This is a genomic window from Flavobacterium johnsoniae, from assembly GCF_001879205.1.
GTDB classification, from domain to species: domain Bacteria; phylum Bacteroidota; class Bacteroidia; order Flavobacteriales; family Flavobacteriaceae; genus Flavobacterium; species Flavobacterium johnsoniae_A.
In genome coordinates, this window is sequence record NZ_MLFK01000013.1 from 1 (window position 1) to 230,686 (window position 230,686).

Annotated in this window: 191 protein-coding genes, 6 tRNA genes, 3 rRNA genes, 1 other RNA gene and 1 pseudogene (1 of these 202 cut by a window edge); 125 read left to right on the plus strand and 77 right to left on the minus strand. The window is 34.9% G+C overall.

The annotated features are described in order from the left end of the window. From chiA to BKM63_RS22060, 8 genes and pseudogenes are all read right to left on the minus strand, one after another. A pseudogene (gene chiA, locus BKM63_RS22025) lies at positions 1-1,875 on the minus strand (T9SS-translocated chitinase ChiA); the annotation flags it as partial. Positions 1,876-2,351: 476 nt separating this feature from the next. After that, the gene (locus BKM63_RS22030) at positions 2,352-4,418 is read right to left on the minus strand and encodes a beta-N-acetylhexosaminidase (protein WP_071638743.1); all 2,067 of its coding nucleotides are present in this window, start codon (positions 4,416-4,418) and stop codon (positions 2,352-2,354) included. Between the two features lie 156 nt (positions 4,419-4,574). Beyond that, a complete protein-coding gene (gene nagB / locus BKM63_RS22035; RefSeq protein ID WP_071638744.1) occupies positions 4,575-6,515 on the minus strand; it encodes a glucosamine-6-phosphate deaminase in 1,941 nt (646 codons plus the stop codon). Between the two features lie 116 nt (positions 6,516-6,631). Next, positions 6,632-8,209 carry a SusD/RagB family nutrient-binding outer membrane lipoprotein gene (locus tag BKM63_RS22040; protein ID WP_071638739.1) on the minus strand — a complete coding sequence of 526 codons (1,578 nt, stop codon included), beginning with the start codon at positions 8,207-8,209 and terminating at the stop codon, positions 6,632-6,634. A gap of 10 nt (positions 8,210-8,219) precedes the next feature. Then, positions 8,220-11,267, minus strand: coding sequence for a SusC/RagA family TonB-linked outer membrane protein (locus BKM63_RS22045; RefSeq protein ID WP_071638745.1), 3,048 nt, complete (start codon positions 11,265-11,267; stop codon positions 8,220-8,222). A 325-nt stretch (positions 11,268-11,592) separates the two neighbouring features. Then, the gene (locus tag BKM63_RS22050) at positions 11,593-12,615 is read right to left on the minus strand and encodes a glycosyl hydrolase family 18 protein (protein WP_071638982.1); all 1,023 of its coding nucleotides are present in this window, start codon (positions 12,613-12,615) and stop codon (positions 11,593-11,595) included. An 89-nt stretch (positions 12,616-12,704) separates the two neighbouring features. Then, on the minus strand, positions 12,705-14,228 hold the full coding sequence (locus BKM63_RS22055) for a SusD/RagB family nutrient-binding outer membrane lipoprotein (RefSeq protein WP_071638746.1): 1,524 nt from the start codon (positions 14,226-14,228) through the stop codon (positions 12,705-12,707). Between the two features lie 11 nt (positions 14,229-14,239). Beyond that, complete coding sequence (locus tag BKM63_RS22060; RefSeq protein ID WP_071638983.1) at positions 14,240-17,425, minus strand: SusC/RagA family TonB-linked outer membrane protein; 3,186 nt, start codon at positions 17,423-17,425, stop codon at positions 14,240-14,242. A gap of 271 nt (positions 17,426-17,696) precedes the next feature. Here BKM63_RS22060 and BKM63_RS22065 point away from each other — a divergent pair, with 271 nt between their 5' ends. From BKM63_RS22065 to BKM63_RS22075, 3 genes are all read left to right on the plus strand, one after another. Next, entirely contained in the window at positions 17,697-18,749 is a 1,053-nt protein-coding gene (locus BKM63_RS22065) for a sensor histidine kinase (RefSeq protein ID WP_071638747.1), read from the plus strand. Further along, the gene (locus tag BKM63_RS22070) at positions 18,739-19,440 is read left to right on the plus strand and encodes a LytR/AlgR family response regulator transcription factor (RefSeq protein WP_071638748.1); all 702 of its coding nucleotides are present in this window, start codon (positions 18,739-18,741) and stop codon (positions 19,438-19,440) included. The genes BKM63_RS22065 and BKM63_RS22070 overlap by 11 nt, the downstream gene beginning before the upstream one ends. A gap of 169 nt (positions 19,441-19,609) precedes the next feature. Then, positions 19,610-21,076, plus strand: coding sequence for an MFS transporter (locus BKM63_RS22075; RefSeq protein WP_071638749.1), 1,467 nt, complete (start codon positions 19,610-19,612; stop codon positions 21,074-21,076). 138 nt (positions 21,077-21,214) lie between these two features. Here BKM63_RS22075 and BKM63_RS22080 read toward each other — a convergent pair whose 3' ends face one another. Then, a complete protein-coding gene (locus BKM63_RS22080; protein ID WP_071638750.1) occupies positions 21,215-21,712 on the minus strand; it encodes a hypothetical protein in 498 nt (165 codons plus the stop codon). Between the two features lie 90 nt (positions 21,713-21,802). After that, positions 21,803-22,459, minus strand: a complete 657-nt coding sequence (fsa, locus tag BKM63_RS22085) for a fructose-6-phosphate aldolase (RefSeq protein WP_071638751.1) — start codon at positions 22,457-22,459, stop codon at positions 21,803-21,805. A gap of 279 nt (positions 22,460-22,738) precedes the next feature. On the opposite strand from fsa, the gene BKM63_RS22090 reads away from it, so the two are divergent. Further along, positions 22,739-24,055, plus strand: coding sequence for a GAF domain-containing sensor histidine kinase (locus BKM63_RS22090; protein ID WP_071638752.1), 1,317 nt, complete (start codon positions 22,739-22,741; stop codon positions 24,053-24,055). Positions 24,056-24,080: 25 nt separating this feature from the next. On the opposite strand, the gene BKM63_RS22095 is transcribed toward BKM63_RS22090, so the two are convergent. Both BKM63_RS22095 and ffs read right to left on the minus strand, forming a co-directional pair. Continuing rightward, positions 24,081-24,884, minus strand: a complete 804-nt coding sequence (locus BKM63_RS22095; RefSeq protein WP_071638753.1) for an SDR family oxidoreductase — start codon at positions 24,882-24,884, stop codon at positions 24,081-24,083. A gap of 202 nt (positions 24,885-25,086) precedes the next feature. Further along, positions 25,087-25,184, minus strand: an RNA gene (gene ffs / locus BKM63_RS22100) — signal recognition particle sRNA small type. An 88-nt stretch (positions 25,185-25,272) separates the two neighbouring features. Here ffs and BKM63_RS22105 point away from each other — a divergent pair. Then, a complete protein-coding gene (locus BKM63_RS22105; protein ID WP_071638754.1) occupies positions 25,273-26,322 on the plus strand; it encodes a glutaminyl-peptide cyclotransferase in 1,050 nt (349 codons plus the stop codon). A 92-nt stretch (positions 26,323-26,414) separates the two neighbouring features. After that, positions 26,415-27,650, plus strand: a complete 1,236-nt coding sequence (gene hutI / locus BKM63_RS22110) for an imidazolonepropionase (RefSeq protein ID WP_071638755.1) — start codon at positions 26,415-26,417, stop codon at positions 27,648-27,650. 118 nt (positions 27,651-27,768) lie between these two features. Here the strand turns inward: hutI and BKM63_RS22115 are convergent, their stop codons facing one another. Further along, positions 27,769-28,650 (minus strand): hypothetical protein, encoded by an 882-nt coding sequence (locus BKM63_RS22115; RefSeq protein ID WP_071638756.1) that lies wholly within the window; start codon positions 28,648-28,650, stop codon positions 27,769-27,771. A gap of 97 nt (positions 28,651-28,747) precedes the next feature. On the opposite strand from BKM63_RS22115, the gene BKM63_RS22120 reads away from it, so the two are divergent. Together BKM63_RS22120 and BKM63_RS22125 are read left to right on the plus strand one after the other, a co-directional pair. After that, positions 28,748-29,794 (plus strand): formimidoylglutamase, encoded by a 1,047-nt coding sequence (locus BKM63_RS22120; protein WP_071638757.1) that lies wholly within the window; start codon positions 28,748-28,750, stop codon positions 29,792-29,794. Positions 29,795-29,918: 124 nt separating this feature from the next. After that, positions 29,919-31,166, plus strand: coding sequence for a DEAD/DEAH box helicase (locus tag BKM63_RS22125; RefSeq protein ID WP_071638758.1), 1,248 nt, complete (start codon positions 29,919-29,921; stop codon positions 31,164-31,166). On the opposite strand, the gene BKM63_RS22130 is transcribed toward BKM63_RS22125, so the two are convergent. From BKM63_RS22130 to aroC, 3 genes are all read right to left on the minus strand, one after another. Next, positions 31,163-33,292 (minus strand): response regulator, encoded by a 2,130-nt coding sequence (locus BKM63_RS22130; RefSeq protein ID WP_242661215.1) that lies wholly within the window; start codon positions 33,290-33,292, stop codon positions 31,163-31,165. The genes BKM63_RS22125 and BKM63_RS22130 overlap by 4 nt on opposite strands. A gap of 171 nt (positions 33,293-33,463) precedes the next feature. Next, a complete protein-coding gene (locus tag BKM63_RS22135; protein ID WP_071638760.1) occupies positions 33,464-34,744 on the minus strand; it encodes a dicarboxylate/amino acid:cation symporter in 1,281 nt (426 codons plus the stop codon). Positions 34,745-34,795: 51 nt separating this feature from the next. After that, on the minus strand, positions 34,796-35,854 hold the full coding sequence (gene aroC, locus BKM63_RS22140) for a chorismate synthase (RefSeq protein ID WP_071638761.1): 1,059 nt from the start codon (positions 35,852-35,854) through the stop codon (positions 34,796-34,798). A 188-nt stretch (positions 35,855-36,042) separates the two neighbouring features. On the opposite strand from aroC, the gene BKM63_RS22145 reads away from it, so the two are divergent. Together BKM63_RS22145 and BKM63_RS22150 are read left to right on the plus strand one after the other, a co-directional pair. After that, complete coding sequence (locus tag BKM63_RS22145) at positions 36,043-36,867, plus strand: UDP-2,3-diacylglucosamine diphosphatase (protein ID WP_071638762.1); 825 nt, start codon at positions 36,043-36,045, stop codon at positions 36,865-36,867. 158 nt (positions 36,868-37,025) lie between these two features. Continuing rightward, positions 37,026-37,523: a hypothetical protein gene (locus BKM63_RS22150; RefSeq protein ID WP_071638763.1), complete on the plus strand. Its 498-nt coding sequence runs from the start codon at positions 37,026-37,028 to the stop codon at positions 37,521-37,523. A 105-nt stretch (positions 37,524-37,628) separates the two neighbouring features. Here the strand turns inward: BKM63_RS22150 and BKM63_RS22155 are convergent, their stop codons facing one another. The 7 genes from BKM63_RS22155 to BKM63_RS22185 form a co-directional block, all read right to left on the minus strand. Beyond that, a complete protein-coding gene (locus BKM63_RS22155) occupies positions 37,629-38,054 on the minus strand; it encodes a protease complex subunit PrcB family protein (protein WP_071638764.1) in 426 nt (141 codons plus the stop codon). A gap of 27 nt (positions 38,055-38,081) precedes the next feature. After that, a complete protein-coding gene (bshA, locus tag BKM63_RS22160) occupies positions 38,082-39,218 on the minus strand; it encodes an N-acetyl-alpha-D-glucosaminyl L-malate synthase BshA (RefSeq protein ID WP_071638765.1) in 1,137 nt (378 codons plus the stop codon). A gap of 441 nt (positions 39,219-39,659) precedes the next feature. Next, entirely contained in the window at positions 39,660-40,142 is a 483-nt protein-coding gene (locus tag BKM63_RS22165; protein ID WP_071638766.1) for an ABC transporter ATPase, read from the minus strand. 118 nt (positions 40,143-40,260) lie between these two features. Then, complete coding sequence (locus BKM63_RS22170; RefSeq protein WP_071638767.1) at positions 40,261-41,052, minus strand: (Fe-S)-binding protein; 792 nt, start codon at positions 41,050-41,052, stop codon at positions 40,261-40,263. Between the two features lie 131 nt (positions 41,053-41,183). Then, positions 41,184-42,521 carry a (Fe-S)-binding protein gene (locus BKM63_RS22175; protein ID WP_071638768.1) on the minus strand — a complete coding sequence of 446 codons (1,338 nt, stop codon included), beginning with the start codon at positions 42,519-42,521 and terminating at the stop codon, positions 41,184-41,186. A gap of 5 nt (positions 42,522-42,526) precedes the next feature. Next, positions 42,527-43,492 carry an MlaD family protein gene (locus BKM63_RS22180; RefSeq protein WP_071638769.1) on the minus strand — a complete coding sequence of 322 codons (966 nt, stop codon included), beginning with the start codon at positions 43,490-43,492 and terminating at the stop codon, positions 42,527-42,529. 50 nt (positions 43,493-43,542) lie between these two features. Continuing rightward, entirely contained in the window at positions 43,543-44,658 is a 1,116-nt protein-coding gene (locus BKM63_RS22185; RefSeq protein ID WP_071638984.1) for an N-acetylmuramoyl-L-alanine amidase family protein, read from the minus strand. A gap of 49 nt (positions 44,659-44,707) precedes the next feature. On the opposite strand from BKM63_RS22185, the gene BKM63_RS22190 reads away from it, so the two are divergent. Together BKM63_RS22190 and BKM63_RS22195 are read left to right on the plus strand one after the other, a co-directional pair. After that, positions 44,708-47,485, plus strand: a complete 2,778-nt coding sequence (locus BKM63_RS22190; RefSeq protein WP_083572316.1) for a putative LPS assembly protein LptD — start codon at positions 44,708-44,710, stop codon at positions 47,483-47,485. A gap of 25 nt (positions 47,486-47,510) precedes the next feature. Continuing rightward, a complete protein-coding gene (locus BKM63_RS22195) occupies positions 47,511-47,891 on the plus strand; it encodes a Rid family detoxifying hydrolase (RefSeq protein WP_071638770.1) in 381 nt (126 codons plus the stop codon). On the opposite strand, the gene BKM63_RS22200 is transcribed toward BKM63_RS22195, so the two are convergent. From BKM63_RS22200 to BKM63_RS22225, 6 genes are all read right to left on the minus strand, one after another. Next, positions 47,872-48,246: a methylglyoxal synthase gene (locus BKM63_RS22200; protein WP_071638986.1), complete on the minus strand. Its 375-nt coding sequence runs from the start codon at positions 48,244-48,246 to the stop codon at positions 47,872-47,874. The two genes, BKM63_RS22195 and BKM63_RS22200, sit on opposite strands and share 20 nt — an antisense overlap. 199 nt (positions 48,247-48,445) lie before the next feature. Continuing rightward, positions 48,446-48,820 (minus strand): methylglyoxal synthase, encoded by a 375-nt coding sequence (locus BKM63_RS22205; RefSeq protein ID WP_071638771.1) that lies wholly within the window; start codon positions 48,818-48,820, stop codon positions 48,446-48,448. 8 nt (positions 48,821-48,828) lie between these two features. Beyond that, complete coding sequence (locus BKM63_RS22210) at positions 48,829-49,680, minus strand: N-acetylglucosamine kinase (protein WP_071638772.1); 852 nt, start codon at positions 49,678-49,680, stop codon at positions 48,829-48,831. Positions 49,681-49,803: 123 nt separating this feature from the next. Next, positions 49,804-50,808, minus strand: coding sequence for a type I glyceraldehyde-3-phosphate dehydrogenase (gene gap, locus BKM63_RS22215; protein WP_071638773.1), 1,005 nt, complete (start codon positions 50,806-50,808; stop codon positions 49,804-49,806). A 96-nt stretch (positions 50,809-50,904) separates the two neighbouring features. Then, positions 50,905-51,891, minus strand: coding sequence for a 6-phosphofructokinase (gene pfkA, locus BKM63_RS22220; RefSeq protein WP_071638774.1), 987 nt, complete (start codon positions 51,889-51,891; stop codon positions 50,905-50,907). A gap of 308 nt (positions 51,892-52,199) precedes the next feature. Further along, the gene (locus BKM63_RS22225) at positions 52,200-56,681 is read right to left on the minus strand and encodes a translocation/assembly module TamB domain-containing protein (RefSeq protein ID WP_242661216.1); all 4,482 of its coding nucleotides are present in this window, start codon (positions 56,679-56,681) and stop codon (positions 52,200-52,202) included. 203 nt (positions 56,682-56,884) lie between these two features. Here BKM63_RS22225 and tsaD point away from each other — a divergent pair, with 203 nt between their 5' ends. The 8 genes from tsaD to BKM63_RS22265 all read left to right on the plus strand — a co-directional run bounded on the left by tsaD (position 56,885) and on the right by BKM63_RS22265 (position 64,020). Further along, positions 56,885-57,907: a tRNA (adenosine(37)-N6)-threonylcarbamoyltransferase complex transferase subunit TsaD gene (gene tsaD, locus BKM63_RS22230; protein ID WP_071638776.1), complete on the plus strand. Its 1,023-nt coding sequence runs from the start codon at positions 56,885-56,887 to the stop codon at positions 57,905-57,907. 2 nt (positions 57,908-57,909) lie between these two features. Next, positions 57,910-58,623 (plus strand): 16S rRNA (uracil(1498)-N(3))-methyltransferase, encoded by a 714-nt coding sequence (locus tag BKM63_RS22235; RefSeq protein ID WP_071638777.1) that lies wholly within the window; start codon positions 57,910-57,912, stop codon positions 58,621-58,623. Between the two features lie 18 nt (positions 58,624-58,641). Beyond that, complete coding sequence (locus BKM63_RS22240) at positions 58,642-59,280, plus strand: DUF4159 domain-containing protein (RefSeq protein ID WP_071638778.1); 639 nt, start codon at positions 58,642-58,644, stop codon at positions 59,278-59,280. A gap of 11 nt (positions 59,281-59,291) precedes the next feature. After that, complete coding sequence (locus BKM63_RS22245; RefSeq protein ID WP_071638779.1) at positions 59,292-59,789, plus strand: TrmH family RNA methyltransferase; 498 nt, start codon at positions 59,292-59,294, stop codon at positions 59,787-59,789. Positions 59,790-60,098: 309 nt separating this feature from the next. Next, positions 60,099-61,052: a zinc metalloprotease gene (locus tag BKM63_RS22250; protein WP_071638780.1), complete on the plus strand. Its 954-nt coding sequence runs from the start codon at positions 60,099-60,101 to the stop codon at positions 61,050-61,052. Between the two features lie 123 nt (positions 61,053-61,175). Then, positions 61,176-62,267 (plus strand): AI-2E family transporter, encoded by a 1,092-nt coding sequence (locus BKM63_RS22255; protein ID WP_071638781.1) that lies wholly within the window; start codon positions 61,176-61,178, stop codon positions 62,265-62,267. Between the two features lie 2 nt (positions 62,268-62,269). Further along, positions 62,270-63,451, plus strand: a complete 1,182-nt coding sequence (locus BKM63_RS22260; RefSeq protein ID WP_071638782.1) for a THUMP-like domain-containing protein — start codon at positions 62,270-62,272, stop codon at positions 63,449-63,451. A gap of 2 nt (positions 63,452-63,453) precedes the next feature. Next, complete coding sequence (locus BKM63_RS22265; protein WP_071638783.1) at positions 63,454-64,020, plus strand: hypothetical protein; 567 nt, start codon at positions 63,454-63,456, stop codon at positions 64,018-64,020. Here BKM63_RS22265 and BKM63_RS22270 read toward each other — a convergent pair whose 3' ends face one another. Both BKM63_RS22270 and BKM63_RS22275 read right to left on the minus strand, forming a co-directional pair. Then, positions 64,021-64,686: a M15 family metallopeptidase gene (locus BKM63_RS22270; protein ID WP_071638784.1), complete on the minus strand. Its 666-nt coding sequence runs from the start codon at positions 64,684-64,686 to the stop codon at positions 64,021-64,023. A gap of 103 nt (positions 64,687-64,789) precedes the next feature. Further along, on the minus strand, positions 64,790-65,893 hold the full coding sequence (locus BKM63_RS22275; protein ID WP_071638785.1) for a fatty acid desaturase family protein: 1,104 nt from the start codon (positions 65,891-65,893) through the stop codon (positions 64,790-64,792). 618 nt (positions 65,894-66,511) lie between these two features. On the opposite strand from BKM63_RS22275, the gene BKM63_RS22280 reads away from it, so the two are divergent. Beyond that, entirely contained in the window at positions 66,512-67,291 is a 780-nt protein-coding gene (locus BKM63_RS22280; RefSeq protein ID WP_071638987.1) for a ThuA domain-containing protein, read from the plus strand. A 19-nt stretch (positions 67,292-67,310) separates the two neighbouring features. On the opposite strand, the gene BKM63_RS22285 is transcribed toward BKM63_RS22280, so the two are convergent. The 9 genes from BKM63_RS22285 to BKM63_RS22330 all read right to left on the minus strand — a co-directional run bounded on the left by BKM63_RS22285 (position 67,311) and on the right by BKM63_RS22330 (position 75,746). Further along, entirely contained in the window at positions 67,311-68,132 is an 822-nt protein-coding gene (locus BKM63_RS22285; protein WP_071638786.1) for a phospholipase A, read from the minus strand. A gap of 396 nt (positions 68,133-68,528) precedes the next feature. Next, positions 68,529-68,638: ribosomal RNA gene (gene rrf, locus BKM63_RS22290) — 5S ribosomal RNA — on the minus strand. A 160-nt stretch (positions 68,639-68,798) separates the two neighbouring features. Further along, positions 68,799-71,682: ribosomal RNA gene (locus BKM63_RS22295) — 23S ribosomal RNA — on the minus strand. A gap of 157 nt (positions 71,683-71,839) precedes the next feature. Continuing rightward, positions 71,840-71,913: transfer RNA gene (locus BKM63_RS22300), tRNA-Ala, on the minus strand. Positions 71,914-72,020: 107 nt separating this feature from the next. Next, positions 72,021-72,094, minus strand: a tRNA-Ile gene (locus BKM63_RS22305). Between the two features lie 121 nt (positions 72,095-72,215). Further along, a 16S ribosomal RNA gene (locus BKM63_RS22310) occupies positions 72,216-73,729 on the minus strand. The 16S, 23S and 5S rRNA genes sit together here with 2 tRNA genes alongside, the layout of an rRNA operon. Positions 73,730-75,467: 1,738 nt before the next feature. After that, positions 75,468-75,541: transfer RNA gene (locus BKM63_RS22320), tRNA-Arg, on the minus strand. Between the two features lie 32 nt (positions 75,542-75,573). After that, positions 75,574-75,648: transfer RNA gene (locus BKM63_RS22325), tRNA-Pro, on the minus strand. A gap of 14 nt (positions 75,649-75,662) precedes the next feature. Next, positions 75,663-75,746 (minus strand) — tRNA-Ser (locus tag BKM63_RS22330). A 238-nt stretch (positions 75,747-75,984) separates the two neighbouring features. Here BKM63_RS22330 and BKM63_RS22335 point away from each other — a divergent pair. Then, a complete protein-coding gene (locus BKM63_RS22335) occupies positions 75,985-77,163 on the plus strand; it encodes an acetyl-CoA C-acyltransferase (protein ID WP_071638788.1) in 1,179 nt (392 codons plus the stop codon). A gap of 66 nt (positions 77,164-77,229) precedes the next feature. After that, entirely contained in the window at positions 77,230-77,991 is a 762-nt protein-coding gene (locus BKM63_RS22340) for a C40 family peptidase (RefSeq protein ID WP_071638789.1), read from the plus strand. A gap of 86 nt (positions 77,992-78,077) precedes the next feature. Here the strand turns inward: BKM63_RS22340 and BKM63_RS22345 are convergent, their stop codons facing one another. Beyond that, on the minus strand, positions 78,078-78,923 hold the full coding sequence (locus BKM63_RS22345; RefSeq protein ID WP_071638790.1) for an AraC family transcriptional regulator: 846 nt from the start codon (positions 78,921-78,923) through the stop codon (positions 78,078-78,080). 119 nt (positions 78,924-79,042) lie between these two features. On the opposite strand from BKM63_RS22345, the gene BKM63_RS22350 reads away from it, so the two are divergent. The 4 genes from BKM63_RS22350 (at position 79,043) to BKM63_RS22365 (ending at position 82,038) form a co-directional block, all read left to right on the plus strand. Next, a complete protein-coding gene (locus tag BKM63_RS22350; RefSeq protein WP_071638791.1) occupies positions 79,043-80,029 on the plus strand; it encodes an aldo/keto reductase in 987 nt (328 codons plus the stop codon). Positions 80,030-80,170: 141 nt separating this feature from the next. Continuing rightward, a complete protein-coding gene (locus BKM63_RS22355) occupies positions 80,171-80,773 on the plus strand; it encodes an NAD(P)H-dependent oxidoreductase (protein ID WP_071638792.1) in 603 nt (200 codons plus the stop codon). 2 nt (positions 80,774-80,775) lie between these two features. After that, positions 80,776-81,054 carry a putative quinol monooxygenase gene (locus tag BKM63_RS22360; protein WP_083572317.1) on the plus strand — a complete coding sequence of 93 codons (279 nt, stop codon included), beginning with the start codon at positions 80,776-80,778 and terminating at the stop codon, positions 81,052-81,054. A 3-nt stretch (positions 81,055-81,057) separates the two neighbouring features. Then, positions 81,058-82,038, plus strand: coding sequence for a zinc-dependent alcohol dehydrogenase family protein (locus tag BKM63_RS22365; RefSeq protein ID WP_071638794.1), 981 nt, complete (start codon positions 81,058-81,060; stop codon positions 82,036-82,038). Between the two features lie 93 nt (positions 82,039-82,131). Here the strand turns inward: BKM63_RS22365 and BKM63_RS22370 are convergent, their stop codons facing one another. Continuing rightward, positions 82,132-82,839 (minus strand): class I SAM-dependent methyltransferase, encoded by a 708-nt coding sequence (locus BKM63_RS22370; RefSeq protein WP_071638795.1) that lies wholly within the window; start codon positions 82,837-82,839, stop codon positions 82,132-82,134. A 214-nt stretch (positions 82,840-83,053) separates the two neighbouring features. Here BKM63_RS22370 and BKM63_RS22375 point away from each other — a divergent pair, with 214 nt between their 5' ends. After that, complete coding sequence (locus BKM63_RS22375) at positions 83,054-83,941, plus strand: LysR family transcriptional regulator (RefSeq protein WP_071638796.1); 888 nt, start codon at positions 83,054-83,056, stop codon at positions 83,939-83,941. 332 nt (positions 83,942-84,273) lie between these two features. Next, a complete protein-coding gene (locus BKM63_RS22380; RefSeq protein ID WP_071638797.1) occupies positions 84,274-85,554 on the plus strand; it encodes a DUF2130 domain-containing protein in 1,281 nt (426 codons plus the stop codon). Between the two features lie 158 nt (positions 85,555-85,712). On the opposite strand, the gene BKM63_RS22385 is transcribed toward BKM63_RS22380, so the two are convergent. Beyond that, positions 85,713-86,492, minus strand: coding sequence for an META domain-containing protein (locus BKM63_RS22385; RefSeq protein WP_071638988.1), 780 nt, complete (start codon positions 86,490-86,492; stop codon positions 85,713-85,715). 268 nt (positions 86,493-86,760) lie between these two features. On the opposite strand from BKM63_RS22385, the gene nirB reads away from it, so the two are divergent. From nirB to BKM63_RS22430, 9 genes are all read left to right on the plus strand, one after another. After that, positions 86,761-89,274, plus strand: a complete 2,514-nt coding sequence (gene nirB / locus BKM63_RS22390; RefSeq protein ID WP_071638798.1) for a nitrite reductase large subunit NirB — start codon at positions 86,761-86,763, stop codon at positions 89,272-89,274. Positions 89,275-89,536: 262 nt separating this feature from the next. After that, positions 89,537-89,914, plus strand: a complete 378-nt coding sequence (nirD, locus tag BKM63_RS22395; protein WP_071638799.1) for a nitrite reductase small subunit NirD — start codon at positions 89,537-89,539, stop codon at positions 89,912-89,914. Positions 89,915-90,062: 148 nt separating this feature from the next. Further along, entirely contained in the window at positions 90,063-90,647 is a 585-nt protein-coding gene (locus BKM63_RS22400; protein WP_071638800.1) for a DUF4202 domain-containing protein, read from the plus strand. Between the two features lie 9 nt (positions 90,648-90,656). Next, the gene (locus BKM63_RS22405) at positions 90,657-92,465 is read left to right on the plus strand and encodes an ATP-binding protein (RefSeq protein ID WP_071638801.1); all 1,809 of its coding nucleotides are present in this window, start codon (positions 90,657-90,659) and stop codon (positions 92,463-92,465) included. 504 nt (positions 92,466-92,969) lie between these two features. Beyond that, on the plus strand, positions 92,970-93,629 hold the full coding sequence (locus tag BKM63_RS22410) for a response regulator transcription factor (protein ID WP_071638802.1): 660 nt from the start codon (positions 92,970-92,972) through the stop codon (positions 93,627-93,629). Positions 93,630-93,727: 98 nt separating this feature from the next. Continuing rightward, on the plus strand, positions 93,728-95,206 hold the full coding sequence (locus tag BKM63_RS22415) for an MFS transporter (RefSeq protein WP_071638803.1): 1,479 nt from the start codon (positions 93,728-93,730) through the stop codon (positions 95,204-95,206). 100 nt (positions 95,207-95,306) lie between these two features. Continuing rightward, positions 95,307-96,563, plus strand: coding sequence for an alginate export family protein (locus tag BKM63_RS22420; protein WP_071638804.1), 1,257 nt, complete (start codon positions 95,307-95,309; stop codon positions 96,561-96,563). Between the two features lie 136 nt (positions 96,564-96,699). Beyond that, positions 96,700-97,413 carry an endonuclease/exonuclease/phosphatase family protein gene (locus BKM63_RS22425; RefSeq protein ID WP_071638805.1) on the plus strand — a complete coding sequence of 238 codons (714 nt, stop codon included), beginning with the start codon at positions 96,700-96,702 and terminating at the stop codon, positions 97,411-97,413. A 2-nt stretch (positions 97,414-97,415) separates the two neighbouring features. Further along, a complete protein-coding gene (locus BKM63_RS22430; RefSeq protein ID WP_071638806.1) occupies positions 97,416-98,036 on the plus strand; it encodes a class I SAM-dependent methyltransferase in 621 nt (206 codons plus the stop codon). Between the two features lie 69 nt (positions 98,037-98,105). Here BKM63_RS22430 and BKM63_RS22435 read toward each other — a convergent pair whose 3' ends face one another. After that, positions 98,106-98,816, minus strand: a complete 711-nt coding sequence (locus BKM63_RS22435; protein ID WP_071638807.1) for a Crp/Fnr family transcriptional regulator — start codon at positions 98,814-98,816, stop codon at positions 98,106-98,108. 176 nt (positions 98,817-98,992) lie between these two features. Here BKM63_RS22435 and BKM63_RS22440 point away from each other — a divergent pair, with 176 nt between their 5' ends. From BKM63_RS22440 to BKM63_RS22450, 3 genes are all read left to right on the plus strand, one after another. After that, positions 98,993-102,511 (plus strand): nitrate reductase, encoded by a 3,519-nt coding sequence (locus BKM63_RS22440; RefSeq protein ID WP_071638808.1) that lies wholly within the window; start codon positions 98,993-98,995, stop codon positions 102,509-102,511. Between the two features lie 196 nt (positions 102,512-102,707). Beyond that, positions 102,708-104,138 carry a rubredoxin gene (locus tag BKM63_RS22445; RefSeq protein ID WP_071638809.1) on the plus strand — a complete coding sequence of 477 codons (1,431 nt, stop codon included), beginning with the start codon at positions 102,708-102,710 and terminating at the stop codon, positions 104,136-104,138. Positions 104,139-104,571: 433 nt separating this feature from the next. Then, on the plus strand, positions 104,572-105,258 hold the full coding sequence (locus BKM63_RS22450; protein ID WP_071638810.1) for a hypothetical protein: 687 nt from the start codon (positions 104,572-104,574) through the stop codon (positions 105,256-105,258). 162 nt (positions 105,259-105,420) lie between these two features. Here the strand turns inward: BKM63_RS22450 and moaA are convergent, their stop codons facing one another. The 17 genes from moaA to BKM63_RS22535 form a co-directional block, all read right to left on the minus strand. Beyond that, positions 105,421-106,428, minus strand: a complete 1,008-nt coding sequence (moaA, locus tag BKM63_RS22455) for a GTP 3',8-cyclase MoaA (protein WP_071638811.1) — start codon at positions 106,426-106,428, stop codon at positions 105,421-105,423. Then, positions 106,415-107,329, minus strand: a complete 915-nt coding sequence (gene moaCB, locus BKM63_RS22460; RefSeq protein WP_071638812.1) for a bifunctional molybdenum cofactor biosynthesis protein MoaC/MoaB — start codon at positions 107,327-107,329, stop codon at positions 106,415-106,417. Before moaCB ends, moaA begins: the two co-directional genes overlap by 14 nt. Before the next feature lie 9 nt (positions 107,330-107,338). Next, positions 107,339-107,770, minus strand: a complete 432-nt coding sequence (locus BKM63_RS22465) for a molybdenum cofactor biosynthesis protein MoaE (RefSeq protein WP_071638813.1) — start codon at positions 107,768-107,770, stop codon at positions 107,339-107,341. A gap of 84 nt (positions 107,771-107,854) precedes the next feature. Beyond that, a complete protein-coding gene (locus BKM63_RS22470) occupies positions 107,855-108,208 on the minus strand; it encodes a lysozyme inhibitor LprI family protein (RefSeq protein ID WP_071638814.1) in 354 nt (117 codons plus the stop codon). Positions 108,209-108,218: 10 nt separating this feature from the next. After that, complete coding sequence (gene moeB / locus BKM63_RS22475) at positions 108,219-109,289, minus strand: HesA/MoeB/ThiF family protein (RefSeq protein WP_071638815.1); 1,071 nt, start codon at positions 109,287-109,289, stop codon at positions 108,219-108,221. 10 nt (positions 109,290-109,299) lie between these two features. Next, positions 109,300-109,536 (minus strand): MoaD/ThiS family protein, encoded by a 237-nt coding sequence (locus BKM63_RS22480; protein WP_071638816.1) that lies wholly within the window; start codon positions 109,534-109,536, stop codon positions 109,300-109,302. A gap of 2 nt (positions 109,537-109,538) precedes the next feature. Beyond that, positions 109,539-110,327 (minus strand): uroporphyrinogen-III C-methyltransferase, encoded by a 789-nt coding sequence (gene cobA, locus BKM63_RS22485; protein ID WP_071638817.1) that lies wholly within the window; start codon positions 110,325-110,327, stop codon positions 109,539-109,541. Positions 110,328-110,332: 5 nt separating this feature from the next. After that, complete coding sequence (locus tag BKM63_RS22490; RefSeq protein ID WP_071638818.1) at positions 110,333-110,905, minus strand: molybdenum cofactor guanylyltransferase; 573 nt, start codon at positions 110,903-110,905, stop codon at positions 110,333-110,335. A gap of 109 nt (positions 110,906-111,014) precedes the next feature. Beyond that, positions 111,015-111,761, minus strand: a complete 747-nt coding sequence (locus BKM63_RS22495; RefSeq protein WP_071638819.1) for a sulfite exporter TauE/SafE family protein — start codon at positions 111,759-111,761, stop codon at positions 111,015-111,017. A gap of 123 nt (positions 111,762-111,884) precedes the next feature. Next, positions 111,885-113,057, minus strand: coding sequence for a molybdopterin molybdotransferase MoeA (locus tag BKM63_RS22500; RefSeq protein WP_071638820.1), 1,173 nt, complete (start codon positions 113,055-113,057; stop codon positions 111,885-111,887). Between the two features lie 160 nt (positions 113,058-113,217). Next, complete coding sequence (locus tag BKM63_RS22505) at positions 113,218-113,472, minus strand: DUF6755 family protein (protein WP_071638821.1); 255 nt, start codon at positions 113,470-113,472, stop codon at positions 113,218-113,220. Positions 113,473-113,495: 23 nt separating this feature from the next. Then, positions 113,496-114,008 carry a Rieske (2Fe-2S) protein gene (locus BKM63_RS22510; protein ID WP_071638822.1) on the minus strand — a complete coding sequence of 171 codons (513 nt, stop codon included), beginning with the start codon at positions 114,006-114,008 and terminating at the stop codon, positions 113,496-113,498. Positions 114,009-114,017: 9 nt separating this feature from the next. Then, on the minus strand, positions 114,018-114,587 hold the full coding sequence (locus tag BKM63_RS22515; protein WP_071638823.1) for a 4Fe-4S dicluster domain-containing protein: 570 nt from the start codon (positions 114,585-114,587) through the stop codon (positions 114,018-114,020). A 17-nt stretch (positions 114,588-114,604) separates the two neighbouring features. After that, positions 114,605-116,821, minus strand: coding sequence for a molybdopterin oxidoreductase family protein (locus BKM63_RS22520; RefSeq protein WP_071638989.1), 2,217 nt, complete (start codon positions 116,819-116,821; stop codon positions 114,605-114,607). Positions 116,822-116,922: 101 nt separating this feature from the next. Then, complete coding sequence (locus BKM63_RS22525; protein WP_071638824.1) at positions 116,923-117,972, minus strand: MFS transporter; 1,050 nt, start codon at positions 117,970-117,972, stop codon at positions 116,923-116,925. 28 nt (positions 117,973-118,000) lie between these two features. Next, positions 118,001-119,593, minus strand: coding sequence for a magnesium transporter MgtE N-terminal domain-containing protein (locus tag BKM63_RS22530; protein ID WP_071638825.1), 1,593 nt, complete (start codon positions 119,591-119,593; stop codon positions 118,001-118,003). A 17-nt stretch (positions 119,594-119,610) separates the two neighbouring features. Further along, positions 119,611-121,083, minus strand: a complete 1,473-nt coding sequence (locus BKM63_RS22535; RefSeq protein WP_071638826.1) for an MFS transporter — start codon at positions 121,081-121,083, stop codon at positions 119,611-119,613. Between the two features lie 1,216 nt (positions 121,084-122,299). Between BKM63_RS22535 and BKM63_RS22540 the strand changes: the two genes are divergently transcribed. The 16 genes from BKM63_RS22540 to BKM63_RS22610 all read left to right on the plus strand — a co-directional run bounded on the left by BKM63_RS22540 (position 122,300) and on the right by BKM63_RS22610 (position 144,319). Further along, entirely contained in the window at positions 122,300-125,431 is a 3,132-nt protein-coding gene (locus BKM63_RS22540) for a SusC/RagA family TonB-linked outer membrane protein (RefSeq protein ID WP_071638827.1), read from the plus strand. A 16-nt stretch (positions 125,432-125,447) separates the two neighbouring features. Beyond that, positions 125,448-126,917, plus strand: coding sequence for a RagB/SusD family nutrient uptake outer membrane protein (locus BKM63_RS22545; RefSeq protein ID WP_071638828.1), 1,470 nt, complete (start codon positions 125,448-125,450; stop codon positions 126,915-126,917). A gap of 24 nt (positions 126,918-126,941) precedes the next feature. After that, positions 126,942-128,867, plus strand: coding sequence for an arylsulfatase (locus BKM63_RS22550; RefSeq protein ID WP_071638829.1), 1,926 nt, complete (start codon positions 126,942-126,944; stop codon positions 128,865-128,867). Positions 128,868-128,927: 60 nt separating this feature from the next. Next, the gene (locus tag BKM63_RS22555; RefSeq protein WP_071638830.1) at positions 128,928-129,479 is read left to right on the plus strand and encodes a DUF1254 domain-containing protein; all 552 of its coding nucleotides are present in this window, start codon (positions 128,928-128,930) and stop codon (positions 129,477-129,479) included. An 87-nt stretch (positions 129,480-129,566) separates the two neighbouring features. Beyond that, positions 129,567-130,160: a DUF1214 domain-containing protein gene (locus tag BKM63_RS22560; protein WP_071638831.1), complete on the plus strand. Its 594-nt coding sequence runs from the start codon at positions 129,567-129,569 to the stop codon at positions 130,158-130,160. Between the two features lie 238 nt (positions 130,161-130,398). After that, positions 130,399-131,466, plus strand: a complete 1,068-nt coding sequence (locus tag BKM63_RS22565) for a sterol desaturase family protein (RefSeq protein ID WP_071638832.1) — start codon at positions 130,399-130,401, stop codon at positions 131,464-131,466. 13 nt (positions 131,467-131,479) lie between these two features. Then, entirely contained in the window at positions 131,480-131,953 is a 474-nt protein-coding gene (locus tag BKM63_RS23485) for a hypothetical protein (RefSeq protein WP_083572318.1), read from the plus strand. Beyond that, positions 131,922-133,433: an alkyl/aryl-sulfatase gene (locus BKM63_RS22570; RefSeq protein ID WP_083572319.1), complete on the plus strand. Its 1,512-nt coding sequence runs from the start codon at positions 131,922-131,924 to the stop codon at positions 133,431-133,433. The genes BKM63_RS23485 and BKM63_RS22570 overlap by 32 nt, the downstream gene beginning before the upstream one ends. 10 nt (positions 133,434-133,443) lie before the next feature. After that, the gene (locus BKM63_RS22575) at positions 133,444-134,160 is read left to right on the plus strand and encodes a thioredoxin domain-containing protein (protein WP_071638833.1); all 717 of its coding nucleotides are present in this window, start codon (positions 133,444-133,446) and stop codon (positions 134,158-134,160) included. Positions 134,161-134,232: 72 nt separating this feature from the next. Further along, the gene (locus BKM63_RS22580) at positions 134,233-135,852 is read left to right on the plus strand and encodes a sulfatase-like hydrolase/transferase (protein ID WP_071638834.1); all 1,620 of its coding nucleotides are present in this window, start codon (positions 134,233-134,235) and stop codon (positions 135,850-135,852) included. A gap of 120 nt (positions 135,853-135,972) precedes the next feature. Next, complete coding sequence (locus BKM63_RS22585; protein ID WP_071638835.1) at positions 135,973-137,232, plus strand: YeiH family protein; 1,260 nt, start codon at positions 135,973-135,975, stop codon at positions 137,230-137,232. A 571-nt stretch (positions 137,233-137,803) separates the two neighbouring features. Further along, positions 137,804-139,459 (plus strand): arylsulfatase, encoded by a 1,656-nt coding sequence (locus BKM63_RS22590; RefSeq protein WP_071638836.1) that lies wholly within the window; start codon positions 137,804-137,806, stop codon positions 139,457-139,459. A gap of 30 nt (positions 139,460-139,489) precedes the next feature. Beyond that, positions 139,490-140,314, plus strand: coding sequence for a serine O-acetyltransferase EpsC (epsC, locus tag BKM63_RS22595; RefSeq protein WP_071638837.1), 825 nt, complete (start codon positions 139,490-139,492; stop codon positions 140,312-140,314). Positions 140,315-140,457: 143 nt separating this feature from the next. Next, entirely contained in the window at positions 140,458-141,378 is a 921-nt protein-coding gene (cysK, locus tag BKM63_RS22600) for a cysteine synthase A (RefSeq protein ID WP_071638838.1), read from the plus strand. 102 nt (positions 141,379-141,480) lie between these two features. Next, on the plus strand, positions 141,481-142,404 hold the full coding sequence (locus tag BKM63_RS22605; RefSeq protein WP_071638839.1) for a family 2A encapsulin nanocompartment shell protein: 924 nt from the start codon (positions 141,481-141,483) through the stop codon (positions 142,402-142,404). Next, the gene (locus tag BKM63_RS22610) at positions 142,385-144,319 is read left to right on the plus strand and encodes a family 2A encapsulin nanocompartment cargo protein cysteine desulfurase (RefSeq protein WP_071638840.1); all 1,935 of its coding nucleotides are present in this window, start codon (positions 142,385-142,387) and stop codon (positions 144,317-144,319) included. The genes BKM63_RS22605 and BKM63_RS22610 overlap by 20 nt, the downstream gene beginning before the upstream one ends. Before the next feature lie 127 nt (positions 144,320-144,446). On the opposite strand, the gene BKM63_RS22615 is transcribed toward BKM63_RS22610, so the two are convergent. Both BKM63_RS22615 and rocD read right to left on the minus strand, forming a co-directional pair. Continuing rightward, on the minus strand, positions 144,447-144,896 hold the full coding sequence (locus BKM63_RS22615; RefSeq protein ID WP_071638841.1) for a DUF1810 domain-containing protein: 450 nt from the start codon (positions 144,894-144,896) through the stop codon (positions 144,447-144,449). A gap of 195 nt (positions 144,897-145,091) precedes the next feature. Beyond that, complete coding sequence (gene rocD / locus BKM63_RS22620; protein WP_071638842.1) at positions 145,092-146,345, minus strand: ornithine--oxo-acid transaminase; 1,254 nt, start codon at positions 146,343-146,345, stop codon at positions 145,092-145,094. A 195-nt stretch (positions 146,346-146,540) separates the two neighbouring features. Here rocD and BKM63_RS22625 point away from each other — a divergent pair, with 195 nt between their 5' ends. The 4 genes from BKM63_RS22625 (at position 146,541) to BKM63_RS22640 (ending at position 149,974) form a co-directional block, all read left to right on the plus strand. Then, positions 146,541-146,993 (plus strand): Lrp/AsnC family transcriptional regulator, encoded by a 453-nt coding sequence (locus BKM63_RS22625; RefSeq protein ID WP_071638843.1) that lies wholly within the window; start codon positions 146,541-146,543, stop codon positions 146,991-146,993. 109 nt (positions 146,994-147,102) lie between these two features. Continuing rightward, on the plus strand, positions 147,103-147,876 hold the full coding sequence (locus tag BKM63_RS22630) for a dienelactone hydrolase family protein (protein ID WP_071638844.1): 774 nt from the start codon (positions 147,103-147,105) through the stop codon (positions 147,874-147,876). Between the two features lie 85 nt (positions 147,877-147,961). Further along, entirely contained in the window at positions 147,962-148,951 is a 990-nt protein-coding gene (locus BKM63_RS22635; protein WP_071638845.1) for a DUF3667 domain-containing protein, read from the plus strand. 6 nt (positions 148,952-148,957) lie between these two features. After that, a complete protein-coding gene (locus BKM63_RS22640) occupies positions 148,958-149,974 on the plus strand; it encodes a M28 family peptidase (protein ID WP_071638846.1) in 1,017 nt (338 codons plus the stop codon). Between the two features lie 156 nt (positions 149,975-150,130). On the opposite strand, the gene rho is transcribed toward BKM63_RS22640, so the two are convergent. Further along, complete coding sequence (gene rho / locus BKM63_RS22645; RefSeq protein ID WP_071638847.1) at positions 150,131-151,939, minus strand: transcription termination factor Rho; 1,809 nt, start codon at positions 151,937-151,939, stop codon at positions 150,131-150,133. A 184-nt stretch (positions 151,940-152,123) separates the two neighbouring features. On the opposite strand from rho, the gene BKM63_RS22650 reads away from it, so the two are divergent. The 3 genes from BKM63_RS22650 (at position 152,124) to BKM63_RS22660 (ending at position 154,320) form a co-directional block, all read left to right on the plus strand. Continuing rightward, positions 152,124-152,540, plus strand: coding sequence for a DUF4293 domain-containing protein (locus BKM63_RS22650; RefSeq protein WP_071638848.1), 417 nt, complete (start codon positions 152,124-152,126; stop codon positions 152,538-152,540). Positions 152,541-152,698: 158 nt separating this feature from the next. Beyond that, on the plus strand, positions 152,699-153,361 hold the full coding sequence (locus tag BKM63_RS22655) for a response regulator (RefSeq protein ID WP_071638990.1): 663 nt from the start codon (positions 152,699-152,701) through the stop codon (positions 153,359-153,361). A gap of 95 nt (positions 153,362-153,456) precedes the next feature. Further along, on the plus strand, positions 153,457-154,320 hold the full coding sequence (locus tag BKM63_RS22660) for a sensor histidine kinase (RefSeq protein ID WP_242661217.1): 864 nt from the start codon (positions 153,457-153,459) through the stop codon (positions 154,318-154,320). 2 nt (positions 154,321-154,322) lie between these two features. On the opposite strand, the gene BKM63_RS22665 is transcribed toward BKM63_RS22660, so the two are convergent. Continuing rightward, on the minus strand, positions 154,323-154,817 hold the full coding sequence (locus tag BKM63_RS22665) for a metallophosphoesterase family protein (RefSeq protein WP_071638850.1): 495 nt from the start codon (positions 154,815-154,817) through the stop codon (positions 154,323-154,325). Between the two features lie 304 nt (positions 154,818-155,121). On the opposite strand from BKM63_RS22665, the gene truA reads away from it, so the two are divergent. The 34 genes from truA (at position 155,122) to BKM63_RS22835 (ending at position 187,515) form a co-directional block, all read left to right on the plus strand. Then, positions 155,122-155,856: a tRNA pseudouridine(38-40) synthase TruA gene (gene truA, locus BKM63_RS22670; protein WP_071638851.1), complete on the plus strand. Its 735-nt coding sequence runs from the start codon at positions 155,122-155,124 to the stop codon at positions 155,854-155,856. Between the two features lie 91 nt (positions 155,857-155,947). Then, entirely contained in the window at positions 155,948-157,702 is a 1,755-nt protein-coding gene (locus BKM63_RS22675) for an ABC transporter ATP-binding protein (protein WP_071638852.1), read from the plus strand. Positions 157,703-157,818: 116 nt separating this feature from the next. Further along, the gene (locus tag BKM63_RS22680; protein ID WP_242661218.1) at positions 157,819-159,294 is read left to right on the plus strand and encodes a histidine kinase; all 1,476 of its coding nucleotides are present in this window, start codon (positions 157,819-157,821) and stop codon (positions 159,292-159,294) included. A gap of 85 nt (positions 159,295-159,379) precedes the next feature. Then, positions 159,380-161,977, plus strand: a complete 2,598-nt coding sequence (locus tag BKM63_RS22685) for a zinc-dependent metalloprotease (protein ID WP_071638854.1) — start codon at positions 159,380-159,382, stop codon at positions 161,975-161,977. A 15-nt stretch (positions 161,978-161,992) separates the two neighbouring features. Beyond that, the gene (locus BKM63_RS22690; RefSeq protein WP_071638855.1) at positions 161,993-165,331 is read left to right on the plus strand and encodes a SusC/RagA family TonB-linked outer membrane protein; all 3,339 of its coding nucleotides are present in this window, start codon (positions 161,993-161,995) and stop codon (positions 165,329-165,331) included. 11 nt (positions 165,332-165,342) lie between these two features. Beyond that, positions 165,343-166,662 carry a RagB/SusD family nutrient uptake outer membrane protein gene (locus tag BKM63_RS22695; RefSeq protein WP_071638856.1) on the plus strand — a complete coding sequence of 440 codons (1,320 nt, stop codon included), beginning with the start codon at positions 165,343-165,345 and terminating at the stop codon, positions 166,660-166,662. Positions 166,663-166,815: 153 nt separating this feature from the next. Next, positions 166,816-167,580, plus strand: a complete 765-nt coding sequence (locus BKM63_RS22700; protein ID WP_071638857.1) for a LytR/AlgR family response regulator transcription factor — start codon at positions 166,816-166,818, stop codon at positions 167,578-167,580. A gap of 222 nt (positions 167,581-167,802) precedes the next feature. Continuing rightward, positions 167,803-168,387: an NUMOD4 domain-containing protein gene (locus tag BKM63_RS22705; protein ID WP_071638991.1), complete on the plus strand. Its 585-nt coding sequence runs from the start codon at positions 167,803-167,805 to the stop codon at positions 168,385-168,387. Between the two features lie 383 nt (positions 168,388-168,770). After that, complete coding sequence (lpdA, locus tag BKM63_RS22710; RefSeq protein ID WP_071638858.1) at positions 168,771-170,159, plus strand: dihydrolipoyl dehydrogenase; 1,389 nt, start codon at positions 168,771-168,773, stop codon at positions 170,157-170,159. Positions 170,160-170,337: 178 nt separating this feature from the next. Continuing rightward, positions 170,338-171,084 carry a DUF2314 domain-containing protein gene (locus BKM63_RS22715; protein ID WP_071638859.1) on the plus strand — a complete coding sequence of 249 codons (747 nt, stop codon included), beginning with the start codon at positions 170,338-170,340 and terminating at the stop codon, positions 171,082-171,084. Positions 171,085-171,223: 139 nt separating this feature from the next. Continuing rightward, positions 171,224-171,715, plus strand: a complete 492-nt coding sequence (locus tag BKM63_RS22720) for a TPM domain-containing protein (RefSeq protein ID WP_071638860.1) — start codon at positions 171,224-171,226, stop codon at positions 171,713-171,715. Between the two features lie 136 nt (positions 171,716-171,851). Further along, positions 171,852-172,493 (plus strand): suppressor of fused domain protein, encoded by a 642-nt coding sequence (locus BKM63_RS22725; RefSeq protein ID WP_071638861.1) that lies wholly within the window; start codon positions 171,852-171,854, stop codon positions 172,491-172,493. A 286-nt stretch (positions 172,494-172,779) separates the two neighbouring features. Next, entirely contained in the window at positions 172,780-173,682 is a 903-nt protein-coding gene (locus BKM63_RS22730; protein ID WP_071638992.1) for an arginase family protein, read from the plus strand. 103 nt (positions 173,683-173,785) lie between these two features. Continuing rightward, a complete protein-coding gene (locus BKM63_RS22735; RefSeq protein ID WP_071638862.1) occupies positions 173,786-174,160 on the plus strand; it encodes a YdeI/OmpD-associated family protein in 375 nt (124 codons plus the stop codon). 201 nt (positions 174,161-174,361) lie between these two features. Then, on the plus strand, positions 174,362-175,051 hold the full coding sequence (locus tag BKM63_RS22740) for a DUF4919 domain-containing protein (protein ID WP_071638993.1): 690 nt from the start codon (positions 174,362-174,364) through the stop codon (positions 175,049-175,051). 8 nt (positions 175,052-175,059) lie between these two features. Continuing rightward, on the plus strand, positions 175,060-175,491 hold the full coding sequence (locus tag BKM63_RS22745; protein ID WP_071638863.1) for a GNAT family N-acetyltransferase: 432 nt from the start codon (positions 175,060-175,062) through the stop codon (positions 175,489-175,491). Positions 175,492-175,509: 18 nt separating this feature from the next. Then, on the plus strand, positions 175,510-175,899 hold the full coding sequence (locus tag BKM63_RS22750) for a DUF1801 domain-containing protein (RefSeq protein ID WP_071638864.1): 390 nt from the start codon (positions 175,510-175,512) through the stop codon (positions 175,897-175,899). 162 nt (positions 175,900-176,061) lie between these two features. After that, positions 176,062-176,601 (plus strand): hypothetical protein, encoded by a 540-nt coding sequence (locus BKM63_RS22755; RefSeq protein WP_071638865.1) that lies wholly within the window; start codon positions 176,062-176,064, stop codon positions 176,599-176,601. Between the two features lie 3 nt (positions 176,602-176,604). After that, positions 176,605-176,811 carry a helix-turn-helix domain-containing protein gene (locus BKM63_RS22760; protein WP_071638866.1) on the plus strand — a complete coding sequence of 69 codons (207 nt, stop codon included), beginning with the start codon at positions 176,605-176,607 and terminating at the stop codon, positions 176,809-176,811. Between the two features lie 93 nt (positions 176,812-176,904). Beyond that, positions 176,905-177,507, plus strand: coding sequence for an NAD(P)H-dependent oxidoreductase (locus tag BKM63_RS22765; protein ID WP_071638867.1), 603 nt, complete (start codon positions 176,905-176,907; stop codon positions 177,505-177,507). A gap of 51 nt (positions 177,508-177,558) precedes the next feature. Beyond that, positions 177,559-177,870: a DUF4180 domain-containing protein gene (locus BKM63_RS22770; RefSeq protein WP_347512188.1), complete on the plus strand. Its 312-nt coding sequence runs from the start codon at positions 177,559-177,561 to the stop codon at positions 177,868-177,870. A 61-nt stretch (positions 177,871-177,931) separates the two neighbouring features. Then, positions 177,932-178,345, plus strand: coding sequence for a 3-hydroxyacyl-ACP dehydratase FabZ family protein (locus BKM63_RS22775; RefSeq protein WP_071638868.1), 414 nt, complete (start codon positions 177,932-177,934; stop codon positions 178,343-178,345). A 179-nt stretch (positions 178,346-178,524) separates the two neighbouring features. Further along, positions 178,525-179,010, plus strand: a complete 486-nt coding sequence (locus tag BKM63_RS22780) for an SRPBCC family protein (RefSeq protein WP_071638869.1) — start codon at positions 178,525-178,527, stop codon at positions 179,008-179,010. Positions 179,011-179,164: 154 nt separating this feature from the next. After that, positions 179,165-180,061 (plus strand): SDR family oxidoreductase, encoded by an 897-nt coding sequence (locus tag BKM63_RS22785; RefSeq protein ID WP_071638870.1) that lies wholly within the window; start codon positions 179,165-179,167, stop codon positions 180,059-180,061. A gap of 13 nt (positions 180,062-180,074) precedes the next feature. Next, positions 180,075-180,989 (plus strand): helix-turn-helix domain-containing protein, encoded by a 915-nt coding sequence (locus BKM63_RS22790; RefSeq protein ID WP_071638871.1) that lies wholly within the window; start codon positions 180,075-180,077, stop codon positions 180,987-180,989. 61 nt (positions 180,990-181,050) lie between these two features. Continuing rightward, positions 181,051-181,464: a hypothetical protein gene (locus BKM63_RS22795; RefSeq protein WP_071638872.1), complete on the plus strand. Its 414-nt coding sequence runs from the start codon at positions 181,051-181,053 to the stop codon at positions 181,462-181,464. Positions 181,465-181,474: 10 nt separating this feature from the next. Continuing rightward, positions 181,475-181,690 (plus strand): ArsR family transcriptional regulator, encoded by a 216-nt coding sequence (locus BKM63_RS22800; protein ID WP_071638873.1) that lies wholly within the window; start codon positions 181,475-181,477, stop codon positions 181,688-181,690. A 75-nt stretch (positions 181,691-181,765) separates the two neighbouring features. Further along, positions 181,766-182,134, plus strand: coding sequence for a nuclear transport factor 2 family protein (locus tag BKM63_RS22805; RefSeq protein ID WP_071638874.1), 369 nt, complete (start codon positions 181,766-181,768; stop codon positions 182,132-182,134). Positions 182,135-182,279: 145 nt separating this feature from the next. Next, a complete protein-coding gene (locus BKM63_RS22810; protein ID WP_071638875.1) occupies positions 182,280-183,323 on the plus strand; it encodes a serine hydrolase domain-containing protein in 1,044 nt (347 codons plus the stop codon). Between the two features lie 5 nt (positions 183,324-183,328). Then, positions 183,329-183,751, plus strand: a complete 423-nt coding sequence (locus BKM63_RS22815) for a DUF1801 domain-containing protein (RefSeq protein WP_071638876.1) — start codon at positions 183,329-183,331, stop codon at positions 183,749-183,751. 2 nt (positions 183,752-183,753) lie between these two features. Next, positions 183,754-184,857: an MBL fold metallo-hydrolase gene (locus BKM63_RS22820; protein ID WP_071638877.1), complete on the plus strand. Its 1,104-nt coding sequence runs from the start codon at positions 183,754-183,756 to the stop codon at positions 184,855-184,857. A 216-nt stretch (positions 184,858-185,073) separates the two neighbouring features. Then, the gene (locus BKM63_RS22825; protein WP_071638878.1) at positions 185,074-186,198 is read left to right on the plus strand and encodes a lactonase family protein; all 1,125 of its coding nucleotides are present in this window, start codon (positions 185,074-185,076) and stop codon (positions 186,196-186,198) included. 30 nt (positions 186,199-186,228) lie between these two features. Beyond that, positions 186,229-186,774: a GNAT family N-acetyltransferase gene (locus BKM63_RS22830; protein ID WP_071638879.1), complete on the plus strand. Its 546-nt coding sequence runs from the start codon at positions 186,229-186,231 to the stop codon at positions 186,772-186,774. 159 nt (positions 186,775-186,933) lie between these two features. Beyond that, complete coding sequence (locus BKM63_RS22835) at positions 186,934-187,515, plus strand: TIGR00730 family Rossman fold protein (RefSeq protein WP_071638880.1); 582 nt, start codon at positions 186,934-186,936, stop codon at positions 187,513-187,515. 11 nt (positions 187,516-187,526) lie between these two features. Here BKM63_RS22835 and BKM63_RS22840 read toward each other — a convergent pair whose 3' ends face one another. Then, complete coding sequence (locus BKM63_RS22840; protein WP_071638881.1) at positions 187,527-188,363, minus strand: AraC family transcriptional regulator; 837 nt, start codon at positions 188,361-188,363, stop codon at positions 187,527-187,529. Between the two features lie 85 nt (positions 188,364-188,448). On the opposite strand from BKM63_RS22840, the gene BKM63_RS22845 reads away from it, so the two are divergent. The 6 genes from BKM63_RS22845 to BKM63_RS22870 all read left to right on the plus strand — a co-directional run bounded on the left by BKM63_RS22845 (position 188,449) and on the right by BKM63_RS22870 (position 192,751). Next, positions 188,449-188,841: a DoxX family membrane protein gene (locus BKM63_RS22845; RefSeq protein WP_071638882.1), complete on the plus strand. Its 393-nt coding sequence runs from the start codon at positions 188,449-188,451 to the stop codon at positions 188,839-188,841. A 5-nt stretch (positions 188,842-188,846) separates the two neighbouring features. Beyond that, complete coding sequence (locus tag BKM63_RS22850) at positions 188,847-189,797, plus strand: polysaccharide deacetylase family protein (RefSeq protein ID WP_083572321.1); 951 nt, start codon at positions 188,847-188,849, stop codon at positions 189,795-189,797. A gap of 240 nt (positions 189,798-190,037) precedes the next feature. Beyond that, positions 190,038-190,505, plus strand: a complete 468-nt coding sequence (locus BKM63_RS22855) for an SRPBCC family protein (protein WP_071638883.1) — start codon at positions 190,038-190,040, stop codon at positions 190,503-190,505. A gap of 247 nt (positions 190,506-190,752) precedes the next feature. Continuing rightward, positions 190,753-191,121, plus strand: coding sequence for an iron chaperone (locus BKM63_RS22860; RefSeq protein WP_071638884.1), 369 nt, complete (start codon positions 190,753-190,755; stop codon positions 191,119-191,121). 40 nt (positions 191,122-191,161) lie between these two features. After that, positions 191,162-192,061 (plus strand): TlpA family protein disulfide reductase, encoded by a 900-nt coding sequence (locus BKM63_RS22865; RefSeq protein WP_071638885.1) that lies wholly within the window; start codon positions 191,162-191,164, stop codon positions 192,059-192,061. 9 nt (positions 192,062-192,070) lie between these two features. Next, positions 192,071-192,751: a mutarotase gene (locus tag BKM63_RS22870; protein WP_071638886.1), complete on the plus strand. Its 681-nt coding sequence runs from the start codon at positions 192,071-192,073 to the stop codon at positions 192,749-192,751. A 44-nt stretch (positions 192,752-192,795) separates the two neighbouring features. On the opposite strand, the gene BKM63_RS22875 is transcribed toward BKM63_RS22870, so the two are convergent. The 3 genes from BKM63_RS22875 to BKM63_RS22885 are packed head-to-tail and all read right to left on the minus strand — an operon-like array spanning position 192,796 to position 196,094. Then, positions 192,796-193,158 (minus strand): VOC family protein, encoded by a 363-nt coding sequence (locus BKM63_RS22875; RefSeq protein WP_071638887.1) that lies wholly within the window; start codon positions 193,156-193,158, stop codon positions 192,796-192,798. 19 nt (positions 193,159-193,177) lie between these two features. Beyond that, positions 193,178-193,921 (minus strand): DUF2625 domain-containing protein, encoded by a 744-nt coding sequence (locus BKM63_RS22880; protein WP_207539306.1) that lies wholly within the window; start codon positions 193,919-193,921, stop codon positions 193,178-193,180. 25 nt (positions 193,922-193,946) lie between these two features. After that, the gene (locus BKM63_RS22885) at positions 193,947-196,094 is read right to left on the minus strand and encodes a cation:proton antiporter (protein WP_071638888.1); all 2,148 of its coding nucleotides are present in this window, start codon (positions 196,092-196,094) and stop codon (positions 193,947-193,949) included. Positions 196,095-196,412: 318 nt separating this feature from the next. Here BKM63_RS22885 and BKM63_RS22890 point away from each other — a divergent pair, with 318 nt between their 5' ends. The 9 genes from BKM63_RS22890 (at position 196,413) to ypfJ (ending at position 208,625) form a co-directional block, all read left to right on the plus strand. Beyond that, positions 196,413-197,840 carry an L-serine ammonia-lyase gene (locus BKM63_RS22890; protein ID WP_071638889.1) on the plus strand — a complete coding sequence of 476 codons (1,428 nt, stop codon included), beginning with the start codon at positions 196,413-196,415 and terminating at the stop codon, positions 197,838-197,840. A 91-nt stretch (positions 197,841-197,931) separates the two neighbouring features. Further along, complete coding sequence (locus tag BKM63_RS22895; protein ID WP_071638890.1) at positions 197,932-199,128, plus strand: SH3 domain-containing protein; 1,197 nt, start codon at positions 197,932-197,934, stop codon at positions 199,126-199,128. Between the two features lie 50 nt (positions 199,129-199,178). After that, entirely contained in the window at positions 199,179-199,997 is an 819-nt protein-coding gene (gene panB, locus BKM63_RS22900; protein WP_071638891.1) for a 3-methyl-2-oxobutanoate hydroxymethyltransferase, read from the plus strand. Between the two features lie 125 nt (positions 199,998-200,122). Further along, a complete protein-coding gene (locus BKM63_RS22905; protein WP_071638892.1) occupies positions 200,123-200,473 on the plus strand; it encodes a four helix bundle protein in 351 nt (116 codons plus the stop codon). Between the two features lie 56 nt (positions 200,474-200,529). Then, positions 200,530-201,219 (plus strand): RluA family pseudouridine synthase, encoded by a 690-nt coding sequence (locus BKM63_RS22910; protein ID WP_071638893.1) that lies wholly within the window; start codon positions 200,530-200,532, stop codon positions 201,217-201,219. Between the two features lie 75 nt (positions 201,220-201,294). Then, positions 201,295-202,623 carry an aldehyde dehydrogenase gene (locus BKM63_RS22915; RefSeq protein WP_071638894.1) on the plus strand — a complete coding sequence of 443 codons (1,329 nt, stop codon included), beginning with the start codon at positions 201,295-201,297 and terminating at the stop codon, positions 202,621-202,623. A 121-nt stretch (positions 202,624-202,744) separates the two neighbouring features. Beyond that, complete coding sequence (locus BKM63_RS22920) at positions 202,745-203,539, plus strand: hypothetical protein (RefSeq protein ID WP_071638895.1); 795 nt, start codon at positions 202,745-202,747, stop codon at positions 203,537-203,539. Between the two features lie 95 nt (positions 203,540-203,634). Continuing rightward, a complete protein-coding gene (locus BKM63_RS22925) occupies positions 203,635-207,687 on the plus strand; it encodes a PAS domain S-box protein (RefSeq protein ID WP_071638896.1) in 4,053 nt (1,350 codons plus the stop codon). Positions 207,688-207,779: 92 nt separating this feature from the next. Beyond that, complete coding sequence (gene ypfJ / locus BKM63_RS22930) at positions 207,780-208,625, plus strand: KPN_02809 family neutral zinc metallopeptidase (protein WP_071638897.1); 846 nt, start codon at positions 207,780-207,782, stop codon at positions 208,623-208,625. A 319-nt stretch (positions 208,626-208,944) separates the two neighbouring features. Here the strand turns inward: ypfJ and BKM63_RS22935 are convergent. From BKM63_RS22935 to BKM63_RS22950, 4 genes are all read right to left on the minus strand, one after another. After that, positions 208,945-209,018 (minus strand) — tRNA-His (locus BKM63_RS22935). Between the two features lie 77 nt (positions 209,019-209,095). After that, a complete protein-coding gene (gene bshB1 / locus BKM63_RS22940) occupies positions 209,096-209,812 on the minus strand; it encodes a bacillithiol biosynthesis deacetylase BshB1 (RefSeq protein ID WP_071638898.1) in 717 nt (238 codons plus the stop codon). Positions 209,813-209,900: 88 nt separating this feature from the next. Then, the gene (locus BKM63_RS22945; protein ID WP_071638899.1) at positions 209,901-210,965 is read right to left on the minus strand and encodes a chorismate-binding protein; all 1,065 of its coding nucleotides are present in this window, start codon (positions 210,963-210,965) and stop codon (positions 209,901-209,903) included. Between the two features lie 5 nt (positions 210,966-210,970). Continuing rightward, positions 210,971-211,402, minus strand: coding sequence for a PaaI family thioesterase (locus tag BKM63_RS22950; RefSeq protein WP_071638900.1), 432 nt, complete (start codon positions 211,400-211,402; stop codon positions 210,971-210,973). Between the two features lie 255 nt (positions 211,403-211,657). Here BKM63_RS22950 and BKM63_RS22955 point away from each other — a divergent pair, with 255 nt between their 5' ends. From BKM63_RS22955 to purL, 3 genes are all read left to right on the plus strand, one after another. Further along, positions 211,658-213,166 (plus strand): hypothetical protein, encoded by a 1,509-nt coding sequence (locus BKM63_RS22955; RefSeq protein ID WP_071638901.1) that lies wholly within the window; start codon positions 211,658-211,660, stop codon positions 213,164-213,166. Between the two features lie 279 nt (positions 213,167-213,445). Then, on the plus strand, positions 213,446-215,290 hold the full coding sequence (locus BKM63_RS22960; RefSeq protein WP_071638902.1) for an endonuclease: 1,845 nt from the start codon (positions 213,446-213,448) through the stop codon (positions 215,288-215,290). Positions 215,291-215,589: 299 nt separating this feature from the next. Then, on the plus strand, positions 215,590-219,255 hold the full coding sequence (purL, locus tag BKM63_RS22965; RefSeq protein ID WP_071638903.1) for a phosphoribosylformylglycinamidine synthase: 3,666 nt from the start codon (positions 215,590-215,592) through the stop codon (positions 219,253-219,255). Between the two features lie 208 nt (positions 219,256-219,463). On the opposite strand, the gene hypE is transcribed toward purL, so the two are convergent. Genes hypE through BKM63_RS22985 form a run of 4 tightly spaced genes read right to left on the minus strand, consistent with a single transcriptional unit; the run spans position 219,464 to position 221,942 of the window. Next, positions 219,464-220,474, minus strand: a complete 1,011-nt coding sequence (gene hypE, locus BKM63_RS22970; RefSeq protein ID WP_071638904.1) for a hydrogenase expression/formation protein HypE — start codon at positions 220,472-220,474, stop codon at positions 219,464-219,466. A 9-nt stretch (positions 220,475-220,483) separates the two neighbouring features. Continuing rightward, positions 220,484-220,720, minus strand: a complete 237-nt coding sequence (locus tag BKM63_RS22975) for a HypC/HybG/HupF family hydrogenase formation chaperone (RefSeq protein WP_071638905.1) — start codon at positions 220,718-220,720, stop codon at positions 220,484-220,486. A gap of 3 nt (positions 220,721-220,723) precedes the next feature. Next, on the minus strand, positions 220,724-221,593 hold the full coding sequence (gene hypB / locus BKM63_RS22980) for a hydrogenase nickel incorporation protein HypB (protein WP_071638906.1): 870 nt from the start codon (positions 221,591-221,593) through the stop codon (positions 220,724-220,726). A gap of 7 nt (positions 221,594-221,600) precedes the next feature. Further along, complete coding sequence (locus BKM63_RS22985; RefSeq protein WP_071638907.1) at positions 221,601-221,942, minus strand: hydrogenase maturation nickel metallochaperone HypA; 342 nt, start codon at positions 221,940-221,942, stop codon at positions 221,601-221,603. Positions 221,943-222,125: 183 nt separating this feature from the next. On the opposite strand from BKM63_RS22985, the gene BKM63_RS22990 reads away from it, so the two are divergent. The 9 genes in view from BKM63_RS22990 to BKM63_RS23030 are tightly spaced (at most 21 nt apart) and all read left to right on the plus strand, a layout consistent with a single transcriptional unit that may run on beyond the window. Continuing rightward, the gene (locus tag BKM63_RS22990) at positions 222,126-223,253 is read left to right on the plus strand and encodes a hydrogenase small subunit (RefSeq protein WP_071638908.1); all 1,128 of its coding nucleotides are present in this window, start codon (positions 222,126-222,128) and stop codon (positions 223,251-223,253) included. Between the two features lie 18 nt (positions 223,254-223,271). Next, complete coding sequence (locus BKM63_RS22995) at positions 223,272-225,008, plus strand: nickel-dependent hydrogenase large subunit (protein WP_071638909.1); 1,737 nt, start codon at positions 223,272-223,274, stop codon at positions 225,006-225,008. Between the two features lie 10 nt (positions 225,009-225,018). Beyond that, entirely contained in the window at positions 225,019-225,780 is a 762-nt protein-coding gene (gene cybH / locus BKM63_RS23000; protein WP_071638910.1) for a Ni/Fe-hydrogenase, b-type cytochrome subunit, read from the plus strand. 21 nt (positions 225,781-225,801) lie between these two features. Beyond that, a complete protein-coding gene (locus BKM63_RS23005) occupies positions 225,802-226,308 on the plus strand; it encodes a HyaD/HybD family hydrogenase maturation endopeptidase (protein WP_083572322.1) in 507 nt (168 codons plus the stop codon). A gap of 11 nt (positions 226,309-226,319) precedes the next feature. Continuing rightward, positions 226,320-226,898 carry an acylphosphatase gene (locus tag BKM63_RS23010; protein WP_071638911.1) on the plus strand — a complete coding sequence of 193 codons (579 nt, stop codon included), beginning with the start codon at positions 226,320-226,322 and terminating at the stop codon, positions 226,896-226,898. After that, positions 226,795-228,594 carry a Sua5/YciO/YrdC/YwlC family protein gene (locus BKM63_RS23015; RefSeq protein ID WP_071638912.1) on the plus strand — a complete coding sequence of 600 codons (1,800 nt, stop codon included), beginning with the start codon at positions 226,795-226,797 and terminating at the stop codon, positions 228,592-228,594. Before BKM63_RS23010 ends, BKM63_RS23015 begins: the two co-directional genes overlap by 104 nt. A 3-nt stretch (positions 228,595-228,597) precedes the next feature. Continuing rightward, positions 228,598-229,224 carry an FKBP-type peptidyl-prolyl cis-trans isomerase gene (locus BKM63_RS23020; RefSeq protein ID WP_071638913.1) on the plus strand — a complete coding sequence of 209 codons (627 nt, stop codon included), beginning with the start codon at positions 228,598-228,600 and terminating at the stop codon, positions 229,222-229,224. A 2-nt stretch (positions 229,225-229,226) separates the two neighbouring features. Continuing rightward, positions 229,227-230,303 carry a hydrogenase formation protein HypD gene (hypD, locus tag BKM63_RS23025; protein WP_071638914.1) on the plus strand — a complete coding sequence of 359 codons (1,077 nt, stop codon included), beginning with the start codon at positions 229,227-229,229 and terminating at the stop codon, positions 230,301-230,303. A gap of 8 nt (positions 230,304-230,311) precedes the next feature. Beyond that, positions 230,312-230,686, plus strand: partial view of a sulfite exporter TauE/SafE family protein gene (locus BKM63_RS23030; RefSeq protein ID WP_071638915.1) — the 5' portion only. Its footprint extends 342 nt past the window's final position; the window shows 375 of its 717 coding nt (coding positions 1-375); the start codon lies at positions 230,312-230,314; its stop codon lies beyond the right edge, outside the window.

The window sequence follows — 230,686 nt, forward strand, 5'->3', positions numbered from 1 at the left end:
ATAAACTGTTGAAGCCGGTGTATAAGAGAATCCTGTTTTCGCCGCCGTAACAGTGAAATTAAGGCCTGCAGTTAAACCTGTAATACTGTAAACGCCGCTCGCATTAGAAACAGCCGTTAAGGTAGTACTTCCTGATACTGCAGAAACTGTCACACCAGAAACCGGCGTTGTTCCATTAAGAACTGTTCCGCTTACAGTGTATGTTGGCTGTGTTCCATTAATAACAACTCCCGTCTGATTTGCCGTAACATTGGTTAACGTTACAGGTGTAAAATTATACGTAGCTTTTGAAGCTGTAAGTATATAATTTTGCCCTGAAGTAAGGTTGCTGAAAGTAAAATTTCCTCCTGTAGAAACTACGGTTTGTAATATTACATTGCTTGCATTACGCAAATCAACTGTAACATCCGAAACTAAAGCTGCTCCGTTTTTTACAGAACCTGAGATACTCACAGTTCCCGGAACAATACTGCCAAAAGAAGTATCAACCTGAGTTAATAATGAATTAGGCACAGAACCTCTGGTATCCTGAGATAATTCCCAAACCATACCTCCTGCTAAATTTCTTGATTTTATATATTGAACTTTTAAATCCATTGACTGCTTATCTTCATAAGAGATAAACTGTTTTAAAGTCGAATTGTACAAATAAGGGACTTTAGTAGTGTTATCAAAATATCGTACCCATCCTGCTGAAGCGGCAGCCGGAGTAACTAACATCGTATTTGGATCTAGATAAGCATGTGAATTCGTAACTGGATTTCCTACTAAGTCGCAAATTTCGATACTTCCGGAACGCTCGCATGCTGCAGGTCCATCCCAGGTTCCGATAGGGTTTTGCGGATTTGTACATCCAGGAACAATATCTCTAGGCGCCGCAACGAATAATCCAGGTAAATTTGGATTGGTTCCGTTATTGGCCACATGATCAAATTTTTTCCCGTAAAAAGGTAATCCCATGATTAATTTATTGGCAGGAAAACCCACTACGTTCAAATACTGATTTGTCAACTCATCTAATGATTCTGACTGTGCCGCACCGTAAAGCGGATCATTTGTATTTCCACTTGCATATAAAGGAGCATTGTAACAGGTCTTATCATACCAGTTTCCTCCAAAATCATATCCGAAGTAAGTGATATAATCACAATAAGTCGAAATGTCTTCTGTCATTCCATATTGTGTTATGTTGTTTGGTCCTAAATATTGCTGTGCTACTTTGCGCACATTATTTCCGGCGGCAATTGTAACTAATTTATTTGGCATTGCCTGACGCATTGCTTTTAATAAATACACTAAGTTTTTATTGTCATCCGGGCTGTATTTCTGTGGAGGAATTGGGGCTCCGTTTATCACTTCGGTACCATCTGTTCCGCCAGAAAGAGGATATTCCCAATCGATGTCGAAACCATCAATAAAAGGATAAGTAGTAATGAAGTTTGCCATGTCTGCTGCCAAAGCGGCTCTTGCAACTGGACTTGCTGCAATTGGAGAAAGATCCTGACCTTTTGTCCATCCTCCTACAGAGATTAAAACTTTTAAATGCGGATACTTTTCTTTGAGCTTCTTCAAGTCATAAAAGTTTCCTTTTACCGGAGCATCCCAAGGAATTCCTCCTTCCATATGCTCAAAATCAGCATAGGTATCCAAACATTGTAATTTTGTATTCTCAGGATGGGCAGGATCATAACTGGTACCATAAAAAGAATAATTTAAATGCGTCAATTTACTTCCATCAATCTTAGGGATGTTAAAATCCCGGGCATAGATAGACCATTGTGCATAATATCCCACTACTTTTTTTCCGTGCGCGGGCTGGGCCAGCGCAAGTAAGGGAAACAGTAACAAAAAGAGTAATCTGTAATAATGTTTCATAATTAATAAATATTGGTTAATAGAAAATAAATAATTGGGCCCGCCGGCTCACAAGCTTTTGGGTTTCGCTCAACTGCAGGTTGGAAGGCTGCTGTCGACTGGAAATAAACTCAAATTACATTCTATAGATAAATATTACTATTACCGATTCGTTGATAATCAATAGCAAATAGTAGTGATTGATATTTATTTATAATTTCAAAAATTAATATTAAATACAACTGATAAATTTGGGACGACTCATCAATTTAAACTCTGTTTTGTCATGTTTTTAATTCTATTCTTTTTTATTTGGTTTTAGGTGTTAATACTCTTCTTAATGGCTATTTGGTTATTAATTCTTTTTTAATGAGTTCAAAAAAATATTCTGAAGTTTAACTATAATTACCTCTGCCAGATGCTTCTGGCAGAGATAACCAGCACTCTTAAAACAACACTGTCAACTTAAACTTACTAATACTAATTCAAACCAAATCTTAAATTAATTTCTTTAAACTTTCATAAACTGACAATTCTACGTCAGCATGCTCTTTTGTATTGCATTGTTCTATTAAACTTTTTAAATCTGCTGATTTTAAAGTTGATTTATTATCTAATACAAGAAGTAATTCTTGTGAGGCATCGCTTAATTTTTTAGATAAAGGCAAAATAGATTGTACCAAGGGTGCATTGGCACTCAACTCTATTAATCCTTTGTTTACCGAAATCCACTTATTAAAAAATGCGGCCACTTTTGCTTTATTATCCGGTGTTTTATTTGCCAGGTATTGACTGACTGCTTCATCAAATGCCAGCGAGTCTTTTGCATCTGGAGTACAAGCATCAGCAAAAAGTGTAAACGGAGAATACATTTGGTATTCTGTTCCTCCTTTATTTCTTGTGTATCCTTTTAATGGTTCACAAACATTCGAAAACTCATTAATTGATTTTATGTTTTGGTTGTTTGCAATATTTCTCAGAATAACGGCTTTATTTCTAATGTGAGTTAATCCTAATTCTTCTAATCTAAAAGAAACACTTTCAAGACGTTTGCGCATATTGGCAACATCTGTAATATTTTCTGCTGACCAAAGTCTTTCGGCGATGGCTGCTGTTCTTGGCCAAACTCTTGAATCGAACGTTGTTGGTGTTGCAAGTTCTGTCCACATTGTTGCTTCTCCCCCTAAGATTCTTGCTTTTTCCTCTGCCGTTAAATCTGCTCCTTTTGGCATAGGATCATTTAAATAATGACTTGCTATTGGGTACATCAAATCGATATAAAATCCATTTGACAATACTGTTTTATATCCTTTTTTTACCGCATCAACCAGTGATTGTCCGGCAACGACACCTTCATTTGGACCTCTCCACGAGTGAACGATGGCTTCTTTTGAAAGATTTTTGGTTAAAATTTCTTCCCAGCCCATTAATTGTTTTCCGTGTTTTTTAAGCATCGGAGCCAATTGCATCGTGAAATAAGTTTGTAATTCGTGGTTTGTTTTTAGATTATTTTTCTTTTTAAACTCTTGAATTTTTGGATTTGCATCCCAGTCTTTCCCTTCATTTTCATCTCCCCCGATGTGAAAATAAGCTCCGGGAAATAATGGGCATACCTCATCAAAAAGTTCATTTAATATTTTATACGTTTTAGGATTTGTAGGGTCTAATGTTGGTGAAAAAATACCAGCATTTCTCTCAATTCCATAGGTAGCGATTGCTGTACCTTGAATATTTTTTTCAGAAGTTCCTCCAGTCAATGTAATCACTTTGCTTCCAATTTCCGGATAAGCAGTAAGTATTGCAGATGCGTGACCCGGAACATCTATTTCGGGAACAATTAAAATACCACGCTCATCAGCATATTTTACGATATTTTTAATTTCCTCTTGTGTGTAATACAATCCATCCGAAGCTAATTCGATTAACTTTGGATGCTTTTTAGTTTCAATTCTCCAGCCTTGATCGTCAACTAAATGCCAATGAAAAACGTTCATTTTCATTGCTGCCAATGCATCTAAATTTCTTTTAACCACATCAACCGGCTGAAAATGTCTTGATGCGTCAAGCATTAAACCTCTCCAGGTAAATCTCGGAAAATCTGAAATTTGCGAAGCCGGAAAATAAAATGATTTACTGTCATTTTGAAGCAATTGCAGCAAGGTCTCTAAACCGTGTAAGGCTCCTAAATCGCTTGTAGCATTGATTGTAATTTTGTTTGCCTTGACGTCTAAGCTGTAGCTTTCGTCTTCATATAAGCCTATTTTTCCGCCTTTATCACAGTTAATCTGCAATTCGGCATTTGGAACTTCATTTAGTTTACTTATATAACCTTGTTCGAAAAAAATACCTGTTCTACCATCTAATCGGCGCAAAAAACGGGTTACTCCTCCAAAAATTCTTGGATTGGGATTACCAGAGATATTTACTTTAAAGTTTTTACTTAAAGTAAAATTTCCATTGTTTACAACAACATTTTGAGGCCAAGGCATAAGATTTAGCTGCTCTTTTTGAACCTGAGCGCTTGCTGTTACGCCTGCTAATAATAGTACAAATAAATATTTCATTTTTATTTTTTTTGGTTCGATACTTTTCTGGAGCATCTTATAATTAGATAAAAAACAAAACTCAGAAAGACTTCTGCTTTACCTCACTAATCGCTTTGAGGTCAATCTGAATTTTGAAATTTGATTCGCTCTCACCCGAATCGTTTTAAAACAACTTTAATAATCAAAACGTTTAAAAGCTTCAATAGCTTCGTATTCTGCCAATCCTAGTTCGTCGTAAAGAACTGCGGTATTTTTGTTACGGTCTTCGGCTCTAACCCAGAATTCTCTGGAGTCATTACCCTGAAACATAACTCTGTCTTTTTGAGATTGATGGTATAAGATAGCGTGGCGTTTCAGCAATACTTCTGATGGAGAAAGCGGCACAGCCATATCGATTTCATGGATATCCCATTCGTGCCATGCGCCTCTGTAAAGCCACAGCCAGCAGTCGTCCATGTATTTTTCCGGTTTTAATTCTTTCATGGCTGCAAAAATCGCATTCAGACAAACTTCATGAGTTCCGTGCGGATCTGCTAAATCTCCGGCTGCAAATACCTGATGCGGTTTTATTCTGGCAATGATTTCTTTTACAATGGCAATATCTTCAGCCCCTAACGGATTCTTTTTTACCTGTCCTGTTTCGTAAAAAGGAAGATCCAAAAAGTGTGTATTTTCATCTTTTAAGCCGATGTATCTTGTTGCTGCATAAGATTCTCTTCTTCTGATTAATCCTTTTAGTTTTCTAACCTCAAGAGAATCAATCTGATTTTCAGATTTGTTGTTTAAAAACTCAATAACCGATTTGAAGTTGATGTCTTTTGGAAGATTTCCGCCCGTGAAATCGTTGCATACTTCAGCAAATTTCAAGGCTTCATCATCTGTAACGGCAATATTTCCAGAGGTTTGATATACTACGTGTACATCATGTCCTTGTTTTATCAATTTTGAAAAAGTTCCCCCCATCGAAATCACGTCATCATCCGGATGCGGACTGAAAAGGATCACTCGTTTTTTGGCAGGATTGGCTCTTTCCGGACGATGAGAATCGTCGGTGTTTGGTTTTCCGCCAGGCCAGCCTGTAATGGTGTGCTGCAATACATTAAACATATTGATGTTCAAGTCATAAGCAGAACCTTCTTGTGCCAATAAATCAGACATTCCGTTGTTGTTGTAATCACGGTCTGTTAATTTTAAAATAGACTGGTTTGTTTTCTGGCACAGCCAAACAATAGCTTTGCTTTTTAATTCTTGTGTCCAGATGCATTCTCCAACCAGCCAAGGCGTTTTAAAACGCGTCAATTCTGATGCAGCAGACTGATCCAGAACGAAAGTAGCGTTTGGATGATTTTGTAAAAAAGTTGCCGGAACTTCTGAACTGATATCTCCCTGAACGGTTCTTTTGATAATATCGGCTTTGTTTTGTCCCCAAGCCATCAAAACGATTCTTTTAGATCGCATAATGGTAGAAACCCCCATGGTAATCGCCCTTTTTGGAACATTGTCAATTCCGTTAAAATCAGACGAGGCATCTACTCTTGTAATATGATCCAGTGTAATAATTCGTGTTCCTGAATTGATGTGTGATCCCGGTTCGTTGAAACCAACGTGACCTGTACGACCAATTCCCAGCAGTTGAAAATCAAGTCCGCCAGCTTGTTTAATATTCATTTCATAGTCGATACAATATTGATTTAATTCATCAATAGATACTGTACCATCAGGAATATTTATATTTTCGGGTTTAATATCAATATGATTAAAAAGATGCTGATGCATGAAATAATGATAGCTCTGATTGTTCTCTTTGTTCATTGGATAATATTCATCCAGGTTAAAAGTGATTACATTACTAAAGCTAAGTCCTTCTTCTCTGTGCATTCTCACTAATTCTTCATATACTTTTATAGGAGAAGATCCTGTCGCCAGCCCCAGTACACAAGATTTACCTTTTTCCTGCTTAGATTTAATTAATTGAGCGATTTCCTGCGCCACAATTACCGAAGCTTCAGCAGAACTTTTGAAGATCTCGTTATGAATTTTTTCGAATCTCGTCTCTTCAAATTTACCGGCGCTCTTATAGCTGATGTCAGGTTTTATTTCTAAAGCACTTTTCATTTCTTTTCTTTTTTTGGTATATACAATTTTGGTTTTTGAAATGGTACAAGCAATTTGCATTGCTTATACCATTTACTAACCAAACTTAAAATCTTATAATTTTTTTGATATTTATTTTAGAAATTTGGAGCGTTAACATCCCACCAGGTTCTTGTTCCTCCATTATCAGGACCTCCAAGTTTTGCAATACCTGTTTTAAGACCTTCAGGGTTTCCGTCTTTTTCAGTAGAAACAAAGTTTATTCTTCTTACACCATACTCAGTAGTAATTGCACCGGCACTTTGGTTATTAAGAATTGGCAATAATTTAGGATAACCTGTTCTACGGTGTTCAGCCCATGCTTCCATACCATCAGGAAAGTTTGCAATCCATTTTTGAGTAATGATTTTTTGCAATTTCACTTCGTTGCTTGCTGCATTATCCCAGGCAACAGTTATATTATTTACTGCTAAACCACTGTTAAATGGGGCAACAGGATCTACATAGTCTTTTGCTGTTTTTACATTATCTGCAATATAATCAGCAGCACCACCTGTAGAAAGCTGCGTAAACGACGCGGTAATACCTGCTTTATAGAATGTTTCAGCATCGCCTCCCATATTCCATCCTCTTAGAGCTCCTTCTGCTCTTAAGAAATAAACTTCGGCAGTATTTAACCAAACAACTTGTTTGTCTTCGTCTATTATCTTACCAAAATTTGAGAATTTTATGTGTAATGATTTATCTCCAAGATTTCCTCCTGTACGGATTCCTTTATATTCTCCAGGAAATTGCTCAGATGTCTTGAAATAAACATTCATTCTAGGATCGTTGTAACCACCCATAATAGATTCCATATCTGCAGACATACGGCTGTCATTATATTCGTAAGCCGCAACTTTAAGAGGATGTTGTGCCACATCTTTGTTAACAATAAAGCTATCTGAAGCAACAGTCATTACCCCAAATTTTTGGCTGATCGCTTTTTCTGCTTCTGCTTTAGCTAATGCCGGATTAGCTTTTACAATACGCATTGCTAATCTTAAACGCAATGAGTTTGCATATCTAACCCATTTTGTATAATCTCCTTTGTATGTTGAACGGTCTGTATTAGTAAAAGCACTTGGCTCTCCTGCATCAATTCTTTTTGTTAGTTCAGTAACAGCAAAATCTAAATCTTTAAACATTAAACCATACGCTTCTTCTTGAGAATCATATCCAATTGCTGCATCTGTTGTACCCAATTTTGAGTAAACAATTGGCCCCCATGAATCTGCTGCTTTATGTAAAGTCTGCACTTTGATAATTGTAGCAAGAGCATAAAAATCATCATATTTACCTTTAGATTCTCTTTCAACTTTTAAGAAGTTTGACATAACCTGAGCATAAATAGCCTCCCATCCCCAAAGGTTCCAGTTATCAGAAAGTGCATAAGAAAGGTTATTAGAACCATCAAAACCAGGAGCTGTAGTATAACCTCCCCATGTATTTCCAGATAAATCAATGGCTACCTGATACTTCCAACCTGGAGTGTTTACCATTACGTTCTCAAACATGTTTTTGAAAGGTCCTTTAATATGATTAAAGTCCTGGGTTGTCTCTTCATAAGTAAAACCATCAGGATTACTATTAACCTCATCAAAGTTATCTGTACAACCAACTAAGGCTAAAAGACTAAAACAGATTAATGATTTTTTTATATTATTTGTTTTCATGATAATTTAATTAGAAAGTTACATTTAAATTAAGACCAATACTTCTTGTTGATGGTAAACCATAAATATCAACTCCTTGTAAACCTTGACCTGTACTTAAAGCAATGTTTGGATCAAAAGGTGCATCTTTATAAATGAAGAATAAGTTTCTTGCGATTAATGATAAAGTTGCTGTATTAACAAATGGCAACGTTTTTTTATTGAAAGTATAACCAAGTGAAACCTCTCTTAAACTTACGTTTGTAGCGTCATATACATACTCAGCTGTAGCTCCATTAAGTCCTCCAACTGTTTCATAATATTTTTGAGCATCCATTGAAGTTACTTTTGTACCATTAGGCATCACTGCATTTACTGCAACACCACCGGCATTTCTTGCATCTCCAGATCTTTTTGAAACTCCATACCAATCGTTCATAGATTCAGTAATACTCATTACATCTCCCCCAAAACGTCCGTCGATTAAGAAGTTAGCTGTAAAAGCTCCAAACTTAAATGTGTTTGACCAGCCCAACATAAAATCAGGATTTGCATTACCAACTTCACGAAAATCAGCTTCTACTGCTAAATTTCCTTTATCATCTAAAACAATTTCTCCGTTAGCATTTTTAACAATGCCTTTTCCTTCGATTACACCAAATGGTCTTCCTTCAGTTAAAGCATATCTGTAATTAATGTTGTTTACAGGAGTTAATGGAATTGTACCTCCTAATTCTTCTGGAATTGATTTAACATTATTTCTATTGTGAGAATAGTTTACCATAGTCTCCCAAGAGAATTTATCTCCAGTAATAACTTTTCCACTAACAACAAGTTCGATACCTTGATTTTCGATACTACCTGCATTAATTCCGTAATTTGTATAACCAAAAGGATTTGTTGCGGGAGCAGGAACCTGAACGTATTGGTTTTTAGTTTCTGAATTGTAGTAAGAAAACTCAAAACCTAATCTATTATTAAACATTCTCCACTCAGTACCAAATTCATATTCTGATTTTAATTCTGGCTTTAATGATTCACCTGGTCTTGGTCCTACTGTTGGAGGAATAATTAAACCACCTTGAACAGTTGATTTTGGAGAAGTTACGAAAGCTGAAATATCATTACCAACTTGTGCATAAGTTCCTCTAACTTTTCCAAAGTTAATCCACTCTGGTAAAGTTGTCATTTCGCTTATAAGAGCAGTAACCCCTACAGATGGATAAAAATATGATCCAGTATCTGTATTTACTAATGTAGAAGACCAGTCGTTACGTCCGGTAACATCTAAATATAACATGTTTTTGTAACCAAAAGTTGCAGAAGCAAATAAAGACTGAACTTCTCTAGAAGAACCTGTAGCTTGTAAACTTAAATTGTCAATTCCACTTGAGTTTCCAAAATTTCCTAAAGTAAATAAGTTCGCATTAACAAGTCCGCCAACAATACCAGAATCTAAAGTAGTAGCATGATTTGCTAAAGTGTTATTAATACTTGCTCCAACTATAGCATTAAAACTAAAGTTTTCGTTGAAGCTAGTATTGATTTTAGCAATTAAATCTCCGTAACGTTGTGTGCTTAATGTAGCAACGTTTATATATCTACCGTTTATATTAGATAAAGAAATATTTGTAGTAGCATAGATTCTTTTATCAAAATCATTTTCAATTCTGTTATAGCTGTATCTCGCTCCAATGCTTAACCAATTGTTTGCTTTATAATCTAAAGCGATATTTCCGTTAAAGAAATTGTCTTTATCAACAGATTTGTTTCTATTGATTAACCAATAAGGATTTTGAACATAAATATCAGCATTTGGTGCGCTGTAAAAATTTTGACCGTATAGGTTTCTAGAAGGAATAAATGTTTCGAAATTATCTTTGTAATAATTGAAATCATTTCCTCTTTGGAACAAATATACTCCAGTTAATGGATTTGAATAAAGTCCGTTTACAGGTCTGTTGTCGATAGTTTGGCTTGTATATTTCGCATCAGCAGAAACAGTTAATTTATTATCAAAAAATTTCGCTGTCTGACGAATTCCAAAGTTGTTTTTCTTTAAACCGTTACCTTCAATAATCCCCGCAGCAGAAGTATTAGCATAAGATAAACTTGTTGTAGAAACATCTGTTCCTGTTGTAAAAGTTGCAGAAGTAATTTGAGTCACCCCTGTGTTAAAGAAGTCTTTTTCAAAATCATTTGACTGCACTTTCCCTCCCCAAGATTTTTGAGCATTTGCAGTTCCATATTCATGCTGGAATTTTGGCAAAGAATGTACAGATTCAAAGGTAGTAACAGAAGAAACTGCTAAGTTTCCAGTGTTTTGTTTCACTTTTTTAGAAGAAAGTAAAATAACACCATTTGCTCCCTGAGAACCATACAATACAGATGCAGCTGCACCTTTAAGTACTGTCATTCCTTCATAATCATCTGGATTAATCAAAGAAACAGTGTCTCCACCATCACGGTTACCTCCTGCAGTACTACCAAAAGAGTCGTTTGGCTGATTTGAACTTCCGTTATACAAAGGAATACCATCAATAACATAAAGCGGCTGGCTGTTCATAATAGAAGAGTTACCACGGATCACTACCTTTGTAGATCCACCAGTACCACCAGAACTTTTTGTTACAGCAACACCGGCAATTTTTCCAGCAATTGTATTAATAACGTTGGCATCTTTTACACGAGTTAATTCTTCTCCTTTAAGTTCTTGTGCAGCATACGTTAATGATTTTCTCGTTTTTTGAACTCCTAATGAAGTTACCACAACCTCATTTAGCGCATTAGATGCAGCCACTTTCATTTTTACATTAATTGTAGCAGCATCACCTACAACTATGTTTTGTGTTTCAAGACCAACATAGCTAAAAACTAATGTCTGACCTTTTTGAACCTCAATTGAGTACAATCCGTCAAAATCGGTAGTAGCGCCTTTTTGACCTCCTTGTACAGCAACAGATGCCCCAGGTAACGGCATCCCATCAGAATCTGTAATCACACCTTTAACATTTTTTACTTGTGCAAGCGAAACCTGCGCCGTAAAAACAATCATAAAGATTAAGAAAATTTTTTTCATGTTTATTTATTTTGTTAGTTATGAGGTAAAATTATTCTTAAGGGATTGTTAAAAAAAATATTTTATACAAACAACTCTAAATTTTAAACGAACGACATAAAATGATCAATAATCCGCTGCGCGAAAACGTTTTCAATTCTATTAAAAGCAGTATTTGTCCCATTTACGACGATTTTATTCATCAAAACCTAAAATTTGATAAAAAAAATTCAAACCTAATAACTATCTCAAATTCTGACATTTATATAAAAATTATCGCTTCCCTTTAATTTTGACGTTAAAAAGAAGCGATAAACTTATTAATTCATTAACATGTAAGGGTTATTTAATTACTGCATAAACCTGTAGTTTTAATTTTTAATGCAGTGTATTTTTTATGAATTACATCTAACAAAGAATATTCATCAAAGGAATCCTGCGACAGTTCCCAAATCATTATGCCGCCAGTATTTTCTGCAGCAAATTCTACTTTTTTAGAAATTGTTGGCCTTCCGTTATAATATATTTTTCCTATTTCGTCCTGATCTGCAAATTGTTTTCCTGCTTGTACTATTTCTCCAAAAGTGGAACTTGTAACGGCAGCGTAAGTAAAATTATATCCATAAAAAGGTACACCGAGTGTGAGTTTTTCGCTGGGAACATTTTGTTTATGCCAAAAATCAATTCCGTCTTTTGCAAATTCAAACGAGCTGTGCTGTTCTATTTTGTTTGGACTCCAAGGACCAGTACTATCATACGCCATTATATTGATAAAATCGAAAGCATTTAAAGCAGCTTCATTTATATTTACAAATCGGGTATTGTTTGGAAGTGCCGCTGTTAAAAGTTTTTTATTATCCGTCAGACTTTTTCTCAATTCAAGAACAAAACCACTATAGCCTGTTGTAACGGCATCCCATTCGAGATCAACATCAACACCGTCTAAATTATGATCTGTTACAAATTTTAAAATGTTTTGAATAAATGCTGGCCGGTTTTCGGCTTTATCAATTAAAGCAGACCAATTTGATGCCTGCTCTTCTGAAATGACACCTCCGGCAAGAGAAATACTTACTATAATTTTAGGATTAACAGATTTTGCATATTTAATAACTGCATCAATATCTCCGTTAAAAACTAAATTTCCATTTTTATCCGGATTAGCAAATGCAATATTCAGATGTGTTAGTTTACAAAACTGAATAGAGTTTATTTTACTAAAACTATCAGAAGATAAGTACCCGACAACTCTGGCTGTTTTCATTTTGGAATATTCTGTATGCGGTTCTTTGTCAGAAGAACAGCTATACGCCGTAAAAAGTGAACTTATAAAAAAAAGGATGCCTAATAAGGCTTTATTTTTTATCATAATTTTTAATTTAAACATTAGTGTTTTTAATTTAATTAGAATGAAAATAATACCTTATCAGGCATAACTTTATATATGTGGATTTTTATTTAGTTGGCATCCCACCAAACTTTATTCAACCAATCATTCTTTCCTCCCATTCTAGCCAAAGCTTCTAAATAGTGAGCTTCATTTTTCTGCATTTCATCATTAGGATAATACAAACGTTTTGGCGTAACTCCTCCTGTTTCAGAATCAGCATTTGTAATTGGCACTAATACAGGATATCCAGTTCTTCTCCAGTTTGAATACGCTTCAATACTATTAAAAATGTACGTTATCCAAAGCTGTGTTGCAATTTGTACTTTTTCCTGTCCTGCAACCAAAGGTTTTGCATTTAAATAAGCATCAATAGCTGCCTGAGTTGCCGGCGTTGCACCATAAATTTCTAATTGCTTTATGCCTGCTTCTACTCCTTTTTTATAGTAATCTGCTGCAGAACCCGGAACCCAGCCTCTAAATGCGGCTTCAGCAAGTAATAGTTGAGTTTCTGAATAACTTACGTGCAGGAAAGGTGTTGTCTTTTTCTTAAAATAAGCTTGAATTCCAGAAGTAGAACTTGCTCCAGTTGGAACATCCCATTGAAAAAGCCCTGGTTTCACACCTACATACAATGATTCACCTGGCTGTATTGGCCCTCCTGATACTATACCGCTGGTTGTTTTAGGAGTTGCATACATAGTTAATCTTGGATCGCCATTATCTTTTAAAAAGTCAATAACCAATGTACTGAAATGATCTCCGTTTTCATTTCCATTTAGTGCATACGCTAATCCATTACCTCTAAAATCAATTGATGCAGGATCATCGTTAAAAGTTGCATCTAGATGGTTCATGATACAATTATCATCATTGCTAGTAAAAACTCCTCCTTGTAAAGCTGCTTTTACCTGCTTTTCTGCTTCGGCAGGTTTTACTTCAGAAATTCTCATTCCTAAGCGAAGTCTTAAGGTATTGGCTAATTTTTTCCATTTAACAATATCTCCTTTATAGAATAAATCACCTTTTATAGTTCCTCCGCTGGAATTTAATTGATTACTAGCATCTTCTAAATCTTTAAAAAATGAAGCATAAATATCTTCCTGTTTATCATATTTAGGCGTTACAATTCCTTTTGAGAAACCCAGTCCGGCTTCAGAATAAGGCATATCTCCATAAAGGTCTGTTATACGATGTGCTACCATAACTCTCATGATTTTAGAAACCGCATTCATGTTTGAAGCTCCTGGATCTCCTCCTGTTTTTTCAATCATATCTACCACGTTCTTTAATTCGTTTTGATATCCGTTTCTCCAAAGAGCCGTTGCATATCCATCGTCTTTTTTGAATTTACTTCCAAATTCTGTTACGTTCCATGCTCCTGCATAATGCTGGACAAAACCTCCTGAATAAATTAAATTGGCTCTCCATTGGTAAAACCCGTCACCCGACATAGACAATTGTGTAAACGTAAGTTGTCCGGCTGGATTTGCTGACATTGCCACTGGATCTTTTTCCAGTTCGTCAAAATTTTCGGTACAGCCTACTGCAGTAAACAACGTGAGTATGGCTATTAGTATTTGTTTAAATTTCATAATTTCTTTTTTTAGAATGCAACTTTAATATTAAAACCATACGATTGTCTAAATGGTAATGAACCATATTCGAAACCTTGTCCGTTTCCGGAAGTGTACATTGATTCCGGGTCAACGTTTGGAAGATCTTTATTAAAAGTCAATAAATTTCTGGCAAATGCCGAAATATAGATTGAATTGATTTTTGCTCCTTCAAAAACACTTTTTGGTATTGTATAACCTAAACTGATTTCTCTCAATTTCACATAAGAAGCATCATAAATGAATGGTGCCGGAGTGTTGTTGAAAACTGTGTTCCAATAATTTTGAGGATTAACAGGAGTAGTATTTTTTACATATACCGGATTTTGGGCTGTTCCTGTATTTACAACACCTTCTGCAATATAACCAGCCGTTGGAACCCAAGTTGACGGATCAAAGCCAGGAGCGGCCGCAGCTTCTGCTCTTGCATGATTATAAGCATCCCTTCCTTCTGTAGTTACATCCAAAAGTCCTTTTGATGCCGCAACTGAATTCGTCATAGAATATACATCCATTCCAAATTTCATATCAATTAAGAATTGAAGAGTAATACCTTTATAAGAAAATCTATTGGTTAAACCTGCAGCCCAGTCCGGAAGTCCTTTACCTAATTTCACTTTTTCATCTGTAAATAATGGCAGTCCATTTGCTCCTACAATTTTTTCTCCAGCTTCATTTCTTAAGAAATCTCTACCCATAATAGTTCCGTATTGTCCACCAACCTGAGCAACAATTGCGGCTCCGGCCCAGCGAGCCTCTGAAATAGTATAAGTATTAATATCCGGATGCAGCGAAATAATTGAGTTTTTGTTTTTAGAGAAGTTCAAATCAATTCCCCATTCAAAATTATCTGTTTTTATTGGCGAACCAGATAAAAAGATCTCGATACCTTCATTACGAAGTTTTCCGGCATTTACAGAAACAAACTCATATCCGGATGTTGCCGAAGAAGGTAAATCCAGTGTTTGATCTGATGTATCTTCACGATAAAGTGTAATATCAGCTCTTAATCTATTTTTGAAGAAAGCCGTTTCAAATCCAAATTCAACTCCAGTTTTAGATTGGTAAGTTAAATCAGGATTAGGTGCTGATGTATTTTTAATATTTACAACACTCTGTCCGTTATAAGAAGCAAAAGTAGTATAGTTCAAAGCATTTTTGTAAGCTCCAGGCGCATTAGAAACCTGTGCCCATGAAGCTCTGAATTTACCATAAGAAAATGCATCACCTTTAAGACCAAATGCATCAGAGAATACAAAACCTAATGAGGCCGCTGGATAAAACGCATCTTTATTGATTACACTAAACCAGTCATTTCTGCCTGTAAATTCAGCATATAAATATTCTTTGAAATCAAATTTAGCCGATCCGTAAACAGAGTTTGTTCTTGTTTTTGTTTCTACCGGAGCATTTTCTGTCTGATTTACAAAATTGCTGATATATTCTGTTCCAGGTTCTATGATTTTTGTTCCGAATCTCGAATTTTGTTCTCTTTTAAAATCTCTTCTGCTTGCTCCTAAAATTCCGGAGAAAGTAAAATCTGTTGCTAATTTAATACTGCTTAGAGTTGCAATAATATCCGTATTCATTTCCGATACGTTGATATTATTTAAGCCAAGATATCCTTCATCTCTTCCTGGCCAGGTGCTTCCGGCTGCCATAAAATCTTTAGCACTAAAAGCATAAGTATCAAGACCTGTTCTAAATGTTAATGCAATCCATTTTTTTAATTGATAAGTTCCTGTAACATTACCAATAAAACGATTTTTCACAGAGGAGTTATGGTTTTCCTGTGTAGTAAAATAAGGATTCAATAAGTAAATATTATTATTCCATGGATAAATTTCTCCTGTTTCCTGATTTTTGTAATTTTTCAACCAGGCCTGATCAATATTTGGAGCTAATCCGCTTAATGAATACCCTACGTTATTAGGAGAATCTCCTAAACCAGGTCTGTTATCTGTATTTTCCGCAATATAATTTACATTAGCATCTAAAGTAAATTTGTCTGATCTTAAGGTAGCGTTCAAACTTGCGTCATTTCTTTCCAATCCTGATTCCGGAATTACGTCATCATTTTTTAAGTTATTAAAACCAAAACGTACAAAAGCATTTTCACTTCCTCCAGAAATTGCGATTCCGTTTGTAGTGGTAAAACCAGTTCTAAAGAAATCCTGAATATTGTTATCCACTTTAGCATAGGGTCTCATCGATCCGTCAAATATTTTTACCTGCTGTCCTACCGTTTCAGAGAATTTTGGTCCCCATGCATTTGTAGTAGAGGTATAAATTTCGGTTGGAGCTCTTGAAGGATCCGGCAGTACACCATTTGCTCCTGTACCATATTCTGTTTGAAAATCTGAATACTTCGCATCCACACGGTCAAAACTCACGCCGCTGGTTAATTCGACTTGAATTTTTCCTTTACTTCCTTTTTTGGTAGTAATTAAGATAACACCATTTAACGCTCTTGAGCCATATAATGCGGCAGCAGCAGCACCTTTTAGAACCGTTAAACTTTCGATGTTATTAGGGTTGATACCTGAAATACCGTCTCCGTTATCACGACCATCAAACCATTTGCTTGTAGCCGCCTGGTCATTATTTAAACCAGAATTATCAATAGGAACTCCATCTACAATATAGAGCGGCTGGTTACTCTCGCCTATACTGGATATACCTCTAATAATAACTCTCGTACTTCCTGCAACACCTGTAGCCGGAATAGAAACATCAACACCCGCTACTCTACCTGATAATGCCGTGGTAACATTGGTAGTAATTGCTTTGTTTAATTGATCTCCCTTGACATCCTGAACGGCATAACCCAATTCTTTCTTCTGTCTTTTAATACCTAACGCTGTAACAACTACTTCATTCAAATTTTGTGTGTCTTGAGACAGCACAACATTAATGGTTGGCGAAGAACCAACTGTTACAGTTTTAGTTTTAATACCGATATACGAAAAAACCAGAACATCCCCTGCAGATGCCTGAATCGTATACACCCCGTCATAATCCGTTTGGCCGGCGGTTTTTGTACCTTGAACTAAAATACTTACTCCCGGCAGCGGCAATCCATTTTGATCGCTTACCAAACCTTTAATTGTTTTTACCTGAGCAAGCGAGACCTGCGTTGTAAAGACAATCATAAAGATTAACATAATTTGTTTCATTTTTATCATGTTTTTGATTAGTTAAGTGATAAATTTATTGTTAAGGTACTGTTAAAAAAAATATTTTATACAAACGGCTAAATTTTTTAAACAAACGACATAAAACATTCAACATTATGTTTTACGAAAACGATATACCCTTAAAATAAAATATTAATTGCCTTTTTTTATAAAATTTTATTCAAAAGAATTGCGTTTTACCAAGTAATTGTTTAAAGTTGCACAAGAATTACAAGTCCCAAACAAATAATAACAAAACGTTAAAAAAAAGTTGAGCGATATTCAAAAATTAAAATTTGACATAAAGCTTCAAAATCACATTTGGTTTTGGGGAAGTTATTTCACCCTCAACTTTTTACGCTGGGGTGCGTACTTTAATGATTATCCTTATTCGTTCAAATCGAACCTGATTGAATTCTCGTTGCACATCCCTCTGGTATATTTTAATCTTTTTGTTTTAGTACCCAAATATGTACTTAAACAAAAATATATTACCTACACTCTTGCATTAATAACAAGCCTTTTTGGAATTTATCTGCTAAAAACAGCTTTGACCTATTATATTATATCCGAAAATATTTGGCCGGAGGCAAATAGAGAATACCATCCTTTTGATATTAACCATATTCTCGCAGTCTGCATAGGAGAATTATATGTTCTGGCAATGGCTTCGTCTGTTTACCTGACCCTCACATGGCTTCGTGAAAGAGAACGAAACAGGTCTTTGAGAGAAAACCAATTCAAAATCAAACTGAAATACCTCGAAAATCAAATCCAGCCGCATTTTTTTTTCAATACCTTAAATAATCTTTATGCCTTATCGCTGGAATCTTCAGATAAGGTGCCAGACGTTATCATCAAACTTTCAAATTTAATGGAGTATGTTTTGTATGATGTAAAAGGTACCAAGTTTGTCCCTCTTATTAAGGAGATCGATTATATCCAGAATTATATTGAAATTGAAAAACTGCGATTTGAAAACGTAGAAGTCACCATCAATTTAGAATCGAATATTGAAGATATTGTAGTTCCTCCGCTAATATTCATTTCTTTGGTCGAAAATGCCTTTAAACACGGGGGAATAAACAATAATAACCTGAAAATAAAAATCAATTGTAAAGTTACCGACAATAAAATGTTAGACTTTGAAATCTTAAATAATTTTGTAATTTCACAAAATCTTAAGTCCAAAGGCGGTATTGGTTTAGTTAACACAAAGAAGAGACTAAAATTAATTTACAAAAATCATTTCAGTTTAAAAGACACAACAAAACTAAATTACTATATAATCCGTTTGCAAATACCTATTCAGAATGAAGATTAAATGTGTATTGATCGATGATGAGCCTTTAGCTATAAAAGTGCTGCAAAATTACTTTAACAATTTTACAGATTTTGAAGTTATTGGCACATTCAATAATTCGCTGGAAGCATTGGATTTTATAAACAGTACTTCTGTTGATGCTGTTTTTCTAGATATCAATATGCCCATGATGACCGGTTTCGAGTTAATCAGTTTAATCGAAAACAAAACAAAAGTTATTATCACAACAGCCTTTAGAGAATTTGCAGCAGAAAGCTATGACCTTGATGTTTTAGATTATTTAGTAAAACCTATTCCGCTGCCAAGATTCATCAAATGCATCAATAAAATTACAACCGAATACAATTTAAAAAACAATATTAAGATTGACACCACAAAAGGTGATTCGCATATTTTTATTAAGGTTGATAAAAAAATGATGAAAATTAATATTGAAGAAATTCTTTTTATCGAAGGAATGAAAGAATATATAAAAGTTGTAACCGCAGATAAAACCTATATCACTCATAAATCTTTAACTTCTTTATCTGAGGAATTGCCGGGAGACCGCTTTTTACGCATACACAAATCGTACGTAATTGCCTTAAATAAAGTGAAATCTATTGAAGGAAACCGCATTCAGATACAGTCTTACACTATTCCTATAGGAAGAAATTACAGCAAAGACGTAAAAAACAGAATTCTCGAATAAAACTTTAACATTTCTAACTCTCAATAAATTAACACATTGTTGAATAAATGATGCTGTTCGTTTAAATTTAACATTATTTTCAATCAATAATTTTTTTTTGATTCATGTAACAAATATATTTACGGTCTTCAAAAAACAATTTTTATTAAAAATTAACCTTATTACAATTATGAGTTCAGAAAATGTTCAAACCAAATGGGGACAGTTTATCTCATTGATAATCGTCTTCTTCTTTTGGGGTTTCGTTGGTTCGGCCAATGATATCCTGATTCCAGTATTCAAAAAAGTCTTTACTTTATCTCAAGTTCAATCACAACTAGTAGCTTGGGCATTTTATGCTGCGTATTTTGTAGGTTCTATAATCTTCTTTTTAGTTTCATTAAAATTAGATGTACTGCAAAAATTCGGTTATAAGAAAACACTTTCGGCTGGTTTACTTCTTTCTGCTGTTGGATCATTTTTATTCGTTCCGGCTGCGACTATGGAAAGTTTCCCTTTCTTCTTAACCGCTTTGTTTACTGTTGGTTTAGGCTTTTCAATTCAGCAAATTGTAGCAAATCCTCTAGCAATTAAAATGGGTAGTCCTGCCACAGGGGCGCACCGTTTAACTTTAGCAGGAGGTATCAACTCATTTGGAACAACGATTGGTGCTATCCTTTTGGGTATTGCTTTATTCGGAATGGGAGATAACAAAAACACATCTCTTTCTTTAGAAGACATAAAATTACCTTTCATCATTCTTGGTCTTGCTTTTATTGCAGTAGCCATTTTTATGAATTTCTCTAAAATAGAAGACCCTGAAAAAGAAGAAGTTGTTGTTAAAACAGCACACGAAAAATTTAATATTCTTGATTACCCGCAATTGTATTTAGGAATGTTGGGGATCTTTATTTATGTAGGTACTGAGGTAACTATTATTAGTAATTTACCGGCTTTATTACATACCGCAGAATTTGGAAATGTATTAGAAGATGCCATCGCTCCATTTATCGCCCTTTATTGGGGAAGTTTAATGATTGGTCGTTGGAATGGTGGTGTAAACGTTTTCAATACTTCAAATTTAGTTAATACCGCTTTAAAATTCATTGTTCCTGCTATTGCATTTGGAGTTATTATTGGAGCAAACATTTTTGCAGCACACGACGTTTCTGCGTTCTATATTTATCCAATCTGGATTTTATTGTTCATCGCAGTAAGTTTTGTGGGAGGAAAAAATGCTGGAAAAACATTAATGCTTTTCGGAATTTCAGGTTTATTAATGATGGTTGCCGGATTAGCTTGGCCAAACCCGGAAATTGCTAAATTTTTCTTTATTTCTGGCGGATTGTTCTTGTCTATCATGTGGCCTTCTATCTTCGATTTAGCGATCGCAGGTTTAGGAAAAAACACAGGAAAAGCATCTTCATTCTTAATCATGATGATTCTTGGAGGAGGAGTTATTCCTTTGGTTCAAGGAAGTATTTGTGATTTAGACCTGACAAAACCTGACGGAATCTTCGGAATCACCTGGACACATTTCTCTTATATAGTACCACTTCTTGGTTTTGCATATTTAGGTTTTTACGGTTTTTACTGCCCTAAAATCTTAAAAAGACAAGGAATCAACCACGTTGAAAGCGAAGGCGGAGGTCACTAAAAATTTATAAAAAGAATTAAATTTAAAATTCCAAATTCCAGTTTCATAATGACTGGGATTTGGAATTTTTATTTAAAAGAACAGCTATTTTCACAAATAACCTTAGTCACTTAGAACCTCAGTGCCTTTAATCTCTTTCTATTTAGCATTAATAATATTAGCCAGATTCTTTTTAAAAACCGCTTTATTTTGTTCTGATAACGGATAAACAACATCTTTATCAGCATGTACAATAACTTTATCAATATCAGCCTTTAAAAGCGCTTGCGGATCCTTAATTTTCAAAGTGCAGGCGCCATCAAAAAAGCCGTCATCTTCAATAATCTTTTTGGCTTGAATAGTAGTTCCGTCATTTAAAACTGCCGAGATCGTCATTTCCTTATTTAACGTTTTAGAATAAAATCCGTCCATAACCAAAAGTAGTCTATACGTATTTTTTAATTCCGGACCTTTAAATTCATGCCTCGTAATATTATAACGAAGCCCTTTGGCCAAACTCTGAAATTGAGCTGAACAATCCAACTCAAATGTTGCCACATCTCCGGCATCGTTCACACTTTTTAAAACCTTAGCTTCTTGTGCATATATTGATACATTTACAGCAAAAAAAGACAGCAGAATCAGTATAACTTTCATATTCAATCATTTAAGTTTCATATAAAAGTAAAAAAAATCGCCTTTTCTCGTTAGAAAAAAGACGATTTTAATTTTATAAGTATCTAAGTATTATTTATTTCCTTTCTCGAAGTCAGCAACAAACTGAGCTAAACCGATATCTGTCAGTGGGTGTTTCAACAATCCGTAAATTGCAGAAAGAGGTCCAGTCATAACATCAGCACCAATTTTAGCGCAGTTTACAATATGCATAGTGTGACGCACAGAAGCAGCTAAAATTTGAGTTTCGTAACCGTAGTTATCATAAACTTCTCTAATTTCCTGAATTAAGTTTAAACCATCTGTTGAAATATCATCTAAACGACCAACAAACGGAGAAACATAAGTAGCTCCGGCTTTAGCAGCCAAAAGCGCCTGTCCTACAGAAAAAACAAGAGTTACGTTAGTTTTAATTCCTTTATCAGAAAAATATTTTGCAGCCATAACACCTTCTTTGGTCATAGGCAGTTTTACAACGATTTGGTCATGCAATTCAGCCAGCTCTTCACCTTCCTTAATCATTCCATCATAATCAAGAGCATTAACTTCAGCACTAACATCACCTTCTACAAGATTGCAAATGTCAACATAATGCTTTAAAATGTTGTTTTTTCCTGTAATTCCCTCTTTCGCCATTAATGACGGATTAGTTGTTACACCATCCAAAACACCTAAAGCCTGTGCTTCTTTAATTTGAGCTAAATTAGCTGTGTCAATAAAAAATTTCATAATCTATTATATTTAAATTGTGTTGATTTACTGGGCGTGACCACATTTATAAAAGGCGCACTCATCAAACTGCTTATGTGCGCCTTTTATAAATATGGTCGGGCTATCCGCACTACTTCGGTAGTTAGCTTCTATCCCTCACGCAAATTCAGCTGCAAAATTACAATTTATAATTTTTTAAAGATTAAAAACTAAGAAATAATTATAACTATACGCCTCAATAATTTGACACAAACCACAATAATATTGTATTTTTAAAAAATTAAAACAACTACCTCAGTGTCCGAAGAAAATTTCAAACAAGATATAATTAATATTAAAAATATTTCAATTGTCCCTAATTTACTTAATGTAATATGCCAAACCACAGGTATGGGGTTTGCTGCTATTGCCAGAGTAACGGAGGACCGATGGATAACATGCAGCGCTTTAGACAATTTAGAATTCGGGCTGAAACCTGGAGACGAATTACAAGTAAAAACTACAATCTGCGACGAAATCAGACAAAATCCTAAAGCTGTAATTATAGACAACGTAAGCGAAGATCCTGATTATCACAATCATCATACCCCAATAATGTACAATCTGCAGAGTTATATCTCTGTTCCCATTATACGTCAGGACGGAAGTTTTTTTGGCACTTTATGCGCTATCGATCCTAAACCAAATAAATTAAAAGATTTCAAAGTAAGCGAAATGTTCAATTTATTTGCTGAGTTAATCTCCTTTCACTTAAGCGCTGTAGAGCAAGCCCAGGCAGACAAAACACTTTTAAGCGAAAAAAACAATCTTTTAAAGAAAAATGAAGTCGAAAAGAAAGAAGCAGACAAACTAATATCTGATGCAGAAAAAAAACTTATTGAGAAAAACAATTCACTAAAAAAAATGAATACCGAGCTCGAAGCTTTTAACTACATTTCGAGTCATGATCTTCAGGAACCTTTAAGAAAAATTCAGCTTTATACAGATCTTATCGAGCGTGAAGAAGAAAACAAATTATCTGAAAAAGCCAAAGCCGCTTTTCAAAAAATTAAAAGTTCGGCTTTTAGAATGCAGAATTTAATCAATGATCTCCTTACCTACTCTAAAACGAAATTCGACGAAAGGAAATTCGAATTAAAAGACCTCAATACAATCTTAAACCATGTTATTGAAGACTTTAGCGAAGAAACAGAAAACAAAAATGTGATATTCGAAATAGAAAATCTTGGAAGTTTAAATGTAATCGAATTTCAGTTCAGGCAGTTAATGTATAACCTTATCAGTAATTCATTAAAATTCTCAAATCCTCATAAAAAACTCGTTATAAGCATAACTTCTAAAACAGGAAACAAACAGGAATTAAATAATGATCAGCTTCTGCCAGATCAGAAATATAAACTCATCACCATTTCAGACAACGGAATAGGATTCGATCAGGCTTATAGTGACAAAATTTTTGGATTATTTCAGGTATTACAAACCAGATCATTAAACAGCACCGGAATTGGACTTACGATTGTAAAAAGAATTGTAGAAAACCACAATGGATTTATTAAAGCAGAAGGAGTTGTAAATCAAGGAGCAAAATTTGAAATTTTCATACCTGCAGCATAATCTCAAAAATTGCCCCAATAGTATATTATAGTTTGTAATGATTCATTAACATTTTTTCATACACTTTATCCGGAAGTGCACGTTTTAGTACAATCGAAAATTTCTGCATGAACACGCCAACCTTATAATGTACTTTTGGCTTTTCTGTTTGTATGATTTTATAAATTGCTTCGGCCATTTCACTCGGATTGCTCCCTGCATCAACATGTTCGTTCATTGTCGCCAGCGTATCGCCATAAACTTTTTCATAAGCAGATCCTTTTACAACCGGTGCATGATAACGCCCAGAAGCAATATTGGTAGCAAAATCGCCCGGCGCAACATTTGTAATTTCAACTCCAAATTGTTTTACTTCCATTCGTAAAGCCTCTGTAATCAATTCCAAAGCCCCTTTTGACGCCGAGTAAACGCTTCTGTAAGGCAGCCCCATATAAGCCGCAATAGAAGTAATATTGATAATCAAACCTGATTTCTGTTCGCGCATTTGTGGTAAAACAGCTTTCATCACTTCAATTGGCCCAAAGAAATTGGTTTCAAAATTGTTTTTAATTTCTTCCATCGGAATTTCTTCCAAAGGCCCCGTAATTCCAACTCCCGCATTATTAATCACAATATCTAATCTTCCAGAAGTGTTAATAATCTTGGCAACAGCCTTTCGTATAGAATCAGCACTTCGAACATCTAAAGCAACTAAGGGAAAAATCGAATTCAAAACTTTCTCAGGATTTCGACTAGTACCATATACTACGAAACCTTTTTTATGCAAAAATTCTCCAATTGATTTTCCAATCCCTGAGGATCCTCCGGTAATTAAAACGACTTTATTCATTTGTCGGTTATAGATTAAATGTTATAAGTTAAATGTGATTGTCTATACGTAGAATTGAATGCAACAGCTAAAACTTTTAACCTCTTACAAATAGCTTCTAACTTCCGACAGGTCCAAAAATAAAAAAATCCTCCATAAGGAAGACTACATTTAAATTAATTCTAAAAAAAAATCCTGAAAAATTTCAGGACACTAAAAAAAAAAATGGCAAGCGACCTACATCGCACCGCTCAACCACGTACCCTTGCTATGTTCCCATCCTGGGGGAGTCTGCAGGAGCTGGTCGTGTAGGACTTGCCGGTGCAAATATACAATCTTTTTATATTTTTGCAAGAGCTTTGCTGCTATAAAAATAACGTCGTATATTGGCTTATTCAAATTTTTAACTATGAAAAAATATAACTTCCTAACTGTCATTTTATTAGGAATCACATTAATTGGATGTAAAGGCACAAAAAAAGGTGAAAATTCTTTGTTTACTATCGACGATTCTGCTTTTCCTGCCCATTTTTTACCACAAGAAGCTGTTTCAATCGGAATTTTAAATCCAAATTCGAAAGAAATTGACAGCGTTGTTTACTTCGTTAACGACAAAAAAGTGGGAAGCCAAAAAGGATCAGAAAAATTTAAATTTGAATTAAAAGATCAAAAACTGGGTTATCAATATTTAAAAGCTACTGCTTATTTTGGAGGAGATTCATCTGATGCTACAAAACGCATTGAAATAGTTTCGAATGTTGAACCAAAATTATTAAAGTATAAAATGGTTAATACCTTCCCTCACGATACTACTGCTTTTACAGAAGGATTAGAATTTCATGATGGCCTTTTATTTGAAAGTACAGGCCAAAAAGAAGATTCATACTTTAGATCTGTAGATTATAAAACTGGAAAAGTAATCAAACAGGTTGATCTTCCAAAAGAGTATTTTGGAGAAGGAATTACTTTTATCAATGGAAAAATCTACCAATTAAGCTGGCAGGAAAAAACAGGTTTCATTTACGATGCTAAAACTTTCAAATTAGATAAAACATTCAAATACGATAAAGATATCGAGGGCTGGGGAATGACAAATGACGGCAAATACATTTATCACTCAGACGGAACGGAAAAAATTTGGAAAATGGATCCAAATACGCAAAAATTAGTTGATTACATTAACGTATATTCTGGGTCTTCAAAAATTAAAGCTATCAACGAATTAGAATTAATCAACGGAAAATTCTATGTAAATGTTTGGCAAAAAGATGCTATTGCGATTGTAAATCCAACTTCTGGTGCAGTTGAAGGAATATTGGATCTTTCTGGTTTACGTAAATCAGTGAAATCTAAAAATGCAGAAGTTTTAAACGGAATTGCCTACAATCCTCAAACTAAAACCATCTTTGTTACTGGTAAATACTGGGACAAACTGTTCGAAATAACTGTTTCGGAATAGAAAAATAAAAAAAATAAAAACACGAATTTCACAGATTTCACAGATTAGTTCGTGATAATTTGTGAAATTTGTCTTTTATAACAATCCCAAAAATGACAACATTAATAAAAAACATACAAGAGCTGCTTCAGGTTCGTGAAACTTCAATCGCTAAAGTTTCAGGAGCTGAAATGGCGGAACTTCCTACCATCAAAAATGCTTTCTTACTTATAAAAGATAATCTTATTGCTGATTTTGGCCCAATGGAAAATCTTCCTGAAATTAACGCCGATAAGATTATAGATGCCACAGGAAAAGTTGTCCTTCCTTCTTGGTGCGACAGTCATACGCATATTGTATATGCAGGAAATCGCGAACAGGAATTTGTAGACCGCATTAACGGATTTACATACGAACAAATCGCTAATAGAGGCGGCGGTATTCTAAATTCGGCTAAAAAATTAAACGAAACCTCAGAAGAAGAAATTTATGAGCAGTCAAAAATTCGTTTAGAAGAAGTAATGCATTTAGGAACCGGAGCTGTCGAAATAAAATCTGGTTACGGATTAACGATCGAAGGTGAATTGAAAATGCTTAGTGTAATTAAAAAACTGGCTGAAAATTATCCAATTTCAATAAAAGCTACCTTCTTGGGGGCTCATGCTTTTCCAACGCATTACAAAGAAAACAAAGAAGGATATATTGACGAAATCATTAACCAAATGCTTCCGGAAATTGCCCAAAATAAACTGGCAGATTATGTTGATGTTTTCTGCGAAAGCGGTTATTTTTCTGTTGAAGAAACCGAAAAAATCATGCAGGCCGGAATTGATTTTGGCTTAAAGCCAAAAATTCATGTCAATCAATTTAATTCTATTGGCGGTATTCAGGCCGGAATTAAATATAAGGCACTTTCTGTCGATCATCTAGAAGTTATGAACCCGGAAGATATTGAAGCTTTAAAAGGCACCGAAACGATGCCGGTCGCATTACCTTCGTGTTCGTATTTTTTAAGCATACCTTACACACCGGCGCGCGAAATGATTAAAGCGGGTTTACCTTTGGCCCTGGCAACAGATTTTAATCCCGGTTCTACTCCATCAGGAAACATGAACTTTGTTGTTGCAACAGCATGTATCAAAATGAAAATGACTCCCGAAGAAGCCATAAATGCGGCAACAATAAACGGCGCTTATGCAATGGGACTTTCAGAAACCCACGGAAGCATCACAAAAGGCAAAAAAGCCAATTTAATCCTGACAAAACCTATTTCATCTTATTACCAGATTCCTTATGCCTTTGGGAGCAATTTAATTGAAAATGTTTTTGTTGAAGGCCAAATTATATAAGAGGACATAATTGAATACAAGGCTGGAATTTTAAACAGCAAAAGAGATATAAAAAGAAAAAAGGTCTGCAAATAAATCTGCAGACCTTTTTTATGTGGTATTTATTTTGCGAGATAGATTATCTCAAGCTGAAACTTGTTTTAGAAACTAATTCATCATTATCAAAAACATTGATAAAATAAGTTCCTTTAGCAAAATCTTTTCCAGGAAGATCTTCTGTAACATTTACTGTTTTGTTTTCATACTTCACAGTTGTTTTAAAACTGTATGTTAAAGTATTATCTCCAAAACTCTCTGTTTTTTTCTCGCCTAAAACGTTATTTTTTGCATCAATAACTTGTACATAATACGTTTTATCTCCAGATTTTGCAATTTGGTTTTCAGCAATAGTAAAACTTACTTTTAAGACATCGGCACGACTTGCTTTGTCTGTTTCAATTTGTTTTCCAGAGCTTTTCAATTTATAAGCTGAAGTTTTAGTGTTCAAAACAGATAATTTAGCACCTTTTTCAACTGTTTTTGCAAGCTCTTCATTTTGTCCTACAAGTACTTCATTGTATTTTTTAGATTCTCCTAATACAGTAATTGTACTATCTCTTTGAACTGTTAAAACACCATTTTGTTTTTTCAATTCGTCATTCTCAGCAACCAAAGTTTTCATTTTACCCTGCATTGCCTGAACTTGAGATCTGTATTTAGAAACATCACCTTTAGATTTATTTAAATCATCCATTAAAGCGACAACTTTATCTCTTTCCTGAATTAATTCATCAGACATTGAAGTATTTTCAGCAATTGCAGCATCATAAGTTGCTTTTAATTCCTGAAGATCTTTCATAACAGATTCTTTTTCTGTCATTGTAGTTGTAAGTTCTGTCTTAACTACATCAGTATCAGAAGATAATTTAAAAATATACACTAAGCTACCAATCAGTAGGACTGCTAAAACCGCTATAACCGCTTTTAGACTTGAATTGTTGTTGTTCTTTGGGTTTTCCATATTTAATAATTTTCTTTAAAAACAAATTTAAGAATTAATATATCTTAATAACGTAAGTTGTTACAATTATATTATTTTTGGAAAATAAATTTTTTTCATGGAGAAATTGATTCCTTTTACTGTCAATGATTTGGCAAAAGTCACAAATCATCGTAGTGGTGAAATAAAATTCGGAGAAAAAATGATTGTCCTTCCAAAAGGAGTTGACAAAATCAAGTTTTTGCAAGAATCAGAGGCAAAATACGTCCTTTTAGGAATACCAGAAGATATTGGTGTACGCGCCAATTACGGAAGACCTGGTGCGGCATCGGCCTGGGAAAATGCTATTAAAAGTATTGCCAACATTCAGCACAATCGTTTTTCTAAAGGAAGCCAGATTATTGTTTTAGGACAATTAGATGTGGCTCAGGAAATGCGTGATGTCGAAAATTTAGATTTTAACGATATCGACGATCGTTCAAAATTAAGTCAGTTAGTCGAAAAAATAGACAAAGAAGTTTCTCATATTATTTTCAAGATAATAAAAGCCGGAAAAACACCAATTATTATTGGCGGCGGTCATAATAATGCTTACGGTAACATTAAAGGTTCTGCTTTAGCCAAAGGAAAACCAATCAATGCTATTAATTTTGATGCCCATTCTGATTTTAGAATTCTGGAAGGACGACACAGCGGTAATGGCTTTTCGTATGCTTATGAAGAAGGATTTTTAAAGAAATATTTCATTTTTGGTCTTCACGAAAACTATACTTCCAAAAGTGTATTAGATATTATTAAAAAACTTGAAGACCGCGTTCGTTACAATACGTACGACAGTGTTAATATTCGAAAAGAAAAAGATTTTAGCAGAGAAATGGCACTTGCACTCGAATTTATAAAAACAGATTCATTTGGAATTGAAATTGATTTGGATGCTATTCCTAATATTGCCAGCAGTGCTATGACAATAAGCGGCTTTTCGGTAGAAGAATTAAGACAGTTTATTTCGTTTTTTGGACAGCACAAAAACGCGGCCTATTTACATATCTGCGAAGGCGCACCAGATTTAGCCGATTCTCCAAACAATAATTTAATTGGAAAATTAATTGGCTACCTGGTAACCGATTTTATAAAAGCCAACAACGAAAAAGAGAAATTACACTGAAGTTCAACTGGCTTAAAACCACACATTTTCCAAATAATACAAGATTCAAATAAACGATTGACCGAATAAACCTATCTTTGCACAGAATTTAGTACTTAAAACTAAAATTCTTAATTAGTAAGATATGTTATTCGAAGATTTATCACTTTCAAAAAGTATACAAAAGGCCGTATTTGAAGAAGGCTACCTAAACCCCACTCCCATTCAGGAAAAATCTATTCCGATTGTATTAGCCGGACGAGATTTGATTGGCTGTGCGCAAACCGGTACCGGAAAAACTGCGGCATTTGCAATTCCAATTATACACCAGCTGCACCGAATTGTAGGCTCATCAAAAAAAGCAAAACAAATTCGTGCTCTTATTGTAACTCCTACACGTGAATTGGCGGTTCAAATAGGTCAAAGTTTTGACACCTATTCTAAATACACCAATTTAACACAATTAACGATTTTTGGAGGAGTTTCTCAAAATCCGCAGGTTGATGCACTAAAAAATGGTGTCGATGTTTTGGTTGCAACACCAGGCCGATTGTTAGATTTACAAAAACAAGGTTTTCTGGATTTAAATCATTTACACACTTTAGTTTTAGATGAAGCCGATCAGATGCTGGATATGGGTTTTATAAACGATGTAAAAAAGATTGTAAAGCTTACTCCTAAAAACAGACAAACTTTATTGTTCTCTGCCACCATGCCGTTAGCGATTCGCGAATTGGCTGAAATGTTTCTGCAGGATCCGGAAAAAGTAGAAGTTTCTCCGGTTTCATCAACTGCAGAAAATGTAGAACAGCGTATTTATTTTGTTGACAAAACAGAAAAAAGAAATTTACTGTATCATTTAATTAAAAATGAGAATTTATCAAATGTGCTTGTTTTTTCGAGAACCAAACACGGCGCTGATAATGTAGTAAAAGCACTTCGAAAAAAAGATATTCCGGCTGAAGCAATTCACGGAGATAAATCTCAAAATGCAAGACAACGTGTTTTGGATGCGTTTAAAAATAAGGAAGTCGGCGTACTGGTAGCTACAGATATTGCAGCAAGAGGAATTGACATTGATCAATTACCGTATGTAATCAATTTTGATTTACCAAATATACCGGAAACCTACGTACACCGTATAGGCCGTACTGGACGTGCAGGAAATGGAGGAATTGCAATTTCTTTTTGCGGTAAAGATGAAGAACCTTACTGGAAAGACATTAAGAAATTGATAAAAGTTGATGTAAAAATTATTACAGATCATCCTTATCCATGGCACGCAGGAAGTCCGGAAGCTGGCGAAAAACCTAAAAATTCAAACAGAAGCGGCGGTGCTCACAAATCGAGAAAATCGAGTGCTTCAAAACAAAATAAAAAACGCTGGTATTAACCGGCGTTTTTTGCTTCTGTAATTAAGTAATTTAAAATTTTAAATAATTTTACCGGTTCAAACGGTTTTACAATAATATCATTCATTCCGGATGAAATTGCTTCATCAGTAATTTCATCTTTATCAAAAGCGGTCAGAGCCACGATTGGGGTTTTTATACCCAATAAACGAATCCTTTTTGTTGTTTCAAATCCATTCATTAATGGCATGTTAATATCCATTAAAATGAGATCAAAACCTTCTTTTTCTAATATTGCCAAAGCTCCAAAACCGTCATCGACAACTTTACAGATAAAATTGTTTTTTTCAATGATTTTTTTGGTCACTAACTGATTAATCAAATTATCTTCGACAATAAGAATTTTATAAATTTCGCTGGATGTTAAATCTACTTCGATATCTTCAATAATTTTTTGTGTTTTTAATGGATCATGCTCAAACGGAATAACAAATGAAAATGAAGTTCCGGCGCCAAGATCACTTTCCAGGGTAATTGTACTCCCAAAAAGCCCCAATAATCTTTTTACAATACTAAGTCCCAAACCAGTTCCCTGATAATCTTCATCTTTTCTTCCTACCTGAACAAATTTTTCAAATATTTTATTCTGATCTACTGCTGCAATTCCTACCCCGTTATCTTTAATTAAAAAATCGAGATAATAAAACTTCCCTTCTATCCTGTCTAATTTTACGATAATTTCAACTTCTCCGTCTTTGGTAAATTTTAATGCATTACTAACCAGGTTCATTAAAATCTGTGCCAGACGCAGTTTATCACCAATTAAATATTCCGGAATATATTCATCTATTTCAACGCTTATTTTATTGTTATTCTTTTGAGATAAAAAAGAAAGTGAGTTTTTAATCATTGAAATTTCATCAGAAATATTAAATGTTAGATTTTCAAGCACCACTTTATTCTCTTCAATCTTATTAATCTGCAATATATCATTAACCAGTGAAAGCAAATATCTGGCCGAAAATTTCAAAGCACTTAAATGCTGGCTCTGTGATAATTCTTTATGTTCTTCGAGAAGCATGTTTGTTATTCCTACCACACCATAGAGCGGCGTACGCAATTCGTGGCTTATAGTCGAAATAAATTGTGTTTTGAGCACTGAGGCTTCCTCTGCGATTTCTTTTGCCTGTAAAAGCTCTAAATTGTGTTTCTTCTTAAATCCTATATTCTTAATCAGTGTTACAATCAAGAAAAGCAGAATAAAAGAGATGAGAATAAACAATATAACGATAATTCGGGATTTTTTAAGACTTTGAGACTGAGAGGTTTTCTCGTTTTCAATTTTATCAATTTGCCTTTTGTATTCGTCTAGTTCTAAATTAAAACCAGCAATTGAAGCTTTTTTTAGTTTTTCCTGATTATAAAGTTCTTCGGTAATTTCATTAAACAAGACAAGATGTTTATATGCCTCCTTATAATTCTTTATTTTGGTCAAGAATTTTGAATACTCCAAATGTGCATAGGACAAATCTGATTGTTCATCACTGTTCTTTCCGGCTGCAATTGCTTTTAAAAAATAAGAATTTGCAGCATCATCAGCATCAATAAAGTTAGCATACATGCCATTTAGCATATAAACAATAATTTCTGTAGATTCATCGCCGTACTTTTCGATATTATTACCCACAAATTTTAGGTATGGATATCCTTCTCTAAACCTTCCAATATCAAAATATGCCCAGGCAATATTTACATTGGTAAAATAAACCTGACTGATATCGTTTGTTTTTAAGCTGTATGCAATTGATTTTTTGTAATAATTAATTCCTTTATCGAATTGTTTTTTCTCAAAACAATAAATGTTGCCAATATTATTATTAAGGCTGTATTTTAGAGAATCATTATTGGTTTTGTTGGCGTAGTACAACCCTTTGTTGTAAAAGAAAATTGCTTTATCAAACTCAGAAAGTTCATTATAATTGCCGGCAATAACTTTGTAGGATTTTGCTATTAAAACATTATTCTTGGCCGCTGTAGCGTAATTTAATGCAACACGTGAAGTAATGAGCGATTTCTCGAAATTAGAATCTTTAAAATCGTTCCAGGCTTGTTTAACAAGTTTATTAATCCGTGACTCCGAAACTGGTTCAGATTGACCGACAGCCAAATTGCTGAAACAATTCAGAAAGAGTAATACAAATAAAAAAATCCGTATGTGGGGCATCAATCGGCTAGTTTTATCAAATATACACTTAAAAATAAAAAAAAGCTGTATTTCCTATAAAAATACAGCTTTTCTTTTCCAGCTATTCTGTTCTTGCTTTTCTTACAAAAGCAATTAATTTTCCAGTACGGTATCAGAATCGTCATTTCCTTCCCATTTTCCAACAACCGAAGTTGCCAGTGCGTTTCCAAGTACATTTGTTGCACTTCTAAACATATCACAGAAATGATCAATTGGCAAAATCAAGGCAATACCTTCAACCGGAATTTTAAACATTCCGCAGGTAGCAGCCACAATAACCAAACTCGCTCTGGGCACACCCGCAATACCTTTACTGGTTAACATTAAAACCAAAAGCATAGCCATTTGTGTCCCTAAATCCAGATGTACTCCATAAAACTGAGCAATAAAAATACTGGCAAAAGTCATGTACATCATACTTCCGTCCAGATTAAACGAATATCCAAGAGGCAGCATAAATGCTACAATTTTATCTTTTACTCCAAAATCCTCTAATTCTTCTGTCAATTTAGGAAAAACAGCCTCACTGCTTGTCGTTCCAAAAGCAATTGCTAACGGCCCTACAATGCGTCTTAATAATTCTGTCATTCTTCCTTTTAAGAAAATATAACCTACCACTATCAAAACAACCCATAACGTACTAATTCCGACTAAAAATGACCCGAAAAATTTAAAATAGGTAATAATTAATTCTTCTGCATCTCTAATAGCAAATACTCCTGCAATAGCACCAAAAACTCCAATTGGAGCAAAGTTCATTACATAGTTTACCATTTTTAAAACAATATGCGAAGCTTTATCAAATGCATTTATAATTGGTTTTACCGTACTTCCTAATGAAGCAGCTGCTAGTCCAAAAAAGATAGAGAATATTACAATTTGTAAAATTTCATTAGTTGCCAGTGACTCAAAAATACTTTTAGGAACAATATGTTCCACAAAATTTTCAACAGATAATATTTTTGTTTTAGCCGTAACTTCAGTAGCCGCAGCCATATCTACGTGATCTAATTTTAAACCAACTCCTGGTTTTAAAACATTCACAAAGAATAATCCAATTAATAAGGATATAAAAGAAGCGGTAAAAAACCAGCCAAGCGCTTTTCCGCCAACTCTTCCAACGGTTTTTATATCGCCTAATTTGGCAATTCCCACTACTAAAGTGGTAAAAACCAAAGGAGCAATAATCATTTGCACTAATCTGATAAAGATTGTGGCAAGCATTTTTATTTTATTACTAAATGATACTGCCGCTTCTTGGGAAATTGAATTGTGAATAATAATTCCCAAAGCTGCTCCAAGCACCATCGCAATAATAATCTGCCCGGTTAATCCTGAAAAAAACGATTTCTTTTTGTTTTCTGTAACTTGCATTAATTTACTTTTTGATTATTAAAATATAAGACCCTCACTGTCTTACTTTTTTTAATATGTTTTGTTGATCAAATAAAAATCAGCCAAAACAATTGCCGCCATCGCCTCAACGATTGGCACTGCACGAGGCACAACACACGGATCATGACGCCCTTTTCCGGTCATTGGTGTTATGTTTCCTTTATTATCAAGAGAGTCCTGAGTCTGCATGATAGTCGCAACAGGTTTAAAAGCTACTCTAAAATAAATATCCATTCCGTTGCTTATTCCTCCCTGGATTCCTCCTGAAAGATTTGTTTTTGTAGTTCCGTCCGGATTATATAAATCGTTATGCTCACTTCCTTTCATTTCAGAACCAGAGAAACCGCTTCCGTACTCAAAACCTTTTACAGCATTAATAGAAAGCATTGCTTTTCCTAATTCGGCATGCAATTTATCAAAAACAGGTTCGCCTAAACCAACCGGAACATTTTGAATAACACATGAAACCACGCCGCCAACAGTATCTCCCTGTTTGCGAATATCACGAATATATTCTTCCATAATCGCTGCCGACTTCTCATCTGGACAACGCACGGGATTGCTTTCTATTTTAGAAAAATCTAAATCCTGATAAGGCGTATCTAAATGAATTGGCCCAACAGAAGACACATAAGCATTAATTTTAATTTCAGGAAGCATTTGTTTTGCAATCGCCCCTGCTACTACTCTGCTTGCTGTTTCGCGTGCAGAACTTCTTCCGCCGCCACGATAATCACGAAAACCATATTTTTGATCATACACATAATCGGCATGACTTGGTCTGTAATTATCTTTTATATGAGAGTAATCGTCTGATTTTTGATTGGTATTCGGAATAATAAAACCAATAGGGGTCCCTGTAGTTTTACCTTCAAATATTCCAGATAAGAACTGAACGCTGTCTGGTTCTTTTCTTTGTGTTACTATTGCCGACTGTCCCGGTTTTCTGCGAGACATTTCAACTTCAATTGCTTCTAAATCAAGTTCTATCCCTGATGGACAACCGTCTATAATACCGCCTAAAGCTTCACCATGAGATTCTCCAAATGTGGTAACTTTATATAGGGTGCCGTAGCTATTTCCTGCCATTGTAATTAGTTTTGAGCAAATGTAAGTTTTATGAATTAAATTAAAAAATTAAAAATTGGTAATATTAATTAAAGATTAAACAGTTTAAAAATCACAATTTATTAAAATTGACCTCAAATTAGTAACCTTTTGATAAAACAAATCCAGTTAGATATTCATTCATTTGTAGAACTTCAAAATAAGAAAAATTGAAAAAACGAAATGTCGAATTGGTCATTATCTCTGATGTCCATTTGGGAACTTACGGAAGTCACGCAAAAGAGCTAAACAACTATCTATCAACCATTAAACCCAAAACCTTAGTCTTAAATGGCGATATAATTGATGCCTGGCAGTTTAGAAAATCTTACTTTCCAAAAGCACATTTAAGGGTTATCCAGCGTATAATCGGGATGGCTTCAAAAGGGACAAAAGTGTATTACATCACTGGAAATCACGATGAAATTCTTCGAAAATTCAGCGATATGAATATGGGGAATTTTTCACTGGTTGATAAATTAGTTTTAGAATTAGATGACAAAAAAGCCTGGATTTTTCACGGAGATGTTTTTGATGCCTCTGTACAACATTCTAAATGGATTGCAAAACTGGGCGGTTTAGGTTATGATTATTTAATTCTCACAAATCGTTTTGCAAATTGGTGTTTAGCAAAATTAGGACGTGAACCGTATTCTTTTTCTAAAAAAATAAAAGCCAGTGTAAAAAAAGCGGTGAAATTTATCTCCGATTTCGAAACTACCGCCACTGACCTGGCAATCGAAAAAAACTACGATTATGTAATATGCGGTCATATACACGAACCTAAAATACTGACTAAAGAAAACAAATACGGATCTACATTATATTTAAATTCAGGAGATTGGGTCGAAAACTTAACAGCACTCGAATACCATAAAAAACGCTGGAAATTATATTCGTACACGCATACCCATTTTACTGAAGAAGAAAATCTGTTTGAAATGGAAGACATTTTAACATCTCAGATGCTGTCTAATATTATTCTTAAGAAATAACTAAAAAATCAGCGTTTAAAGTACCTGCAGCCGTTTTTGTTAACTTTTGGATGCTTCGAAAATTCAAAAAATGTGAATTATATAACAATTTCTAAAAATATTATACGTTCTTCATAAACAAGGAAATCTAAATTTGACAAAAATTAATTAACCATTTTATGAAGAAGATCATATTATCTGCCATTATGCTTTTTGGATTAGCATTTACGGCTCAATCTCAAGAAATTTCAAAAAACGCTTTAGGGATACGTTTAGGAGACAATAACGGATTTGGAGGAGAGGTATCCTACCAGTTAGGATTAAACCAAAAAAACAGACTTGAATTTGATTTAGGCTGGAGAAATAGCAGCGATGTAGATGCTATAAAAGGAGTTGCTCTTTACCAATGGGTTTGGAACATCGACGGCGGATTTAACTGGTATGCAGGTGTTGGGGGTGGTTTAGCCGCTTGGGATCACGATTATTACAACAATAATTATCGATATAACGACAGCGGAACTTACGTTTTTGCAGCCGGAGATATTGGTATCGAATACAGATTTTCAGAAGTGCCAATCACACTGTCATTAGATGCAAGACCTGAAATTGGTTCTGGATACTATGATGATGACAATTTTGGATTTGACGTTGGTTTAGGCGTTAAATTCCGATTCTAAATAAAAATAAAAAATAATTGTAAGAAGAAACCTGTCGTTTTAATATCGACAGGTTTTTTTTTATCTTAACTGAAAAAAATGTGTCAAGTTTGAACTACACTGTAATTATTTAATAATAATCTCTTTTTTAGAATGTACTTTCACTACAGTATAGGGATATGAAATCACCTGAAGCAGCATAGCGTCAGGAGCTGGAGCTTTTTCCTTAATAGTGATAATGATATTTTTATCTGTTTCTTCAACATTTTCAATACCTATAGAATAACCGCTGGTGTTTTTCTCACCCATATTCAAAATCACATAATTCGAATTATTAATATCAGCCTGTTTCATTTTATCAGCCAAAAGCGGATCATTTTCAAGCATTTTAATTTCGTTAGGCTCTGTCAGGATTTCAAAAAATTTAATATTACCGCCGCCAGTAGACTGTTCTGTAAGAACTTCATACAAGGCAGGATTTGAACTTGTTGCTTTTTTTGTTGCACAAGAAGTCAAAACAAAAATTACCAAAACCGAAATTACTTTTTTCATTACGTTTAATTTTTAAAATTAATGTTTCTATTCTTTATAATCGTCAATTGCTTTTTGATACAAAGCTTCATATTTAGGCAGAATATTTTTAATATCAAATTTCCTGGCAACTTCTAATGCATTTGCTTTGAATTCATTCAAGGTCGCATCGTCTTTTAAGATTTTAATAGCATTTGCCGCCATTTCATCTACATTTCCAACATTACTCAAATATCCTGAGATACCATCAAAGTTAACCTCCGGCAAACCGCCCGAGTTACTTGATATTACCGGAACACCGCAGGCCATGGCTTCTAATGCGGCCAAACCAAAACTTTCTGTTTCTGATGGAAGTAAAAACAAATCCGTCATGCATAAAATCTTATCAATTTCGTTGCTGTTCCCAAAGAAAATTACTTTATCGTAAATTCCCAGTTCCATACATAAAACCTCCGCTTTTTCTTTTTCAGGACCATCACCCACCATCATTAATTTTGCAGGCATTTCTTTCTGAATATTATAGAAAATTTTAATAATATCCGGAATACGTTTTACCTTTCTAAAGTTACTGATGTGCGTAATAATACGTTCATTTTCCTTTGCCATAACATAACGGTGGCAAGGTGCACCAGGGTCTTTAATGACTTTATCCAATTCAATAAAATTCGGGATTACCTTGATTTTATTCTTGATTTTAAACAACTTCAAAGTATCATCTTTCAAACTCTGTGACACAGAAGTCACATAATCTGATTTATTGATACTAAACGTTACCGCAGGTTTATAAAACGGATGATTCCCAACCAGAGTAATATCAGTTCCGTGAAGCGTTGTAATCATCGGAAGATTAATTCCTTCATTCTTCAGCATTTGCTTTGCCATATAGCCCGCATAAGCATGCGGAATAGCATAATGCACATGAAGCACTTCAATTTTATACAATTTCACCATATCAACCAATTTGCTTGACAAAGCCAATTCGTACGGCTGATAATGGAATAAAGGATATTCAGGAACGTTTACTTCGTGATAATGAACATTAGGATTCAAAAGTGCCAGTCTAACCGGCTGACTGTAAGTTATAAAATGTATTTCGTGTCCGCGTCTGGCTAATTCAAGGCCTAGTTCTGTAGCAACTACACCACTACCGCCAAAAGTTGGATAACAAACTATTGCTATTTTCATGTATTAAATTTAATAACTACGAAAGTACTCAAAAATCAGGTTTAATTAAGTATTTCAATTGTTAGATTTTTGTGAATCTTAGATTTGCCAGATTATTAGATTGTTAGAATTTTCAATTATTATGCTCTGTACCCTCCTGAGCGAAATCAAAGAAAAAATCATCGTAACTTACAATCTTATAATTTTTCAATTCTATTTTTAAGAAGCAGAAAATTAATTTTCATAAGAAACACCCGTCCCGCTGTCCGCTAAATCTTTTGCTCCGCCCCCGAAGTTTCGGGACCTGCACAAAAGGATATCGCTTCCATCGGGGCTAGATTAGAAGTTACTATTTTCATAAGAACTTCATCATCAGTCATTCCGAGGAACAAGAAGTATCTAAACAAAAAAAAAGGCACAAAATCTAAATTTCGTGCCTTATATATAGTAATAAATTTTCTCTTAGAAAAATCTGCTGTGCCAGCTGTCGGCAGCAGGAACTTCCCAGGATTCATTGAATTCTTCGATATTGTTTACCAAATTATTAAAAACAATAGTATTCTCAGAAACTGATTTATCCTTTACCATTTTCTTGAAATCAATTAATGGTTTATGTGCGATATGTTCGCCATTTTTAAAAGTAACGTTCATTTTATCCAATAGATCAACGTTATACTTCTTTTCTAAACTTTGAATAAATTCTACTGAACTATCAATTGAACAGCCTGTTGCAGCCTGTACTTCCTGATTTACAGCTAATATTATAAAACGATTGTATTTTAGCAAAAATGACGCCTCAAGACTTGTTCCGTGTGCGGCCCATTCTTCTACAAAAGCTTTTAAATCGGTTTCGATTTCAGAAAATTCTTCCTCAGAAAATTTTCTGTTCGACTGGTAAATCCAAACTCTTGATTCACCCGGTAAATTTTCAAAAGGTATATACATTTTTAATTTTAGATTTTAGATTGTTGATTTAGATTTGCTGAAAGTGTCAGGTTTCAGGTTTCAGGTTTCAGCTAAAAACTCAGCACCATAGTATCTTAGAACCTTAGCACCTTTTTTTTTACAAATCCTGTGCGTTTGCAATTAACTCAGCAACGTCCATTACTTTTACCTCACCCTCTTTATGCGCATGTTTAATTCCGTCTGTTAACATCGTATTACAGAACGGACAACCCGCAGCGATAATATCCGGTTTTACTTCTAAAGCATCTTCTGTACGAAGAACGTTTACTTCTTTGTTTCCAGGTTCAGCATCTTTAAACATTTGTGCTCCACCTGCTCCACAACATAATCCGTTTGCTTTAGAGCGTTTCATTTCGACTAATTCAACGTCTAACTTCTGAATTAAATCTCTTGGTGCTTCATAAACTTTATTGGCTCTTCCTAAATAGCAAGGATCATGAAAAGTAATTTTTTTTCCTTTAAACTGTCCGCCTTCAACCGTAAGTCTTCCGTCATCAATTAATGATTTCAGGAATTCCGTATGATGAATAACTTCATAATTACCTCCCAATTCAGGGTATTCATTCTTTAGCGTATTAAAACAATGCGGGCAAGCTGTAACAATTTTTTTTGCCTCATATGCATTCAAAACCTCAATATTCATCATGGCCTGCATTTGAAACAAAAACTCATTTCCAGCTCTTTTTGCAGGATCACCAGTACAGCTTTCTTCTGTACCCAATACTGCAAAAGAAACATTAGTACGATTTAAAATACGCACAAATGCCTTAGTAATTTTTTTTGCTCTATCATCAAAACTTCCTGCGCAACCTACCCAAAACAAAACTTCTGGTTGTTTTCCTTCGGCCAGCATTTCTGCCATTGTTGGTACTACTAAACTTTCTGACATCTTATTCTGTTGTTAAATCGGTTAATCGTTCATTTGTTTAATCACTTTATAAGTGAAGAACAAAAAACAAAAACCGAAATTATTTTAAAATCGATTAACGGTTAAACAACTAACCGATTAAACAATAAATCTTAATTTTCGTTTTTCCAATTCAATCGGTCCTGCTGGCTGTACTGCCATGGAGCACCATTATTCTCGATATTTGTCATCATAGCATTTAATGACATTGGCGCAGCACTCTGCTCCATCACTAAATAACGACGCATATCCATAATAATAGACAAAGGACTAATATTTACCGGACATTCCTCAACACAGGCATTACATGAAGTACAAGCCCACAATTCTTCCGGCGTAATGTAATCATTTAATAATGTTTTATTATCAGGAACAAAAACACCTTTGTTAGCATCAATATTTTTTCCAACTTCCTGGAGACGGTCTCTTGTATCCATCATGATCTTACGTGGAGACAATTTTTTACCGGTTTGGTTCGCTGGACAAGAAGATGTACAACGACCACATTCTGTACAAGTATAAGCGTTTAAAAGCTGTACCCAGTTTAAATCCTGAACATCACTTGCACCAAATTTGCTTGGAGCAGCATTTTCATCAACCGGAGCAGCAGCAAACGGATCAGCATTTGGATCCATCATTAACTTAACTTCTTTTGTTACCGAAGCCAGATTATCAAACTGACCTTCCGGATTTAAATTAGCAAAATAGGTATTTGGGAAAGCTAACAGAATATGTAAATGCTTTGAGAAATACAGATAGTTCATAAAAACCAAAATACCTGCAATATGAAGCCACCAAAAAGCTTCAAATAAAATCATAACCAATTCGTTGGACATTCCATTAAACATTGGTGCAATAAACTGGCTTACTGGAAAACTTCCAGCTTTATGAAAATGAGAGAAACCTCCGGGTACATTTTGCAAATGCAAGTCAGAAGCATTCATTAACAAGAACAAAATCATTAAAACGGTTTCAAAATACAAAATGTAATTGGCATCACTTTTAGGAAATCCGTTTAGATCCGGGTTTATAAAACGCTTTAACTTAATCACATTTCTTCTGATCCAGAAAACGGTAACAGCAAAAATGACAAGTATTGCCAAAATTTCAAATGAAGCAATTAAAACATCATAAACCCCACCTAAGTAAGGCGCAAATATTCTATGAGTTCCAAATAACCCATCTATAATAATTTCGAGTAATTCGATATTAATAATGATAAAACCCACATAAACAAAAATATGAAGTATTCCGGCAACAGGGCGTCTCACCATTTTTGACTGCCCAAGCGCAATCAATGCCATGTTTTTCCAGCGTGCTTTAGAATTATCCTTTCGATTTACATCTACTCCCAAGTTTATGTTTCGGATGATTTTTTTTACGCTCGCTGCAAAAAAACCGAAACCAACTATAAGAAGTATGGCGAACAAAATATTATCTAAATAACTCATTACAATTATTTTTTATCAGTTGAATTAGCATCTTCTGCCGGAGCTACGTAAGGTTTGTTTTTCTTTCCAAAAAGAGAAACATTTACGTAACGTGTTGGGTACAAACGAACATCCTGCAGCAACAATTCAAGTTCTTTTGAAGTTTTAGACAGGTTATTATAAAGAGCATCATCATTTAATAATTTACCTGCTGTTCCTTTTCCGGAATTTAAATTAGCCATAATAGCATCTACTTTTGCTAAAGTCTGGTTTAGGTTACGTACTGTTTTTCCTAAATCTGCTTTGTTTAAAGAATCTGATATTTTGTTGAAATTGCTTGACATTTTATTAAAGTTTGTCACCACTCCGTTTATCTGGCCTTTGTTTGTATCCAGAATATTATTAAGACTTCCTGAAGCTCTATGAAACTGCTCCATTGTCTGGCTCAGTTCGGCTAAAGTTTTCTTTAAATCCTGTTGTGTTTTTTGATCTAAAACATTGTTTAATCCAGTAACCAGATTATCAATATTTAAGAGCATTTTATCCAATTTTTGTGTAATTGGTTCGATTTTGCCTCCCAAAGACTCTGTTAATCCTAACTTAACATCTGACTGAAGTGTCTGTCCGTCTTCGGCAAGATCTTTATCTGCTAAATTTGGAATAATAGCAATCTGCTTTCCTCCAATTAAACTGGCAGAATACAAAGATGCTTTACTTGTTTTAGAAATAGGAAAATCCGTTTTTAGCTGCAGTTCAACTAATAATTTTCCTGTATTTTCATTAATAGTAATTTTATTTACTTTACCAACAACAAGACCGTTAATGGTAACTGGTGCTGACTGTGCCAGTTCTTCAACATTATCATATTCAACATAAAATGTTTTATAATTTGTAAAAAGATCTTTGCCTTTTAAAAAACTGTAGCCCCAAATAAATAGTAAAATTGACGCGATGACTAAAATAGCCGTTTTAATTTCTCTTGTTAGTTTCAAAATTCTAGTGTTTGTTACAAAATTAATATAAATATTCGAACTTGTGACTATTATTTAATTGCGTCCTGAATACTGATTTTTTCTCCATCTCTATTTGCGATCAAAAAGGCGGCGCCATATCCTTTATCCTTAGCTTCTTCCAGATATTTTTTGGCAGTTTCATAATTAGAAGTTTCCTGATAGAAATATTTATAAATATTGTTTTCGTATATCATTGTCACATTTTTTAAACCTTTAAAGTTTTTAGGTTCCAAAGGTGTTTTCTTAATACTTGCTATTAATTGTACTTTAAAAAAAGTTCCTTTTTGAACGGGTTTAGCAGGAGCTGCTGTCACTTTGGGCTGTGTTGAAGTATCTTTTACAGGCTTTGCCTCCATTGCTTCTGAAGTTCCAGAACCAAAATACTCTCTTTTATAACTCAAAATTGCTTCCGCAATAGCTTTTGCCACATCATCCTGTCCTTCTTCTGAATTTAAAATATTCCCTTCGGTTGGATTAGAAATAAAACCTGTTTCAACCAAAACCCTAGGCATATAAGCTTTATGAAGCACCATAAACGGGGCTTGCTTTACACCTCCCTGTCTGATTTTTTTTCCTAGTTTTTCAAAGTTGTCTTCAATTTTACTGGCAAGTGAAATACTATTATCTAAATATTCTTCCTGCATCAAAGTCATTCCAATCATAGATTCCGGCGAATTTGGATCAAAACCTTCGTACTTGCGCTTATAATCTTTTTCTAAAGTAATTACCGAGTTCTCTTTTTTTGCAGCTTCAAGATTCGATGCTACTTTACTTAAACCCATTACATAAGTTTCGGTTCCGTCTGCGGCGGTGTTTTTGTTGGCATTACAGTGAATAGAAACAAAAATATTTGAATTGGCTCTGTTAGCAATATTAGCTCTTTCGACCAAGTCGATAAAGACATCGGTTTTACGCGTATAAATTACATTAACGTTTGGACTACTTTCTAAAATTTTACCAACTTTTAACACAATAGCCAAAGCAATATTTTTTTCAATCCGGCCGCTATATACCGCGCCAAAGTCATGATCTCCATGTCCGGCATCAAGTGTTACTTTAAAAACATTTGATTGACTATAAGCACAAAAAGACAGTATTGTTAGAAAAAAAGTAAATATTACTTTAATTTTATGTAATCTATTCATAAATTCAAAAGTTAATTTTAATAAAATGCAGCTGTTATAATTTTTACAATTGATTATTTTTGCCAAAAAATTATATGTAAGTTTGACATGTCAAAAAACAAGCCATAATTTTACAAAAATAGTATTTAAACCTTTGCATACAAACTTATTTAATATCGTTTTAATATCATTTTTCCTGACTATAGGATGTGGTAAATCATATTCGCAAGAGATAAAACCCAAAAAAAAATCTTTACCTGCTGTAAAACAAACAGATAAACCATCAGTTAAGCCAAATGCTTCTACTGTTGCAGCCCCTGTTGCTCCAGCAGTTACTGTTGATACTGTAAAAATTGACAGCATTAAACCTAAAAAGGCTTTTCTCGATGCCCCTACAAAATACAAAGCTAAAGATTACGCAAAATACGATAAGAAAAATAAAACTCTTACTTTATATAATGAAGCCGAATTATATTATAAAGATGTAGAGCTGAAATCTGGTATCATTATTTTGAACCTTGATAAAGATGAAGTTTACGCAGGAAGAATTAAAGATTCTGCGGGCGTTTTGGTACAATATCCAAACTTCAAACAAGGCTCAAATGAAGTACAGCCAGATTCTATTCGTTTTAATTTTAAAACAAAAAAGGCATTAATTTATAATTCAAGAACCAAACAAGGAGAATTAAACATTAAAGCAGCGATTACAAAAAAAGAAAACGATTCTGTTTACTTTTTAAAAGGAGCACGTATTACAACTGCAGAAGATATTGATAATCCGGAATACTACTTTCAAACCAGCAGAATTAAATTTGTTCCGGGAAAAAAGATTGTTGCCGGTTTAACGCAAATGGTAATTGCTGATGTTCCAACTCCGCTGGCACTTCCTTATGGATTTTTCCCGCTGAGTAAAGAAAAAAGTGTTTCGGGAATTATTATTCCAAGTTACAATGATTCAAATACAAGAGGTTTCTCTTTGCAAAATGGAGGATATTACTTTGCTTTAAGTGATAATTATGACCTGACTGTTTTGGGAGATTATTATACCAATGGAAGTTATGCCATGAGGTTTGAATCTGCTTATGCAAAAAGATACAAATACCGAGGCAATGTCAACATACGTTTTGAAAACCTGATAAACAGCGAAAGAGGTTATCCGGATTACTCAAAACAAAACATTTATAACATTCAGTGGTCGCATTCAAAAGACACTAAATCGAACCCAAATTCAACTTTTTCTGCCTCAGTAAACATGGGGAGCAGTAAATACTTTCAGAGATCGATTAATCAGGCCAATATTGGTTCGAATTTAAATAATACATTAAGTTCTTCCATTTCCTATAACAAAACTTTCAATACGATTCCGGGATCACGTATATCGCTTTCGGCAACGCATCAACAAAATACGCAAACGGAAGAAATTTTGATGACGCTTCCAAATTTCCAAGGAAGTATTGATCGTATATATCCGTTTGTTGGAGAAAATGGAATTAAAAAAGGTTTCTTTAAAAATATCAACTTACAATATAATGTAACTGGTAAAAATAATTTTAAAACAACCGATTCATTATTTTTCAAACCTCAAATGTTTAGAGATGCTCAGATTGGTATGCAGCACAGCATCCCTATTAGTACCAATTTTAAAATATTTAAATATTTTAGTGCAGGTGCATCGACTAATTATCAGGAAACCTGGGTTACCAAAACTATTGATAAAAATTATGACCCAAGCAAAGGTGAAGTTTCAAATACAACTGTAAATGGTTTCGATTCTTATAGAACTTACAATTTCAGCACCAATTTAGGAACTACAATTTACGGTACATTTAATTTTGGAGCCGATAAAAAAATTCAGGCTATTCGTCACGTTATGAGACCAAGCATAACGTATGCATACACACCAAGTTTCGACAGATATTATGATCATTATACTGTTGATGCTGCAGGAAGAATTTCGACAGACGAATATACAAGGTTCGAAAATGGTATTTATGGCGCTCCTGGAAGAGAAAACTCTAATATTGTAGGCTTCTCATTAAGCAACACTTTTGAAGCAAAAGTAAGAGACAGCGACAGTACAAAAACAGAACCTAAAAAAGTAATGCTGCTGAACAATTTAAACTTCAGTACAAGTTACAACTTCAACGCAAACGGAAAAGAAACTTTAGCATGGCAGCCTGTGGTAGTAAGTGGTGGAACGCAGTTTTTTGACAATAAAATGAATGTTAACTTTGGAGCCGTTTTAAATCCTTATGCAATAGATAATGCGGGAAATGTAATGAATGTTTACAACATAGACAACGGCGGTAGTTTGTTTAGAATGACGAGTGCCAACCTTACTATGAATTACTCATTCTCCAATAAAGGAACCGGGAAAGAAAAAAATACCCAAAGCCAGCGGAACGGAGGTCGAAGTGATGACTTATTTGGAACCAATACCGACTTAAATGATACTCGAAACAGCCAGTTTGCAAATGAAAAAGACGACGGAGAAAATGTAATTACTGAATTTTTCAGCTCAAAATTACCTTGGGATATGACGATGGCATACTCTTTAACATATACAAACGTAAACAGAGAAAACAAAATTAGCGGAAACTCTATTATGATTTCTGCCAATATGGATATTACGCCAAAATGGAAAGGCGGAATTTCTACTGGTTACGATTTTGTACAAAAGGGCGTTACCTTTACGCAATTTCGTTTTGAGAGAGATTTATTAAGCTGGAGAATGGCATTTAACTGGCAGCCTATGGGAACCAATTCAAACTGGAACTTCTTCATTGGTATTAAATCTGGTATGCTGAGTGATATTAAATGGAATAAACGAAGCACTTCAAATCGATAACTTATCGACTTAAAATAATTTTATTATGAAAAAAATAATCTTTACAGAAAAGGCTCCAGCTCCTATTGGTCCTTACAATCAGGCAGTATTATCAGGCAATACACTTTACGCTTCCGGGCAGATCGCTATAAATCCGGCATCGGGCGAACTTATTATTGATAATATAAATAACGAAACAACTCAAGTAATGGAAAATATCGCTGCCATTCTTGAAGCAGCAGATATGACTTTTGAAAATGTAGTAAAAGCTACTATTTTCATTATGGATATGAACAACTTTGGCGCAATAAACACCATTTACGGCTCTTATTTTGACGAAAAAACCGCTCCAGCTCGTGAAACGGTACAAGTGGCGTGCCTGCCAAAAAATGTAAATGTTGAAATATCTATAATTGCTGTGAAATAGCATCTACTAATAGTTGTGCCGTTGCTTCATTTGTTGCCAGCGGCACATTATGAACATCGCAAATTCTAACAAGCATACTAATATCAACGCCGTGTGCATGACTTGCAAGCGGATCTTTAAAAAAGATTACTACCTTAATTTTACTTTCTGCTACTCTCGCTGCTATCTGAGCATCACCTCCCATAGAACAAGGCAATAATTTAACTACTTTAAAACCTGAATGTTCTGCATTTCGCCCTAATAGCCCTGTCGCAACAAGTTTCACTCTCTCATTTTCTAAAATGATTCGGTTTTTAATTAAAAACTGAACCATATCGGCTTTTTTATTATCATGAGCAATAATCGCTATTTCAATGATTTTTTTCATGAATTTATAATAAAATTATTACCAAATTTAAATAAAAAAAGATAATTCTCACATTAAAATCATCAAAATCAAGCAATTGTAATCAAAACAATAAATTCAAATCTGTAAAAAAAATTTAAATTTACTGCATAAAAAAACCGCGGCATTTAATACAGCGGTTTTACTTTTATATCAAAAGAAAATATTTCTATAATTGCAATGCGATAGCATTTAGCAGTAATTGTGCAGAAGCTTCATTTGTCGCCAAAGGAACATTATGAACATCACAAACACGAATTAACATATTTATATCGACTTCATGGGCATGACTTGCCAGCGGATCTTTAAAAAAGAAAACCATTTTAGTTTTTCCTTCTGCTACCCTTGCCGCAATTTGTGCATCACCTCCCATTGGTCCGGAAAGCATTCTTCGTACTTTAAAACCAGCATTAACCGCTTTACTTCCGGTAGTTCCTGTTGCGATAAGTTTAATTTTTTCTAAAATAAGCAAAGTCTTGTTTTTATTTAAAAACTGAACCATATCTGCTTTCTTCCCGTCGTGTGCTATTATAGCTATTTCCATAAAATTAATTATTGATTAGCAACATGGTACGCAATCAACCCATCAATAGGTCTTCTTAATACATTTCCTAATTTAAGCTCGTATTTATCAAAAGTTTCCTGTAATTCATCTTTCAAATAAAATGCAATAGAACCCACAAAATGTACCGGAACTTCCTTACAGTTATCAAACTGTTTGATATAGTTTTTAACGAAAGACTTCATTCCTTTGAAAATGATTTTTCTACAGAATTCCGTGTCTTTATGTTTAATTAAAAACTTTGCAAAAGTGGCCAGATAAGCATTTGGGTTTGGCTCTTTATATAATTTGTTTTTAATAAAATCAGGATCAACGTCGTACTCTTTTTCAAGTTCAACTGCCAATTCTTTAGGCATTTTATTAAAATAATATTTTCTGATTAATTCTTTTCCAAAAACATTTCCGCTGCAATCATCCATTACAATGTAACCTAATGATTGAACTTTTTGGTGCAGTACTTTTCCATCAAAATAACTGCAGTTTGACCCAGTTCCTAAGATAGATACAATTGCTTCTTCACCTTTTGGAGTTGTAGCATAAACAGCCGCATAAGTATCTTCCTGAACATCCACGATAGCGTTCGTAAAATACTCCTGAAAGATTTGTTTAAGAGACTCTTTCATTCTGTCTGTTCCACAGCCTGCTCCATAAAAGAACAAATGTGTTGCATTTTTTTTATTTTGTAAAATATCAAAACGGTCATTCAATCTTGTTACAATTTCCGGGCCGTCCAGAATTTCAGGATTTAATCCTAATGTTTGTGTGGTGAATAATACTTTTCCATTATCATCAATTGCAATCCAATCGGCTTTAGTAGATCCACTATCAACTATTAATTTCATTTTATTTTAGTTTTTGGATTAGTTTTTCCTCAATAAGTGTATTTTTTACATTAATTAAAGACATAACAAAATAAGAAAATCCCGTTATTTGGTGATAACGGGATTTTGCAAAAATATATAATATTATTTTAAACCTGCGATATGAACAGATAAATCAATCAATTTGCTTGAATATCCGTACTCATTATCATACCAAGATACTAATTTGAAGAAAGTTGAATTTAAACCAATTCCTGCACCAGCATCAATGATTGAAGTTCTTTTATCAGAAATAAAATCTTGAGAAACAACTGCATCTTCAGTATATCCTAAGATACCTTTCATTTCATTTTCAGAAGCTTTTTTCAATACAGCTAAGATTTCTTCGTAAGTAGTTTCTTTAGCCACTTTCACAGTTAAATCTACTACAGAAACGTCAGCAGTAGGAACACGGAAAGACATTCCAGTTAATTTTCCATTCAAAGAAGGGATTACTTTTCCAACTGCTTTTGCAGCACCTGTTGAAGAAGGAATGATGTTTATTGCAGCTGCACGACCACCTCTCCAGTCTTTTCTAGAAGGTCCGTCAGCAGTCATTTGAGTTGAAGTAGTTGCGTGAACAGTTGTCATTAAACCTTCAACAATTTCGAAATTATCGTGAATTACTTTAGCTAATGGAGCTAAACAGTTTGTAGTACAAGATGCGTTAGAAACTACTAAATCAGAAGCTTTTGCAGTTTCGTGGTTAACTCCCATTACAAACATTGGAGCATCTGCAGATGGAGCAGAAATAATAACTTTCTTAGCGCCTCCTTTTAAGTGCTCGCTTGCAGTTTCGATAGTTGTGAAGATACCAGTACATTCTGCTACAACATCAACATCAACTTCATTCCATTTTAAGTCAGCTGGATTTCTTTCTGCAGTAATACGGATGTTTCTTCCATTTACATAAAGTTTTCCTTCTTTAACTTCTACAGTTCCGTTGAAACGACCGTGAACTGAATCATATTTTAATAAGTAAGCTAAGTGATCTACATCTAATAAATCGTTGATTGCTACCACTTCTACATTATCTCTGTTGAAAGACTCTCTAAAAACGATTCTTCCGATACGTCCAAATCCGTTTATTCCTAATTTTACTTTTGACATTTTACTAAATTTTTGCTTTTGTTTTTATTATACTAATTCAAAGTCTAATTTCCTCACAATAAACTTCTCCCTTTTTAAACTTTTTATCTTATATAATTATGTAGACATGATGTCTGACACTCTCAATAATTCTCTATCAATTTCAGATTTTCCTTTAATTGCCTGCTCAAGCGGCGTTAAAGCTACTTTATCTTCTTTTAGTCCAACCATATAATTTGATTTTCCTTCGATTAAAGACTCTACTGCTTTTACACCAAGACGGCTTGCTAAAACACGGTCAAAACAAGATGGAGATCCACCACGCTGCATGTGTCCTAAAACAGATACTCTTACGTCGTATTCAGGTAAATTAGCTTCAACGTAATCTTTTAATTCGAATACGTTTTTACCAATTTTATCACCTTCGGCAATAACCACTATACTTGATGATTTTCCTGAAGCTTTACTTTTTTGAAGAGAATCTAATAATCTGTCTAAACCTAAATCTTCTTCAGGAATAAGAATTTCTTCTGCACCGGCTCCAATTCCGGCATTAAGTGCAATATGTCCTGCATCTCTACCCATAACCTCTACAAAAAACAGACGATTATGAGAACTTGCAGTATCTCTAATTTTATCAATACAGTCAACAACAGTATTCAAAGCAGTATCATAACCTAAAGTGTGGCTTGTACCAAAAATATCATTATCAATAGTACCCGGAATTCCCATTACCGGGAAATCATATTCAGAATTAAAAATTAAACCTCCGGTAAAACTTCCATCTCCGCCAATTACTACCAAAGCATCTACTCCGGCTTTTAAAAGGTTTTCGTGTGCTTTTTTTCTACCTTCGGGGGTTCTAAACTCAACAGAACGAGCCGATTTTAAGATCGTTCCTCCTTTGTTTACAATATTATTAACGCTTCGAGGGCCCATTTCTTTAAAATCTCCTTCGATCATTCCTTGATACCCTCTATAAATTCCTATGCATTCTATATTATGATAAGCACATGTTCGAACAACTGATCGTATTGCAGCATTCATTCCTGGTGAGTCTCCTCCTGAGGTTAGAACACCTACTTTTTTTATTGTTTTTGACATTATTTAAGTATTAAAGTTGTAAATTTAGCAAACATTCACCACTTTTCCGGTTATGTTTATTATAAATTAATAAAATCTGTTAAATTCAAAAGTTTTCGTTAATAAGTTTTTTGATACCAAAAATTTCATTTAAAATAATAAATACCCCATTTTTTAATTAATTCTTTAAAATTAACAATAGCTAAATGAAGTGTTATAAAAATCTTAAACATAGCACTTTAACAAAAACACATCAAAAGCCTTAAATTTAAGCATAAAAAAACCATTCGTTGCTGCGAATGGTTTTTTTATACTCTTTTTAACAATTATCAAACATCGTTATCCGGAATCAGTCCTTCATTATTGTTTTGAGGCTTCGGTTTTTTCTCTTCTTCCTTTTCAGTTTTCTTTTTATCTTTCTCGCTGTCTTTTTTAGATTTAAAATTAAGATAATCCGGGTTTAAATTAGAATCCTGATAATCATCAGAACTCTTTATTGCCTTTTCGAGCTTATGACTTTTAAATAATTTATTGACCAGCTCACTGAAAGTATCAAAATCTACTTCATAAGAAATACCTACCCCTTGCGTATAACCAATTCCTTGTCCTATATAATTAATGTCATTTTCTTTATTAAACAAACGAAGGTTCATCGATCCATCTTCATTTACACGATACAGTATTTCGATATCTCCTACAATTGCAGATTCGTTTACTCCACCTACCGGTACCCCTACTTTTCCGTTTATCGAAATCCTCTCGTTAATCTGTGATGATATATTAGCTACAAATTGTCCGTCAGCTTCCTGCCCTATTCTTCGGTCTGCCGAAATAAAATTCAGGTCTATATTAATAAGATCATTGTCTGATTTAATAATGCCTCCAAGCAAACTTGCCGCCGTTTCTGCAAATGTTCCTGATAAATCACTTTGATTAAAACCGTCAGGACTCATAAAAGATCCTGTTGATAATAAATACAAAGCCTGTGTCTGCCTCACATCTTTATCGTCTAACTTATATTGTATTTCTGATTTTAAAACATTACTAACTGATGGGAACTGAATATCGAAATTAGGCTCCGGACTGGTTAAATCTCCTCTCAGACCAATTACTACTTCTACAGGCACCTTTTTATTAAAAGAAGAGTTTTCTAATAATACGGCAGGATTAGCAGAAGTTCTGTACACTGCTTCTAAATTTAACTGCGCTTTCATTGGGTTTCCTTCCCAAATAATAGACCCCCCTTTTTTAACCGCGAATTTTTTATCAATTAAACCTCCATATTTAAAATTATAGGTTCCTTCGTATGCCTGGAAATCTCCCCACATATTAAATTTACCAAGCGTATTAATTTTAAACAAGAGCGATCCGTATCCTTTTCCTTTCATACCATGACCGGAATTTCGATCAAGGATTACTTCTACTTCGGCATCTGGCGTAATATCAAAGTCAAATTCTAACTCAAGTCCATTATAATTTCTGGTTCTTTCTACAATACCATTAGCAAGATTATATTTTTCTTTCGGCGTTACAAAATGAATCCAGCTGCTTTCGCCCACACTTTGTACATTATTGATTGGGATTTTAACTTCGGTGCCTTTTTCAGATTTGGCATCAACTTTTATAAATAAATTTTCTGTCGGGCCTTTTATGCTGGCTGTTCCGTTTATAAATGCGGTTCCAAAATAAGCCGCATCATCGCTGTCTTTTGTATCGAGCGCCAATAATCGTTTAGAAGTAATAGTTAAATCCAATTTCCAGTCACCAAAATTATGATGCTCGATTGTTCCGTTGAGCAATCCTTTGGTTCCAAATTTTGTATCGGTTAACTGATTATTTCTAAACAGGAATTTTTCATCAGTTAAATCAATTACCGTTCTGTCGCTCAATTCGTAATCTGTATTTAGATATGGAACTGTCATTCCGGCTTTCTCAACATACAATCGGCCGTTAATTTCCGGTTTTTTCAAATTACCAACTACAGCAGCATTTCCTGAAACAGATCCTCTTACATTTGATAAAACATCACCTCCAACAGTCCCTAAGGTTGCGAGATTAAATCCTTCCAGTTTTAAATTTAAATCAAGGAATGTCTCTTTATTTTCGATTGCAAAAGTACCATTCGCCCTAAAAGACTCAGCAAAACCATTTACAATAGAAGAATTTATAGTAAACTTTTTAAAACTTTCATCTCCGGAAATATCAAAATTCAAAGTTCCCAGATCGACTTTATTTAAGTTTAAATGATCTATAACAATAGTTGCCGTGGGCTGGTATACATCCTTATTCTGCTTATAATTTATGTTTCCGTTTAAATTTCCATTAAAAACAAACTTCGAAGTCAACGGGGTAATTTTATTTATATCAACATCTTCAAAATTGAGGACAATATCCTTATAATCTTTTCCTTTAATAACTCCGTTTAAATCAATTTTCTGGTTTTCGTGTGATAAAACAATATTATCAATCGTAAAGTTTTTAAAGAACTGATCGAATACAATCTGATTGTCTTTTGAAGAATCTTCATTCAAATACCACAAATAATCCTTAAACTTCATTTCAGATTTCTTAATCCCAACGATGTTATTTTTGTTTTTATCAATAGTATGAAATAAATCCAGATTGAAATAATCCTGCCCTTTGTCGCCTCCTTTAAACTCAGAACGTACAAACAAAGTGTCTTTTGAAGTTACATTGATTAAGTTGAAATCACGGATTTTATAATAAGGTGTTTTGATACTGTCTAACTCCACAAAAGCATTATAAAGCGGGTTTTTGTTATCAACACTAATTCTAATATTATCAAAAGTATTTTTAGCAGCAGTAATCTGTTTTGATCTAAAACCAAATTTAAATTCCTGCAAATCAGAGTCTATTTTTCCTCGTACAACTGTACTGGAATCAATTTTCATTTCCGGATAAAGCATTTCGACTACCTTATTATATACATGAAAATTGAATCGCAAAAACTGTCCTTTTTTAACCTTATAAGGTTTATAATTGGTATACAAACTTCCAACAGAATTCATTACCAATTTGTCCAATTGTGCAAACTGGAATTTACCAACAATTTTCCCTTCAACAATATCCGATGAATTAATCGTTATGGTTCTAAGTCTATCGGCATCAAAATTGGAACTGATAGTTACATCATCAAACACGTAGGTTTCTTGCGGATTTTGATAAGCAGCATCTTTTATAAAAATAGTTCCCTGAAGATTTTCAATAGAATTTCCGGTTACCTGAACAACGGCATCACCTTTAAAATGAGAAATAGAATCGCTAATAAACTTAAGTTTTCGCAAATCTGAATTCTCAACATTGATATGAAAATCATAACGGCTTTCTCTTTTACTCAAATCGACCAAACCATCAAAAGTCAAATTTAAATTTGGATCGTTTACAGAAATCTGTCCTTTATAATAAGGAAGTTTGAAATTACCATTTACCACAATATTACTATAACTGTACTTATTGTAATCTAATTTAGCGATATCCCCCTTTATAATCGTATTTAAATATTTTTCGGTAAAGCCAACACCGTCTACATCTAAATTTAAAGTAGTTTTACCCAGATCTTTTCGCGCTAATAAAGCTCCAATATTAAAATTATCCAGCACAATGTTTCCTGCATAGGAAGCTTTATCGATAAAATCCATATTATTCATATGAAGATCGACTTTACCGTTTCCTAAATCGGTTGCCATTTTAAAATTGGCCTCTAACTCTGTGGTCGAGACTTTTGCTTTACCTATAATATTAAACTTCCCAATTCTTTTAAGTTCTTTCGGAAGTTTTTTACCTAAAATTCCCGGAAGTATAAAAACCAAATTGTCATAACTGGAAAGCAGTTTATCAAACTTCCCGTCCATGGCAAACTTTTGTTCTTTAGTTCCTACAAGATTTTTAAAATTGATTGTACCAAAAATTTTAGAACCATTTGCATCACTAAGTCTCAGATGATTTAAATTCAAATTGTTCAGCGTTCCTTTTATTTTCGTTTTTACTTTAAAATGCTGGTTTTTACCCAATCCGTCATAAAAATAACGAATATCATTTGAGGCAATATTAGAAGAATCCAATGCCACATTAAACTGAACTTTATCTGTAAAGGCCAAAAAATCTTCGACTTTATAATTTAAAATCGCTTTTCCGTAAATCCAGGATCTCTTAGTCTTAATCGCCAGATTTTCGACTTTAATTTGTTTTTTAGTATAGCTGAATTTACCGGCAAAATTAGAAACATACAAACCACGATGATCTAAAAAAGAAAACCTGTGGATTATCGTATTAATATCTGGACCGTATAATTTAAAATCACTGATGTAAGCATTCAGTTTTTTAAAATCCAAAAAATTAGGCGTTTTTTTATTTTCATCCACAACAGAGAAGTTCCCGTTTGAGATGTAAGCATTTCTAGCAGTTAAAAGAAAATGTTTATTAGATTTTGGCGTTTTCTTTCCGGTTTCAAACAATTTAATAAACTTATTTATATTGTTTTCATCTTCATTTTTATAGGTTTTTAGATTAAAAATCAAACCTGTTAAACGAATATCTCCAAAAATTAAATCCCCATCTACTAATCTTTTTATACTTAAAATGTCAGTATTTATAAGATCAGAGTAGATTAAAGTTTTTTTATGATGGTCTAAAATCAAGACCTTTTTAAGTTTTACGCCGCCAAAAATATTAATGGCAGCTTTGTCAATACTTATATTGGTTTTAAAATCCTTATTAAGGGTTTCTGTAATATACTTTGCGATTTTTGTTTGTACGACAGGAAGAGACAATGTGATAGCAAGTACCAGCAAAAGTAAAATTAAGCCAATCAGGGTTCTGGATACTATTTTCTTTACTCTTTTGATAACTGCTATTATTATTGTTTTGTATAATTTTAATTTGACCAGACAAAGGACGACTGTTTTGATAAAAATTCTTTAATTTTGGCATCTGCTTCAATCAAAGAAATTCAAAATTTGATTTGTCAAATATAATCCAAAATTCGTGCCTTTATATGCAAAATTCAGAGGTTTTTATTCTTGCCATCGAAAGTTCATGCGATGATACTGCCGCCGCGGTTTTACATAACGATAAAGTACTCTCAAATGTTGTGGCCAATCAGTTAATTCACAATCAATATGGCGGTGTGGTTCCTGAGTTAGCCTCGAGAGCACACCAGCAAAACATTGTTCCTGTAATCGATGCTGCACTTCGCAAAGCAAATGTACAAAAAGAACAATTAACTGCCATCGCCTTTACACAAGGTCCTGGTTTGATGGGGTCTTTATTAGTTGGGAGTTCTTTCAGTAAATCGTTATCATTGGCATTAAACATTCCGTTAATTGCTGTAAACCACATGCATGCGCATATTTTAGCTCATTTTATTGAGGAAGAAGGTTATGATAAACCCGAATTTCCTTTTTTAGCCTTAACAATTAGCGGCGGACACACACAAATTGTAAAAGTAAACGGCTTTTTTGACATGGAAATTATTGGCGAAACCACTGATGACGCCGTTGGAGAAGCTTTTGACAAGAGTGCAAAAATCCTTGGACTTCCGTACCCTGGAGGCCCTTTAATCGATAAATATGCTAAAGAAGGAAATCCTAAAGCTTTTACCTTTACAAAACCAAAAGTTCCGGGATTAGATTTTAGTTTCTCCGGATTAAAAACGGCAATTCTCTATTTTATTCAAAAGAATAAACAAGAAAACCCAAATTTTATCGAAGAAAACCTAAACGATATTTGTGCCTCTATTCAGTATACCATTATTGAAATTTTGATGGATAAATTAAAACTGGCCGTAAAAGAAACCGGAATTAAACAAATTGCTATTGGCGGAGGCGTTTCGGCAAATTCAGGAATCAGAACCCGATTAAAAGAAAGCGAAGGCAAATATGGCTGGAAAACTTTTATTCCAAAATTCGAATATACAACAGATAATGCTGCGATGATTGGAATTGTGGGCTATCAAAAATATTTATCAAAACGTTTCGAAACTTCGGCAGTTGTTTCAAAAGCACGAATTCAATTTTAATTATGCAATTATTTTACAATCCGGACATAGACGAAACGACCGAAAGTTTTTCTTTTGATAAAGAAGAAAGCAAACATATTATAAAAGTTTTACGCAAGAAAGATTCAGATATTCTGCATGTAACAAATGGACTGGGTTTACTGTTTGAAACCCAGATTACATTGGCTTCTGATAATAAATGCATCGTAAGCGTTCTATCTATAAAAAAATCACCTGAACCAAAATTTCGTCTGCATTTAGCCGTTGCGCCCACAAAAATGAACGATCGTTTTGAATGGTTTTTAGAAAAAGCAACAGAAATTGGAATTCAGGAAATTACGCCTATTATCTGCGATCGTTCTGAAAGAAAAGTGATTAATTTAGAACGTTTTGAAAAAATTATACTTTCGGCAATGAAACAATCTAATGAAACTTATTTTCCAAAACTGAATGATGCTGTTTCGTTTAAAGAATTCATCAAACAAAAAAAAGAAGGCTTGCTTTTTATAGCACATTGCGAAGAAACCGATAAAAAATCTCTGAAAAAAACTTTAAAACCAAACCAGGACGTAACTTTATTAATTGGTCCTGAAGGTGACTTCTCAGAAAAAGAAATAACATTGGCCATCGAAAATAATTATCAGCCGGTTACGTTAGGAAATACACGTTTGCGTACAGAAACTGCTGCGGTTGTAGCTTGTCACAGTGTTGTTTTTTTTAATGAAACATCAAACTAATTGGTTTTACACACAGTTATGAAAAAACTTCTTCTTTTATTTTTATTGATTTCTGTTTCTTCATTTTCACAAGAAATTGCTTTGCTAAAATATAGCGGCGGAGGCGATTGGTACGCAAATCCAACATCGCTGCCTAATTTAATTCGTTTTTGTAATTCGACTATCAATACCCGCATAAAAGCCAAACCCTCTACAGTTGAACCAGGCAATCCCGATTTACTTTCTTATCCGTTTGTACACATGACCGGACACGGAAATGTAGTTTTTAGTGATGCTGATGTTGCAAATCTTAGGAATTATTTAAACGGAGGCGGTTTTCTTCACATCGATGATAATTACGGAATGGATCAATACATCCGAAAAGAAATTAAAAAAATATTCCCAAACAATAATTTAGTTGAAATTCCGGCGAATCATGCCATTTTTCAAAAACCGTTTCCCTTCCCAAACGGATTGCCAAAAATTCACGAACATGACGGCACGCGCCCGCAGGCGTTTGGAATTTTTGTGGAAAACAAATTAGTTTTGCTATATACATACGAATGCGATTTGGGCGATGGCTGGGAAGATGCCGAAGTGCATAATGATCCAGCAAATGTTCGAGACAAAGCATTAAAAATGGGTGCCAATATCATCAATTACATCTTCACCAATTAAAATTGTAAAAAGTGCAGCTTACTCACGAAGAAAATCAATTTGAGAGAAAAACATTTCCGATAACTTTAGTCTGCGATCATATTTATTTTCAGCAGAATATCGGTTCTCTTTTTAGAATTTCTGAGGCTTTTGGCGTTGAAAATATTATTTTTTTAGGAAAAGATATTCCGCTTACACCAAGAAAAATAAACAAAACTTCCCGCAGTACACATCTTCATGTACCGCATCAAATCATGGAAGAAACGACTGAATTAATGGCATATCTTCAAAACAACAACTTCGAAATCATTGCATTAGAAATCGCAACTAACAGCAAATCTCTAAAAGAAGTTGTAATCCCTCAAAATAAAAAAATCGCACTTTTGATTGGAAGTGAAATTAACGGAATCTCAGATGAACTTCTAAAAATTTCCAATCAAATTGTCCACATCAACATGTTTGGAAAAAACTCAAGCATGAATGTTGTTCAAGCGGCCAGTATTGCTTTGTATGAGATTACGACTTTGTAATTTTTTGTGTTAAATAGTATATAGTAATTGCTCAAATTTGAAGCGATTTCTAAATCGTCTTTAACGAGAAATATCTAAAACCTCGATTAAAAGCAAATAATAACGTTAAAACACATTTCAAAAATCAATAAGTAAGAAAAAACATCTTAAAAATAATTTTAACTTTTTTGTAGGAACTAGATTATATAAGGGGTTGTAAAATTCTCACAAATAAATTGATATAAAAATTTGGCTACAAATTGATTTTGTTATAAAATTGCGACCTGGTTAACCAAAACTAATTTTTTATAACAAAAACCCCAAGATTTTATGAAAAAAGTTATTATTACCGCAATTACAGCCTTAGTGCTGTTTTCATGTCAAAATGAGTCATCTGAATCTGCAAATGCAGATGCTGCAATTGCAAGCCGTCGTGCTTGTGCAACACAGGATGTTTTAGAAGCCCAATTAAAAGCTGATCCAACATTGGCTGTTAGAATGAACGAAATTGAGGCTATTACAAATGAAAAAATCCTGAGCGGCCGTTTAGTAAACGGCAAAATCGAGATTCCAGTTGTAGTAAACGTTCTGTACAGAACAACAGCAGAAAATATCTCGGCTGCACAGATTCAATCTCAAATTGATGTATTAAACAAAGATTTTAATGCCTTAAACACAGACTACAATAGTGTTCCTGCATTATTTTCTGGTGTAAAAGCGAATATTGGAATTACATTCGTTTTGGACCAAATTATTAGAAAATCAACAACAAAAACCTCATGGGGTACAAACGACGCCATGAAAAAAACAGCTCAGGGAGGTATTGCACCAACTTCGCCAACAACAAAACTTAATATGTGGTCTTGCACCATTGGAGGCGGAATTTTAGGATATGCACAATTTCCTGGAGGAGCATCATCTACAGATGGTGTTGTAATTGACCCAAAATACTTCGGTTTATCTGGAGCTGCAAATGCACCATTTAACTTAGGAAGAACTGCAACTCACGAAGTGGGCCACTGGATGAACTTACGCCACATTTGGGGAGATGCAACTTGCGGAAGCGATTTAGTTGCTGATACTCCAACTCACAACACAGCAAACTATGGTGTTCCTGCTTATCCTCACTACAGTACTTGTTCTGGTACTCCTGTAGAGATGACAATGAACTACATGGATTATGTTGATGATAATGCAATGTACATGTTCTCAACAGGTCAGAAAAACAGAATTTCGGCAATTTTTGCAAGTGGTGGAGCAAGAAATTCTTTTGCACAACCTTAATAAAAAAATTCCAATTAAAGGCGAGATGAAATCATCTCGCCTTTTTTTTCCTAATTATTTAGAACGACCCAAACATTAGAATTATAAATGCTTTTTCCTATATTTATATTCTAAAATCTAAATATGGTAACGTCAAAAACTATTTCTAACGGAATCTTACGAGCATTAGCAACAATCTTAGTAATTGGTATCGTTTTATACTTTTTATACGAAATACAAACTGTAATTGTTTACTTATGTATTTCCCTAATATTGTGCTTAATAGCAAATCCGCTGGTTATATTTTTAAAACAAAAATTAAAATTCAGCAATTCGTTTGCAGCAACAACCACCATTATAGTTTTTATTTTATTGCTTACCGGTTTTATATTTCTTTTTGTTCCTTTAATCATTTCTCAGGCGAATAATTTATCACTTTTAGATACTAACCAGCTGCAGACGCAGTTTATGGAGACAGAACGAAGCATAGAAGCTTATTTTAATGTACAGCATGTTGACTTAAATAAAATGCTGAAAGATTCAAAAATAACTTCAATGCTTAATTTTAGTTATTTTACCGGATTTATAAATTCGATTTTGAACTTTATGGCCAGTATGGGAATGGGATTGGTTTCTGTATTTTTCATTACATTTTTCTTTATAAAAGACCAGGAAAGTTTTAAAGCAACAGCCAGAAAAATACTTCCAGATTCAAACGAAGACAAAATCATTAATTCTATTACAAAAATAAACCATCTGTTAACCCGATATTTTATTGGGCTTTTACTTCAATTAACGGTTGTATTTATTCTTTATCTTATCGTTTTGGTTATTTTTGGAAATAAAAATGCCTTTGTAATTGCGTTTTTATGTGCTGTATTAAACATCATTCCATACATAGGACCTATTATTGGAACTATTCTTGCTGCTATTCTAACAATGATTAGTTTAATTGGTCAAGATTTTAGATCTGAAATTCTTCCAACAACCATTTATGTTGTTATCGGATTTTTATTGGTTCAGGCAATTGATAATAATATCAGTCAGCCAATAATTTCATCAAAAAGCGTAAATTCGCATCCGCTGGAAATATTTCTTATCACTTTAATAAGCGGTATTACTTTTGGGATTGTCGGGATGATTATCGCCGTTCCGCTTTTTACCATGATAAAAGTAATCTTAAAAGAATTTTTCCCAGACAATAAAATTATATCTGTTTTAACTGAAAGAATTTAGCATTGAACACTTCTATTTTAAGTAAAAATATTCAAGATTTTATTACGCTGAATAGCAGTGAATCGATTACAAAATTAGCACTTCAAAAAAATCCTTTTCCTGAAGTGGAATGGATTTTAATTTTAAATCAAATTGAAGCCAAAGCTAAGGCAAAGGATAAATTACCCACTTGGTTTTCGACCCAAAACATCATATATCCAAGTAAAATTTCTGTTGAGCAGACTTCTTCTGAAAAAACAGCTGCTTATAAAGCGTCTTTAATAGATGGCAAAAGCTTAATTGACCTTACCGGAGGTTTTGGCGTTGATGATTATTATTTTGCTAAAAAATTTAAATCTGTCACACATTGTGAAATAAATGAAGAATTATCAACCATTGTAAAACATAATTTTCAGCAGTTACAAATCGAGAATTGTACTTTTTATGCAGGTGATTCTGCTGCTGCTTTAAATGATGCAGATCAAAAATGGGACTGGATTTATATAGATCCTTCCAGACGAAACGATGCCAAAGGCAAAGTTTTTATGCTGAAGGACTGCCTTCCGAATGTTCCGCAATCTCTGGATTTATACTTTGAAAAAACCGACGCAATTTTAATTAAAACGGCCCCGCTGCTGGATATTTCAGCAGGTTTGTCTGAATTGAAATTTGTAAAAAACATTCACATTATAGCGCTTGAAAATGAAGTTAAAGAATTACTTTTTGAAATTCATAAAAACTTTGTAGGCGATATAACTTTAAAAACAGCTAATATTCTAAAAGATAAAACAGAAACATTTGAATTCGCTTTAGACGGCGAAACTCAATTTTTATCATATCAACTTCCACAAAAATATCTTTACGAACCCAACTCAGCCATCATGAAATCGGGCGGATTTGATGAAGTAAGCTCTTTTTTTAAAATAAATAAGCTCCACAAACATTCTCATTTGTACACCTCAGAAGATTTAATTGATTTTCCCGGCAGAAGTTTTGAAATCGAAAAAACAATTTCATACAATAAAAATGAAATGAAAACGGTGCTTTTAAATCAACAAGCAAATGTTACCACACGTAACTTTCCTGAAACAGTAGAAAACATTCGAAAAAAATGGAAAATAAAAAATGGAGGAAATAAATATTGTTTTTTTACAACTGATAAAAATGATAATAAAATAGTCTTAATTTGCAGAAAAATAAACTAAAAATGAAACAATTAATTACACTAACTCTTTTTTTATTAACCTTTACCGCATTTGCCCAAAAACCTTGTGAATACAGCGCCAATGTGACAGACTCTATTGGAACTTATAAAGTAACCAATGAGTATTTAATCAACGAGAAAAATTTTGGAGGGACCTTTAGTTATATTTTCTTTTCGCTTGCACAAACAGATGGTCTGCCAACTTTAAACCTGCAGCTAATTCAAAAAAGTAAAGATTTTATAAAGGCAAACTGCTTCGACAAAAATTCAAAAATCTTCCTTCAACTCGAAAACGGTAAAATTGTTACTTTAATTCATATTGATAGTGAAAGATGTGGCACTTTAATTAGAGATGATAAAGGATTTGATAACCGTGTAAATACAGGGATTTTTATGTTTATGAAAGACAATTATGAAGAACTGAAAAAATCTCCTGTATCAATTATGCGAATTAAATACCTGACCAATATTGAAGATTATATCGTTAAAAACGAATTGGTATCTGAAATGAATGGAAAAACTTTTCAGCCCAGCACTTATTTAATGCAGAATATTAGATGTGTTGAATAATTAATTACAATTCCATTTCTGATTAGAAACATTATCTTTTAAGCCTGCTTTTAAGTTATAATGCCACCATTCAGAATCAAATGAATTGAAACCATTTTGTGTCATGATCTTTTTTAAGAATTTTCGGTTTGCCAAAATTTCTTTAGAAAATTTAATGTAATTATGACCGGCTTCCGGACCAAAAAAGTCAAAAGCGGTTCCCATTTCAACTTCTTTACCGTTAAGATCAACTAACGAAATATCTACGGCTCCTCCTCTATTGTGGATGGAGCCTTTTTTTGGATCGGCAACATATTTTGGATTGGATACAATCTCCCACATTTTCTTCTGGATAGACAAAGGTCTATAGCAATCATAAAGCTTGATTCTAAACCCTTTTTTAATAAAATCATTATTGGCAGCAATTAAGGCTTTAACAGTTTTGTATCGCAGGAAACATTCAGCACAATCATACACTTTAGCTTTTAAGAAATTATCTTCTGTAGCATACTTCATATCGTACACAAAATCTTTACTGTAATCTTTTAGGTTTACAAATATGGTTTCCTCAATTTTATTTTCTACAGGTTCGGAATAAGATTCGTTTTGAGCAAAAGCGGAAAAAATGCCCGTAAAGAATCCAAGAAATAAGAAGGGCTTAAAATATAGATTGTTATTTTTTTTCATCGGAAGAATTTATTGTAAAAAGTAAATATAGATAAAAACAGCCGAAGTAAAAAAACAGGAATTTTAAAGACAATACTCAAAATCACTTTTAAGAGGAAATACTTTAAATCTCACCCGTTACAAATATATTTTCTTTAACACCTTTATTTTTCAACATCCTGAAATGCGATCGTACCGCATGATAAAAGGGATATGAAGTATAAGGAAGGTCATATTCGGCTGCATAACGCATTATAATTGGCGTAATGTAAGGATAATAGGTATGACCAACGCCGGGAAAGAGATGATGCGCAACATGATGCGTAAAACCACCATATAAAAAATTAGCCAGCCTGCTGTTTGTGCTAAAATCTTTTGTTACAATCATTTGGTGCATCGCCCAGGTAGCGGAGAGATTTCCATTTTCGTCAGTTATCGGAAAATGAGCATCTTCATCAACATGTGTAGAAACGAGGGCTACAACACCCAAAACACTTCCCAATAAATGCATTGAAAACCATCCTGTTAAAACCAAATACCAAGGCTGTTTCAAAAACAGCATTGGAATAAAAAGTAAATAAAACAGATTGATAATTTTAGCCGCAAACAATATAAAAACCTGCTTAGGCGGAATTTTTTCCACGACTTTTTTTACGTAATTATTTCTTTTCCCAAAAAAATCTTTAAAATCACGAATGTAAATCCAATTCAAGCTGTAAAGCGGATAAATAAACCACATGTAAATATGCTGGTATTTATGATACGCAAACAATGGACTATTTGGAAAAATACGAATAATATCACTTTGTTTAATATCAATATCCCAATCCGGAACATTAGGGTAAGCATGATGAAGATTAATGTGGCGGCGCATCCAGAGCCAATGATTACTTCCAAAAAGTTCCAAAACATATAAAAACCATTCGTTATGTTTTGCTTTTTTAAATAAAGCTCCATGTGCTGCGTCATGAAATGCATTTATAAAAAGCACAATCATGGTAAAGCCACATAAAATATAAAACAGAAATAAGAAAGGGGTACTGTTTCCAAACAATAAAATACAGCCATAAAATAAAAAAAACAGAACCAAAAGACCTAAAGATTTTACAACATTTAAAAGGTACAATGATGAGTTTTGCAAAACAGTTTCGTTCACTTCTGTGCGTAACTTTTTAAAAAAATCATCAGTACCCGCTTTAAGATAAACCGGGCGTTTTAATTTTTCCATAATAGGTATTGCTAGAAATTCTTACACCAAATTTAATAAAAATTATTAAATCCCTTATAAACAAAATGTTACAACACAAAATCTAATCAAGCTATCATTATTACTAAATATACGCTGATCTGCACCATTACCTGACAATTATAAAAAAATCACATCAAATACACATCAGTAACTTTTCATCATCGAGATAAAAACCTAATTCCTGCTGACAAAATAGACCAAATGCAAATCATTTCTATATTTTTAAAGAGAAACAAAGACAGAATAAATTTTTACTTTTTCGTAATTTTCCAATTGGAAAAACTAAGCTATGCTATCTGACGTAGCTATCGAAGGTGAAAGAATTATATATCAAAAAATGATACTAAAAAAAATCTCTTAATTTGTATGCCCAACAACAGCTTTCCTGGATATTAGGATGTAATGTTTTATGTACCAATTTGGACAAAATAACGTGCCTTGCATGCATTCTAATTATGGACAAGGATCTGGTATACATTTCAAAATGGATATCGATGGAAATGATGAATGTCGATGGACAGAACAATGGATTCCACATTCAGCAAGGTTTTTACAGTCTATTATAGCAATGGTGGAAAAATAAAAACAATGGTATTAATGAAAAAATTACAAATATTAATCTGTTTACTAATAGCAGGCAGTTACTTTCAAGCAAATTGTATCGCACAGACATCAAAAAAGCCAAAGTTCAAAGCATTAGTTCTATATGAAAATGGCGGCCACCATGTACCCTTTACAACTGCAGCTAAACCTTGGCTGAATAAATTAGCTATTGACAGCAGTTTTACAATTGATTATATTGAAAACACAAAAACAATTAATGAAACCTTATTAAAACAATATCAGCTCTTCATTCAGCTCGATTATCCACCTTATAGCTGGAGCGAAGAATCTATGAAAGCATTTCAAAAATATATAAATGAAGGAAGAGGAGGATGGGTAGGACTACATCATGCAACTTTATTAGGTGAATTTGACGGTTACCCAATGTGGCAATGGTTTTCAGATTTTATGGGAAGAATAAGGTTTGTCGATTATATTCCAACCTTTGCAAAAGCTAAAGTAAAAGTTGAGGATACAACTCATCCTATAATGAAAGGAATTCCTTCCTCCTTTTTTGTAGAAAAAGAAGAATGGTATATATATGATAAAAGTCCTCGCTCAAACGTTCGTGTACTGGCTTCTGTAGATGAATCTAGTTATGAGCCTTTTTCAAAAATAAAAATGGGCGACCACCCTGTTATTTGGACAAATGAGCAAGTCAAGGCCCGAAACGTTTATATTTTTATGGGACATGCTCCTGAGTTGTTTGAAAACAAAACCTACACTACTCTTCTTAGAAATTCCATTTTTTGGGCAGTAAGCGTAAAGCGATAAGTTAAATGATAAAATAAACTTAGAAAATTCCCATATTTTCAGGTTTGATAGTAAAGCCTAAACGCACCATGCTTTTATGCTCCTGATAATCAATTAAACTTTCTGTATAACCCACAAACCATTGAATCGTGAGGTAATAATTTTCATTTTTATATGGTTTCCAATTTAGCTGCGTCTGCAGAGACCCATAATTGATAAGACCACTTCCTTTTCTAAAAAGAATATCTGCACTCCACCTTCCAGGCTTAATTTGATAAGTAGCGCTAGCCTCGCCATATCCAACATACTTCGTCAGTTCTGGATTATCCTCTTTATCCACAATAGGAATCCATCCTCTAATTCCAACCATCCAACGTGGAGAAACTTGAGACTTTAATGAAAAGGCAAGCATATTCCATGTTCTGGAATAAATAGAATCTCTTCCATTTGATTCGTGTTCTAACGAAATTGTTCCATAAGTAAGCCTCCCTCCTTTTAGATAAAACGGGCGGACGATGGCAACTCCCGGATTGAAATTAATTTCAGAAAATGGTTTTGAACTCGCATAAATATCCCAAAAGGCTTTTTGAGTATACATTAAATAAGGGAAAAAGCCACCAAGCCAAGGTTTTGATGTCAATCTTAGTTTAAAACTTATTTGATATTTCACATCAGCTGTATTTCGTGTAATATCCGTATTTATTGGTACACCCGTCAGAAAATAATTATCCCTATGAACAGAAAAACTATGTTCCTTCAGCAATGAATCTGCCGCACGGAAATTCTTTTTTTCTTCTACAATTTGTGAATTTGATGTGATTGAAAACAAAATGAAACAAGTCAGCAGGAATCTAAAATACATTTATATAGCAATAAATTAAGGGTTATTTTTGTCTAAAATAAATGTACGCCATTTTAATGAATCATATTAACTCAAAAAAAATAAGAATAACCCAATAAATACAAGAGTTTTTATCACTCAATTTTTAAATCTAAAAGATTTTAAATTCAATAATTTCTAACGTTATTTAAATATGTTTGAAATAAAAATATTCATGGCGTTCCCTCCGGGCCGGGCTGTGCGCTGTATCTTTTGTTTTTTAAAGAAAAAAACAAAAGGATGCCGCTTCCATCCCTAACGCAGGCGGGTTATAAGAAACTTTTTTATTTATTCGAGTGCAATGCGCAGATTGATGCGAAGTTTTAAAAACATCTATAAAACAAAAAACCCTATTCGCTGGAATAGGGTTTTTCAAAAGAAAGGCGACGACATACTCTCCCACATAACTGCAGTACCATCTGCGCAGGCGGGCTTAACTACTCTGTTCGGGATGGGAAGAGGTGAGCCCCGCCGCAATAACCACCTTAAGAAGTTATAATTGCTTTGGGCAATCTGTTTTAATTAACAATTGATAATTCACAATTCATAATTAAAACCAATATCTTAACATACTGAGATAAAGAAAAGTATTTTTATTTAGTATTTCTAGAAAGTTTCTCCCCCCGACTTGCATCGGGGGAAAAGGGTGTACATAAGCTTACGGATTATTAGTACTACTCGACTATGACATTACTGCCTTTACATCTATAGCCTATCAACGTGGTCATCTTCCACGATCCTTAAAAGAAATCTCATCTTGTGGTGGGTTTCGCGCTTATATGCTTTCAGCGCTTATCCCTTCCAAACGTAGCTACTCTGCGGTGCCCCTGGCGGGACAACAGATACACTAGAGGTTTGTCCAATTCGGTCCTCTCGTACTAGAATCAGATCCACTCAAATTTCTAACGCCCACAGTAGATAGAGACCGAACTGTCTCACGACGTTCTGAACCCAGCTCGCGTGCCACTTTAATGGGCGAACAGCCCAACCCTTGGGACCTTCTCCAGCCCCAGGATGTGACGAGCCGACATCGAGGTGCCAAACCCCCCCGTCGATATGAGCTCTTGGGGGAGATCAGCCTGTTATCCCCGGCGTACCTTTTATCCTTTGAGCGATGGCCCTTCCATGCGGAACCACCGGATCACTATGCTCTACTTTCGTACCTGATCGACCTGTATGTCTCTCAGTCAAGCTCCCTTATGCCATTGCACTCTACGCACGGTTACCAAGCGTACTGAGGGAACCTTTAGAAGCCTCCGTTACTCTTTTGGAGGCGACCACCCCAGTCAAACTACCCACCAAGCAATGTCCCCCACAATATGGGGTTAGGCCTCAGATAAACAAAGGGTTGTATTTCAACAATGACTCCACAACGCCTGGCGACGCCGCTTCATAGTCTCCAACCTATCCTACACATCATTTATCCAAGGTCAATACTAAGCTATAGTAAAGGTGCACAGGGTCTTTTCGTCCCACTGCGGGTAAACGGCATCTTCACCGTTACTACAATTTCACCGAGCTCATGGCTGAGACAGTGTCCAGATCGTTACACCATTCGTGCAGGTCGGAACTTACCCGACAAGGAATTTCGCTACCTTAGGACCGTTATAGTTACGGCCGCCGTTTACTGGGGCTTCAATTCAATGCTTCTCCGAAGATAACATCTCCTCTTAACCTTCCAGCACCGGGCAGGTGTCAGGCCCTATACTTCATCTTACGATTTTGCAGAGCCCTGTGTTTTTGATAAACAGTCGCCTGGACCTCTTCACTGCGGCCCTGATTGCTCAGGGCGACCTTTCTCCCGAAGTTACAGGTCTATTTTGCCTAATTCCTTAGCCATGAATCTCTCGAGCACCTTAGGATTCTCTCCTCAACTACCTGTGTCGGTTTACGGTACTGGTACTAATTACCTGAAGTTTAGAGGTTTTTCTTGGAAGCCCTTAGGCGCACTATCTCTTTGTCCGAAGACTCCGAGTACTATCGTATTTCACCAGTCTCTGCGGATTTGCCTGCAGAGCCTATAGCTAGGTACTTTAACGAACTATTCCGTCAGTTCGCGGCGCTTTCATCACTCCGTCACCCCATCACAGTAATTAGTAGTACGGGAATATTAACCCGTTAGCCATCGACTGTCCCTTTCGGGTTCGCCTTAGGACCAGACTAACCCACAGCTGATTAGCATAGCTGTGGAAACCTTAGTTTTTCGGTGTGCGGGTTTCTCGCCCGCATTATCGTTACTTATGCCTACATTTTCTTTTCTAACCAGTCCAGCCCTCCTTACGAAAAACCTTCAACCCTGTTAGAATGCTCCCCTACCACTTAGAGTAATCTCTAAATCCATAGCTTCGGTAATATGCTTATGCCCGATTATTATCCATGCTCGTCCGCTCGACTAGTGAGCTGTTACGCACTCTTTAAATGAATGGCTGCTTCCAAGCCAACATCCTAGCTGTCTGGGCAGACAAACCTCGTTCTTTCAACTTAGCATATATTTGGGGACCTTAGCTGATGGTCTGGGTTCTTTCCCTCTCGGACTTGGACCTTAGCACCCAAGCCCTCACTGTTAGTGAACATTATACAGCATTCGGAGTTTGTCAGGAATTGGTAGGCGGTGAAGCCCCCGCATCCAATCAGTAGCTCTACCTCTATATAACTTTATAACTAACGCTGCACCTAAATGCATTTCGGGGAGTACGAGCTATTTCCGAGTTTGATTGGCCTTTCACCCCTACCCACAGGTCATCCGAAGACTTTTCAACGTCAACCGGTTCGGTCCTCCACTGTGTGTTACCACAGCTTCAACCTGCCCATGGGTAGATCACACGGTTTCGCGTCTAACACTACTGACTAAAGCGCCCTATTCAGACTCGCTTTCGCTGCGGATCCATGGCTTAACCACTTATCCTTGCCAGCAACGTTAACTCGTAGGCTCATTATGCAAAAGGCACGCCGTCACCCCACGAAAGGGCTCCGACCGCTTGTAAGCGTATGGTTTCAGGATCTATTTCACTCCGTTATTCACGGTTCTTTTCACCTTTCCCTCACGGTACTGGTTCACTATCGGTCTCTCAGGAGTATTTAGCCTTAGCGGATGGTCCCGCCAAATTCAGACAGGGTTTCACGTGCCCCGCCCTACTCAGGATACCACTATCTATTACATTTATTACCCATACGGGGCTATCACCCTCTTTGGCGTCACTTTCCAGTAACTTCCGGTTCTGCATGCATAAAATCTCGTGGTCCTACAACCCCAGCAATGCCGTAACATCACTGGTTTGGGCTAATCCGCGTTCGCTCGCCACTACTTACGGAATCACTTTTGTTTTCTTCTCCTCCGCCTACTTAGATGTTTCAGTTCAGCGGGTTTGCCCACCTATCGGTGTACTATGTCTTCAACATAGTGGGTTGCCCCATTCAGGTATCTGCGGATCAATCGGTGTGTGCCCGTCCCCGCAGCTTTTCGCAGCTTATCACGCCTTTCATCGCCTCTGAGAGCCTAGGCATCCCCCATACGCCCTTATTTTGCTTATTGTACCAATCATAAAATCAATTATGACCGTTTTTTTTTGTTCTTTACAATAAATTATAAAAAACGCTTTCTACTTTTTATTATTTTCTTATCTCAATATGTCAATGAACTTTATATGCTTCGCGCTTTACGCACTAGGCCTCAGGCTTACAGCCTTTTGTGGAGAATAACGGAGTCGAACCGTTGACCTCCTGCGTGCAAGGCAGGCGCTCTAGCCAGCTGAGCTAATCCCCCATTTTAAATCTTAGATTTTAGAATTCAGATTTTAGATTTCTAATTCTTCTCTAATTTCCTTTGGTGAATCCCAGCTTCCAGAATTTCCTTTTTCTTAAGTAATTTAGTAGTCCCGGGCAGACTCGAACTGCCGACCCCTACATTATCAGTGTAGTACTCTAACCAGCTGAGCTACGAGACTCTGTTTTACTTAAAAATTTATTATTTGAACTAACAGCAAGAGTAATATTATCCCTAAATCCTAAAACCAATAGAGCATCTTTTTCCCCGGCGTGTGTTTCCACTAACACTCAGGGCTCTAGAAAGGAGGTGTTCCAGCCGCACCTTCCGGTACGGCTACCTTGTTACGACTTAGCCCTAGTTACCAGTTTTACCCTAGGCAGCTCCTTGCGGTCACCGACTTCAGGCACCCCCAGCTTCCATGGCTTGACGGGCGGTGTGTACAAGGCCCGGGAACGTATTCACCGGATCATGGCTGATATCCGATTACTAGCGATTCCAGCTTCACGGAGTCGAGTTGCAGACTCCGATCCGAACTGTGACCGGCTTTATAGATTCGCTCCTGGTCACCCAGTGGCTGCTCTCTGTACCGGCCATTGTAGCACGTGTGTAGCCCAAGGCGTAAGGGCCGTGATGATTTGACGTCATCCCCACCTTCCTCACAGTTTGCACTGGCAGTCTTGTTAGAGTTCCCGACTTGACTCGCTGGCAACTAACAACAGGGGTTGCGCTCGTTATAGGACTTAACCTGACACCTCACGGCACGAGCTGACGACAACCATGCAGCACCTTGTAAATTGTCTTGCGAAAGTTCTGTTTCCAAAACGGTCAATCTACATTTAAGCCTTGGTAAGGTTCCTCGCGTATCATCGAATTAAACCACATGCTCCACCGCTTGTGCGGGCCCCCGTCAATTCCTTTGAGTTTCATTCTTGCGAACGTACTCCCCAGGTGGGATACTTATCACTTTCGCTTAGCCACTGAGATTGCTCCCAACAGCTAGTATCCATCGTTTACGGCGTGGACTACCAGGGTATCTAATCCTGTTCGCTCCCCACGCTTTCGTCCATCAGCGTCAATCAATTAGTAGTAACCTGCCTTCGCAATTGGTATTCCATGTAATCTCTAAGCATTTCACCGCTACACTACATATTCTAGTTACTTCCTAATAATTCAAGTTCAGCAGTATCAATGGCCGTTCCACCGTTGAGCGATGGGCTTTCACCACTGACTTACTAAACCGCCTACGGACCCTTTAAACCCAATGATTCCGGATAACGCTTGGATCCTCCGTATTACCGCGGCTGCTGGCACGGAGTTAGCCGATCCTTATTCTTACGATACCGTCAAATTCCTTCACGAAGGAGTGTTTCTTCTCGTACAAAAGCAGTTTACAATCCATAGGACCGTCATCCTGCACGCGGCATGGCTGGATCAGGCTTGCGCCCATTGTCCAATATTCCTCACTGCTGCCTCCCGTAGGAGTCTGGTCCGTGTCTCAGTACCAGTGTGGGGGATCTCCCTCTCAGGACCCCTACCCATCGTAGCCTTGGTAAGCCGTTACCTTACCAACTAGCTAATGGGACGCATGCTCATCTTTCACCGTTGTGACTTTAATTATATCTCGATGCCGAGGCATAATACTATGAGGTATTAATCCAAATTTCTCTGGGCTATCCCTCTGTGAAAGGCAGATTGCATACGCGTTACGCACCCGTGCGCCGGTCTCTATATCCGAAGACATATACCCCTCGACTTGCATGTGTTAAGCCTGCCGCTAGCGTTCATCCTGAGCCAGGATCAAACTCTTCATCGTATATTTTTATATTATATTGCGATGCTTTATTCTAGTGGTCTTTTTTCGAATCAAACGATTCTATTACTCTTTATTATTTGTTTTGAGATCTCTCTCAAAACGGCTGTCAATTCAATATGTCTACGAACGTGTTTCTTTTTGTTTTCGCTTGTGTTTCAAAGCGGGTGCAAAAGTACACCCTTTATTGAGATCTGCAAGCATTTTTAGAAAGTTTTTTTAATCTTTTTTAAAACTTTTTCATAACATTCTGATAATATATATTTTAGAGTTTGACATTTTTTCAAAACAATAAAGCTTTTTCTTACAATTTAAAAAACACCCCTTTTTATCACTTTCAAATAACAGCCATTTTACAAACTGTAAAACCCGTTATCCTCTTCACTATTCATACACAACTCAAAAAAATCACAGTAAAAACAGCTTCTCACATAACAAACCTTAAATTTACTCAAGCTTAAATAAGCACCACCACTCCTTTCAACAGACATTATCATTTTTCAAACACCCCTAATCATATATACATATATACATATATATGTATACACTCTTTCATATTATAAAATCACAATACAACATAACAACCAATACCCCCTACCATTAACAACTCTTAAAAAAAGCTTTTTAAATTCTTTTCATTACCATCATAAAACCCAACACTCTCTACAAACAATAAAAACCATAAAGTCTCATTTGCGATCTGCAAAGCCTCAACCACTCTCCTCACAGTTTAATTTTTAATGCGACCCAGATTCATTTTCTCCACTTTACTTAAAGACTACCCAAAAACCAGACAAGTAAAAAAAAACATACCTATTAATACTTTTTTTTCATGACCACATATTAATCCGATGATGGTCCGTTTAAAAACAAGTGCCGACCGCTTACAAAAGAAAACAGATGACTTGCAAAAAATTTAACAACAACAGCATCTTCCACTTCTACCAGTCACCTCATTAAACAACTATCTATAATTGTTTTCTTAATACTCAGAATCCACATGCACTTTTTTTTTAAAAACAAATAAAGCCCGCAACTTTTAAGTTTGCAGGCTTTTTTACTTTTAATTTAAGCTTGTTCTTTTCGACATAGAACAGCAGAAGTACTTAGTATGTTTTTTTTAAGTAATTATTAAAATATACAGCTTCTAAAACCAAGCCGATAGATCAATTTCTTTAATCGAAACTGCTGAATTTTACCATAGCGATTTAGCTTCAGATATTGTTTTTATCAGCAATCCATATTACCGCCAACTTACCTGTTTTGGTTTTACAGCAACACTCCAATAATTAAAATGAAGATTTTATGTATTTACACAATCTTACTCCCTAAAAACAGCCTGGGTTTTACTGCTTCCTAAATCACGATAATGCTGTTCCAAAATACACTTAAAACCCTTTAAAATCTGTGAGAAACTATCACCTTAATATATAGAACTATAATCTTCCAAGAAAATACTCCTTTATATTTACAAAAGAACCAAAAATAAACCGCCTATGATTCTATAATTTACACTTGGAAACACCTAAATACTCCTTATGAATTTAAAGATAGATTTGCTCAATCTCATTTTAAAAGCCAGTATTCAGGATTTTGAGATATATTCTTTCTATTAACAAAAACAGAAACCAATTAAAAGATATGGCGATATAGATTTTCTTTCAAAAAAGTATGATCAAAACAAATAAGATAAATTAGATTGTAAAAACAAAAAAGCCACTCGATTGAGTGGCTTTTGATGTGAACGCAGAAGGATTCGAACCTTCGACCGCCTGCTTAGAAGGCAGGTGCTCTATCCAGCTGAGCTATGCGTCCATTTGTTTTTAAACTTTATGGCAAAGTTTTCGTCGGGGTGGCAGGATTCGAACCTGCGGCCTCCTGCTCCCAAAGCAGGCGCGATAACCGGGCTACGCTACACCCCGAGGCAAAAATTAAGCGGAGAGACAGGGACTCGAACCCTGGCGACGGTTACCCGTCGACAGATTAGCAATCTGCTCCATTACCGCTCTGGCACCTCTCCAAGCTCAAGAAACGTGTTCTGTTTTGCGGTTGCAAATGTAAGACAACATTCCATTTCTCACAACTATTTTTGCGCTTTTTTTTTAGTTTTTTTAATCTTTTTTCTAAAACACTTCACAATCAAACGAATAGAATTAACAAAAATTTCATCTTGAATTTAAAATCACCCTATTTGACACAAAATTTGAATTTATTCAAATAAACAGTAAATTTGCTTGATTAACTAATATTAACAGAAAATGAACAAAAGAGTTGTTATCGTTTCTGCCGTTAGAACACCTATCGGAAGTTTCATGGGAGGGTTATCTACCGTACCCGCACCAAAATTAGGAGCTGCTGCCATAAAAGGAGCTCTTTCAAAAATTAACCTAGACCCAAAATTAGTTGATGAAGTTTTCATGGGTAATGTAATCCAGGCAGGCGTTGGACAAGCTCCGGCTCGTCAAGCGGCGCTTTTTGCAGGATTATCAGAAGAAGTTGCCGCCACAACAGTAAATAAAGTCTGTGCCTCTGGAATGAAAGCCGTTATGTTTGGCGCTCAAGCAATTGCCTGTGGTGATGCTCAAATTGTAGTGGCCGGCGGAATGGAAAGCATGAGCTTAATTCCTCATTATGTACAAATGCGTACTGGAAACAAATTTGGTCCTGCAACAATGCTTGACGGAATGCAAAAAGATGGTTTGACAGATGCTTATGACAACAACGCAATGGGAGTTTGCGCTGATTTATGTGCAACTGAATACAACATCAGCCGTGAGGAACAGGATAATTTTGCTATTCAATCGTATGAAAGAAGTGCAAAAGCATGGGATGCCGGAAAATTTGACAATGAAGTTGTTCCCGTAGAAGTACCACAAAGACGCGGAGAACCAGTTATTTTTTCAAAAGACGAAGAGTACACTAATGTAAAATTAGACAAAATACCTACGTTAGGTGCTGTTTTTACAAAAGACGGAACTGTAACTGCGGCAAACGCCTCGACAATCAATGATGGTGCCGCTGCATTAATTTTAATGTCTGAAGAAAAAGCAAACGAATTAGGTTTAAAACCCCTAGCCTATATAAAAGGTTATGCAGATGCCGCACAAGAACCAAAATGGTTTACTACAAGCCCGGCAAAAGCATTACCAAAAGCTTTGGATAAAGCTGGAATTGCAATTAGTGATGTTGATTATTTCGAATTCAACGAAGCATTCTCTGTTGTTGGTCTCGCCAATTCAAAAATCTTAAACTTAGATAACGAAAAAGTAAACGTAAATGGCGGTGCCGTTTCATTAGGACATCCTCTTGGTTGTTCAGGTGCACGTATTATTGTAACTTTACTAAACGTGTTAGAGCAAAACAATGCCAAAACCGGAGCTGCAGCAATTTGCAACGGTGGCGGCGGTGCATCTGCAATTGTTATCGAAAGAGCCTAAATAAAATTACAATTAGGAGTTATTGATCGTTATAACTCCTAATTTTTTAACTAATACATTACGTAAATGTACGGAATTTGTAATCTTGCCATAGTACCCGTTCGATCTGAACCTAGTGACAGAAGTGAAATCGTTACACAACTTTTGTTTGGCGAACATATCGAAATTTTAGAACGCCAAAATCAATGGGCGCGAATAAAAATTCAGTTCGATGATTACGAAGGCTGGGTAGATTCTAAACAATATCAGGTAATTTCTGAGGCAAATTATAATCTGTTAAGCAAAGAAGCTATTATTTTAAATGCCGATTTGATTGATTACATCACAGCGCCGGACAATTTATTACTGCCAATTCCACTTGGAGCTTCCTTAACTTTTCTAAACAACAACGAAATCAATACTTCAAATTTTGATTTTGAAGGAACAAAAACAAGTGGCATCAAACCAAAAAGTGCGCTTATAAGCACCGCTTTTATGTATTTGAACGCACCTTATTTATGGGGAGGAAAAACACCTTTTGGTATTGACTGTTCGGGTTTTACTCAAATGGTCTACAAACTAAACGGATATAAAATTCACAGAGATGCCTCACAGCAGGCACTTGAAGGCGAGCCATTAAGTTTTATTGAAGAAAGCGAAGCCGGAGATTTAGCTTTTTTTGATAACGATGAAGGAAACATTATTCATGTCGGAATCATAATGGACAACAATTATATCATTCACGCAAGTGGGAAAGTTCGAATTGACCGTTTAGACCACACAGGAATTTACAATCCTGAGTTAAACAAACACACTCATAAACTGCGTGTAATTAAGAAAATCATTTAAAAAAAACAAATTCCATGAGTTAACACAGATTAAAAAATCCTTTTAATCCGTGAATCTGTGGCTAAAAAAATTCGTGTAATTCATGTTTATGCACTAATACGAATTGTCTTTCTAAACTCGGAAGGACTATTTCCTCTCTGTTTTTTAAAGAATTTATTAAAATGGCTTTCATCCGTAAAACCAAATTCATACGCAATTTCGTTAATACGCTTATCACTGAATTGCAAGCGGTGCTCAATCAACTTGGTTTTATAATTACTGATATATTGCTGCATGGTTTCACTGGCATGTTTCTTAAAATAACGTCCTAAATAGGTATTCGAAATTCCGAAATAATCACTTATATACTCTGCTTTGATTTTTTCCGGATAATAAATATTCGTCTGAATATATTGTAGAATATCCATCGCTCTGGCTTCAGACCCCACGTTTACCTGTTCCGGTAAATATTTTGCAATATTTCTGGCCACGATAATAATTAATGTATTTACCAATTGCTGAATCAATTCTTTATTATAAACATCTTTATCCTGATGTTCGCGGCAAATTGCTTCAACCATTACTTTTACCAAACATTTATCGGCATCATTTTTTAAAATACAACCCGGCTGATGATTGGCATTTTGCAGAATATATTCTAAACGCTGAATATTCTCATTTTGCAGACTCGAATTCTTTAAATAAATATCATTAAATCTCAAGAAGAAAAACTTCGTTTTTGTCTCAATTGTAAAATTATGACAATCCTCCGGCGTTAGTAAAAACATATGCCCGGCATCATATTCGAAAATATTTTTATTGATGCACTGCCTTCCGGTTCCGTTTAAAATATAAACCAATTCAAAGAAATTATGACGATCTCCCACATCCGGATATTCATCTAATGTTTCAAAAGATACAGTAAACGGTTCGTATAAATTTTCCTTTTTCATGAGTTATAAATTATTTGAAGTTGCAAATTTACATAAAAAAGACAAATATATACAAGTTTACACTCTTAAAAATGGTATAATTTTGTCAAGTGAAATTTAATATATAAAAATACAACATTATGGAATATAGAAAATTAGGCAACTCAGAACTTGAATTATCCACTATTACATACGGTGCATTTGCAATTGGCGGTAATATGTGGGGTGGCAATGAAAAGAAAGATTCAATCGATTCTATCCACGCTTCAATCGATCATGGCGTAACCACAATCGACACCGCTCCTTTTTACGGATTTGGTTTAAGCGAAGAAATGATTGGTGAAGCTTTAAAATCTCAAGACCGTTCAAAAGTGCAGTTGTTAACCAAATTTGGTTTGGTATGGGACGGAAGCAATAACGGAAAAGGCGATTTCTTTTTTGATGCTGATGACAACGGAAAAAAAATTCCCGTTTACAAATATTCTTCAAAAAACAGTGTCATAAAAGAAATTGAAGAAAGTTTAAAACGCCTTCAAACTGATTATATCGACTTATTGCAAATTCACTGGCCAGACTCCACTACTCCAATTTCAGAAACAATGGAAGCTGTAGAAACTCTAATTCAACAAGGAAAAATCAGAGCATTTGGAGTAAGTAATTATAGCATTCCGCAAATTCAGGAAGCACAAAAAACTGTTCAAATTGCATCAAATCAAGTTGCTTACAGTATGCTGAACCGTAAAATTGAATCAGATTTAATTCCCTTTACAGTTTCAGAAAACATCGGGATTATTGCTTACAGTCCAATGGAAAGAGGTTTATTGACCGGGAAATATTTTACAGACGGGAAATTAAAAGACAACGATCATAGAAATGGCTATTTTGGTCAGTTTGATCTTCAAAAAGTAAAAACGTTGGTCGAAGAATTAAGTTCACTTGCAAATACAAGACACATTTCAATCTCACAATTAGTTTTGCGCTGGACAACTTTACAAAAAGGAATTTCGATTGTTTTAGCTGGAGCAAGAAACGCAGAACAAGCAGTATCAAACGCCAAAACGATGGATTTCGATTTATCAGCCTCAGAACTTGATTTCATTAATCAGGCAATTTCTAAACTACAATAAAAAATTTAAATAAGAATTTGGGCGTGTCCCAAGGGCCGGGCTATCCGTTCCAATCTTTTATGCCTCCGAAGCCTCGGGGCATAAAAGGATTTCCACTGCTATCCCTCACGCATTCATTTTCAAAAGAAGCAATCATATAAAATGAAAAAAATATTTATAATCAACGGCAGTCAAAATTTTGCGCATTCAGGTGGAAAATTTAATGAAACTGTTACCAATTGGACAATCGAATACTTAAAAAGTAAAAACTACGAAATAAAAACAACTGACATTAAACAAGATTTTGACTTAGACGAAGAAGTTGAAAAATTTGTTTGGGCAGATGTTGTAGTCTACCATACACCCGTTTGGTGGTTTCAGTTACCAAACCTTTTCAAAAAATACATCGACGACGTTTTTACCGCCGGACACAACAAAGGAATTTACAAAAGTGACGGAAGAACCAGAACAAATCCTGACATCAATTACGGAACGGGCGGACAATTACACGGACGTAAATATATGCTGACTACAAGCTGGAATGCACCCGCAGCAGCTTTTACACTTCCGGGAGAATTTTTCGAAGAAACATCTGTAGATGATGGAGTTATGTTTGGTTTCCATAAAATGAATAAATTTGTAGGTATGGAAAAATTAAACGGTTTCCATTTCCACGACGTTGAAAAAGGTGCAACTGCAGAAAACATTGTCATCTTCAAAGAAAATTACACCAAACATTTAGCAGCAACTTTTAAAACCTTATAATCATGATCTCTATCACTGCAATAATAAAGAGCAAACAGGAAAAAATTGAAGAAGTTAAAAACCTGATTCAAAACCTGGTTTTACAAACTAGAAAAGAGGAAGCTTGTATACGTTACGATCTTCATACAACCGAAAATGTTTTCATTATTTGGGAAGAATGGAAAGATCAGGCAGGACTTGACATACATAATAATCAGCCTTATCTGCAAGATTTTATTAAACAAAGCGAATCTTTTGCTTCAGCACCAATTCAGGTTTACAAAACAGTGCAAATACTATAATTAATGAAAGCACTCTTAGTCAATACATACGAATCTGAATTTGTAAAAACAGAAATCGACAAACCAGCTCCCAAAAAAGGAGAAGTTTTGGTAAAAATACATGCAAGCGGTGTAAACCCAATTGATAATAAAATTAGAATTGGAATTTCCCCCTATGCTTCTCCGGTATTACCAGCGGTTTTAGGAACTGATCTTGCCGGAGTTATAGAAGAAATTGGCGAAGGCGTAACCGATTTTAAAGTTGGCGACGAAGTCTACGGGCTTGCCGGAGGTGTTCTTGGTCTTCAGGGAACTTTAGCTGAATATACCGCTGTCGATGCTGATTTACTTGCTGTAAAGCCAAAAAATCTAACAATGAAACAAGCGGCAGGTATTCCCTTGGTTCTGCTAACCGCCTGGGAAGGTTTAATTGACAGAGCCAAAGTACAAAAAGGAGATAAAGTTTTGGTTCATGCCGGCGCAGGCGGAGTTGGCCACATGGTGGTTCAGCTTGCCAAGATTTTTGGTGCCGATGTATATGCAACCGTTTCTCCAGCAAAAGCAGCAATTGTAAAATCATTTGACTCAACACCAATTGATTACACAACTGAAACTGTTGAAGATTACGTAAACAAATATACGGACGGAAAAGGTTTTGACATTATTTACGATACTCTTGGAGGCCAGTCTCTTGATGATTCTTTCAAAGCAATCCGTCATTATGGCCAAATTAGCAGCTGTTATGCTTTTGGAACTCATACTCTTGCAACAAGTTCTCTTCGTTCGGTAAGTATTCACGGTGTTTTTGTTTTACGTCCAATGATTGGAAATGAAGGCAGAAAACATCATGGAGATATTCTAAAAGAAACAACAAAACTAATTGAAGAAGGAAAACTAAAACCAATTATTGATCCGAGAAAATTCACTCTGGACAATGCTATGGAAGCCCATAAAGCAGTAAGTGACGGTTCTGCAATTGGAAAAATTGTTGTAGATATCATTTAAGTTTTTCGTCACAAATTACACAAATTTCACAAATTTTCTTTACGGGATTGATAAATTAGTGCTGATTTACAAAATTCGTGGCAAACTTCTATACTATTTAATACCTCCAAAAGCCCCGAAACACATGTTTTTATGCAAAATTTCGACGCTTTTAAAACCTGCTTTTTTCATCAAATCTAATTGATAATTCATTGATCTTGGTGTATCTTCCTTGGCAATATAATCGAATACATTTTTGCGGTATGCTGCACCGCCAATTCCTTCCAAATATTCACCATATCGCTGCCAGGTATATTCATTCAATAAATCAGTATCCTGCGTGATCAAATCAGAAATCATAAAACAACCACCCGGTTTTAACAAGCTGAATATTTTAGCAAAAGTCGTTTCCCAATCCTGATCGTCGCGTAAGTGATGCAAAACCGCTCCTGCCAGAATAATATCAAAATGATTTTCAGGCAGTTCTACTTCCCTAATATCCCCTTGTTTTATTTCTACTTTTCCGCCTGTTGCAGCCGAAACTCTTTCTAAAGCCTTATTCAGCATAGGCAGACTCAAATCGACCAAAGTGCAATTTAAATCTGGTAATTTCGAAAGCATCATTAAAGTATAGTTTCCTGCTCCGCATCCAATGTCTAAAACATTCACAGCATTTGGAACAATTCGTTTTGAAGCTTCCGTTATTAATTCTAAAGAAACATTAGCGTCAATAGTAGACAACTGCCCCGTTTCTAAATTTGAAAATCGTTCGACATCATTGTCAAATCGCTCTTTAATCTCTGCAATAGTTGATTTTTCCATGTTTTTTCTTTTTAAAATCTCTCACACATTTAGGCAGATTAAGCGAATCTTTTTGCTATTATTGATTGGAATATTGTGATTAAGATGATTTATCTAAATTCATAATCTGCTATATGTGCCCAATTTGCAAGAGATTTATTTTTTTCAAAATTAACGCTTTGATATATACCTCAAAAATACTTATTTTGTCATTTATCTATACTTTAAAAGTATCATGGAATTACGTCACTTAAAATATTTTTTGGCTGTAGCCGAAGAACTGAACTTTACTAAAGCTTCAGAGAAACTATTTATTTCCCAGCCTCCCTTAAGCCGTCAGATTATTGAATTGGAACAAGAACTTCAGGCTAAGCTTTTCATTCGCAACAATAAAAAAGTAGAACTTACAGAAGCAGGAAAATATCTGCAGAAAGAAGCCAAAGAACTTTTTCAGAAACTAGAGCGCATTTCTCTCAAAACAAAAAAAATTGCAGAAAATGTTTCGGGCGAATTTAGAATAGCCTATATCAGTTCTATATATTCAGCCGTTATTTCCGAATTAATCCAATATTTAAAAACACAGTTTCCTTATGTAAATTTCAAATTATTTGAAGTTTCTACAACAAAGCAAATCAATGCATTGGAACAAGGAAAAATCGAAATGGGAATTATTCGCTCCCCCATAAAATCTCCAACAATAAAATCATATTTATGGTTTCAGGACGGATTTTCATTGGTTTACAATAAAAACAACATCCAAATAAAATCTGAAGAGGAAATTTTAAATCTAAAAAACGAAACTTTTGTTTTCTTCAACAAAGATTATGCACCGCATTATCATGAAGTTTTATTAGAACTTTGTTCTTTTTATGGCTTTACGCCGAAGATTATCCACGAAGCCAACAACATCAATTCAATCGTACAATTGGTCAAAAATGGATTAGGAATTTCAATAGTCCCATCAAACATTGCAAAGAATAATCCTGATTCTGCGATTGGTTTTATTGAACTCAAAAAAGTAAACCTTTTTACCGATGTTTCTGTTATCATCTCAAAAGAAGACAATTCTGAAATCACTAAAACCGCTGTCGATTTTTTATTGAATAAAAGTAGTGAACACTGAGATACTTTATAAATTTAATTTCGCAAAGTCGCAGAGGCGCAAAGTTTTTTTATAACTATTAGATTATCATCAACGTTTTCCATCCTGAGGGGTGACAAAAAAGAGAATAATAACTATCTACAATCAGCTTAAATTTGTAAAATCTGCGTGAAAAAAAATAAATTATCCCCCTGTTGCTTTGCGAGAGAGTTGTTCAAAACAATTTGCAAAAATTAGTGTAATTCGCTGCATACAAAAAATTCGTTACAATTTAGTACAGAAATCCACATCATAAAAACAGAACTTTTAAATACCTTAGCAAATTATAATTCTACTTAATAAAAACAATAAAAATGGCTGAACAATCTTCAATTCAGTGCCCAAATTGCGGAACTCCTATCGATGTCAATGATGTATTAAAACATCAGTTGGAAGACAGCATTCGTAAAGAATTTCAACAAAAAGCAACTATTCAGAATAAGGAGTTAGAGCTTAAAAACGAACAATTCGAAAAAGCAAAAGCCGAGTTTGAAGCCAAAAAAAAGCAAGAAAACGAACTTTTTGCAGAACGTTTGGAGCGTGAAAGAAAAATAGCCGAAAAAGAAATTTCTGAAAAGCTTAAAATTAAGCTGGATGAAGAGAATAAGGATCGTTTGCTTTTAATGGAAAAAGAACTTTCTGAAAAATCTGAAAAAATAAGGGAATTAAATAAAATGCAGGGTGAAATTGCGAAACTCCAACGTGAAAAACTGGAAATGAAGGAAGCAATTGAAGCCGAAGCACAAAAACAGTTAAACGCTACTTTGGTTTTAGAACGTGATAAAATCCGTAAACAGGAAGAAGAAAAAAACGAACTGAAAATCAAAGAATACCAAAAACAATCTGACGATCAAAAAAAACTGATCGAGGAAATGAAACGCAAGCAGGAACAAGGTTCAATGCAATTACAAGGCGAAGTAATGGAATTAGCGATTGAAGAATGGCTGGCAAACAATTTCCCACTTGATAGTATTGACGAAATTAAAAAAGGAGCCAATGGCGCCGACTGTCTTCAAATTGTAAATACGCGCGAACTGCAAAACTGCGGTTCTATTTATTACGAAAGCAAAAGAACAAAAGCTTTTCAGCCTTCCTGGATCGAAAAGTTTAAAAATGATATTAGAACAAAAAGGGCCAATATTGGTGTTTTAGTAACCGAAGTAATGCCAGCAGGAATGGAACGTATGGGAATGCGAGACGGAATCTGGATTTGTACTTATGAAGAATTTAAAGGTTTAAGTGCTGTTTTACGCCAGTCTTTGATTCAGGTTAGTCAGGCCGTTCAGGCGCAGGAAAACAAAGGCGATAAAATGTCGATGTTATATGATTTTTTAACCAGCAACGAGTTTCGCCTGCAGATTGAAGGCATTGTTGAAGGTTTTACGCAAATGCAAAACGATCTGGATTCTGAGAAAAGGGCTATGCAGAGAATCTGGAAACAAAGAGAAAAACAAATTGAAAAAGTAGTTCACAATACTTTAGGAATGTATGGTTCGATTCGCGGTATTGCCGGAAATGCGGTTCAGACCGTTCGTGCTTTAGAACTGGATTTTATCGAAGGTGATGATGAAGATCCTAAAGAATTATTTGAATAACTGAAGAAATTTCAATTTCTAATTCCAATCCCAATTTAACACATCATTTATCATTTAGACGAAGAAGAAATCACATCCGGAGAGCAGCACACTGTTTGTATTCACTTTATGTGATTTCTCCTTCTCCTAAATAATATGGATATTAGACCATTTTTAAATTAATCCACTTTCCTAAAAACCAAAAGCTTCGCAGAAGGATTAGACAGCGTTAACCTGTTATTTTCAATAGAATATGTTGTTGTGCTTTGCAATGCTTTTGTAAACTCCCCTTCTTTGTTTCCGGGTGCACAAGCCATTAAAGTTGAGACAACTTTAGAAAACCTCAGTAACCCTTTTTCATAAAAAATAGAACCGCTGATAGAATTACAACCGCCGTAACCCATAAATCTATTTTCAGACGAATTGATTTCAATTCGCGGAAATTCTCTTTGAAAGTCGGTAACAAATACTTTGAAACCGTTTAATTCTTCAAGAACCCAAATATCATGAAGGCGGTAATCGGTATTGTATTTCCCGCATCCATCAAGTTTTTTAGCTTCCAGCTCCGAATTATTTTTTATTTCAACCGAAACTTTATAAGGCGAAATAGCACCCGACATCGAATTTTGACATTCCAACTGCTGGATTGTAACTGTCACACTTGATGTATCATTACTTAATTTGTACATTTTTACATTTGCGTCCATTGCCTTTATGGCTTCCACTGCAGGAAAAACCAGCTTTTCCTTTCCAGATATAAGTGAAGTAAAAACAATTTTGTCATTACCCATTTTCAATGCCCAAAACGGTTCATTACCGGTGGCTGTAAAGTAATTCGTCATTTCATCTTCCTGAGTTCCATATTCAGAAGTCGTTTGTCCTTCAACAGTTTTGCCCGCTGTAGATTTACAACCTGCCATCAAGGAAACTAAAAGCAATAGAGAAAATATATTTTTCATAACATCTTTATTTAAAATATCATCTTTTAACAAAATACAAGTAAAATTCCTATGAATTTACAACTTTAATTTGAATTTCTTATTTAGAATCTTTTCAAATTTAAACAAATATAAATCATGCCATTTCGCTCAAAACCTGCACTACGTAAAAGATTACGACAAAATACGTAATCATTCTCGACTACACTACTTAAAAAATTACAACAAATAAGTATTTAAATAAGTATAAATACTTATATTTGCGTAGTAATACTTAATTAAAGAAATCATGATTAGAGTAATTGTAGTTGGAAACGGCATGGTTGGCTATAAATTTTGCGAAAAATTCATTGCAAAATCAGGACAAGAGAAGTATCAAATTACCGTTTTTGGTGAAGAACCAAGACGAGCTTACGATCGTGTTCACTTAAGTGAATACTTTGGAGGGAAAACTGCAGACGATTTATCACTCTCGACAACCGAATGGTATGCAGAAAACAACATTACTCTTAACACATCAGAATTAATTACAGACATAAATCGTGTAGAAAAAACGATACATACACATTTAGAAAAAACACATACGTATGATTACTTAGTTCTTGCAACAGGTTCATCTGCATTTGTCCCTCCAATTGACGGAGTTGAAAAAGAAGGTGTTTTTGTGTACAGAACCATCGAAGATCTGGATGCCATTATGGCCTACGCCAAAAAAATAAAAATAAAAGGTGCCACCGAAGCGGCAGTTTTAGGAGGCGGTTTATTAGGTCTTGAAGCTGCAAAAGCAGTTAGGGATTTAGGATTGAATCCACACGTGGTTGAATTTGCACCCAGACTAATGCCCAGACAATTAGACAAAGGCGCAAGTGATATGCTGCAATCTAAAATTGAAGAATTAAATATTGGTATTCACCTTAATAAAGCAACCCAATATATTGATGGAAAAGAATGCATCACCGGAATGATGTTTGCCGATGACGAATTGTTAAAAGTAGACATGCTGGTTATTTCTGCCGGAATCAAACCACGCGACGAACTCGCAAGGGTTTCAGGACTGGAAGTTGGCTTAAGAGGCGGTATTGTGGTAAACAATCAAATGCAGACATCTGATCCTTCTATCTATGCGATTGGCGAAGCGGCACTTTATAATCAAAACATTTACGGACTTGTTGCTCCAGGTTACGAAATGGCAGATGTTGCTGCCGAGCAAATCTTAAATGGTTCCAAAACCATGAGAGAAACCATCGATATGTCGACACAATTGAAATTGATTGGTGTTGAAGTTGCGAGTTTTGGTGATCCTTTTATTGAAAATGATAATGTGACCGCGATTATTTATGAAAATAAATTAAGTGGTATCTACAAAAGAATTAACGTAACTAAAGATTCTAAAAACTTATTGGGAGGGATTTTGGTTGGAGATTCGAGCGATTATAATTCACTTTTTCAGATTTACAGCAATGCGATGGCATTACCAAAAAATCCTGAAGATTTGATTTTAGGTTCTCGTGACGGCTCTGAAGGTTCAAGTTTAGGAAGCGTAATGGATTTACCAGACACAGCTGTAATTTGTTCTTGCGAAAACGTTACAAAAGGTGCTATTTGCTGTTCTCTTTTAGACGAAACTTGTTCCAATTTCTCTGATGTTGTAAAACATACCAAAGCCACTTCCGGATGTGGCGGCTGTAAACCAATGGTTTCAGATTTGGTAAAAGCCACTCAAAAATCGCTTGGAAAAGAAGTAAAAGAAGTAATTTGTGAGCATTTTAGTTATACGCGTCAGGAATTATTCGACTTGGTAAAAATCAATAAATATGAGAATTTTTATGATGTTCTGGATCATCACGGAAAAGGCGATGGCTGCGAAGTATGCAAACCGGTTGTAGCTTCTATTTTCTCCAGCATTTATAATGATACTGCAAACAAACACGTTACCACTCAAGATACAAATGACATATTTTTGGCAAATATTCAACGAAACGGGACTTATTCTGTTGTTCCAAGAGTTGCCGGAGGTGAAATTACAGCTGAGAAATTAATCGTTATTGGCGAAGTAGCCAAACAATTTGATTTATACACCAAAATCACGGGAGCTCAAAGAGTTGATTTATTCGGAGCTCATTTAAGTGATTTACCAAAAATCTGGAAAATCTTAATCGACAATGGCTTTGAAAGCGGCCATGCGTACGGAAAATCACTTCGTGCCGTAAAAAGCTGTGTTGGAAACGCCTGGTGCCGTTACGGAATGGACGACAGCGCCGGATTTGCCATCGAACTAGAAAACAGATACAAAGGAATCCGTTCTCCTCATAAACTAAAAGGAGGTGTTTCGGCTTGCATCCGCGAATGTGCAGAAGCCCGCGGAAAAGATTTTGGACTAATTGCTGTTGAAGGCGGATGGAATTTATACATCGCCGGAAATGGGGGTGCCAACCCTAAACATGCCGTTTTATTAGCAGAAAAAATTGATAAGGAAACCGTGATAAAATACATGGACAGATTCTTAATGTATTACATAAGAACTGCTGGTCCGCTGATTCGAACTTCAACATGGTTAGAAAAACTAGATGGAGGTTTAGATTATTTAAAAGAAGTCATTATCGAAGATAGTTTAGGAATCTGCGAAACCCTTGAAGCCGAAATGCAGACTTTGGTAAACACTTTTGAATGCGAATGGAAACAAGTTCTGGAAAAACCAAGATTACTAAAACGTTTCAATCACTTTGTAAACTCAGATGAAAAAGATGAAAATGCGGTTTTTGTTCCGTTAAGAGATCAAAAAGCACCAAAAGCATGGTCTTAGTTTTATAAATAATTTTCAAACACATAGAAAAATAGCTCATAGGAATGCATAAAGGCGCATCACTTGCATTAACAAACATAGCAAAGCTGTAAAAAAATTGCAGTTCAAAAGGTTTTTAATTTTTAATTAAAAAATCAGCTCCAAAAAAAGAAAAAAAATATCATAAACGTTTGCTGTCCTTCTTACCCTCTTTTTTACTGCGCCATCAAACTCTCTTGATTGTAAAAAGAGGGCTAAGAAACAGGAACAAAAATTTAATACCATGGAAGAAATCTTAAATCAATACGAAACAGTTCATGCAAGCGATGCAACAATTTGGTTTAAAGCGGGTAAAGTAGAAGATTTTCCAACCAATCGAGGCGGCTGCATCAAATATAAAAACAAGCAGATTGCTATTTTTAATTTTGCTCGCCGTAATGAATGGTATGCCTGCCAAAACGCCTGCCCGCACAAAATGGAAATGGTACTTTCAAGAGGAATGACAGGATCATCAGATGATATTCCAAAAATTGCTTGTCCAATGCACAAGAAAACATTTTCACTTATTGATGGATCTAATTTAAACGGAGACGACTTTAAAATTGCAACCTATCCGATTAAGGTTGTAGAGAATGAAGTATTTGTTGGTTTTGTAGATTAAAAAAAATGTGAAATGTGAGATGTGATTAGTAAAAAGTGAAAAATGAGAATGTTTTTTTAGTAATCACATTTCACATCTCACATTTCACATTTCACATCTCACATATTTACTAATTCCGTATCTTTGAAATCTATTATCAAACCAAACAATGACTACACCTTTTCAAAAAGCAAGCGAGTGGATTGATGCTGAAAATGCACAAGATCCCAACATTGAAATCGATCAAAATACAGAATACCCAAAAGAATTATTGTATTCCAACAGGATGTACCAAAGACTAATGGAGTTCGAACCAAATGCATCTGAAGAAATCCAGATTGCCTCAAAAGCGCAGCACATCTGCAGATGGAAAGTTGCCCGTGAATCCTATCCAATGGATCGTGTAGGATACTTGAAATGGAGAGAAGAGCTTAAAAAATTTCACGCCAAAACTACCGCTGAAATTTTGGAAAAAGATGGTTACGACCAAACTTTTATAGATCGTGTTTCGTTTTTAATCGAAAAAAAACTGCTTAAAAAAGATGCCGAAACTCAATTACTGGAAGATGTTATCTGTTTAGTGTTTCTAGACTATTATTTAGATCCATTTGTACATAAACACGATGAAGAAAAGCTAAAAAACATCATTAAAAAAACCTGGGATAAAATGTCTGAGAAAGGACATGAGGCAGCCTTAAAAATCAATTATTCTGAAGAAAACCTCAATCTTATAAAAGCCTCTTTAGGATTGTAAACTTATTTTATGAAGAAAAGCAATCAGGAAGAAGAAAAAATCACTTTCAAAAACTTACGCCGTCTGTATTTTTTTGCGCTTCTTACTATTGCTTTAACTATAATTATCAGTCAGATTTTAGTGCAGTACAATCTGAACCAGCAGTTAAGCGATTCTAAAATCATCAACTTCTCCGGAAAACAAAGAATGCTGAGCCAGAAAATTGTGAAAGAAGTTTTAATTCTTCATTATGTATCTGATAGCACTTCTTCTGAGCAGATTTCGCATTTGCAAAGCGTTTTATTGCTTTGGAAAAAAAATCAAAATGCACTCGAAAACGGCAGCGACAGCCTGGCTTTTCCAAAAGAAAAATCAGAGACACTTCGTAAATTATATCTTGAAATCAATCCTATTTTCAATAAAATTGCCCAAACAACCCATTCTTTTTTATTGAATTTAAAAGAGAAAAAACATTCCTCAGAAAATCAAAAACTGGTTCAGGTTATTTTAGAAAACGAAGGTCTTTTCCTTTCAAAAATGAATCAGATTGTTACACAATACGATCTCGAAGCGCATGAAAAAGTAACAGAGCAGCGAAAAATAGAATATTGGATCTTTGGTTTTACTCTTTTAGTCCTGCTTTTAGAATTCTTCTTTATTTTTAAACCCACAAATAAGAAAATCGAAAGATTAATTGCCAAACTTTTATCTTCAGAAAAGAAAGCTTTAAAACTGGCATATGATACGGAGATCATCAGCGAAATTAAGGAAAACTCGGTTAAAGAATTAAAATCGCTCAACTACGCAATGGAAAACACGCTGCTTTATTGCCGTATTGCGCCAGATGGTTCTATTATACATATCGGAGAAAAATTTGCTAAACTTTTAAATTACACTAAGTTTTCATCAAATAAAAAATTCTCTGAAGTCTTAACGATAGATGAAAAAGAGCAAATCAATATTGACCGGCTTATTTTTGAAAAACAAAGAAGCGGCTGGCAGGGCGAAATTAAAATTTTAAACAAAGAAGATCAAACCATTTGGCTCGATTTGTCAATGGTTCCGGTTACAATAAAAAAAGACGAACTTGAACTTTTAATCGTTTGTTTCAACATTACCGAACGTAAAAAAGCACAGCGCGAAGTAGAGCGTTTGAACCTCGAAAACATCACAGAGAAAATCAATCAGCAAAAAATTATTTCAAGCAAAATTGTCGAAAATCAAGAGAACGAACAAAACCGAATTGCAAAAGAAATTCACGACGGAATTGGACAAATGCTTACTGGCTTGAAGTTTAGCCTTGAAAGCATCAATCTTGACGACAAAGAAAAAGCGGCGCAAAAAATCGAATATCTTAAAAAATTATCCCTCGATATTATAAAAGGCGTTCGTACAGCAACTTTTAATTTAATGCCTCCGGAATTAAGCGATCACGGAATCGTTTCTTCTTTGGCAAAACTAACACAGGAACTCTCAAAACTAACAGGAAAAGAAATCCTTTTTTACAATAAAACTGATTTTGAAAAGCGTTTAGACTCTTTAATTGAAATCAATATTTATCGTCTAACGCAGGAAGCCATCAACAACGCCATAAAGTATGCTGAATCATCGCATATTATTGTACAGCTTTCACACAGTGAAACTTTACTAAGCATTATTATCGATGATAACGGCAAGGGTTTTGACATTGCATCTGTAGATAAAAAACGTAACAGCGAATCCGGAATGGGATTATTGTTTATGAAAGAAAGAATTCAATACATCAACGGACGCGTTTTCATCAACTCAATTCCAGGTGAAGGAACGAGAATTACATTCAATATTCCGATACTGAAATAGAAATTCCAAATTTTTAAATTGCGTACCTGTTCGTTATCGCTTGAGCACAAAATCCAAATACTGTGTGCTTAACAAACTTGACAAAGTTCTGTACAATCTTCTCAGGCTGAGCGATTCCACGGCTTTGGGAGAAGCCCAGGCAAAGTAAATCGACAAAATCATTATCTCATTTTCAAATTGACAAATCATCTAATTTATTTGGGCGAGACACCATCCCGCCAAGAGGGCCAGATCTCCTTTGTGTATATTCGCCCTCTTATCGGGATGCTGTCGGGCTATCCGGGCTACTTCGGTAGCTTCCTCCTATCCCTCTCGCGGACAATCGTTTTCAAAAGATAACATCAAGCTTAAAAACTTTTACCAAACTTTAATACTTTGACAAAGTTGAGCTTCCCAACATTAGAAATTCTAATATTGGAATTTAATTTTAAAAAAAGTACGTATATTAGCATCTTCGTTATAGATGAATATACGTAAAAAATCCAGCAATAAATTAAGTAAATTATGAGTAATATCATTCGTGTAGTACTAGCAGACGATCATGTTTTTGTAAGAGATGGAATTAAATCTTTACTCGAAAATGAAGCAAACATAGAGGTTGCAGGCGAAGCAATTGACGGTGCCGATGCCCTTGAAGTAGTTGCAGAAAGCAAACCTGATTTACTTATAGTAGATATTCGTATGCCAAATTTAACCGGCATCGAAGTAGTAGAAAAACTTAGAAGCGAAAATAATAATGTAAAAATCATCATGCTTTCGATGCACGAATCGGAAGAATATGTATTAAAATCCATAAAAGCCGGTGCCGACGGTTATTTATTAAAAGGCTCAAGCAAAGAAGAATTCCTAAAAGCTTTACATACTGTTGCTGCAGGAGGAAAATATTTTAGCGGTGATATTTCATCTATCTTAATTAGTCAGCTTACAAGCCCTTTAAATTCATTAGAGCCCAAGCAAAATTTAGCCGACGAAATGATGATTACCAAAAGGGAAAAAGAAATCCTTACTCTTTTATTATCAGGAAAAGGAAATAAAGAAATTGCCGAAGCTCTTGACATCAGTAAACGAACTGCCGAAGTACACCGTTTTAACCTGATGAAAAAACTGAAAGTTAAAAATTTAATGGAACTTTCTAACAAAGCTGCAGAATACTCTTTAATTTAAAAAAAATACGTATAAATACGTAATTATTTTTCAAAACCTGCGTTTTCGCATGTTTAAACTAAGTTATAGTACTTATTTTTACTCAAAAATCAAGTACTATGAAAAATACGAACTCACTATCGCAATCACACAAAATTTTATTTTTGAACACATTGGCTTTTACAGTGTGTTTTGCCTGCTGGACATTAAACGGGGTTTTAGTAACCTTTTTAGTTGATAATGGAATTTTCCATTGGAGCGTAGTTCAGGTTGGCTGGCTTCTTGGAATTCCAATTCTAACAGGATCCATTATGCGCCTGCCAATTGGTATCTTAACAGATAAATTTGGCGGTAAATATGTTTTTTCTCTTTTATTGCTTCTGTGCTCCATACCACTATTCCTCCTACCTTATGCTGACAGTTTTTTTATGTTTGCTTTACTTAGTTTTTTCTTCGGAATGGTGGGAACCAGTTTTGCCGTAGGAATTGGATATACCTCAATCTGGTACCCAAAAGAATGGCAGGGACGTGCTTTAGGAATCTTTGGAATGGGAAATGCAGGTGCTGCAATTACTACTTTTCTTGCTCCATCATTGCTAAATCATTTCTCGATCAGCGATCCTCAAAACGGCTGGAAAATACTTCCTGTAATTTACGCTGTTTCCTTAGTTGTCATTGGTATTGCTTTTTTAATTTTCGCTAAAAACAAAAAAATAGAAAACAATACCAAAACAGTTTCTCAAATGCTTGGTTCTTTAAAATCAGCTAGGGTTTGGCGTTTTGGAGCTTATTACTTTTTAGTATTCGGATGTTTTGTAGCGTATTCTCAATGGCTTTTGCCCAACTTTATGAACGTTTACCAAACCAGTTTGGTCATGGGTGGTTTATTTGCAACCCTTTTCAGTCTGCCATCTGGTGTAATCAGGGCTTTTGGAGGATATTTGTCGGATAAATTTGGCGCTAGAAAAGTGATGTATTGGGTTTTAAGTTCTTCTGTTATTTTGAGCGCTTTACTAATGGTTCCAAAAATGGAAATAACTACTGCCGGACCAGGAGTTTTAGCAACCAAAAAAGGAACAATCACCTCTGTTGCAAAAGACAATATTAAAATAGGAGAAACTAATTTTAATATTGCCCAAAGGAAAGAAAGCCAAACTGAAAATGCTATTTTTCCAACCACCACTTCGTGGCAGCAGGTTGTAGTAGAACAAAATCAAACCGTAAAGAAAAAAGAACTTTTAGCAAAGGGAATTACAGTTATTAAGTTTGATGCCAATATGTGGGTATTTCTGGTATTAGTAATTCTAATTGGAATTTCGTGGGGAATTGGAAAAGCTGCAGTTTACAAACACATTCCCGAATACTTCCCTACAGAAGTAGGAGTTGTTGGCGGCATGGTTGGAATGATTGGCGGTCTGGGAGGCTTCTTTGGCCCTATAATATTCGGGTATTTATTGACCGCAACGGGAATCTGGTCGAGTTCATGGATTTTTATTTTGATATTTTCAGCTGTTTGTTTATTTTGGATGCATTACACCATTACTAAAATAATGAACAATAAGCAACCGGTTCTGGCAAAGGTAATTGACAGACAATAGATTATAATAAGATTAAAAAATTATTAGAAATATGATTATAATCATGTAAAAAGAAATCTTTTTCTTATAATTTTACAGCAAAATAAAAACATGACAAATTATGAAAAAACTTAAGCTAATTTTAATTCTAATAGTAGGATTAAGTTTTGAAATTCAAGCTCAGGAATTAGATGTAAATTTACAAGTAAGACCACGTTTTGAATATCGTAACGGATACAAGACACTTTTGCCTGAAGGTCAAAAAGGAACTTCACAAATTTCACAGCGTTCTCGTTTAAATTTTAACTACAAACAAGATGAACTAACTGTAAAATTAACTTTTCAAAATACCAGAACCTGGGGAGATGTTTCACCAACCGCGACTGCAGATAAAAATGGAGTAGCAGTTTTTGAAGCGTGGGCACAATATAATTTTACTGAAAAATGGAGCGCCAGAATGGGACGTCAGGTACTATCTTATGACAACCAGCGTATTATGGGAGAAATGGATTGGGCACAGCAAGGACAAAGCCATGACGCCTTGACGGTTTCTTACCACTCAGGAAACAATCAATTAGATCTTGGAGGAGCTTACAACTCTGATGCCGAAAACACCTTTCAAACTCCTTATACTGTAAACTCTTATAAAACTTTACAATATGCCTGGTATCACACTAATTTGGATAAATTAGGAGCAAGCTTGTTATTGTTAAATACAGGGTACGAATACAAAAATACTGCTGATAAGTTATTAGTAGATTACAAACAAACTTTTGGTACCTACTTAACGTATAAAAACAAAAAGTTCGATGCAAATGCATGGATATATGGACAAACAGGTAAAAGCGCAGATTTGCAGGTAAGCGCCTGGAATGCTGCTGCAAACTTAGGATACAGCTTCACTGAATCATTCAAAGCTGGTTTAGGATATGAATTCCTTTCTGGAAAAGATTCAAATGACGGAAGTAAAGTCATTAAATCATTTAATCCTATCTTTGGTACAAACCACGGTTTTAATGGTTATATGGATTATTTTTATGTTGGAAATCACATAAACAATGTAGGATTACAAGATGCCTTTATCAAACTAAACTACAATGTAAACAAATGGCAGTTTGCTTTAATTCCACACGTATTCCTATCTGCGGCTGATGTTGTTACACCTCTAAACGAAAAAATGGATTCGTATCTTGGAACTGAGATTGATGCAACTTTTGGCTACAATTTCAAAAAAGACATAACAGTTACTGGAGGTTATTCTCAAATGTTTGGATCTAAAACTTTAGAATTTATTAAAAACGGAGATGCAGGTCACGCAAACAATTGGGCTTGGTTAATGATTTCTGTAAATCCTAGAATTTTTAGCTGGAAGAAATAAAAACATACTTAAAAATTTAAATTTTATAATTGCCCTTTTTCTATTTTGGAAAAGGGCTTTTTTGTTTTTTATAAAAAAATGAAGCACTCAATTTTAGTATATTTGAATTCGCTATTTATGAAAGAAACTATACCAGATGAAAATCATAGCTTGGAATTGCAACATGGCTTTCAGAAAAAAAGCTGAGTTTATTTTAGCTCATCATCCTGATATTGTCATTATTTCTGAGTGTGAGAATCCTGATAAGCTAAAGTTTCCGGACGAAATACAGCTGCCAAAACAAATCCTCTGGTATGGTACAAATCCGCACAAAGGACTTGCCGTTTTCTCCTATAGCGATTATCGATTTCAACTCCTTGACTGCCATAACCCAACTTTTAAAAATATCCTTCCAATAGCCGTAACTGGAGGGAAAATTGATTTTACTTTATTTGCAGTTTGGGCCAATAATCCGAAAGACAAAGACGGACAGTATGTAACACAGGTTTGGAAAGCGATTAATTATTATAACGATCTTATCAAGGAGAACAAAACCATTTTAGCCGGCGATTTTAACAGTAACACTATTTGGGACAAACCACGACGGGAAGGAAATCATACAACAGTCGTGAACAAATTAGGAGAAAAAAACATTTTCAGTACGTATCATAAATATTTCAATCAAATACAAGGTAAAGAAGAACATCCAACTTTATATCTTTACCGACACGAAAATAGACCGTATCATCTTGATTACTGTTTTGCCTCCAATGATTTCATAGAAACTCTGGAAAGTGTTGAAATAGGAAATTACCAAGATTGGACCAATCTGAGTGACCACAAACCTTTAATAATTAAATTCAATATATAAACATGAACAACTGGACCAAGAGATGGGACGACCGCTACAGCAGTGAAGAATTTGCTTACGGCACAGCACCTAACAATTATTTAAAAGAACAACTACAAAAACTAAGTCCCGGCAAAATTCTTTTTCCTGCTGAAGGAGAAGGTCGAAATGCCGTGTTTGCTGCAAAATCAGGATGGAAAGTTTCTGCATTTGATATTAGCGAAGAAGGAAAAAACAAAGCTATTAAACTTGCTGAAAACAATAATGTATCGATTGATTATAAAGTGGGAGAATTAGAAACATTAAATTTCCAGGAAAAACAATTTGATGCAATTGCTTTAATTTATGCTCATTTTCCGGCAGAAATTAAATCGGTTATTCATAAACAGCTTGATACCTTATTGAACAAAAATGGTATTATTATTTTTGAAGCTTTCAGCAAAAAACATTTAGAATATCTTGCCGTAAACGAAAAAGTAGGAGGACCAAAAGATATTGAATCCTTATTTTCGACAGAAGAAATAAAAGCCGATTTCGCTGATTATGAAATAATCGAATTAGAAGAAAAAGAAATTGAGTTGAACGAAGGTTTATTCCATAACGGAAAAGGTTCTGTAATTCGATTTATTGGCAGAAAAAAATAAATTAAAATCGACGTGGAGACGCACTGTGTTGCGTCTCTGCAAAAACAATACGTATTACTACGTAAAGAATTAACTTATTATATATTTATGCTCCATAATTTCAGACCTTAATTCTGAAATATTCAAAATCCCAATTCTTTTTCCTGATGTTTTAATCAGCACTTCCTTTTTCAGACTGGAAATTACTCGAATGGCTTGTTCCTCGGTTGTTCCTGCAAAATCAGCAATTTCTTTTCGCGAAAGTTCGATATCAATTAAACCATTGATTTGGCCAAATTTGCGATGAATATAGAGCAGTAAATCAACCACACGTTCACGAACATTCATATGAGCAATCTTACGGATATTATTCTCGCTTTTATTTAATTCATCGGCATAAAACAACATTAAATTATATGTAAATTCAGGAATGTGCTGTAATAGATTTAACATGGTTTCGTTGCTGAAATGACACAAAAGAGTATCTTCTAAAGCATAAGCACCAATTAAGTATTTTCTTCCAGTTCCAAATCCGCGAAAACCAATAATATCTCCGTTTTTTGTGAGGCGTACAATTTGCTCCCGCCCGTTTATTCCCGTTTTAACTGTTTTGACTTTACCGCTGCATATAAAATAAAGTCCTTGCATAGCTGCGCCTTCAGTAATAAACTGTCCAGATTTTTTGCACGCAACACTTTGCTTTTTAGAAACATACTGCGCCATTTTCTCTAAATGTAAATGCTTATTGATAAAACAATTTTCATTAACACAAGAATAGCAACTTGCTTGTCCTTCTTTCATGAGTTCTATTTTTATACCAGATTAAAATCTAATTTGTTGTTCCTCATTTATTTCCATCAAAAGTAAAAAATAAATTCTAAAAATAAGTATTAATACGTAAAAATACTTATTTTTGTATAAGTGATTTATCTAAAATCAATCTGACTTAATAAAATAGTATCCAAAACAGAACTGTAATGCAAAGTACCAAGATCAAAACTACCTGTTCCTATTGTGGCGTTGGCTGTGGAATAATTGTCACCAACGATGCTAAAAACGGCGTTATGGTAGAAGGCGACAAAGATCATCCTGTAAACAGAGGGATGTTGTGTTCGAAAGGAATGAATCTGCATTATGTAGTCAACGATACTTCTGATAGGATTTTATACCCGGAAATGCGCGGCAGTAAATCCTATCCTCTGGAACGTGTAAGCTGGGATACAGCACTCGATCGCGCCGCTGCTGTCTTTTCATCCATCATAAAAAAACATGGGCCAGACAGTGTAGGATTCTATATTTCAGGTCAATGCTTAACAGAAGAATATTATCTGGTAAACAAATTGGTAAAAGGATTTTTAAAAACCAATAATATAGACACTAATTCTCGTCTCTGCATGAGTTCTGCCGTGGTGGGGTATAAAAAAACCTTTGGAGAAGACTCTGTCCCAATCGCTTATGATGATATTGAATTGGCAGATACCTTTTTAATTACAGGTGCAAATCCGGCTTGGTGCCACCCTATTTTATTTAGAAGAATAGAAAAACACAAAGAAAAAAATCCAAAAACAAAAATTATTGTAATCGATCCTAGACGAACAGACACAGCTGCTTTCGCCGATTTGCACTTGCAGATTATTCCCGGATCAGACATCATTTTATATCATGCAATTGCCAAACGTATTATAGAAAAAGGATACGTAGATCATGATTTCGTTAAAAACAATGCTGAGAATTTCAAACAATACAAAGATTTAGTTTTAAGCACTTCGCTTGAAAAAGCCTCTAAATTGTGTGGTATTCCGGTAAACGATATTAAACTTGCCGCTGACACTATCGGAAAAGCAAAAGGTTTTCTTTCGTTTTGGGCTATGGGTTTAAACCAAAGTGCAGTTGGAGTCGATAAAAATACGGCACTGCTGAATTTATCTTTATTAACCGGGCAAATAGGGAAACCTGGTTCGGGTCCTTTCTCCTTAACCGGCCAGCCCAATGCAATGGGCGGACGCGAAGTCGGTGGTATGGCTACACTTTTAGCTGCCCATAAAGACATCGCAAATCCTGTACATCGCAAAGAAGTGGCTGATTTTTGGGGTGTCGATGAAATTTCAGACAAACCGGGCTTGACGGCAACCGAAATGTTTGATGCTCTGGAATCTGGAAAAATGAAAGCTGTCTGGATTATCTGCACGAATCCTCTGGTGAGTTTACCCGATTCAAGAAGAATTGAAAAAGCACTTCAAAATGCTAAGTTCGTTGTAGTTCAGGATATTTCACATAATGCTGATACGGCTAAATATGCCGATTTACTTCTGCCCGCAGCCGGATGGTTAGAAAAAGAAGGAACAATGACCAATTCAGAACGACGTATTTCATATCTTCCAAAAGGGATAAATGCGCCGGGTGAAGCACTTCCGGATATTGAAATATTAATTCGTTTTGCAAAAAAAATGAATTTTAATGGTTTCGATTTCAATAATGCCGAGGAAATTTATAAAGAGCATTGTGCGCTTACCAAAGGTACAAACATTGATATTTCATTTCTAAATTACCATCGTTTAAAAACTGAAGGCACTTTTCAATGGCCGGTTCCTGACTACGGACATCCGGGTACTCCGCGGTTGTTTACAGATAAAAAATTCTACACACCATCGCAAAAAGCCATTTTCAACTTACCAGCAGCAATTGAAAATACATCAGAACAACCAACACCGCAATTTCCGTTTATTCTCACAACCGGAAGGGTTCGCGACCAATGGCATACGATGACCAAAACCGGAAAAGTATCGAGATTAATGACACATACACCAAGTCCGGTTTTAGAAATAAATCCGATAGACGCTTTTAAAAACAACATTAAAAACGGTGATATTGTTATTGTGTCGAGTAAGAATGGTGAAGTTCGCGTAAAGGCAAAAGTAACAGATTCTATAAAAGAAAAAGTTGTTTTCCTGCCAATGCATTGGGGTAAACAACTTGAAAATGACTTAAACAGAACCAATAATTTAACGAATACAATTGTTGACCCTGTTTCAAAAGAGCCTGATTTTAAATTCACCACGGTTGCCATTACTAAATATGTAAAACCATTTCAGAAAATTGCGATTGTGGGGGCTGGTGCGGCTTCTTTTCGATTCATTCAAAATTATCGCGAATTCAACACAACAGATGAAATTATTGTTTTCTCTAATGAAATAAACCCGTTTTACAATCGCGTTTTACTACCGGAATATATGACTGGCGAATTCAGCTGGGAACAACTTTTAAAAGTAAAAAACGGCGAAGCTTTAAACAAGCTTAACATAACCATGAAAGCTGGTGTCGCTATTGATAAAATAGATCCGGCCAATAAAATCATAAAAGACAGCTTGGGCGAAATGCATACTTTCGATTCATTAATTCTAGCCACCGGAAGCAGGCCTTTTATACCTGAAAATGCACAACTGCATCTTCCCGGCCGATTTACCGTAAGACGCAAAGAAGATGCTGACCGTTTAAAAGAACATCTGGACAGCACCAATCTTCCTCCGGAAGAACAGCATGTTGTTATTATTGGCGGCGGCTTATTAGGCTTAGAATTGGCCGCAGCTTTAAAACATAAAAAGGTAAAAACAACTATAATCCAGAGAGCATCACGCTTAATGGAAAGGCAGCTGGATTTAATTTCAAGTAAATTACTGGCTGAAGAAGTACAGCTTCGTGATATTCAAATTTATTTTGATAATGAAGTCAGCACCGTTTTTGAAACCGATAATCCAAACGAAATTGAAATTGCTTTAAAAAGCGGTCGTATCATAACTGCAAATGCAATTGTTTATACCATAGGAACGATTCCAAATATAGAAATTGCCAGAGAAAGCGGTCTCTCCTGCGGACGGGGCGTGAAAGTAAATCAGTATTTACAAACCTCAAATCCGGACATTTTTGCGATTGGAGAAATAGCTGAATTCAACAATAAGTTATTCGGGATCACATCTGCTGCCGAAGAACAGGCAGATATTTTAGCTAACTTTTTAGCGGGCGATATCAGCAGTTATTATAAAGGTTCGGTTTTAATGAATATTTTAAAACTCGAAGATTTGAATTTATGCAGTATTGGCGATATCGAAATTCCAGAAAATGACGATTCGTTTGAAGAAATCGTGTTTTCTGATTTAAAAAAACGCTATTACAAAAAATGTATTGTTAAAGATGACCTGCTTGTTGGTGCCATTTTAATGGGAGATAAAAACGAATTTGCCGAATTCAAAACGATGATCGAAAGTAAAATCGAATTATCAGATAAAAGAAATTTATTGCTTCGCGGCAGTTCCAGTGCAAAACCTGTTTTAGGAAAATTAGTTTGTTCCTGCAGTCAGGTTGGAGCCGGAAATATTGAAGAAACAATTAAAAGCGGGATCAATGATTTTACCGATTTATGCAAAAACACCGGAGCGGGTTTGGGATGTGGCAGCTGTAAAACCGAAGTGAAGGAGATATTGGCGAAATGTAAAGTTTAAAAATAATGTTTCAGGTTTTCTTTGCTTCAAGTTTAAGTTAACCGTATCAAACAGAACTTGAAATATGAAAAAAAAGTCTCACCCTGAGCAAAGTCGAAGAGTTAACTGTAAGGGCTTCTACTTCGCTCAGACTGACAAACTTTAGAAAAAACCTGAAACTTGAAACTTGAAACCTGAAACTTGAAACAAAGAAAAAATGGAACTAACAAGATTAATAATAAAGGGAGGCGTAATTTCGCCGGGAGAATTAAGAGAAGTTGTCAATATGGCGATGGATCAGGGTCTGGATTCGATTTCATTTGGTTCCAGACAGGATATTATTTTTCCAAAAGGTTTTAAATCTATGGATAAAAACGCTTTAGGCAAACATCATTTCGTTTATCCTGATCAAAAAAGCGGTAATAATATTGTTTCATCGTATGTTTCTACAGATATCTTTAGAAATACCAATTGGCTTACAGGAAATAAATTCCTCTATATTTTAGAACTTTTTAAAGAACAGCCAAAACTCAAAGTCAATATAAACGACCCCAAACAACAATTAGTTCCGTTATTTACCGGACATTTAAATTTTATCGCTTCTGAACATGAAGATTATTGGTATTTGTACATTCGACTGCCAAAATGGGAACGTATGGAAGTATATCCTGTTTTGATTTACAGCTGGGATATTGCCAAATTTTATTACGAAATAGAACGTATTACTGCCGAAGAATCTATTGGTATTGATTTGATATTTACCCTCGTGAGCGAAGCTTTAGACACCAATAACAGAACCATTGACAAACCTTTAAATATTCCATTTTATCCGTTTCCGTATTATGAAGGAATGAACAGGATGGGAATCGATCAATACTGGCTTGGCTTATATTGGCGAAATAACCTTTACAATCTCGATTTCCTAAAAGAAATGTGCGATTTATGTTTAGACTGCAAAATAGGGAAAATCTGTATCACACCATGGAAATCTTTTATCATAAAAGGTATTCCAAAAGACCGAAAACTAGAATGGGAAAAATTTCTTGGAAAAAGAGGAATCAATGTTCGTCATTCTTTATTAGAACTAAACTGGCATTTACCGGTTGCGATGGAATGGGCCCTGAACCTCAAAACATTTTTGGTTCGAACACTAGATCAATTTGACATCAGTACCTATGGGTTAACTTTCGGCCTATCTGAATACAATCGCGATGGTCATTATTTCACATCAATTGTTGTTGAAAAGAACGAACTCCCTCCAGCCCTGGAATCAATTAAAATTCGCGATACTTATAATGTTTTGTTTGCAAAGAATTTCGACCCGAATACGCGAGAATATATCGTGCATTCGCAAGACATTGACAAACTTGAGTTACCCACAATTCTAATTGAATTAAGCCGGAAATATTTTGATGAGCTTGGAAATTCAATTCCGGAAACCATCGAAAATCAGCAAAAGAAAGAAAAACCACAATTAGATGTTTATCAATGCCAAGAATGTTTAACGCTTTATAAACCCGAATACGGAGATGAAAGTCAGGGTATTCCAAAAGGTATTTTATTTACTGATTTAGGCGAAAATTACTGTTGTTCCTTATGTGAAGCTCCCAAAAGTAATTTTAGAATTCTGGAAATTGCAGAAAATTAACAACTTCTAAATATTTTAAAAAAATTAGAAGCATATTCCAGCTTTATGCTATATCTTTTGAGCCATTACCGAAGTCGGAAACGGCTCAAAAGGATGCTGCTCCAATCTGGGCTGGAGCAATCGTTTTCAAAATAAATTTCTATAATTGAAATATATTTTTACTTCTAACTTTTACTTTCACTTTGAAAAGTTACTTTCACAATTCACTTTTATATACAGCAATTTCCTCTATTTTTTCATGTAGAATTGTTAAGAGATTTTATTTTTTGTTTTTCAATAAAAAACCAAACAATTAAATATCAATGCGTTAATGTTAATTTTTAAAGAAAAACTTAACATTGGGAGACTTGTTTTATAGTTATCTTTACTTAACTGTAAATTAACAATTTAGTTACATTGTTACTAATTATCCTCATCTAAAAGCTCATTTAATATGGAAAACAAGACCGAAGAGACAACCCCTGAGAAAATTGATTCACCAAAACCTGAAGCTGTTCAGCCTGCTCCAGAAACTGCAAAAGCTGAAAATACACCTGTTAAAAAAGCGCCTGTTCGTAAAGCTGCGCCAGCTAAAACAGCAACAGCTGCAAAACCAGCTGCGACGGCAAAACCAGCTGCTTCAACAGCAACAAAAGCCCCAGCTGCTTCTGTTGTAAAAACAGCAGCGACAACAACAAAAACGCCTGCTAAAGCTGTTATAAAAACAGCTGCAACAACTACTCCAAAACCTGCAGTAAGAAAAGCACCAGCAAAAAAAGTACTTACACCTGCCGCTAAAACAGAGGAGAAAAAGACTGTTACTAAAACAGCTGTTACAGAATCAAAAGAAGAGAGCACAAAAGAAGCAGCTGCAACGGTAGAAACTGCTAAAAATAAATCTGATAAAAAAGCGAAAAAATTGAAAGACAAGGAAAAGGAAAAAGAGAAAAAGAAATTAGCTAAGAAAAAAGAGAAAGCTAAAAAAGACAAAAAGAAAGAAAAAGCTAAAAAGGCAAAACAAAAAGCTGCAGCCAAGAAAAAAGAAAAAGCTAAAAAAGCTAAGGAAAAAGCTAAAGCTAAAAAAATTGCAAAAAAGAAAGCAAAGTCTCAAAAAAAGGCAAAAGCTAAAAAGAAAAAATAATTACAAAGAAGGTTTAACTTGAAAAAGTTGAGCCTTTTTTTATGCCTCGCAATGAAACACTCTGCACAGGGCTTCGACGACGCTCAGCCTGTCAAGTTGTATCTGCCAGTTAGCAGCTTAACTAGATTTACAAATAAAAGATATTAAGCATAACCCACAACTCTACCCTCCAATTGCAATCATACTGCGATTATCAAAATGTTTTGCAGGATCGTTCATTTCATCAATTGTTACCATTCCGGCTCGAACTTTCTTTTTCTTCTGGATCGATTCAGAAATCAAATTTGTGATCGATTCGCCATTTCTAAAAGGCGTTAAAAGATCGGTTTCAGAATTAGAGAACAGGCAATTTTTTACTTTTCCATCGGCTGTTAAACGAATTCGGTTGCAGCTGTCACAAAATGGATTCGTAATAGAACTTATAATTCCGAAGTTCCCCTGAAAACCTTTTATTTGATAGGTTCGTGCTGTGAAGTTTTTTTCATCTTCAAGTTTTTGAATTTCATTTGCTGAAAAAGTATTTTCAACCAGTGACAAAATTTCATTTTGCGATACCATTTTGCTTCTATCCCATTGGTTTCCGGCAAAGGGCATAAATTCAATAAAACGCACGGAGATAGGGAGAAACTGGGTTAATTTGACAAAATCTACAATTTCGTTATCATTAAATCCTTTCATCAAAACTACATTTACCTTTACCTGAAAATCATGATTTAAAAGTAAATGCAAATTATCCACAACCTTTTCAAACTGATTTCTAAGCGTTATAGAGTGAAATTTAGACGCAATTAAAGTATCTAAACTCAAATTGATTTTTTTGACTTTATATTGTTTTAAAACATCAATATGACGGTCGATTAAAATTCCATTTGTTGTTATGGAAAGTGAAATGTCAAGAGAAGCTAATTTGGTAATTATATCCGGAAAATCTTTTCTTAAAAGGGGTTCTCCTCCTGTTAATCGAATTTTGTCAACACCATTTTGTACAAAAGTCTGGGCTATAGCAAAAATCTCATCGGCCGTCATTAAACTGGCTTTAGGAGAAAGCGCAATTCCGTCAGCCGGCATGCAGTATGTACAACGCAAATTGCATTTTTCCAGCAAAGAAATGCGCAGATAATTGTGTCTGCGCCCAAAAACATCCGTTAAAATAGTGTTAGAGGCTGTCATGATTTTTTCCTTTTAAAATATGAAAGACATGCATTACATGCGGAAAAACCGCATCCATAGATTCTCTCGCTCCGTTTGTTGAACCCGGCAATCCCAATACTAAACTTTTTCCCAAAGTTCCGGCTACCGTTCTGGATAACATTGCATACGGCATTCTCTGCTGTCCGTAATCGCGAATCGCTTCTTCAATTCCTGGAATTCTGCTTTCTAATATGGGGGCCAAAGCTTCGGGAGTTACATCTCTCGGCGACAATCCGGTTCCGCCGGTAAAAATTACCAGCTGATGTTCTTTTGCAAAAGCTTTTGTTTTTTCCTGAATGACATCCAGTTCATCCGGAATAATTTCGTAATGAGCGGTTTCAACTCCGTATGAATTTAATTTTTCTACAATAATTTTTCCCGAACGATCTTCTTTATCTCCGGCAAAAATCGAATCTGAACAGACAAAAACTGCCGCTTTTATCGCATTCGGAAATTTATTTTTAAAAGAAGATTTCCCTCCTTCTTTATTAATTAATTTAATAGTCGAAATTTCGATTTCTTTATCGATTGGTTTCAGCATATCATACATCGTAAGTGCCACAATCGATGCGCCATGCATGGCCTCAACCTCAACTCCGGTTTTGTAAACCGTTTTTACGTTGAAGATAATATGAATATCCAAACCTTCAATTTTGTATTCTACCGAAGTAAATTCAATAGGAAGCGGATGACAATCCGGAATGGACAAGTGCGTGTTTTTTACAGCAAATAATCCGGCCGTTTTTGCCATTTCGAACACATTTCCCTTTGGAACTAAATTATTCACCACAGCATCAATAGTTTCCTGTCTGCTGACTTTTACAATCGCGGTTGCTGTTGCTACTCTTAATGTGCTTATTTTATGCGTAATATCTACCATTTTTATTTATTAGGTATTTTGTTTCCAAGTGAATGTATCATTTTCAAACATTTCTTTGCCAAAAATCGGTACATCAGTTTTAATCCAGTTTACGATTGCTTCGGTGGCTTCATAAACCTGTTTGCGACGCGTTGCCGAAACAAAAACAAACAAACAAATTTCGCCTGCTTTTACAACGCCCAAACTGTGGTAAATGTGCATACAGGTCAAATCGAATTTGGCAAAAGCTTTTTCACGAATCGCATGTAAAGCCTCGTTCGCCATATCTGTATATGCCGAATAATCAATCGCTACAACAGTATTATCATGAATAACATCGGCACGAACTTGTCCTAAAAAAATATTGTGCGCCCCAATCGTATGCTTTGATTGGTGTTTTGCAATCGATTCGGCTATAAATTCAGGAGCAATTGGTCCTTGTACAAATACATTTTTACTCATTTTTATTTTTTTTAGAGTTTATGTTTAAAGTTTTACGCAGATTTTCCCTAAAACAATCTGAAAAAATTAACTGTTACTTTAATCTCAAAAACCGCTAATTAAACTTTTTAATTCTTTTGTTCTGCTAATTGTAATTTGCATTCTACAATCTGCGTACATTTTGTTTGCTATAACACCTCCATAACCTTCCGGATAGGATTTAAATTTACAATTTGAATCCCTAAACTTTATCCAGTCTTTTTGAGAAACAACTAACGCTGCCTGATCTTTTGTTCCTAACTTCTTTTTTAACTGATTGTAAACTACATTCAATTCTTTATCTGCTTTATCATAAGCTTGATAAATTTCTGTTTCACCAGTAGCATCAACTTGATTTTGAGAAAACATAAACTGAGTAAAAAACAAGAACGAAAAAAATCCAAATAATATTTTTTTCATAGTATTAAATTTAAATAGCCGTTTTTTCTTTTAATAATTGTTTCATTGCCAAAGCGCCTCCAGCAATACTTTTTATATTTTTAAAATCCTGTTTCTGCAGCAAGTCCACGGCAATTTTACTTCTAATTCCAGATTGACAGAAAATATAAACCGTTTGGTTTTTATTAAGTTTTTCAACTTCCTTTTCTAAATTCATCAACGGGATCTGAATCTGATTTTTTAAACTGATTTTTGGCAGTTCATCACTGTTTCTAACATCCAGAAATAGAACCTTATCGTTATTAGTTTGATCCAAAATCGATTCAAAACTTATTTCTTCGACTGCTGTTTTATTATATTTTTGATCGAATGCTTCTCTGGTTATTTGTGGAAAATTACTTTTCTCAAAATCATACTTTTGCTGTTCGTTGTTCAAAATATTATAAACTAATATTTTCCCACTTAAAACTGTTCCAATTCCGAGAATCATTTTTAAAACTTCATTTGCCTGAAACATTCCAATAATTCCAACCGAAACTCCAATTACTCCTGCTTCTTCACAATTTAATGCATTATTGTTTTCATCCGGATACAAACATCTGTATGTTGGTCCGTTTTGGTAATTAAAAACCGAAACCTGTCCCTGAAACCTAAAAATAGATCCGTAAACCATTGGTTTATTGGTAACCAGACAAGCATCGTTTATTAAATATTTAATCGAAATATTATCTGTTGCATCAACAACAATATCGTATTTTTCAAACAATAAGATGGCATTACTTCCGGACAACTTCTCAGAAAAGGCTTTTACTATAACTAAAGGATTTAATTCTGAAATCATCAAAGCGGCTTCTTCAGCTTTTGATTTTCCAACGGCATCACTTTTATAAATCACCTGACGATGAAGATTTGAAATTTCAATTACATCATCATCAACAATTCCTATTTCGCCCACTCCTGCCCCAGCTAAATAAGGCAAAACGGCAGCACCAAGGCCTCCTGAACCAATAACCAAAACTCTGGATTTCAGTAATTTGTTCTGACCATCTTCTCCAATTTCAGGAAGAATTATTTGTCTGTTGTATCGTTTTGAAGTGTCCATAAAAAATAAATTATCCTCCAGCAAACGGTGGTAACAAAGCCACAATATCATTTGTCTGCAAATTATAAGCTGCAGTTTTTGAAACTATTTTTTGATTTACGGCTACACTAAACGAAAGAGAATTAAATTGATATTTTTCTTCAAGATTACGCAGTAAATCCTGCAGCGAAACTTCAGAAAAAGTCACTTTTTCAAACTCACATTTTGTCTTTTCGGCAACAGCTCCAAAATATTTAACCTCAATCATTTTTATAAATTTAAATTCTGAAAAATAAATTCATCATCAAAATGTTCCTGAAAATAGGAAATCCAATTTGATGTATTTCTAACCACTTCGCCAATCACAATAATTGCCGGTGATGATATATTTTTTTCAGATACCAATTTAGTAATTGTACTTATAGTTCCAACTACTTTTTGTTCTGAATTTTTCGTTCCGTTTTGAATAATGGCAACCGGGAGATCGTCATTTCTGTTTTGCTGATAAATAGCAATTATTTCTTCTAACTTATGCATTCCCATCAAAATAACTACAGTCGCGGCAGATTTAGAAGCTAATTGAATATCTTTTGACAATTTATGATCTGAGGTAGTTCCTGTTATTACCCAGAAACTTTCGGCCACTTTTCGCTGTGTCAAACTAATTCCTACTGAAGCCGGAACGCCTAATGCAGATGAAATCCCAGGAACAATGTGGGTTTCAACACCAAATTCTTCTGCAAATTCAATTTCTTCACTTCCTCTTCCAAAAACAAATGGATCACCGCCTTTTAAACGTACGACATGTCCGTAATTTTTTGCCATCGAAACAATCAAATCGTTGATCTGATCTTGCGTGTAAGCGTGACAGCCTAAACGTTTTCCAACAAAAATAATTTCTGCATTTGGTGCATATTGCAGTAATTCTTCATTGACCAAGGCATCATACAACACCACATCGGCACTTTGTAAAGCTTTTATGGCTTTCATTGTGATTAATTCAACGTCTCCGGGACCTGCGCCGACAATCGTTAATTTTGGTATTTTTAAGCTCTTCATAATTTCTAACTTAAATTGATATTCAGATCGTTTAATTCGTCTGCCGAATTAATATTGGTCAAATGAAAGTTTTCACTTTCTTCTATATTTAAAATTTGATGTGGTACTTTGGCCAGTAAATCCATCATTTTTAATTCATCTGAATCGATAGCACTTTTTATAATCGGAACAATTTTTTTTGAATAAATTCCAATTAATGGATGCGTTTTACTTTCTGAAGCAAAAACCGTAATTCCGGCTTCTTCTGTATGTTTTGAGATTAATTCCGTCAGCAATTCAGTCGAAATCAATGGAATATCACAGCTTAAAATTAAATTGAACTCCGTTTCAGAATGTAGCAAAGCAGTATAAATACCACCTAATGGACCTTTATCTGAAATGATATCCGGTATTTTTTGATACGGCAGATAATCATATTCTTTTGAAGCCGTAATTAGTTTTATTTTATCTGTAATGGGCAAAATTGCCTTAATAATATGTTCTATAAATGGTTTTTTTTGAAACAAAACCAACCCTTTCTCAGACTGCATTCGAGAGCTTTTTCCGCCGCAAAGAATAAATACTGTTGGTGTTTCCATGACTTTTTTATTTCAGGTTTTACTATAACTGCAACTATTAATCGTTAACTATTTGATCTGATTATTATGCTTAAAAATCGCTCACGATTTCCCATACTTGGATTATTTTCTAAGGAAAAATCAATTTAACGCTTGCCATTAAAATTACTGTTCCTAAAACTATTTTTAATGTTTTGTTTGAGAAATAACCGCTTCCGTAGAAACCGCCCAAAACACCTCCTACAACAGCAATTGGCACTAAGTAAAAGCTCTCCATCGGAATTGTTTTTCCTCCCAGAAAGAAACCCAGCATTCCGGCAAATGAATTTACAAAAATAAACAAGCTTGAAATTGCTGCTGATTCTTTTACCGATGCCCATCCTAAAAACAATAAAATAGGACTCAAAATAATCCCCCCGCCAATACCTAACATTCCAGATAATAATCCGATTATAAAACCAATCGCCAATGCAAAAGGAAGATTAATTTTTACTGCTTCTTTTTCTTTAAAATTAAAGATTCCAAACAGCCTCAGCGCTGCAAAAACCAGTACAATACCTAAAATTATTTTATAAATCGTATTATCCAACGTAACAAATCCTCCAATAAATGCAGCTGGAATTGATGCTATTGCAAACGGATAAAAAAGCTTAGGTTTGAAATAATTCATTCTATAATAAAAGAAAAACGAAATACTTGAAACAAATAAATTCAGTAATAAAGCCGACGGTTTCATAATCGCAACCGGAAAAGCAAAAATGGTCATTAATGCCAAATAACCAGATGCACCGCCATGCCCAACACTTGAATATAAAAACGCAATAACAATTAATGCGAAACTAAATAGTAATATGTTTTCAGAACTTAATAGGCTCATTTTGTGTTTCAGTTTTTCTTTGTTTCAAGTTTCAAGTTTTTTCAGCTATATGTTTTAAATTATATACCGCTATTTGCCTTTATACTTAAAAATCTATTTCTACTCTTTTTCTATTTTTTTATTTTAATCTATGGGCAATAAAGTCACCAATTGATTTTTTTTATATTCTTCTACATCTTGCGGTACGATTAACAAACTGTTGGCAATAGCAAAAGTGTTAAGCATTGCTGAACTTTGACCATTTAAAACCGTAACATTTGTTTCGTCGTATCTGGCTTTTAAAAACAATGTCTTTCCTGTATTGTTTGTAATAGCTGCATTTAATTTCCTAACTACTTTTGGTTTATGTATTTCAGAAAAACCCATTTTGTTTTTTACTGCGGGAGAAACATAAATATAAAAATTTGTCAGTGATGAAGCTGGATTTCCCGGCAGAGCAAAAACTAAAGTTTCATTTTTAGAGCCAAAGAACATTGGTTTTCCTGGCTTTTGATTGATTTTATAGAAGAGTTCCTTTACGTTATTCTGCAATAAAGCTTCTTTCACAAAATCATAATCACCAACTGAAATCCCACCGGAAATTAAAACTATATCAAATTTTTTCAGAATGCTTTTAAGCGCTTGTTTTGTTGCTTTTAAATTATCTTTTACACGATAAACTTTTGTTTTTTTGATTCCGATAGTCTGAAGTGCTGCTTCCAGCATAACCGAATTACTTTCAAATATTTTTCCTTTTTTAAGATTTTTTCCAGGTTTTACCAATTCGTTTCCAGTAACTAAGACTGCAACTTTGGGCTTTTTATAAACTTCAATTTCTGTAATTCCCAAGCTGGCTAAAAAACCAATTGCAGCGGGAGTTATCAATGTACCCGCTTCAAACACTACTTCATCTTTACCAATCTGTTCTCCTTTTGGGCGCACATTAGAAAGTTTTGGAGGCATTGTGGCAATTAAAATTGAATCTTTATTTGCCATTACATGTTCCTGCATGACTACTGTGTCAGCTGCATCCGGTACAAAAGCCCCTGTAAATATTCTTATTGCTTCATTAGGTTTCAACTTTATATTTGAATGATCTCCTGCCTGAGAAATACCTACCACATCATATTGATGTTTTATACTATGAATAAAAGCATAACCATCCATAGCCGACTGACGAAACGGCGGCATATTAATTGGAGAAAACACTTTTTCAGCCAAAACATAACCTAATGCTTTGTGTACTGAAATTAGCTCTACAGGCATTTTTGTGCTGTTTGCTTCAATAATCGCTATGGCCTCTTCTACTTTAATCATTATTGCTATTTTATTATAAGCAAAAAAATACTTATTACAAATATAAGTATTTTTACTTAGTTAAATTCATTAGTACCTAAATAATTTTAAAAGATATAAATTTAGTTTAATTCTTTTAAATATGTTCAGAAAAACTTAAATAGCTTTTAAATCAAGATGATTAAAGTTGTTTTCTTCTAAAATTTCCTTTTGGAAGATAATACAGCCAGGCAAATCCAATAAAAAATAAGATTGCCGATGCTATAAAAGCGGGAATTAAAATTTCTTTATTGTTGTCTAAAGCATTATTTAAAGAAGCATATAAAAGCCAAATTTGGATACTTACATTAAGAATTAAAATAAAAATAAGTGTCGAAAGTATATTATTCAGCTTATTGGGATTTGATCTGTTTTGACTTCGTCTAAAAGTACTCATACTTATAAATTTAAATTATACAATCAGCTTTCTTTCTTTTCGATGTACGCTTTTACAAAAACTGCATTTTCCTTAAATACAACCTCTAATTGAGGTAAAGCCCTTGGTGGAGGGCCTGCAATTACATCTCCGGTTTTAGCATCAAATGATCCTTCATGACAAGGACAGTGTATAATCCCGGTTCCTGGTTTGTAGTATACAGAACAGGAAAGGTGTGTGCATTTTTGTTCATAAGCCTTAAACTCACCACTTTCCAGATGTATCAAAATATACGGAATCGTACTTCCTTCAAGCACAAAACCTCTTGTTCCGCCAACAGGAATATCTTCTTTATTGCAGATAAAATGCTCACCCTGAACTTCTTCTTTTGGCAGTAAAAAAGCTTTTGCAGTAACAAATCCACTTCCAACCATTAATCCTCCGGAAACAAAAGTTAGGAATTTAGCAAAATCGCGTCGGCTGACCTGAGTTGATTCCTGTTTTTTTATTGGGAAATCTTTTTTCCAGTTTTTATTTAAATTATCTTCTTTTGACATGACTCGGATTTAATAAATTCTTAATTCTGTGCTGCCTTTTGGCATCATAATATTGACTTTTGTTTTAACTTTTTCCTGTCCAAAAATGAAATTGTTAATTGGTGTGCTATTTGGTCGCATTTCTTCGATTTGTTCTCTTGTACCATAGAACAACGCTCCGCTTGGACAAACTGTGGCACACATTGGTTTTTTACCAACACTTGTTCTATCATAACACATAGTGCATTTCATCATCAAATCGTATTCTTCCACTTTTTTAGGTACTCCAAAAGGACAAGCCATTACACAGTTTGAACATCCTATACATCTTTCTGTGCTTGCGGTATGCACCACTCCAAATTCATCCTGCGAAATCGCATCAGCAGGACAGACATTTGCACAAACAGGATCTTCGCAATGCATACAAACTTGTACTGTTGTCTGGATTGTCGATGCACGATCTACATAATTAACGCTGATTAAGGTCTGCTGTCCGTTTGTTTCACATTCGGCGCAGGCCATTTCACATGCTTTACAGCCAATGCAGCGCTGCATGTCTACAAAAAATTCTTCACTTGTATTAAAATTGGTTAAATTCATAAGTTCATTTTTATAGATTAAACACTTGCATAAGCTTCAGATTCTTTCGATGGCGGTGCTATTTTACCCAGAGGATCTAATAAGCAGGCGCAGACTTTAAATTCCGGTATTTTAGAAATTGGATCTAAAGTTCCCGGTGTTAATTGATTGGCTGATTTATGTCCCGGCCAGTGATACGGAATAAATACAGTATCTTTTCTAATTGTCTCCACAATATTTGCAGGAAAAACTCCTTCTCCTCTTCTGGTTGCAACTCGGACTAATTCACGTTGTTTTATTCCATATTTTTCCGCCAGTTCCGGATGAATTTCTAACATTGGCTCAGGAAACTGATCCACCAGTTTTCCTATTCTACGTGTTTGTGTCCCGCTTAAATATTGAGAAACCACACGACCTGTTGTTAATGTTATTGGATATTCTTCATCTGTAACTTCTCCAGGGAGTTTATAAGGAGCAGGGTTAAAATGTGCTTTGCCGTCTGGTGTTTTAAATTTCTTATCTTCCCATAATCTTGGTGTTCCCGGATGATCTTCTGTAGGACAAGGCCAGAAAATACCCATATTATCTTCTACCTTTTTATACGTAACTCCAAAATAATCTGCTGTTCCTCCTTTTGAGGCTACTCTAAGTTCGTTAAAAATAGCTTCACTGCTATCGTAAGTAAATTTATCTTCTTCACCTAATCTTTTTGCTATTTCCAATAAAATTGAAGTATCTGTTCTGGCTTCTCCCGGAGGCGTAACAGCTTGTCTGATACGAATAACACGTCCTTCTGCAGAAGTTGTTGTTCCTTCTTCTTCCTCTTGTAAAGAACCTGCTAAAACAATATCTGCATGACGGGCTGTTTCATTTAAAAAGAAATCAATACAAACATAAAATTCAAGTTTTTCAAGCGCAGCCCTTACATAATTGTTGTTTGGTAATGAAACCAGCGGATTGAAACAAATAGAGATTAATCCTTTAATTTCATCTCTATGAATAGCTTCTATAATTTCATAAGCTGTAAGTCCTTTTCCGGGCATATCTTTTTCGTCAATTCCCCAAACTTCAGAAATATACTTTCTGTGTTCCGGATTTTCAATGTCTCGATTTCCAGGCAGCTGATCACATTTATGTCCGTGCTCTCTTCCTCCCTGACCGTTCCCCTGCCCTGTAATGGTTCCGTAACCGCAGTAAGGTTTTCCAATTCTTCCAGTAGCCAAAACCAGATTGATACAGCCTACAACATTATCAACTCCCTTTGAGTGATGTTCGATACCACGTGCATGAAGTAAAAAGCTTGTTTTAGCTTTCCCCCATAACTCTGCAGCCGCTTTTATTTTTTCTTTATCAATTCCAGTAACTTCTTCAGCCCATTCTAAGGTATAATCCTTTACAGCATCAATTGTCTCCTGAAATCCTGATGTATAATTATCAATAAAATCATGATCAAGCATATCGTGATCTACTAAATATTTCAGCATGGCACCATATAAAGCAGAATCAGTTCCCGGTCTTACATCTAAATGTATATCGGCTGTTCTGGCAAGCGGAATTATTCTCGGATCAATGACAATTAATTTTGCTCCACGATCACGAGCTTTCCATATCCAGTGTGTTAAAGTTGGAAAAGTTTCGCTAATATTGGCTCCGGCCACAATAATTACCTCGGCATATTCCAAATCAGAATAATTGTTTGAAGCCCTGTCTAACCCGAATGCTTTTTTATTTCCCGCACCAGCGCTCACCATACAAAGTCTTCCGTTATAATCAAGATTTCTTGTTTTTAAAGCAACGCGGGCAAATTTCCCAACTAAATAACTTTTTTCATTGGTAAGAGAAACTCCAGAAAGCATCGAGAAAGCATGTTTACCATATTTTTCCTGAATTCGTTTAATTTCAGAAACAGTTTTATCCATGGCATCATCCCATGAAACTTTTTCAAATCCTTTTCCTTCTACTCTCTGAATTGGATGCAAAAGACGGTCAGGATGGTTATTTTGAAGATAACGTTGCACCCCTTTTGGACATAAACGGCCTTCGTTAAAAGGAAATTCCATCCAGGGTTCAAAACCTACTACTTTATTTTCTTTTACCAATAATTGAATACCGCACTGCATACCGCAGAAACAACAATGTGTTTTTACAACATCATCCGGTTCATCTCTTCCTACATAACCGTCTATAGGGGCATAATTCAAATGCGGACCAAAAGCCTCAATTATTTTTTCAGTTGATACTGGTAGTTTTGCCATGTTATTTTTTGTTTTATTTTGTTTCAAGTTTCAAGTTTCAGGTTGTTCACAGAACGTCAAACCAGAAACTTGAAACAAAAGAAACTTGAAACTATTTTTAATTATCCAAATAAATTTCCGCCATGTAATCTGGCTTTTAAATGTGCTTGTGCTAATCGTGATCGTTTTCCCTCGGGACTTAAATCAAGGTGAGAAGTTCCGTCTTCATGGGTAAAGTCAAATCCTAATTGCTTTGTCACAATTTTTAAATCATCAATATGAAGCTGTGTTGCAAATTCTTCTCCGGTATGAGGACAAACTGCCATTCCTTTTTTAATTCCTTCCTGCTTGTAAATATGAGCCCCAATCTGCGCCGGACGCTGAATAATATGGAAGAATTTCCCAAACGGAATCCATATTAAAAACATAATAACCGTTACGGCATGAATTACTGCCAGAAAATCATAGGCAAATCCTTTCATGAACTGGTAAGAATAAGTGAGGCACAATCCTGTAACAGATATTGCAATTAATAAAATTAAAGGTAAAAGATCACCTTCAAATGTCTGTGTCGCAATTAATCCGGGATTTGTTAACCTTCTTCTTAAATAGTAAACAGATCCAATAATTACTAACCATGATGACCAGTTTAAAGCGTGAAAAATTAGAAACGCTAAAAACGAATTTATTTGGAAATCCATCATCTTAAATCCGAAGAAATGTGCCTCGTAAATTGATATTGAATTGGGAGCCAATGTAAAGTGAATCCATCCAAATGTTAGTGGAATTGTTATCGCAAAAGCGGACAAACATCCTATAGCTATACAAAAGTGGGCAAACCATCTCCATTTACTACGTGGATAAATAAATCGCTGCACTACAATATTTTGAACAGATTCTTTTCCTAAAAACCATAAATGTGAAAATACTTTTCCGGTAAAAAGAAACTTAATACTTCTTTTAAAATACATCCACGTTGGAGGTCTCTGGAGCCAAACGGTATATCGATATACGATTCCGAAAAAAGCAAATACGGTTCCAAATAAATAAGTAACTAACGCTGCATCAAAATTCTGCAGTTCTCTGGATCCATAAAATACAAGTATAATTGTAAGTATGGAAACCAATGAAGCAACGAGTAGAGCCTTGGTATTAAACGTTTTATTTTTCATCGTTAATTAAAATTTAATGATTACTTGTTTAACTTGGTTTTTCACAATTTTTACGATTGTAAAACCACCAATTGATACCTGTAGCTAATATAGCAAAAAAAGCAACACCAATAAAGAATTGATTTACAGTACCATTAGAAGAAATATTATTTCCAATTAATTTAGAAAAGATAAAAGGTCCAAAAGCGGCAATCGCAGCTGTCCATCCAATTACTCCGGCAGCCTGACGTGCATTTTCTTTAAAGATAATTGGATACTGTCTAAATGTACCTGCATTTCCAATTCCGGTAAAAAAGAACATTGCCAAAATTACAGTTACAAAAAGCGGGAACTGCTCCATACTTGTTGGTGCTACTAATCCTTGTGTAACCAGAATAATTGATCCGGCTAAAATTCCTAAACCTGTAATTGTAGTTAAAATAGCCCCTCCTACTTTATCAGCAACAAATCCAAAAGCAATACGGCTGGCAGAACCAATCAACGGACCATAAAAAGCATATACTAAAGGATCCGGTGCATTAGGAAAATCTCCATATAAAAATTTGATCATTAAAGGAAATGCAGCAGAAAGTCCGGCAAAAGTTCCAAATGTCATTACATAAGTGATAGTACAATACCAAGTATGTTTATTTGAAAATATATCTAACTGTTCTTTAACTGATGCTTTCATAGGTATACTTTTTAGGTAAAACCAACTTACAAGCGCCATAATTATTAAAAATGGAGCAAACCAAAACGCTGCAGATTGCAAATATATCTGTGTGTTTTTTACTGCTGTATTTTCAGGACTAATATTATTTAAGATTTTTTCGGCTAATTTTGGATTTGCATTTGCAATCGCTTTTGCTTTTGCTTTAACCGGAAGTGAAGTAAATACCACTACATTATCGTTAGAACTCACTGCAGTACTTACAGAATCTATTACATTTTTCTTTACATTAGAAAGTATTTTTGTCTGAACATCTGCATCAAGTGAAGCAAAAACTTCTTTTTGTTTTTCTACGCTTGAATTTTGAAAAAGAGCAATTGCTTCTTTTGGGTCTATACTTGTAAATCCAGAAGCTGCTCCATAAATTCCGACACTTATAATAAGCGGGGTAACAAATTGTGCTATTGAAACACCAAAATTTCCAATTCCGGCCTGTATCCCCAGTGCTGTCCCTTTTAATCTTTGAGGGAAGAATAAGCTTGTACTTGGCATGTAAGAAGAGAAATCACCACCACCAAAACCTGTAGTAAAAGCTAAAACAGCAAATACCCAAAATGGCGTATTAACATCCATAATAGCAAAACCAATTCCGATTACGGGAATTAACTTTATTGCCGTTGCAATAGATACTACGTGTCTTGTACCAAATATTGGCAAAATAAAGGTGTGAATAATTCTTAGAAATCCAGCGGCCAATCCTGGTATTGCGGTTAGCCAAAAAAGTTGATCTTTAGAAAAGTTAAATCCAAGACCGGGTAATTTAACGGCAATAACACTCATCATGAACCAAGAGGCAAATGATAATGTCAATGTCAATGTTGTAATAATTAAAGTTCTCCAAGCAATTTTACTTCCGCCAGCATTCCAATATGCTTCATCTTCCGGATTCCATTTGTCTAACCAAGTTTTCATTTTTATTCTATTTTAGTTTATTGTTTGTCTTCTATTTCTCTGCTAAATTCTGGTGATTTGCTATTCATAGCATTTATGATTGTTCTGTGCATCCACAATAAACAAAGCACAGAAACTATGAAAATAAAAATCCATGAACTAGTCCAGAGTCCGGTATAATTAAGCAGGTAACCAAAAATAATAGGGCCTAAAAATCCTCCTAAACCACCTATTAATCCTACCATTCCTCCCACTACTCCAACTTCATTTGGAAAATATTCCGGTATGTATTTGTAAACTGCCGCTTTCCCGATTCCCCAGGAAATACCTATAAGAATTACTAAAACCAAATAAACCCAAAGATTTGCACTGAATTTAATTTGCGTAATTCCTTCTGCCAGTAATTCTTTCTTTTTAACTTCCTGATTTTGTTTTACAACAATTTCCTGCCAGGAGTTTTTTACAGGAAAAATAGATTCTTTATTATCCGATTCTTGTTTTGAAGTAATCTGATGTGTTTTTCCATTTACAACTATCTTATCGGCCGTAATTTCTGTTACAGTTCCATTATTCATAGACATAACTCCGGGACCTGCAGTAAAGATTTCCATTTTTGGAAACATCAATAAAAAACTAATTACAATTGAAGAACCTAAAACCCAATACATTACTTTTCTGGCTCCGAATTTATCCGAAAGGTATCCGCCAAAAGCCCTGATAACACCGGAAGGAAGACTGAATAATGTTGCAAACATACCTCCCATTACTAAAGTGGTATGATATACATTCATAAAGTTAGGAAGAAGCCATTGCGAGTACGCAACAAAAAAACCAAAAACCAAAAAGTAATAGGCTCCAAAACGCCAAACACGCATGTTTTTAAGCGGTGACATTAGCTCTTTCATATTTTTTGAAACACCGTTGTTGGTTTTATTTTTAGCAAAAACAATAAAAAGCAAACCTATAACGACCAAGGTTACAGCATAAACAACAGGAAGTATTTTCCACCCGTTTGCAGGGTCTTTTTCAGATAAATAATTTAATAAAGTTGGTGCAATAAAAGTGGTAATTGCTGCACCGGCATTTCCCATACCGAAGATTCCTAAAGCTCTTCCCTGCCATTCTTTTGGATACCAGATTGAAGTATAACCAATCCCAACGGCGAAACTTGTACCTACTAAACCGAAAAGAAAGCTCAGCAGAGCAAAACTCCAAAAAGATCCTGCAAAAGGAAGAAGAAAAAGAGGAATAGAACACAAAAACAATAAAGCAGAGAAAACAATTTTTCCTCCGTACTTGTCTGTTAAAATCCCAATAGGAAGTCTAAATATAGAACCAGAAAGGATAGGGATTCCTAACAACCAACCTGTTTCCACCACCGTAAAATTGAATATGCCCTTATCTACTAAATAGGTCACTAAAACTCCATTTAATGTCCAGCACGCAAAACATATAGTAAAAGCAAGCGTATTTAAAAATAAAATTCTGTGTGATTGAGAAAGACTACTCATATTTAAAAATTTAGAAAATTATTGAATAAACCAAGCACCCAATAAAACATCAAAATTAAAACCTTCAATACTTACAAAAAATGATATATATCATATTAAGGACTTAAGCATCTTTAATATCTAATTGAAAGAAAAAAACCAACTTAGGTATCTTATCAATAAAAAAAGAGATAAATACATTGGCAATGAGTTTGTAAGAATTATGATTATTATTTAGATGGTGCTATTTCTTTAACTTGTATTTTGAAAAATAACTGCCGTAAATAATGTTTTTAAATTTTAACACAACTTATACTTCATAAAATTATAAAAAAAAATAAGACTAATAAATTAATTATTAACCATTTACATCATAATTTTTTATTTAAATCCATTCTATGAATCTTACTGCAGAAAAAACTATCACTTTTATCATTCTAAACTTTAATTTTTAATCTTATTGAGTTCAACGTCTTTGTAAAGACTTTTATGATTCATTTTTTGATGATTTTAGCATCAATTTTAATTTCCTAAGATTTTAAAAACGAGGAAATTAAATGTAAAATACTACAATTACCTCTTCCTTAAAAAAATATTTTAACATTGCTTTAATTTTAAAAACAATATTCAACAGATTAAAAATCAAACAATTACACATATAAAACAATCTAAATTAGGGAAGAAGTTCTAAGATTTTCAAAAAAAATACCTTAATTTTTTGGTTTTTATTATATTAAAATTAACTTTGTCTATAGGATTAGTAGAGTTTATAAATAATATTTGAAACCAAAAAAATTATATTTTGAAAACAACCGAAAGCATATCGTCTTATATTTTTCCTAAAAAATATACTTATAACAATTGTTGTTATATGTGCTTCTGTTGCTAATTCTCAACGCAATAAATTCGTTAAAAGATAATTTCTAAATCTTACAACGAAATCTCAATTTCACCACAAGATTACTATATTGAATTACAAACATCTCGTTGGTGCATTAAAACTGCAGCAGAAAGATCTTTGAACATATCTATATTTAAAAAAGAAAATAATTAACCAACTAAAAGAACTAAAATGAAAACAATGCAAACCTGCTGCTGTAAATAAAAAAAGCCATTTCTGCGGCAACAGAAATGGCGAGGCTTAAAGAACATTTATCACTAAATCAAGGAAACAATCAGAGTGCTGAAAATTCAGCTCTCAGGGCGCCTTGTTAATTACTTAAACCATTACAAAGAAATGAAAAAAAATATAAACCTCATTTTATGGGTTACAATTTTGTTAACATCCCTGCAATTTCAGGCACAAAATACAACACCGCTTATACAATCTAAACTCGATGGAACTGTAGTTGATGACATTACAAATCAGCCAATTATAGGTGCATCCGTAAATATTAAAGGCACAACACACGGCGTGCAGACAGATGCTGAAGGAAAATTTTATTTTCAGACAGGTCAGAAATTTCCTTATACCTTAATTGTAAGTTACATTGGATACAAAAAACTGGAAATTATAGTTGAAAAAAATCCGGTAACAATTCATTTAAAAGAAGAAAGACAAGAACTCGACGAATTGGTTGTTGTAGGTTACGGAACTCAAAAAAGAAAAGACATTACAGGTTCTGTAGCTTCAGTGCCAAAGGCTAATTTATCACAGGTAACCTCATCGGCAGATAACCTACTAAGAGGTGCGGTAGCCGGTGTGGTAGTTACACAAAGTTCCGGCCGTCCGGGTGCTTCGTCAAGCGTACGTATTCGTGGAGGAAACTCTATTACTGCAGGTAATGAACCATTGTATGTGGTAGATGGAATCTTGATTTACAATGATAATTCAAACAGTTCTGCCGGTGTATCTTTTGCGGGCGCAAGTGTCAATGTACTCTCTACAATAAACCCTGCTGATATTGAATCTATCGAGGTTCTAAAAGATGCTTCGGCCACTGCAATTTATGGTTCCCGAGGTGCAAATGGTGTTGTTATTATTACGACCAAAAAAGGAACAAAGGGACAGGATAATATTTCGTATCAGGGATATTTTGGATTTCAAAACATTTCAAAAAAACTTCATTTAATGAATGCCAGCGAATGGGCAAGTTTACGAAATGATGTTCAGGCAAGTATTGGTCAGGCACCTTCTTTTTCGGCCGCACAAATCGAAGCTTTAAAAACTTCGGGGAACTACGATTGGCAGTCGGCGGCATTTAGAACTGCAGCTCCGGTTCAAAACCATCAATTGTCTTTTTCCGGAGGTGACGAAAGATCCCGTTATGCTGTTTCTGCCGGATATTTTGATCAGGAGGGAATCGTACTTGGATCTGATTTTAAAAGAATTTCACTTCGTATAAACTATGAAAAGAATTATTCTCAGAACTTTAAATTCGGCGTAAATGCAAATTACAGCCACTCAATCTCAAACGGAGTGGGTACAAATGGCGGTGCCGCTGCAGGACGAAATCCAAACCCGCTTGTGAGTGTAGTACTGAATGCTCCAGTTGTACCAATCAAAAATGAAGATGGAAGTTATAATGTAACCAATAATCCGTATGCTACTTCTGTTAATGGTTACATTCCAAATCCGATTAATGATTTAGAAAACACCACAAACGAAACCAAACTAAACCGAATTTTGACCAGTTTATTTGGTGAATATAAAATCACAAAAAAATTAACGGCAAAAATAGCTGTTAGCGGTGATGTATTAAATACCAAACAAAATTACTATGCTCCTGCAAACACCACAACTGGTGCCGGAACAAAAGGTTTAGCTTCTGTAGGAGACCGTTTAGTAAGTTCTGTATTAAATGAAAACACATTAAATTACAACACTAACTTCGGCGAAAATCATAAATTCTCAGCTTTAGGAGGTTATACACTTCAATATACGCAAGGTGAAGTAGTGAATGCCGGTGCCAATACTTTTGTAAATGATGCTAATACTTATAATGCTCTGCAAGATGGTGTAGCAGTAAAACCATACAGCGATGCATTTGAAAGTGTTCTGAAATCATGGCTTGCTAGAGTAAATTACTCTTATAAAGGAAAATACAACTTTACACTATCTGCACGTGCCGATGGTTCTTCAAGATTTGGTTCTGAATCACTTTGGGGTTATTTCCCATCCGCAGGTTTCTCCTGGAATATTACAGATGAAGAATTTGCAAATAACATAAAAGGCGTAACCGAAGCTAAACTTAGAATTACTGCCGGAACAACAGGAAACCAGGAAATTGGCAACTACCTTGCCTTACCTGCAATGGGTTCTGTAAACTACTCTTTTGGTGGTACATTATACACAGGATTAGCCCCTACCCGATTAGCAAATCCGGATTTGAAATGGGAAAAAACAAATCAATACAATGTTGGTTTAGACTTATCCTTACTTGACCGAAAAATAAATTTTGTTTTTGACGTCTATTACAAAAAGACAAATGATTTACTAATTAACGTTCCAGTGCCGCTTACCTCAGGATATTCAACAGTACTTCAAAACATTGGAGGTGTTGAAAATAAAGGTATCGAAATTGGTCTAACAACTGAAAACCTAAAAACAGAAAACTTCTCATGGAACTCCAACATTGTGTTTTCTGCCAATAGAAATAAAGTAGTCGCAATAGGAAACGGCGTTGATCAATTCTTTCCTGTGGTGCCAAACGGCTCATTATTGCAGCAACAACCTGTAACAGTAAAAGTAGGTCTGCCTTTAGGAACTTTCTGGGGATATAGAACCAATGGAATTTTCCAAACTCAGGAAGAAGTAAATACACAGCCAAAAATTAATAGTTTGGCTAATACAAAAGTTGGTGACAGAAAATATGTTGACACAAACGGCGATGGTGTAATTACAGCTCTTGATAAAGGAGATTTAGGATCCTCTCAGCCAAAATTTGTTGGAAGTTTCAGTAACACGATTTCCTATAAAGATTTCGATTTGAATTTCTCTTTCCAGGGATCTTATGGAGGTAAAATATTCAACGCTTTAAATCAGCAGTTAGAAATTTCTACACTTGGTACAAATGCCGCATCAACTTTATTAGACCGCTGGACACCAACAAATCCAAGCAATGAAATTCCTAGAGCTTCAAGTTCTCCTTTAGGAATCGTTTCTGAACGTTATGTAGAAGATGCTTCATTCTTACGATTAAAATTAATCACACTCGGTTACACTTTACCTAAAAGCGTTTCTAAAAAACTGGGAACCAAAAGTGTCAAATTCTACATATCAGCAGAAAATTTAATTACATGGACAAAATATACTGGTTATGATCCAGAGGTAAGTTCATACGAACAAAACAATTTATACCCTGGAATTGATTTTGGCTCTTATCCAAACTCAAAAACATTCGTCTCTGGCTTGAACGTAACTTTCTAAGTAAAAAAAATATAAAATGAAAAAGATAATAACATTTCTATTAAGCGCCGGTCTATTTGTATCGTGCGCGGACCTTGAGGTAACACCAACCTCGTTTGTAACCGAAGATAATTACTTCATTACGCAAGATGATGCCGTTGCGAGTGTAACTGCAGTATATGCTTCACTGAGTCTTGATCCGGGCGAACAGAGTTTATTTGGAAGAAACCTCTATTTCTTAACCGATATGGGGTCTGATTATGCAGCTGCCGGAGTTTCGGCAACAAATCCGCAAGTTAGAGCTATGAGCAGTTTAACACATGATGCCACTAACGACCGTGTTCAGGTTGCCTGGAGACAAATTTATGCCGGTATCAACAGAGCCAACGTCTCTATCGATAACATCCCGAAAGTATCAGGATCTGAAACAGTTAAAACAAGATTAATCAATGAAGCAAAATTCATTAGAGCATTACTTTATTTTCAGGCGGTACGTATTTGGGGCGGTGTTCCAATTGTTTTACATGAACCAAAATCTATTCAGTTAGAAAGTTTAAAATCCAGAAGAGAATCTGTAGATAATGTGTATGCTCAAATTATTAAAGACTTAACAGATGCCGAAAGCTTACCAGCAACTTATCCTGCTGCAGATGCCGGCCGTGCAACGTCTGGAGCTGCAAAAGCAATTTTAGCAAAAGTTTACCTGACTAGAAAAGACTGGCCAAATGCTATTTTAAAATCCAGAGAAGTAATTAACGGAGGTTACGGATATGCCTTATTCGAAAACTTTCAGGATATTTTTACCAAAACAAAAAAGAACGGCAAAGAACATATTTTCTCTGTTCAGTTTGAGCCAAATCAAGCCGGAAACGGATCAAGCGGCAGTACTTTTCAAGCGACATCGTTTACTGGATTTACTGCAACAGAACCTGCTGATATTGTTTCAGATGTAGCTTTATTTTATGATATTTATGCTCCTGGAGATACACGCAGAGATGTAAGTTATGCGAAACAACTGCTTAACCCAACTACAGGAACATTGTATACTTTCCCCAAACCTATTTTCAAAAAATATTTGGATTTAAGCAATTTGGCAACTCCAGGAAACGTAGCGATCAACTTCCCTCTTATTCGTTATGCCGATATTTTATTATCTCTGGCAGAAGCCATAAACGAACAGGGAGCACCAACACCTGAAGCCTATGAAATACTTAATCAGGTACGAAGAAGAGCTTACGGAAAACCAATTACAACTCCTGACCCAACAATCGATTTGACAGGATTAAACCAAGTAACATTTAGAGCTGCAATTCAGGAAGAACGCAAAAAAGAATTTGTTCAGGAAGGACAACGCTGGTTTGACTTAGTTCGTTGGGGAACTCTGGTGACAGAAGTAAAAAAAGTTACCGCTAAAAACTCGGTTTCAGAAAGAAATAATCTTTATCCAATTCCGCAAAGCGAAAGAAATATCGACCCAGTAGGTTTACCACAAAATCCCGGATATTAATAATCAACCACAAAACTATTAGTTATGAAAAAATTTAAAAATACCCTTTCAATTAAAAGCCCAAAAAAAGGGCTTTTAATTACAGCTTTATTAGTTGCCCAATTAGGTTTGGCACAAGATAAACCAGAAGAGTTTAAAGGTGTGATAGGTAAAACTTTAGCCGATTCTAAAGAATATTGGCCGGAACCTGTTAAAGCGCCAAAAGGTGCTCCAAATATTGTATGGATTTTATTAGATGATGTTGGATTTGGAGCTGCAAGTGCTTTTGGCGGGCTAATTCAAACCCCAACTTTTGAAAATCTGGCAAATAACGGTTTGCGTTATACCAACTTTCATACAACAGCAATTTGTGCTCCAACGCGTGCCGCTTTATTAACGGGAAGAAATTCCGGAAGAGTACACGTAAGCGGTTTTTCACACACTATTTTATCGGCAGGTTTTCCTGGCTGGGATGGAAGAATTCCATCTGATAAAGGGACAATTGCAGAAATTTTACGTGAAAACGGATACAACACTTTTGCCGTGGGTAAATATGGAGTTACTCCAGATGAAGAAGCTACAGATGCTGGCCCGTTTGACAGATGGCCAACCGGAAAAGGTTTCGATCATTTCTATGGATTCTTAGGTTCTCAGACTGATCAGTACAATCCTGATTTAGTAGAAGATCAGGTTCATATTAAACCTGACGGACGCCACTTAAATGAATTGATTACAGACAAAGCAATCAGTTATATTCAAAAACAGCAAAAAGCAGCACCTGGAAAACCTTTCTTTTTATACTATGCGCCGGGAGCTGTACATGCACCTCATCAGGTTGCCGAAAAATGGATCGAACCTTACAAAGGAAAATTTGACGAAGGTTATGATGTATACCGCGAAAAAGTATTGGCAAACCAAAAGAAATTAGGTGTTGTACCTGCTAATGCTGTATTGCCGGAACGCAACGCACTTATTACAGAATGGAAAAAATTATCACCGGATCAAAAGAAAGTATATGCAAGATTCATGGAAACTTACGCTGGATTCCTGACTTATACAGATGCTGAAATTGGAAGAGTTGTTAATTATTTAAAAGAAAATAATCAGCTGGACAATACTTTGATTTTTGTTGCTATTGGTGATAACGGAGCAAGTAAAGAGGGAACTTTACAAGGCACTATCAATCAAAGTTTGTTTTCTCAAGGAAAATCAGATGAAGAAAATCTTCAAAGTAATCTGGCAAATATTGGGGAAATTGGAACGCCAAAAGGTTTAAACACCAATTATCCTTTGGGATGGGCGCAGGCAACAAATGTTCCTTTCAAAAACTGGAAACAAGATGCGCAATCTGAAGGTGGAACTCGTAATCCCCTGATTGTATTTTATCCAAACGGAATTAAAGACAAAGGCGGTATCAGAAATCAATACAGCCACGTAACAGATTTACTTCCTACCACTTTAGATATTGCAGGAATTAAAGCTCCGGAGTACATTAAAGAAATTAAGCAGGATAAAATTCAGGGTTCTTCTTTCCAGGCTTCTTTAGACAATCCAAAAGCAGAGTCATTACACAAGGTACAATACTACTACATTTTTGGAAACAGAGCGATTTATAAAGATGGATGGAAAGCGGCGGCAGCGCATCTTCCGGATTCATTTGCAGTAAAACAATCTTTAGGCAAAAACGAAAAACCTGTAGCAAGCAACTTCGACACAGATGTTTGGGAATTATACAACTTAAACGAAGATTTTAATGAGCGTAACAACCTTGCCAAAAAATATCCTGAAAAACTGGCTGAACTTCAAAAATTATTTGACGAGCAAGCCAAAGAAAACAATGTTTATCCATTGATTGACTGGCAGGATGTTTACAACAGAAGAATCCACAATACAGGAGCAGACAAAGGAAAAACACTTCAAGATCTAGTAAAACAGGTAACTAAACCGGGAAGTGCAGGAAGCAGCAACTAATAATTCTAATAGCCTGCAAGGTCTTGAAAATCTTGCAGGTTAAATTATAAATAAAAAATTATGGCAGCAACAAAACCACTCATTAAGAAAGGCATTTTTGCCCTGATCCTTGTAGTAATTGCAATAACATTTTACTACTTAACTATATGGGCAACTCCCTATTATGTACAAAGTAAATTTGCCGAAAAAAGCGCAGGTTATGTAAACACTCCTAGATTTGGCGATCAGCCCAATGCTGAAAACAGCAGGGTAATTCCGCTTCCAAATCCTGATTTCTTGTATTCTACGATTAATTATGATTTAAAAGAAAACGTGCTTAAAATCTCCGGGATTGTTCCTGATTCAACTTATTGGTCCATATCGGCTTATCAGGAAAACACAACCAATTACTTTGTTGAAAACGAAGAAAAAGTAAAATCAAAATTCGAATATTATCTGGCACCGGAAGGAAGTACTTCAGAAGTACTAAAAAATATTCCGAAAGAAAAAATCATTTACAGCCCGACGGCCAAAGGTTTAATCCTGTTTCGTTATTTAGTTTCTAAAGCATATCCGGTAAAAACACTGGCAGAATTACAGCATGGCGTTACGGTTGAGAAATTAGGGAAGTAAGGATTTCTGCGAAGTCCAAACTTTGTAAAAGTTTAAAACTTTGACAAAGTTCTACAAGAAGATGTAAAACTTTAAAATCAAATCAAAATGGCTTTAAATCAAAAAATAAAGAAAATAGCAATTGGATTAGGATTAGTCCTTTTGGCTGTAATTTTAGGAAGCGGTATTGGTATTTACAATATCAAATCAGGAAAAAGTGATTCACAGCGTATTATAGGCAATTGGCAGACGGTTGATAAAGATAAAGACCTCAACACCGCCGATTTACTGACAATCGCACAAGTAGCAGTCTATGGGCCTTATGCTTTGACTAAAAAGGAGGTTATTTATTTAAGCACCAGCACAGACATTGAAGGAAATCCATTAGACCCAAAATCCGATTATGTAATTAGCGGAAAAAAACTAGACGCAAAATACTGGAGCATCACCGCGTATGACGAAAACGGTTTTTTAATTAAAAACCCTATCAATAAGTACAGCTACAATCTTGAAGATGTAAAATACGAAGCCGACAGTACTTCTTATAAAATCAATCTTTCGGGTACAGAAAAGAAAGAAAACTGGCTTCCTGTTACAAATGTTCAAAAAACGAGTTTAATCATTCGTTTGTATCTGCCATCTGAAAAATTAAGAGAAAATCTAACGGTTGAAACGCTTCCAGCCATCCAAAAAGTGAAGTAACATTTAAGATTCTAACAAATTAGGAAAAAATTAAACAATAAAACTCTACTACATCCATAGAATTAGCAGTTAAATTATTTATTTTTACCTTAAACTATTTAAATTCAATAACATGAAACGAGTAGATTATGAAATTATAGGAAAAAAAATTGTCGTAGGGGCAATTGTATTTTTAGTTCCGCTGGTAATATTAGCCGGAGGTTTAGCATTAATTAATCAATTTTTAAAATAAGAGATCATGGCAATAGTTCAAAAAGAAAAACTAACAAGAGATTTAAGTATTAGTCTTTTAATATACAGTCTGCCTGTAGTGGCAATTTTTCTGTATTTTAAATTAACAAATGGAGTTGTAAGCGAGTCGCACCTTACATTACCATCCTTTTTAGAATTTGCAAAACCGGTATTCGAAAACATCCGTACCTGGGGATTAACTGTTTTTATGCTGGTTTTGGGAGTTATCGAATTTACTGCAGGTTTGTACGATGACGAATGGACAGGCGAAGAACGCAAGATAGATATTGTTTGTTTCTTAGCACCAAAATTGCTTTTACCTCCTGTAATTGCTTTTTTCAGCTTAACCGCTTTACCATACTTACTTCCAAATTTGGCCAATTCATTATCATGGGTTCCGTTTTGGGGAGGTTTCTTCCTGATTGCGATTGCCGATGATTTAACACAATACTGGTACCACAGATTACACCATCAGGTTCCGTTTTTATGGCGTTTTCACAGAACACATCACTCGGCTCCTTATATGGGAATGGCAATGGCTTCAAGACAAAACTTTATTTATACGGTTTTCTTTTCTCAAATTTATCTAACGGCAACTCTAACTTATTTAGGCTTAGGATTACCGGCTTTATTTGTATTAGTCATTAAAAGCTTTATCACTTTAGGGGCACATTCGAGTATTGCCTGGGATAAACCTTTTTACAAATACAAAGTTTTACATCCAATTGCATGGGTTTTAGAAAGATTAATTTCTACTCCTGCAACGCACCACGCGCACCACGCAGATACAAGCGGAGACGGTGTTGGGCATTTTAAAGGAAACTTCGGAAACATGTTTTTTATCTGGGATGTCATCTTTGGAACCGGGCTAATCACTCGTAAATTTCCGGAATCCTACGGAACAAAATCATACAAACAAGAAGAATGGTACGCCCAATTTTTATGGCCCATATTTAAATCTAAAAAAGAGGGAAGTTCTCTTGCCGATGGTGTATTGTCATTTCCTCTGAAAGCCAAACCAGTAGAAAATGTAGTAGAATCTGCAGAACCAACTCCGGTTTTAGAGCAGGTTTAATCTTAAATAAATCATGAAGAAAAATAAAATAAGTGCTTTGCTTTTTGGTTTTGCCATAGCTGCAAATGCTCAGGCGCCAAAACAGGCAACAAGTTTTACTCAAAAATCAAATGAGGCAGTATATTCAAAATTAAACTTTGAAGATACTGCCGATTTTACGGATGCAAAGAAAGGATTTATAGCCACTTTACCCGATGGAAAAATCCTTTCCAAATCCGGAAACATTGCCGTGAATCTGACCGATTTTGATTTTATAAAAGGGAAAGCTCCGGCAACTGTAAATCCGGCGTTATGGCGTCAGGCGCAATTAAATAACATCAACGGATTGTTTAAAATTACCGATGGCGTCTATCAGGTTCGTTCTTTCGATGCTGCCAATATTTCTTTTATAGAAACTAAAAACGGTTACGTTGTTATCGATGCCCTAACGATCGAAGAAGCTTCTGCAAAAGCGTATGAATTTGTCAAAAAAACACGTAGCAGATAAACCTATTCTGGCGGTAATTGTAACACACAGTCATGGCGATCATTACGGCGGACTACAGGGTTTGGTTTCTGCAGAAGATATTAAATCCGGAAAAGTAAAATTCATTACGCCAAAAGGTTTTTATGAAGAAGCCGTAAGCGAAAATGTGCTTTTAGGAAATGTAATGCGCAGAAGAGCCGGATATCAATTCGGATTAAATCTGGAAAGAAATTCAACAGGTCAGGTTGATGTTGGTTTAGGAAAACCATTCTTAGGCGGAGGAAGATCTTCGCTTTTACAGCCGAATTTCGAAATTGAAAAAACAGGACAAACTTTAAATATTGACGGACTTGAATTGGTTTTTCAGCTTACACCGAATTCTGAAGCTCCTGCCGAATTAACGCTCTTTGCTCCTTCTAAAAAAGTTTTCTTTTCTGCCGAAATTGCCAGTCATACCTATCATAATGTATTAACGCCCCGCGGTGCCAAAACCAGAGATGCAAAAGCCTGGGCAGGATATCTGGACGAAGCAATAGATTTATTTGGAGCAAAAACCGAATTTATTGTTCCCTCACACACCTGGCCCGTTTATGGACATGATAAAGGTATTACATTCTTAGAAAAACAAAGAGATTTATACAAATACGTACACGATCAAACGGTTCATTTAGCCAACAAAGGTCTAAACAAAGATGAAATTGCCGAAGAAATAAAATTACCTCCTGAATTAGCCAAAGAATGGTACAATCGTGACTTTTACGGAACAGTGAAACACAATGCAAAAGCAACTTACCAGTTCTATCTGGGATGGTGGGACGGAAATCCTGCAGAATATGATAAACTGCCTCAAGTTGAAGCTGCGAAGAAATATGTAGAATGGTTTGGCGGAGAAGAAACAGCGTTGAAAAAAGCAAACGAAAGCTACCAAAAAGGCGAATACCGCTGGGTAGCCGAAGTTTTAAAACACATCATTTTTGCTAATCCTGAAAATACCGCGGCAAAAAATTTACAAGCCGATGCTTTTGAACAAATTGCCTATCAAAGTGAATCTGGAATTTGGAGAGATTTGTATTTAGCCGGTGCAAAAGAACTCCGCGAAGGCGTAATTGTCCCTAAAAATCCCGTTAATCGGGCGACCGGATTTTTATCTGCCTTAACTCCTGAAGCTATTTTCGATTATCTGTCGGTTACGGTTGACGGAAATAAAGCAGCCGGAAAAGAAGTGGCTTTACGTTTCATTTTTCCGGAATTGAATAAAAACATTCTGGTTTATCTTAAAAATGGCGTGTTACACCAAAGTCAAACCCGTATAAACGATAAAGCCGAATTTACCTTAACGATCCCAAAAACCAAATTTGTAGAATTATTGACCACACCGGAAAATGCCAAAACACTTTTATTTTCTGATGGTGTAAGTTTCGAAGGAGATCCGTTTAAATTTAAAGAACTCGCAAGTGTCTTTGAACCAGCAAATCCGTATTGGAATATTGTAACCCCATAAATTTAAAATTATGAAAAACTTAAATTTCAAAAATAGCATCACGGCATTCCTACTGATTGCATCAGCCATAGGATTTTCGCAAAATAAAAGTTCAAATACCGTTTCGCTGGATGTTTTTTACAGTAAAATTCAAGCTGAAAAAAAGCCGCAGATAATTGATGCCCGAGGTCCTGAAGAATTTGCCTTAAACCATATTAACGGAGCAGTTAATTTCAATTTGGAATCGAAAAACTATGCAGAACAAATTGCAAAATTAGACAAAACAAAACCCGTATTTACTTACTCTATTGGAGCCGGAAGAAGCGTATGGTTAGCAGATGAGTTACTAAAAAATGGTTTTAAAGAAGCCTATAGTTTAGAAGGCGGCATTGCTAATTGGATAGGAAGTGGAAAACCTTTTTATTCGAATTCGAAAAGTAAATTAACCCTTGCTGAATACAACAAAATTATCGCTGAAAACAAAGATATTTTAGTCGATATTGGATCTGTTTATTGTGGCGCCTGCAAAAAAGTAAAACCGGTTTTAGAAACCATCAAAGCACAGTACGGCAATAATTTAAAAATCGTAGAAATTGATTTAGAAGACAATACACAAGTAATCGCTGATCTAAAAACAATCAAAGTTTTCCCAACTTTAATTTTATATCAAAACGGGAAAATAGTTTTCAAAAAAGAAGGTTTTGAAAATTTGAAAAAAGAGGTTGATGTGGCTTTGGCTGTTAGATAACAAGCAATCTTCATCCAAAAAAATATACCTCAAAACTTTGTCAAAGTTCTTTATTTAAAAAAAACTAACCCTATGGCAGCCTATAAAAAAATAATCAAAATTGTAATATCAATTTTAATCGTGCTCCTTATTCTGGCAGCATTTTTATTCTGGCCCATCAATACCGATGGAACATTAATTAAAGCAGATCAAAAATTAGCCGAAGGAAAAGCAGCATTTTTGTCTCAGAAAGATACTTCCAAACCTTCAGAAAAAAAGCCCAATATTATCATTCTTCTTGCTGATGATTTAGGCAAATATGATATTTCACTATACGGAGGAAAATCAACACCTACACCTCAAATCGATTCGCTAGCCGCATCGGGCGTTACTTTTACAGAAGGCTATGCATCGTCTTCTATTTGTTCCCCTTCCCGGGCCGGATTATTAACCGGACGCTATCAGGAACGTTTTGGACATGAATATCAGCCGGGCGATCGATATCCAAAAAACAACTTAGAATATTATGCTTTTAAATATTTAATCAATACCAATAACTGGCGTTTAAATGACAAAATTGAATATCCAAATGAAGCTTCAATCGCTACGCAGGGTTTACCTCAGTCTGAAATAACTTTTGCTGATTTGGCTAAAAAGCAAGGTTACAGTACAGCCATTATAGGAAAATGGCATTTGGGTCATAACAAAGGATTTTTTCCTTTAGACCGAGGTTTTGATTATCATTACGGATTTTACCAGGCCTTTTCGCTTTATACACCCGAAGACGATAATCCGGATATCATCAATCATCATCATAAGGATTTTACCGATAAAACGATCTGGGGCAACGGCCGTGTAGGTACTGGACAAATTCGTCGTGATACTACCATCATAAAAGATAAAAAATATCTAACTGAAACATTTGCCGATGAAGCTGAAGCTTTTATTGATAAAAATAAAAACAAACCATTTTTACTTTATGTTCCGTTTAATGCACCTCATACGCCATTTCAGGTTCGTAAAAAATATTACGACCGTTTCCCAAATGTAAAAGACGAAAACAAAAGAGTCTATTTTGCCATGATCAGCGCACTAGACGATGCTATTGGAAGAATCAGGACCAAAGTTAAAAAAGAAGGTCTGGAAGAAAACACCCTGATCTTTTTTGCCAGTGACAATGGTGGTGCCGATTATACTTTTGCTACCACAAATGCTCCTTTAAAAGGCGGAAAATTTTCTCATTTTGAAGGCGGTATCAATGTTCCGTTTGCACTTTCGTGGAAAGGAAAAATCAAACCGAATACTGTTTATAAAACCCCTGTAAGTTCCCTGGATATTTTCAGTACGATTGCAGCTGTAACCCATTCCGGATTACCAAAAGACCGCGTTTATGACGGCGTTAATTTAATTGATGTTGTGAATAACAATAAACAAGCACATAAAGACTTGTTTTGGCGTTCCGGAGATGCAAAAGCAGTACGAAGCGGTGACTGGAAATTAATTATAAGTGGAAAAACACATCAGGAATGGCTTTACAATCTGGCAAAAGATAAAGCTGAAACTATTGATCTGGCCTCAAAAAATCCTGAAAAAGTAAAAGAATTACATGCTCTTTTACAAAATTGGGAAAAGGGTCTCGTTAAACCTTTATGGCCTAATCTGACTTATTATGAGTTTGACTTTGGCAAACAAAAATACTTTGTCGATTTATAATTCTAACGACATACAAACTCATATCCTGCAAGGTTTTCTAAACCTTGCAGGTAGTATCAACAAAACGATTAGATAATCAAACCTGCAAAGTTTAGAAAACCTGCAGGAAATAAACATACAATGTCAGCTACCTCAAAACAATTTACCATTCACGAAGACTGGACTGTCGTAATTCTGGGCTTTATAATAATCGGAATTTCTCTTTTTGTTTTCCTTCCGGAAGTGCCTGTTTTCAGCTGGTCTAATATTGGTGATTTAAAAACAAAAGTATTCGATTCTGCAAACCTCAAAACTATTTTCATTCAATTTATATATTTGATTTCCATTGGAACGCTTGGCGCCTTTTTAATTGGAAAATCAGTAAAATATTTTCTGTTAACTTTCCCTATAGTGTATCTTTTCACTTTAACTGCACTTATTCTGGCAGGGAATTCGGCTGTAAAATCTATCAATTTAGAAGCCGTTATTTTTAGTCTCATTATTGGTTTAGCAATTGGGAATTTCTTTAAACTTCCGGAATGGTTCCGTTCCGCACTTTCTACAGAAGTTTTTGTAAAAATCGGATTGGTTTTACTAGGAACCGGCGTTATTTTCTCTGATATTTTAAAAGCAGGTTCATTGGGATTAATTCAGGCTTTGGTTGTCGTTTTATCGGTTTGGTATTTTGCTTTTTGGCTCTGCCGAAAATTAAAAGTCGACGATGAACTAACCATGATGATTTCGAGTGCGGTTTCTATTTGTGGTGTTTCGGCTGCAATTGCTACTTCCGGCGCTATAAAAGGAGATTCGAAAAAGCTTTCTTATGTCATTTCGATTGTTTTGGTAACCGCAATCCCCATGATGATTTTCATGCCGATAATTGCAAAATATTTCAATTTCCCAGAAGAAGTAACCGGCGCCTGGCTCGGCGGCAGTATTGATACCTCTGGAGCCGTTGCAGCTTCAGGAACTTTAGTGGGAGAAACCGCTTTAAAAATCAGCACTATTGTCAAATTCTCTCAAAATGTTTTACTAGGATTAGCCGCTTTTGCTATTTCGGTTTACTGGACATATTCGCATAATACCTCATCAGAAATCGCAGCATCAAAACCAACTTTAAAAGTAATTTGGGAACGTTTTCCAAAATTTGTAATCGGATTTATTGCAGCCTCACTCCTATTCTCCTTTTTTATTACACCAGAAACCAGAGACGGTGTAAAAGACAGTTTAAAAAATCTGCAGGGAATTTGGTTTGCATTAGCATTTACAAGCATTGGTTTAGAAACCAATTTTAAGGATCTTCTCAGTAATAACAGTCGAAAACCATTATACGCTTTTTTGATTGCACAATTATTCAATGTGATTGTTACGCTGCTTATTGCCTTTTTGCTTTTTGGTTAATTTTTTTTTCACCGCGATTTTTACAACTTGGCATCAATTATATATGTTTTCACACAAAATCAAACTATTTAAAATCAAATAGTTACAAATATAAACTTTATCTTTACCTACTTATATTCCATCTTTTTTTCAAAAAAACTAAAGATTAATTTGGATATTACAATATTAAATATAACTTTGTCTATAGAATTAGTAGAGTTTAAATCATAAAGAGCTGCAATTTTGAAAACAACAGAGCACAACACGCATTACATTCTTCCTAAAAGATACACTTATAGCACCTTTTGTTATATGTGCAGCTGTTGTTAATTTCTGTTTACCTGTTCGTAATAATTCGGTTTGTATCAAAAATCGAAAAATCTAAACCGAACCGAAATAATTCCCAAATTTTACTGAAATATCAATTTGATGCTTCTGCTTCAGAAAGTATCATGCTATAAGAATAAATCAAAAATGAAATGGAGACGACAAACTAACATTCTTTTTGATTACCAAAGGTCATTTCTGCGGCAACAGAAATGACCTGATTTAAAGAACATTTATCATTTACAAAAACAAAAAACACATTACAATGAATACAAAAATTACACAAATTCTGTTTTCCATTCTCTTAACCGGGGCTTTCACTTCTCACGAGTCGAATGCTCAGGCACCATCAAAACCAAATATTATTTTGATTTTGGTTGATGATATGGGTTATTCAGATTTAGGAAATTATGGATCGGAAATTAAAACACCCAACTTAGATAAACTAGCCTCAGAAGGTTTGCGTTTACGCGAATTCTATAATAACTCGATTTGTGCGCCAACACGAGCTTCACTCCTAACCGGTCAGTACCAGCACAAAGCAGGAGTTGGTTTCTTTGACGTAAACTTGGGTTTACCTGCTTATCAGGGTTATTTAAATAAAGAATCCTTAACACTCGGAGAAGTTTTCCGCTCTGGGGGTTACAGCACACTATTATCCGGGAAATGGCATGTAGGTTCTGAAGATCAGGCACAATGGCCCAACCAAAGAGGTTTTGATAAATTTTACGGAATCTTAAAAGGAGCTTCCAATTATTTTGACACCAAGCCGCTTCCTTTTGGGAAAACACCTTATCCGGTAAAACTAATTCGTAATAATGAAGAACTTCATCCTAAAGACGATTCGTATTACTTTACAGATGAAATTGGAAACAATGCCGTGACTTTCTTAGACGAACAAAACAAAGAGAATAAACCTTTCTTTTTGTATCTGGCTTTTACAGCACCGCATTGGCCATTACAGGCAAAACCTGTTGATATTGCCAAATATCGAGGAAAATTTGATGAAGGCTGGGATGTTTTAAGAGAAAAGAGAATCCAAAAATTAAAAGAAAACGGAATTTTACCGGCCGACCAAACCATAGCCTCAAGAGATCCGGAAGTTCCCGAATGGAATAAACTGACTTATGACGAAAAACAATTTTGGAAAGCCAAAATGGAAGTTTACGCCGCTATGGTCGACAATATGGACCAGAATGTTGGAAAAGTTTTAGACAAACTAAAAGCTTTGAAAAAAGATAAAAATACGCTGATCATTTTCATTTCAGATAATGGTGCTCAGGGCGGATTTAATACTTATAATCCCCTTGGAAGAGGCCTGGTAAGAAATGAAGGACCAGTTGGAACCTCGGGATCATTTGATTATCAGGAACAAAACTGGGCTTATTTATCAAACACACCTTTACAGCAATATAAAAATAATATGCACGAAGGTGGTTTTAGTTCGCCTTTTATCGCTTGGTTTCCATCAAAAATTAAGGCTGGCCGAATTGATAAAGGAACCGGACATATTATTGACCTTGCTCCTACTTTTTATGAATTGGCAGGAATTGAATACCCAAAAGAATATAATGGTGTGACGACAAACGCTTTGGTTGGAAAAAGTTTGCTGCCTGTTTTATTTAATAATGTTTCACAGGTCGACAGAGGCGCACCATTATTTTGGGAAAGAGCAGGCAACAGAGCTGTTCGCGACGGAAAATGGAAATTGGTTTCTATTTATCCTTCTTACGAGTGGGAACTTTACAATCTTGAAACAGATCGAGGTGAAACAACCAATGTGGCACAGCAAAATCCGGCTATCGTAAACAAACTTTCGGCTTCTTATTTTGAATGGGCTGACAAGACCGGAGTTGTAGAATACAGCAAATTCAAACTAAAACCAGAGACAATGCCAGGCGGAGCCGCGTTGAAAAAATAAAACTATTTTCTAACCAAAAGATCATCAATTATGAATTCATTTTATCAGGAAATTGCAAAGCAGCATCAGGAATTATTGATACTTCCTGAGAAAAAACTAATTCATCAGTTTATAGATGATCTCTTCATCATTTTATTTTCAAACACATCAAAATCATACGAATCAGAAGCTACCATAAAATACAAATTCAATCAGTTGAAAAAACAGTTTGAGGAATTGGTTTTGGATTTTTCATCAAAAAAAGACCAAAACCAGGATCAAACCGCAATCTTTTTCGACTCTATTCCGGGTTTGCATAAAGAGGCGCTCAACGATTCTTTAACCATATTGACAAAAGATCCTGCAGCCAAATCCTTAGAAGAGGTATTATACTCGTATCCAGGTTTTTTCGCTATTGCCGTTTATCGATTTTCTCATCAGCTTTGGAAGCAGGATTTAAAATTATTAGCCCGAACAATTTCAGAATATGCGCATATTAAAACCAGCATAGAAATTCATCCGGGTGCCAGAATTGGGAGCGATTTTGCCATAGATCACGGCACCGGAATTGTTATTGGCGAAACAGCTGTTATTGGCAATAATGTTCAAATATACCAAGGTGTTACGCTGGGTGCTTTAAGTGTAAAAAAAGAGGAAGCCTTTATAAAAAGACATCCCACAATTGAAGACAATGTTATTATTTACGCCAACAGCACTATTCTAGGGGGCCAAACAACGATAGGCAGGGATTCTATTATTGGAGGAAATGTATGGCTGACGTATTCTGTGCCGTCCAATTCAGTTGTTTACCACAAAAATGAGATGAAGATTAAGGATAATAATCCTTTTCCTGAACCCATTTTATATTCTATTTAAAAAATTGAGTTTAAATTTTTAACACCTAATACCGTCTTTTAAACTTTGTCAAAGTTTGAAACTTTGACAAAGTTCTGGAAACAACTAAAAAGTATGTGTTAAAAATTATTCTCAATAAATTGAAGTTTAAAAATATCAAAAACATGAAATATCAGAACATTTTAGAAACAATTGGGAATACGCCCCATATTAGGCTGAACAAGCTTTTTACCACACACGAGGTATGGATTAAATTAGAAAAATCGAATCCGGGATCGAGTATCAAAGACCGAATTGCATTGGCCATGATTGAAGATGCCGAGAAAAAAGGACTTCTAAATCCAGATTCAATTATCATTGAACCCACATCCGGAAATACCGGAATTGGACTTTCGTTGGTTGCAGCTGTAAAAGGTTACAAGGTAATTATTGTAATGCCGGAATCGATGAGCGTAGAACGCCGAAAAATCATAGAAGCCTATGGTGCTGAATATGTTCTTACACCGCGAGAAAAAGGAACTTCGGGAGCGGTTGAAAAAGCCAAAGAACTGGCATCGACAATTAAAAATGCTTTCCTGCCTTCTCAATTTACAAATCCGGCCAATGTCGAAGTTCACGAAAGAACAACAGCACAGGAAATCCTGGCCGATTTCCCAAACGGAATTGATTACTTAATTACAGGCGTTGGAACAGGCGGACATATTACCGGAGTTTCCAAAGTTTTAAAACAGCATTTTCCAAATCTAAAAACTATTGCAGTTGAGCCTGCACTTTCGCCTGTTTTAAGTGGCGGCGTTCCTGCTCCTCACCCATTGCAGGGAATTGGTGCGGGGTTTATTCCGGAAGTTTTTAATCGGGATTATATAGATGAAATTATAACCATCGAAAAAAATGATGCTTTTAATTTTGCCAAAAAACTAACAAAAGAAGAAGGCATTTTTGGAGGTGTTTCGACCGGAGCGGCACTGGCAGCGGTTTCAAAAAAAATAAAAAATATACCCGAAGATGCCGTAATACTAACTTTTAATTATGATACAGGAGAGCGTTATCTTTCGGTAGAAGAACTATTCGGATTTTTTTCTTAACAAATTATAAATCAAATGTTTATAATTAAATAAAAACATATAATTTTAATACATAAATCTATTAATTTTTTAATCAAAAAATTAACCAAAAACTATAAAACTATGGCAGATTTACAAAAACAACAGACCGCATTAGGCGATGTTGCAGCAAGACAATTAGCAATTGCAACTCGTACAGTTCCTCAAATTGGAACTATTACTCCACGCTGGTTAACACATCTTTTGCATTGGGTTCCTGTAGAATCGGGTGTATTTCGCCTGAACAAAGTAAAAAATGCAAATCATATCGAAGTTGATTGTTCAGCCCGTGATGAAAGGGTTCTACCTAACACTTTTGTTGATTATATCGATAATCCAAGAGAATACAATCTGGCTGCAGTTCAAACCATTGTTGATGTTCACACTCGTGTTTCTGATTTATACAGCAAACCATACAACCAAATTTCAGAACAGCTTCGTTTGGCTATTGAAACCATCAAAGAACGTCAGGAAAGCGAATTAATCAATAACAAAGATTACGGATTACTAAGCAACGTTGCGCCATCTCAAATTATAAAAACAAGAACCGGTGCACCAACGCCAGACGATTTAGACGAATTGCTGACAAAAGTCTGGAAAGAACCCGGATTCTTTTTACTGCATCCGCTGGCAATTGCTGCTTTCGGACGCGAATGTACCCGTCGTGGTGTTCCGCCGCCAACAACTTCTCTGTTTGGTTCTCAATTTTTAACATGGAGAGGTATTCCACTAATTCCATCTGACAAATTACCAATCGTAAAAGGAAAATCAAAAATCATTCTTTTAAGAACAGGTGAAAGTCGTCAGGGCGTTATTGGTTTAATTCAGCCTGGATTACAAGGCGAACAATCTCCTGGATTATCTGTACGTTTTATGGGAATTAATGAAAAAGCCATTGCATCCTATTTAGTTTCACTTTATTGCTCTTTGGCAATCTTGGTAGATGATGCTATTGCGGTTCTGGAGGATGTAGAAATAGGAAAGTATCATGAGTACAAATACTTATAATAACGGTCTGCCCAACATCGACGAGCTGCAAAATCTCGCAAACGAATTGTTTAAAGCCCTGCCTAATGAATTTCCAAAAGAAATATCATTAAGTCCGGATAAAGCCGAACATCCGCGAGCCACAAAAATTGCAGAAACGATATTACACGCCGGAAATACTGATCAGTTTGGTCAGATTCCCGCGATAAGTCCGTCGAATATACAGCCGGCTCCGCCTGCATTTAGTGGATTTGGGGCTTCTCCTTCTGTATTAAATTATGGAAACACAGGAGTTTCAGTTTTATACCCAAATGCCGGAGCAGGGTTTGATCCGCAAAGCAAAAATACTTCCTCAGGTGTTCAGGAAAACCACAATTTAAATATCGATAATCCTCATACCGGGTTTTATGATGTGAATTTAAAAAACGGAAATCCCGCCCAGCTGAATGAAGAAACTGCTTTTTCATCATTGTTATTGAACAATCAATATCTGCCATTTCAAACCGAAAATTCTTCGTTTGAAATTGAATTACAAACGGCTTTGAAATTTGTTGATACACAATTTAGAAAACGAGAAGATTTTCCGTTAAACGGAAATGAGACAGCCGCTTCCTATTATTTCTTAGATCAAAATCCTTTTGCGTTTGATAAAAGAAGTACAGATATAATAGTTGGTAACTCTTTTGACCATAAAGAAATAAGTCTTTTTAAAGGACATCATTTTGACGCGGCATTAGTCAAAAAAGATTTTCCTATTCTGAGAGAAACGGTAAACGGAAAACCTTTAGTTTGGTTTGATAATGCAGCAACAACACAGAAACCTCAATCCGTAATTGATAGAATTGCGTATTTCTACGAACACGAAAATTCAAATATTCATCGTGCAGCACACGAACTTGCTGCTCGTGCTTCAGATGCTTATGAAGCTGCACGAGAAAAAGTAAAAGTTTTTTTGAATGCCGGTTCTGTAAATGAAATTGTTTTTGTGAGAGGAGCCACAGAAGGAATAAATCTGGTCGCTTCCAGCTGGGGCGAACAGAATTTAAATTCAAGCGACGAAATTATTGTAAGTAATCTCGAGCATCATGCCAATATTGTTCCGTGGAAAAGATTAGCAGATAAAAAAGGGCTGAAACTAAGAGTAATTCCTGTTGATGACGACGGTCAAATTCTGCTTGATGAATATGCAAAGCTGCTCAATTCAAAAACACGTTTGGTTGCTTTTACACAAGTTTCCAATGCGTTGGGAACAGTAACTCCTGCCAAAAAAATTGTTGAAATGGCACATGCTGCAGGAGCAAAAGTTTTAATCGACGGTGCACAATCAGTTTCGCACATGAAAGTGGATGTTCAGGATTTAAATCCGGATTGGCTGGTATTTTCGGGTCATAAATTATTTGGACCAACCGGAATTGGAGCTTTATACGGAAAAGAAGATTTATTGAATGATACCCAGCCCTATCAATCTGGCGGCAACATGATTCAGGATGTTACTTTTGAGGAAATAAAATACCACAAAGCTCCCAATCGTTTTGAAGCCGGAACCGGAAATATTGCCGATGCAATTGGCCTTGGTGCCGCTATCGATTATGTTACCAAACTTGGAATTGAAGCCATTGGACAGTACGAGCATTATCTATTAGAATATGCTACAAGACTGCTCAAGGAAATTCCGGGCGTACGATTGATAGGAACTGCCAAAGATAAAGCCAGTGTATTGTCTTTTAATTTACAAGGATATTCAAACGATCAGGTTGGCCAGGCTTTAAACAAGGAAGGCGTCGCGGTAAGAACCGGCCATCATTGTGCACAGCCTATTTTGCGAAGAATGGGCGTTGAAACAACGGTTCGTCCTTCATTGGCATTTTATAATACAACAGAAGATGTTGATACTTTTATTAAAACCATTTGGGAACTTAAAAAAGTAAGATTCTAAAAATAATGAGAGAATTTATTCTCTAAGAAATAATTACTTTTTTTGATATTTTAAGTAATTATAACCCTGAAAGCGATTGTTGTACAACAATCGCTTTTTTTAATATATAATAAGCAAAAAAGTAAAATTAAGATGCCAAAGCAATTTCTAAATTTTCTATTCTTGACAAAGTAAGCGGATCTGAATATCCAAGGAAAAATACATCTAATATTTCCTGAAATACAGGATCAGCATTTTCAATCTGAGAAAAAAGAGTCATAGAAGAGCGCAGTTTTCTTGCATTTAATTCTCCAAGAATCGCCTCAATAGATTTTGCTTTATACTCTAATAAAACCTTACAAATTTCAATCAGATGTTTTGCTAAAATAGGATGATTTAGGAAATCTTCTGCTTCCTTAAGATCAGCAAGAGCATAATAGTTAGCAATGGTGCTTTTTCCTAAACCTTTTAACTGCGGAAAAATAAACCACATCCAGTGTGTTTCTTTTTTTCCTTTTTTTAATTCTGAATAAGCAGTAAGATAAAGTTTGTTTTGTGCATCTAAAAAGCGGGTTAAATCATTATTTGCGTAAGCCATCTGAAGTTATTTTTATAAGGTTAAAGAAAATTTTCAGCCTTGTTTTTAAAGTCATTCAAAACTACTCACCTTCGCGATTTAAAATTTATATAATTAAAGCCGCTTCATTATATAATTTCAATTGCATAAAAAAACAAAAACAGCCGTGAAAACTTAAGTATCACAACTGTCTTTTAAACCTTTTAAGATGAAATATTATTTTCTAAAATCAGTTAAAGATTTCTCAATAATCTCAAGACATTCTTTAATCTGCTCTTCTGTCATTACCAATGGCGGTGCAAATCTAATTTTGTTTCCGTGAGTTGGTTTTGCTAATAATCCGTTATCTCTAAATTTTAAACAGATTTCCCAGGCCAGATCAGAATCTTCACCGCTGTTAATTACAATAGCATTAAGTAAGCCTTTTCCGCGAACCAGCGTTATAAGATCATTTCTTTCTGCAATTTCATTTAATCCCTTTCTTAAAATGATTCCTAAACTTTCTGCATTTTCAGCAAGTTTTTCTTCTTTAACCACTTCCAGCGCTGCAATTGCAACGGCAGCCGCTACAGGGTTTCCTCCAAAAGTAGATCCGTGCTGTCCCGGTTTAATAACATTCATAATTTCGTTATTAGCTAAAACGGCAGAAACAGGATAAACACCTCCCGAAATCGCTTTTCCTAAAATTAAAATATCAGGTTGTACGTTTTCATGGTGAACGGCTAATAATTTTCCGGTACGGGCAATTCCGGTTTGAACTTCATCGGCAATAAATAAAACATTATGTTTTTCGCATAATGCTTTTGCTTTTGCTAAATATCCTTCTGACGGAACATAAACTCCAGCTTCACCCTGAATTGGTTCTACTAAAAATCCCGCTATGTTTTTTGATGATTCTAAAGCTTTTTCAAGAGCTTCAAGATTATCATATTCAATTTTTATAAATCCGTCTGTAAACGGGCCAAAGTTTTTACGTGCCGTTTCATCATTTGAAAATGAAATGATAGTTGTTGTTCTTCCATGAAAGTTGTTTTCGCACACGATAACCTGCGCCTGATTTTCAGGAATACCTTTTACTTCATAAGCCCATTTTCTGCAGACTTTAAGTGCTGTTTCAACAGCTTCAGCTCCCGTATTCATTGGCAGTACTTTATCAAAACCAAAATACTTTGTTACATATTCTTCGTAATTTCCTAATTTGTCATTGTAAAAAGCACGAGAAGTAAGCGTTAGGGTTTGAGCCTGATCGATCATTGCTTTTACAATTTTCGGATGGCAGTGCCCTTGATTTACTGCAGAGTAAGCAGATAAAAAATCATAATATTTTTTTCCGTCAACATCCCATACATAAACACCTTCTCCTTTTTCTAACACCACAGGAAGCGGGTGATAGTTATGAGCTCCGTATTTATTCTCTTTTTCTATTAAAATTTCTGATTTTGATGAAAGTATTTCTTGATTGTTTGCCATGATAATTTTCTTTTTACAGGAACAAAAATATAAAAATTATTTATTTAACAACCAAAAATAAATACATTTAACTCCAAAACAACAATACAAAGTAAAAAATAACTTATTTTTACCTAAATTTAAGTCATTTTAAAACAAAGCGTTTAAATCGAACTAAGACTTATTTTTATCTTTACAAAAATTAAAAATAACGGTATGGATATTTTAGATGAATTTGACATAAAAATCATCAAGGAATTAGAGAAAGATGGTCGAATTGCCTTTTCGACAATCGCCTCTAACTTAAAAATTTCGAATACAATGGTTCATCAGCGTATAAACCGTTTATTTGAGCAAGGCGTAATTACGGGTATTAAACCTATTTTGAACGAAAAACAAATTGGTTATGACTGGGCATCTTTTACCGGAATTACACTAAATAAAGATTCTGATTCTGAAAGAATTATCGAAGCTTTAAAAGAAATTCCCGAAATTACAGAATGTTATTTTGTAACTGGTTCCTTTACGCTTTACTTAAAAATTACGGCAAGAAACCATGAACACATGCGTAAAATATTATACGAAAAAATAGATAACATTCCCGGAATAGCAAAAACCGATTCGATGGTAGAATTGGGCTGTGCATTTAAGAGAAATGTATCTCTGTAAGTAATATTCATTTTCAATCCATTTTTAAGAATATAAACCTCGAAAGAAATAGCTTTCGAGGTTTTTTTGTAACATTTTATTTCAGATATTTGTTAAAAATTGTAAAAAAATGAAAAATCCAATCCTATTTATTTTCGCTGCAATACTGTTTTCAACTACTATGAACGCACAACTGAAACCCATAAAATATACTGAAGGAAGCCAGACACTTAATGGCTTATTTATAAAATCGGCTAAAAAAAGCGCTAATAATCCAGGGATTTTGCTTCTGCCTGCCTGGTTAGGAATTGACAATGCCTCAAAAGGTATTGCCGAAGATTTAGCTAAACTAGGTTACAACGTCTTTATCGCTGATATTTATGGAGAAGGAAATTATCCAAAAAACACTGGTGAAGCAGGAAAGCAAGCTGGTTATTACAAAACAAATTTTGAAGCTTATCAAAAAAGAATTGATATTGCATTACATGAATTAGTAAAATTAGGTGCTAATAAAGATAATATTGTGGCTATTGGCTACTGTTTTGGAGGAACGGGAGTTCTTGAAGCAGCACGTGGTCATTTAAATCTAAAAGGAGTTGCTTCATTTCATGGCGGTTTAGGCAAAGATGCCGCAAGAAAAACAGAGCCAATTACGACCAAAGTTTTAATATGCCATGGAGCTGATGATCCGTTTGTTCCAAAAGAGGAAATTGCATCATTCCAGCAGGAAATGCGTGATGCTAAAGCCGACTGGCAAATGATCTATTATGCAAATTCTGTGCATTCTTTTACAAATCCTGAAGCAGGAAACGACAATTCTAAAGGTGCTGCTTATAATGCTGTTGCTGCAAAAAGATCTTTTGAGCATTTACAGCTTTTCCTGAACGAAGTTTTGAAGAAATAGAATGTACAACCCGTATAATCTGCGGGAAAAAAACCGCAGTATAAGCTGTAAAAATTAACCAAAATCAAACCAACTAAAATAACCAATGTCACACAGTCCGATTAGAGAAGACAAAACCTGCTTAAACTGCAGGCATGTTGTTGAGCAAAAATTTTGTCCAAATTGCGGGCAGGAAAACACAGACAGCCGAAAAACTTTTCATCATTTATTTATTCATTTTTTTGAAGATTTGACCCATTATGAAAATGCATTCTGGAAAACAATAAAAAATCTTCTTTTTAAACCAGCCACTTTAACCAAAGAATATCTTTCAGGAAGACGTTTGTCGTACCTTGCTCCTGTTCGTCTTTATATTTTTATCAGTTTTATTACTTTTTTATTGATTGCTTTATTTCCTAATAAAGTAACCGATCAGCTTACCAAGAGCGAAAAAGAAATTTCGTCTAGTCTCGAAAAAGTAAAAACAAAAGATCTTAGCTACAAGGATAAATCCTATTTTAAGTCAAAAACAATAGACAAGTCCTATTTTAAGTTGAAAACAATGAAAGAAATCGATTCCATTCAAAAATATGGAAAAGAAAAAGAAAAGCTTTCAGATTTTCAATACTGGCTTTATGAAAAAGTTGTCCACGTGACAGAAAACAACACTAAAAAACAAATTATTGAAAAATTTATAGAATCGTTTGTACATAACATACCAAAGATTCTTTTTATTATAATGCCGTTTTTCGCCTTTTTCTTATGGCTGTTTCATGATAAAAAGAAATGGTATTATTTTGATCATGGGATTTTTACGCTGCATTATTTTTCATTTTTACTGCTCATATTTCTCATTTTATTTATCATAGAAAAAATATTTGGACTTCTTGGTCCGCTTAGTGTTATCTCAGATATTATAACTTTTGCCGGAGTGCTCTGGATGAGTTATTATTTTTATCCGGCGCATCATCGTTTTTATGGAGAAAGCAGAATTGTGTCATTTGTTAAAAGCGTGGTATTATTCTTTATAAACTTCTTTTTTATTCTATTTTTACTCACGTTTTATATTTTATATACATTCATCAATTTACACTAATACAAAATGAAAAAAATTGTAGTTCTTTTATTAATTGCCTCGGCGTTTTCATGTAAAAATGCGCAGTCAGTTGCTTCTAAAGACAATTCAGATCCAACAAAATATGTAAAGCGTATTTCTGAAAAAGATCTTAAAAAAATGCTTTATGTAATCGCTTCAGATGAAATGGAAGGCCGTGAAACTGGATCTGCAGGACAAAAAAAGGCGGGTCTTTATATGATCGATCAATATAAAAAAAGCGGTATATCATTCCCTAAAGGTGCATCAGATTATTATCAGCACATTCCGGCATCTTTTTTAAATGCCAGACGAAACGAAAACTTACCGGATTCTGAAAACATCTGGGCTTACATTGAAGGTTCTGAAAAACCAGATGAAATTTTGGTTATTTCTGCACATTATGATCACGTTGGAGTTAAAAACGGCGAGGTTTATAATGGAGCCGATGATGATGGTTCTGGAACTGTTGCTGTTATTGAAATGGCTAAAGCATTTGCTAAAGCTAAAAAACAAGGTCATGGTCCAAAACGTTCTATTTTATTCCTGCACGTAACGGGTGAAGAACATGGCTTACACGGATCTCGTTTTTATTCTGAAAATCCCTTGTTTCCTATCGCCAATACGATTACAGACATTAACATCGACATGATTGGCCGTCGTGATGTGGAACATGCTAATACGAACAATTACGTTTATGTAATTGGTGCCGACAGATTATCATCGGACTTACACAATGCAGTTGTGGCTCAAAACGAGAAATATATCAAAATGGACTTAGATTTTAAATTTAATGATCCTAAAGATCCAAATCATTTTTATGAGCGTTCTGACCATTATAACTTCGCTAAACATGGCATTCCGTCAATTTTCTTCTTTAATGGAGTTCACGAAGACTACCACGGAAAAGACGATATTCCAGAAAAAATCGAATACGATGCTTTAACCAAAAGAACTAAACTTGCTTTTGTACTTGCCTGGGATTTAGCAAACAGAGAAAATAGACCGGTAGTTGATAAAAAATAGGTGCTAAGGTTCTAAGTCGCTAAGGTTCTAAGTCGCTAAGGCTCTAAGTTTAAAGAAGCAAAAAGGGATGAGTTTTAAAACTCATCCCTTTTTTATATTATAGATTCCAAAAGAAAACCTAAGTATCTTAGAGCCTTAGCTCCTCAGAACCTTTCCTTAGTCATTCATCGAGATCAAAAACTCTTCGTTGTTTTTTGTTTTCTTGAAACGGTCGTTTACAAAATCCATCGATTCTACCGGGTTCATATCCGATAGATATTTACGCATGATCCACATTCTTTGTAATGTTTTTTCGTCTAATAATAAGTCATCACGACGTGTACTTGACGAAGTAAGATCGATTGCAGGGAAAATACGTTTGTTTGCAATTTTACGATCTAATTGAAGCTCCATGTTACCGGTTCCTTTAAATTCTTCGAAGATCACCTCGTCCATTTTAGAACCTGTTTCAGTTAATGCAGTAGCGATAATACTTAACGAACCACCGTTTTCTACATTTCTCGCCGCTCCAAAGAAACGTTTTGGTTTTTGTAATGCATTTGCATCCACACCACCACTTAATACTTTTCCAGATGCAGGCTGTACGGTATTGTAAGCTCTTGCTAAACGTGTAATCGAATCTAAAAGAATCACTACATCGTGTCCGCATTCTACCAAACGTTTTGCTTTTTCTAAAACAATATTGGCAATTTTTACGTGTTCTTGTGGTTCTCTGTCAAAAGTTGACGCAATAACCTCACCGCGAACACTTCTCTGCATATCAGTAACCTCTTCAGGACGCTCATCAATCAAAAGAACAATTAAGTAAACTTCCGGGTGATTTGCTGCAATTGCATTTGCAATGTCTTTTAAAAGCATTGTTTTACCCGTTTTTGGCTGTGCAACGATCATTCCACGCTGCCCTTTTCCAATTGGAGAAAACAAATCGATAATTCGGGTTGATATAGAACTGCCTTTTTCGGCTAATTTAAATTTTTCTGAAGGGAAAACCGGTGTAAGGTGCTCAAAAGAAACTCTGTCACGAACCACCTGCGGATCGTGTCCGTTAATTTTTAATACTCGAACAAGAGGGAAAAATTTCTCTCCTTCTTTTGGAGGACGAACCACACCTTTTACAGTATCTCCGGTTTTTAAACCAAATAATCTGATTTGTGAAGTCGATAAATAAATATCATCCGGAGAAGCTAAATAATTATAATCGGAAGAACGTAAAAATCCGTAACCATCAGGCATCATTTCAAGAACACCTTCACTTTCAATAATTCCGTCAAATTCAAAATCTGAATCCCTAAAATTATTCTTCTTGTTTTTATGGTTTTGGTTTTGATTCCCGTTATTACCATTTCCGTTACCGTTACCGTTTTGGTTCGGGTTTGCATTTTGGTTTTGATTTGGATTCTGATTGGGATTTTGGTTTTTATTCTGATTAGGATTAATCTTTTTAACCGGAGCAGGATTTTCAGACTTCTCAGCAGTCGGTGCTGTTGTGGTATTTTCTATAACTTCCTCTGCAGGAGTTACTTCTTTAGCAGCTTCTTTTTCTTTTTGCAGCGCAACCTTTTTTTCATAAGCCGACTTATTGAATTTCACAATTTTCGGTCCTTTTTTCTCTGCTGTTTTATTTTCAGCTGGTTCTTCAGCTTGTACTATTGGTTTTTCTTCTACAGCCGCAGGTATTTCAATTTCCTTTGGAGCTTCCTCTGTTTTATCAAATTCAAGAACGGGAGCATTTTTACCGGCTGTTTTCTTAGCCGGAGCAATTCGGGCTCTTTTCGGCTTATCAATATTTGCATCCTTTTCTGCAACAGTTTCTGCGGGCGGTGCTGAGGCCGCCTCCTGATGCGCTAATATCTGAGTGATCAGAGTATCTTTTTTAACGCCATTAAACTTTATTGTTTTAGCTAACTTAGCTATTTCTTGAAGCTCAGAAAGCTTCATTTCTTTTAATGCAGAAATATCAAACATGAATGTTCTATGAATTTAATTATTTTAAAGGAAATACTGTAAAAAGAATAGGTAGATATTTTTTTTTCGATTGACCGCAGTATGAAGTGCTTACGGTATTATGATGCAATAATACGAATAAAATTTAATCATACAATAGTATTTTAAAAAAAGAAAATATATTTTTGTAAAACAATTTTAGATCATGATACAAAGAATTCAAACCGTATATTTACTTCTTACCTTTGTAGTTACAGGGGTTTTAATGTTTTTTATGCCGCTTTGGACATTAAATACAGGCAAGGCTTTTTATTTTATGCAAGACCAGCTTTACACTGTTATTTTAGGTTTAAGCACTATGCTTACTATTGTTAGTATTATTTCATACAAAAAAAGACAAAATCAGTTTGTAATGGGCAGACTGAACATAATATTAAATTTAATTTTATTAGGATTATTTGTATATCGCTCTCTAAATTTATCTGGAGAAACGGTTAACGCTGTTTCAGAGAAAGGTATTGGGATGTTTCTTCCAATTGTTGCTATCGTATTATTAGTTTTAGCTAATAAGGCCATCAAAAAGGACGAAGATCTTGTAAAATCTGTAGACCGTTTGAGATAAACCTATAAACTTAATTTTTTTGTGCGAAGAGAACCCGAATTTTATATTCGGGTTTTTTTGTGCCCGTAACTTATTATTGCACAACTAATAAATCAGACCAAAAATACGTTTTGTAAGATATTTTTTTCATAATTTTGCTTTTTGTTCCAAAAGCAGTTATGACAAATAAAATAAGGATACATCTTGCTGATGACCACCAGGTACTTATCGATGGGCTCTCCAATTTATTACAGACAGTTTCAAATTTTGAGGTTGTAGGCAGTTCATTGAATGGTAATACCGTATATGATGATGTAGTTAAAGATCAGGCCGATATTCTGGTTCTGGATATCAGCATGCCCGAAAAAGACGGAATTGAAGTTTTAAAAGAATTCAGTCAAAAAGGTTTTCCATGCAAAGTAATTATCCTATCCAGCTACGATGATTTAAAAATCATTAAAGAAGTAATGAAATTAGGTGCTAAAGGCTATTTAACAAAAAAATGTGCAGGAGAAAACATCATCGAAGCGATAGAAGCAGTTTATCAGGATCAGGAATATTACAGCGATGCCGTAAGAGAAAAAATATTCAGTATATTTTCTCAAAATAATCCAAAATTAAACAAGAATGTTTATATCGAAAATCCGATTTTAAGTCCGAGAGAAATTGAAATCATAACTTTAATCTGTTTGGAATACAGCGGAAAAGAAATCAGCGAACAACTTTTTATAAGCGTGAATACGGTTGAAACACATAGAAAAAATATTATGAAAAAACTGCATATAAAAAACACTATCGGACTGGTAAAATATGCTCTGAAAAACAAATTGATAGCTTCTTAATTCAGTTAAAAAAAAACAGTTAACCATAATAGTCATTTATGTTTATTATTCGAATTTTCATATTGGTTTTTCTTCTGTTTTCCAGCGAAAATAAGATGTTTAGCCAGCATATAATTTCTTCTGAAAAATCAAGTACTGCTTCTTACGAAAATTCAAAAAAAACAAGTGTTTCAGAATCAGCCAAAATTGAACAGCTTCGAAACAAAAAAGTAGTAAGTCTTTCTATCGTCCTGATTATCATATTGTGTTTTCTTTTTTATTTTGTCTATCAAAACAACAAACTGAAACAAAAAATCAAACGAAAAGATACCAAACAAAAAATACTGCTTAATGTTATAAATGAAGGCATTGACAGTCAGGAAACCGAACAAAAAAAGATTGCTTCTTTTTTACACGATAACATTAATTCCCTTCTTTCTTCAGCTGGACTGCATTTGAAAGTTTTTACAGCCAAAAGCAACATACAATCAGAAGAAATTCAAAAAGCAAAAGCAATTTTAGAACAGGCACACGATCTGCTTCGTGATATGTCTCATGAGCTTGTTCCTACCCTTTTGGTGCGATTTGGTTTAATTTACGCCTTAGAAGATTTATGCGAAAGAAATTCTAATTCGAGTATTACATTTAAATTTTCAAATTCTGTTTCGACTGATACCAGATATTCTGAGAAATTCGAAACAAAACTTTACTTTATAGTTTCGGAACTAATCAACAACATTATAAAACATAGTGAAGCAAAAAAAGCCCAAATTTCAATACACGAAAACCATAATCAGTTAATCATTATAATCCATGATAACGGAAAGGGTTTTGATGCTGAAAAACTTAACGAAATTGAAGGTTTTGGCTTAAACCGAATTAGAGTTCGAATTAAAAAACTCAAAGGCACTTTCTCTATTATTTCCAGAGCAAATGAAAACACAGGAACTTCTATTAAAATAAAGGTCCCTATTTCTTAGCTTTATTTTTTACCTATTTCGATAATTTCTAAATCCTTTATTTTATCATCGTCGATAACAAAACGCAGCATGGTTCTCATTTGATGAAAACCGCTTTTGCCTGCCGCACCGGGATTCATGTGCAGTAGATTATTCTTTTTATCAAACATTACTTTCAGGATATGCGAATGTCCGCAGATGAATAATTTAGGGGGATTTGATGCCATTTCTTCTCTAATAGCCGGATTGTATTTTCCAGGATACCCTCCAATATGTGTGATCCAGACAGAAACATTTTCGCATAAAAACCTATTGTGAAGCGGAAACTCTAATCTTGCCTGCGCATCATCGATATTTCCGTAAACACAACGCAGCGGTTTTAGCTTTTTTATAGTGTCGGTTACATGCAAATCTCCAATATCACCGGCATGCCAGACTTCATCGGCCTGAGCCACATATTTTAAAATGGTATCATCGATATGAGAGTGAGTATCGGAAAGAAGGAGGATTTTTTTCATTCTTAAGGAGCTAAGATGCTGAGTTGCTAAGGTTCTGAGTTTTTCTCTTTCTGAGATTCAAAAGACTCGTAGATGCAAAGGTACAAAGGTTTTTTTAAAAGTGGTTAAGGCTCTAAGATACTAAGTTTTTTTTCTGGAGACACACTGCTGTTTTATTAGTTTAATAGCAAATCAATCATTTTAAACATAAAAAACTTAGAATCTTAGTTGATTAAAAAACTTAGAACCTTAGTATCTTAGCAACTCAGCAACTTTTAAAAAAAACCTTTGTACCTTTGCACCTCAAAACCTTTGAATCTTTACCTTGAGATATTTTATTCATTTTGCTTATAACGGAACTCATTACCATGGCTGGCAGTTTCAGCCGAACGCTTCATCTGTTCAGGAAACCTTAAACAAGGCGCTTTCGGTTTTATTGAATTCGACTATAAATGTAATGGGAGCCGGAAGAACAGATACGGGTGTTCATGCCGAGGAAATGTACGGGCATTTTGATTTTGAAAATCCAATTGATGTTCCTGTTTTGGTACACAAACTCAATTCGTATTTACCAAAAGACATCGCAGTTTATGATCTTATAAAAGTTCATGATGATGCGCACTGCCGATTTGATGCTACGAAAAGAACTTACGAATATCATATCAATATGGTTAAGAATCCGTTTTTAGAGGAATTGAGCTGGTATGTAAATCAAAAGCTAGACATTAATTTAATGAATGAAGCAGCAAAGATTTTATTAAAACATACCGATTTTCAGTGTTTCTCAAAAGTGAATACAGATGTCAATACTTTTGACTGCTCGATTTTTGAGGCCTATTGGAAAAACGAAAATAACAAATTGGTTTTTACAATTTCAGCGAATCGGTTTTTACGAAATATGGTTCGGGCGATTGTGGGAACTTTGATTAATATTGGTTTACACAAAATTACGCTGGAAGATTTTGAAAATATTATTGCCAGCAAGAACAGAGAAAAAGCCGGATTTTCGGTCCCGGCACACGGTTTATATTTAACCAAAATTTATTACGACTATTTATAAGCTTTAAGCTTTAGGCAATAGGCTTTAGACTTATTTCTTACTGCTTACTGCTAATAGCTTACAGCCTAAAGCTTAAAGCATCAAAAAAAAAATGAAAGCAAAAGCATTTGATACCGGATTATTTAAAAGAATCTTAAAATATACAAAACCTTATAAGTGGCGTTACTATGGCGTGATTATTTTTGCTGTATCGCTTTCGGTTTTTGCGGCACTTAGACCTTACTTATTAAAACAAACGGTCGACGGCTATATCAAGACTCACGACAAAGAAGGATTACTTCTTTATATTATTTTGATGGGTGCTGTACTTTTAATGGAAGTCTTTTCACAATTTTACTTTGTATATTGGGCAAACTGGCTTGGGCAGGATATTGTAAAAGACATCAGAACGAAACTTTTCAAACACATTTTAAGTTTTAGAATGAAGTATTTTGATTTGGTTCCGGTTGGGCAATTAGTTACCAGATCAGTTTCGGATATTGAGTCGATCGCTCGTATTTTCAGTCAGGGGTTATTTATGATTATAAGCGACTTGATGAAAATGCTGGTGGTGTTGATTTTTATGTTTTACATGAACTGGAAACTAACCTGGATTGTAGTTGTGGCAATGCCAATTCTGGTTTACATTACCCGAATTTTCCAGCGCAAAATGCAGGTTGCTTTTGAAGAAGTTCGTACACAGATTGCCAATATGAATTCATTTGTTCAGGAACGTGTTACCGGAATGAAAATCGTACAGCTTTTTAACCGTGAAAAAATCGAAGCCGAAAATTTCAGGGTAATAAACGACAAACATCGTGTTGCATGGATTAAAACAATTCTTTACAACTCCATCTTCTTTCCTATTGCCGATATTATTTCGTCGATCACTTTAGGATTAGTGGTTGTTTTTGGCGGATTCAAGATTTTGAATGGCGATCATTTTACCACTTTTGGGGATTTGTTTTCGTATACAATGTTTATCGGGATGCTTTTTAATCCGTTAAGGCAAATTGCAGATAAGTTCAACGAGATGCAGTTAGGAATGATTGCAGCTAATCGTGTTTTTGATGTGATTGACACACAGGATCATATTCAGGATACAGGAACACTTGAAGCTCCGGTTTTTGATGGAAGTATCGAATTTAAACAAATTCGTTTCAGCTATATTCCCGAAGAAGAAGTTATAAAAGGCATTGATCTGTCTGTAGCTTCCGGACAGACTGTAGCGATTGTAGGTTCTACAGGTGCTGGAAAATCAACAATTATTAATTTGCTTAATCGCTTTTATGAAATTAACAGCGGCTCAATATATATTGACGGCCAAAATATCGAAAACTATACTTTGGCTTCACTCCGAAAACAAATTGCTGTAGTTTTGCAAGATGTATTTTTATTTGCCGATACTATTTACAACAATATTACACTTTATAATCCCGAAATTACCCGCGAGCAGGTTCTGGATGCTGCAAAGAAAATTGGTGTTCATGATTTTATTATGAGTCTTCCGGATAATTATGATTTTGATGTAAAAGAACGCGGTGTAATGCTTTCATCAGGCCAAAGACAATTGATTGCTTTTTTGCGTTCGTATGTAAGTAATCCGAGTATTTTGATTTTGGATGAAGCAACTTCGTCAATCGATACCTATTCTGAAGAACTGATTCAGCGCGCAACTGAAACTATTACAAAAGGTAGAACTTCTATCATTATTGCGCATCGCTTGGCGACAATTGTAAATGCAGATAAAATTGTGGTTATGGACAAAGGACTAATTGTGGAACAAGGAACGCATCAGGAATTGTTAACGAAAACGGATGGGTATTATAAAAACTTATACGATTCTCAATTCTCGGTTGCGAATTAATTTATAAAATACTTTTGAGATTTAGATTAAAAAAAATAACATCCCGACGCGCATTTTTGATTTATATAGCCGTCTCCATTCTTATTACTGTTTCTTCTGTATATATATTGAGTAATTTGATTACTGATCTTACCGAAAAAGCGAATGAAGAGTCAGCACAACGTAACTTTATTAAAAAGCAGGAATTTTTGTCGCAGGAATTCTCAAAATTTCTGGAACAGGAAAACAGGATAAAGCACGTTTTAAAAATAAGCCGGCCAGAAGAACTGGCCTCAAACTTACATGTTTTATCTTCGGTACAAAACACCAATTCATTGGTAGCCGATAATTGGTTTCAGATAAATGATAATAAAATTCAGTTTGGAACTGATTCTATTTCTGATGTCCTAAAAAAAGATGTCGAAGATTTTATCCAAAAAAATAAAGATCAAGATCAAAATCATATCAACGTTATTATTCCGCAGGGAAAAGAATGGGTTTGGAGAATTTATTTTAAACTCATTTCAAAAAACACAATAGTACGTTACGGCTACGACATCAACTTAAAAAAACTTGTTGATTATTTTTCTACTGTAGATATCAAATCGACTAATAATTATGCTTTTATTTTTGATAGATCAGGAAGATGTATTTATCATCCCGAATCGAATTTTATAGGTAAAAATATTTATGAAATTTCCTCTACCCATGCAATTGACACTATATTTCCTAAAAAGCAGGATTATGTAAAAAGAGTCACCTTGTCTGAATATTTAGGACTGGATGTTATCCGATTTACAAAAAAATTAGATCTTAAAAATTCGCATTGGTTTGTATGTGTCAATTTTCCAAAAAATATTATTAACGAGAATACAGCATTAATTGAAAAATATTCAACCTGGATATATTCAATTACTACCATAATGCTTTTGCTTATTTTCTATTTGTTTTCTTACGCAAACAGACGTGCGTATAGAGAAAAAGGAATTGCGATTAAAGAAAAAAACCGACTTCTTGTAGAAAATGAAAAAATCGTAAAAGAGAAAGCACTTATTCAGCTCCAGCATTTAAAAGAGCAGATTAATCCACACTTTTTGTTTAATTCGCTCAACTCACTTTATATGTTAGTGGGAAGCGATGTAAAAACCGCGCAGAAATTCACTTTGAATCTTTCTCGTATTTATCGCTATTTGATCGATCCGCCGCAAAAAAATATTGTACCGCTTAAGGATGAATTATTATTTATAGAAAAATATATCTTTTTACAGCAGACTCGTTTTAAGGAAGAATTATTCTTTTCTATTAAAATTGAAGACAACGAAGCCCTCGATAAGTTTATTCCGTATCTGGCATTTCAGGTAGTGGTAGAGAATGCTATTAAGCATAATATGGCAACACACGAAAATCCGTTAACGACCGAAATTCTAATTCAAAAAGATCAGGTAATAATCACTAATAATCTTCAAAAAAAGATTCATAGTGAACCCGGTACAAATTTTGGATTAAAATACTTGTTAAGCATTTATAACTTCTACTCCAGAACCAATTTAACCACCTCAGAAAATGACGGCAAATTCGTATGTATTCTGCCATTAATAGCCATTCACTCCTAAAAAAAAGCCATTCACTCCGTTTTGTTTTTTTTCTGAACTAAAATCGAATAGTTTCGACGAAAATTAACTTTAACTTAACATCAAAATGAAGGAAAAGGCATTCCTGCATAATGTAAAATTATTCTGCTTACTAATTTTATTATTGTTCATTCCTGTTACAGTTCTTTCTCAAAAGAAAAAGAAAAAAGAAACAGAAACTGAAATCGTAAAAAAAGATTCTACTGATGCCAAAAAAGGCAAAAAATATAGTGACCTGATAAAAAAGGGAACACTTAAAAAAGGACTATTCAATATCATTCAGGTTAAAACCGATGTATATTTCGAAATTCAGGATAGTTTGTTTAAAAGAGAATTTCTAATTGTAAACAAATTATCTCAGGTTCCTTATGATATTAACGAAGCCGGATTAAATAAAGGAATGAATTATGAAAATAAAGTTATTTCCTTTTATAAAGATACAATTGCAAAGAAAGTCTGGGTAAAGACATACCAGCCTAAAGTTTCTTCTCCTAAAGAAGATGCCATTACAGCATCTGTAATTGATAATTTTGCCGAATCTATTATTGAAGTTTTTGATATCGAAACCAAAAACAACGATTCGAGCGCGGTTGTAATTAAAGTAAACAAGATTTTTGACGGAAAACAAAAAAGCTTTAATGATGTAATGGGCAGCATTGGCTTAAGCGGTTCTGTAAAATCTGATTTATCCTATATAGAAGGACTAAAATCTTTCCCTAAAAACATTGTTGTAAAATCACAAATGACAACATCACTCAGCGATGGAGGTGCTACATTACCCATTACGCTTGGAGTGACAACTAATATTATTTTATTGGATAAAACTCCAATGAAACCTCGTTTTTCTGACAAAAGAATTGGTTATTTTACTGAAAAGCATTGGTATTTTGCCGATGCACAGCAGGCGATGCTTGAAAAAGAATTGATTACCCGCTGGCGTTTAGAACCTAAAAAAGAAGATGAAGAACGTTATTTGAAAGGTGAATTAGTAGAGCCGAAAAAACCAATCGTTTATTACATCGATCCCTCAACTCCAAAACAATGGAGAAAGAATATCATTGATGGGGTACGCGATTGGCAGGCAGCTTTTGAAAGAGCGGGATTTAAAAATGCCGTTATTGCAAAAGAACCTACTGAACAAGATTTAGATTTTGATATTGATGACGTACGTTATTCTGTTATTACGTATGCAGCATCTCCAAAATCAAACGCAATGGGACCATCTGTGGTTGATCCAAGAAGCGGTGAAATTATCGAAGCCGATATTATCTGGTGGCATAATGTAATGACTTCGCTTCAAAGCTGGATGCGTATTCAGACTGGACCAATTGACCCGAAAGCTCGCGGCAATACATTCAGCGATGAACACATGGGAGAAGCAATTCGTTTTGTATCGTCTCATGAAGTAGGCCATACTTTTGGCCTAAAACATAACATGGGCTCTTCTTTTGCTTATGATGTAGAATCTTTAAGATCTAAAGAATTCACAGCAAAAATGGGCGGAACAGCGCCATCTATCATGGATTATGCCCGTTACAATTATGTAGCGCAGCCAGAAGATGATGTTACGGTTATAACTCCAAAAATTGGAGAATATGATAAATATGCAATAGAATGGGGTTACAGATGGTATTCGCCTAACGAAAACGAAAGAGCTAAACTAAACGCCTTACTTACAAAACATCAAAATGACCCCATTTATTTTTACGGCGAACAGCAGTCAGGTCCTGCAATTGATCCTCGTTCACAGTCTGAAGACTTAGGAAACGATGCTGTAAAAGCAAGCGAATACGGTTTGAAAAACTTAAAACGTGTTGTGGATAATATCATAAACTGGACATACGATAAAGATCAGCCTTATCAGGAAACTGGTAATCTATATATTGGAACTATAGGACAATGGAACATGTACAATCATCATGTAACAGCCAATATTGGCGGTGTTTACTTAAACACAACCGTTCATGGAGATAACAAACAAAGTTATGTTCCGGTTCCTGCTGCAATGCAGAAAAAAGCGACCGATTATTTAATTAAAAATGTAATTACGATTCCGCAGTGGTTGTTTTTCAATGACATTTTAGACAAAACAAATCCGCTGAAATATTCTCCTATTGGACCTTATGAGTACACGCCATACACGCTGGCAAGAGAATTACAGTACGATGTTATGTATAGTTTATTATATGATGATCGTTTGCTTCGAATGACAGAAAATGAATTATACCAGCGAAATAAAACCAATGAGAAGGTTTTTACCGTAAATGAATTGTTTAAAAAATTACATCAAACTGTATTTGCAGGAACTATCCAAAACAAATCACTTACTATTCTCGAGCGTATGACACAAAAGAATTATGTAGATGTTTTAATTATTTCGACAAATAAATTGTTTGAGAAAACGGATGCTAAAAAAACAATCGAAATACAAGAAACATTACAAATGCCTCATTTATGTTCTTTAGATGATGCACATATGGTAAGAAACATTAATAACTACTCTTTAAAAAGGGTTACAGAAGTAACCTCCGATAAAAAAGGAGAATTAACAAAAGTGCTTCGTTTATTAAAACTAAAAAAGAACACAGGAGATCAATCGACCCAAAACCATTACTTCGATTTAATACAAAGAATCGAAAAAGCCCTGAATAATACAACCTTTTAATACAAAAACCAAAACATGAAAAAAATTCTACATGCCCTACTGCTGTTCCTGGCCATCGCAGGATACTCGCAGGAAAACCGAACTATTACGGGGATCATTTTAGATGAAGCAGATCAGTCGCCAATTCCTGGTGCGTCTATCTTCGTTGAAAATAATTCCATTTCAAATAAAACTGCTTTAGCAGGAATTATTCAAAGTGAAGGAATTGGAACTACTACAGATTTTGATGGTAAATTTACTTTGAAAATTGGAAAAAATATCACTTCATTGAGAGTTACTTTCATGGGATACAAATCGTATACTCTTGAATTATCTGCTCAAAAAAACTATACAATTAACTTAAAATCTGAAACTGCAAAACTTCAGGAAGTTGTAGTAACGGGTTACCAAAAAATTGAGAAAAGAAAACTTACTGCTGCGGTTACCAAAATTGATATGGCCGCAATCCAGCAGACTGGGGTTTCCAGCATTGACCAATTACTGGTAGGACAAATTGCCGGAGTTGCTGTAAGTACTCCATCTGGAGCGCCTGGAGCACCAGCAAAAATCAGAATCAGGGGTACAGCTTCTCTTTCTGGTTCTCAGGATCCTCTTTGGGTTTTGGACGGATTACCTCTAGAAGGAAATGATGTTCCTAAAAACTACGACAAAGACAATATCGATCAATTGAATAACTTTTCAATCGCAGGTTTAAACCCAGACGATATTAAAGATATTACGATCTTAAAAGATGCCGCTGCAACTGCTATTTATGGTGCTCGTGCTGCAAATGGTGTAATCGTTGTAACTACTAAAAAAGGTAGAGCTGGTAAAATGGTGGTAAACTTTAACACCAATACCTTTATTACACAAAGACCTGATTTTGGTAAATTAAACTTAATGAATGCAAGCCAAAAAGTTGATTTAGAACTTGATATGGCTAGTCGTTCTGATTTAACTTACAGAGATAACGCTGGAGAAATTTCTCGAATCCTTAATGGATCAAATGAATTAAATGCATTCAGAGCAGGAGGATTTTCTTCTTTACGCCCTGAAACACAACAATCAATCAATGATTTAAGAAACAACAATACAAACTGGGGTAACTTAATCTACCAAACTGCGATCAATACGCAGCACGGTTTAAGTTTATCTGGTGGTGGAGAAAGATCAGATTACTATTTCTCTTTAGGATACTATGATGAAAAAGGAACAGCTATTGGAACTGGTTTCAAACGTTACAATTTAACTTTGAAAAACAATTTTGAAATCACAGATAAATTCAAAGTTGGAGTTGGAATCTTTGGTTCTGAAAGCAAAACTTCATCATACTTATCAGATACTGATGTTTACACAAATCCAGGTAGTTACTCAAGAAATGTAAATCCATATTTAACTCCTTACAATGCAGACGGAAGTTACAAATATGACCAAGATATTTCGGGTTACTCAGATCGTTATGTGCCTTTCAACATTTTAGAAGAAAGAGCAAACACATCTAACGATTTAAAAACAAGAGCTATAAAAGCCTTATTAGATGTTGAATACAAAATTACTAAAGATTTAAAAGTTACTTCTCAATTAGGCTTACAGTTAGATAATACATCTAGCGAAAAATTTGCGGATAAAAACACTTACTACACTAGAAAAGAAAAAGAAAGATCTCGTTACTTTACAAATGGAGCTTTCAATTATTTCTTGCCAGATGGTGGTATCATTCAAAACTCAAATACTAACTTTTTCCAATACAATCTAAAAACAATGGTGAATTACTCTAAAATTTTTGGAGAAAAACACGAAGTTGAAGTTATGGTTGGTAATGAGTTAAGAAGAAATTACAATACTACTATTGCTACAAAAGGTTTTGGATTTGATAAAAACACTTTGACTACTAAGCCAATTATGTTTCCAAATGCCACTTATGCTAATGATGCGATATACAGACCTTATCAGAAACTAGAAAATGAAAATGCATTTGCTTCATTTTTTGCTACAGCTTCCTATACTTACAATAGAAAATACAGCGTATTTGGAAGTGTAAGATATGATGGTTCAGATTTATTTGGTGTAGATCCAAAATACAAGTACTTGCCACTTTGGTCAACTTCTGCTTCATGGACAGTTTCTGAAGAAGATTTCTTAAAAGACAATTTAACGGTATCTAACTTAAGACTTCGTGCTTCTTATGGTTTACAAGGTAATATTGACAAAAACACTTCACCTTTCGTAGTGGGAAGCTATAAAAACATAAGTATTTTACCTGGACAATCAGAGCAGATAATTTCTGTTGAAAGCCCGCCAAATGATAAATTACGCTGGGAAAAAACAACTAATACCAACTTAGGTATCGATCTTGGATTATTCAACAACCGTATTAGCATTGTATCTGATCTTTACGGAAGAAAAAGTTCTGACTTAATTGGTTTTAGAGCACTTCCTTTAGAAAATGGTTTTGATTATAGTAACTTGAACTGGGCACAAGTAACAAATAAAGGTTATGAGATTACTTTGTCAACAAGAAACATCGACCGTCCAAACTTTAAATGGAACACAAGTATCAACTTTGCTCATAATAAAAGTAACGTAGATCGTATTGCAGTACGCGATACTGATTTTCTTCCAAGTAGAGAAGGTCTTCCTGTAAACGCTGTCTTTGGATTAAAAACAAACGGAATCGATGAAAATGGTTACCCTTTATTTGTAAACAAAAATGGCGAAACAGTAAATGCACAAACTTTCTTCAAATTGTATGATCCTTATGCAGATTTCTTCCCTGGAGAACTTACAGATTCTTCTTTAACTCCAGCAGAATACAGAGATTTATTTGTGTACTTAGGTGATAGAGATCCCAAATTCACTGGAGGTCTTACAAATACTTTTAAAGTAAGTAATTTTGATTTTACAATTGCAGCGGCTTTCAATTTAAAACAAACTGTTGTAAAGACACCTCCTTACAGCGGAACTCAAGTAGACAGAGGACAAAATTATTCTACTGATATTTTAAATGCATGGTCTCCAACAAATACTTCTTCAAATTTACCAGGAATTAATGGTAAAGATTCTGGTAAAGGAGATTCTTGGATGGCATACCAGTGGTTCTCTAGTAACACTCCTTTAAACTGGAATAATTATTTAGATACATGGGTTAGCGAAATGAGTTATATGAGATTGAGCAGTATGCGTTTAGGTTACACATTACCTAAAACATTTACAGATCATATTAATATTCAAAGCATCAGACTTAATGTTGAAGCAAGAAACTTATTTGTAATCAGTTCTGATTTTAAAGGATATTTTGATCCTGAAACTTACGGAAACATTTATGCACAGCCAGTTCCTAAATCATTTACTTTAGGATGTAATGTAACTTTCTAATAAAATTAAAGATGAAAAAAATCTCAAAATACATATTACTTTTTGTTGCCGCAATTGCAGTAACAAGCTGCGATGACTATCTGGATATTACTCCTGTTGGACGAGTTATTCCAGAAACACAAGAACAATTTCGTGCGGTATTAACATCAGGATATTCAAAATATCCTGAACACAAAGCATTAACAACACTTCGTACAGATGAATTGAAACTGGATGAATTTAACGAAGATATCAATCTCTATAAAGACATTTTTATTTGGAAAGATGCCAACCCGGATCGTATTACAAGAGAATTCCCATATCAGGATTTATACAATGTAATTTTCTACACGAATGTAGTGATCAATGAAGCCTCAAAAAAAGTAGCTGCTTCTGAAGAAAGAAATCAATTAATTGGAGAAGCTTATGCTTTAAGAGCAATGGCTTATTTTGATTTGGTTAACCTTTTCGGAAAACCTTACAATGCTGCAACTGCTGCTTCAGATAAAGGAGTTCCATTGGCCTTAGAAATTGACTTAGAGCAGGTTTTTGTTCCTCAAAGTGTTGAAATAATTTACAATCAAATTATTGCTGATATGCAGGAAGCGGAAAAACTAATCAATTTAAATTCGCAGACAAAAGGTATCAATTATCGTTTTTCAAAAGCTGCATTATACAGCTTAGAAAGCCGTGTTTACTTACATCAACAGCAATGGCAGAAATCTTTAGATGCTGCAGATAAAGCGTTGGCAATAAACAACAATTTAGTTGATTTAAAAGCGACTTCTGTTTTTGCAACAAAATACGATTCAAAAGAATCTATTTTAGCTTTAGAAGATGGATATATTAACAGATTAAAAGGAGCTACATACGCCTCAACTGAGTTAATTACAGCTTACGACAAAACAACCGATTTGCGTTTTCCTCTATACTTCTTAGCAAGCGGAAGCCGTTTCAGAATTCAAAAAGGCGGTAATGATGACCAAAAATGTACGTTTAGAACATCTGAACTGTATTTAACAAAAGCAGAAACATCATTAAAATTGAATAATATTGCTGATGCTAAAGCAACCCTTTTAAGCTTTATCAAAAACAGATATACTGCAGCAGGTTACACACAGCTTGAAAGTGATATTAATGCAATGAATGCAGCAGATTTAACTAACTTCATTTTAGCAGAAAGACAACGTGAATTTGCTGTTGAAGGGCACCGTTGGCTTGATTTAAGAAGAACAACACAAAAACAAATCGTTCATACTTTTAATGGTGACGATTACACATTGATACAAAACGATCCGCGTTATACGATTATTTATCCGGCAAACGCGAGATTAAACAATCCCAATCTATAATACCTATTAAATCCTGAAAAAGGTCCAGTTGCAAAACTGGGCCTTTTTTGTTTTTAAAAATGTTGTATAAAACCCCGAGACAATTATATTTGCAAAATCATTAAGAGTCGCCTAAATTAAAATGATACGTTTTAACTTTATTATAAAAGGAAAATGAGAATTGCCATTGTCGAAGACGAATATCTTGCTTCCAGTTATCTAAAATCTATTTTAGAACAACAGGATATTTTGCAGATAGCTGAAATTACCGTTTTAAAATCTGTAAAAGAAGCCGTCCTTTTCTTTACCCAAAACAATGTTGACTTAGCATTTATGGATATTCATCTAGGCGACGGAAAAAGTCTCGAAATATTCGAAAAGGCAACTATCTCCTGCCCTGTAATATTTGTCACCGCTTATGACTCTTATGCCATATCGGTTTTTAAACATTTTACAATTGATTACCTTTTAAAACCTTATGAAGAGCAGGAATTATTAGAAGCCTTATCCAAATTCAAAAAAATAAAAGACAGTTTTAATGCCGATGCTGCACTACAATCTTTAGTTGCATTAGAAAATCCCGAAACAAGCAAAATACAGCGTCATTTTCTCGTTAACCACGGATATAAGCTAATTTCAGTAAACGAGTCTGAAATCACCTATTTCGCAGCATCAGGAAAACATTTATTCATTTATCTCAAATCTGGAAACAGCTATTTATATAACAACACCCTTACAGATATTATAAACAGCCTTGATCCGTTTACTTTTTTTAAAGTGAACCGAAAATATATCGTAAACCGAAATATTATAAAAGAAGTTATAAAACATTCAAATCAAAAAATCGAATTAATTCTTACTGTTCCAGCAGTCGAAAATGATCCTATTATGATCAGTAAAAAAGAAATAAACAATTTCAAAAACTGGCTCGATCAATAATTGAAGCACTTTTATTCTTAAAATTTTCACTTTTGCCTAAAATCAAAAACTGCATTATTCATAATTTGTGATTTAAAATCTGCCTAAAAACTGTCAAAAGCATTTTAAAACGTTAAAATAGCGTTATAAGAATCATAAAATTGATACTTCATAACCAGCAAGATAGCACTCCACATTTCTGAATTATTTATCTTTGAGAGACAAATTTAAATGAAAAAGAAAATGCCACATAATAGATTTTATCCTAACGAAGTATTCAAAGAAATAGAAATAAACGCCTCACTACAACTTAAATATGCCATTTCAAACAGAGGAAGATTAATAAGCTTTACCGACGAAATTGAAAATGGCCGAATCTTAAAAGGCGGATTAAGCGATGGATATCCAACTTTTAGATTTAAAGTCAAAAAAGACGAGAAAATCATCAATAAATATTTATTTCTCTACAAATTAGTTGCTCACTATTTTATTCCAAAAGAATCTGAAGAACAGACCTATGTCCTGCATCTTGACTACAACCGAAGCAATGATGATGTAAGCAATCTGCGCTGGGCAACAAAACAAGAAATGATGGCGCACAGCCGTAAAAGTCCGCGTGTAATTCAGGCCAAAAAGAACCTGATCGAGCACAACTTAAAAGCCGACGGACGAAAATTAACCACTACAAAAGTCATGTTAATTAAAAAAATATTAGCAAGACCGGAACAAAAAACGCGTCTAAAAATGATCGCTAAACAATTTGGCGTAAGCGAAATGCAGATACGCAGAATTGCCAGCGGTGAAAATTGGGGACATGTAAAAGTTTAAAGTTTTTTTCTTTTTGGCCACAGATCACACAGATCAAACGGATTCGAAAAATCTGTTAAATCCGTGTAATCTGTGGCTTTACTTTTTTTTGTCATTTTTTGATCTTAAATTATACTACTGACCGATCCCGATAAGAGCATCTACATTTAATTTTAGATTTAACTTCTAAATCTGAAATTTCATTCATAATTCACAATTTACAATTCACAATTACTTAAGTTTCTGTGAAAAGATCAAAATCTGAATGTCTAAAAATAAAATTTCAAGCGTTTTTTAAAATAAATCCTTAAATTCGCAAGCACAAATAACAAAAGAGAAAATCGGCAGGAGAGTTTCGGAAATATCTACCTCCTTTTCGATTGTAAATACTAAAAACCAAAAAAATGAAATACGACGTTATTGTTTTAGGAAGTGGTCCTGGCGGATATGTAACTGCGATTAGAGCATCACAATTGGGCTTTAAAGTAGCTGTAGTTGAAAAAGAAAATCTTGGTGGTGTATGTTTAAACTGGGGATGTATCCCAACAAAAGCATTACTAAAATCTGCTCAGGTTTTTGATTACTTAAAACACGCTTCTGATTACGGATTGAAAGTTTCTGAATTTGATAAAGATTTCCCTGCTGTTGTTCAAAGAAGCCGCAGTGTAGCTGACGGAATGAGCAAAGGAGTTCAATTCTTAATGAAAAAAAACAAAATTGACGTTATCGAAGGTTTTGGAAAACTAAAACCAGGAAAAAAACTTGACGTTACTGATAAAGACAATAAAGTTACTGAATACAGCGCTGATCACATTATCATCGCAACCGGAGCACGTTCTCGTGAGCTTCCAAACCTACCTCAAGATGGTAAAAAAGTAATCGGGTACCGTCAGGCAATGACATTACCAGAGCAGCCAAAATCTATGATCATCGTAGGTTCTGGAGCGATTGGAGTTGAGTTCGCTCACTTCTACAATTCTATGGGAACAGAAGTTACTATCGTAGAGTTTATGCCAAACATTGTTCCTGTTGAAGACGAAGACATTTCTAAGCAAATGGAACGTTCTATGAAAAAAGCAGGAGTAAAAATCATGACAAACTCTTCTGTAGAGAAAATCGATACTACAGGAACTGGCGTAAAAGCAACGGTAAAAACAGCAAAAGGAGAAGAAATTCTTGAAGCTGACATCGTACTTTCGGCAGTTGGAATCAAAACTAACATCGAAAATATTGGTTTAGAAGAAGTTGGAATCGCTGTTGACAGAGATAAAATCTTAGTAAACGCTTACAACGCAACTAATATTCCAGGATACTACGCAATTGGAGACGTTACTCCAGGTCAGGCATTAGCTCACGTAGCTTCTGCCGAAGGGATTAACTGTGTAGAAAAAATTGCAGGATTACACGTAGATCCAATCGATTACGGAAACGTTCCGGGCTGTACTTATGCAACTCCTGAAATCGCTTCTGTAGGTTTAACTGAAAAACAAGCAAAAGAAAAAGGATACGAATTAAAAATTGGTAAATTCCCATTCTCAGCTTCTGGAAAAGCAAAAGCTGCAGGTGCTGCTGACGGATTCGTAAAAGTAATCTTTGATGCTAAATACGGAGAATGGTTAGGATGCCACATGATTGGTGCTGGTGTTACAGATATGATTGCTGAGGCGGTTGTAGCTCGTAAATTAGAAACTACAGGTCATGAAATCCTTAAATCTATCCACCCTCACCCAACAATGAGCGAGGCTGTTATGGAAGCTGTTGCAGATGCTTACGGCGAAGTAATTCACTTGTAAAAATATACCGTTTTACGGTTATATATAATTTTCAATTTAAAAATCCGATTTGCGAAAGCAGGTCGGATTTTTTGGTTTTTATCTAAATAAAAAACTCACAAAATCAAAAAGTCGTTTTTTCCTTTCTGCCAAAAAAATTATATTTACGTAATAAGAAAATAATTCTAAAATATCAGTAATGGAAAACACACCCATATTTTTTGCCGACGGAGAAAATCCAAAAATGATCGAAGCATTCAAAAAAGCACAGGAAACCTTTAAATATTTCTGGAGAGAATTATCGTGGGAATACCGCCGAATAATTCCGGGATTAGACGTAGCCTGCGTAAAACTTGCTTTTACTCAGGAAATAGACGGAGAAACCGTAGTAGAACACATGTGGATCAACGACATCAATTTTGATGGTGAAAACATATACGGAGTTTTAGTAAATCAGCCCAACGAATTAACCAATGTGAGTAATGGCGATGAAGTACAAATACCAGTCAATCAAATCAGCGATTGGTTATTTGCCAGTCAGGGCAAAACCTACGGAGCTTTTACAATACACGCCATGCGCTCAGAAATGAGCGAAGACGAAAGAGAACAGCACGACGAAGCCTGGGGATTAGATTTTGGAGATTACGATGACATTCTGGTCGTTTCAGATCAAAAAGAAAAACCGGAAAACCTCATAGAACATCCAATGAGCAAAAACATGCGAGAAAGTCTTATTGATTTTGTAAAAAATAATCCTGAAGAACTTAGTGCCAAAGATGAACTCGGTTATACTTTTCTGCATCGCGAAGCAATCGCAGGAAACCAAACTTCTATCGAAGTTCTACTCGAATCAGGAGCTGATGTTAAAGCTGAGACCCTTAACGGTAAAACAGCATTTGATTTTGCAAAACAACTCAACTGGGAACACTTGATTCCTTTGCTGTAATATTCAGTCTTAAAATCCGATTTACTTTCATAAATCGGATTTTTTATTTTATGAAAATAAAATTAATTTATAGTAACAATTTAGAGACTGATTTTTAATAATAAAGAACTAATTTTGCGGCACCCAAAACATATCTGCCATGAAAAAATTATTGTTCATTTTAACAATTTCACTTTTTTTACCCTCTCTTCTTTTTGCACAAATTAATCCGGAAGGAGTAAAAACATTTGCAAAATCATACGATTATGTAAACGATTTTGAAAAAATCCTTACTTCAGCTCAGCTAAAAAATTTGAATGACTTTTTAAAAGCCGGAGAAACCAAAACAAAAAGCAAAATCCTTATCATTATAACTCCTTCAATAGCGCCTTACACAGATTTAACGGACTATTCATCAGATTTAGATAAATATTTAGTTTCTCAATTAAAAATAGACACTTCTATTTTAATCATTCTTAGCAAGCAATTGAGACAAATTCAGGTTCAGGGAGTCGATAAACTGCGTTTTAAAATGAGCGATCAGCAAATGAAAGATATTGTATCAAGTTATATGCTTCCGGAATTGAAAAAAGGCGATTATTACAAAGCTCTGGAAGTGGGAACAAATGAGCTCGTTAAAAAGCTGGAATAAACATAAATAGAAAAACCGTTTTGTTCACGCAAACCGGTTTTTTTTATGCTCCTTTTTGGCTTGAAAAGATAAATAAATTTATTTTTCTGCCCTAAAAATAATATCTTGTCCTGTAATAACCCAGAAAATAAAAGCGATGGATTTAGACCAATACAAAAAAGAATTCAACGAAGATGACGCTGTTGGATGGCTTGAAATTGATAAAGAGTTTGAACGCCTTTATCCCAATCAGGAACCCAAACATTTTGCGCCGGCAATACCTTACATGCTGGGTGGAGAAAGTCCGCTTGACGGCGTAAGCATCTACGAAAGCAAAAATCAGGAAGATCACTTTCATTTTGTAACCTATGGTTTTTCTGAATTGTATTATAATGAAGAAAAAGTAAATGGGGATTTCAGCAAATGGGGATTTGAACTTACCTTTAGATTAAAACCTTTCGAACCCGATAATGGAAACCCAAGCTGGGCAGTGGCACTTTTCCAAAACATCGCCAAATATGTTTTTGACAGTGGCAATTGGTTCGAAGAATTTCATTACATGCCTGCAAATGGTCCAATTCGACTGGAAACAGAAACTGATATTGTGGCTTTACTTTTTGTAAACGATCCCGAAATCGAAAAGAAACAAACACCGCATGGCGAAGTTTCGTTTCTGCAGATCGTTGGAATAACACAAACAGAATACGAGCAGTTAAAAGAAAAACCGGAAACAGTTGAAGAATTAGTAAATAGACTAAAAGAAAACAATCCACTGTTAATTACTGATTTAACTCGTTAGTTGTATTTTTTTTCAAATTACGTCCTGTGAATTATTAATAAAAATGCTCCAGAGGAGCAAAATATTTATAGAAACGAATTACGATAACGATGAAGCTCCAGCGGAGCGAAATAGCTATCGGCTGTAAAAGATACCGCCCCGTTGGGGCTTTATGCAAGAGAAATCAAATTATGCTATAACTATTTTGCTTCTCCGAAGCATATTTAATGGTGCCATAACTTTTGGTCTGTTAAAAAATATTTCAAAGGCATTTATTTTAATAACTTTATCCGTAAATAATAAGGTTATGAAAGATATCTGCATCGTTGAATTTACTTCTAATTTGGGTTTAAAAGAACCTCATCCCGGAAAAGAACCAGGCGTAAATCGGCTGCCGGATTGGTTATGGAGACACAATCTGCATAAATCTATCAAAGCAAAAAACATCATACGCGTAGATCCGCCTCGTTATTCAAGCATAAAAGATCCCGAAACCAACATTCTAAACGCCGATTCATTGGTTACTTATGCCCGAGAACAGGCTTACTTAATAAACAACTTAATAAGCGCCGATAAATTTCCATTTATACTTGGCGGCGACTGCAGTATTCTTTTAGGAACCGCAATGGCTTTAAAACAAAAAGGCAATTACGGCTTATTTTATCTCGATGGTCATACTGATTATATGGATATTTCTTTATCTGAAACTGGCGGAGTCGGCGGTATGATAGCTTCTATCGTTACCGGAAACGGAGCTGATAAACTAACTAATATTCTCAATTTATCTCCTTATATAAAAGAAGAAAATCTTTGGTGTGTGGGCAATCGCGAATATGATGAGGAATACGAAAACGAAATCAGAAAATCTAAAGCAACGTATTTAAGCCTGCAAAAATTGCGAACTCAAGGCATTAAAAATGCTGTACAATCCTTTCTTCTGGAAGTTGAAAGCAAAAAACTTGACGGTTTCTGGCTTCATATTGATGTGGATGTTTTAAACGACTTAATAATGCCCTGCGTAGACAGCCGAACTCCGGACGGCTTATCGTATGATGAATTTAATGAACTTACCTCCTATTTATTCCAAAGCCAAAAATTAACCGGCCTGGAAATAACAATTCTCGATCCGGACTTAGACGAAACCGGACAATACACAAAAGATTTTGTCGCTGCTATTACATCCACTTTTAATAAAAATTTCAATTCTTAGCTAAAAAAGGATAGACATCAAATAATCAATAATTTAATATTATTTTTACTACTGACAAACCGTTGTCACCATCCTATTTTACTTTTACTAAAAAATAAGTTTTATGGAAACGAAAGACGGAAAATTAGCAGTATATGCCCAAACCAGAGCAGACTGGCGCAAATGGTTAACAGAAAACAGCCTAAATGAAAAATCAGTCTGGCTGATTTTATTTCATAAAAAAAGCAAAACCGAAAGCGTTAAGCTGATCGAAGCCACAGAAGAAGCACTCTGTTTTGGCTGGATCGACAGTTTATGTAAAAAACGTGATGCCGAAAGTTATTATCTTACCTTTTCTCATCGAAATCCCAAAACCAGCAAATGGAGTAAACCCAATATAGAAAGAGCCGAACGCATGATTAAAGAAGGCTTAATGACGGAACATGGCCAAAAACTAATCGATATTGCAAAAGAAAAAGGAAAATGGATTACTGATTAAAATAATTAGGGCGTTTCCTTCGGCCGGGCTGTCCGCTGTATTACCAGTTAACAAAAACTACGGCTAAAGCCTTGTTTTTCTAAACCGGGAGATGCCGCTTCCATCCCTAACGCAATTCGTTTTCAAAAGCAGCATTGTTATAACTTCATCATTAATTTGTATTTTAGTTTAACCAAAACCACAATCTAAACCTTGAATGCTATGACTAATAAATTACTGCTTTTAATCTTTTTAATTATTGGAACGACCGTTTTTGCGCAGGAAATTACTTTTAAAGCTCCTGATTACAAAGCAATAGAAAAAGAAATCCAAGACAAAAAATCTACTTTTTATTATCCTGTTCTAATGGAAAAATTAGTAAAAAGTGATACCCTTTTAACTACCGAAGAATACCGTCATTTATATTTTGGATATGTTTTCCAGCCCAAATATAATGCTTTCTGGAAATCACCTGACGACGAAAAACTTCGCAAGTTTTACAACAAAGAAACCTACGACAACAAAGATTACGACGAGATTATCAAGTTAATAAACCGCTCTTTAGAATCTTTTCCTTTCGATCTTAAGCAGCTTAATTTTCTGAGTTATATCTATCATTTAAAAGGCGACGAAGAGCTGGCCAAAAAAACTTCTATCAAATTTGACAATATCGTGGGCGCTATCTTATCATCCGGTGACGGAAAACAATGCGAAACAGGTTTTCATGTTTTACTGGTAGATCACGAATATATGCTTCTAAACATTTTTGAACTGACTACAAATGGACAGTCTTTAATAGGAAAATGCGATTATCTCAGCTTCGAAAAAGGCAAGTATAAAGTCGATGGTATTTATTTCAATATCGAAAAAATGCTCGAAAATGAGTCTAAGATCTTCAGACAAAAACTCTAGAATTACCCATGAAAATAGTTGAAGCCAGAAATAAAGACTACGATGCTTTAAGAGAATTATTCTTAAAAGAACGACAGAGTACTTTTTTATGGCTTGATACAGCTGCATTTCAATTAGACGATTTCGAAAAACACACACGCGGAGAATATATTTTAACCGCACTTATAGACGATATTCCAGTTGGATTTATTTCAATCTGGATGCCCACCAATTTCATTCACCATTTGTACGTGGACAAAAAGTATCAGGGCAGACAAATTGGAACAGCATTATTAAAAGCTGCAATTGAGGTAACTAAATTCCCCATCACTTTAAAATGCCTGGAAAACAATTTTAAAGCTATTGAATTTTATAAACGAAAAGGATTTATCGCAAAAGAAATAGGACAATCCAGTAACGGAGCTTTTATATTGTTTGAGCTATCTCAGCAAATAAATTAAATATAAAACCAAAAAACCATGAATCAGGAAATACAGGCATACAACGATTCCCAAAGTATTGAAGACAAAAAAATATGTGATATTTTAAGTTCTCAAATTAACGATTTCCTGCATGAAGCCGAAAGCAAAATCTGGCATCGGCATCCGGTTTGGTTTTTAGAAGGAAATCCCGTTGCCGGTTACAGTAAACTTAAAGATTCTGTCCGACTGCTTTTTTGGAGCGGCCAATCTTTTGATGAACCGGAACTGCAAAACGAAGGAAGTTTTAAAGCTGCCGAAGCCCGCTACATAACCGCAGATCAAATTAATATAGACGATCTAAAAAGATGGCTCGAAAAAGCAAGAAATATTCAATGGGACTATAAAAACATAGTGAAACGCAAAGGTGTTTTAATTCGGTTGAAATAAAATATCTCACATTTTTTCATTTCACATTTTAGCATTTATAGAAATCTAATTCTTTGCTTATAATTAAATAAAGACAAATATTAATTAATAAAAGAAAAATATTTATTGATAAACAATAAATTTTAATATCTTTGCGACATACTTATTTTAAATCAAAATATTATGTCGACAAAATCAACTTACATTTTAAAGTTCCTGAACGTAATGTCATGGATCGCTTTTATTGGGCTTTGCGTAAAAGCAGGTGCACTTTTGGCCTCATATGGGGTTAGTATGTTTATCAATGAAGTCGGGGCAAAAAATCTGGCATTAGGCTTAGACTTGTCAGGAATTAAAGCTTATGACCAGATCGATTACTCTATTATGGTTTTCTGCCTTACGGTAATTACCATTTTAGAAGCTTTAGTTTTTTATTCTGTTATTCAAATTTTCCTGAAAATAAACTTTGTCAGTCCGTTTCATGAAACTATTGGAAAACTGATTCAAAAAATGAGCGGATTTTCGCTGCTTGTTGGTATTTTCAGCAATATAACCGTTTCTTATTCAGAAAAATTTACTGCAATGGGAATACAGCTGCCGAATTTAATGGAGCATATTGGACTTGGTGATGCCTTTTTATTTTTTGCGGGCATTTTATATTTCATCTCACAGCTTTTTGCAAAAGGAATTGAACTGCAAAAAGAAAGCGAATTAACGATATAAATTATGCCTATAATAGTAAATTTAGATGTGATGATGGCAAAACGAAAAATGTCATTGAACGAGCTTTCAGAAAAAGTCGACCTCACCCTTTCTAATCTTTCGATCTTAAAAACAGGCAAGGCAAAAGCAGTTCGTTTTAGCACACTCGAAGCCATCTGCAAAGTTTTAGAATGTCAGCCCGGAGATATTTTAGAATTTGTACCCGAATAATATAATTGAATTTGTATTTTCGTAATAGAGAGAACTTTAGGCTCTCTTTATTACGTTTCAAAGAGCATATTTCACTTTCAATATTCGCAAAAAATGAATCTCTTAATTGTTTACAGTCATCCCAGCACGAAGTCTTATACATTTCAGGTTTTTGAAAAACTAAAAAAAGAAATTTTGAAGCAAAACTGGAATCTCGAAATTTCAGATTTATACGCATCAAATTTCCAGAGCGACATGTCAGAAGAAGAATATGAGAGAGAAGGTTTTGCTAAAATTAATCTCCCGATTTCAAAAGATATTTTGGCTGAACATGAAAAGATTGAAAAAGCCGATTGCATTATTTTTTTATATCCGGTCTGGTGGAGCGACTGTCCGGCGAAACTAAAAGGATGGTTTGACCGCGTTTATTCGGTTGGTTATGCTTACGGACAAACGGAAAATTACCCTAGAATGAAAACTATTCCGTACGGACTCGTAATCTGCACAGCCGGACACCCAAATGCTTTTTTAACCGAAATTGGAATGGCTCAAAGTATGGAAAAAATCATGCTCGAAGATCGTTTAGGAAAACGTTTCGAAAACAAAGAAATGCTAATTCTGGGCGGGACATTAGAATTAGAAAACGTGATGGCTGCTCATTTTCTACAAATTGAAAAAGCAATTGACAAGATTAAAAGGTATTTTAACCAGGCTTAAAAAATGAAAATAGAAACCCACATTATAAACAACAACCGAATCGCCTAAGTTATCGCTGAAAGCCCAATTATTCAATCGATTGAAGATGGTTCAGATTTAGTTGCCACTATTTATTATCAGGATTTTGACCGTATCATTCTGTATGAAAAAGACATAACACCGCTTTTCTTTGATTTAAAAAATGGAATTGCCGGCGAAATACTTCAAAAATTTTCCAATTTTAGAGTCCGTCTGGCCATTATTGGCGATTTTGAAAAATTTAAAAGTAAAAGCATTCAGTACTTTATTTTTGAAAGCAATAAAAATCGAAAAATCAATTTTGTGAAAAGCTTAGATGAAGCATTAAAAATAATGTCAAATTAAAATAAGCCGCTTTTAAGATCGCTGGATTTTCCGTATATTGCAAAGAACAAAAACTACAAGCATGGCAAAAAATATAGAAAATCTTATTCCGCACAGAGCTCCGTTTCTTTTTGTTGATGAAGTACTATCTTATACCAAAGAAGAAATAATTGGTATCAAAACATTTACAGAAAAAGATCACTGGCTTCAGGGGAGTTTTCCTGAACTTGACATTATCCCGGGAACAATTTTAATAGAAGCCATGGCACAATGCGGAGGTGCCGGAGTTAAACTTTTAGGTGTAACCGATGGAATATTTGGTTTGGTAAGCATCGAAAACGCCGAATTTTACAACGGGGCAAAATTTGGCGATCAGGTCAAATTTGTAATCGAAAATATTCGCTTAAGCGAAAAAATAATAAAACAGCAGGGAACTGCTTATATTGATGACAAGGTAATCATGAAAGCAGGCTGGATGTGCGTTAAAATTGCCTGACATAAATTCAAATTTCAAATCCGGTTAATTGCCACTCTTAACTTCCCAAGGCTTCAGAACAAGAGCTGAAATCTAAAATTCCAAACTTGTCCGAAATCGCCCTCTAAATTGTCTTATAAAAACCTATCTGTTTGATTTTTAAAGAATAAATTTGATATTCAACTTTAAAAATCGTGAAGATGAGTACAGCAAATTTTACTACAGCAATAATTGTCGATCAATCTCCAAAAGAAGTTTTTGATGCCGTTACCAACGTGCGAGGATGGTGGTCAGAAGAAATAGAAGGAAATACGGCCAAACTTAACAATGAATTTAATTACCATTATGAAGATGTTCATCGCTGTAAAGTTAAATTGATTGAGGTTATTCCAAATCAAAAAATTGTCTGGCTGGTGGAAGAAAACTATTTTAAATTCACAGAAGATAAAACCGAGTGGACAGGAACTAAACCAACTTTTGAAATTTCTGAAAAAGAAGGAAAAACAGAACTTCGTTTTACGCACTTTGGCCTAACCTCAGAATACGAATGTTTTGAAATATGTCAAGGCGCCTGGACAAACTACATTCAGAACAGTTTAAAAAAATTAATTACAACAGGAAAAGGCGAACCCAACGCAACCGGAAGACCCCAAACTGAAAACGAAAAAAAATTATCTCAAAACTAAGCGCTTAATTTTGATAAAAAACCCAGCCTCTTAGCACCTCATTACTTAGTCCCTTAAAAAGAACCTCTTTTTTTTTAAGCTACAACAATAGTAGATTTGGCTACAGCTGTCGTTTTGATGTTACGCAACTTTGTAACATCAAAAATTAGAACAGATGAAAATTATAATTACAGGTTCTTTAGGGAACATCAGCAAACCCTTAGCTTCAATATTGATTGAAAAAGGGCATTCGGTTACGGTAATTACCAGCAGTAACCAAAGACAAGAAGAAATTGAAAAACTAGGTGCAAAAGCTGCAGTTGGTTCGGTAGAAGATTTAAACTTTCTAACGCAGACTTTTACCGGAGCCGATGCCGTTTACTGCATGATTCCGCGAGCGAATTATTTTGACCCAAATCTGGATTTGGATGCCTTTACCCGCAAAATTGGAAATACGTATGCGCAGGCTATTAAACAATCCGGCGTAAAACGAATCGTTTTCCTGAGCAGTATTGGTGCACATTTAGAACAAAACTCAGGAATTATTCAGCGCTATAATGAAATCGAAGCGGTTTTAAAGCAGCTTTCAGATGTTTCGATTACTTTTATGCGTCCTACTTCTTTTTATTACAATTTACTGGCTTATATCCCAATGATTAAAAATCAAGGCTTTATCTCCGCAAATTACGGAGCCGATGAATTGATTCCGTGGGTTTCTCCAAATGATATTGCCGAAGCTGTTGCCGAGGAAATCACAAATCCGACCGACGGGAAAAAAATCCGTTATGTAGTAAGCGAAGAAGTAACCGGCCATGAAACTGCACGAATTCTTGGTGAGGCCATTGGAAAACCAGATTTAAAATGGCAGTTAATAACCAATGAAGAAACACTGAAAGGATTAGTTTCTGCAGGGATTCAGCCCAAAATTGCCGCAGGTTTAACCGAAATGTATGCCGGACTTTACAGTGGTTTACTGGGTGAGGATTTTGCTAAAAATAAACCTGCCTTATTTGGGAAAACAAAATTGGCTGATTATGCCCATGAATTTGCATCAATTTATAATCCAAAATAAATAACTTTAGGCTATGGCAAATCCGCAACCTTATCGAATAAAAAGCATCAGCGAATTTCACGAGTTTCGAGATTTGCCAAAACCCGAACATCCTTTAGTAAGTGTTTATAATTTTGAAGATTTAAAGTATCTAAAAGAAAATGAACCCAAAAGCCTGATTCTTGATTTTTACTGCATCGCATTAAAAAGACATGCCAATGCAACGATGCGTTACGGCCAGCAGGAATATGATTTTAAAGAAGGAGTTTTGTTATTTATGGCACCGGGGCAGGTTTTTTCTATTGAAGGAAATGCTGATTTACAGCATACAGGATGGTCATTATTGATCCATCCTGATTTTTTATGGAATACGCCGCTTGCGCAGAAAATAAAACAGTACGAATACTTTGGCTATTCGGTTCATGAAGCACTTCACCTTTCGGATAAAGAAGAAAAAATGATTATCGATATCATAAAAAATATCCAGCAGGAATATCAGTCTAATATTGATAAATTCAGCCAGGATGTTATTATTGCCCAAATCGAATTATTACTCACCTACTCAGAACGTTTTTATAACAGACAATTTATAACCCGCAAAATAAGCAGTCATCAAATTCTGGCACGTTTAGAAAAACTGCTTGAAGATTATTTCAGCGATGACTCACTCTCAAAAAAAGGCTTGCCAACCGTGCATTATATTGCCGAAAACTTAAATGTTTCGCCCAATTATTTAAGCGGCTTACTAAAACATCATACGGGCCAGACTACCCAGCATCATATTCATAATAAATTAATCGAAAAAGCAAAAGAAAAACTTTCTACAACCAGCTTATCCGTTAGCGAAATTGCGTTTGAATTAGGTTTTGAACATCAGCAGTCATTCAGTAAACTGTTTAAAACCAAAACCAATGTTTCGCCTTTAGAATTCAGGCAGTCATTCAATTAAAAAACATTTTAGCAAAACCATTTATAATTTCATAAATTCGTAAAACTAAACTGAAAAATTTATGAACCCCATTTTAAGGAACATCCTGGCTGTTATTGTTGGAATTATCGTTGGAAGTATTGTTAATATGAGTATTATTTTAATAAGCGGATCGATTATTCCGCCTCCAAATGGTGTCGACAATACTACGATGGAAGGCCTGCAAAAAACAATGCATTTATTTGAGGCCGAACATTTTATTTTTCCGTTTTTAGCACATGCTATCGGAACATTTGCCGGAGCAGTTACAACAGCTTTTATTGCTTTCAATCACAAAAAGAAATTAGCTTTAGTAATTGGTGCTTTCTTTCTGCTGGGAGGTATTGTAAGCGTTTGTTCGCTTCCGTCGCCAATGTGGTTTACTGTTGTCGATTTGGTTTTTGCGTATATACCAATGGCTTACCTGGCTTTAAGATTAGTTCGCAGTAAAAAATAAAATTGAAAAAATGAACGAGAAAACTCCAAAACAGAAACCGGCAAAAATGTGTTACGAACATATTGGCGGAAAACTAGGTCAGCTGCTCGCCGTAACATTTGCTGAAAAAGGTTGGATTTCCAAGAAAAATCCAGCTGATAAACACTTGTATATTACCGATTTAGGTCAAAAAGAATTTACAAAATTAGGGATCGATGTATCAGAGATAAAACCGGAAGAATTATAAAATTTTTCCGGTTTTTTTAATTAAAAATATAATTCTAAATTTCATAACTTAGTTTGCTGTTTAATCCTTTAAATTATGACTAAGAAAGAAATTGCACAAAACTTCTTAAAACTTGCTGCAAGCGGGCATCCGCATGAGGGATTTAGGCTTTATGCTGGAGAAAATTTCAAACACCATAATGTTCATTTTAAAGGTGATGCCGATACTTTAATGCTGGCTATGGAAGAATCCGCCAGAAAAAATCCAAATAAAATTTTTACTATTCATCATATTTTAGAAGATGACAATTTGGTTGCCGTACATTCACATTTAAAACAAACCCCAACAGATATTGGTTTTGCAGTCGTTCATATTTTAAAATTCAAAGCAGATAAAATAATTGAACTCTGGGATTTAGGACAGCCAATTCCGAGCGAAACAATAAACGAAAATGGGATGTTTTAGATTACTGGTTAGTTTGCAGTATTCAGTCGCAGTCGCGGTTCAGTCGCAGATTACAGCTGAAAAACTGAGACTGAGACTGAGACTGAACACTGAGACTGAACACTGCGACTGAATACTAAACACTAAAAATACTGAATACTAAAAAATGAACCACAAAACCCTATCCTTACTTTCTTTACTTTTCCTTTTAATAAACTGCAATTCATTTGCTCAGAAAAAAGATAGTTACATAACTCAAATCGACAGTGTTATTCAAAATAGTACTTCTCCTGTTTTTAATGGCGCAGTTTTAATTTCGAAAAACGGAAAAACATTATATTCCAAAGTAAAAGGCTTTGCTGATTTTAAAACTAAAAAGTCCCTAACAGCCAATACACAATTCGAAATCATGTCGAATAGTAAACAAGTCGCTGCTGTTTTGATTTTACTGGAAGTAGAAAAAGGCAAAATTAATCTGCAGGATCCTATCAAAAAATATCTGCCTGAACTTACCCAAACCTGGGCAGATTCTGTCACCATACATCAACTTTTAAATCATACGCACGGAATTGTTGACATCAATAAGCCTCTGGAATTTAAACCCGGAACTAATTTTCATTACGGAAATCTTAATTACAGCCTTTTGGGACAAATTGTTGAGCATATTTCGAAAAAAAGCTACAGCGAAACAGCCAATGCACTTTTCAAAAAACTTCAAATGAAAAATACTTTATGTTATTCCGATAGTAAAAAACAAAATTTAGCGGCAGGATATATAAATAATAAAAACACATTTGAGACTGTCGAAAAAACAATGATAACAAATGAAAATTTAGGTGCTGACGGCATAATTTCCACTGTAAATGATTTAGCAACCTGGAATAATAATCTCCACAAAGGAAAAATTCTAAAACCAGAAACGTATCAATTAATGATACAATCCACAGTGCTGTCACAACATAACTTTTTTGGAAAAGAGAAAGAACCTTATGGCTACGCCATTCGAAATATCGAAAAAGAACCTGCAAAATATTTAGGTCATACAGGATTAGGCGATGGTTTTTCTTCTGTAAATTTGTATTTCCCTCAAAGTGATGTGAGTTTGATTGTACTGGAAAATCAGATGAATGAAAATTCAGATTTGTTTTATATCAATGAATTTAAAATCAAAAACATACTGCTGAAAAGTGATTTACTTCAAAAAAAATAAATATTATGGCAAAGAATAAAACCGCAGAAACAGACAGCAGTGTTATTGATTTCATAAATGCCGTAGATAGCGAAGCAAAGAGAAATGATGCTTTTGAACTGGTAAAAACAATGAAACAGATTACCGGTTTTGAGCCTAAAATGTGGGGACCAAGCATTATTGGTTTCGGAACGTATCATTACAAATATGCCAGTGGTCATGAAGGCGATGCACCTTTAGCTGCTTTTTCTCCAAGAAAAGCCGCGACTACAGTATATTTTTATTTACCTGAAGAAAAGAGAGAAGAACTTCTTTCAAAACTAGGAAAACACAAAGTATCAAAAGCCTGTATTTACATCAATAAACTAGCTGATATTGACATCGAAGTCTTAAAAAAAATAATTTTGCTTTCGATTGAATATACCCACAATCTATATCCATCAAAATAAAAATGATCACATTCTTAATTATAGTTCTTATACTCGTTCTTATCGCTTATAATTTCCTGCAGCATCCAAAATTTGGAAAAAAGCCTTCGGGCGAAAGATTAGCTTTAATTGAAAAATCTCCTCAATATAAAAACGGAAAATTCGAAAATCAAAGCTTCACGCCGGATCTGACCGAAGGCGCAACATTTCTTGGGGTTTTACTGGAGTTCTTCTTTAAAAAAGTCGATAGAAAAGTTCCAACAGATTTAATTCCGTCAATCAAAACCAATTTAAACGAGCTTTCAATCGATCAGGATGTTTTGGTCTGGTTTGGGCATTCTTCTTATTTTATTCAGCTCGAAGGAAAACGGTTTTTAATCGATCCGGTTTTCAGCGGGAACGCCTCTCCTATTTCGGGCACCACAAAATCGTTTAAAGGAACGGATATTTATACCGTAGATGATCTTCCCGAAATTGATTATCTGTTGATTACGCACGACCATTACGACCATTTAGATTATGACACCATCATCAAATTAAAACCGAAAACCAAAAAAGTAATAACCGCACTTGGCGTTGGTTCTCATTTTGAGTTTTGGGGATTTTCAAAAGAGATAATTATCGAAAAAGACTGGTTCGAAAAAATAGAATTAGATCAAAACCTAACACTTTATACTACGCCGTCGCGTCATTTTTCAGGAAGAAGTTTTAAACGCTGCAATACGCTTTGGACTTCATTTGTTCTGGAAGCCAAAGGTTTTAAAATGTATTTGGGCGGAGACAGTGGTTATGACAAACATTTTGCAGAAATAGGAGCTAAATTCGGTCCGTTTGATATCGCTTTAATCGATAACGGGCAATACAACGAAAAATGGAAATACATTCATAATATGCCAGATGATGTCATAAAAGCCATAAAAGATTTAAAAGCAAAAAGAGTTTTTCCGGTTCATTCTTCGAAATTTGCATTATCCCTCCATCCCTGGGATGAACCATTGACAAAAGTAACAGAATCAAATGCCAAATCAGAAAATCCAATTCCGCTGATTACCCCAATGATTGGAGAATTAGTAGAACTGAAAAACGAAAAACAAGAGTTTAAGCAATGGTGGAAAGGGATTAGGTAATGGTTGATCGTTGATCGTTGATCGTTGATCGTTGATTGCAAACTTAAAACACTCATTTGTCAACCTATCGATTCTGAGTCTTTCGGGATAAGGGCGCACAAGGTCTTCGACTTCGCTCAGCCTGACAAACTGGATAAAACCTGAAACTTGAAACTTCAAACCTGAAACCTGAAACCTGAAACCTGAAACTGTAAAAACAAATAAAAACTAAAAACCTTGAAACTAAAACTAACCTATATAACCATCACCTTTCTATTCACCTTAAATGTTTTATCTCAAAACACCTATGTCTTTTTAGGATCGTACAATCGCGATAAAACGGCAGAAGCAATTCAGGTTTATCAATTGGATACTGTAAATGGTAAATTGAGCAAAATAACTTCGGTAAAAGATATTGTAAATCCATCGTATTTGACGATTTCTCCAAACGGCAAATATGTTTATGCCTGTACCGATACCAAAACGCCAAATGCAGGAAGTATAAGCAGTTTCGAGTTTAACCCTCAAAATAAAAGCCTCACTTTTTTAAACAGTCAAAGAAGCGGCGGTGAAAATCCCGTTTATGTCACCGTTCATAAAAGCGGGAAATGGATCGCCAATGCGAATTATACAGAAGGAAGTGTTTCTGTTTTTCCAATTTTAGAAAACGGTAAAATCGATTCTATTGCTCAAAATTTCCAATACATCGACGGAAGTACACACAAAGAACGACAAACCAGATCTCACGTTCATTCGGCTGTATTTTCTCCTCAATTCGATTATTTGTTTCTGCCAGATTTAGGTGCCGATAAAATTCGCTGTTATGCTTTTGATGAAAATAAAAAACAGCCTTTAATCGAAACCCAAAATCCATTTACAAAAACTGATTTAGAAGCCGGACCAAGACATTTCACCTTTCATCCAAATCAAAAATGGGGTTATTGTATTGAAGAAATGGCGGGACAAATAAGCGTTTACAATTATGAAAATGGTGTTTTGAGCAAAATACAGCGTATTGCCACGCATCCTGATAAAATAAAAGAAGGTTTTGAAAGTTCTGATATTCATATTTCTCCGGATGGAAAATTTCTATACGCTGCAAACCGAGGCAAGGAAAACAATATTGCAATTTTCTCTATTGATGAAAACGGAATCCTGAAAAACATTGGTTATCAGTCAACTTTAGGAAAACATCCCCGCATTTTTGCCCTTGATGAGAGCGGAAAGTTTTTAGTAGCATCGAATGTCTTATCCGGAAATATTATTGTTTTTAAAAGAGATTCTAAAACCGGATTATTAAAAAAAACAGGAAAAGAAATTAAAATGGAGAACGTTTCTTGTGTACAGATTCGAAAAATTTGAAATTAACTTGTAACTTAAAACCACAAAAAAATGGCAGCATCAAACTTCAATTTACAACCTGATTTCTTAGAAAATGAAATCACAAAGTTAATTCCGTTAGAAGAAAAACATTTTGAAGCACTATTTAAAGCCGCTTCCGACCCTTTAATCTGGGAACAGAATCCTGTAAAAGACCGATACACAAGAGAAGGTTTTAAAACTTATTTTGATATTATAATTACAAAAGGCTCATTCTTAATTCTGGATAAACAAACCAATGAAATAATGGGAACAACTAGTTTTTATGATTACAATCCAGAAAAATCGAGTGTTGGAATTGGTTATACTTTCATTACAAGAAAATATTGGGGCGGGCCCTATAATAACTCAAATAAAAAATTAATGATTGATTATGCTTTTCAACACATTAACTCAGTGCTCTTTCATGTCGGGGCAGAGAATTTTCGTTCTCAAAAAGCCGTTTTAAAACTTGGAGCAGAAAAAATCAATGATATAATGTTTACAATCAATGGTGTAGACGTACCCTATTTTGAATACGAACTTTGTAAGATGGAGAATGTGAAATGTGAAATGTGAAAATGTAAAAAGTGAATGGTGAGTTGGGAACCGCTAAAAAAGACGAATTCTAACTTTTAACATTTACTTTTAAATTTACATTTCACATTTTCACATTTCACATTTCACATTTCACATTTTCACAACTCACATTTTTACATTCCCACAAAAAAATAAAAAATGAAAAGAATAACCGTTTTCTGTGCTTCTAGTTTTGGCACTGAAAAAATTTACGAAGAACAAGCAACAGCTTTGGGCAAGACATTAGCCGAACAAAATATAGAACTAGTTTATGGCGGAGCAAATGTAGGTTTGATGGGTGCTGTCGCTGACGGAGCTTTAAACGCAGGCGGAAAAGTAATTGGTGTGCTTCCAAACTTTTTAAGATCTAAAGAAATTGCTCATTTAGGCTTAACAGAATTAGTTTTGGTAGAAAGCATGCACGAAAGAAAAACCAAAATGAATGACTTATGCGATGGCGTAATTGCACTTCCCGGCGGTTTTGGAACACTCGAAGAACTTTTCGAAATGCTGACTTGGGCACAATTAGGATTACATAAAAAACCAATCGCAATTTTAAACGTAAATGGATTTTACGATTCACTTATAGAATTATTGCAAACAATGACAGAAAAAGGATTGCTGAAAGAAGTCAATCAAAAAATGCTATTGGTTAGTGATTCTATTGACGATTTATTAGATCAAATGAGAAATTACACTGCGCCAACGGTTGGAAAATGGATTGACAAAAGCAAATCTTAAATTCGCTTTTGTCAAACACTTTTAAACTGCTTTTTATAGTCACTTGGATTTAATCCGGTATGTTTTTTAAACAATCGGTTTAAGTGACTGGCATCGCTAAAACCAAATTCATATACAATTTCATTGATCTGCATATTGGTATATTTCAATCGGGTTTCAATGAGTTTTACTTTGTATGCGATTGTATATTCCTGTATGCTCTGCCCTGTTTTAGTTTTAAAATACTCGCTGATATATGTTGGTGAAACATTAAAGGCTGCCGCCATATTCGATGCTTTTAACTGATCGGGCTGATAGATGTTCTGATGAACATAATGCAGTAAATCCAGACTCGGTACTACATTCGACTGATTGAGATTTAGCGGCGCAATCAGCGAAATATTTCTCGCAGCAATCGTAATGATCGTATTCAGAATCTGCTTAATAACTTCCTGTTGCTGCGGAAAATTACTGTTTTGTTCTTTTATAAGCGCTTCGATCATCGCCCTTATCAATGGTTTATCGGTTACTGTTTTTAGAATACAGCCCGGCATATGGTTGTGATTATGGAAAATAAATTCCAATTTCTGAATCCAGTCGCTGTTTTGTGTTTTAAGATAGCTGTTATGAAACCGTATAAAGAAAAATTTTGTTTTCTCAGTAACCTCAAAACTGTGGGTATCCTGCGGAAAAATCAGGAAAAACTTATCACTGCTGTACGGTAAACGATGATCGTTGATAATCTGGGTTCCTTTTCCTTCCAGAACAAACACCATTTCAAAGAATGTGTTTTTACGTTCTTTTGCTTCATATTCTAAAACTTCCAAAAACTGAAGTTCAAAAGGATGGTATAAGTTTCTAATTTCCATCTCCCAAAAATACAAATTATTCCAATGATTGTACAAATTTTAAAAAGTTGTTCTCTGCAACTTTGTATTATAAAATCATATCAATATGGAAACAACCTCTTTTTTATTATTACGTCTTGCTGTCGCCATCAGTATGTTTGGCCACGGATTAGTGCGTCTTCCAAAACTAACCGCTTTCAGCAATTGGATGGTGGGCAGTTTTGAGAATTCGATACTGCCTAAAATCATCGTAACGCCATTCAGTTATATTTTACCTATAGCCGAATTTGTGATTGGGCTTCTCTTATTACTAGGTTTATTTACAAAACCATCTTTAATCGCCGGGGCTTTTGTTATGCTTGCTTTATTGTTTGGAACATCGATGATTGAAAACTGGGAAGCAATTCCTTCACAGCTCATTCACGTTGCATTTTTTGCTTTGTTATTGCATTTTGCAGAATACAACAGTTGGGCGATAGATAACTTAATTAAAAAATAAAAATCATGAGTTCAAGAAGAAATTTTATAAAACAGACCGGAATAATTGGAATGGTTGGCATGATAAATCCTATTGAAACTTTTTCGGAAGTTTCAAAGAACGCTCCTCTTTTCTCCCCGAAAAAAACAAAATGGGCAGACGGCTCAAGACTCGTTGTTTCAATTTCAATGCAGTTTGAAGCCGGTGGACAGCCCCAAAATGCCGAAAGTCCATTTCCTCAAAATATACAAAAAGGCTTCATTGATCTTCCTGCCGCAACCTGGTACGAATACGGATACAAAGAAGGTATTCCGCGCATGCTGGACAATTGGGATAAACTGGGCATAAAAGTTACTTCACACATGGTTGGAACTGCTGTTTTAAAAAATCCGGATCTGGCCAAAGAAATTGTACAAAGAGGCCATGAAGCTGCCGCGCACGGAATGAGCTGGAGCACGCAATACACAATGTCTTATGATGAAGAAAAAAAGTTTATTAAAGACGGTGTCGATGCGGTAAAAAAAATCACCGGTTTTACTCCTGTTGGTTACAATGCCAACTGGTTACGCCGAGGACAAAATACGCTCGATATTTTACAGGAACTGGGTTTCAAATATCATATTGATGATCTTAGTCGTGACGAGCCTTTTATAATTCAGGTCAAAAACAAAGATTTTGCCGTCGTTCCGTATACACTTAGATGCAACGATATTGTTTTAATTGAAGGGAAAAACTTTTCGGCAGATCAATTCTTTCAACAAGTTAAAATGGAATTTGACCAATTATACGCAGAAAGTGAAACACAACGCCGACAAATGTCTATTAGTTTTCATGATCGTATAGGAGGCACGCCGCAAATGGTAAAAGCCGCAAATGATCTCATCAAATATATGCAGCAACACCAAGGTGTAAGTTTTAAACGAAAAGACGAAATTGCCGAAATTGCGCTTCATGACAAAACTACAATTAGAGAATAGATTGTAGTCCCGAAGCCTCAGGATTGTTTTTGGAATTTGGGATTTAACTTTTCAAATACTATTATAATGCATATAAGTCCAAAAACTTGTGTGGATTTTTTTTATTAAATTAGATGTTCGAAAAAAGTATCAGTTTTAAATCCAATCTTGTCATTCCGATCCCGAGGCTTCGGGAGAGGAATGACAAACTAGACTTTTTTCACATTTTACAGTTTGCAACTAACATCCTACCAACAAAAAATGAAAACAGAAAATAACAAATTTGCAAAAGCCGAAATGCTGATTAGAAAACCTGTCTCAGAAGTTTTTCAGGCTTTTATTGATCCGGAAATTACCAGTAAATTTTGGTTTACAAAAGGTTCCCAAAAATTGGAAGAAGGCAAAAAAACCGAATGGACCTGGGAAATGTATGGCTTTTCGCTTTCGGTTACAACGCACGTTTTACAGGAAAATAAAAAGATTGTCATCGAATGGGGAAATCCCGATGAAACGACTTTAGTAGAATGGATATTTACACCATTAAACGAAAATGAAACTTTTGTAAGCATTACAAATTCGGGTTTAAAAGGAGATTCAGATAAAATAATTGATCAGGTTCGAAATTCAACCGAAGGCTTTACTTTAGTTTTAGCAGGAGCAAAAGCTTATTTAGAACATCAATTACAATTGAATTTGGTTTTGGACCGATTCCCGAAAGGACTTGCTTAGAGGATATATTTAACCGCAAAGTACGTTAAGATTTACGCTAAGTAAGCTAAGTTTTTTTTACAGTCTAAAAAACAATTAACGTACTGTGCTGTCATTTCGACGAAGAAGAAATCTCCCCAAGTAACTCCTCAACGAAAGTCCAATCTTTGGCGAGCTTATCGCGGAGATTTCTTCTTCGTCGAAATGACATAAAATGAGAAGATCTTCACTTTAGTGACTTGCAATAGTAACCTGAAACAAAAAAAACATGGAAACGAAAAAACCCGAAAATATAGACGAATACATTGGCGCTTTCCCAAATGACGTTCAGGAAATTTTAGAGAAAGTTAGAATAACAATTCAAAAGGCAGCACCCGATGCCAAAGAAAAAATCAGTTATTCGATGCCGGCTTTTGATCAAAACGGAATCGTGGTTTATTTTGCGGCTTTTAAAAACCATATCGGACTGTATGCTCTGCCAAGCGGTCACGAAGCTTTTGCTGCAGAACTTTCAAAATACAAATCAGGAAAAGGTTCTGTTCAGTTTCCTCTAAAAGATAAAATACCCTATGATTTAATTACTAAAATTGTAAAATTTAGAGTGAAAGAAAATCTTGAAAAAGCAAAAAAGAAGTAAATTTCTCGAATCTAAAAACTTAAATAATTAATTAACATCGATGAAAAATCTAAACTTCCTTTTTATTGGCATTGTATTACTTACTTGTAATTTTGTAAATGCTCAGGATGATGCAGCTGTAGAAAAGGAAATTGCCGAATTTCATCAACCTTATAAAACTAAATTTGAATCTATTCTGGCATTAACCAAACAAAATCAACTTGAAATTGAAACTGTAAAAGATTCGGTTAAATTACAGCAGCTTTTACTCAAAGGTGATTCTTTAATCAACGAGATTGATAAAAATCGGATAAATGAATTAAACCAAGAATTTAAGTTCGCAAAAGAACATCCCAATTCAATAAAAAGTCTGGAAATGATTCGAATAAGAGTCGGACGTTTTGAAGGCATGAATTATTATGATACTTTCGAGGAAGTATTTCAAAATTTTTCTCCAGAAATCAAGAACTCCGAAAAGGGAAAAGAAATGGCAGAAAAACTAAAATACTTCAAGCAAAGTAAAGTAGGAAGTCCTGCGCCCAATTTTATCTTAAAAGATAGTAACGATAAAACTATTTCACTTGCTGATTTTAAAAACAAAGAATATATTCTAATCGATTTTTGGGCCAGCTGGTGCGCTCCTTGCCTGGAAGAATTACCATACATAAAAGAACTCTACAAAAAATACCAACATCAAGGTTTTGAAATCATAAGTATTACAGAAGATAAAGAATCAGATTCCTGGAAAAATGCTATTATAAAAAATAAAATAGAATCATGGAAACATATTTCGTTATTAGAAAACCAAAGTAAAATCGATAAAGAGTATTTTGTGAATGGAATTCCGCATAAGGTCTTGATTGACAAAAACGGAATTATAATTGGAAAATGGAAAGGCACTAGCGAAAACAACAAACGTGATTTACAACAGCTTTTAAAATCAATTTTTGAAGCTGAATAAACTATCTAAATGAACTTAACAGAGCATTACAATCAACTTTATAAATCAGCATCTGAATCTATTTTAAATGGAAATTATAGCCTGGACTCCAAAATAAGCGACATTTCAGATTCCAGATTTGGCATTACGCTTCTCCTCCGCCCCAGCGAAAAAATAAAAGCCAATATTCAGTCGTTTTTAAAAGAATTAAAAGCAATTGAACCCCATCAATATTATTATCCGGATTCTGATATTCACATAACTGTAATGTCGATTATTTCGTGTTATGAAGGTTTTAGTTTAGAGAAAATCACCATTGAAAATTATATCGAAATTATTCGTAAAAGTATAATTGATTTAGATGAAATTAAAATCCAATTTCGAGGCATAACAGGTTCAAATTCGGCTATTATGATTCAGGGTTTCCCATCAAATGGCTCTCTGAATAATTTAAGAAACAGACTTCGGGAAAACTTTAAAAATACTGCTTTAGAACAAAGTATCGACAGCCGTTATACAATTTCTACGGCACATTCAACAGTAATGCGTTTTAAAGAAAAACTTCAAAATCCAGAACAATTAATGGCAGTTACAGAGAAATTTCGTGATTACAATTTTGGCGAATTCAAAGCCGATAAACTTGAACTGGTTTTTAACGATTGGTATCAAAGAGAAAGAAATACAATTCAGTTAAAAGATTTTGAGTTGTGAAATTTTTTTATCGTCGCGAATTACACGAATTTGTGGCAGATTCTTTATTTTTTAAATTCTCCAAAATGCCATAAAACACCGGACGGATCGTGCAGAAAACATTCGCTTCCCCAATCTAAATGGCGTGTTGGCGTAAGTTTAACGCCGTATTTTTCTGTTAGGTTTAGTGCCAAAAGTTCATTATAATAACGTTCGGCATTATCAACTTCAATAAAAATCATCGTATTTTCGATCCAGCTTTTATCGTAATAATCCTGAAGATAAAAAGCTATTTCTCCCACTTTAAAAACAGAAAATTTTGGATCTAAAACTGTTTCTTCAAAACCTAAATCACGATAAAAACTCCTGGAAGTTTGGAAATCTTCAGCCCCAATAAAAGGACGGATTGATTTGATTTTATGATTCATCTTATTGTTTTTTTTGAAATTACTTATCAAAACCAAGTTGTTTTCGTAAATCTAGATTCAGGCTGTATTGTTCCTCAACCGGAATTACTTTTCTGGAACTTTTATTAATATCACTTCCTTCGGCTGTCCATAAAAAAGGGTAAAAATTAAAAACCTGATCGCCTTTTATTTTCGAAACCTCTTCTCTCCATCCGTTCCATCTGTTTCCTTCATAAAACTTGTCGAGATCGTTATTAAAACAGAAACCTAAAAATTCAGAATACGTTATATCAAGCTGTTCATATTCGAGGTTATCCGGCGAAAAATAATAGATTTTCCCTACATCAGTTCCTAATCCCCCGCCATTTAATAAATAAAAACCGCCAATGGCATCATCTGCAATTAATAAAAAAGAAGGATTTTCGCCAAATTCATTAAACGATTTTCCTTTGTTCCAGTCCGGCAGTGAACGGTCAAATCCTGAACTTCCTGAACCCAAAATACGAATCCAGCCATCATCGACTAAAAGACCGCCTGTCATAAAAACAACTGCTCCCATTGTAGAACGCGTTGTAACCTGAGTTTTATACAAAGCGTCTTTTGCTTTAACAGCATCGACCGGTAGAATTTCGACCTTGTTTTTTGCTGTTTTAATCCAGTCCTCAACGATCACCCAGCCAGGGTCATTCTTATCTATTAGTTCTTCAACCTTCTTCATTTTATTTTGTCCAATTGCTGCAAAATTTATAAATATCAATGCAATTACCAGGAAACTTCTTGTCATTTATGCTATAGTAAATATTTCTATTCTAACCTTTTTTCAAAATACTTCCCAAACCACGTCCAATCTGCTCAATTGCTTCCAGACTTTTAGTTAACGGAGATGCCGTAAAATCTTCGTAAGCATCCATGGCACTTTCTTTTCGGTCGTCCTGCGGATAAACTAAAATGATATTGTTATCATTAAAGAATTTTTCGAATTTTTGAGGAAGTCTGTCAAAAATAGAATGATAAGAAACCGAACCTTTTCGGGAAAGGTTGAAAACAATTAAATCAGTCGGACGGATTTCATCTGAAATAGATTCAAAATCATCCCATTCTAAAACACTTTTAAAACCTAATTTAGCATTCAATCGAAGATTATTAGCAATCTGTTGAATGGTTTGATGTGTTTTATATTCGGCATAAATTACTATCGGGATACTCAATTCCTGCGATAACCTGCAGATTTTCTGTAGTAAAAGCTGAAATCCAACACCGCGTTCTGAAAATGGCGGACAAATAAAAACCAGCCTTTTTTCTTCGATAAAATTTCTTTGAAACCTGCAGATAAATAAGCTTTTATCGACATTGTTGATAATTGAATCTACATTTTCTCCAAAAATTTTATCCAGAAATCCGGTTTTTCTTGGCCATCCTACAATCACAATATCCGACATGATTTCTTTAGAAGTCCTTGCAATACCACTCGCCGGATTATGATCGATTCTGGCAATGGTATTGATTTTCACTTCAGATGCTGAACCCTGAATTACAAATTTATCAACCGCTTTTCGGTATTTTAAAATGTTTTTTTCTGCCTGATCGTTATTCGGAACAATTGTTAAAAGCGTTACCGGATTGGCTGATTTTTTATCTTTAATTAAAAGTGCAAAATCTAACAAACTGGCTGTAGCCGAAGTTTTTGCCAGCGGAATTAAAATATGCTCGTCTAAAATTTGGTCTTTATCTGCATCTTCATGCGAAACTTCTTCCTCGCAGATGGCAATTTTTTTCGCTGCTTTTTCAGTAGCGAAAGAAGCAACGATACATGTTATTAAAATTAAAATAATGGTTCCGTTTAGGATGTTTTCATCCAGAATTTCAGCTTTAAATCCAACTAAAATCACGGCCAAAGTTGCTGCGGCATGAGCACTGCTCAAGCCAAAAATAAGCTGTCTTTCGGTTTTGGTATATTTAAAAACGATCTGAGTAAAAAAGGCAGCGATCCATTTTCCAAAAATGGCCACAACGCTCAGAGTTCCTGCCACAATTAAAGCTGTTGGTCCGCTGAGAATTACGCTGATGTCTACCAGCATTCCTACAGAAATCAGGAAAAATGGAATAAACAGCGAATTGCCAATAAATTCAATTCTGTTCATCAAAGCAGACGAGTGCGGAATTAAAGGATTTAATGCCAAACCGGCCACAAAGGCACCAATAATAGGTTCTACTCCTGCTACTTCGGCTAAAAATGCAGCGAAGAAAACCACAGAAAGAACAAATATATAATGCGCATGTTTTTCACTTTCTAATTTTTTGAAGAACCATTTGGCAATTCTTGGAATAACCAAAAACATAATTGCTGAGAAAATGGCCAATGAAACTGTTAGTTTTATCCAGAAAGCCTGATTTAAACTTCCCTGAGCGCTTCCCATAATAACCGCCAGGATTATTAAAACTGCAGTATCCGTTAAAATTGTTCCTCCTACTGTAATCGCAACAGCCTGATTTTTTGCAATACCAAGTTTACTTACAATAGGATAAGCTACAAGAGTGTGCGTTGCAAACATACTCGCGGTTAGGAAACTGGCGTTGAAATCATATTGCAGTAAATAATAACAAACGGGAAAACCAATGGTCAGGGGGAAAATAAAGGTGAAAAATCCAAATAACAAACTTTTATTTCGATTGGCTTTAAACTCATTCATATCCAATTCTAAACCGGCAATAAACATAATATACAAAAGCCCGATCGTTGAAAATAAATCTACAGCTGAATTTTTTGCCAGAATATTAAGTCCGTGCGGCCCAATGATAACGCCCGAAATAATAAGTCCGATAATACCCGGGATATTTATTTTTTTTAATAAAATAGGCGACAAGAGAATAATGAAGAGTATTAACGAAAAAATCAATACTGGGTTATTGAGTGGTAATTCGAATTCTTGTAAAAAATGCTTGAAAAATTCTATCATAATATAATTTTATCTTCTTTGTAGTCTTTTAATTTTTCGCAAAAAAATGTATCCAAATTAAAATGAAATCTCAGAAGTTATGGTTTACCGATTTACTTTGGAACTAAAAAAATCGGATTCTTTAGTGATTGTTTCAATACAAAAATACCTAAAAAAAATACCAAGTTTTCACGAAAACCGCATATTAAGCAATAAATTTTGTTTCATTGCCAAATTATTAAAATTTAATATTTTTTTTAACAAAACTGCAACATTAACAAACGAAAATAAATGTTCATTGCATTATTCAATTATCTTTGTCTTAATAAATATTGCACAATGGAAGAATGTATCTCTGTTTTTGATATGCTTAAAATTGGCGTTGGTCCTTCAAGTTCACATACTTTGGGGCCTTGGAGAGCCGCAGAACGTTTTTTAAAGGAGTTAAAAGACGAATCAATTTTAGACCAGATTAAACGCGTAAAGGTCGATTTATACGGATCACTTTCTTTAACCGGAAAAGGCCATGCTACCGATTTATCTGTTATGCTGGGTTTAAGCGGTCAGGATCCTGAATATATTCCGGTTGATAATATTGCCGGAATTATTAAAAAGATCGAAGATACAAACGAGATTATTCTGGCTGACGAATACTCAATTCCGTTTTATTTTCTTCAGGATATTGTTTTCAATAAAGAGTTTCTTCCTTTTCACGCAAACGGATTAAAATTTACGGCCTATAAAAATGATGATTCAGAATACGAATCTACTTTTTATTCTATCGGCGGTGGTTTTGTCGTTAAAGAAGAGCGCGAAAACGCGAAAATCAAAGAAGTTATAAAATGTGCTTTCCCCTTTCCTATCCAGAATGCGGTAGAGCTTTTAAACTATACGATTTCTGAAAACAAATCGATTTCTGAAATTGTATATGAAAATGAAAAATCAATGCGCTCCGAAGAAGAAATTCATTCAGAATTAATGCGTATTTGGAATACAATGCTCGAATGTATGTATATTGGCTGCCATACGGGAGGAATTCTTCCGGGCGGTTTACATGTAAGAAGACGAGCTTTTGATATGCATCAAAATTTAATTGGTTTATCAAATTACAATGATCCGCAGTCCTGGCTGGAAGAAATCAGGAAAACGGAAGTTAAATTTCGCCAGATTTTAAAATGGGTAAGCTGTTTTGCTCTTGCCGTCAATGAAGTAAATGCTTCGTTAGGTCGTGTTGTAACAGCGCCTACAAACGGAAGTGCGGGCGTTATTCCAGCCGTTTTAATGTATTATCTGGTAATCGAAAACCATAATGCAGGCGAAAAAGAAATTAAACAATTTTTGATGGTGGCCGGAGAAATTGGAAGTATCTTTAAAAAAGGATCTACGATTTCTGCAGCAATGGGAGGCTGTCAGGCCGAAATTGGTGTTTCGTCATCAATGGCAGCGGCAGCACTTTGCGAATTAATGGGCGGTACTCCTGCCCAGGTTTTAATGGCGGCTGAAATTGCAATGGAACATCATTTGGGATTAACCTGTGATCCTATTGGAGGTTTGGTTCAGATTCCGTGCATCGAAAGAAATACCATGGGCGCTATAAAAGCCATAAATGCAGCCGAACTGGCTCTTGAAACTGATTCTAAAAATGCCAAAGTGCCTTTGGATAAAGTAATTAATACCATGTGGCAGACGGCAAAAGATATGAATTCTAAATATAAAGAAACCTCAGAAGGCGGACTGGCTGTTGCAGTAAATATGGCCGACTGTTAAAAAAATATTGCCACAGATTACAGGATTAAAAGATTTTTAAATCTGAGTTAATCTTTTAATCTGTGGCAAAATGCTTTTCAAAAACTACTTCATGAAAAAATTCTACTTTGTAATTGCGTTACTTTGCTCAATTTTACTTCATTCCCAACAACGTTATTTTCTAAATTCAGATACACGTCTTTACAAATCAGCTAGTGCTTCTAGTGATTTTTGGGGCTATTTTAAGTATGGTGCTGAAGTCCGTTTATTATCCGAAAGCCAAAATGGATGGTACAAAGTTCAGGCTGATAATTTTAACGAAGGCTATGTGCAGGAAAAGTACGTTGCAAAGAGTTTAAATGCAAAAGATGTCAAAATCAACGATCCGGAAAATCCTATTTTAGATGGCGGAGATGCCTATTATGGAGGCAATCATTTATTTGTTCTGGCTGCAGGTTTAAAAGCAAGGGCATTGCCGGATAAAAACTCGAAAATAAAAGAAATTTTGTTTACCGGAGATCCGGTTGCTGTAGATTATGTTCCTGTAAACCAAGAGGATTGGGTAAACTTAAACGGGAATTTTGATGAAGAATATGCACAATATTCTTTACGAAAGTTCATTGGCCTAAGACCCAATTTTGATAAACTGCTGAAGGATTTTGATAAACTGGACATAAATGCCGTTGCTGATCGCAAAACAATCAGCGAAAGAATTGTAGAATTAGCCTGGAACAGCGATTATTCAAAATTAGTACCTGCTTACCAAAGATATTATGAAGTGGTTAAGCAAATAAATGATCCCAAATTAATTGCTGAAACAGAACTGAATATGGCTCTGGCCAAAGGTTTAGAAAAACACAAACTGCCAGAACAAATTACTGCTTTTGTTAAAAAAACCGAATTCAGTTTAAAAGGAACCAAAACAAAATCATTATACTTTTCTCAGACTGATTTAGTTAAACTTTTTGGAAAACCAACTAAAAAAGCCAATGTTGGCGATGAATGCGGCATTTACTTAAGTGACTTATTCTATTACTACCCGGATTTAGAAGTTTCTGTAGATGAAAAGAAAAATCAGGCAGAAATTGTTAAGGTTTTTATCAACGAAAACAATAAACTCATTATAAATTCAAACGCAGTATTAGATAATTCGGTGTCCGAAAAAGCTTTCATTGAAAAATACGGGACTTACATCGAAGCCTCTTTAAAAACGCCGCATAATTATTCTATCATAATGGAAGACAGTCAATTCAGAATTGTATTTAAAGACGGAAAGCTTTTTTCTGTCGAAATATTCTTTTATTGCTGATTCCCCTTTTACAATTATTCAATACTTTTACATTATCAAAAAAAATTAAAATGTCAGTAGCAAAAAAAGATTATAAAAGAATCACAACAAAGTCATTAATTGAAATGAAAAGCAACGGAGAAAAAATCTCCATGCTTACCGCATATGATTATACAATGGCTAAAATTGTTGATACCGCAGGAGTCGATGTGATTTTAGTGGGAGATTCGGCATCAAATGTTATGGCGGGTCACGAAACGACACTGCCAATTACTTTAGATCAAATGATATATCACGCTTCATCTGTAGTCCGCGCTGTAGAAAGAGGTTTAGTCGTAGTCGATTTGCCTTTTGGAAGCTATCAGTCTGATCCTAAAGAAGCTTTGCGTTCTGCCATCAGAATTATGAAAGAAAGCGGCGGACACGCTGTAAAATTAGAAGGTGGAAAAGAAATTAAAGAATCGATCAAAAAAATATTAAACGCAGGAATCCCGGTTATGGGACATTTGGGTTTAACTCCTCAGTCTATCTATAAATTTGGAACTTACAGTGTTCGCGCAAAAGAAGAACAAGAAGCAGAAAAATTAATTGAAGATGCTAAAATGCTGGAAAAAATAGGATGTTTTGGAATTGTTCTTGAAAAAATTCCTGCCGATTTAGCCGAAAAAGTAGCTAAAAGTATTTCGATTCCTGTTATCGGGATTGGTGCCGGAGGCGGTGTTGACGGACAAGTTTTGGTTATTCACGATATGTTAGGTATGAACAATGAATTTAGTCCGCGTTTCCTGCGCCGTTATCTAAACTTATACGAAGAAATGACCAAAGCAATCGGCCAGTATGCTGCCGACGTGAAGTCTAGTGATTTCCCTAATGCAGGGGAACAATATTAAGTTTAGACTTTCTTAGATTTTTAGACTGACTTAGACTTCTTAGTTTTTTTTCTTAAATTATTTAAACTAAGAAGTCTCATATTTAAAGTGTCTAAAAATCTAAAACCGTAAATAATATATAAAAAATGCATCAATTTAAAGAGCTTTTAATTTGGAAAAAAAGCAGATTATTTTGTTCTAAAGTATATTCGATAACATCTGTATTTCCTAATGAAGAAAAGTTTGGAATAACCAATCAGTTAAGAAGAGCAGCAGTATCAATTCCATCAAATATTGCAGAAGGTTCGTCAAGAAATTCAAATAAAGATTTTGCTCGATTTTTAGAAATCGCCATTGGATCTGCTTATGAAGTTGAAACACAACTTTTAATTTCATCTGACTTAGGATTTATAAATGAAGAAAACACAAAGGAATTAATCAATATGCTAGAAGAAATCACTAAAATGACATCCAGATTTCGAGCAACTTTATTATAAATAAAATCCAAAATCTAAGAAGTCTAAGCCAGTCTAAAAATCTAAGAAAGTCTAATATGAAAATCGTTTCAGATAAAAACAATCTCCAAATTCTACACGAAGACAACCATATTATTGTGGTTAACAAACGTGTTGGTGATATTGTGCAGGGTGATAAAACGGGAGATAAACCTTTATCTGATGTTGTAAAAGAATACATTAAAGACAAATACAATAAACCAGGTGATGTTTTTCTGGGCGTGATTCATCGTTTAGATCGTCCTACAACCGGAATTGTTGTTTTTGCCAGAACGAGTAAAGCTTTATCACGAATGAACGAATTATTCAGTAATCGTGAAACTAAAAAAACCTATTGGGCGGTTGTAAAAAACAAACCTGCCGAAGCTGCTGCCAAACTAGTGCATTATCTAAAAAGAAACGAAAAAAATAATACTTCAAAAGCACATCTAAAAGAAGTTCCTGATAGTAAATTAGCCAGTCTGGATTATAAAATAATCAAGGAATTGCAAAATTATACAGCTCTGGAAATTAATCTGCATACAGGCCGTCATCATCAAATTCGTGCGCAATTGTCTGCAATTGGTTCTCCCATAAAGGGCGATCTTAAATATGGTTTTGACCGAAGCAATCCTGACGGCGGTATTCATCTTCATGCCAGAAAACTGGTTTTTGTTCACCCTGTCTCAAAAGAAGACATTACAATCATAGCGCCAACGCCTGACGAAACCATTTGGAATGCCATATGATTTTATGATTAAATTGTTAATTTTTTAAATTTTATCGATTAACTTGCATATACTAAAAATCAAGCTAATCATAAAATGGACTATAAAAACGACATCGGATACAGAAAAGAAACGCTGAAAAAGTTATTATATAACATTCAAAAAAGCGAAGATTTGATTGTAAAAGCTTTATACGATGATTTTAAAAAACCAGAATTTGAAGCTGTTTTAACCGAGACAAATTATGTTATTTCGGAATTAAAAGATACCATTAAAAACATTAATTCCTGGACAAAACCAAAACGCGTTTTACCATCTCTGCTAAATTTTCCATCTACAGATTATATTTATAAAGAGCCATACGGGAATGTCTTGATCATCGCTCCCTGGAATTACCCCTTTCAATTGGCTTTGTGCCCGCTTATTGCCGCCGTTGCCGCCGGAAACAGAGTAGTTCTTAAACCCTCAGAACTGACACCACACACCTCTTCTATCATTGCTAAAATTATCGAAAAAACATTTCACATCAGCCATGTCGAGGTTTTTGAAGGCGGTGCTGAAGTTTCGAATAAATTATTAGCAGAACGCTGGGATTATATTTTCTTTACAGGAAGTGTTGCCGTTGGAAAAATTGTGGCCAAAGCAGCAGCCGAAAACTTAACGCCCGTAACACTCGAATTGGGCGGTAAAAATCCTTGTGTTGTTGACGAAACCGCTAATCTAAAACTAGCTGCAAAACGAATTGTATGGGGAAAATTTATTAATGCCGGACAAACCTGTATTGCCCCGGATTATATTTTGATCCAGAAAAACATGAAAGTTAATTTCATTTCTTTTTTAATGGAAGAAATTGTAAACGCGTATGGCAAAAAAATGGATAAATCGCCAGATTTTGCCCGCATAATTAATACTAAAAACTGGGTTCGTTTAGATCAGATGATTGAGCGAGAAAAAGTTATTTTTGGCGGAGAAACCAACGCTGATAAACTTTATATTTCACCTACATTAATTGAAGAACCGAGTTTAGACAGTCCGGTAATGAAGGAAGAAATTTTTGGACCCATTTTACCTATTCTAACATACGAAACCCAAGCTGATATTCATAACATAATCAGCAAGTACGAAAAACCTTTAGCTTTTTATATCTTCAGCGAAAATAAATCATTTGCAAAAAAACTAATTGCAAATTACTCTTTTGGAGGAGGTGCTGTTAACGACACTGTTGTTCATTTTTCTAACAAAAGACTGCCTTTTGGCGGTGTTGGACACAGCGGTATCGGCGCTTACCATGGGCAAATGAGTTTTGATACTTTTTCTCATCATAAATCGATAGTTAAAAAAGCCAACTGGCTCGATTTACCTATGCGATATGCACCTTACAAAGACAAATTAGCTTCAATTAAAAAGATTCTGGACTGGATTTAAATACCGAAAACAATTTCGTAATGTTTTGTAGATTTTTATACGGAATTGATTAAAAATATTATATTTACGTCAAACAATCACTATCGTAAAACGTAAAATATATAACAACTTTACCTTTAAAATGAAATCGACACTTGACCAGATTGAAGACATCAAAAAAGATGGCTATTCAATAGACTTTTCTACTGTTTTTAATTACGCTTTTGAAAACTATAAAAAAATTGCACTTTACTCAGGACTTATAATTTTAGTCTTTTCTGTTGTGGTTGTAATCGTAGTTATGGGATTGGCAGTTGCCTTTTACGGAGTACAAAGCTTAACTGAAAATTTCCTTGAAGAGTTTCAAAATCAAAAATTAACTTACATTCAGCAGGTTATTTCTACTGTTTCTCTTTCGGCAGTCACGGCATTATTTGCCCCATTAGGAGCAGGATTCTTAAAAATGGCCGATTGCGCAGATAAAGACGAAGAGTTTAATGTTTCGACCATTTTTACTTATTACAAAGCGCCTTATTTTCTTCAATTATTTTCAGTTGCGTTTATTTTAGGAATTGTCAGCACCGGTATTGCTTATTTTATTGATAGTCTGGGAATTGAATTCGTAGGAACTGCGTTTTCATTTTTCATTAATTATTTTACCTTTTTTGCAATTCCTTTAATAATTTTCGGAAACTTAAATGCGATAGATGCCATAAAATCAAGCTTCGTTCTTGTAACCAAAAACCCGGCAACTATATTTTTCTTATTTATAGTTGGATTTATTGGTTCCGCAATAGGTATTTTCGGTTGTTGTATCGGAATCCTTTTTACAGCCGTTTTTAATACATCAGTTACATACGCAACATATTTTTCTATTTTTAACGAAGAAGAACAGCCAGATTCAATTGATTCAATTGGAAAATCGGATTTAGAATAAAACTGAAAAATATGGAACAAAAAAAAGAGCCTAACCTACTCTTTTCCAAGATTTTCAAAAATACTATTTACTAAACCAAACATACCCCAAAATCTATGGTAGAAAACTGTAGTTTTTTCAAATTATTGGTTTCAGGAATTGCCGGCTTTGGCAATACCCTGAAATCAATTATGACAAACTGGTACGTTTTCAATTCTGATATCATATTTTACAACAATCCCAAACTTATTATCCTTGGCTTATCGCTCCTGGGCTTTTTGTGTTTACTCGTTTACCAGTTTTTTAGAATTAAAGCAAAAATTGGAAATTTTATCGAGAAAAAGAAAGAAGCAGAAACTGTCGAAAGAGAATATCAGCTTTACATTTTATTCTTTGGTATTGCAGTTATTGTAATCGAAATTATAAATGAAATTTTTAAAATAAGGCCCAAAAGTTTACTGATAATAAACGTTTCGATTGGTTTTTCGGTGCTTTTAATTTATGTCATAACAGATAAAATAAAATGGCTCCGCGATCGAATTCAACGCATTTTTATCTATAGTTTTTTTATCTACATCAGTTATGTAGGTTACAATATCTTAACACTCACTAATGATGTTGTTCCGATAATTGTCTTCCTAATCTCTTTTTTCTTTTCATATAATATTCTAAAACCAATAAAAGTATACTGGCTGTTTGTCGCAATTGTATTTTTATTTTTGATTTTAACGGTTACATTTCATTTAATTCCGCTAAAAACATCCATACTGTTAATCAATTTCTGCATTTTAATCTTCATCATCAATCAGGTTAAATATGCCGTTTTATTAAACAATCGTGACAACTTTAGATTTACAAATGAAATCGTACACAAAGGAAATTCCTTAACAATAGCAACAGATCAAAGAGGAGAAGTTTTGTTTTGCAGCGAAACCATATACTCTATTTTGGGTTATCAGCCAGAGGAAGTTATGGGTTTTAATTTCTGGAAACTTACGAAAGGGGAAAAATACACAGCCAACATTCATCCTATACATCACCACGAAAACAAAGTATATACACGAAAATTAAAAGGCAAAAACGGAGAATACAAATACATTCAGTGGAAAGACAAAAAATTCTCTGATGATTTAATTATCAGCATTGGCCAGGATGTTACAGAGCAGATTTTGGTTCAGGATCAGTATAAAAACTTAATTCAAACTGCAACCGATATTATTTTTGAAGTTGATGCCGAGGGGCATTTTACCTTTATAAATGAATTTGCATATTCTCTTTTAGGCTATTCAGAAGATGAAATAATCGAAAAACACTATTCTAATTTCATCCATGAAAATTACTCCATGAGCGCGGTTGATTTTTATGAAAATTTTGAAAACAACGGAAACAAATTTCCTATAATAGAACTTCCTATTTTAAAGAAAAACGGGCAGGAATTATGGATATCCCAAAAAATCATCATTCGCAAAAATGATTTAGGACAAACTATTGGATTTGCCGGTATTGCAAGAGATATTACCGAAATTAAAAATGCCGAAAACGAGAAAAAGAGGCGTCTCGAAAAGATTGAAGCCTATAACAATTCGACCAAAAAATTATCCACTACCGATTTTAGCACTTATGACAATTTAAACACTGTTATCGATTATATCATCAAAGAAGCTTCAACGGTAAGCCAGTCAAACCGAGTAAGCTTTTGGAAATATTACAAGGATTTAATTACATGCAAAAACCTTTACAGCTTTGATAATCAAAACCTGAATGATAAAAATATCTTAGATAAAGAATCATATCCTATATATTTTGAAACCTTAAAAAATAAAGCCATCATAAATGCCCCTGATGTTTTTAATAAATTAGAAACATCCGAATTTCAGAAGCTTTATTTCACAAAAAATCATATTAAATCCATGCTTGATGTTCCGATTTTTCTCAGCGGACAACTGGCTGGTGTAGTTTGTTTTGAAAGCACAGAAGAGCAAAGAGAATGGGATAATGAAGATATCAATTATGCCAGAACAATTTCAGACGTAATTTCTCTCGCCATTTCGATGCAGATGCGTCTGGAAACAGAACGAAGATTAGAATTTAAAAGTCAGCTTTTATCAGCACTTTCTCTTTGTACAGAGAAATTTTTACTGAGCAAATCTACTGAACAAATGTTTAAGGAAACTTATGATTTAATTGGAAAGGCATCAAAAGCCGATCATATGTTTTATTACGAAAGAGATTTTTCTACCAATACGGTTACTCAAAAATACAAATGGTCGAGACAAGGTGTAACGCATCAAATAACACCGCTTCGCCATATGACCGAAGATAATCTTAAAGAAATTTTTGAAGCTGCAAAAAACAAACGAATCGTAAACACTTATACCAGAAAACTTCAGGACTCTTTTTTTAAACAATTACTTCTTAAAAATGAAATTAAATCAATTCTGGTTCTTCCACTTTATATCAACGATATTTTTACCGGATTCATTGGTTTTGATGATTGTACGGAGGAAAGAAAATGGTCTGAAGAAGAAATTTATATCTTTCAGGTTTTGGCCAATAATATTTCATCGGCTTTAGAAAGAAACCGAAATGAAAATAAAATTATTGAGAGCGAGGAAAAATTCAAATTAATCGCCAACAATATTCCCGGAACCGTTTATTTATCAAAATTCGATGCTTTTTCTACCAAGATTTTCTTAAATGATGAGATTCAGAATCTAACCGGTTATTCAAAAGCCGAATTCATCGAAAACAATCTGTCCTTTTTGTCGCTCATTCATCATGACGATCGCGATGAAGTTATTAATAATCAAATTGATAATCTTCAAAACGGAATGCCTTTGCATAATGTGTATCGAATTAAAAGAAAAACCGGAGAATATATCTGGGTAGAAGAATTTGGAGATGTTATTAAAAAAGGAGATGAAATTGAATTTGTGGGCGGTATTTATTTTGACATCACCAACAAAAAAGAAACCGAAGATGCGATTAAAGCCAAACAACTTGCCGAAGCGGCAAATAAATCAAAATCTGATTTTCTGGCCAATATGTCGCACGAAATTAGAACACCTCTGAATGGAATTATTGGTTTTACGCATTTATTGATGAAAACTGAACTCGAAGAAATTCAGGAAAAATACATGACCACGATTAATCAGTCGGCACATTCACTGTTAGAGATTATCAATGATATTTTGGATTTTTCTAAAATTGAAGCCGGAAAACTGGAACTTTTTATCGATTTGTACGACATTAAAAAAGTACTGGGACAGGTTTTCGATTTAATTGTTTTTGAGTCCAATCAAAAAAACCTGCAGTTAGAACTCAATGTCGATCAAAATGTTCCTAAATACATCTGGACAGATATTGTGAGAATAAAACAAATTTTGATAAACCTGCTTTCTAATGCGGTAAAATTCACAAATGAAGGTTCCATAAAACTGAATGTCTCTGTTTTATCCAAAACAAAAAACAACTTTTCTACGATACGATTTTCTGTAATCGATACCGGAATTGGAATTATGGAAAAAAATCAGAAGAAGATTTTTAAAGCTTTTTCACAGGCTGATAGTTCTACAACCAGAAAATTTGGCGGAACCGGATTAGGGTTAACAATCTCCAATCAGCTTTTAGCTTTAATGGAAAGCGGACTGCAGCTGGAAAGTAAAATTGGAGAAGGAAGTAATTTCTTCTTTGACCTGAATCTCAAAACCAGCAATCAAAGCATTAATGAAAAATACAACAATGAACTCAAAGCCATTGAATTACAATCAAGTGATAAAATCAATGAGCCCAATAGTAAAAGCATACGATTTTTAATTGTTGAAGACAATAAAGTCAATATGCTTCTTTTAAAAACCATTGTTAAAAATCTATATCATAATGCCTTTATTTATGAATGCGAAAATGGTTATGAAGCTGTAAAACAATTTGAGAGCATCAATCCAACGCTTGTTTTTATGGATATTCAAATGCCAATTATGAACGGCTACGAAACTACTAAAGCCATTAGAAACACTATTCTTGGCAAAAACATCCCCATAATTGCAGTAACAGCCGGAGCCGAAAAAGAAGAAAGAAACAAATGCATTTCAGCCGGAATGGACGATTATATTTCCAAACCAATTATGAAAGGTACTGTAGAGCAAACTTTGGCAAAATGGTTAAAATAATTAAAACTAAATGCTGCCAAATAATAACTAATTCCCAAAAATTATATAAATTCGTACAAGAAAAAACACAAAAAGCTTAAATACAAGATACTATGAAGTGGCAAGGCAGAAGACAAAGTGATAACGTTGAAGACCGTAGATCGATATCTGGCGGAAAAGTTGCCGTTGGAGGCGGTATTATTGGTATTATAATTTTACTGGTAAATGTTTTTGGCGGTGAAAATGCCCAGCTTATCACTCCTGTTTTAGAACAAATGCAGGGCGGGCAAACACAGACAGAAGCTGCTGCTCCGTTGAGCAAGGAAGATGAAGAAATGGGTCAGTTTGTAAAAGTTGTTTTAGCAGATAACGAAGACATTTGGGGAAAAATATTTGCAGAGCACGGAATGACATATAAGAATCCAAAATTGGTACTTTTTAGAGGTTCTGTTCAAACTTCCTGCGGAGGTGCCTCATCTGCATCCGGACCGTTTTACTGTCCCGCAGATCAAAAGGTATACATGGATTTGGGATTCTTTGAAGAACTAAAAACAAAATTTGGTGCCAAAGGCGGCGATTTTGCAATTGCTTACGTGATAGCACACGAAGTCGGTCATCATATTCAGACACTTTTAGGAACATCTGCAAAAATGCATCAGGAACAACAGGGAAAAAGTCAGGCCGACGCCAACAAACTTTCTGTAGCCTTAGAACTTCAGGCTGATTTTTATGCCGGAGTATGGGCACATTATAATCAGGAGAACCTAGATACAGGTGATATCGAAGAAGCTTTAAGCGCAGCCAATGCCGTTGGTGATGACGCAATTCAAAGCAAAATGAGCGGACAAATTATTCCCGACTCCTTTACGCACGGAACATCGGAACAAAGAATGTACTGGTTTAAAAAAGGTTTTAAAACCGGAGACATTAAACAAGGAACCACTTTCGAAGAAATTTGATAATACATAAACCAAATATAATAACCGCCAAAAAGCACGATTTAACGATCGTGCTTTTTTTTTGTTTTCTTTCTGAACCATATAAGTTATATAAGTTCATTTTAGATTAGCAGCAACATTAAAACGCAGAATCAATTAAGATTAAAGACATAACCCGTGATATTAATCACTGATTGGAATATATTCAAAAAAAAAAAAAATCTTTCTTAAACTTTTCAGTTTATCCCCGCTTAATAAATCACTTATACAACTTATATGGTTTAAAAAAAATCAAGCGCACAAAAAAAGCCTTGAATTTCTTCAAGGCTTTAAATTTCTGGGTGGCTGACCGGGTTCGAACCGGCGACCCGCGGCACCACAAACCGCTACTCTAACCAGCTGAGCTACAACCACCATTTTTGCTTAGCGAGTGCAAATATAGAACAAAGGTTCAGTTCTACAAAGAAAAAAATGAAAAATTTTCATGAAAATTACATCAAATCTTCTAAGCTATTGACTGCCAAACATCTTTCAACAGTAAAACCTTCGGCAAAATCTTTACCAACTAACCTTCCTAAGTCCTGCGCACGATAATTTAAGCTTTCCATAAAATTCTTACTTGTAATTGGCGTGGCAGGTTCTTTTGAATTCGGATCATAAAACTGGGTTTTATACGCCATAACAGCTTCAATTTTCTTTTCTTCAAACCCCGTAATGTCTACTACAAAATCTGGCTGCAGGTTTTTCCACTGAATATAATGATACACCACTTTTGGTCTCCATGCTTCTTGTTTCTCTCCATCAATCAAAGTTTCAATTTTCATCAACCCTGATAGAAAACAGGCATCTGAAACCAATTTACTTCCTTTTCCGTGATCGATATGACGGTCGTCAACTGCATTACACAATACAATTTCAGGTTTATACTTTCTGATCATTTTGATAACTTCCAGCTGATGCTTTTCATCATTTACAAAAAATCCATCACGAAGACCCAAATTTTCACGAACCAAAACTCCTAGAATCTTTGCAGCTGCTTTTGCTTCTTCATCTCTGGTTTCAGCAGTGCCGCGCGTTCCTAATTCACCGCGGGTTAAATCTACAATGCCCACTTTTTTTCCAAGTGAAACTTCTTTTAAAATTGTTCCGGCACAACCCAATTCTACATCATCCGGATGTGCACCAAAGGCTAATATGTCTAATTTCATTATTTATATTTTAGTTGCAGTTTACAGTCCCAGTATCCAGTCTCACTAAACTGAAAACTGTGACTGCGACTGTAAACTTATTTTCAATCTATTTTCTCAAAACTCTTTTCATCGTCATTGATTTGTTGACGCTTTCCTCCCATTCTTTTTCCGGAATGCTTTCTTTTGTAATACCGCAACCCATATACAAAATCGCTTGTTTATTCTGAATCTGCATGCTTCGTAAATTTACAAATAAATCAGAACTTATAGATTCATTAGCAAAACTGCTGTTTAATTCGCCCAGAAACCCCGTGTAAAAAGTACGGTCGTAATTCTCGTTTTCTATAATAAATGCTTTTGCTTTTTTCTTTGGCAGACCGCAAACCGCCGGTGTTGGATGAAGCGTATCGATTACTTCCTCAAGAGTCGAATTCTCATTCAAAACTCCCGAAATATCCGTTTTAATATGCCAGATCGATCCCGCTTTTAAACTGTAAGGTTCCGTAACGACAACCGAATTGGCAACTTCGCGCAAACGCTTTACAATAAAATCAGTCACGTATTGCTGTTCGTCTTTTTCCTTTTGCTCCCAGCGAATTTCGGTTTCTAAATTTGCCTTTTGCGTTCCGGCCAGAGCGGTGGTTTCAAAAACATTTCCATTTGCTTTTAAAAGTTGTTCCGGTGTTGCTCCCATCCAAAGTCCAATTTGAGGATGAAAAAAGCAGTAACAAAAAGTCGTGGGATACAATTGGACCAAATGCTGAAAAGTTTCAATAAAATCAAACTCAGCTAAATTTACTTTTTCATTTCTGGATAAAACTACTTTTTTGAATTCGTCATTTTTAATGGCTTCAATTCCTTTCGAAACTAAGTTTTCATATTGAATTTTAGCCTCGGTGTCAAAATTTAAATCATCAATTTCTATCGATTCAAATACAGTAATTTGTTTTTCGGCACTAATAATTTCCGATTCATTTTCAGGAATCAAAATCAGCTGCTTTTCATCAAAAGAAGCAAAAACAAATCCTTTTTCGCTGTAATCCGAAATTTTGTGCAGTGTATTAGTTTGCTGTAAAAGCCCGAAAACGTTCGATGTATTGGGTTTTGAATAAATTACAAAAGGTAAATTTTGATTGTAATGTTGTTTTGTTTTTGAGAAAAAATTATTCATATTCCTTATTCTGTTTTCTTTTTCTCTAAAACCATATTTGTCAATTTGCAAAGCGAAATCAGGTTTCCGGCTTCATCGGTAATTTTAATTTCCCACAAATGAAGACTTCTGCCTTTGTGAATAATTCTGGCTGTACCAAAAACAACACCTTCGCGGATACTTCTTAAATGATTTGCAGAGATTTCGATACCACGTACTTCCTGCTCTTTCGGATTGATAAAAAAGAAAGAAGCTGCACTTCCTACGCTTTCTGCCAACGCTACAGAAGCACCGCCGTGTAATAAGCCCATTGGCTGGTGAACGCTTGGGTTTACAGGCATTTTTGCAGTTAAAAAATCTTCTCCGGCGTCGATATATTCTATTTTCAGCGTTTCCATCAAAGTGTTTTTAGAAAACTCATTGCATCGCGCTAAAATCTGTTCTTTTGTATAATTCATTAAGATGGACTTTAAAATCGTAAAATTAAAGAAAAGATGAGATACAAATTCGAAAATTAAAAATCATTTATAAACTTGTCAGTTTTTTGCTATTTTTACAAAAACAATGAACTTTAATCTTTGGCTGGAAAGTTTTTTTTTGCCACAGATTAAAACGATTTAAAAATATATCACTGCGAATTTTAATTCAGTTTAATTTGTAAAATTCACCACGAAAAAAAAGCTTTTTAACCTGTGGCTAAAAAAACTATTTAAATGCGTCAATACTTTATACTCTTCATTTTCGGAATAATTCTAGCTTTTAGTTCCTGCCGAACTGATTTTGATACTGTTGCCAGTACCGGAAATTTAAAGTTTTCAAAAGATACTGTGTATTTGGATACTGTTTTTAAAAACATTGGTTCAAGCACCTATCAGCTTAAAGTTTATAACCGGAGTAAAAATGATATTTCGATTCCTGTAGTTCAGCTAAAAAAAGGTCTAAACTCAAAATACCGTATGACCGTTGACGGAATGAGCGGCAATAATGGCAAAATTTTCAATAATGTAACGCTCTTGGCCAAAGACAGTTTGTATATTTTTATAGAAACAACCGCAGATATTACAGATGCTGATCCAACTGATTTTTTATATACAGATGAAATTCAGTTTGACAGCGGTTCCAATCTTCAGGAAGTGGCTTTGGTAACCCTTATTCAGGACGCTGTTTTTTTATTCCCAACGCAAAATCCTGACGGAACAAAAGAAAAAATACAAATTGAAGGAAAAGATGTCGACGGATTTTACCTCGCCGAAAATGATCCGGTAAACGGAAACGAATTGATTTTTACCAAACAAAAACCATACGTTATTTATGGTTATGCCGGAGTTCCGGAAAACAAAACAGTTACTTTTGAAGCCGGAGCCAGAGTTCACTTTCACGCCAATTCAGGTTTGTATGTTGGCGACAAAGCTTCACTTCAAATTAACGGAACGACTTCTGCAACTGATAAACTTGAAAATGAAGTTGTTTTTGAAGGTGATCGTTTAGAGTCTCTTTATTCGAACATTCCCGGACAATGGAAATCAGTTTTATTTGCTAGCGGAAGCGCCAATCATATTATTAATTATTTAACTTTAAAAAATGCAGTTACTGGTTTAGATTTTAAAAACCCGTATAATACTGTCGAAATTAAAAATACTCAGATTTACAATTGTCTTGAATACGGAATTTTAGCTCAAAACACTCATATTATAGGCGAAAACATTGTAATTAACAATGTTGGTATCGCGAGTTTATCTTGCGTTTATGGTGGTAATTACAATTTTGCACATTGTACTTTTAATAATAACTGGACAAATAGTTCGCATTTTGCCGTTAACTTAAGTAACAAATTAGCCGGTAAAACTCCCGAAACAAATCCGCTGACACAAGCAACTTTTAACAATTGTATTATTTACGGCTCCAGCACAAACGAATTTAATTTAGACAAAAATCTAAATACTGCTTTTGTTTATCAGCTAAATAACTGTCTTCTTAAATTCGGCACTACATCAAATCCCGATTATCAATTTAAAACTGATACAGAACATTACAATCAGATTATTCTAAATGAAAATCCGAAGTATTATAATGTTTCTAAAAACCAATTGAATATCGATAAAACTTCTGCCGCTTTCGCGAAAGGAAATCCGGCGTATATAATTCCGAAGGATATATTAGGAATCACAAGAACTTCTCCGCCCGATTTGGGTGCATATCAGAGTAAAGACTTTCCTAAGTAGCATTTTTAAACCATATAAGTGATATAAGAAAAATTTAAGCTCTGTGAATTTTGCTTGCAAAATAGCGAAGTCGCGAAGTTCAATTTTAAAAGAAAAAACACAAGATCTTCGCGGCTTCACTGAAATAAAAAAAGCTCGTAAGAAAATATATGCAGAATTAAACATTGCTTAACGTACCGCATCCATAAAAGTAGTAGATTTGCTACAACGCACATTTTAAAATTCTAAAAATCAGATTTTTAAAATATGTTTTTACAGCCAAATCTTAAACCATAACTTATGAAAAAAAATTACTTTTTACTTTTATTGCTTTCGGTTACTATTGGTTTTGCTCAAATTCCATCTGGTTATTACAACACCGCAACGGGAACGGGTTATACTTTAAAAACCCAGTTGCACAACATTATTAAAGACCATACTAATAATGGTTATGCTGGTTTATATACAACTTATTTAACTTCTGACGTTGACAATTTTTACGAAAACGACGGCACAATTCTAGACATGTATTCTGAAAATCCATCAGGAACAGATCCGTACAATTACACAACGGGAACGACGCAGAGATGCGGCAGTTATTCTGTTGAAGGAGATTGCTACAATAGAGAGCATATTATTCCGCAATCGGTTTTTAACGAGCAGTCGCCCATGGTTGCCGATGCACATTTTATTACGCCAACTGACGGAAAAGTAAACGGAATACGTTCTAATTACCCGCACGGAACAGTAAGTTCCGTAACATATACTTCTCAAAACGGAAGCAAACTAGGATCTAGTTCAGTGTCTGGCTATTCAGGAACTGTTTTTGAACCAATCAATGCTTTTAAAGGTGATATTGCCAGAATGTATTTTTATTTTGCAACGCGCTATGAAAATACCGTGGCGGGATATTCCTATGCAATGTTTGACGGTTCCAGCAATAAAGTTTTTACAACCACTTTCTTAAATATTCTCTTGGCATGGCACGCACAGGATCCTGTTAGCGCCAGAGAAATTGCACGAAATAATGCGATTTATACTCGTCAGAATAATCGAAATCCTTTTATCGATCATCCGGAATATGTAAATCAAATTTGGGGAGGCACACCATCTGGAGATACTCAGGCACCAACCATCCCAGCGAGCTTGGCTTCGACTTCAAAAACATCGACTTCAATTACACTTGCGTGGAATGCCTCTACAGATAATATTGCCGTTACAGGTTATGATATTTATGCTGACAGCGCTTACAAAACCACTGTTTCAGGCACAACAGCAACTATAACAGGTTTAACAGCTTCGACAACTTATTCTATTTATGTAAAAGCAAAAGATGCAGCCGGAAACACTTCTGCATCAAGCAATATAATTTCGGTTACAACCAACAGCAGCGGAACAGGAACAGCAGCAGATTTACTTTTTTCTGAATATATTGAAGGTTCCGGGAATAATAAAGCACTCGAAATCGCTAATAATACCGGAAGCTCTGTCAGCTTAGCTGCTTACACAATTAAAAAACAAACTAACGGAGCCGGCTCATGGAGTACAGGTCTAGCTTTGAGCGGTACATTAACAACCGGAAGTAAATTTGTAATTGTAAACAGTTCGATTTCTTCAACTTGTTTTTCTCCAGCTTCTGCTAATATTTCAACAACCGCAACTGAATTGACTTTTAACGGAAATGACGCGGTAGGTTTATTTAAAAATGGTGTTTTAATTGACATCATCGGAACTTTTAATGGCGGAACAGCCAATTTTGCTGTCGATGTGACTTTAAGAAGAAAATCGACCGTCACTTCTCCAAGTACCACTTTCAATTTAAGTGCTCAATGGGACTCGTATACACAAGATACCTGTAACAATCTGGCTAGCAAAAAAGTTCAGGCAACCGAGGAAGAAATCGTGGAACTTTCAGATGAAATTGTTGTTTTTCCAAATCCATCAAATGGTATTTTTAATATTATCTTAGACCATCCTGACTCCACTTATTCAATAGAAATTCTTTCATTTACAGGACAAAAAGTTTTCGAAAAACAAAACACCACAGATTCTGTCATTTCAGTAAATCATCTTTCGAGCGGCATTTATGTGGTTAAAATCACAAATAGTTTAAAAACTATAATTAAAAAGATTGTAATCAATTAGATATTTTTACGCAGATTCAGTAGATAATGCAGATTTTAAAACTTAATAAATATTGACACAGATTTATTGATACTCTCACCCAAAAAAAATCTGTTGAATCTGCTGAATCTGCGTGAAAAATATTTTTTCTCCTTGATATTATTAAAAGATTATGGGATTAATCCAAAATAGCCGCATTCTTAATTTTTAACTTAATTTCGAATCAATTTCATTTTTTTCAAAAGAGTTTGTTATCAAATTTGCGCTTACTATTATTTTAAACTAAATTTGCAGCTCAATACAACAAACTACACATCACAATGATCCATTTCTTTGAAAACCAAAGCAAAACTGTTTTTGCCGTACAAACGCAAAACGAAATTTCAGCTCAAGACATTTCAAAATTAAACTGGCTTTTTGCCGAGTCGAATAAGATCGAAAAATCCGCACTGACGGATTTTTTTGTTGGTCCCCGCGCCACTATGATCACACCTTGGAGTACAAATGCTGTAGAAATTACTCAAAATATGGGTATTCCGGGCATTATCAGAATTGAAGAATTTCATCCGGCAACGGAAGATTTCAGTGATTTTGATCCGATGCTTTATCAGAAATTCAATCAATTAGATCAGGAAATTTTCACGATAAACATTCAGCCGGAACCAATTCTAGAAATTGATGATATCGCAACTTACAATAAAGTTGAAGGTTTGGCTTTAAGCCAGGAAGAAGTAGATTACTTAGATAATCTTGCAGTAAAACTAGGAAGAAAATTAACCGATTCTGAAATTTTTGCTTTCTCTCAGGCGAACTCAGAGCACTGCCGCCACAAAATTTTCAACGGAACTTTTGTAATTGACGGCGAAGAAAAAGAAACTTCTCTTTTTAAATTAATCAAAAAAACATCACAGGAAAATCCTAACGATATTGTGTCTGCTTACAAAGACAACGTTGCTTTTGTAAAAGGACCAAAAGTGCAGCAATTTGCACCAAAATCTGCCGACAAACCTGATTTTTACGAAATAAAAGAATTTGATTCTGTTATCTCATTAAAAGCAGAAACACATAATTTCCCAACAACAGTTGAGCCTTTTAACGGAGCTGCAACGGGTTCAGGAGGAGAAATTCGTGACCGTTTAGCGGGTGGACAAGGTTCTTTGCCATTAGCCGGAACTGCAGTTTATATGACCTCATATTCTCGTTTGAAAGATGACAGAAAATGGGAAAATGCTGTTGAAGAAAGAAAATGGTTGTACCAAACTCCAATGGATATTTTGATCAAAGCTTCAAACGGAGCTTCTGATTTTGGAAATAAATTTGGACAACCGCTTATTACAGGTTCTGTTTTAACTTTTGAACACTCAGAAAACGACCGCAAAATTGGTTACGATAAAGTAATCATGCAGGCGGGTGGAATTGGTTACGGAAAACTAAATCAGTCAATTAAACAAAAACCACAAGAAGGCGATAAAATCGTAATTCTTGGAGGAGAAAATTATAGAATCGGGATGGGTGGTGCTGCAGTTTCTTCTGCAGATACCGGAGCTTTTGGTTCAGGAATCGAGTTAAATGCAATTCAGCGTTCAAATCCTGAAATGCAAAAACGTGCTGCTAATGCCATTCGTGGTTTAGTAGAAAGCGACAACAACCCAATTGTTTCTATTCACGATCACGGAGCGGGCGGACACTTAAACTGCCTTTCTGAATTGGTGGAAGAAACGGGAGGTTTGATCGATTTAGACAAATTACCTGTTGGAGACCCTACACTTTCTGCAAAAGAAATTATTGGTAACGAATCTCAGGAAAGAATGGGATTGGTTATTGGTCAAAAAGATATAGATACGTTACAAAGAATTGCCGACAGAGAGCGTTCGCCAATGTATCAGGTTGGAGATGTAACGGGAGATCACCGTTTTACTTTCCAATCGCAGTCAAATGGTTCCAAACCGATGGATTATGCTTTAGAAGATTTCTTCGGAAGTTCTCCTAAAACGGTTATGACAGATAAAACGATTGATAGAAAATATGCTGCTGTAGCTTATGACAAAGCAGATTTCGAAAAATATTTACAAGATGTTTTACGCTTAGAAGCAGTTGCTTCAAAAGACTGGTTAACTAATAAAGTTGACCGTTGTGTGGGCGGAAAAGTAGCCAAACAACAAAATGCAGGACCATTGCAATTACCATTGAATAATGTTGGGGTTATGGCTCTGGATTATTTAGGTAAAGAAGGAATTGCGACTTCTATCGGCCACGCTCCTATTGCAGCCTTGATTGATCCGGTTGCAGGTTCTAGAAATGCAATTGCAGAATCTTTATCAAACATTATCTGGGCACCGATTAAAGACGGATTGAAAGGAATTTCATTATCTGCAAACTGGATGTGGGCTTGTAAAAACGAAGGTGAAGACGCTCGTTTATACGCTGCTGTTGAAGGTTGTTCAGATTTTGCAATCGAATTGGGAATCAATATTCCGACTGGAAAAGATTCACTTTCGATGAAACAAAAATATCCAAACGACGAAGTAATCGCTCCGGGAACGGTTATTATTTCGGCTGGAGGAAACTGTACTGACATTAGAAAAGTAGTTGAACCAGTTTTACAAAAAGACGGAGATTCTATTTATTATATCAATTTGTCTCAGGATGATTTCAAATTAGGAGGTTCGTCTTTTGCACAAATTAGAAACACAATCGGAAACGAAACGTCTACAATTAAAGACGCTTCTTTCTTCAAAAATGCATTTAATACAATCCAGGAATTAATCGGTGAAGACCAAATTTTAGCCGGTCACGATATCGGAAGCGGTGGTTTAATTACTACACTTTTAGAGTTGTGTTTTGCTGATGTGAATTTGGGAGCAAAAATTGATTTCAGCGCTTTCGCAGAAAAAGACTTATTGAAAATTCTTTTCGCTGAAAACATCGGAATTGTTTTCCAGGCAAAATCAGATGCAGCTGTTGAAGCTAAATTAAAAGCTAGCAATATCGAATTCTTCAAAATAGGTTCGGCAACAGCAAATGAGACTTTAGACCTTGGTTCCGAAGCTTCGGAATGGACTTTAGACATTAAAAAGTACAGAGATATCTGGTTTGAAACTTCGTATTTATTAGATCAAAAACAATCTAAAAACGGAAGAGCTCAGGCACGTTTTGAAAACTATAAAAATCAGGTTTTAAATTATACTTTCCCTGCACATTTCACAGGAAAGAAACCTGAAATCGACAATTCTAAACCAAGACCAAAAGCAGCTATTATCCGCGAAAAAGGAAGTAATTCTGAGCGTGAAATGGCAAATGCTATGTACTTGGCTGGTTTTGATGTAAAAGATGTTCACATGACCGATTTAATTTCTGGTCGTGAAACTTTAGAAGATATTCAGTTCATCGGAGCTGTTGGAGGATTCTCTAACTCAGATGTTTTAGGTTCTGCCAAAGGATGGGCCGGTGCTTTCTTATACAACGAAAAAGCAAAAACAGCTTTGGATAATTTCTTTAAAAGAGAAGATACTTTATCTGTTGGAATCTGTAACGGATGCCAGCTGTTCATGGAATTGGAAGTTATTAATCCGGAGCACGAAGTTCACGGAAAAATGCTTCATAACGAAAGCCAGAAACACGAAAGTATCTTTACTTCTGTAAAAGTTCAGGAAAACAATTCGGTTATGTTATCGACTTTGGCTGGAAGTACTTTAGGAGTTTGGGTTTCTCACGGAGAAGGTAAATTCAAATTGCCTTATCCAGAAGACCAATACAACATCGTTTCTAAATATGCTTACGAAGGTTATCCTGCAAACCCTAACGGTTCTGATTACAACACCGCAATGATGTGTGATAAAACAGGAAGACATTTGGTTATGATGCCTCATATTGAGCGTTCAACTTTCCAATGGAACTGGGCTCATTATCCAAAAGACAGAAACGACGAAGTTTCGCCTTGGCATGAAGCTTTTGTTAATGCCAGAAAATGGATTGAGGAAAACTAAGAAATATATTTTACTAAAAGCGCCCGATAAATTCGGGCGCTTTTTTTGTTATTTTTCGCCACGAATTTCACGAATTTTCACGAATTATTATTTGCAATTTTAAAAAATAGCCACAGATTAAAGGATTAAAATGATTTTAATGTTTGCTAATTGCAAACAATAAAAAAACAATTCGTGAAATTCGTGGCGAAAAAACTGTTATTAAATATTAACAAATTCTCGGTAACTGTTCTCCAACTAAAGGATTCACCACTCTTTTACCTCCAAAACTACTTTCTATAATTATTTTAGATGGATGTTCATTAGTAACAAAACCGATAGCTGACGCATTTGGATTTACTTTCTTTAAAATTGCCAGAACCTCATCTTTAATTTCAGGAGCTGCAAGACAGACAAAAATCCCCTCATTAGCCACATATAACGGATCTAACCCTAATAATTCACAAGCGCTTTTTACCTGATTTTCGACTTTTATATCATCTTCAAAAAGTGAAATCCCTAAATTGATTTCAGTTGTAATTTCATGCAGTACAGAAGCCAGTCCGCCACGGGTTGCATCTCTTAAAAAATGAATTTTATCGCCAAATCGTTCAATTAAATCCAGAACAATATGATTTAAATTTGTGGTATCGCTTAGAATATCGCTTTCAAATTCTAAACCTTCACGCTCAGACATAATTGCCATTCCGTGAGAAGCAATTGCTCCGTTAATGATTATTACATCATTCTCTTTGATATTTTGAGTTTTGATATTGGCTTTTTCATGCAGAATTCCAATCCCCGAAGTGTTGATGTAAATTTGATCACCTTTTCCTCTTTCTACAACTTTAGTATCTCCCGTAACAATTTGAACATTTGCTTTGTCTGCAGCTGTTTTTACAGATCCAATGATTTGTGTAAACTCTTCTAAACCAAAACCTTCTTCGATAATTAAAGAAAGAGAAAGGTATTTTGGCACCGCACCGCACATCGAAAGATCATTTACGGTTCCGTTTACGGCAAGTTCGCCTATGTTTCCTCCTTTAAAAAACACAGGAGAAATTACATAACTATCTGTAGAAAAAGCCAAATTCCCCTGCAGATTTAAAAAGGCACCATCGTGACGAACTTCTAAAATATCATTTTTTAATACTTTAAAAATTACGTCATTAAGCAATTTAGTCATATGTTCACCGCCACTTCCATGGTGTAGATGAATCACTTCAGATTTTTTGTTCATCTCTTAAAATTAAATCTCTTCGCCCATTTGTTTTAAAACTTCCATCGTTCTTTTGGCTTCGGCTTCATCAATAATTCCGATTGCCGCACCTACGTGAACCAAAAGATAATCGCCAACTTCTGCCTCTGGAACTAGCGCTAAATTGACTTCTTTAATAATTCCTTCAAAAGAAACATTTCCAATTCTAAAGGTTTCATCAAGCTCAATCGTAACTTTTTCAAGTCGTCCGGGAACTGCTAAACACATAAATTATTTTTTTATTGATTGTGCCAAATAATCGTACCAAGCCTGCAAACCTTCTCCCGATGTTGTCGAGACTTCAAAAAAGGTTAAATGTGGATTTACTTTTTTAGCGTATTCTTTTAGTTTTTCTAAATCAAATTTCAGGTAAGGCAGTAAATCTATTTTGTTTATAATACACACTTGCGATCCATAAAACATGTCTGGATATTTTAAAGGTTTATCTTCACCTTCCGTTACAGATATAATGACAACTCGCTGTAATTCTCCCAAATCAAACATTGCGGGGCAAACAAGGTTCCCAACATTTTCAATCATTAAAATTGAATCGGGAACAGGTTTTAATTCTTTTACCGCTCTCGATATCATTTCGCTGTCCAGATGACATCCTTTTCCGGTGTTGATCTGAATTACCGGGACATTTAGTTTATGAATTCTATCGGCGTCATTTGTTGTCTGCTGGTCTCCTTCAATCACAGAAAAAGCTATTTTATCTTTTAAATCAGCAATTGTTCTTTCTAATAAAGATGTTTTTCCGGAACCCGGCGAACTCACCATATTAATTGAAAAGATATTCAAAGCTTCAAAAAAGCCTCTGTTTCGCTCTGCTGTAAGCTGGTTTTTGTATAAAATATCTTTTTCCAACTGTACGATATTTACTTCGTGTGAATGTTCATGGTGATGATGATGGTCGTGATGGTGATCATGATCGTCGTGGTCGTGGTCATGATCGTGGTGATGGTCATGACGATGATCTTCATGATCGTGATGGTGAAAATGGCCAAAATGAGAGTGAGAATGCGAATGAGAATGTTTATCTCCTATTTTGGTAAATCTTATTTCATTTTCATCAGAACTACAACCGCAGGTGGTACACATAACTAACTTATTTAATTATTATTTTTTTTATTTTTAATTCTTTACCCGCTATAATTTCTTTAAACGGACTATTACAATTGGGACAGCTGTCAAAACTTTTATCAATCTGAAATTTAGTTTCACATTCGGCACATTGAGCCTTTCCAATTGGTTCTTCAATAAATAATTTTACATCACTTAGAGCACTTCCTTCAATGCATTGCGGCCAGACAAAATAAAAGGAATCCATCTCTACTCCTGATAATTTTCCTATTTCCAAGTAAAGCTCTAAGGCTTTTTTGCCATTAATCTTATTTACTTCCTGCTGAACGATTTTTACAATTGAAGTAACTACTGAAAGTTCGTGCATTGCGATTCTATTTCTAAAAAATATTTAACCTGGCAAATTACCTTAAAAAAAAAAGAAGTAAAAACTGACAATTATCACGTTTCGATTTTAAAGGTTTAAATAATTTTGCATTTCGTAAAATCAAAAAATTGATATCTATTTATTTCATTTTCAAATAAAAAGCTTCTTAAAAATATAACCAGTATGGAAGATAAAGACAAAATTCCTGAAACCTATTATAACAGTATCGAAAGACAAGGTTACAGCAGGAGAGATTTTTTAAAATTTGTTGCGTACATAGGCGCGTATATGGGTGTGCAAAGCTCAGCAATTGGCCAGATTACTAAAGCTCTGGAAACTACACCACGTTTACCTGTAATCTGGGAGCATTTTCAGGAATGCACCTGCTGCAGTGAATCTTTTATTCGTTCTGACCATCCTATTGTGGCCGATATCATTTTAGATAAAATCTCTTTAGATTATACTCTAACCTTAATGGCTGCATCTGGTCATCAGGCAGAAGCAGCCAAAAAAGCAACAATGGACAAATACAAAGGAGAATACATTCTTTGTGTAGAAGGTTCGATTCCGATGGGAGCTGACGGAAATTATTGCTGTATTGGAGGAAGAAGCGCTTTGGATATTCTTAAAGAATCGGCCGCCGGAGCAAAAGCTATTATTGCGTGGGGAAGCTGTGCAACATCAGGCTGTGTACAGGCGGCAAAACCAAACCCGACAGGAGCAGTGCCAATTCATAAAATTATTACTGATAAACCTATTATTAATGTTCCGGGCTGCCCGCCAATTGGCGAGGTTATGGCTGGAATTATTGTGCATGTAGTAGCATTTGGGAAATTACCTGAACTAGACAGCGCAGGACGTCCGAAAGCTTTTTACTCTAAGAGAGTTCATGACAGCTGTTACCGCAGACCGTATTTTGATGCCGGTTTATTTGCAGAAAACTTTGATGATGAAAATGCAAAAAAAGGGTATTGCTTATATAAAGTGGGCTGTAAAGGACCAAGTACTTATAACGCCTGCGGTAATATGAAATGGAATGGCGGTGTAAGTTACCCAATTCAGTCAGGACATGGATGTATTGGCTGCAGTGCCAATGATTTCTGGGACGCAGGAAGTTTTTACTCCAGAGATGCGGCAATAACTCCTGGTAATATTGAAGCAAATGCAGATACGCTGGGTAAAATTGCCCTTGGAGGTGTGGCCGCCGGTATTGGGGTACACGCAGTTCTTTCGAATATATCAAAAAGAAAAGAACTCAACCATAGAATTAATCAGGGAACTGAAAACGAAAAACACTTAGAGGATTTATAATCTATAAAAAAATACAGAATGGCAGAGAGAATAGTTGTAGACCCAATTACAAGAATAGAAGGACATCTTAGAGCCGAAGTAGAAATTTCAGACGGCACGATAAAAGAGGCATTCCTTTCTTCTACAATGGTTAGAGGTTTGGAGAATATTGTTAAAGACAGAAATCCGAAAGACGTCTGGGCATTTGTGCAGAGAACTTGCGGTGTTTGTACATCAACACACGCAACAGCATCTATACGATCGGTAGAAGATGCGCTCGGAATTGTGGTGCCGCCAAATGCTGAAATTGTCAGAAACATCATGTTGGGCGCTTTGTATCTGCACGATCACGTTGTTCATTTTTATCACCTGCATGCTTTTGACTGGGTTGATGTTTTAAGCGGCTTAAATGCTGATCCTGCAAAAACTTCTCAATTGGCACAATCTATTTCAAATTGGCCAAAAAGCTCACCGGGATACTTTTCTGATCTGCAAAAAAGACTTAAAAAGTTTGTCGCCAGTGGTCAATTAGGAATTTTTGCTAATGGTTATTGGGGACATCCACAAATGAAATTACCGCCAGAAGCTAATTTAATGGCAACAGCACATTATTTGGAAGCACTGGAATGGCAGAAAGAAATTGTAAAAGTTCACGCTATTTTTGGAGGTAAAAATCCGCATCCTAATTTTTTAGTGGGCGGTATGGCCTGCTCTATTAATCTTGATGACGCAAGCGGACTAAATGCAGAAAGGCTGGCATTTGTAAGACAGTTATTAGAAGATGGTAAACGCTTTGTAGAACAGGTTTATCTTCCGGATGTTCTTACTATTGCGGGGTATTATAAAGATTGGGGCGCTATTGGTGGTTTCCATAATTTTATGACTTTTGGAGATTTTCCAACTCAGGGATATAATAATACAAACAACAATACCTTCAAATTTCCTGCAGGAGTTATTCTAAACAAGGATTTAACAAAAGTTCACGATTTAGATCTAAGAGATTTAAAAACTGTAGAAGAATATGTAAACAATTCATGGTACGATTATGAAGGAGACGGAAACTCCGGAAGACAGCCATGGAGCGGTGAAACCAAAATTAACTACACCGGACCAAAACCTCCTTACACACATTTAAATGTAGACGAAAAATACAGTTTTATTAAAACACCAAGATGGAAAGGACACGCTATGGAAGTGGGGCCGCTGGCCAGAATGCTTGTAGGATATGCATCAGGAAGAGAGGAATTTAAAGAAATTATCGATTCTGCTTTGTCAAAACTGCAAGTTCCTGCCGGTGCTTTATTTTCTACGTTAGGAAGAACTGCTGCGAGAGCTTTAGAATCACAGTTAGTTGCCAACTGGAACCTTGAATTTTTTGACAACCTAATTGAAAACATCAAAAAAGGTGATACTAAAATGGCCAATACCGAAAAATGGGAAACTTCAACCTGGCCAAAAGAATCACAAGGTGTGGGACTTGTAGAAGCACCACGCGGGGCATTAAGCCACTGGATTGTTATAAAAGATGCGAAAGTAGCAAACTATCAGCAAGTGGTTCCTTCAACATGGAATGCTTCTCCGAGAGATCCAAAAGGCCAGAAATCGCCTTATGAAAGCAGTTTACTGCATACACCTGTTGCTAATCCTGAACTGCCATTAGAAATCATTAGAACGATACATTCATTTGATCCCTGCATTGCGTGCGCAGTGCATTTATATGATGAAAAAGGTGAAATCATAAAGGCTGTAAACGATATTTCTATTTGTACTATTTAAATATTACAATATGTCAACAAAAACTAACGATTATAAAAGAGCTTACATCTGGCAGTTACCCATTCGAATTTTTCATTGGGTAAATGCCTGGGCTATCACTGGACTTGTCGCAACCGGATTTATTATCGGCAATCCGCCTGGTATTATTTCTACTAAAGAAGCAACAGATCAATTTTGGCTTGGGTACATTCGCGAAATTCATTTTTTATGCGCTTATCTCTTAGTTGCTGTCATGATTTTGAGGGTATATTTTGCTTTTAAAGGAAATAAATATGCCAATTGGCGAGTATTCTTACCCTTCAAAAAAGAAGGTTTTAAAAGAATGTGGCACGTAATTAAATATGATATTTTCCTCCAAAACGAAGAAACAAACGGCTCTCCTACTGGCGCTGTTGGCCATAATAGTGTTGCGGCCGCTTCGTATTTGGTTATGTTTATCATGGGACTTATCATGATTGGAACCGGATTTGCCATGTACGCTCCTACTTCGACCTGGTTTTTCCCGAAAATGTTTGGCTGGGTTACCAATTTATGCGGAGGTGATTTTAACGTAAGAACGATTCATCATTTTACAACCTGGACTTTTATTCTGTTTGCGATAGTTCATATTTACTTAGTGTTTTTTCATGATTGGTTAGAAGGTTTGGGAGAAACATCGGCAATGGTCAGCGGCTACAAATTTGTTCGAAGAGAAAGAATTAGACAAGACGAGGATACAGTACTAAAAAAAGAAACCCCAGAAACCAAAACCAAAACTTCGGTTTTAGAATAAATTTCATAAAGATAAATTGACATGCAAGAAGAAGTTATGACAAGAGAACTGGATGCCTTTCATTCTGATGGGAATGAAATTCTGGTACTTGGAATTGGTAATTATTTAATGGGAGATGAAGGTGTTGGCGTTCAATTTATAAACCGAATTGATAAAAGCAAGTTTCCTGAAGGTATTTCCTTTATTGACGGCGGAACCGGAGGTTTTACTTTAATTCCCTATATAGAAAATCATAAAAAAGTAATCATCGTCGATGCTACAATGGATGGTAAAGAAGAAGGAACTATTACACTCCTTAAACCAAGATTTTCAGACGATTTCCCAATTTCACTGAGCGGACATAATTTTGGACTTAAAGACATGGTCGATATTTTGTCTATGATGGATACCATGCCCGAAATTTATTTGTACACCATTACCATTTCAAAAATGGAACCTATGTGCATGACTCTTTCTTCAAAAGTAGATGCTGCGATCGAAAAAGTAACGACCCAAATTTTGCAGCAAATAGAAAAAATTAAAAATTAATAATTGTTTCCTTGAACCCTTCATTTCAAATAATAATATTAGGCAGTGTACAAGGTGTTGGTTTTCGGCCTTTTGTATACAATTTAGCCATCAAATTCAATTTAAGAGGTTATGTCTCTAATAATGAATCTGGTGTTGTTATCATCGTTCAGGAAAATGAAAAAACTGCGGCCGCATTTTTAAATGAGTTAAAAAGGAAACATCCTAAAAATGCAAAAATAAATTCCATCCAGATTTCTGAGGTTGCAATTGAAGAAAAATTTGATTCCTTCTTTATAAAACCAACAGCGAAAAACATTTCCGTTAATTCACCTTTAACTCCTGATTTTGGAATATGTAAAAATTGCAAGGAAGAAATCCTAGATCCGGAAAATCCTCGTTATTATTATCCTTTTATAAGCTGTACTTCATGCGGACCCCGATATGCAATTGCAAAAAAATTTCCTTTTGAAAGAGAAAACACAAGCATGAACGCACTTAAAATGTGTGATAACTGTCTGGAAGAATATCATAATCCGAAAGACATACGTTTTCATTCGCAAACCAATTCCTGTACTAAACTGCGGCGTTCAAATTACATTTACAGATAATAATGGCATTGCTATTCCCGGCAGCAATAAGGAAATTTTTGAGGCTGTTTCAGAAAAATTAAATGAGGGAAAAATAATTGCCGTTAAAAACACAGCCGGTTATTTACTGCTTTGCGATGCCACAAATTCGAATGCAGTTTTAGAATTAAGAAACAGAAAAAAACGTTTAACAAAACCTTTTGCAGTTTTATTTAACGACACCAAACAAATTGAAAACTATTTATTCTGTCATAAAACAGAAAAGAATCTTCTTAAATCGGCTCAGGCTCCAATTGTAATTTTACCTCTAAAAAAACAATTAGATTTAGCTGTTGAGCAGATCGCTCCAAACATGAAAACTATTGGAGCAATGTTACCCAATTCTGGAATGCTGTATCTGATTTCAACTTCATTTCATAAACCATTAATTGCAACCAGCGGAAATTTCAATGGCTCATCTATTTTTTCTGATGAAAATGAAGCTGTAAAAACCCTTAACCCAATAGCCGATTATTATTTGCACCATGATTTAGAGATTCAAAACTCTCAGGATGATTCGGTTATCAGGTTTTCCAGAAAAAATAAGCAAAAAATTATTCTAAGACATGCCAGAGGTTTTGCTCCTAATCTTGATTTTTCATTTTTAGAAAATTCTTCAGAAAAATTACTATGTCTTGGTGCAGCTTTGAAAAATACGGTTACCATAACGCCAAATCATCAGGTATATATGAGCGAATATATTGGTAACTTGTTAAATTATGACACTTATAAAAGGTTTGAAAAAAAAATAGAAAATTACCAGCGTTTTTTTGATTTCTCTCCTAAAACAATCATCTGCGACCAGCATCCAAATTACGAAAACAATAAAATAGTTAATGCTTTTACAACCCAGGATAAAACTGTAAAAACAATTAAAATCCAGCACCACGAAGCTCATTTTGCTGCAATTTTAAGCGAAAAAAAACTTTGGAAAAAATCTAAAATATTAGGTGTTATATGGGACGGCGCAGGATTTGGAAGTGAGAAAGAAATATATGGCGGTGAATTTTTTGAATACAATTACAACCTTATAAACCGAATTGGACATCTCGAATATTTTTCATGGATTCTAGGAGATCAAATGGCCCAAAACCCGAAAATTTCGGCACTTTCAATTAGCAAAAATAATGGCTATTTCCATACTTTTTTCAATAAAAATGAGCTTAAGATTTATACGAAACATATCAAAAATAGTTCTGTTAAAACTTCTTCAATAGGAAGACTAATTGATGCCGTTGCTTTTACTCTTGGATTTGACAAGCCTATTTTATTTGAAGGCGAAGCGGCCATTTATCTGGAAAATCTGGCACAGCAAGCTTTTAATAAATCAAATGTAAAAGTAAAAGATTATCTAAAAGATGAAAAAGCAGGCACTGTTATTCCCGTCAAAAAACTTTTATTACAGATTATTAAAGCCGTTAAAAATCAGGTAGAACCAGAAATTGCTGCTTTAAATTTTCATTACACTTTGGTGAAATGCATCGAAAGAGCTGCCAGTTTATCAAAATCCAAAGAAATTGCTTTTAGCGGCGGCGTTTTTCAGAATTCAGTTCTTGTTGATTTGATTATTGACCATCTAAAACCAAAATACAAATTACACTTTCACGAAATGCTTTCGCCAAATGACGAAAATATCTCTTTTGGACAACTCAATCATTATTTACATCTAAAAAATTAAACTATGGATATTCTGGAATTATTAGGGCACATTGGTAAAACCGAAGAAAAAGATAAAATTTCATATTCGGCTGGAGTTGTAATGGCTTTGAGCTTAAAGGATATTGGCTTTGATGAAATTAAATATGAAGATTATATTGACGGAATGAAATCTGTTTTTGAGAAATCTGCAGAAAAAATTTCGCCTAAGCGTTCTATTGAAATATTTAACAATTATGTCGCGCTTCTTCAGGAAGAATTAAAAGTTAAAAATGCCGAAACAGGAAAAGTCTTTTTAGAAAAAAATGCTGAAAAAGAAGGAGTTGTTACGCTTTCGAGCGGTTTACAATATGAAGTTTTAGTGGAAGGAAACGGAAATATACCTAAAATTACAGATACTGTAAATGTTTTGTATGAAGGTTATCTGCTGAACAAAAACGTATTTGATTCTACCAAAGAGACCGGTCCTCAAAAAATGCGTGTTTTACAAACTTTAACCGGCTGGCAGGAAGCTTTGCAATTAATGCCGGAAGGTTCCCGCTGGAAAGTTTATATTCCGCATGATTTAGCATACGGTCCTATTGGTGCACTGCCCATGATTCAGCCCAATTCTACTCTGGTTTTCATTATTGAACTTTTAAATATTGTTTAAAAATGAAATATCTGTCTGAATATCGAAATCCCGAACTGGTTAAACATTATATACATGAAATCCATAAGATAACCACTCGTCAATGGAACATTATGGAGATTTGCGGGGGCCAGACTCATTCATTAGTCAAAAACGGATTATTAGATTTATTACCACAAAACATCCGAATGATTCATGGACCAGGCTGTCCCGTTTGTGTTACTCCAATTTCCTTAATTGATAAAGCGGTCGAATTAATGAAGCAAGGGGTAATCATGTGTTCATTTGGGGACATGATTCGGGTTCCGGGATCGTCGCATAGTTTATTGCAGGCCAAAGCTGAAGGCGGTGAACTACGAATTTTATATTCGCCTTTAGAAGCTGTAAATATAGCCTCAAAAAATCCGGATAAAGAAGTAGTTTTTTTCGCAGTAGGGTTTGAAACTACTGCTCCCAGCAATGCTTTGGCAGTAATTTATGCACAAAAACTGGGGTTGACTAATTTCAGTTTACTGGTTTCGCATGTATTAGTTCCGCCTGCGATGGAAGCCATTTTATCAGATAAATTTTGTACCATAAATGCTTTTTTAGGTGCGGGACATGTTTGTACGATTGTGGGTCTGGAAGAATATTATCCTCTTGCTGAAAAATATAAAATTCCGATTGTAGTTTCCGGATTTGAACCTGCAGATATGGTTCAGGCTATTTATCATGCCGTTTTGCAATTGGAACAAGGAAAACATGAGGTAGAAAACCAATATACCAGACTGGTAAAAGAAGAAGGAAATATAAAAGCAAAGGAAGTTGTAAACACCGTTTTTACAATAGGAACGCAGGAATGGCGAGGAATAGGTGCAATTGAAAACAGCGGACTCGTATTAAGAGAAAGCTATAAGATGTATGATGCAAATTCTAAATTTTCAATACAAACTTGTACTGTTAAAACAGAAGAACTATGTATAGCCGGCCAGATCCTAACCGGAAATAAAAAGCCAAATCAATGTCCGGAATTCGGAAAAAGATGCAAACCTTCTAATCCTTTAGGAGCGCCAATGGTTTCTTCTGAAGGAGCTTGTGCTGCTTATTTCAATTATTTATAAGATATAAAATGATTCGATTACTAATAACAGTTTACGCCGGACTCGAGCATGCTTTTGAGGCAGATCATTTATTGGCTGTTAATAATCTTGTTACAAACAGAAGCAAAATAAAAGATGCTCTTAAAGACGGAATGTTCTGGGGAATAGGTCATACTTCTACAATTTTTATTGTTGGAGTGATTATGATTGGTTTTAAAATTTCGATTAGCGAAAATATCTTTAGTTATCTTGAAGCTGTTGTTGGATTGATGCTGGTAATTTTAGGAACCATTCGATTGTTTAAATTATTGTATAAAAAAACACACTCGCATACTTATTATCACAGTCACCCGCATACGCACAGCAATGGGGTTACTCACACACACATGCATGCGCATACTTAC

Coding starts and splice junctions, on each gene's coding strand:
- BKM63_RS22030 (WP_071638743.1), bottom strand. CDS start 4,418: ATGAAATATTTATTTGTACTATTATTAGCAGGCGTAACAGCAAGCGCT.
- nagB (WP_071638744.1), bottom strand. CDS start 6,515: ATGAAAAGTGCTTTAGAAATAAAACCTGACATCAGCTATAAGAGCGCC.
- BKM63_RS22040 (WP_071638739.1), bottom strand. CDS start 8,209: ATGAAAACAAATAATATAAAAAAATCATTAATCTGTTTTAGTCTTTTA.
- BKM63_RS22045 (WP_071638745.1), bottom strand. CDS start 11,267: ATGAAAAAAATTTTCTTAATCTTTATGATTGTTTTTACGGCGCAGGTT.
- BKM63_RS22050 (WP_071638982.1), bottom strand. CDS start 12,615: ATGATAAAAAATAAAGCCTTATTAGGCATCCTTTTTTTTATAAGTTCA.
- BKM63_RS22055 (WP_071638746.1), bottom strand. CDS start 14,228: ATGAAATTTAAACAAATACTAATAGCCATACTCACGTTGTTTACTGCA.
- BKM63_RS22060 (WP_071638983.1), bottom strand. CDS start 17,425: ATGAAACAAATTATGTTAATCTTTATGATTGTCTTTACAACGCAGGTC.
- BKM63_RS22070 (WP_071638748.1), top strand. CDS start 18,739: ATGAAGATTAAATGTGTATTGATCGATGATGAGCCTTTAGCTATAAAA.
- BKM63_RS22075 (WP_071638749.1), top strand. CDS start 19,610: ATGAGTTCAGAAAATGTTCAAACCAAATGGGGACAGTTTATCTCATTG.
- BKM63_RS22080 (WP_071638750.1), bottom strand. CDS start 21,712: ATGAAAGTTATACTGATTCTGCTGTCTTTTTTTGCTGTAAATGTATCA.
- fsa (WP_071638751.1), bottom strand. CDS start 22,459: ATGAAATTTTTTATTGACACAGCTAATTTAGCTCAAATTAAAGAAGCA.
- BKM63_RS22095 (WP_071638753.1), bottom strand. CDS start 24,884: ATGAATAAAGTCGTTTTAATTACCGGAGGATCCTCAGGGATTGGAAAA.
- BKM63_RS22105 (WP_071638754.1), top strand. CDS start 25,273: ATGAAAAAATATAACTTCCTAACTGTCATTTTATTAGGAATCACATTA.
- hutI (WP_071638755.1), top strand. CDS start 26,415: ATGACAACATTAATAAAAAACATACAAGAGCTGCTTCAGGTTCGTGAA.
- BKM63_RS22115 (WP_071638756.1), bottom strand. CDS start 28,650: ATGGAAAACCCAAAGAACAACAACAATTCAAGTCTAAAAGCGGTTATA.
- BKM63_RS22120 (WP_071638757.1), top strand. CDS start 28,748: ATGGAGAAATTGATTCCTTTTACTGTCAATGATTTGGCAAAAGTCACA.
- BKM63_RS22125 (WP_071638758.1), top strand. CDS start 29,919: ATGTTATTCGAAGATTTATCACTTTCAAAAAGTATACAAAAGGCCGTA.
- BKM63_RS22135 (WP_071638760.1), bottom strand. CDS start 34,744: ATGCAAGTTACAGAAAACAAAAAGAAATCGTTTTTTTCAGGATTAACC.
- aroC (WP_071638761.1), bottom strand. CDS start 35,854: ATGGCAGGAAATAGCTACGGCACCCTATATAAAGTTACCACATTTGGA.
- BKM63_RS22150 (WP_071638763.1), top strand. CDS start 37,026: ATGAAGAAGATCATATTATCTGCCATTATGCTTTTTGGATTAGCATTT.
- BKM63_RS22155 (WP_071638764.1), bottom strand. CDS start 38,054: ATGAAAAAAGTAATTTCGGTTTTGGTAATTTTTGTTTTGACTTCTTGT.
- bshA (WP_071638765.1), bottom strand. CDS start 39,218: ATGAAAATAGCAATAGTTTGTTATCCAACTTTTGGCGGTAGTGGTGTA.
- BKM63_RS22165 (WP_071638766.1), bottom strand. CDS start 40,142: ATGTATATACCTTTTGAAAATTTACCGGGTGAATCAAGAGTTTGGATT.
- BKM63_RS22170 (WP_071638767.1), bottom strand. CDS start 41,052: ATGTCAGAAAGTTTAGTAGTACCAACAATGGCAGAAATGCTGGCCGAA.
- BKM63_RS22175 (WP_071638768.1), bottom strand. CDS start 42,521: ATGAGTTATTTAGATAATATTTTGTTCGCCATACTTCTTATAGTTGGT.
- BKM63_RS22185 (WP_071638984.1), bottom strand. CDS start 44,658: ATGAATAGATTACATAAAATTAAAGTAATATTTACTTTTTTTCTAACA.
- BKM63_RS22195 (WP_071638770.1), top strand. CDS start 47,511: ATGAAAAAAATAATCTTTACAGAAAAGGCTCCAGCTCCTATTGGTCCT.
- BKM63_RS22205 (WP_071638771.1), bottom strand. CDS start 48,820: ATGGAAATAGCTATAATAGCACACGACGGGAAGAAAGCAGATATGGTT.
- BKM63_RS22210 (WP_071638772.1), bottom strand. CDS start 49,680: ATGAAATTAATAGTTGATAGTGGATCTACTAAAGCCGATTGGATTGCA.
- gap (WP_071638773.1), bottom strand. CDS start 50,808: ATGTCAAAAGTAAAATTAGGAATAAACGGATTTGGACGTATCGGAAGA.
- pfkA (WP_071638774.1), bottom strand. CDS start 51,891: ATGTCAAAAACAATAAAAAAAGTAGGTGTTCTAACCTCAGGAGGAGAC.
- tsaD (WP_071638776.1), top strand. CDS start 56,885: ATGCAAAATTCAGAGGTTTTTATTCTTGCCATCGAAAGTTCATGCGAT.
- BKM63_RS22235 (WP_071638777.1), top strand. CDS start 57,910: ATGCAATTATTTTACAATCCGGACATAGACGAAACGACCGAAAGTTTT.
- BKM63_RS22240 (WP_071638778.1), top strand. CDS start 58,642: ATGAAAAAACTTCTTCTTTTATTTTTATTGATTTCTGTTTCTTCATTT.
- BKM63_RS22250 (WP_071638780.1), top strand. CDS start 60,099: ATGAAAAAAGTTATTATTACCGCAATTACAGCCTTAGTGCTGTTTTCA.
- BKM63_RS22255 (WP_071638781.1), top strand. CDS start 61,176: ATGGTAACGTCAAAAACTATTTCTAACGGAATCTTACGAGCATTAGCA.
- BKM63_RS22265 (WP_071638783.1), top strand. CDS start 63,454: ATGAAACAATTAATTACACTAACTCTTTTTTTATTAACCTTTACCGCA.
- BKM63_RS22270 (WP_071638784.1), bottom strand. CDS start 64,686: ATGAAAAAAAATAACAATCTATATTTTAAGCCCTTCTTATTTCTTGGA.
- BKM63_RS22275 (WP_071638785.1), bottom strand. CDS start 65,893: ATGGAAAAATTAAAACGCCCGGTTTATCTTAAAGCGGGTACTGATGAT.
- BKM63_RS22280 (WP_071638987.1), top strand. CDS start 66,512: ATGAAAAAATTACAAATATTAATCTGTTTACTAATAGCAGGCAGTTAC.
- BKM63_RS22285 (WP_071638786.1), bottom strand. CDS start 68,132: ATGTATTTTAGATTCCTGCTGACTTGTTTCATTTTGTTTTCAATCACA.
- BKM63_RS22335 (WP_071638788.1), top strand. CDS start 75,985: ATGAACAAAAGAGTTGTTATCGTTTCTGCCGTTAGAACACCTATCGGA.
- BKM63_RS22340 (WP_071638789.1), top strand. CDS start 77,230: ATGTACGGAATTTGTAATCTTGCCATAGTACCCGTTCGATCTGAACCT.
- BKM63_RS22345 (WP_071638790.1), bottom strand. CDS start 78,923: ATGAAAAAGGAAAATTTATACGAACCGTTTACTGTATCTTTTGAAACA.
- BKM63_RS22350 (WP_071638791.1), top strand. CDS start 79,043: ATGGAATATAGAAAATTAGGCAACTCAGAACTTGAATTATCCACTATT.
- BKM63_RS22355 (WP_071638792.1), top strand. CDS start 80,171: ATGAAAAAAATATTTATAATCAACGGCAGTCAAAATTTTGCGCATTCA.
- BKM63_RS22360 (WP_083572317.1), top strand. CDS start 80,776: ATGATCTCTATCACTGCAATAATAAAGAGCAAACAGGAAAAAATTGAA.
- BKM63_RS22365 (WP_071638794.1), top strand. CDS start 81,058: ATGAAAGCACTCTTAGTCAATACATACGAATCTGAATTTGTAAAAACA.
- BKM63_RS22370 (WP_071638795.1), bottom strand. CDS start 82,839: ATGGAAAAATCAACTATTGCAGAGATTAAAGAGCGATTTGACAATGAT.
- BKM63_RS22375 (WP_071638796.1), top strand. CDS start 83,054: ATGGAATTACGTCACTTAAAATATTTTTTGGCTGTAGCCGAAGAACTG.
- BKM63_RS22380 (WP_071638797.1), top strand. CDS start 84,274: ATGGCTGAACAATCTTCAATTCAGTGCCCAAATTGCGGAACTCCTATC.
- BKM63_RS22385 (WP_071638988.1), bottom strand. CDS start 86,492: ATGAAAAATATATTTTCTCTATTGCTTTTAGTTTCCTTGATGGCAGGT.
- nirB (WP_071638798.1), top strand. CDS start 86,761: ATGATTAGAGTAATTGTAGTTGGAAACGGCATGGTTGGCTATAAATTT.
- nirD (WP_071638799.1), top strand. CDS start 89,537: ATGGAAGAAATCTTAAATCAATACGAAACAGTTCATGCAAGCGATGCA.
- BKM63_RS22400 (WP_071638800.1), top strand. CDS start 90,063: ATGACTACACCTTTTCAAAAAGCAAGCGAGTGGATTGATGCTGAAAAT.
- BKM63_RS22405 (WP_071638801.1), top strand. CDS start 90,657: ATGAAGAAAAGCAATCAGGAAGAAGAAAAAATCACTTTCAAAAACTTA.
- BKM63_RS22410 (WP_071638802.1), top strand. CDS start 92,970: ATGAGTAATATCATTCGTGTAGTACTAGCAGACGATCATGTTTTTGTA.
- BKM63_RS22415 (WP_071638803.1), top strand. CDS start 93,728: ATGAAAAATACGAACTCACTATCGCAATCACACAAAATTTTATTTTTG.
- BKM63_RS22420 (WP_071638804.1), top strand. CDS start 95,307: ATGAAAAAACTTAAGCTAATTTTAATTCTAATAGTAGGATTAAGTTTT.
- BKM63_RS22425 (WP_071638805.1), top strand. CDS start 96,700: ATGAAAATCATAGCTTGGAATTGCAACATGGCTTTCAGAAAAAAAGCT.
- BKM63_RS22430 (WP_071638806.1), top strand. CDS start 97,416: ATGAACAACTGGACCAAGAGATGGGACGACCGCTACAGCAGTGAAGAA.
- BKM63_RS22435 (WP_071638807.1), bottom strand. CDS start 98,816: ATGAAAGAAGGACAAGCAAGTTGCTATTCTTGTGTTAATGAAAATTGT.
- BKM63_RS22440 (WP_071638808.1), top strand. CDS start 98,993: ATGCAAAGTACCAAGATCAAAACTACCTGTTCCTATTGTGGCGTTGGC.
- BKM63_RS22445 (WP_071638809.1), top strand. CDS start 102,708: ATGGAACTAACAAGATTAATAATAAAGGGAGGCGTAATTTCGCCGGGA.
- BKM63_RS22450 (WP_071638810.1), top strand. CDS start 104,572: ATGGAAAACAAGACCGAAGAGACAACCCCTGAGAAAATTGATTCACCA.
- moaA (WP_071638811.1), bottom strand. CDS start 106,428: ATGACAGCCTCTAACACTATTTTAACGGATGTTTTTGGGCGCAGACAC.
- moaCB (WP_071638812.1), bottom strand. CDS start 107,329: ATGGTAGATATTACGCATAAAATAAGCACATTAAGAGTAGCAACAGCA.
- BKM63_RS22465 (WP_071638813.1), bottom strand. CDS start 107,770: ATGAGTAAAAATGTATTTGTACAAGGACCAATTGCTCCTGAATTTATA.
- BKM63_RS22470 (WP_071638814.1), bottom strand. CDS start 108,208: ATGAAAAAAATATTATTTGGATTTTTTTCGTTCTTGTTTTTTACTCAG.
- moeB (WP_071638815.1), bottom strand. CDS start 109,289: ATGGACACTTCAAAACGATACAACAGACAAATAATTCTTCCTGAAATT.
- BKM63_RS22480 (WP_071638816.1), bottom strand. CDS start 109,536: ATGATTGAGGTTAAATATTTTGGAGCTGTTGCCGAAAAGACAAAATGT.
- cobA (WP_071638817.1), bottom strand. CDS start 110,327: ATGAAGAGCTTAAAAATACCAAAATTAACGATTGTCGGCGCAGGTCCC.
- BKM63_RS22490 (WP_071638818.1), bottom strand. CDS start 110,905: ATGGAAACACCAACAGTATTTATTCTTTGCGGCGGAAAAAGCTCTCGA.
- BKM63_RS22495 (WP_071638819.1), bottom strand. CDS start 111,761: ATGAGCCTATTAAGTTCTGAAAACATATTACTATTTAGTTTCGCATTA.
- BKM63_RS22500 (WP_071638820.1), bottom strand. CDS start 113,057: ATGATTAAAGTAGAAGAGGCCATAGCGATTATTGAAGCAAACAGCACA.
- BKM63_RS22505 (WP_071638821.1), bottom strand. CDS start 113,472: ATGAGTACTTTTAGACGAAGTCAAAACAGATCAAATCCCAATAAGCTG.
- BKM63_RS22510 (WP_071638822.1), bottom strand. CDS start 114,008: ATGTCAAAAGAAGATAATTTAAATAAAAACTGGAAAAAAGATTTCCCA.
- BKM63_RS22515 (WP_071638823.1), bottom strand. CDS start 114,587: ATGAATTTAACCAATTTTAATACAAGTGAAGAATTTTTTGTAGACATG.
- BKM63_RS22520 (WP_071638989.1), bottom strand. CDS start 116,821: ATGGCAAAACTACCAGTATCAACTGAAAAAATAATTGAGGCTTTTGGT.
- BKM63_RS22525 (WP_071638824.1), bottom strand. CDS start 117,972: ATGAAAAATAAAACGTTTAATACCAAGGCTCTACTCGTTGCTTCATTG.
- BKM63_RS22530 (WP_071638825.1), bottom strand. CDS start 119,593: ATGAAAACTTGGTTAGACAAATGGAATCCGGAAGATGAAGCATATTGG.
- BKM63_RS22535 (WP_071638826.1), bottom strand. CDS start 121,083: ATGAGTAGTCTTTCTCAATCACACAGAATTTTATTTTTAAATACGCTT.
- BKM63_RS22540 (WP_071638827.1), top strand. CDS start 122,300: ATGAAAAAAAATATAAACCTCATTTTATGGGTTACAATTTTGTTAACA.
- BKM63_RS22545 (WP_071638828.1), top strand. CDS start 125,448: ATGAAAAAGATAATAACATTTCTATTAAGCGCCGGTCTATTTGTATCG.
- BKM63_RS22550 (WP_071638829.1), top strand. CDS start 126,942: ATGAAAAAATTTAAAAATACCCTTTCAATTAAAAGCCCAAAAAAAGGG.
- BKM63_RS22555 (WP_071638830.1), top strand. CDS start 128,928: ATGGCAGCAACAAAACCACTCATTAAGAAAGGCATTTTTGCCCTGATC.
- BKM63_RS22560 (WP_071638831.1), top strand. CDS start 129,567: ATGGCTTTAAATCAAAAAATAAAGAAAATAGCAATTGGATTAGGATTA.
- BKM63_RS22565 (WP_071638832.1), top strand. CDS start 130,399: ATGGCAATAGTTCAAAAAGAAAAACTAACAAGAGATTTAAGTATTAGT.
- BKM63_RS23485 (WP_083572318.1), top strand. CDS start 131,480: ATGAAGAAAAATAAAATAAGTGCTTTGCTTTTTGGTTTTGCCATAGCT.
- BKM63_RS22570 (WP_083572319.1), top strand. CDS start 131,922: ATGAATTTGTCAAAAAAACACGTAGCAGATAAACCTATTCTGGCGGTA.
- BKM63_RS22575 (WP_071638833.1), top strand. CDS start 133,444: ATGAAAAACTTAAATTTCAAAAATAGCATCACGGCATTCCTACTGATT.
- BKM63_RS22580 (WP_071638834.1), top strand. CDS start 134,233: ATGGCAGCCTATAAAAAAATAATCAAAATTGTAATATCAATTTTAATC.
- BKM63_RS22585 (WP_071638835.1), top strand. CDS start 135,973: ATGTCAGCTACCTCAAAACAATTTACCATTCACGAAGACTGGACTGTC.
- BKM63_RS22590 (WP_071638836.1), top strand. CDS start 137,804: ATGAATACAAAAATTACACAAATTCTGTTTTCCATTCTCTTAACCGGG.
- epsC (WP_071638837.1), top strand. CDS start 139,490: ATGAATTCATTTTATCAGGAAATTGCAAAGCAGCATCAGGAATTATTG.
- cysK (WP_071638838.1), top strand. CDS start 140,458: ATGAAATATCAGAACATTTTAGAAACAATTGGGAATACGCCCCATATT.
- BKM63_RS22605 (WP_071638839.1), top strand. CDS start 141,481: ATGGCAGATTTACAAAAACAACAGACCGCATTAGGCGATGTTGCAGCA.
- BKM63_RS22610 (WP_071638840.1), top strand. CDS start 142,385: ATGAGTACAAATACTTATAATAACGGTCTGCCCAACATCGACGAGCTG.
- BKM63_RS22615 (WP_071638841.1), bottom strand. CDS start 144,896: ATGGCTTACGCAAATAATGATTTAACCCGCTTTTTAGATGCACAAAAC.
- rocD (WP_071638842.1), bottom strand. CDS start 146,345: ATGGCAAACAATCAAGAAATACTTTCATCAAAATCAGAAATTTTAATA.
- BKM63_RS22625 (WP_071638843.1), top strand. CDS start 146,541: ATGGATATTTTAGATGAATTTGACATAAAAATCATCAAGGAATTAGAG.
- BKM63_RS22630 (WP_071638844.1), top strand. CDS start 147,103: ATGAAAAATCCAATCCTATTTATTTTCGCTGCAATACTGTTTTCAACT.
- BKM63_RS22635 (WP_071638845.1), top strand. CDS start 147,962: ATGTCACACAGTCCGATTAGAGAAGACAAAACCTGCTTAAACTGCAGG.
- BKM63_RS22640 (WP_071638846.1), top strand. CDS start 148,958: ATGAAAAAAATTGTAGTTCTTTTATTAATTGCCTCGGCGTTTTCATGT.
- rho (WP_071638847.1), bottom strand. CDS start 151,939: ATGTTTGATATTTCTGCATTAAAAGAAATGAAGCTTTCTGAGCTTCAA.
- BKM63_RS22650 (WP_071638848.1), top strand. CDS start 152,124: ATGATACAAAGAATTCAAACCGTATATTTACTTCTTACCTTTGTAGTT.
- BKM63_RS22655 (WP_071638990.1), top strand. CDS start 152,699: ATGACAAATAAAATAAGGATACATCTTGCTGATGACCACCAGGTACTT.
- BKM63_RS22660 (WP_242661217.1), top strand. CDS start 153,457: ATGTTTAGCCAGCATATAATTTCTTCTGAAAAATCAAGTACTGCTTCT.
- BKM63_RS22665 (WP_071638850.1), bottom strand. CDS start 154,817: ATGAAAAAAATCCTCCTTCTTTCCGATACTCACTCTCATATCGATGAT.
- BKM63_RS22675 (WP_071638852.1), top strand. CDS start 155,948: ATGAAAGCAAAAGCATTTGATACCGGATTATTTAAAAGAATCTTAAAA.
- BKM63_RS22685 (WP_071638854.1), top strand. CDS start 159,380: ATGAAGGAAAAGGCATTCCTGCATAATGTAAAATTATTCTGCTTACTA.
- BKM63_RS22690 (WP_071638855.1), top strand. CDS start 161,993: ATGAAAAAAATTCTACATGCCCTACTGCTGTTCCTGGCCATCGCAGGA.
- BKM63_RS22695 (WP_071638856.1), top strand. CDS start 165,343: ATGAAAAAAATCTCAAAATACATATTACTTTTTGTTGCCGCAATTGCA.
- BKM63_RS22700 (WP_071638857.1), top strand. CDS start 166,816: ATGAGAATTGCCATTGTCGAAGACGAATATCTTGCTTCCAGTTATCTA.
- BKM63_RS22705 (WP_071638991.1), top strand. CDS start 167,803: ATGCCACATAATAGATTTTATCCTAACGAAGTATTCAAAGAAATAGAA.
- lpdA (WP_071638858.1), top strand. CDS start 168,771: ATGAAATACGACGTTATTGTTTTAGGAAGTGGTCCTGGCGGATATGTA.
- BKM63_RS22715 (WP_071638859.1), top strand. CDS start 170,338: ATGGAAAACACACCCATATTTTTTGCCGACGGAGAAAATCCAAAAATG.
- BKM63_RS22720 (WP_071638860.1), top strand. CDS start 171,224: ATGAAAAAATTATTGTTCATTTTAACAATTTCACTTTTTTTACCCTCT.
- BKM63_RS22725 (WP_071638861.1), top strand. CDS start 171,852: ATGGATTTAGACCAATACAAAAAAGAATTCAACGAAGATGACGCTGTT.
- BKM63_RS22730 (WP_071638992.1), top strand. CDS start 172,780: ATGAAAGATATCTGCATCGTTGAATTTACTTCTAATTTGGGTTTAAAA.
- BKM63_RS22735 (WP_071638862.1), top strand. CDS start 173,786: ATGGAAACGAAAGACGGAAAATTAGCAGTATATGCCCAAACCAGAGCA.
- BKM63_RS22740 (WP_071638993.1), top strand. CDS start 174,362: ATGACTAATAAATTACTGCTTTTAATCTTTTTAATTATTGGAACGACC.
- BKM63_RS22745 (WP_071638863.1), top strand. CDS start 175,060: ATGAAAATAGTTGAAGCCAGAAATAAAGACTACGATGCTTTAAGAGAA.
- BKM63_RS22750 (WP_071638864.1), top strand. CDS start 175,510: ATGAATCAGGAAATACAGGCATACAACGATTCCCAAAGTATTGAAGAC.
- BKM63_RS22755 (WP_071638865.1), top strand. CDS start 176,062: ATGTCGACAAAATCAACTTACATTTTAAAGTTCCTGAACGTAATGTCA.
- BKM63_RS22760 (WP_071638866.1), top strand. CDS start 176,605: ATGCCTATAATAGTAAATTTAGATGTGATGATGGCAAAACGAAAAATG.
- BKM63_RS22765 (WP_071638867.1), top strand. CDS start 176,905: ATGAATCTCTTAATTGTTTACAGTCATCCCAGCACGAAGTCTTATACA.
- BKM63_RS22775 (WP_071638868.1), top strand. CDS start 177,932: ATGGCAAAAAATATAGAAAATCTTATTCCGCACAGAGCTCCGTTTCTT.
- BKM63_RS22780 (WP_071638869.1), top strand. CDS start 178,525: ATGAGTACAGCAAATTTTACTACAGCAATAATTGTCGATCAATCTCCA.
- BKM63_RS22785 (WP_071638870.1), top strand. CDS start 179,165: ATGAAAATTATAATTACAGGTTCTTTAGGGAACATCAGCAAACCCTTA.
- BKM63_RS22790 (WP_071638871.1), top strand. CDS start 180,075: ATGGCAAATCCGCAACCTTATCGAATAAAAAGCATCAGCGAATTTCAC.
- BKM63_RS22795 (WP_071638872.1), top strand. CDS start 181,051: ATGAACCCCATTTTAAGGAACATCCTGGCTGTTATTGTTGGAATTATC.
- BKM63_RS22800 (WP_071638873.1), top strand. CDS start 181,475: ATGAACGAGAAAACTCCAAAACAGAAACCGGCAAAAATGTGTTACGAA.
- BKM63_RS22805 (WP_071638874.1), top strand. CDS start 181,766: ATGACTAAGAAAGAAATTGCACAAAACTTCTTAAAACTTGCTGCAAGC.
- BKM63_RS22810 (WP_071638875.1), top strand. CDS start 182,280: ATGAACCACAAAACCCTATCCTTACTTTCTTTACTTTTCCTTTTAATA.
- BKM63_RS22815 (WP_071638876.1), top strand. CDS start 183,329: ATGGCAAAGAATAAAACCGCAGAAACAGACAGCAGTGTTATTGATTTC.
- BKM63_RS22820 (WP_071638877.1), top strand. CDS start 183,754: ATGATCACATTCTTAATTATAGTTCTTATACTCGTTCTTATCGCTTAT.
- BKM63_RS22830 (WP_071638879.1), top strand. CDS start 186,229: ATGGCAGCATCAAACTTCAATTTACAACCTGATTTCTTAGAAAATGAA.
- BKM63_RS22835 (WP_071638880.1), top strand. CDS start 186,934: ATGAAAAGAATAACCGTTTTCTGTGCTTCTAGTTTTGGCACTGAAAAA.
- BKM63_RS22840 (WP_071638881.1), bottom strand. CDS start 188,363: ATGGAAATTAGAAACTTATACCATCCTTTTGAACTTCAGTTTTTGGAA.
- BKM63_RS22845 (WP_071638882.1), top strand. CDS start 188,449: ATGGAAACAACCTCTTTTTTATTATTACGTCTTGCTGTCGCCATCAGT.
- BKM63_RS22850 (WP_083572321.1), top strand. CDS start 188,847: ATGAGTTCAAGAAGAAATTTTATAAAACAGACCGGAATAATTGGAATG.
- BKM63_RS22855 (WP_071638883.1), top strand. CDS start 190,038: ATGAAAACAGAAAATAACAAATTTGCAAAAGCCGAAATGCTGATTAGA.
- BKM63_RS22860 (WP_071638884.1), top strand. CDS start 190,753: ATGGAAACGAAAAAACCCGAAAATATAGACGAATACATTGGCGCTTTC.
- BKM63_RS22865 (WP_071638885.1), top strand. CDS start 191,162: ATGAAAAATCTAAACTTCCTTTTTATTGGCATTGTATTACTTACTTGT.
- BKM63_RS22870 (WP_071638886.1), top strand. CDS start 192,071: ATGAACTTAACAGAGCATTACAATCAACTTTATAAATCAGCATCTGAA.
- BKM63_RS22875 (WP_071638887.1), bottom strand. CDS start 193,158: ATGAATCATAAAATCAAATCAATCCGTCCTTTTATTGGGGCTGAAGAT.
- BKM63_RS22880 (WP_207539306.1), bottom strand. CDS start 193,921: ATGACAAGAAGTTTCCTGGTAATTGCATTGATATTTATAAATTTTGCA.
- BKM63_RS22885 (WP_071638888.1), bottom strand. CDS start 196,094: ATGATAGAATTTTTCAAGCATTTTTTACAAGAATTCGAATTACCACTC.
- BKM63_RS22890 (WP_071638889.1), top strand. CDS start 196,413: ATGGAAGAATGTATCTCTGTTTTTGATATGCTTAAAATTGGCGTTGGT.
- BKM63_RS22895 (WP_071638890.1), top strand. CDS start 197,932: ATGAAAAAATTCTACTTTGTAATTGCGTTACTTTGCTCAATTTTACTT.
- panB (WP_071638891.1), top strand. CDS start 199,179: ATGTCAGTAGCAAAAAAAGATTATAAAAGAATCACAACAAAGTCATTA.
- BKM63_RS22905 (WP_071638892.1), top strand. CDS start 200,123: ATGCATCAATTTAAAGAGCTTTTAATTTGGAAAAAAAGCAGATTATTT.
- BKM63_RS22910 (WP_071638893.1), top strand. CDS start 200,530: ATGAAAATCGTTTCAGATAAAAACAATCTCCAAATTCTACACGAAGAC.
- BKM63_RS22915 (WP_071638894.1), top strand. CDS start 201,295: ATGGACTATAAAAACGACATCGGATACAGAAAAGAAACGCTGAAAAAG.
- BKM63_RS22920 (WP_071638895.1), top strand. CDS start 202,745: ATGAAATCGACACTTGACCAGATTGAAGACATCAAAAAAGATGGCTAT.
- BKM63_RS22925 (WP_071638896.1), top strand. CDS start 203,635: ATGGTAGAAAACTGTAGTTTTTTCAAATTATTGGTTTCAGGAATTGCC.
- ypfJ (WP_071638897.1), top strand. CDS start 207,780: ATGAAGTGGCAAGGCAGAAGACAAAGTGATAACGTTGAAGACCGTAGA.
- bshB1 (WP_071638898.1), bottom strand. CDS start 209,812: ATGAAATTAGACATATTAGCCTTTGGTGCACATCCGGATGATGTAGAA.
- BKM63_RS22945 (WP_071638899.1), bottom strand. CDS start 210,965: ATGAATAATTTTTTCTCAAAAACAAAACAACATTACAATCAAAATTTA.
- BKM63_RS22950 (WP_071638900.1), bottom strand. CDS start 211,402: ATGAATTATACAAAAGAACAGATTTTAGCGCGATGCAATGAGTTTTCT.
- BKM63_RS22955 (WP_071638901.1), top strand. CDS start 211,658: ATGCGTCAATACTTTATACTCTTCATTTTCGGAATAATTCTAGCTTTT.
- BKM63_RS22960 (WP_071638902.1), top strand. CDS start 213,446: ATGAAAAAAAATTACTTTTTACTTTTATTGCTTTCGGTTACTATTGGT.
- purL (WP_071638903.1), top strand. CDS start 215,590: ATGATCCATTTCTTTGAAAACCAAAGCAAAACTGTTTTTGCCGTACAA.
- hypE (WP_071638904.1), bottom strand. CDS start 220,474: ATGAACAAAAAATCTGAAGTGATTCATCTACACCATGGAAGTGGCGGT.
- BKM63_RS22975 (WP_071638905.1), bottom strand. CDS start 220,720: ATGTGTTTAGCAGTTCCCGGACGACTTGAAAAAGTTACGATTGAGCTT.
- hypB (WP_071638906.1), bottom strand. CDS start 221,593: ATGTGTACCACCTGCGGTTGTAGTTCTGATGAAAATGAAATAAGATTT.
- BKM63_RS22985 (WP_071638907.1), bottom strand. CDS start 221,942: ATGCACGAACTTTCAGTAGTTACTTCAATTGTAAAAATCGTTCAGCAG.
- BKM63_RS22990 (WP_071638908.1), top strand. CDS start 222,126: ATGGAAGATAAAGACAAAATTCCTGAAACCTATTATAACAGTATCGAA.
- BKM63_RS22995 (WP_071638909.1), top strand. CDS start 223,272: ATGGCAGAGAGAATAGTTGTAGACCCAATTACAAGAATAGAAGGACAT.
- cybH (WP_071638910.1), top strand. CDS start 225,019: ATGTCAACAAAAACTAACGATTATAAAAGAGCTTACATCTGGCAGTTA.
- BKM63_RS23005 (WP_083572322.1), top strand. CDS start 225,802: ATGCAAGAAGAAGTTATGACAAGAGAACTGGATGCCTTTCATTCTGAT.
- BKM63_RS23020 (WP_071638913.1), top strand. CDS start 228,598: ATGGATATTCTGGAATTATTAGGGCACATTGGTAAAACCGAAGAAAAA.
- hypD (WP_071638914.1), top strand. CDS start 229,227: ATGAAATATCTGTCTGAATATCGAAATCCCGAACTGGTTAAACATTAT.